At 67.3% G+C, this 230,686-nt stretch carries 200 protein-coding genes, 2 pseudogenes and 1 riboswitch; of the genes and pseudogenes, 91 read left to right on the top strand and 111 right to left on the bottom strand.

Annotated features, from left to right (window positions below; translation table 11 throughout):
• Positions 1-2,109: 2,109 nt before the first annotated feature.
• The 3 genes from NV1_RS01980 (at position 2,110) to NV1_RS01970 (ending at position 5,094) form a co-directional block, all read left to right on the top strand.
• Positions 2,110-3,111 carry a ParA family protein gene (locus tag NV1_RS01980; RefSeq protein ID WP_245713527.1) on the top strand — a complete coding sequence of 334 codons (1,002 nt, stop codon included), beginning with the start codon at positions 2,110-2,112 and terminating at the stop codon, positions 3,109-3,111.
• Positions 3,112-3,115: 4 nt separating this feature from the next.
• The gene (locus tag NV1_RS01975; RefSeq protein WP_067884777.1) at positions 3,116-4,135 is read left to right on the top strand and encodes a ParB/RepB/Spo0J family partition protein; all 1,020 of its coding nucleotides are present in this window, start codon (positions 3,116-3,118) and stop codon (positions 4,133-4,135) included.
• A 206-nt stretch (positions 4,136-4,341) separates the two neighbouring features.
• Positions 4,342-5,094, top strand: a complete 753-nt coding sequence (locus NV1_RS01970) for a GNAT family N-acetyltransferase (protein ID WP_067884775.1) — start codon at positions 4,342-4,344, stop codon at positions 5,092-5,094.
• 561 nt (positions 5,095-5,655) lie between these two features.
• Here the strand turns inward: NV1_RS01970 and NV1_RS01965 are convergent.
• The 8 genes from NV1_RS01965 to NV1_RS01930 form a co-directional block, all read right to left on the bottom strand.
• Entirely contained in the window at positions 5,656-6,855 is a 1,200-nt protein-coding gene (locus NV1_RS01965) for an N-acetylmuramoyl-L-alanine amidase (RefSeq protein ID WP_067884773.1), read from the bottom strand.
• Positions 6,856-7,155: 300 nt separating this feature from the next.
• Complete coding sequence (trxA, locus tag NV1_RS01960) at positions 7,156-7,482, bottom strand: thioredoxin (protein WP_067884770.1); 327 nt, start codon at positions 7,480-7,482, stop codon at positions 7,156-7,158.
• Positions 7,483-7,507: 25 nt separating this feature from the next.
• Positions 7,508-8,494 carry a thioredoxin-disulfide reductase gene (trxB, locus tag NV1_RS01955; RefSeq protein WP_067884768.1) on the bottom strand — a complete coding sequence of 329 codons (987 nt, stop codon included), beginning with the start codon at positions 8,492-8,494 and terminating at the stop codon, positions 7,508-7,510.
• A 134-nt stretch (positions 8,495-8,628) separates the two neighbouring features.
• Positions 8,629-9,564, bottom strand: coding sequence for an RsmA family anti-sigma factor (locus NV1_RS01950; protein ID WP_067884766.1), 936 nt, complete (start codon positions 9,562-9,564; stop codon positions 8,629-8,631).
• A 109-nt stretch (positions 9,565-9,673) separates the two neighbouring features.
• Positions 9,674-10,237: an RNA polymerase sigma factor SigM gene (sigM, locus tag NV1_RS01945; protein ID WP_067885089.1), complete on the bottom strand. Its 564-nt coding sequence runs from the start codon at positions 10,235-10,237 to the stop codon at positions 9,674-9,676.
• A gap of 233 nt (positions 10,238-10,470) precedes the next feature.
• On the bottom strand, positions 10,471-14,967 hold the full coding sequence (locus tag NV1_RS01940; protein ID WP_245713526.1) for a murein biosynthesis integral membrane protein MurJ: 4,497 nt from the start codon (positions 14,965-14,967) through the stop codon (positions 10,471-10,473).
• A 760-nt stretch (positions 14,968-15,727) separates the two neighbouring features.
• Positions 15,728-18,289: a DUF6049 family protein gene (locus NV1_RS01935; protein WP_245713509.1), complete on the bottom strand. Its 2,562-nt coding sequence runs from the start codon at positions 18,287-18,289 to the stop codon at positions 15,728-15,730.
• Positions 18,290-18,311: 22 nt separating this feature from the next.
• Positions 18,312-18,848, bottom strand: coding sequence for an NUDIX hydrolase (locus NV1_RS01930; RefSeq protein WP_067884765.1), 537 nt, complete (start codon positions 18,846-18,848; stop codon positions 18,312-18,314).
• A 156-nt stretch (positions 18,849-19,004) separates the two neighbouring features.
• Here NV1_RS01930 and NV1_RS01925 point away from each other — a divergent pair, with 156 nt between their 5' ends.
• From NV1_RS01925 to NV1_RS01915, 3 genes are all read left to right on the top strand, one after another.
• Complete coding sequence (locus tag NV1_RS01925; protein WP_067885083.1) at positions 19,005-19,766, top strand: SDR family NAD(P)-dependent oxidoreductase; 762 nt, start codon at positions 19,005-19,007, stop codon at positions 19,764-19,766.
• A 10-nt stretch (positions 19,767-19,776) separates the two neighbouring features.
• Positions 19,777-20,478 carry a glutamine amidotransferase gene (locus tag NV1_RS01920; RefSeq protein ID WP_067884763.1) on the top strand — a complete coding sequence of 234 codons (702 nt, stop codon included), beginning with the start codon at positions 19,777-19,779 and terminating at the stop codon, positions 20,476-20,478.
• A 162-nt stretch (positions 20,479-20,640) separates the two neighbouring features.
• Positions 20,641-22,095 carry a CCA tRNA nucleotidyltransferase gene (locus NV1_RS01915; protein ID WP_067884761.1) on the top strand — a complete coding sequence of 485 codons (1,455 nt, stop codon included), beginning with the start codon at positions 20,641-20,643 and terminating at the stop codon, positions 22,093-22,095.
• A 32-nt stretch (positions 22,096-22,127) separates the two neighbouring features.
• On the opposite strand, the gene NV1_RS01910 is transcribed toward NV1_RS01915, so the two are convergent.
• Complete coding sequence (locus NV1_RS01910) at positions 22,128-22,943, bottom strand: hypothetical protein (protein ID WP_067885081.1); 816 nt, start codon at positions 22,941-22,943, stop codon at positions 22,128-22,130.
• Between the two features lie 138 nt (positions 22,944-23,081).
• Between NV1_RS01910 and NV1_RS01905 the strand changes: the two genes are divergently transcribed.
• The 4 genes from NV1_RS01905 to NV1_RS01890 all read left to right on the top strand — a co-directional run bounded on the left by NV1_RS01905 (position 23,082) and on the right by NV1_RS01890 (position 26,595).
• Positions 23,082-23,474 (top strand): TOBE domain-containing protein, encoded by a 393-nt coding sequence (locus NV1_RS01905; protein WP_067885079.1) that lies wholly within the window; start codon positions 23,082-23,084, stop codon positions 23,472-23,474.
• The gene (gene modA / locus NV1_RS01900; RefSeq protein ID WP_067884759.1) at positions 23,471-24,238 is read left to right on the top strand and encodes a molybdate ABC transporter substrate-binding protein; all 768 of its coding nucleotides are present in this window, start codon (positions 23,471-23,473) and stop codon (positions 24,236-24,238) included. Before NV1_RS01905 ends, modA begins: the two co-directional genes overlap by 4 nt.
• Positions 24,239-24,592: 354 nt before the next feature.
• Positions 24,593-25,453: an ABC transporter permease gene (locus NV1_RS01895; RefSeq protein WP_067885077.1), complete on the top strand. Its 861-nt coding sequence runs from the start codon at positions 24,593-24,595 to the stop codon at positions 25,451-25,453.
• Complete coding sequence (locus NV1_RS01890) at positions 25,450-26,595, top strand: sulfate/molybdate ABC transporter ATP-binding protein (protein WP_245713508.1); 1,146 nt, start codon at positions 25,450-25,452, stop codon at positions 26,593-26,595. Before NV1_RS01895 ends, NV1_RS01890 begins: the two co-directional genes overlap by 4 nt.
• On the opposite strand, the gene NV1_RS01885 is transcribed toward NV1_RS01890, so the two are convergent.
• Both NV1_RS01885 and NV1_RS01880 read right to left on the bottom strand, forming a co-directional pair.
• Entirely contained in the window at positions 26,583-28,217 is a 1,635-nt protein-coding gene (locus tag NV1_RS01885) for a glycoside hydrolase family 183 protein (RefSeq protein WP_084524974.1), read from the bottom strand. The two genes, NV1_RS01890 and NV1_RS01885, sit on opposite strands and share 13 nt — an antisense overlap.
• 145 nt (positions 28,218-28,362) lie before the next feature.
• Entirely contained in the window at positions 28,363-29,757 is a 1,395-nt protein-coding gene (locus NV1_RS01880; RefSeq protein ID WP_067884757.1) for an MFS transporter, read from the bottom strand.
• A gap of 189 nt (positions 29,758-29,946) precedes the next feature.
• Here NV1_RS01880 and NV1_RS01875 point away from each other — a divergent pair, with 189 nt between their 5' ends.
• From NV1_RS01875 to NV1_RS01860, 4 genes are all read left to right on the top strand, one after another.
• Entirely contained in the window at positions 29,947-30,738 is a 792-nt protein-coding gene (locus NV1_RS01875) for a pirin family protein (RefSeq protein WP_157116411.1), read from the top strand.
• Between the two features lie 13 nt (positions 30,739-30,751).
• Positions 30,752-31,231 (top strand): DUF4190 domain-containing protein, encoded by a 480-nt coding sequence (locus NV1_RS01870; protein ID WP_067884755.1) that lies wholly within the window; start codon positions 30,752-30,754, stop codon positions 31,229-31,231.
• Positions 31,232-31,421: 190 nt separating this feature from the next.
• Complete coding sequence (locus tag NV1_RS01865; protein WP_281181771.1) at positions 31,422-33,404, top strand: M13 family metallopeptidase; 1,983 nt, start codon at positions 31,422-31,424, stop codon at positions 33,402-33,404.
• A gap of 83 nt (positions 33,405-33,487) precedes the next feature.
• Positions 33,488-35,506: a M13 family metallopeptidase gene (locus tag NV1_RS01860; protein WP_067884754.1), complete on the top strand. Its 2,019-nt coding sequence runs from the start codon at positions 33,488-33,490 to the stop codon at positions 35,504-35,506.
• Positions 35,507-35,519: 13 nt separating this feature from the next.
• Here NV1_RS01860 and NV1_RS01855 read toward each other — a convergent pair whose 3' ends face one another.
• The 6 genes from NV1_RS01855 to NV1_RS01830 form a co-directional block, all read right to left on the bottom strand.
• A complete protein-coding gene (locus NV1_RS01855; protein ID WP_245713507.1) occupies positions 35,520-36,866 on the bottom strand; it encodes an ABC transporter substrate-binding protein in 1,347 nt (448 codons plus the stop codon).
• A 34-nt stretch (positions 36,867-36,900) separates the two neighbouring features.
• A complete protein-coding gene (locus tag NV1_RS01850; RefSeq protein WP_084524996.1) occupies positions 36,901-37,692 on the bottom strand; it encodes a carbohydrate ABC transporter permease in 792 nt (263 codons plus the stop codon).
• 53 nt (positions 37,693-37,745) lie between these two features.
• On the bottom strand, positions 37,746-38,783 hold the full coding sequence (locus NV1_RS01845; protein WP_084524971.1) for a carbohydrate ABC transporter permease: 1,038 nt from the start codon (positions 38,781-38,783) through the stop codon (positions 37,746-37,748).
• A gap of 134 nt (positions 38,784-38,917) precedes the next feature.
• Positions 38,918-39,847 (bottom strand): L,D-transpeptidase, encoded by a 930-nt coding sequence (locus NV1_RS01840; protein ID WP_067884748.1) that lies wholly within the window; start codon positions 39,845-39,847, stop codon positions 38,918-38,920.
• A 279-nt stretch (positions 39,848-40,126) separates the two neighbouring features.
• Complete coding sequence (locus tag NV1_RS01835) at positions 40,127-41,524, bottom strand: cytochrome P450 (protein ID WP_245713506.1); 1,398 nt, start codon at positions 41,522-41,524, stop codon at positions 40,127-40,129.
• A 73-nt stretch (positions 41,525-41,597) separates the two neighbouring features.
• Positions 41,598-42,110, bottom strand: coding sequence for a DUF6764 family protein (locus tag NV1_RS01830; protein WP_067884744.1), 513 nt, complete (start codon positions 42,108-42,110; stop codon positions 41,598-41,600).
• A 604-nt stretch (positions 42,111-42,714) separates the two neighbouring features.
• On the opposite strand from NV1_RS01830, the gene NV1_RS01825 reads away from it, so the two are divergent.
• Complete coding sequence (locus NV1_RS01825; protein WP_067884743.1) at positions 42,715-44,208, top strand: MFS transporter; 1,494 nt, start codon at positions 42,715-42,717, stop codon at positions 44,206-44,208.
• Between the two features lie 46 nt (positions 44,209-44,254).
• Here the strand turns inward: NV1_RS01825 and NV1_RS01820 are convergent, their stop codons facing one another.
• Positions 44,255-44,926, bottom strand: coding sequence for a S1 family peptidase (locus NV1_RS01820; RefSeq protein ID WP_067884740.1), 672 nt, complete (start codon positions 44,924-44,926; stop codon positions 44,255-44,257).
• Positions 44,927-45,510: 584 nt separating this feature from the next.
• Between NV1_RS01820 and NV1_RS01815 the strand changes: the two genes are divergently transcribed.
• The 9 genes from NV1_RS01815 (at position 45,511) to NV1_RS01775 (ending at position 55,327) form a co-directional block, all read left to right on the top strand.
• Complete coding sequence (locus NV1_RS01815; RefSeq protein ID WP_040829399.1) at positions 45,511-46,329, top strand: MlaE family ABC transporter permease; 819 nt, start codon at positions 45,511-45,513, stop codon at positions 46,327-46,329.
• A gap of 4 nt (positions 46,330-46,333) precedes the next feature.
• The gene (locus NV1_RS01810) at positions 46,334-47,197 is read left to right on the top strand and encodes an ABC transporter permease (RefSeq protein ID WP_067677569.1); all 864 of its coding nucleotides are present in this window, start codon (positions 46,334-46,336) and stop codon (positions 47,195-47,197) included.
• A gap of 85 nt (positions 47,198-47,282) precedes the next feature.
• A complete protein-coding gene (locus NV1_RS01805; protein WP_067884738.1) occupies positions 47,283-48,782 on the top strand; it encodes an MlaD family protein in 1,500 nt (499 codons plus the stop codon).
• On the top strand, positions 48,779-49,807 hold the full coding sequence (locus NV1_RS01800; protein WP_067884737.1) for an MCE family protein: 1,029 nt from the start codon (positions 48,779-48,781) through the stop codon (positions 49,805-49,807). Before NV1_RS01805 ends, NV1_RS01800 begins: the two co-directional genes overlap by 4 nt.
• Complete coding sequence (locus tag NV1_RS01795) at positions 49,804-50,799, top strand: MCE family protein (protein ID WP_067885065.1); 996 nt, start codon at positions 49,804-49,806, stop codon at positions 50,797-50,799. The genes NV1_RS01800 and NV1_RS01795 overlap by 4 nt, the downstream gene beginning before the upstream one ends.
• The gene (locus tag NV1_RS01790; protein WP_067884735.1) at positions 50,796-51,905 is read left to right on the top strand and encodes an MCE family protein; all 1,110 of its coding nucleotides are present in this window, start codon (positions 50,796-50,798) and stop codon (positions 51,903-51,905) included. The genes NV1_RS01795 and NV1_RS01790 overlap by 4 nt, the downstream gene beginning before the upstream one ends.
• A 131-nt stretch (positions 51,906-52,036) precedes the next feature.
• The gene (locus NV1_RS01785) at positions 52,037-53,080 is read left to right on the top strand and encodes an MCE family protein (RefSeq protein WP_245713504.1); all 1,044 of its coding nucleotides are present in this window, start codon (positions 52,037-52,039) and stop codon (positions 53,078-53,080) included.
• Positions 53,077-54,246, top strand: a complete 1,170-nt coding sequence (locus NV1_RS01780) for an MlaD family protein (protein WP_067884733.1) — start codon at positions 53,077-53,079, stop codon at positions 54,244-54,246. The genes NV1_RS01785 and NV1_RS01780 overlap by 4 nt, the downstream gene beginning before the upstream one ends.
• A 139-nt stretch (positions 54,247-54,385) precedes the next feature.
• Positions 54,386-55,327, top strand: a complete 942-nt coding sequence (locus NV1_RS01775; protein WP_157116408.1) for a prolipoprotein diacylglyceryl transferase — start codon at positions 54,386-54,388, stop codon at positions 55,325-55,327.
• Positions 55,328-55,417: 90 nt separating this feature from the next.
• On the opposite strand, the gene NV1_RS01770 is transcribed toward NV1_RS01775, so the two are convergent.
• From NV1_RS01770 to NV1_RS01725, 10 genes are all read right to left on the bottom strand, one after another.
• Positions 55,418-56,083 carry a ribonuclease H family protein gene (locus NV1_RS01770; RefSeq protein WP_084524968.1) on the bottom strand — a complete coding sequence of 222 codons (666 nt, stop codon included), beginning with the start codon at positions 56,081-56,083 and terminating at the stop codon, positions 55,418-55,420.
• A gap of 9 nt (positions 56,084-56,092) precedes the next feature.
• Positions 56,093-56,614: an SRPBCC family protein gene (locus NV1_RS01765; RefSeq protein ID WP_067884730.1), complete on the bottom strand. Its 522-nt coding sequence runs from the start codon at positions 56,612-56,614 to the stop codon at positions 56,093-56,095.
• A 541-nt stretch (positions 56,615-57,155) separates the two neighbouring features.
• Positions 57,156-57,833 carry a hypothetical protein gene (locus tag NV1_RS01760; protein ID WP_067884728.1) on the bottom strand — a complete coding sequence of 226 codons (678 nt, stop codon included), beginning with the start codon at positions 57,831-57,833 and terminating at the stop codon, positions 57,156-57,158.
• A 320-nt stretch (positions 57,834-58,153) separates the two neighbouring features.
• A complete protein-coding gene (locus NV1_RS01755; protein ID WP_067885061.1) occupies positions 58,154-58,945 on the bottom strand; it encodes a TIGR03084 family metal-binding protein in 792 nt (263 codons plus the stop codon).
• A 91-nt stretch (positions 58,946-59,036) separates the two neighbouring features.
• Positions 59,037-60,392, bottom strand: a complete 1,356-nt coding sequence (locus NV1_RS01750; protein WP_067884727.1) for a DUF445 domain-containing protein — start codon at positions 60,390-60,392, stop codon at positions 59,037-59,039.
• 60 nt (positions 60,393-60,452) lie between these two features.
• Positions 60,453-61,457, bottom strand: a complete 1,005-nt coding sequence (locus NV1_RS01745; RefSeq protein WP_067884725.1) for a zinc-binding dehydrogenase — start codon at positions 61,455-61,457, stop codon at positions 60,453-60,455.
• Between the two features lie 10 nt (positions 61,458-61,467).
• Positions 61,468-62,580, bottom strand: a complete 1,113-nt coding sequence (locus tag NV1_RS41725) for a PrsW family intramembrane metalloprotease (protein ID WP_067884723.1) — start codon at positions 62,578-62,580, stop codon at positions 61,468-61,470.
• Complete coding sequence (locus tag NV1_RS44405; protein ID WP_169813270.1) at positions 62,577-63,152, bottom strand: hypothetical protein; 576 nt, start codon at positions 63,150-63,152, stop codon at positions 62,577-62,579. Before NV1_RS44405 ends, NV1_RS41725 begins: the two co-directional genes overlap by 4 nt.
• A 211-nt stretch (positions 63,153-63,363) precedes the next feature.
• Complete coding sequence (locus tag NV1_RS01730) at positions 63,364-63,819, bottom strand: PaaI family thioesterase (protein WP_067884719.1); 456 nt, start codon at positions 63,817-63,819, stop codon at positions 63,364-63,366.
• 79 nt (positions 63,820-63,898) lie between these two features.
• Entirely contained in the window at positions 63,899-64,474 is a 576-nt protein-coding gene (locus NV1_RS01725) for a TetR/AcrR family transcriptional regulator (protein ID WP_067884718.1), read from the bottom strand.
• A 346-nt stretch (positions 64,475-64,820) separates the two neighbouring features.
• On the opposite strand from NV1_RS01725, the gene lon reads away from it, so the two are divergent.
• A complete protein-coding gene (gene lon / locus NV1_RS01720; RefSeq protein ID WP_067885059.1) occupies positions 64,821-67,283 on the top strand; it encodes an endopeptidase La in 2,463 nt (820 codons plus the stop codon).
• Positions 67,284-67,502: 219 nt separating this feature from the next.
• Positions 67,503-69,125: an FAD-dependent monooxygenase gene (locus tag NV1_RS01715; protein ID WP_067884716.1), complete on the top strand. Its 1,623-nt coding sequence runs from the start codon at positions 67,503-67,505 to the stop codon at positions 69,123-69,125.
• A 172-nt stretch (positions 69,126-69,297) separates the two neighbouring features.
• On the opposite strand, the gene NV1_RS01710 is transcribed toward NV1_RS01715, so the two are convergent.
• A complete protein-coding gene (locus tag NV1_RS01710; RefSeq protein WP_067884714.1) occupies positions 69,298-69,747 on the bottom strand; it encodes a PaaI family thioesterase in 450 nt (149 codons plus the stop codon).
• Positions 69,748-69,893: 146 nt separating this feature from the next.
• Between NV1_RS01710 and NV1_RS01705 the strand changes: the two genes are divergently transcribed.
• The 4 genes from NV1_RS01705 (at position 69,894) to NV1_RS01690 (ending at position 75,418) form a co-directional block, all read left to right on the top strand.
• On the top strand, positions 69,894-70,964 hold the full coding sequence (locus tag NV1_RS01705) for a DNA polymerase IV (RefSeq protein ID WP_067884712.1): 1,071 nt from the start codon (positions 69,894-69,896) through the stop codon (positions 70,962-70,964).
• Positions 70,965-71,035: 71 nt separating this feature from the next.
• Positions 71,036-71,821 carry an enoyl-CoA hydratase/isomerase family protein gene (locus NV1_RS01700; protein ID WP_067884711.1) on the top strand — a complete coding sequence of 262 codons (786 nt, stop codon included), beginning with the start codon at positions 71,036-71,038 and terminating at the stop codon, positions 71,819-71,821.
• Between the two features lie 438 nt (positions 71,822-72,259).
• Complete coding sequence (locus NV1_RS01695) at positions 72,260-74,149, top strand: hypothetical protein (RefSeq protein WP_245713503.1); 1,890 nt, start codon at positions 72,260-72,262, stop codon at positions 74,147-74,149.
• 273 nt (positions 74,150-74,422) lie between these two features.
• Entirely contained in the window at positions 74,423-75,418 is a 996-nt protein-coding gene (locus NV1_RS01690; RefSeq protein ID WP_067885055.1) for an acrylyl-CoA reductase family protein, read from the top strand.
• Positions 75,419-75,530: 112 nt separating this feature from the next.
• Here the strand turns inward: NV1_RS01690 and NV1_RS01685 are convergent, their stop codons facing one another.
• Positions 75,531-76,565, bottom strand: a complete 1,035-nt coding sequence (locus NV1_RS01685) for a tellurite resistance/C4-dicarboxylate transporter family protein (protein WP_067884709.1) — start codon at positions 76,563-76,565, stop codon at positions 75,531-75,533.
• Positions 76,566-76,707: 142 nt separating this feature from the next.
• On the opposite strand from NV1_RS01685, the gene NV1_RS01680 reads away from it, so the two are divergent.
• The 7 genes from NV1_RS01680 to NV1_RS01655 all read left to right on the top strand — a co-directional run bounded on the left by NV1_RS01680 (position 76,708) and on the right by NV1_RS01655 (position 86,502).
• Positions 76,708-80,373 (top strand): nitrate reductase subunit alpha, encoded by a 3,666-nt coding sequence (locus tag NV1_RS01680; protein WP_067884707.1) that lies wholly within the window; start codon positions 76,708-76,710, stop codon positions 80,371-80,373.
• On the top strand, positions 80,370-81,962 hold the full coding sequence (gene narH / locus NV1_RS01675; RefSeq protein WP_067884705.1) for a nitrate reductase subunit beta: 1,593 nt from the start codon (positions 80,370-80,372) through the stop codon (positions 81,960-81,962). Before NV1_RS01680 ends, narH begins: the two co-directional genes overlap by 4 nt.
• Positions 81,959-82,561, top strand: coding sequence for a nitrate reductase molybdenum cofactor assembly chaperone (gene narJ / locus NV1_RS01670; protein WP_157116403.1), 603 nt, complete (start codon positions 81,959-81,961; stop codon positions 82,559-82,561). The genes narH and narJ overlap by 4 nt, the downstream gene beginning before the upstream one ends.
• A complete protein-coding gene (gene narI / locus NV1_RS01665) occupies positions 82,561-83,289 on the top strand; it encodes a respiratory nitrate reductase subunit gamma (protein WP_067884704.1) in 729 nt (242 codons plus the stop codon). Before narJ ends, narI begins: the two co-directional genes overlap by 1 nt.
• Positions 83,264-83,401 carry an EthD domain-containing protein gene (locus NV1_RS43120; protein ID WP_157116400.1) on the top strand — a complete coding sequence of 46 codons (138 nt, stop codon included), beginning with the start codon at positions 83,264-83,266 and terminating at the stop codon, positions 83,399-83,401. Before narI ends, NV1_RS43120 begins: the two co-directional genes overlap by 26 nt.
• Before the next feature lie 149 nt (positions 83,402-83,550).
• Positions 83,551-85,431, top strand: coding sequence for an ABC transporter ATP-binding protein (locus NV1_RS01660; RefSeq protein ID WP_067884702.1), 1,881 nt, complete (start codon positions 83,551-83,553; stop codon positions 85,429-85,431).
• A 171-nt stretch (positions 85,432-85,602) separates the two neighbouring features.
• Positions 85,603-86,502, top strand: a complete 900-nt coding sequence (locus tag NV1_RS01655; protein ID WP_067884700.1) for an NADP-dependent oxidoreductase — start codon at positions 85,603-85,605, stop codon at positions 86,500-86,502.
• 426 nt (positions 86,503-86,928) lie between these two features.
• Here NV1_RS01655 and NV1_RS01650 read toward each other — a convergent pair whose 3' ends face one another.
• A complete protein-coding gene (locus NV1_RS01650) occupies positions 86,929-87,315 on the bottom strand; it encodes a hypothetical protein (RefSeq protein ID WP_218026898.1) in 387 nt (128 codons plus the stop codon).
• Positions 87,316-87,411: 96 nt separating this feature from the next.
• On the opposite strand from NV1_RS01650, the gene NV1_RS01645 reads away from it, so the two are divergent.
• Both NV1_RS01645 and NV1_RS01640 read left to right on the top strand, forming a co-directional pair.
• On the top strand, positions 87,412-90,195 hold the full coding sequence (locus tag NV1_RS01645) for an FAD-binding and (Fe-S)-binding domain-containing protein (protein ID WP_067884698.1): 2,784 nt from the start codon (positions 87,412-87,414) through the stop codon (positions 90,193-90,195).
• Positions 90,196-90,549: 354 nt separating this feature from the next.
• Entirely contained in the window at positions 90,550-91,491 is a 942-nt protein-coding gene (locus tag NV1_RS01640; protein ID WP_067885048.1) for a DNA-3-methyladenine glycosylase family protein, read from the top strand.
• Between the two features lie 52 nt (positions 91,492-91,543).
• Here the strand turns inward: NV1_RS01640 and NV1_RS01635 are convergent, their stop codons facing one another.
• From NV1_RS01635 to NV1_RS01600, 8 genes are all read right to left on the bottom strand, one after another.
• Positions 91,544-92,839, bottom strand: coding sequence for an ABC transporter substrate-binding protein (locus NV1_RS01635; RefSeq protein ID WP_067884697.1), 1,296 nt, complete (start codon positions 92,837-92,839; stop codon positions 91,544-91,546).
• A complete protein-coding gene (locus tag NV1_RS01630; protein ID WP_084524964.1) occupies positions 92,836-93,714 on the bottom strand; it encodes a carbohydrate ABC transporter permease in 879 nt (292 codons plus the stop codon). Before NV1_RS01630 ends, NV1_RS01635 begins: the two co-directional genes overlap by 4 nt.
• A complete protein-coding gene (locus NV1_RS01625; protein ID WP_067884695.1) occupies positions 93,704-94,570 on the bottom strand; it encodes a carbohydrate ABC transporter permease in 867 nt (288 codons plus the stop codon). Before NV1_RS01625 ends, NV1_RS01630 begins: the two co-directional genes overlap by 11 nt.
• Before the next feature lie 642 nt (positions 94,571-95,212).
• On the bottom strand, positions 95,213-95,965 hold the full coding sequence (locus NV1_RS01620) for an SDR family oxidoreductase (RefSeq protein WP_067884693.1): 753 nt from the start codon (positions 95,963-95,965) through the stop codon (positions 95,213-95,215).
• A gap of 87 nt (positions 95,966-96,052) precedes the next feature.
• Positions 96,053-97,036, bottom strand: a complete 984-nt coding sequence (locus tag NV1_RS01615; protein WP_067884691.1) for a hypothetical protein — start codon at positions 97,034-97,036, stop codon at positions 96,053-96,055.
• Between the two features lie 556 nt (positions 97,037-97,592).
• On the bottom strand, positions 97,593-97,913 hold the full coding sequence (locus tag NV1_RS01610) for a hypothetical protein (RefSeq protein WP_067884689.1): 321 nt from the start codon (positions 97,911-97,913) through the stop codon (positions 97,593-97,595).
• A complete protein-coding gene (locus NV1_RS01605; RefSeq protein ID WP_067884687.1) occupies positions 97,910-98,113 on the bottom strand; it encodes a hypothetical protein in 204 nt (67 codons plus the stop codon). The genes NV1_RS01610 and NV1_RS01605 overlap by 4 nt, the downstream gene beginning before the upstream one ends.
• On the bottom strand, positions 98,104-98,418 hold the full coding sequence (locus NV1_RS01600; RefSeq protein ID WP_067884685.1) for a hypothetical protein: 315 nt from the start codon (positions 98,416-98,418) through the stop codon (positions 98,104-98,106). Before NV1_RS01600 ends, NV1_RS01605 begins: the two co-directional genes overlap by 10 nt.
• 322 nt (positions 98,419-98,740) lie before the next feature.
• Between NV1_RS01600 and NV1_RS01595 the strand changes: the two genes are divergently transcribed.
• Both NV1_RS01595 and NV1_RS01590 read left to right on the top strand, forming a co-directional pair.
• Positions 98,741-99,652, top strand: coding sequence for a helix-turn-helix domain-containing protein (locus tag NV1_RS01595; protein WP_067884682.1), 912 nt, complete (start codon positions 98,741-98,743; stop codon positions 99,650-99,652).
• 57 nt (positions 99,653-99,709) lie between these two features.
• Positions 99,710-99,916, top strand: coding sequence for a DUF397 domain-containing protein (locus NV1_RS01590; RefSeq protein ID WP_067884680.1), 207 nt, complete (start codon positions 99,710-99,712; stop codon positions 99,914-99,916).
• A gap of 471 nt (positions 99,917-100,387) precedes the next feature.
• Here NV1_RS01590 and NV1_RS01580 read toward each other — a convergent pair whose 3' ends face one another.
• The 6 genes from NV1_RS01580 to NV1_RS01550 all read right to left on the bottom strand — a co-directional run bounded on the left by NV1_RS01580 (position 100,388) and on the right by NV1_RS01550 (position 107,982).
• On the bottom strand, positions 100,388-101,134 hold the full coding sequence (locus NV1_RS01580; RefSeq protein ID WP_067884676.1) for a succinate dehydrogenase/fumarate reductase iron-sulfur subunit: 747 nt from the start codon (positions 101,132-101,134) through the stop codon (positions 100,388-100,390).
• 2 nt (positions 101,135-101,136) lie between these two features.
• Entirely contained in the window at positions 101,137-103,155 is a 2,019-nt protein-coding gene (locus NV1_RS01575) for a fumarate reductase/succinate dehydrogenase flavoprotein subunit (protein WP_084524963.1), read from the bottom strand.
• A 55-nt stretch (positions 103,156-103,210) separates the two neighbouring features.
• Positions 103,211-104,038 carry a succinate dehydrogenase subunit SdhC gene (sdhC, locus tag NV1_RS01570; RefSeq protein WP_067884674.1) on the bottom strand — a complete coding sequence of 276 codons (828 nt, stop codon included), beginning with the start codon at positions 104,036-104,038 and terminating at the stop codon, positions 103,211-103,213.
• A gap of 841 nt (positions 104,039-104,879) precedes the next feature.
• Positions 104,880-105,170: an Rv0250c family protein gene (locus NV1_RS01560; RefSeq protein WP_067885044.1), complete on the bottom strand. Its 291-nt coding sequence runs from the start codon at positions 105,168-105,170 to the stop codon at positions 104,880-104,882.
• A gap of 173 nt (positions 105,171-105,343) precedes the next feature.
• On the bottom strand, positions 105,344-106,306 hold the full coding sequence (locus NV1_RS01555; protein ID WP_067884670.1) for an alpha/beta fold hydrolase: 963 nt from the start codon (positions 106,304-106,306) through the stop codon (positions 105,344-105,346).
• A gap of 491 nt (positions 106,307-106,797) precedes the next feature.
• Positions 106,798-107,982, bottom strand: coding sequence for an ATP-binding protein (locus NV1_RS01550; RefSeq protein WP_067884668.1), 1,185 nt, complete (start codon positions 107,980-107,982; stop codon positions 106,798-106,800).
• A 166-nt stretch (positions 107,983-108,148) separates the two neighbouring features.
• Here NV1_RS01550 and NV1_RS01545 point away from each other — a divergent pair, with 166 nt between their 5' ends.
• The 3 genes from NV1_RS01545 to NV1_RS01535 all read left to right on the top strand — a co-directional run bounded on the left by NV1_RS01545 (position 108,149) and on the right by NV1_RS01535 (position 110,054).
• Positions 108,149-108,442: a hypothetical protein gene (locus NV1_RS01545; RefSeq protein ID WP_067884666.1), complete on the top strand. Its 294-nt coding sequence runs from the start codon at positions 108,149-108,151 to the stop codon at positions 108,440-108,442.
• 312 nt (positions 108,443-108,754) lie between these two features.
• Positions 108,755-108,921, top strand: a riboswitch (cyclic di-AMP (ydaO/yuaA leader).
• Between the two features lie 18 nt (positions 108,922-108,939).
• On the top strand, positions 108,940-109,626 hold the full coding sequence (locus NV1_RS01540) for a C40 family peptidase (protein WP_307627758.1): 687 nt from the start codon (positions 108,940-108,942) through the stop codon (positions 109,624-109,626).
• 32 nt (positions 109,627-109,658) lie between these two features.
• Positions 109,659-110,054, top strand: a complete 396-nt coding sequence (locus tag NV1_RS01535; RefSeq protein ID WP_067884664.1) for an RNA-binding S4 domain-containing protein — start codon at positions 109,659-109,661, stop codon at positions 110,052-110,054.
• Positions 110,055-110,434: 380 nt separating this feature from the next.
• Here the strand turns inward: NV1_RS01535 and NV1_RS01530 are convergent, their stop codons facing one another.
• From NV1_RS01530 to NV1_RS01510, 5 genes are read right to left on the bottom strand one after another with little or no spacing between them, the layout of a single operon-like run.
• Entirely contained in the window at positions 110,435-111,571 is a 1,137-nt protein-coding gene (locus NV1_RS01530) for a cation:proton antiporter (protein ID WP_067884661.1), read from the bottom strand.
• 4 nt (positions 111,572-111,575) lie between these two features.
• A complete protein-coding gene (locus NV1_RS01525) occupies positions 111,576-111,929 on the bottom strand; it encodes a hypothetical protein (RefSeq protein WP_067884659.1) in 354 nt (117 codons plus the stop codon).
• 43 nt (positions 111,930-111,972) lie between these two features.
• A complete protein-coding gene (locus tag NV1_RS01520) occupies positions 111,973-113,658 on the bottom strand; it encodes a fatty acyl-AMP ligase (RefSeq protein WP_067884657.1) in 1,686 nt (561 codons plus the stop codon).
• Positions 113,655-119,651 (bottom strand): type I polyketide synthase, encoded by a 5,997-nt coding sequence (locus NV1_RS01515; RefSeq protein WP_067884656.1) that lies wholly within the window; start codon positions 119,649-119,651, stop codon positions 113,655-113,657. Before NV1_RS01515 ends, NV1_RS01520 begins: the two co-directional genes overlap by 4 nt.
• Entirely contained in the window at positions 119,648-119,917 is a 270-nt protein-coding gene (locus tag NV1_RS01510) for an acyl carrier protein (protein ID WP_067884654.1), read from the bottom strand. Before NV1_RS01510 ends, NV1_RS01515 begins: the two co-directional genes overlap by 4 nt.
• A 122-nt stretch (positions 119,918-120,039) precedes the next feature.
• Between NV1_RS01510 and NV1_RS01505 the strand changes: the two genes are divergently transcribed.
• Positions 120,040-121,053: an MBL fold metallo-hydrolase gene (locus tag NV1_RS01505; RefSeq protein ID WP_245713501.1), complete on the top strand. Its 1,014-nt coding sequence runs from the start codon at positions 120,040-120,042 to the stop codon at positions 121,051-121,053.
• A gap of 78 nt (positions 121,054-121,131) precedes the next feature.
• Here NV1_RS01505 and NV1_RS01500 read toward each other — a convergent pair whose 3' ends face one another.
• Positions 121,132-122,103 carry an NAD(P)H-dependent flavin oxidoreductase gene (locus tag NV1_RS01500; protein WP_174557394.1) on the bottom strand — a complete coding sequence of 324 codons (972 nt, stop codon included), beginning with the start codon at positions 122,101-122,103 and terminating at the stop codon, positions 121,132-121,134.
• Between the two features lie 402 nt (positions 122,104-122,505).
• Between NV1_RS01500 and fadD5 the strand changes: the two genes are divergently transcribed.
• Positions 122,506-124,077: a fatty-acid--CoA ligase FadD5 gene (fadD5, locus tag NV1_RS01495; protein ID WP_067884652.1), complete on the top strand. Its 1,572-nt coding sequence runs from the start codon at positions 122,506-122,508 to the stop codon at positions 124,075-124,077.
• Positions 124,078-124,195: 118 nt separating this feature from the next.
• On the opposite strand, the gene NV1_RS01490 is transcribed toward fadD5, so the two are convergent.
• The 3 genes from NV1_RS01490 to NV1_RS01480 all read right to left on the bottom strand — a co-directional run bounded on the left by NV1_RS01490 (position 124,196) and on the right by NV1_RS01480 (position 128,272).
• On the bottom strand, positions 124,196-126,568 hold the full coding sequence (locus NV1_RS01490; protein ID WP_067884650.1) for a lysylphosphatidylglycerol synthase transmembrane domain-containing protein: 2,373 nt from the start codon (positions 126,566-126,568) through the stop codon (positions 124,196-124,198).
• 104 nt (positions 126,569-126,672) lie between these two features.
• Entirely contained in the window at positions 126,673-127,509 is an 837-nt protein-coding gene (locus NV1_RS01485; RefSeq protein ID WP_067884648.1) for an SDR family NAD(P)-dependent oxidoreductase, read from the bottom strand.
• Entirely contained in the window at positions 127,496-128,272 is a 777-nt protein-coding gene (locus NV1_RS01480) for a 2OG-Fe(II) oxygenase (protein WP_067884646.1), read from the bottom strand. Before NV1_RS01480 ends, NV1_RS01485 begins: the two co-directional genes overlap by 14 nt.
• A 122-nt stretch (positions 128,273-128,394) precedes the next feature.
• Here NV1_RS01480 and NV1_RS01475 point away from each other — a divergent pair, with 122 nt between their 5' ends.
• From NV1_RS01475 to NV1_RS01465, 3 genes are all read left to right on the top strand, one after another.
• Positions 128,395-129,021 (top strand): GDSL-type esterase/lipase family protein, encoded by a 627-nt coding sequence (locus tag NV1_RS01475; protein WP_067884644.1) that lies wholly within the window; start codon positions 128,395-128,397, stop codon positions 129,019-129,021.
• 176 nt (positions 129,022-129,197) lie between these two features.
• Positions 129,198-129,722 (top strand): hypothetical protein, encoded by a 525-nt coding sequence (locus NV1_RS01470; protein WP_067884642.1) that lies wholly within the window; start codon positions 129,198-129,200, stop codon positions 129,720-129,722.
• A gap of 48 nt (positions 129,723-129,770) precedes the next feature.
• On the top strand, positions 129,771-130,547 hold the full coding sequence (locus NV1_RS01465) for a class I SAM-dependent methyltransferase (protein WP_245713500.1): 777 nt from the start codon (positions 129,771-129,773) through the stop codon (positions 130,545-130,547).
• 3 nt (positions 130,548-130,550) lie between these two features.
• Here the strand turns inward: NV1_RS01465 and NV1_RS01460 are convergent, their stop codons facing one another.
• Entirely contained in the window at positions 130,551-132,086 is a 1,536-nt protein-coding gene (locus tag NV1_RS01460; RefSeq protein ID WP_067884640.1) for a phytoene desaturase family protein, read from the bottom strand.
• A 30-nt stretch (positions 132,087-132,116) separates the two neighbouring features.
• Positions 132,117-132,800: a class I SAM-dependent methyltransferase gene (locus NV1_RS01455; RefSeq protein WP_067884638.1), complete on the bottom strand. Its 684-nt coding sequence runs from the start codon at positions 132,798-132,800 to the stop codon at positions 132,117-132,119.
• A 639-nt stretch (positions 132,801-133,439) separates the two neighbouring features.
• Here NV1_RS01455 and NV1_RS01450 point away from each other — a divergent pair.
• From NV1_RS01450 to NV1_RS01440, 3 genes are all read left to right on the top strand, one after another.
• Positions 133,440-133,730, top strand: coding sequence for an ANTAR domain-containing protein (locus NV1_RS01450; protein ID WP_067884636.1), 291 nt, complete (start codon positions 133,440-133,442; stop codon positions 133,728-133,730).
• A 136-nt stretch (positions 133,731-133,866) separates the two neighbouring features.
• The gene (locus tag NV1_RS01445) at positions 133,867-134,412 is read left to right on the top strand and encodes an NUDIX domain-containing protein (RefSeq protein WP_067885035.1); all 546 of its coding nucleotides are present in this window, start codon (positions 133,867-133,869) and stop codon (positions 134,410-134,412) included.
• 94 nt (positions 134,413-134,506) lie between these two features.
• Positions 134,507-134,809 (top strand): DUF1330 domain-containing protein, encoded by a 303-nt coding sequence (locus NV1_RS01440; RefSeq protein WP_067884635.1) that lies wholly within the window; start codon positions 134,507-134,509, stop codon positions 134,807-134,809.
• Here the strand turns inward: NV1_RS01440 and NV1_RS01435 are convergent.
• On the bottom strand, positions 134,755-135,927 hold the full coding sequence (locus NV1_RS01435; RefSeq protein WP_067884633.1) for a DUF2332 domain-containing protein: 1,173 nt from the start codon (positions 135,925-135,927) through the stop codon (positions 134,755-134,757). The two genes, NV1_RS01440 and NV1_RS01435, sit on opposite strands and share 55 nt — an antisense overlap.
• A gap of 54 nt (positions 135,928-135,981) precedes the next feature.
• Here NV1_RS01435 and NV1_RS01430 point away from each other — a divergent pair, with 54 nt between their 5' ends.
• A complete protein-coding gene (locus NV1_RS01430; RefSeq protein WP_067884632.1) occupies positions 135,982-137,169 on the top strand; it encodes a citrate synthase in 1,188 nt (395 codons plus the stop codon).
• 139 nt (positions 137,170-137,308) lie between these two features.
• Here the strand turns inward: NV1_RS01430 and NV1_RS01425 are convergent, their stop codons facing one another.
• The gene (locus NV1_RS01425; protein WP_067884630.1) at positions 137,309-137,929 is read right to left on the bottom strand and encodes a class I SAM-dependent methyltransferase; all 621 of its coding nucleotides are present in this window, start codon (positions 137,927-137,929) and stop codon (positions 137,309-137,311) included.
• Positions 137,930-138,032: 103 nt separating this feature from the next.
• Between NV1_RS01425 and NV1_RS01420 the strand changes: the two genes are divergently transcribed.
• A complete protein-coding gene (locus NV1_RS01420) occupies positions 138,033-138,617 on the top strand; it encodes a helix-turn-helix domain-containing protein (RefSeq protein WP_067884628.1) in 585 nt (194 codons plus the stop codon).
• A 113-nt stretch (positions 138,618-138,730) separates the two neighbouring features.
• On the opposite strand, the gene NV1_RS01415 is transcribed toward NV1_RS01420, so the two are convergent.
• Entirely contained in the window at positions 138,731-139,420 is a 690-nt protein-coding gene (locus NV1_RS01415; RefSeq protein ID WP_067884626.1) for a TetR/AcrR family transcriptional regulator, read from the bottom strand.
• 132 nt (positions 139,421-139,552) lie between these two features.
• On the opposite strand from NV1_RS01415, the gene NV1_RS01410 reads away from it, so the two are divergent.
• Complete coding sequence (locus NV1_RS01410) at positions 139,553-139,999, top strand: nitroreductase/quinone reductase family protein (RefSeq protein ID WP_067884625.1); 447 nt, start codon at positions 139,553-139,555, stop codon at positions 139,997-139,999.
• Positions 140,000-140,076: 77 nt separating this feature from the next.
• Here NV1_RS01410 and dnaB read toward each other — a convergent pair whose 3' ends face one another.
• From dnaB to rpsF, 5 genes are all read right to left on the bottom strand, one after another.
• Positions 140,077-141,894, bottom strand: a complete 1,818-nt coding sequence (gene dnaB / locus NV1_RS01405; protein ID WP_067884623.1) for a replicative DNA helicase — start codon at positions 141,892-141,894, stop codon at positions 140,077-140,079.
• A 703-nt stretch (positions 141,895-142,597) separates the two neighbouring features.
• Complete coding sequence (gene rplI, locus NV1_RS01395) at positions 142,598-143,053, bottom strand: 50S ribosomal protein L9 (protein WP_067884620.1); 456 nt, start codon at positions 143,051-143,053, stop codon at positions 142,598-142,600.
• Between the two features lie 16 nt (positions 143,054-143,069).
• Positions 143,070-143,339 (bottom strand): 30S ribosomal protein S18, encoded by a 270-nt coding sequence (gene rpsR, locus NV1_RS01390; RefSeq protein ID WP_040829176.1) that lies wholly within the window; start codon positions 143,337-143,339, stop codon positions 143,070-143,072.
• A 57-nt stretch (positions 143,340-143,396) separates the two neighbouring features.
• Positions 143,397-143,945 carry a single-stranded DNA-binding protein gene (locus NV1_RS01385; RefSeq protein WP_067884618.1) on the bottom strand — a complete coding sequence of 183 codons (549 nt, stop codon included), beginning with the start codon at positions 143,943-143,945 and terminating at the stop codon, positions 143,397-143,399.
• A 101-nt stretch (positions 143,946-144,046) separates the two neighbouring features.
• The gene (gene rpsF / locus NV1_RS01380) at positions 144,047-144,337 is read right to left on the bottom strand and encodes a 30S ribosomal protein S6 (RefSeq protein ID WP_067884616.1); all 291 of its coding nucleotides are present in this window, start codon (positions 144,335-144,337) and stop codon (positions 144,047-144,049) included.
• Between the two features lie 234 nt (positions 144,338-144,571).
• On the opposite strand from rpsF, the gene NV1_RS01375 reads away from it, so the two are divergent.
• Positions 144,572-145,957, top strand: coding sequence for a glycosyltransferase family 87 protein (locus NV1_RS01375; protein WP_373864574.1), 1,386 nt, complete (start codon positions 144,572-144,574; stop codon positions 145,955-145,957).
• Between the two features lie 34 nt (positions 145,958-145,991).
• Here NV1_RS01375 and NV1_RS01370 read toward each other — a convergent pair whose 3' ends face one another.
• The 3 genes from NV1_RS01370 to NV1_RS01360 form a co-directional block, all read right to left on the bottom strand.
• Positions 145,992-147,653 (bottom strand): glycosyltransferase family 87 protein, encoded by a 1,662-nt coding sequence (locus tag NV1_RS01370; RefSeq protein ID WP_067885033.1) that lies wholly within the window; start codon positions 147,651-147,653, stop codon positions 145,992-145,994.
• A 59-nt stretch (positions 147,654-147,712) separates the two neighbouring features.
• A complete protein-coding gene (locus tag NV1_RS01365) occupies positions 147,713-150,094 on the bottom strand; it encodes a transglycosylase domain-containing protein (protein ID WP_067885031.1) in 2,382 nt (793 codons plus the stop codon).
• Between the two features lie 475 nt (positions 150,095-150,569).
• The gene (locus tag NV1_RS01360) at positions 150,570-150,980 is read right to left on the bottom strand and encodes a DUF5318 domain-containing protein (protein ID WP_040829364.1); all 411 of its coding nucleotides are present in this window, start codon (positions 150,978-150,980) and stop codon (positions 150,570-150,572) included.
• A gap of 215 nt (positions 150,981-151,195) precedes the next feature.
• On the opposite strand from NV1_RS01360, the gene NV1_RS01355 reads away from it, so the two are divergent.
• From NV1_RS01355 to NV1_RS01335, 5 genes are all read left to right on the top strand, one after another.
• Positions 151,196-151,765 carry a PadR family transcriptional regulator gene (locus tag NV1_RS01355; RefSeq protein ID WP_067884610.1) on the top strand — a complete coding sequence of 190 codons (570 nt, stop codon included), beginning with the start codon at positions 151,196-151,198 and terminating at the stop codon, positions 151,763-151,765.
• A complete protein-coding gene (locus tag NV1_RS01350) occupies positions 151,762-152,877 on the top strand; it encodes an inositol-3-phosphate synthase (protein WP_067884609.1) in 1,116 nt (371 codons plus the stop codon). Before NV1_RS01355 ends, NV1_RS01350 begins: the two co-directional genes overlap by 4 nt.
• Positions 152,878-153,064: 187 nt before the next feature.
• Positions 153,065-153,337 (top strand): hypothetical protein, encoded by a 273-nt coding sequence (locus NV1_RS01345; protein WP_067884607.1) that lies wholly within the window; start codon positions 153,065-153,067, stop codon positions 153,335-153,337.
• Positions 153,338-153,445: 108 nt separating this feature from the next.
• On the top strand, positions 153,446-155,080 hold the full coding sequence (locus tag NV1_RS01340; protein ID WP_067884606.1) for an adenylate/guanylate cyclase domain-containing protein: 1,635 nt from the start codon (positions 153,446-153,448) through the stop codon (positions 155,078-155,080).
• On the top strand, positions 155,077-155,742 hold the full coding sequence (locus tag NV1_RS01335) for a Crp/Fnr family transcriptional regulator (protein WP_067884604.1): 666 nt from the start codon (positions 155,077-155,079) through the stop codon (positions 155,740-155,742). The genes NV1_RS01340 and NV1_RS01335 overlap by 4 nt, the downstream gene beginning before the upstream one ends.
• A 357-nt stretch (positions 155,743-156,099) precedes the next feature.
• Here the strand turns inward: NV1_RS01335 and NV1_RS01330 are convergent, their stop codons facing one another.
• From NV1_RS01330 to NV1_RS01315, 4 genes are all read right to left on the bottom strand, one after another.
• Complete coding sequence (locus NV1_RS01330) at positions 156,100-156,525, bottom strand: GyrI-like domain-containing protein (RefSeq protein ID WP_067884602.1); 426 nt, start codon at positions 156,523-156,525, stop codon at positions 156,100-156,102.
• A gap of 9 nt (positions 156,526-156,534) precedes the next feature.
• Positions 156,535-156,996: a GyrI-like domain-containing protein gene (locus tag NV1_RS01325; protein ID WP_067884600.1), complete on the bottom strand. Its 462-nt coding sequence runs from the start codon at positions 156,994-156,996 to the stop codon at positions 156,535-156,537.
• Positions 156,997-157,426: 430 nt separating this feature from the next.
• On the bottom strand, positions 157,427-159,676 hold the full coding sequence (locus tag NV1_RS01320; protein WP_084524993.1) for a transglycosylase domain-containing protein: 2,250 nt from the start codon (positions 159,674-159,676) through the stop codon (positions 157,427-157,429).
• Positions 159,677-159,905: 229 nt separating this feature from the next.
• Entirely contained in the window at positions 159,906-160,334 is a 429-nt protein-coding gene (locus tag NV1_RS01315) for a MarR family winged helix-turn-helix transcriptional regulator (protein WP_067884596.1), read from the bottom strand.
• Positions 160,335-160,393: 59 nt separating this feature from the next.
• Between NV1_RS01315 and NV1_RS01310 the strand changes: the two genes are divergently transcribed.
• Positions 160,394-160,726: an antibiotic biosynthesis monooxygenase family protein gene (locus NV1_RS01310; RefSeq protein WP_067884594.1), complete on the top strand. Its 333-nt coding sequence runs from the start codon at positions 160,394-160,396 to the stop codon at positions 160,724-160,726.
• Positions 160,727-160,869: 143 nt separating this feature from the next.
• Here the strand turns inward: NV1_RS01310 and NV1_RS01305 are convergent, their stop codons facing one another.
• The 4 genes from NV1_RS01305 to NV1_RS01290 form a co-directional block, all read right to left on the bottom strand.
• A complete protein-coding gene (locus NV1_RS01305) occupies positions 160,870-161,823 on the bottom strand; it encodes a YdcF family protein (protein ID WP_067884593.1) in 954 nt (317 codons plus the stop codon).
• A 27-nt stretch (positions 161,824-161,850) separates the two neighbouring features.
• Positions 161,851-162,756 carry a carbohydrate ABC transporter permease gene (locus tag NV1_RS01300; RefSeq protein WP_169813269.1) on the bottom strand — a complete coding sequence of 302 codons (906 nt, stop codon included), beginning with the start codon at positions 162,754-162,756 and terminating at the stop codon, positions 161,851-161,853.
• Positions 162,756-163,733 carry a carbohydrate ABC transporter permease gene (locus tag NV1_RS01295; RefSeq protein WP_373864573.1) on the bottom strand — a complete coding sequence of 326 codons (978 nt, stop codon included), beginning with the start codon at positions 163,731-163,733 and terminating at the stop codon, positions 162,756-162,758. The genes NV1_RS01300 and NV1_RS01295 overlap by 1 nt, the downstream gene beginning before the upstream one ends.
• Positions 163,734-163,861: 128 nt before the next feature.
• Positions 163,862-165,163, bottom strand: coding sequence for an ABC transporter substrate-binding protein (locus tag NV1_RS01290; protein WP_067884591.1), 1,302 nt, complete (start codon positions 165,161-165,163; stop codon positions 163,862-163,864).
• A gap of 166 nt (positions 165,164-165,329) precedes the next feature.
• On the opposite strand from NV1_RS01290, the gene NV1_RS01285 reads away from it, so the two are divergent.
• The 3 genes from NV1_RS01285 (at position 165,330) to NV1_RS01275 (ending at position 167,955) form a co-directional block, all read left to right on the top strand.
• On the top strand, positions 165,330-166,160 hold the full coding sequence (locus NV1_RS01285) for a DUF2786 domain-containing protein (RefSeq protein WP_067884589.1): 831 nt from the start codon (positions 165,330-165,332) through the stop codon (positions 166,158-166,160).
• Positions 166,161-166,284: 124 nt separating this feature from the next.
• Positions 166,285-166,797 carry a TIGR04338 family metallohydrolase gene (locus tag NV1_RS01280; RefSeq protein ID WP_067884587.1) on the top strand — a complete coding sequence of 171 codons (513 nt, stop codon included), beginning with the start codon at positions 166,285-166,287 and terminating at the stop codon, positions 166,795-166,797.
• Positions 166,798-166,971: 174 nt separating this feature from the next.
• Positions 166,972-167,955, top strand: coding sequence for a class I SAM-dependent methyltransferase (locus NV1_RS01275; RefSeq protein ID WP_067884585.1), 984 nt, complete (start codon positions 166,972-166,974; stop codon positions 167,953-167,955).
• A gap of 22 nt (positions 167,956-167,977) precedes the next feature.
• Here the strand turns inward: NV1_RS01275 and NV1_RS01270 are convergent, their stop codons facing one another.
• The gene (locus tag NV1_RS01270) at positions 167,978-168,958 is read right to left on the bottom strand and encodes an o-succinylbenzoate synthase (protein WP_067884583.1); all 981 of its coding nucleotides are present in this window, start codon (positions 168,956-168,958) and stop codon (positions 167,978-167,980) included.
• A gap of 228 nt (positions 168,959-169,186) precedes the next feature.
• Here NV1_RS01270 and NV1_RS46285 point away from each other — a divergent pair, with 228 nt between their 5' ends.
• Complete coding sequence (locus NV1_RS46285) at positions 169,187-169,315, top strand: PIN domain-containing protein (RefSeq protein ID WP_281181768.1); 129 nt, start codon at positions 169,187-169,189, stop codon at positions 169,313-169,315.
• A 25-nt stretch (positions 169,316-169,340) separates the two neighbouring features.
• Here NV1_RS46285 and NV1_RS01265 read toward each other — a convergent pair whose 3' ends face one another.
• Positions 169,341-170,510, bottom strand: coding sequence for a thiolase family protein (locus NV1_RS01265; RefSeq protein WP_067884581.1), 1,170 nt, complete (start codon positions 170,508-170,510; stop codon positions 169,341-169,343).
• A gap of 109 nt (positions 170,511-170,619) precedes the next feature.
• Here NV1_RS01265 and NV1_RS01260 point away from each other — a divergent pair, with 109 nt between their 5' ends.
• Positions 170,620-171,147 (top strand): winged helix-turn-helix transcriptional regulator, encoded by a 528-nt coding sequence (locus NV1_RS01260; RefSeq protein ID WP_067884579.1) that lies wholly within the window; start codon positions 170,620-170,622, stop codon positions 171,145-171,147.
• Here the strand turns inward: NV1_RS01260 and NV1_RS01255 are convergent.
• Complete coding sequence (locus tag NV1_RS01255; protein ID WP_067884577.1) at positions 171,140-172,225, bottom strand: ABC transporter ATP-binding protein; 1,086 nt, start codon at positions 172,223-172,225, stop codon at positions 171,140-171,142. The two genes, NV1_RS01260 and NV1_RS01255, sit on opposite strands and share 8 nt — an antisense overlap.
• Positions 172,226-172,546: 321 nt before the next feature.
• On the opposite strand from NV1_RS01255, the gene NV1_RS01250 reads away from it, so the two are divergent.
• Positions 172,547-173,341, top strand: coding sequence for an LLM class F420-dependent oxidoreductase (locus NV1_RS01250; RefSeq protein ID WP_067884575.1), 795 nt, complete (start codon positions 172,547-172,549; stop codon positions 173,339-173,341).
• A 179-nt stretch (positions 173,342-173,520) separates the two neighbouring features.
• On the opposite strand, the pseudogene NV1_RS01245 reads toward NV1_RS01250, so the two are convergent.
• Positions 173,521-174,408, bottom strand: a pseudogene (locus tag NV1_RS01245) (LysR family transcriptional regulator); the annotation flags it as partial.
• A gap of 167 nt (positions 174,409-174,575) precedes the next feature.
• On the opposite strand from NV1_RS01245, the gene NV1_RS01240 reads away from it, so the two are divergent.
• Entirely contained in the window at positions 174,576-175,493 is a 918-nt protein-coding gene (locus NV1_RS01240) for a TIGR03620 family F420-dependent LLM class oxidoreductase (protein WP_067884571.1), read from the top strand.
• 96 nt (positions 175,494-175,589) lie between these two features.
• Here NV1_RS01240 and NV1_RS01235 read toward each other — a convergent pair whose 3' ends face one another.
• The 5 genes from NV1_RS01235 to NV1_RS01215 all read right to left on the bottom strand — a co-directional run bounded on the left by NV1_RS01235 (position 175,590) and on the right by NV1_RS01215 (position 178,970).
• Positions 175,590-175,901: a cupin gene (locus NV1_RS01235; RefSeq protein ID WP_067885024.1), complete on the bottom strand. Its 312-nt coding sequence runs from the start codon at positions 175,899-175,901 to the stop codon at positions 175,590-175,592.
• A gap of 363 nt (positions 175,902-176,264) precedes the next feature.
• Positions 176,265-177,203, bottom strand: coding sequence for a class I SAM-dependent methyltransferase (locus tag NV1_RS01230; RefSeq protein ID WP_218026897.1), 939 nt, complete (start codon positions 177,201-177,203; stop codon positions 176,265-176,267).
• Positions 177,204-177,269: 66 nt separating this feature from the next.
• Entirely contained in the window at positions 177,270-177,767 is a 498-nt protein-coding gene (locus NV1_RS01225; protein WP_067884568.1) for a VOC family protein, read from the bottom strand.
• A gap of 112 nt (positions 177,768-177,879) precedes the next feature.
• Entirely contained in the window at positions 177,880-178,080 is a 201-nt protein-coding gene (locus tag NV1_RS01220) for a DUF397 domain-containing protein (protein ID WP_067884567.1), read from the bottom strand.
• Entirely contained in the window at positions 178,077-178,970 is an 894-nt protein-coding gene (locus NV1_RS01215; RefSeq protein ID WP_067884565.1) for a helix-turn-helix domain-containing protein, read from the bottom strand. The genes NV1_RS01220 and NV1_RS01215 overlap by 4 nt, the downstream gene beginning before the upstream one ends.
• 175 nt (positions 178,971-179,145) lie before the next feature.
• Here NV1_RS01215 and NV1_RS01210 point away from each other — a divergent pair, with 175 nt between their 5' ends.
• From NV1_RS01210 to NV1_RS01200, 3 genes are all read left to right on the top strand, one after another.
• Positions 179,146-179,403: a hypothetical protein gene (locus NV1_RS01210; protein WP_157116395.1), complete on the top strand. Its 258-nt coding sequence runs from the start codon at positions 179,146-179,148 to the stop codon at positions 179,401-179,403.
• A gap of 187 nt (positions 179,404-179,590) precedes the next feature.
• On the top strand, positions 179,591-179,914 hold the full coding sequence (locus NV1_RS01205) for a hypothetical protein (protein WP_157116393.1): 324 nt from the start codon (positions 179,591-179,593) through the stop codon (positions 179,912-179,914).
• A 2-nt stretch (positions 179,915-179,916) separates the two neighbouring features.
• On the top strand, positions 179,917-180,108 hold the full coding sequence (locus NV1_RS01200) for a hypothetical protein (protein WP_157116391.1): 192 nt from the start codon (positions 179,917-179,919) through the stop codon (positions 180,106-180,108).
• 116 nt (positions 180,109-180,224) lie between these two features.
• Here the strand turns inward: NV1_RS01200 and NV1_RS01195 are convergent, their stop codons facing one another.
• A complete protein-coding gene (locus tag NV1_RS01195; RefSeq protein WP_067885021.1) occupies positions 180,225-181,160 on the bottom strand; it encodes an AraC family transcriptional regulator in 936 nt (311 codons plus the stop codon).
• Positions 181,161-181,262: 102 nt separating this feature from the next.
• On the opposite strand from NV1_RS01195, the gene NV1_RS01190 reads away from it, so the two are divergent.
• Positions 181,263-181,685 (top strand): nitroreductase family deazaflavin-dependent oxidoreductase, encoded by a 423-nt coding sequence (locus NV1_RS01190; RefSeq protein ID WP_067884558.1) that lies wholly within the window; start codon positions 181,263-181,265, stop codon positions 181,683-181,685.
• 52 nt (positions 181,686-181,737) lie between these two features.
• On the opposite strand, the gene NV1_RS01185 is transcribed toward NV1_RS01190, so the two are convergent.
• The 4 genes from NV1_RS01185 to ggh form a co-directional block, all read right to left on the bottom strand.
• Complete coding sequence (locus NV1_RS01185; protein ID WP_067884556.1) at positions 181,738-182,307, bottom strand: TetR/AcrR family transcriptional regulator; 570 nt, start codon at positions 182,305-182,307, stop codon at positions 181,738-181,740.
• Entirely contained in the window at positions 182,300-183,151 is an 852-nt protein-coding gene (locus NV1_RS01180; RefSeq protein WP_067884554.1) for an alpha/beta fold hydrolase, read from the bottom strand. Before NV1_RS01180 ends, NV1_RS01185 begins: the two co-directional genes overlap by 8 nt.
• A 213-nt stretch (positions 183,152-183,364) precedes the next feature.
• Positions 183,365-184,123 (bottom strand): glycoside hydrolase family 25 protein, encoded by a 759-nt coding sequence (locus tag NV1_RS01175; protein ID WP_067884552.1) that lies wholly within the window; start codon positions 184,121-184,123, stop codon positions 183,365-183,367.
• A 112-nt stretch (positions 184,124-184,235) separates the two neighbouring features.
• A complete protein-coding gene (gene ggh, locus NV1_RS01170; protein ID WP_067885019.1) occupies positions 184,236-185,570 on the bottom strand; it encodes a glucosylglycerate hydrolase in 1,335 nt (444 codons plus the stop codon).
• 146 nt (positions 185,571-185,716) lie between these two features.
• Between ggh and NV1_RS01165 the strand changes: the two genes are divergently transcribed.
• Together NV1_RS01165 and NV1_RS01160 are read left to right on the top strand one after the other, a co-directional pair.
• The gene (locus NV1_RS01165; protein ID WP_067884550.1) at positions 185,717-186,421 is read left to right on the top strand and encodes an SDR family oxidoreductase; all 705 of its coding nucleotides are present in this window, start codon (positions 185,717-185,719) and stop codon (positions 186,419-186,421) included.
• A 238-nt stretch (positions 186,422-186,659) separates the two neighbouring features.
• The gene (locus NV1_RS01160) at positions 186,660-187,493 is read left to right on the top strand and encodes a polysaccharide deacetylase family protein (RefSeq protein WP_084524957.1); all 834 of its coding nucleotides are present in this window, start codon (positions 186,660-186,662) and stop codon (positions 187,491-187,493) included.
• A gap of 506 nt (positions 187,494-187,999) precedes the next feature.
• Here NV1_RS01160 and leuS read toward each other — a convergent pair.
• Positions 188,000-190,900 carry a leucine--tRNA ligase gene (gene leuS / locus NV1_RS01155; protein WP_067884547.1) on the bottom strand — a complete coding sequence of 967 codons (2,901 nt, stop codon included), beginning with the start codon at positions 190,898-190,900 and terminating at the stop codon, positions 188,000-188,002.
• Between the two features lie 178 nt (positions 190,901-191,078).
• Between leuS and NV1_RS01150 the strand changes: the two genes are divergently transcribed.
• Positions 191,079-191,495 (top strand): SdpI family protein, encoded by a 417-nt coding sequence (locus tag NV1_RS01150; RefSeq protein ID WP_307627718.1) that lies wholly within the window; start codon positions 191,079-191,081, stop codon positions 191,493-191,495.
• A gap of 10 nt (positions 191,496-191,505) precedes the next feature.
• Positions 191,506-192,126, top strand: a complete 621-nt coding sequence (locus tag NV1_RS01145; RefSeq protein WP_067884545.1) for an HAD family hydrolase — start codon at positions 191,506-191,508, stop codon at positions 192,124-192,126.
• Positions 192,127-192,172: 46 nt separating this feature from the next.
• Here NV1_RS01145 and NV1_RS01140 read toward each other — a convergent pair whose 3' ends face one another.
• The 3 genes from NV1_RS01140 to NV1_RS01130 form a co-directional block, all read right to left on the bottom strand.
• Positions 192,173-192,946, bottom strand: a complete 774-nt coding sequence (locus NV1_RS01140; protein ID WP_067884544.1) for an ABC transporter permease — start codon at positions 192,944-192,946, stop codon at positions 192,173-192,175.
• Positions 192,943-193,893, bottom strand: a complete 951-nt coding sequence (locus NV1_RS01135; RefSeq protein WP_067884543.1) for an ATP-binding cassette domain-containing protein — start codon at positions 193,891-193,893, stop codon at positions 192,943-192,945. The genes NV1_RS01140 and NV1_RS01135 overlap by 4 nt, the downstream gene beginning before the upstream one ends.
• 124 nt (positions 193,894-194,017) lie before the next feature.
• Positions 194,018-194,533, bottom strand: a complete 516-nt coding sequence (locus NV1_RS01130; protein ID WP_067884541.1) for an EXLDI protein — start codon at positions 194,531-194,533, stop codon at positions 194,018-194,020.
• Positions 194,534-194,682: 149 nt separating this feature from the next.
• Here NV1_RS01130 and NV1_RS01125 point away from each other — a divergent pair, with 149 nt between their 5' ends.
• Genes NV1_RS01125 through NV1_RS01110 form a run of 4 tightly spaced genes read left to right on the top strand, consistent with a single transcriptional unit; the run spans position 194,683 to position 199,272 of the window.
• Entirely contained in the window at positions 194,683-196,353 is a 1,671-nt protein-coding gene (locus tag NV1_RS01125; RefSeq protein ID WP_067884539.1) for a thiamine pyrophosphate-binding protein, read from the top strand.
• Positions 196,350-197,009, top strand: coding sequence for a DUF8713 domain-containing protein (locus tag NV1_RS01120; RefSeq protein ID WP_067884537.1), 660 nt, complete (start codon positions 196,350-196,352; stop codon positions 197,007-197,009). Before NV1_RS01125 ends, NV1_RS01120 begins: the two co-directional genes overlap by 4 nt.
• An 8-nt stretch (positions 197,010-197,017) precedes the next feature.
• A complete protein-coding gene (locus NV1_RS01115; protein WP_067884535.1) occupies positions 197,018-198,052 on the top strand; it encodes a 3-oxoacyl-ACP synthase III family protein in 1,035 nt (344 codons plus the stop codon).
• Positions 198,049-199,272 carry an aminotransferase class I/II-fold pyridoxal phosphate-dependent enzyme gene (locus NV1_RS01110; protein ID WP_084524956.1) on the top strand — a complete coding sequence of 408 codons (1,224 nt, stop codon included), beginning with the start codon at positions 198,049-198,051 and terminating at the stop codon, positions 199,270-199,272. Before NV1_RS01115 ends, NV1_RS01110 begins: the two co-directional genes overlap by 4 nt.
• On the opposite strand, the gene NV1_RS01105 is transcribed toward NV1_RS01110, so the two are convergent.
• From NV1_RS01105 to NV1_RS01095, 3 genes are all read right to left on the bottom strand, one after another.
• Positions 199,256-200,002, bottom strand: a complete 747-nt coding sequence (locus NV1_RS01105) for an anti-sigma factor family protein (protein ID WP_245713499.1) — start codon at positions 200,000-200,002, stop codon at positions 199,256-199,258. The genes NV1_RS01110 and NV1_RS01105 overlap by 17 nt on opposite strands.
• Positions 199,999-200,526 (bottom strand): sigma-70 family RNA polymerase sigma factor, encoded by a 528-nt coding sequence (locus NV1_RS01100; protein WP_281181767.1) that lies wholly within the window; start codon positions 200,524-200,526, stop codon positions 199,999-200,001. Before NV1_RS01100 ends, NV1_RS01105 begins: the two co-directional genes overlap by 4 nt.
• Before the next feature lie 126 nt (positions 200,527-200,652).
• Complete coding sequence (locus NV1_RS01095) at positions 200,653-201,267, bottom strand: YqgE/AlgH family protein (RefSeq protein ID WP_067885009.1); 615 nt, start codon at positions 201,265-201,267, stop codon at positions 200,653-200,655.
• Between the two features lie 380 nt (positions 201,268-201,647).
• Between NV1_RS01095 and NV1_RS01090 the strand changes: the two genes are divergently transcribed.
• Positions 201,648-202,409, top strand: coding sequence for a lysophospholipid acyltransferase family protein (locus NV1_RS01090; protein WP_067884533.1), 762 nt, complete (start codon positions 201,648-201,650; stop codon positions 202,407-202,409).
• A 7-nt stretch (positions 202,410-202,416) separates the two neighbouring features.
• Here NV1_RS01090 and NV1_RS01085 read toward each other — a convergent pair whose 3' ends face one another.
• The 3 genes from NV1_RS01085 to abmR all read right to left on the bottom strand — a co-directional run bounded on the left by NV1_RS01085 (position 202,417) and on the right by abmR (position 204,166).
• On the bottom strand, positions 202,417-202,734 hold the full coding sequence (locus NV1_RS01085) for a GNAT family N-acetyltransferase (protein WP_067884531.1): 318 nt from the start codon (positions 202,732-202,734) through the stop codon (positions 202,417-202,419).
• 247 nt (positions 202,735-202,981) lie between these two features.
• Positions 202,982-203,413, bottom strand: a complete 432-nt coding sequence (gene aroQ, locus NV1_RS01080; RefSeq protein ID WP_067884529.1) for a type II 3-dehydroquinate dehydratase — start codon at positions 203,411-203,413, stop codon at positions 202,982-202,984.
• 147 nt (positions 203,414-203,560) lie between these two features.
• Entirely contained in the window at positions 203,561-204,166 is a 606-nt protein-coding gene (abmR, locus tag NV1_RS01075) for an ATP-binding transcription factor AbmR (protein ID WP_067884528.1), read from the bottom strand.
• Between the two features lie 282 nt (positions 204,167-204,448).
• Between abmR and NV1_RS01070 the strand changes: the two genes are divergently transcribed.
• Positions 204,449-206,128 carry an NTF2-like N-terminal transpeptidase domain-containing protein gene (locus NV1_RS01070; protein ID WP_067885007.1) on the top strand — a complete coding sequence of 560 codons (1,680 nt, stop codon included), beginning with the start codon at positions 204,449-204,451 and terminating at the stop codon, positions 206,126-206,128.
• Positions 206,129-206,131: 3 nt separating this feature from the next.
• Here the strand turns inward: NV1_RS01070 and NV1_RS01065 are convergent, their stop codons facing one another.
• The 6 genes from NV1_RS01065 to NV1_RS01040 all read right to left on the bottom strand — a co-directional run bounded on the left by NV1_RS01065 (position 206,132) and on the right by NV1_RS01040 (position 212,445).
• Positions 206,132-206,512 carry a DUF3054 domain-containing protein gene (locus NV1_RS01065; RefSeq protein ID WP_067884526.1) on the bottom strand — a complete coding sequence of 127 codons (381 nt, stop codon included), beginning with the start codon at positions 206,510-206,512 and terminating at the stop codon, positions 206,132-206,134.
• 27 nt (positions 206,513-206,539) lie between these two features.
• Positions 206,540-207,700 (bottom strand): lysylphosphatidylglycerol synthase transmembrane domain-containing protein, encoded by a 1,161-nt coding sequence (locus NV1_RS01060; RefSeq protein ID WP_067884524.1) that lies wholly within the window; start codon positions 207,698-207,700, stop codon positions 206,540-206,542.
• 5 nt (positions 207,701-207,705) lie between these two features.
• Positions 207,706-209,256, bottom strand: coding sequence for an adenylate/guanylate cyclase domain-containing protein (locus NV1_RS01055; protein ID WP_174557392.1), 1,551 nt, complete (start codon positions 209,254-209,256; stop codon positions 207,706-207,708).
• 137 nt (positions 209,257-209,393) lie between these two features.
• Positions 209,394-210,056 carry a response regulator gene (locus NV1_RS01050; RefSeq protein ID WP_067884522.1) on the bottom strand — a complete coding sequence of 221 codons (663 nt, stop codon included), beginning with the start codon at positions 210,054-210,056 and terminating at the stop codon, positions 209,394-209,396.
• A gap of 1 nt (position 210,057) precedes the next feature.
• Positions 210,058-211,260: a MacS family sensor histidine kinase gene (macS, locus tag NV1_RS01045; RefSeq protein WP_067884520.1), complete on the bottom strand. Its 1,203-nt coding sequence runs from the start codon at positions 211,258-211,260 to the stop codon at positions 210,058-210,060.
• Between the two features lie 12 nt (positions 211,261-211,272).
• The gene (locus tag NV1_RS01040; protein WP_084524991.1) at positions 211,273-212,445 is read right to left on the bottom strand and encodes an AI-2E family transporter; all 1,173 of its coding nucleotides are present in this window, start codon (positions 212,443-212,445) and stop codon (positions 211,273-211,275) included.
• A gap of 300 nt (positions 212,446-212,745) precedes the next feature.
• On the opposite strand from NV1_RS01040, the gene NV1_RS01035 reads away from it, so the two are divergent.
• Complete coding sequence (locus NV1_RS01035; protein ID WP_067884519.1) at positions 212,746-213,420, top strand: DUF1707 SHOCT-like domain-containing protein; 675 nt, start codon at positions 212,746-212,748, stop codon at positions 213,418-213,420.
• 105 nt (positions 213,421-213,525) lie between these two features.
• Here NV1_RS01035 and NV1_RS01030 read toward each other — a convergent pair whose 3' ends face one another.
• The 4 genes from NV1_RS01030 to NV1_RS01015 form a co-directional block, all read right to left on the bottom strand.
• On the bottom strand, positions 213,526-216,618 hold the full coding sequence (locus tag NV1_RS01030; protein ID WP_067884517.1) for an MMPL family transporter: 3,093 nt from the start codon (positions 216,616-216,618) through the stop codon (positions 213,526-213,528).
• A gap of 1 nt (position 216,619) precedes the next feature.
• Entirely contained in the window at positions 216,620-217,360 is a 741-nt protein-coding gene (locus tag NV1_RS01025) for an NYN domain-containing protein (protein WP_067885002.1), read from the bottom strand.
• A gap of 88 nt (positions 217,361-217,448) precedes the next feature.
• Entirely contained in the window at positions 217,449-218,300 is an 852-nt protein-coding gene (trmB, locus tag NV1_RS01020) for a tRNA (guanosine(46)-N7)-methyltransferase TrmB (protein WP_067885000.1), read from the bottom strand.
• A gap of 59 nt (positions 218,301-218,359) precedes the next feature.
• Positions 218,360-219,721, bottom strand: coding sequence for a lipase family protein (locus tag NV1_RS01015; protein ID WP_067884998.1), 1,362 nt, complete (start codon positions 219,719-219,721; stop codon positions 218,360-218,362).
• A gap of 461 nt (positions 219,722-220,182) precedes the next feature.
• Here NV1_RS01015 and NV1_RS01010 point away from each other — a divergent pair, with 461 nt between their 5' ends.
• The 5 genes from NV1_RS01010 (at position 220,183) to NV1_RS00990 (ending at position 225,966) form a co-directional block, all read left to right on the top strand.
• On the top strand, positions 220,183-221,313 hold the full coding sequence (locus tag NV1_RS01010) for a GTPase family protein (protein WP_067884996.1): 1,131 nt from the start codon (positions 220,183-220,185) through the stop codon (positions 221,311-221,313).
• Positions 221,300-222,820 carry a hypothetical protein gene (locus NV1_RS01005; RefSeq protein WP_067884515.1) on the top strand — a complete coding sequence of 507 codons (1,521 nt, stop codon included), beginning with the start codon at positions 221,300-221,302 and terminating at the stop codon, positions 222,818-222,820. The genes NV1_RS01010 and NV1_RS01005 overlap by 14 nt, the downstream gene beginning before the upstream one ends.
• 352 nt (positions 222,821-223,172) lie before the next feature.
• Positions 223,173-225,005 (top strand): phosphoenolpyruvate carboxykinase (GTP), encoded by a 1,833-nt coding sequence (locus tag NV1_RS01000; protein WP_067884513.1) that lies wholly within the window; start codon positions 223,173-223,175, stop codon positions 225,003-225,005.
• Positions 225,006-225,301: 296 nt separating this feature from the next.
• Entirely contained in the window at positions 225,302-225,502 is a 201-nt protein-coding gene (locus NV1_RS00995; RefSeq protein WP_067884512.1) for a hypothetical protein, read from the top strand.
• Between the two features lie 176 nt (positions 225,503-225,678).
• Positions 225,679-225,966, top strand: a complete 288-nt coding sequence (locus tag NV1_RS00990) for a hypothetical protein (RefSeq protein WP_067884510.1) — start codon at positions 225,679-225,681, stop codon at positions 225,964-225,966.
• A gap of 8 nt (positions 225,967-225,974) precedes the next feature.
• On the opposite strand, the gene NV1_RS00985 is transcribed toward NV1_RS00990, so the two are convergent.
• Entirely contained in the window at positions 225,975-226,850 is an 876-nt protein-coding gene (locus NV1_RS00985) for a class I SAM-dependent methyltransferase (protein ID WP_084524953.1), read from the bottom strand.
• 204 nt (positions 226,851-227,054) lie between these two features.
• Here NV1_RS00985 and NV1_RS00980 point away from each other — a divergent pair, with 204 nt between their 5' ends.
• Complete coding sequence (locus NV1_RS00980) at positions 227,055-228,233, top strand: glycosyltransferase family 4 protein (protein ID WP_067884992.1); 1,179 nt, start codon at positions 227,055-227,057, stop codon at positions 228,231-228,233.
• Here NV1_RS00980 and NV1_RS45415 read toward each other — a convergent pair.
• Entirely contained in the window at positions 228,193-230,214 is a 2,022-nt protein-coding gene (locus NV1_RS45415; protein ID WP_245713498.1) for an MmpA family trehalose lipid delivery protein, read from the bottom strand. The two genes, NV1_RS00980 and NV1_RS45415, sit on opposite strands and share 41 nt — an antisense overlap.
• A gap of 185 nt (positions 230,215-230,399) precedes the next feature.
• Here NV1_RS45415 and NV1_RS45015 point away from each other — a divergent pair.
• Positions 230,400-230,686 (top strand): annotated as a pseudogene (locus NV1_RS45015) (hypothetical protein); the annotation flags it as partial.

The raw sequence follows: 230,686 nt of genomic DNA, 5'->3' as shown, positions 1-230,686 counted from the left end.
GCCAGTCCGGAACCGCGGCGGGCACGGGCCGTCGCGACAGCGCCTCGCGCCTCGCGCTTCGATGTTTGGACTACGGCCTTTCGCTGTACCTGGCACTCCCGTCACCGTGACGAAGGTCGACCAGGGGGTAGGCATCGTGGCCGTTTTTCGGGTTCGGAAGCGATTTCCTAAGGTGACCTCTCCCCTGCCAAACGCGGATGAGTCCCCCTCGCGCGATCACGACAGCGGACCGGTTGACTGAGAATCGCCGACGAACCAAGTCGGAGTGTCCGCCGATCACCTCAACACCGGCTGCGTCCAACCAAATGCCGTACTGGCTGAGGAGGCTGCCGTATTTGGCGCCGCGCCGATCAGCGGCGTGGGGCATGCCGACCTGAGCGGCGTTGGGCTCGGGGATCATTCGGCCGCGGGGTTCTTTTGGAGGCGCGAGGGGTAGGTCGAAGGATCCGGGCGATTGGGGCCGATGCTGCGGGATCGGGCGTCTATTGGGCAGCGGGAGCGTTTCGGCACGAAGAAGGGTCTGGGCCGAGTGGTGTGGTGGACACCGAAAGTCTGTGAGACCGGGAGATGGGGCCGGTCGGGCTGGAGGGCTTGCTCGGTCGGGCCGTGTGTGGGTCGTACCGCCGTGCTCGAGCTGAGGGCCGAGGATGTGCCGCATGGAAATCGTGCCGAGCGGAGCGGTTGTGCGGGAGCTGCGACCTCACCTCTTGTTGAGTAAGGCCGCCAACCGCACCGGAACATTGGCTACGAGCTCCGGGGGCAGAACGCTGGCTCAGGAGAGCACTACATCGGTAGAGCGCTGGGCCACCAGAGCCAGTGCACCGGCAGACCGCCAGAGCCGCTGGACCGGCAAATCCGGCGGATCGGCGGTCCGGCAGAGCGCCAGGCCCCGATAGCCCCGGACCGGATAGAGCGTTCGAGTGAAAGGAATGCTTGTCCGAGGAGATGCGCCACCTAAGGACATGGCCCCCGATGGAAGGGCCGGATCCGGGAGAGGCCTGCCCCAAGGAGAAGTAGGAGAAGTCCGCCCCCAGCGGCTGCCCCCACGGGGAGGCCGGGCCCACGGGGAGATCGGGCCCACCGGGAGGCCGGGCCCACCGGGAGGCCGGGCCCACCGGGAGGCCGGGCCCACAGCGAGGCCGGGCCCACAGCGAGGCCGGGCCCACAGCGAGATCGGGCCCACCGGGAGGCCGGGCCCACGGGCAGGCCGGGCCCACAGCGAGGCCGGGCCCACAGCGAGATCGGGCCCACGGGGAGGCTGGCCCTGTGGGGAGATCGGGCCTGTGGGGAGGCCGGGCGTATGGGGAGGCCGGGCGTATAGGGAGGCCGGGCGTATAGGGAGGCCGGGCCCACAGCGGGACCGGGTCTACAGCGAGACCGGGCCCACGAGAAGACCCGGCCCACAACAAGACCCGGCCAGTAGGTCGCTGTCCCTCGAGAAGGCCGGACAGCCATAACGGTGGCACGGGTGGCGCGCGGACTGACTGCGGTTGGCGGACAGGTGATTCGAGTGATCGGGGGACAGTCCGGGGGCGGACAGGTCCGGGTGGACAGTTGGCCGGGACAGTTTTTCGGCCCGCTAGGTGAGCGGACAGGGGTGGCCAGCGCTTGGCCGTCTGATGCGCGGACAGAGCATGAGTCCGTCGGTCGGTGGTGGATGAGCGTTGTTGGCTGGAGGTGGAACCACTGCCCTCGCCTGCGGAGCTGGAGGCGCGCGTAGGTCTGGCAGAGGGGCGCGGGTGAACGTCGAAAATCTGGCGACCGGGGGCCGCTGGTTTCATGTGAAACATCGCGAAAGGTGTGCGCGTGGTCGTGGTGCGCAGATGAATTGTCCGATTCTCGGCGTGTTGGAGAAGGATTGCCGCGGTTCAACTTCCGTATTGCCTCCGGTACTGGCAAGCTAAGTGGCGTTGAGTGTGAGCGCATTCTCTCGGTGCCCGGCAGCTCGCCGGATGGCTATCGGTCTCGCAACAAGGCGGCGCTCCGCCTACTCGAGCCGCGTGGCGCCGAAGCCACGCCGGCACGTGTCTGAAGTTCTCGGGGTTAGGAGCCTGTATGTCGAACGGTCCGGCAAAAGTTTCACGGGAAACAACCTCGCGTGTCCCCGGAATGCTGGAAGGCAATGCCTTCGACACGGAGGACTTCAGCCGCACGCCCTTCGGAAGTATCTCCACCGCGGACACGCCGATCGCGGCGGAGGCACAACGCGCGAGTCAGGTCCTGCACCCTGGTTCGATGAACATTCCGAAGCCGCGCGAACAACGCATCATCACCATCGCCAATCAGAAGGGCGGCGTCGGTAAAACCACCACGGCGGTCAATTTCGCCGCCGCTCTCGCATTGCAGGGAATGACCGTCCTCGTCATTGATCTTGATCCGCAGGGCAATGCCAGTACCGCCCTCGGTGTCGATCATCATTCCGGCATTCCGTCCAGCTACGAACTTCTCATCGGGGAGATCCCTGTCCAGGATGCGATCCAGCAGAGTCCGCACAACGAGCGCCTGCTGTGCATTCCGGCCACAATCGACCTGGCGGGCGCCGAGATCGAACTGGTTTCCATGGTCGCTCGGGAGGGTCGCCTCAAGACGGCGATTCAGGAGGCGAATCTGGCCGGTTACGAGATCGACTACGTGATGATCGACTGCCCGCCTTCGCTCGGCCTGCTGACGGTCAACGCCATGGTTGCCGCGAAAGAGGTCCTTATCCCGATCCAGTGTGAGTACTACGCACTGGAAGGTGTGGGACAGCTGCTGCGCAATATCGGCCTGGTCCAGTCACACCTCAATCCCGAACTGCACGTCTCGACCGTGGTCCTCACGATGTATGACGGCCGCACCAAACTGGCCGATCAAGTCGCCGAGGAAGTTCGCGGGCACTTCGGTGATGTGGTGCTGCGATCGGTCATTCCACGCAGTGTGAAGGTCTCCGAGGCGCCGGGCTACGGTATGACGGTTCTCGATTACGACCCCGGTTCTCGTGGTGCCATGAGCTATCTGGATGCCGGTCGGGAAATGGCGGCTCGCGCCGTCGGTGCGACCTATGCGCCAGGTCTGGTGGCGGCCACGCCGGTCGCCGAGGATGGCGATGTGAATGAGGAAAGGGGCCGATAAGCCGATGAGTCAGGCGAAGAAGGGTGGACTAGGGCGCGGGCTGGCCGCGCTCATCCCGACCGGTCCCGCCGAGGTGCAGGGACTCGGGAGTGCCGCGGCGAACGCCGTCATCGGCCTTGATCCGATCGGACCACATCCTGCGGAGGCATATCTGCACCGGGTCCCCGATCCGGCTGCCGACTCCGATGCCGGGGCCGTCTACCGCGAGATCCCGGCTGAGGAGATTCAGCCCAATCCGAAGCAGCCGCGTCAGGTCTTCGAACAGGATGCGCTCGACGAGCTGATCCACTCGATCCGCGAATTCGGCTTGATGCAGCCGATCGTGGTGCGCGCACTCAGTCAGCCCGCCAAGACCGAGTCCGGCTCCCCCGCTCGCTATCAGATCGTCATGGGTGAGCGTCGCTGGCGGGCCTGCCAGGACGCCGGGCTGGCAACGATTCCGGCGATCGTCCGGGAAACCACCGACGATGCCATGCTGCGCGACGCGTTGTTGGAGAACATCCACCGCGTACAGCTCAATCCTCTGGAAGAGGCGGCCGCCTATCAGCAGCTGCTCGAGGAATTCGACGTCACCCACGAGGAGCTGGCGAATCGGATCGGCCGATCCCGACCGGTCGTCACCAATATGATCCGTCTGCTCAAGCTGCCGATCCCGGTGCAGCGGCGAGTTGCGGCCGGAGTCCTGTCGGCAGGGCACGCCCGTGCCTTGCTGGGGCTGGATGCCGGTGCCGAGGCGCAGGAGAAGCTGGCGGAGCGGATCGTCGCGGAAGGGCTTTCGGTCCGTGCGACCGAAGAGGCGGTGACGCTGGCGAACCGGTATCCGGAGCAGGAGCGCAAGCCCGCCCCCGAGCGCAAACCCGTCTATGCCCCTGGCTTGGATCGTCTGGCCGAGCGCTTGGCCGATTCGTTCGATACCCGCGTCACCGTGAGCATGGGTAAGAAGAAGGGCAAGATCACCGTCGAGTTCGGTGACCTCGCCGATCTCGAACGCATCGTGACATTGATGGAAAAGCAACAGCAGTAGCCCTGACACCGTAAAAATGCGGGCGAAAATCCATGAGCACCCGATGACTATTGCCCTTGCGCCGAAACGTCACTGTGACGGCGTATGTCATCGAGCGCAGTGACGGAAATGAGGCGGTTCGTGTTGATCGCTTATTCTTGCTGGCGAGTAGATATTGATGCCACGTGAGTGTGGATGAATCCGATAGCTGGAGGCTGAGCAGAGCGGTGTCGACCAGCGTGACCGCACTGACCCTCGGCGGACTCGACAAACTCCCGGCACACGCGCGCCGATGCGTGTTCTGGGAGATCGACCCCGCCGTGGCGGAAGACTCGCGCGAATTCAGCGATCCGGTCTTCGAGAAGGAGGCATGGCTGTCCACGGTCATGCTCGAATGGGGTTCGTGCGGCCAGGTCGCGCTCGTCGACGGCCAGCCGGCCGGATGTGCGCTGTACTCACCGCCGAGTGTGGTGCCGCGGGCGGGCCTGTTCCCCACCTCACCGGTGAGCCCGGACGCGGTCCTGCTGACCACGCTGCGCGCCGAATTCCCTTACCAGGACACCGGAGTCGCCCACCGGCTCATGCAGGCCGTGGTGGCCGATCTGATGCGTCGAGGCGTGCGCGCGATCGAGGCTTTCGGTATTCGCAAGGATCCGGCCGCCACGGTGCTGCCCACCCGCTCGATCAGCTCGATGCTGCTGATGGAGCGGATCGACACCCCCGCCACCGGAATCCCTTCGGCCGGAACACCCTCGGCCTCCCGGGCCAACGGCGCCTGCTCCCCCGAGGGCTGCATGATCGATGCCGAATTCCTCGAGGATGTCGGATTCTCGGTCGTCGCTCCCCACCAGCGCTTTCCTCGCCTGCGCCTCGAACTCGACAGCGACCACCTCTGGAAAGAGGACGTCGAGCGTGCCCTCGACCAACTCCTGGCCGCCGCGGCAGCGACCCCGACTCCGACCCGAGTCGGCTGCCGATAGCAGATCCCCGGACACGTACGGCCGCAAGACCGTACCTGTCCGGAGTTGACTCGTAAGCCCGCCCAACTCGATAGCACGCTGGCTGCCTATTGCTCACTGAACTCGCGCCGTAGGTCGCGCACGTCCTCGTCGCCACACCGTCGACAATGGAACTTTCGAGGTAAGCCGTGAAGCTCAGGCCCGGCCTTGTATCCGCCGGCCGCCGCGGTAGCGCATCTACCAGAGGGATACCTCGCTACTCACGGCAGGTCCGAAGTATCAGGCCCTCCCAGGGGCCTTCTCACCCTGCCCCGAGGCACCGCCGATCACCAAGCACCTGGGCAGCTAATGGGGGTGGATCGGCGAGCCTCGGACGGCGGGTGGACGTGCCCAACCGCAGCCCGGCAATGCAACTTTGGTGGCACCTACTGAACCGCGGTCCACGCAACGCCTGATTTCGTGAGGACATGGGTAATTCAATGAACACGCCCAGAAAGTCACCCGGCTACCGAACCGTCGGCCCCATACAAGAGTCTCCCCGCACTTGACGACACGCTGAAGTCCCGGGGAGGCGGATCAGCTCTACGTGGAATCCGCCGCGGCCAGCTCTTCGGCGAGGAGTTCGGCGAAAGTGTAGGTGCCGGTGGGCTGGTCGTCCTGGCCGAGCAGGTACAGGCGTTTCACGGAGATGAGGATGGCCTCGGCGATCACATCGCGCATCCGGGGGTTGGTCAGGACCGCCGCGTCGTAATCGTTGGTGAGGTAGCCGATGTCGACCTGAACGGTCGGCATCTTGGTGAGGCGCAGCAGGTCCCAGGTGCGTGAATGGGTGCGGCAGTCCTGCAGCGATGTCCGGGCAACGATTTCGCGCTGGATGAATCCGGCCAGCACCTGGCCGATCATCGACACCGAACCGTGCGAATTGCCGAAATGGAAGCTGGCCACACCGCTGGCGAGGGAGCTGGGATTCGTCGCGCAACGCAGCGAGATCATCAGATCCGCATCGAAGGTGTTGGAGATCTCGGCACGTTCGGCGTCGGTCGGATTGGCGCCCCACGGCCTGGACAGGAACGTCTCCATACCGGTCGCGGCCATCCGGCCCTCGAGTCGACTTGCCAAGTCCCAGAGGATCTCCGACTCGTAGACGTCACCGAATTCGGTGGGCACGGTGACACCCTTGTCGGGACCGCCCATCCCCGGATCGATGACGATCCGCTTACCGGTCAACTGCGGGCCGGCTCGGTGCACGACCTCTTCCTCCGCGATTCGGTGCGGATTGCCGCCGGTGACGCGGGCGCCCAGCAGATCCAGCGAACGCAGCGTGTCCGGACCGCAGATGCCGTCCGCCGAAAGGCCGATCTCGCGCTGGAACGCGGTCAGCGCGTCATGTGTCTGCGGACCGAAATAGCCGTCGACGCGATGCACGTAGAAGCCCAGATCCTGCAAACGACGCTGGAGTGTGGCCACATCGTCGCCGTACAGCGGGGCGGAGAGTTGGTAGATCAGGGTGCGTGCGCCGAGGCGGTAGGACGCCTCCTTGAGCGCGCGATAGGTGGCCGGGCCTACGACCCCGTCGACGAGCAGACCGCGATGCTGCTGAAAGGCACGCACAGCGGAATCGAGATCGTGGTCGAAGACGCCGTCCGTCTCTTTCCAGAATTCACCGTGGCCGTCGGAACGGTCCGCTCCGTGCGGATGCATATGGAGGAAACCGAGACTTGCGAGGGTGCTCCGAACCTCTGTTACGGCTGGACCGGTATCGCCGTGACGAAGTCGGTGCATGCGTGAGAGCCCTTTCCTTCCGCCAACCCGGGTACCCATTTCTGGGACCGTCCACTCCCGAAGCTCTTTCGAGGGTGTGCCAGGGCGCGATCCCCTTGGGGCACACGTCCGGAACGTCGGTCGATTGTCTCAGACCCGGACCGAATTTCTGCAATTCTGGCGAGTGCAGAGATCCTACCCCGGAGGTGGCGCGTCTTTGCGTAACCACGGAGTCTCGCTGACCGTGCGAACAGTACACACCACCAGCGGACGGCGACGAAATCCTAACCCGCGCCGCCGCCGCTGTGAGGCGAATGATTGTCAGATGACGCCGTCGAGCTCTCGCAACAGCGCGGCCTTGCCCTTGGCGCCGACGATCCGCTTGATCTCCTTACCCTCGGAGAACAGGATCATCGTGGGCAGCGACATGATTCCGTAGTCCCGCGAAGTGGTCGGGTTGGCGTCGGCGTCCACCTTGGCGATGGTCAGCTTGTCGCTGTGCGTTGCCGCGATCTCCTCCAGCACCGGGGCGACCATCTTGCACGGGCCGCACCAGTCCGCCCAGAAATCGACCAGAACGGGCTTGGTGCTGCCGAGCACATCCTGGGCGAAAGTGGCGTCGACGACTGTCTTCGTGGCATCGGACATCGTGATGAACTCCTCGAGCGGTGAATCAGTTGGCGGAGACTTCGACCGGCTTGTCGGCGTTGTCGAGCGTGTTGCTGGTGATATCGCCCTGTTCGGCGAGCCAGCGCTCGGCGTCGATCGCCGCGCGGCAGCCGGTGCCGGCCGCGGTGATGGCCTGCCGGTAGGTGTGGTCGACCAGATCGCCCGCGGCGAATACACCGGGCAGCGAGGTGTAGGTGTTCGGGTCGTTGACCAGCACATAGCCTTCGGGGTCGAGATCGACCTGGTCGCGGACCAATTCGCTGCGCGGGTCGTGGCCGATCGCGACGAACAGACCGGTCGCGGCCAGTTCGGAGGTCTCGCCGGTGCGCGTGTCGCGCAGGGTCAGGCCGGTGACGCTGTTCTCGCCGTGCACCTGCGTGACCTCGGAGTTGAGTACGAAGCGGATCTTCTCGTTCGCACGGGCACGTTCGAGCATGATGCGCGAGGCTCGAAACTCCTCGCGGCGGTGCACGATCGTGACGCTGGAGGCGAATTTCGTGAGGAAGGTCGCCTCCTCCATGGCCGAGTCGCCGCCGCCGACCACGACGATGTCCTGACCCTTGAAGAAGAATCCGTCACAGGTGGCACAGGCGCTCACGCCACGGCCCAGCAGTTGCTGCTCGCCCGGAACGTCGAGGTAGCGCGCCGCCGAGCCCATGGCCAGGATGACCGCGTAGGCCTCGTAGGTCTCACCGCCGACGGTGACCTTCTTGATCGGCCCGGACAGGTCCAGCGCCTCGACGTCCTCGGTGCGGATGTCCGCGCCGAAACGCTTGGCCTGCTCACGCATCTCGTCCATGAGGTCGGGGCCCATGATGCCTTCGCGGAAGCCCGGGAAGTTCTCCACCTCGGTCGTCGTCATCAGCGCGCCGCCGAACTGGGTGCCCTCGAACAGCAACGGCTCGAGTTCGGCGCGCGCGGCGTAGACCGCGGCGGTATAGCCGGCGGGGCCGGAACCGACGATGATCAGGTCGCGTACTTGCGTGCTCATGAGGCCCTTCCGAAGAAAAAGTTTCAACAGGCGTGTGGGTCAACAACAGGGTAAACGCTGTTGTTCCCACTCCCGAACGGCCAGCGCACGGGGTGTGAGCCGGACCGCACCGCGCGGTGTTCGGCGGATATCGCTCAGCCGATGTCCTGAGTCACCAGTACGTGCGGGTTGCCCGGGCCGCAGTCCCTGCCGACGATGAGGGCGGTGATCTTCGGCGAATTCGGACCGGTGAGCAGTATCAGCACCGCAGGCTGGCCGCGGTACGTGGCATTCATCGCGCCGAGTATCGACCTGTCCAGACCGGCCGCGCTGACGCAGCCGACCAGCGCGGCGTGATCAGCGAGCGGGCCGCTCAGATCCCGGCGGCCCATCGCGCCGAGCAGTTGGGAGACCGGGAGATCGTCGGAAATCTCGACATTATCGCTGGAATGCTGGGTGGGTAGTGCGGACGGCGGGCTCTGCTGACTGCGCAGGGAATCCACCGTGATCAGGGATCCGGCCACGATGACGATGGCAGCGGCCGCCGCGGCGAGCCAGCGCCAGCGTGGCCGGTCGGCCCGCAAGGGAATCGGATCGCCGGAGGGTGCGGTGTCGTCGGCCGCGGGGTGCTCGGCGTCCAGAAGGGGCAGGGGATGCGTTCTCGGCGGTTCCTGGGCCGGGCGGGCCACAGGCAGGCGGTGCACGGTGGCGACGTGCTCGGTCGGGCCGGGATCCGGTGCGGGTGACTCGGCGGAACCGCAGGAGAGCTGATCGAGCAGTGCGTCCAAGCGCGCGGTGACCTGGGTGGGCATCGGATGCAGAATCGCGGGCTCCTGGCCCAGATTCCGCAATTCGGTGGTGACATCGTCGAGCGAGCGCAGGAATCGCAAGGCTTCCGGGTCGCGCCGGACCTGCGGCCAGAGCTGATCGGACAGATCGGGGGCGACATTGTCGGCGTGCAAATCGGCCAGCAAATCCGTGGAGAAGGGAGGTCGCGGAGCTGAGCGGGCCGCCATCGAACCTCCTGGATCGTCCGAACCGCTCACCCCGGCTCGGCGCCGATGCTCGGCGGCTTCGCCCTTGTCATCCATCGCCTCTCCGGGGTGGGCCGTGTGAAAAATGTGGTACTCGCCGCGCCGTCACCGACGGAGCCTGCCAGTTGACGGGATTTTGCCCGTCACTAGTAATGACGCATCTCGACTACATCCGGTTCCCAGGATTCCGCAGGAATTCCAACTCCTGTTGGAGTCGCTTGCGGCCGCGGGCGCACCGGCTCTTGATCGTCCCCTCGGCGACGCCCAGCAACTGCGCCGCTTCCGCCACGCTATACCCTTCCATATCGATCGCGACCAGTGCCGCCCGCTGATCGTCGGGCAGCCGCATCAGTGCGCTGTCGACCAGCATCGATACCTCGAGCCGGGCGATGTCGTCGCGTTCCACGACGGGTTCGGCGACGCTCTCGTCCGACAGTGACACGCTGTACCGGGACTTGTTGCGCCGCATACGATCCAGGCAGGCGTTGACCACGATCCGATGCAGCCAACTGCGTACTTCCGCATCACCGCGGAACCGCGCGGCATTGCGATGTGCGGACCACAGGGCATCCTGCAGCGAATCAGCCGCATCTTCCTGGATCCGGCAGGTGCGCACGGCCAATTGCCACAGGTGGTTGTAGTGGCGGCGAAAAAGTACGCCGAAAGCATCACGATCGCCCGCGACATGGGCGTCCAGGAGTTCGACATCGGTGGCCGCGTCCGGATCGATCGGGCGCCTACCTACAGCGGACGCCTCCGACGTCCCCCCGCTGGATCGCTCGATCGCTTCAAACGGCAACACATACCCCTCGGTACAGCGCTCTCGACGGCACGATGCCCTGTCTCGGACATCTGCCCATACCGCTCGTCCAGGACCGCGACGTCAGATCCCGGGAAGCTCCCCTGCTGAGAGCGCGCTGAGAATCATATCGGCAGGTTCGAAGGGCAGGCAACCAGAGCGGATCAGCGCGCGGCTTCGTAGCGGATATCGGCGATCTGCGACTGGTACTGGTTGCCGGAATGGGCCAGCGAGGTGATCCAGATGAGGACGTAGCTGATCGGCTGATCGCTGTGCACGGGGATATTGGTCACGCCGTTGCCGAGCGTGACCTGGCCGATCAGCTGGGTCTGATCGAGCGTGGGCGAGGCGGTCGGCGAGGTGCGGATCTCGACGACCGTGCCCGCGCTCGGCGAATTGATGTTCACCTTGGTCAGCTTGCTCGGGCTGCCCAGGGTGGTCAGGATGCCCACACCCTTCTTCAGGGACGGGAACTGCTGGAAGTACTGGTCGGTGCGCCACATCGTGGTCGGATTGCCGTCCAGTACCGCTGAGACGTGGCTCGGATCGTCGGGGGTGCCCTCGGGAGAGAACACCGTGGCCGCGGTGAGCGGTACCGGCACCCCGGCACCGGCCGGAGCGCTGCTCGCCGGCGCCGAGGTGGCCGCGTTGGCGGGGGCCGGGGCCACCGCGGCCGTGGTCAGACCGAGTTTGCGCTGGTCGTCCAGGGGTGCATTGGAGGTGGGCGGCGCGAAGACGCTCAGCAACCACCAGATGATCACCCCGACCACCAGTGCCGCGAGCACACCCAACCCGACCAGGATCCACATCATCCGCTGCGAGCGTTCCTTCTCCGCGGCAAGCAGTTCCGGATCGGCCAGCGATTCGTCGGGCAGTGCCTGTGCACGCTGACCCAGCCGCAGCACCGGGATGAAATCGGTCTTCTGATCCACCACCGAGGCCTGCTCGAGCACGTGCTGAACCGTCGCGGCGGTACGCACACCCTTGTTCGACTCCAGTGAGCGCACCGCCACCGCGGAGATCTCGAACGGGGTCTCCGGGCGGATCTGCCGCGGCTCGACAGGCGAGCCGTCGGGACCGGAATCGGCCGGCCTCAGCCCGCCCACGGTGGCGGCCGTACCGGTCACCCCACCGGCGCGGATCGGCCAGCGCGCGGTGATCAGCGCGTACAGCATCGCGCCCAGACCGCGGACGTCGGACTGCGCGTCCGAATCGCCGAGCGTGCCGGGGAAGGCCAGTACCGCATCGCCGGACGCGCTGATCCGCACCCGATCCGGATGGTCGATCGACAGCGAACCACCGCCGCGGTGGGCCAGTTCCGCCGCCGCTGCCAGGGCGCGGACCGCACGCGCCGCGCCGATCGGCGAGGGCCTGGTCTCGGCCATTTCGCGCAGCGACCGTCCGGGAGTCCACTCGGCCACCACGATGCCGCCGGAGCTACCGCGCACCACGTCCAGGACGCGGGCCAGGCCCGGGGAGTTGATCCGGCCGAGTCGCAAGGTGCGGGACAGGATGGCCTGCGGGCCGTCGTGCCCGGAGTTGTCGGCGGCCTTCTGATCGGCGTCCACGAAGGTCAACGCGACCTCGCGGTCCAGCTTCACATCCAACGCCTGCCAGAACCGCAGACCGCGGGCGCCGCCGCAGTCGGCCAGCAGCCGGTAGCGGCCACCGGCCACCGAGGCGCCCGGGATCAGCTTCGGACCGCGCTGCGACCGTTTGGTCGGCGATTCGATGCGCATCGGCGGCATCTCGGGGGAACCCACTGGCAGCATGCCGGTGTCGTAGGTCGGATCGTGTGGCGGTTCGTCCCGCGCATGCCCGTCGTCTGCGGAATCGGCAGCAGTCTCGCTGAAGTTCTGCGCCTCGGCCGATTCCGTCCGCTCACCCGGAACATCCGGGGGAACCTCACCGGGCACGACGTCCTCGGTGCGCACCGCGCTCACTGCGGTGGCATCGGCTTGCGCGGCAGGGACGCCGCCCGCCGCATCGTCGCTCACCCTCGTTCCTCCTTCGCCCTGGTGTGTCGAAGTCCCATATGCCAACGACGCACCCGGCCCATCGTCGACCCGGCCGAGCCCGGAGGGCGCGAGAGATGCGGCATTCGCATCTCCGCGATCGCCGGGACCGGCATTTGCGTTTCTCTGCCGAACAGGGTACGGGAACTCACCCCCGCCGGTACGGTCAACCGCTTCTGGTCGGATGACCGGTAGGACCATGGTCTGCGCATCGGTATAGGGGTCGTACCGGTAGTAGTACGGCTGCGCGAGTTCGGGCCTGGGCAGCAGGGTGGTCTCGTGTTCGTCGCCCGCGGGGCTCTCGAAACCGAGGTCGGGCGCGGGCGGAGTGAAGCCGAGCTTGCGGGAGATCGCAACCGTGATGGCGACGATTTCCGGAATGCCGACCAGACGCATCAACCCGAAGGCGACGCCGAACATAACGATTCCATCGATCCCGACCCGGATCAGTGCGCCGATCCCGTGATGCAGCCGCGGCAGCCCCAGGAGTTGATCGATGATCAGGGTGACGGCGGCCCCGGCGACCGAGGCGAGGACCACGCGGGTCACCGTTCGCCCGACGTTCGACATCCGTAGATCGCCCAGGCTCTGATGCAGCAGCCAGCCGCCGATGACCGCGCCCGCGAGGAAGCCGAGTCCGGTGGCCATGCTCAGCGCCATCACGACGTGCTCCGGGGATACGACGAACGGCGCGATCACGCACACCAGGATCTTCACCGCGGTGATGCCCAGGATGATCCACGTCGGGGTCCACGCCTGCTCGCGGGCGTAGAAGACGCGCAGGTGGATCAGCACCAGCGCGTACGGGATCAGGGTGAACGCGGACCAGCTGACCGCCTCGCCGAGCCGATGCGCGTTGTCGTGACCGAAATGGCCGTATCCGTACAGCACTTCGCCGACCTGCGGACCGGCCACGGTCAGGAACAGCACCACCGGGACCAGGGCGATCATGGTCAAACGGGTCGCGGCGCCGAGATCATCGACCACGGCGGGGGTGTCGTCGTCGGCGGCGTTGCGACTCAGCCGAGGCATGATCGCGGTGAGCACGGTGACGCCCAGTACGCCGTAGGGCAGCTGCAACAGCAGCCACGCCTGGTTGACGATGGCCGGGCCGGCCACATCCCAGTGCGAGGAGACGCGGGTGGCGAAGACGAATCCGGCCTGGCTGATCAACACGTACAGAACGACGGCGGCGGCCATGCCGCCGAACTGCTTGAGCCGGGCGTCCATGCCCCACAGCGGCCGCAGATCGATACCGGTTCGGCGGATCGCCGGAACCATGCTCGCGACCTGCACGAAGACGCCGAAGGTTATACCGCAGCCGAGCAACAGCAGTTTCGGCTGGCCCATCCGGACCGGGTCCAGGGAGATCTCGCCGGGCAGCAGCACGTACAGACCCAGGACGAGCAGGGTGGTGATGTTGTTCAGCACCGGCGCCCAGGCGCCCGGTTTGAAGATCTCGTGGGTGTTGAGCACCGCCATCAACAGCGAGGACATGCCGTAGAACAGCACGGCCGGGATCAGCAGATAGGCCAGTGCGGTGGTCAGTCCGGTACTGACCTTGCCGTCGTGGGTGAGGAACAGATATCTGGTCAGGACCGGGGCCAGCGCGGTACACACCAGCGCCGCACTCCCCAGCAGCACCGCGGCCGTGGTGAACAGCCGTCGGATGAACGCCGCGCCCTGATCGGGATCCTCTTTCTGCGCGCGCACGAGGGTCGGGACCACGAAGGCGGTCAGCACCGCGCCGAGGACCAGCTGCTCGATCATCGTCGGGATCTGGCTGGAAACGGTGTACGCACTGGCGACCGCCGGACCGAGGGCCATGAGCACCATCGCCTGCTTGCCGAAGCCGGTGATGCGGCTCATCAGCGTGGCGATCGCGATCGAACCGCTGGCACTGAGCAGCCGCGAATTCGCGCTCGCGGGTTTGACCTCGGTCTGCTGTGCGGTCGCGGCCGGCCCGGACCGCTCGTCGCGGGCGGGCACGCGTTGCGGTCCCGGCCGCGAGTCCACCGCCGCGCGGCGCCTGGGCTGTTGTCCGGGCGCGGACTGCGGTCCGGCGGCGGTCCGGCGGCCCCGCGTTCCGGGTTGCGTACCCGGTCCGGGGCGTGGTCCGTTGCCCTCGGGCTCGCCGGCTGGAGTCTGCCGGATCGGTCCGCTCGCCGGTCCGGGCGGCCTGCCCTGTGGCGGGACACGACGGCGGGCGCCGGTGGGCGGTTGCTGGTCGGGCCGGGCTGGGTCCTGTGCTGTCCGGCGGATCGGTCCGCCCCGTGCCCGGCGGCCGGCTCCGCTCGGCGGTCCGGGATCGCCGGTCCGGCGGTCCGGGGGCACCTGTCTGGCGGCCCCGGTGGCCGGACGCTGATCCGGTCCGGTCTTGCGAGTCCGGCGGGGCGCCTCGTCCTCTGGCAGCCGGCCGTCGCCGCCCGGGGGCACGCGGCGCATGGTTCCGCTGGGTGGGCGTTGGTCCGGTCCGCCGCGGCGGGCTCGCCGGGCGGTCTCCTCGGGAGGATTCCGGTCGGACGCGGCGGGAGGTACCCGCCGCATGGTTCCGCTCGGCGGCCGTTGATCGGGCGTCCCCGGGCGTGGCCGCACCGGCTCGTCCGAGGGCAGCTGATCGGGTTCGCCCAGGGGCGCACGGCGCATGGTTCCGGTGGGTGGGCGTTGGTCCGGTCCGCCGCGGCGGGGTCGTCGAGCGGTCTCGTCCGGGGGCACCTGGCCCGGACCGGCCGGAGGCATTCGCCGGGTGGTTCCGCTGGGCGGCATCCGATCGGGCTCACCCGGAGGCACCCGGCGCAATGTCCCGCTGGGCGGGCGCTGGTCGGGAGTGCCGGGTGGCACCCGGCGCGGTGCTCCGTTGGAGGGCATCCGATCCGGATCGCGCGGGGGGACCCGGCGCATGGTTCCGCTGGGGGGACGCTGATCCGGACCGGGCGGCATGCCGTCCGGCGAGTCGCGGCGGTCCGCACCGTTCGGCGGGGTCCGGCGCATGGCTCCGCTCGGCGGCATCTGGTCCGGGGGCCGACGGTCCGGCGGGACGCGGCGCACGGTTCCGGCGGGCGGCAACTGCTCCGGTCCGCGCGGGTCGGCCTGCGAAACCTGGGGAATGGGTCCGGTCAGCGGTACCCGCAGCGGCGGGGTCTGCGGCTGCGGTGGGGTCGGCGCCTCCGGCTCGCCGAACTGGTCCGGTGCGGCGGTCCCCCGCTCCCACGGCGCGGCAGGCGGTCGCCGCCGGAGCGAATTGTCTCCGGCCGGATCCATGCGGCGAGGGTCGTCATATTCACTCATCGGACCCCCGGCGCCGGGCGGACGGGCCCGGACGCGTCGGCGAACTGGCTCGGGCACGACGGGACACCCCGAGCGGGCGCGCCGTATCCGGCCCCGTCCGCTCGATCACTGAACTGGATCATGGTGTCTCCTGTCGCTGCAGGACCCGCGTCCGCGCACGCAGGTACCTGTTCAGCCTGCGTCGTTTCCCCGGGTCCAACCCCTCGTCGGCCGGATCGGGCTGTCCCCGGAAGCGGCGCCACAAACGACGACCGGCCAACAGGAACAGCAGTGCACCGGCACATGCGGTAATTATCGCCAACGCTGAACCGTATGCGTTGGACCGTACCTTGACCGAGGTGGCGTTGCCGAGCGCGATCCCGTCGGGTGTGGTAATGGAGATCGGAATCGTCAAGCTTCGGCTGTCACTGACCTTCGTCGGAATCTGGAACGATCGCGTGCCCTCCGCGGGCAAGGTCTGCTCGCCGATATCGGTGATATCGGTGCCCGACGGGACCCCGATCTTGAACCGGATCCGGGCCGCGACGGGCAGTTCGTTGCGAGCGACGAGCAGTAGCGGACTCTGCTCCGAGGCCAGCGTGTACACCCCGCCGGGTGGCAGCACACTGACCGACCGGAACAGCCCGTTCAACGCGGTGGTGGTCTGATCGAGACGGCGTTGCGCGGCGGTGTCGGCCTGCGAACCGGTGCTGGTCCGATCGGACAGCGACAACGAACGCACGAGATCATCTCGCAGCGGGGTCAGGAAGTTGGTCGGCGTCGGTTCCTGCTGCGGCACCTCGACCAGGGTGTTCATCAGATCGGTGATCCGGCCGGCCTGCTGCTGGACCGGTGCGACGAACGCACCGGGCACCCCGTCGGCGGGCGCGCCGGCGGAACGACTCACCTCGTACGGATGCGAATCCGCTTGTACCGCAAGCAGATCCTGGAACGACCGCGCCGTCGCCAGGCCGCTGTGGATCAGTGTCCGCAACTGGGTGAGCAGTGTGGAGGCCTCGTCGCGGTTGGCGCCCCACTGCTGCGGCGGCACGAGCAGTTGTGAGCGCGGCCGATTCGGCTGCGGATTGAGCGCGGTCCAGGTCATCGCTCCGAGCGCGTCCTGTAGACGTGCGGTCCGGGAATCCTTGGCCACGTCGTAACGCACGTTCTCGGGTGTGAACGCGGGCGTCGGCGGATTCGATCCGACCGCGGCCAGTGCGGTGGCGGGCCAGATGTCGAAGGTGGACACCTTGATTCCCGGATCGGGCGTGCTGGCGGAGGTTCCGTTCGACGGCGCGGCGGGGGGCGTCGGGCCCGGCAGACGCACCGTCGACGGAGCGGTGATGCTCGAGCTCGCCGATACCGTCGTCGCGTTGTGCGTCGAGGAGGCGGAACTGCCGGATGTCCCGGCGGGGGCGACGGCGTTGTCGGCCAGGACCGCGGAGGTGAAACCGTGCTGGCCGAGCATCGTCGCGGCGTCCGAGTCGATGCTGCCGGATTCGGGCAGGCTCACCCCGTGCACCGACTTGATCGACAGGATCTGGTCGACCAGCTCGTCGGGAGCGGAGATCGCGCGGGAGGTGACTGCCGAATCGTGCACGGCGGCCAGGGCGGACAGGTCGACCTGGGCGAACGGCAGGCTGACGGTGCACATCGCCGGAGCCAGCGCGCGCAACCGGTTCAGCCACGCCTTGGCGGCCTCGGTGCCGGTGCCGTCGCGGGTCGGGCCGTCGGGGTCGGACGGACTGGCCAGCACCCGGTATCCGGTCGTCATATCCGAGACGGTGAGCAGCAGGTCGGGATCGACGGCCAGGCACAGGGCATTCGCGATATCGGTCCCGGTACCGGCCGAATCGGGGTGGACCGCCGATTCCAGCGCGCCGAGCAGTTGGTCGAGGCGTCCGCCGGTGGCCAGCTCGCCGGCCAGTTCGTCATCGGTGAGCAGAGCCTTGCCGTTGACCGAGCCGGGGATTCCGGCGACCAGTCGCGGCCGGTCGGCCAGCGGCCACAGCATGGTGGTCGCGACGGGTGCATCGGCCGGGGCCGGAACGGTTTGGCCGGACTTGGCATCCGAATCACCCGTCGGTGCGGGCAGACCCAGCACTGGGAGCAGGAAACGCGCGTCGTCCAGACGGGCCTGACCGCCGTAGGCAGGCATCCCGTTGACGTTCAGCAGCAGCGGGTACACCCCGGGCGAGGTGATGTCCAGCGATGCGGTGACCGGCGCACTTCCCGGCGTGCCCTTACTGCCCGCGCGCACGCCCACCCGCAGGGTGAACTGCTTGCGCTGTCCGGGACTCAGTCTCTTCGCGACGTCCACGAACGGCGTGTCGATCGGATAGCTGGACTGATCCAGCCGCAGCGCCGAACGCAGCCCGCGCGGATCGGTGATCGCACCGGCGCGCTGGGTCCGCAGCTCGATGTCGTCCACCACTCGATCGCCGATATTGGTGACCGTCCCGGTGATGGCGACCACGGAATCACTGCTGGTGGTGACCGTGTTCGGGGATACCGAGTCGAGGGTCAGCTTGAGGAATTTCGGCGTCGAGGAGGAATCGCCGACGCCCGACGGTTCCGCGGCGGCCGGGCCGGTCAGCGCGATGTTCAGCACGGCGAGGGCCAGGACGGCGATACTCGCCGCCCAGCGGTGTCGCGACAGTGTCCGCGCCCGCGCCTGCGGGGCGTCGATGAGCTGGCTCATTGACGCCTCCGACCCGCATGCGTCATTGTTTGCCGTTCTCCATCCGGTCGATCAGGCGGTTCGCGACCTCCGCCAGCCGGCGCTCATCGGCGTACGCCAGCCGGGAATCAAGGTCGGTGAGCGGAACCCAGGCAACCTGGGTGACTTCTATATCGGCGTCGGACAACTCGCCGCCGACCGAGCGCATCAGATAGTGGTGCACCGTCTTGTGTACCCGGCGGCCCTCGGTGACGAACCAGTAATCGATGCTGCCGAGTTCGGCGACGACCAGGCCGCTTATCCCGGTTTCCTCGGCCACCTCACGCACCGCGGTCTGCTCGGCGGTCTCGCCCTGTTCGATATGTCCCTTCGGCAGCGACCACAGCAGCCGCCCGCGCCGGTCGGTGCGGCCGATCAGAGCGGCGAAACGTTGGTCGTGAGGGCCGTCCAACCCGTCCACGACCAACCCGCCCGCGGAGGTTTCGCGCACAGTGCGCATCCTCGGGTTGGCCGCATTACCGGCCGAACCGCGGCGCCGGGGTTGGCGGCGTCGACTGTTCGCGCGATCGGCCGGAGACACCCGGTCAGTCTAGCTGTGCGGGATTGTCCGTTACCGCATCGCTCCGGCGCGGTCGCGGCCCGTGCGGCTCGCCGTCGAAGGGCCGCGAACCCCGCTGTGGTTGTGTTGGCGGATGGATTCCGAGGTGTTCCGCGACGAGTGGACGGCGCTCGCACGATGAGGGGGGTACTGGTCACGGGTGCGTCCCGAGGCATCGGCCGGGCCATCGCCACGACGTTCGCCGAGGGCGGCGATCGGGTGGCGGTGCAGTACGCCGTCCGGCGCGCGGACGCCGAGGAGACGTTGCGGCAACTGCCCGGCAGTGGGCACACGCTGATCGAGGGTGATCTCGGCGAACCCGGCACCGGCGAACGGATCGTGGCCGAGGCCGTGGCGGCGCTCGGCGGCATCGACGTCCTGATCAACAATGCCGCCGTCGCACCGGCGGACAGCACCCGTCATCCGGTCGCCGATGTCCCGCTGCACACCTGGCAGCAGATCTGGCGACGCATGCTGGACGTCAACGTGCTGGGCTCGGCCGAGGTGACCTGGGCGGTGGCCCGGCACCTGATCGGCCGCGGCGTCGGCGGGAGCATCGTGAACATCGGATCGCGCGGCGCGTTCTGCGGTGAACCCGAATTTCCCGCCTATGGAGCGAGCAAGGCCGCCCTGCACGCGTTCGGACAGTCGATGGCCCTCGCGCTGGCGCCGCACGACATCGTCGTGACATCGGTGGCCCCGGGCTTCGTCGCCACCGAACGCCAGACCGCCAAACTCGCCGGCCCCGACGGCGATCGGATCCGCGGCCAGAGCCCGTTCGGCCGGGTCGGCACTCCGGAGGAGATCGCCGCGGCCGTCCGCTTTCTCGCGTCGCCGGCCGCGGCCTGGGCCTCGGGCACCATCGTCGACCTCAACGGCGCATCGTATCTACGCAGCTGAAAGGCCACCCATGTCTCCCGTCGCCCTGGCCGTGCGCCATCTCGCTTTCGAGGATCTCGGGCTGCTCGATCCCCTGCTGCGCGATCGGGGCTACGCCGTGCGCTATCTGGATGTCGCGACCGAAGGCATCGACGCCGAGGCGGTGATCGACGCCGATCTGCTGGTCGTGCTCGGCGGCCCGGTCGGCGTCAATGACATCGATCGCTATCCGGTCCTGAACGACGAACTCACCGCACTGCGGGCCCGGCTGAGTACGCGCGGACCCACGATCGGGATCTGTCTGGGCGCACAACTGCTCGCCCGCGTGCTCGGGGCCGCGGTCGTCCCGGGGGCGACCACGGAGATCGGCTACGCCCCGCTCGACCTCAGCCCCGACGGGCTGAACTCGCCCCTGCGCCACCTCGCCGGAATTCCCGTCCTGCACTGGCACAACGACTGTCTGGAACTGCCCGACGGCGCCCGTAACCTCGCGGCCACCGCGCAGTGCCCGAATCAGGCGTTCGTCGTCGAGAATCACGTCCTCGGACTCCAATTCCACCTGGAGACCGATCACCGCGACATCGAACACTGGCTCTGGGGCCACGCCGGGGCGCTCGCCGCCGCGGATATCGATCCGCGCATTCTGCGGCGTGATGCGGCGGCGATCGGCCCGGAGCTGGGCCGGCGCGCCGACGACGTGGTCACGCAGTGGCTGGACGAGGCCGGATGCTGATGCGGCACGGTTGTTCCCACTGAGATCCGGGACCGATCGCCGGGTCGGGGTGTGGCGCGGCGCGGCGCGCCTCGGGTGTTCTCGACGCCGCCGATGGGGTCGCGGGTTCTCCGGTCAGTAAGCTGCGTGGCTGTGGTTTCGCCGAAGTCCGAGGATGTAGCAGTGCCGGTCCCGTTATCGCCAGGGGATCGGCGCACGAGACTGCTTGCATCGGCGGCAATCACGCTGGGGCGGGTGTCGGATGTGCTGACCCCGCTCGGTGAGATGTTCGCCGCGCACGGACATCAGCTGTACCTGGTTGGCGGCAGTGTGCGCGATGCGGTGCTCGGGCGGCTGGGCACCGATCTGGACTTCACCACCGACGCACGGCCGGAGACCGTGCAGCAGATCGTGCGCGGGTGGGTCGACAACCTCTGGGACACGGGCGGTTTGGCGTTCGGCACGGTCAGCGCGGCCAAATCGGGATGGCAGCTGGAAATCACCACGTTCCGCAGCGACAGCTACGACCGGATCTCGCGCAATCCCGAGGTGACCTTCGGCGACACTCTCGAAGGCGATCTCGTCCGCCGCGATTTCACCGTGAACGCGATGGCCGTGCGGGTCGGCGCGGACGGTGGACTCGAATTCGTAGACCCGCTCGACGGTATGTCCGCGCTGCTGGCCGGTGTGCTCGATACCCCTGCCGCACCGGAGGATTCGTTCAACGACGATCCGCTGCGGATGTTGCGCGGCGCGCGTTTCGTCTCCCAGCTGGGCTTCGAACTCGCGCCGCGGGTGCGCATCGCGACCGCGATGATGGCCGACGAGATCGGCCGGATCACCGCGGAGCGGGTGCGCGCCGAACTGGACAAGCTGATCGCCGGGGAACATCCGACCGAGGGCATCGACATCATGTGCGAGACCGGGCTGGCCGAGCGGGTCCTGCCCGAGGTGCCCGCGATGAAACTCGAGATCGACGAGCACCACCAGCACAAGGACGTCTACCAGCATTCGCTGACGGTGCTGCGCCAGGCGATCGATCAGGAGCAGGGTGATCCGGACCTGGTGCTGCGCTGGGCGGCGCTGCTGCACGACGTCGGCAAACCGCCCACCAAGCGTAATGAGGCGGGCGGCGGGGTGAGCTTCCACCATCATGAGGTGGTCGGCGCGAAAATGGTGCGAAAGCGTATGCGCGCCTTGAAATATCCGAAGCAGTTCACCGAGGACGTGGCCCGTCTGGTCTATCTGCACCTGCGTTTCCACGGCTACGGCAAGGGGCAGTGGACCGATTCGGCGGTGCGCCGCTACGTCACCGACGGCGGCGACCTGCTGCCCCGCCTGCACAAACTGGTCCGCGCGGACTGCACCACCCGCAATAAGCGCCGCGCCGCCGCACTGCGCGCCACCTACGACGATCTCGAGGCGCGCATCGAACGGCTGCAGCAGCAGGAGGATCTGGCGCGGGTGCGCCCCGACCTGGACGGCAACGCCATCATGGAGTTGCTCGGTCTCGAACCGGGACCGCAGGTCGGCCGGGCGTGGCGGTATCTGAAGGAACTGCGCCTGGACCGCGGCCCGATGACGCGCGAGGAGGCCGAGACCGCGCTGCGGGAGTGGTGGAACGCGGGCGGACAGTAGGGCCCTGGAAGACGCCGCCTGGAAGACGCCGCCTAGAAGATGATCAGCGTCGTCCCCGCGACGATGGCCGAACGCATCTGCGCCAGATCGAACGATCCGGTGATCTCGGGCACGTCCACGTGGAATCGCACCAGCTCACCATCGCGTTCGGCACTGCGCACCGCGAGCTGCTTCGGCAGGTCGGTCAGCGGGATCGGGGTCACCGTGAACGCTCGCCGCGGAAACCGCACACCCATCCAACTGGCCCGCCGCACCCGCACGGTGAGCAGGTCGTTCGTCACCGACGCGTCCACCAGCGCCTGAATCCGCAGCCGCCGGTGCCGGGCGGTGATCAGTCCATCGGCGGCCACACCCAGCTTCCAGTCGAGTTGCCAGGTGTTCAGCCAGCCGATCAGCGCGGTGGTGGTGATGGTGCCGGTGATGTCTAGTTGGGTGCTGCGCACCTTCGTCGGCACGCCCGGAATCAGCCGCACACCGTGCGCGACGACGGTCATCCGCTCGATCGGATGACCGTTCCAGCGCAGGTCGCTGAGCGCGGCCCGGGTCTCGAAGTGCGCGCCGCGGCGGCGGGCCTCGAGGGTTTCCAGGGTGGCGGTCATATCGCTGCCGAGCAAAGCCGCGCTGATCACCTGACCGCCGAACCGGCTCAGGATTCCCTCACTGAGCAGCGTCATCAGCACATCGGGCAATAGCGCGGTGACCGCGCCGGAGCCCAGATCCGCGACCGGGTCGAGCCAGGCGGTGGTGAAGAAACTCCACTGATCCAACCAGCCCGGGTCCAGCAGGCGCCTGCCGAGGCCGACGGCACGCAACGGCGACCAGGATCTCGGATCGAAATAGGTGGCCATGATTGCTATGAGCGTACTGGCCGCCGGTGACATCCGGTGCTCCCAGTTGTTCACACCGACCGAGTTCGGCGCGAATGAATCCGTAGATTCGGATGATCGGCCTTGTTTTCACCGAATCTGCGGAACTATTCTTCAATGATGCCCGATCTGCGGATTCGTGACGCCGCCGAACTGCTCGGTGTCAGCGACGACACCGTGCGCCGGTGGATCGATACCGGTGCACTCGACGCGCACAAGGACGTGTCCGGACGCCTGGTGATCGACGGCGGGGATCTCGCGGCATGGGCGGTCGCCCAGGCGCGGCCGCCGCAGGTGACGCTGGGCGGGGCCAGCTCGGCTCGCAACCGGTTTCCCGGATTGGTCACCGCTGTGGTGGCCGACGGGGTGATGGCACAGGTGGAAATGCAATGTGGGCCGTTCACGGTGGTATCCCTGATGAGCAGCGAGTCGGTGCGAAGGTTGGGGCTGGAACCCGGCAGCATCGCGGTGGCCAGCGTGAAGGCGACCACAGTGGTGGTCGAAACGCCATGAGCCGTGCGCGTCGTGCGGGGGCGGTGATCACGGCCGCGGCATTGGGTGCGGCGCTGGCGGCCTGTGGTTCGAGCGATTCGGGCGGTTCGACGACCACGCTGACCGTGTTCGCCGCGGCCTCGCTCAATCGGGTGTTCGCCGAGCTGGGCGAGAAGTTCGAGTCCGAACACCCGAATACCAAGGTCAGCTTCTCCTTCGCCGGTTCCTCGGATCTGGCCGCGCAGCTGAACCAGGGCGCACCCGCGGACGTATTCGCTGCCGCGGATACCGCGAACATGCGGAAGGTGCTCGAGACCAAGCGGATCACCGCGACGCCGCGGAATTTCGCGACCAATGTGCTGACCATCGTCACTCCGCCCGGCAATCCGAAACATGTTGCCAGGCTGGCGGATCTGGCCGCACCCGATATGAAGGTCGTGGTCTGCGCGCCGCAGGTGCCGTGCGGTTCGGCGGCCGAGAAGGTCGAGGCGGCCTCGCACGTCACGCTGTCCCCGGTCAGCGAGGAATCCGACGTCACCGACGTGCTGTCCAAGGTCACCTCGGGTGATGCCGACGCCGGACTGGTCTACGTGACCGACGCGGCCGGCGCGGGAAACAAGGTCACCACCGTCTCCTTCCCGGAATCATCGGGCGCGGTCAACACCTATCCCATTGCCGCGGTTGCCGATTCGAAGCACGCCGATCTGGCCGAACAGTTCGACGAGCTGGTGACCGGTCCCGATGGGCGCGCTGCCCTGGCGAAGGCCGGATTCGGCGCGCCGTGACCGCAGGCGGGCCGCGTGATTCGACGGTGGGCAAGAGCTCGGCCTCCTGCTTGCGAGACAGATTGCGCGAGCCGGGAACCACGCGGGTGGTAGTGCCGTGAACGGGAAAGATTCGGTGGACATTGCCGAACCTGTTCGCGCCTACCTCGGCGGTACCGGTGCACGACGGGGCTGCCGCGTGAGCGTGGGGCCGGACGCGTGCGGGCGGTGTATCCGGTCGTGCTGTTCCGGATCTGTGCGAATGGTGTCGACGCGACCGGGGGTGATGTGGTGAACGCGGGCGAGCCGGTGTCGTCGAGTGGCGGTTCGGAAAATCGAGCTGTCGCCGGCGCGACCAGGCGCGGTCTGCGGGCGCTGCTGCGAGGGCCGGGGCCCGGGGTGCCGCGGTGGCTGTTGCTTCCGGCGCTGGTGGGGTTCGCGTTCGTCATCGGGCCCTTGCTGGCGTTGACGAAGGCGGTGGAATGGTCGCATTTCGGGGAGTTGGTGACCTCGGCGGCGTCACGGGACGCGTTGTGGCTGAGTCTGAGGACGGCGTTGGCCAGTACCGTGGTGTGCGTGGTGCTGGGGGTGCCGATGGCGGTGCTGCTGGCCCGGGTGCGGTGGCGGATTCTGCCGGTGTTGCGGGCGATGGTGTTGTTGCCCTTGGTGTTACCGCCGGTCGTGGGCGGTCTGTCGCTGCTGTATCTGTTCGGGCGGTACGGACTGCTGGGCAAGCGGCTCGAGGCCATGGGCATCGAGATCGCCTTCAGCACAACGGCTGTGGTGCTCGCACAGTCCTTCGTGGCGCTGCCGTTCCTGGTGATCACGCTCGAGGGAGCGATGCGCACGTCCGGTGAGCGCTATGAGCGGATCGCGGCCACCCTCGGCGCCGCGCCGACGACCGTGTGGCGGCGAATCACGGTGCCGCTGTTGCGGCCCGCCCTGATCTCCGGTTCGGTCCTGGCCTTCGCCCGCGCGCTGGGCGAATTCGGCGCGACCCTCACCTTCGCGGGCAGCCTGCAGGGCCGCACCCGCACCCTCCCCCTGGAGATCTACCTCCAGCGCGAGAACGATCCCGGCGCCGCGGTGGCACTGTCGCTGCTCCTGGTGGTGATGGCCGTGCTCATCGTGCTGGTCGCCTACCGCCGCGTCGGCATCCCGGAAGGCCGCGAATGGGCAGCGGGCCTGTGGCGTTGGGGCGGGCGAGCCGCGGTCGCGCGAGGTGGTGTGCGGTGAACGCCTCTGTGGTGAGCGACACGGCCGGGCTGGAGGTCTCTGTGCGGCTGGCGCAGCGGGGGGTTGATGTGGAGCTGGCAGTGGCGCCGGGTGAGGTGCTGGCCGTGCTGGGGCCCAACGGAGCCGGGAAGTCGACGTTGCTGGAAATCGTTGCGGGGCTGGTGCGGCCCGATGCGGGACATGTTCGGCTGGGTGGGCGGACGCTGACCGATATCGTTGCGGGCGTGGCGGTTCCGGCGCATCGGCGGCAGGTGTCGTTGCTGGCCCAGGATGCGCTGTTGTTCCCGCATCTGACGGCAGCGGCGAACGTCGCGTTCGGGCCGCGCAGCCGGGGAATGCGTTCGCGGGCCGCGGCGGCCGTGGCGCGGGAGTGGTTGCGGGCGGTCGATGCGATCGAATTCGCCGGGCGGCGGCCCGGGCAATTGTCCGGCGGGCAGGCGCAGCGGGTGGCGCTGGCGCGGGCACTGGCCGTGGAACCGCGGGTGGTGTTGCTGGACGAGCCGATGGCCGCACTCGACGTGTCCGCCGCACCCGCGATGCGCACCCTGTTGCGACGTGTACTGCGCGATGCCGAAATATCCTCCCGGCGTGCCGGTCCCGCGCCCAGCGCACTACTGGTCACCCACGATATCGTCGACGCGCTGACGCTCGCCGACCGCGTCGCGGTCGTCGAATCGGGGCATATCGTCGAACAGGGTCCGGCCGCCGAGGTGCTCTCCAGGCCGCGCAGCGCCTTCGCCGCACGGATCGCGGGCGTGAACCTGATGATCGGTACCGCGGAAGCGCGTGCATCCGAACGGGATTCGGGAACCGGGAGGGTGCGCTGCGCTGCGGACGCGATCCAGGGACGCGCCGAATCACCGTGGACGCCGGGCGGTCGGGCCGCGGCCGTATTCTCCCCCGCCGCGGTCGCGGTCTACCGGGGACGCCCGGAAGGCAGCCCGCGCAACGTTTTCCGCGTCCGCGTCGCCGAACTCACCGACCGCGGCGGCGTCGTCCGGGTACACGCCGCGGATCGCGCCGACGGCCCCGGAATGATCGCGGACCTGACGCCCGCCGCGGTCGCCGAACTCGCCCTGGTTCCCGGTGAAGAGGTGTACTTCACCGTGAAAGCCGGTGAGGTGCAGGTCTATTCATGCTGATCCGGCTGATTCAGCGTCGCGTGCATGAGGTACACGTTGTAGCTGTTCCAGGCCGATATCGTGAAGTACAGATCCTTCCCCGTCGACCACGGGTGGATGAAACCGCCGTAGGCCGTGGGGTAGTCGTTGGTGTCCACCAGCGGCACGTCATCGGTCCAGGTCCCCTGTGGCTCCCGCGCGGTGCGCAGCACGATGGCGCGCCGCAGCGAATCGAGGTACACCATCTGCCACTGACCACTGGAATCGTCGTAGCGCACGGACAATTCGCCCGCGATGCCCGGCACCAGCGGTGTGGCGAGATTTTCCTGCGACGGGGCCCAGGTCCCGTTCACCCAGTACTGATACGCGGATTTGTTGAGCACCTCGGATTTCGGCACGCGCGCCAGTCCGATGACGCCGATGCGCCCGTTGGGCGTACCGAACATGTAGACGTAGTCACCGTGCGGCACCATCGTCGCGACCTGGAACCGGCCCATGCCGAACACGTTGTTCCACTTGGCGTACTGATCCTTCACCCAGGTCTTGCCATCGTCGTCGGAGTAGGCCAGCCCGCCGTCGTTGGTCCACCACATGCCGGGGATCTTGCTCCAGTGGTTCACCGACATGTAGCTCATGTACTGCCGGTTGCCCAGGGCGAAGCCGGAGGTCGGGATGACGGTGGTCTCGAAGTTGACGATCTTGCGGCTGTCCAGCAGTTCCGCGGCGTGGCAGCGGCTGTCCTGGATCATGGTGTCGATCTTCAGCCCCTGGGACAGATCGTGATTACTGCTGTAGCCCAGCACATTACTGCGCCAGTCCTGATCGTCCCCGCCGGCTCCGCCGCCGGTCCAGCCCTTGCCGAAGCTGTCGCCGAAGACGACCGCGATCTGTCCGGGCTTGTCCTCCCACATGATGCCCAGATCGGTGCCGTCGACCTGCCAGCGCATATCGGTGCGGTTGGCCGAGCCGTGACCGGTCACCTGATCGACCAGATCCACCGAGCGCACCGTGCGCGGTGCGGGCGGTGCGGCGACCGGGCCGGGCTGGGCCGGATGCACCACCGTCGGCGGCGGCTTCTCCGGAGACGGTGTGGGGCCGCCCGGCACCGGAATCGGAATCGGCTCGATATCCGGCTTGATCCGGATATTCGGCAGGTTGAACTGGCCCGATCCGGTTCCGGACCCGGTGCCCGATCCCGTGGCCGACCCGGAATTGGCCGGCGGCGCGGGTTCTTCGGGCTTGGTGGTCATGGGCAGTACCGGCTTCGGCGGCGGTGTATCGCGAACGTCCGGACACGGATTGCGGCACGGATCGATCGGCAGCGGCGCGGGAGTGATCCGGGTGTTGTTCGGCGGCGGGCCGGGCACCGGCACCGGCGTGATCTTCGGTACCGGTACCGGAATATCGATGGTGGGCGGCAGCAGCGGTCTGGGTTCGGCATGCGGATCGGGCTCGCGCGCTCGCGGATCGTAACCGGTTTCCCCACAGGTGTTCTGGGGCGGCGGCTGCCAGGGCAGAGGTGCGGACCAGGCCGGGGCGGGTACTACCAGCGAACCGGTCAGCAGCACGCCGAACAGCGCGGATTTCGCCAGCAAGCCCACGGCCTCTCTCGGTTCTGTTCCGGGCACGGGCCGTGCCGCCATGACATCGCACGGCGAAATACTCGCCGAGTGGAGCCGGGCACAGCGCGTTAAATTTAGCGGACCGGATCAGCCCGGCGCGGATCGAATCGCCCGACGTCGGGAAATCGGGTCCGATTCGCCGGGAATCCACCGGGCAGCCCCGCTGCTACCGCGATCCGAAGGGATCGGCGCGACCGCGACGAGCGGGTCCGGCCATGATCGCCGCGACCGCGACGATTCCCACCGCGTAGCAGGCGGACCCGGCCAGCACCACACCGATCGAACGCCCGTCGGCCGGGACGACCAGCGCCGCCGCGGCGAGCGCCAGCACGAAGCTGATGTTGAATACCGTGTCCTGCAGGGCGAACACCTGGCCGCGCCAGGAGTCATCGATATCGATCTGCATGGTGGCGTCGCCGGTCAGCTTGACCGTCTGGCCGGCCAGGCCGAGCAGGAACGCACCGGCCAGCAGCAGCCGGTGTGCGGCGTCGGTATTCGCGCCGTGTGTCACGGTGATCGGTGTGACCAGGGCTGTTTGCACGACCAGTGCGGTGAGCAGACCGACGAGGACGGTCCGCGGCCGCCCGAGCCGGGGAATCACCAACGGCGCGAGGACCGCGGCGAGCAGCATTCCGGCGGCGGTGGCCGCGATCGCCACGCCGAATCCGACCAGGCCGCCGCTGAGCGAACTGCTCTCGTTCGCCGAGCGCCGCAGGACCAGGACCATGAGCAGGGTGTCCGCGCCGAACACGATCCGGTGCACGCCGATGCCGATCATCGCGATGGTGCAGTGCGCGGATTCCCACACCGCTCGCGCACCCGTTCGCAGTCCGGTCAGGATGGCCCGCACCGAACTTTCCGGCCGATCCGCGTCCTGCTCGTCGTCACCGGGGCCCAGCACATGCGGTGCGAAGCCGGCGGCACACACCGCGCCGATCACCGATCCGGAGGCACTGGCCGCCACCGCGACCGCCCCGGCCAGGTTGCCCGCACCGATCGCCCCGATGATCGCCACCGCCGCCGCGGCGCCGGCCGCCGCGCATCCGGAGGCCACCGTGGCCAGCACCGAATTCGTCGGCACCAGCCAGCGCGGTTCGAGCACCCGCGGCAGCGCCGCCGAGACGCCCGCCAGTACGAATCGGCTCACGCCCACCACCGCCAGCGCGAGCAGCAGCAGCGGCGTCTCGGCGATACCCGTCGCCAGGCCCACGCTCGCCACACCGATCAGCAAGGCGCGCAACACATTGGCCGCGAGCAGCACCACCCGCCGGTCCCAGCGGTCCAGCAGTGCGCCGGCGTACGGTCCGATCACCGAATACGGCAGCAGCAGCACCGCGAATCCGGCCGCGATGGCCGGTGGATCGGTCTGCCGTTCCGGATTGAACAGGATCGCGCCCGATAGCGCGGCCTGGAACATGCCGTCCCCGAACTGCCCGGCGAAACGCACCGCCGACAATCGCCGCACCCCCGCGCCCGACCGCCAGAGCAGTCGCAACAGATCCCGCCGCGTCGCCGGTCGACCCGGTGCGGCCGGAACGTCATCGGGGCAAGGGTCGGCCACCTCGTGAGGTTAGCCGATCGCGACACCGCGGCAGATATTCCGGGTGGACGATGCGAGAGCAGGTATTTGCCACATGGTAGCTGATACAGTGCGTGCCGGTGTGATCGCCGCATCCACCGGGCGGATGCGGGCAATGTTGTGGCACGCTGGAACTGTCTTTTCGATGCCCGGCCCGAGAGGAGGACCACGGTGTCCACACTCACGACCCCCCACATCGATGTCCACCGCGGCGGCGACCGCATGAAAACCCGTGTGGCATGGCTGGATTCGAAGCATTCGTTCTCCTTCGGCGAGCATTACGATCCGGAGAACACCCACCACGGCCTGCTGTTGGTCAACAACGAGGACGTGGTGCGTCCCGGGGAGGGTTTCGACACCCATCCGCATCGGGATATGGAGATCGTGACGTGGGTGCTGCGCGGCTCACTGGTCCACCAGGATTCGCTCGGCCACAGCGGCATCATCTATCCCGGCCTGGCCCAGCGGATGAGCGCGGGCACCGGGATCCTGCACTCGGAGAAGAACGATTCCTGGCATCTGCCCCCCGAGCAGGGCGGGACGGCCGAGCACACCGAACCGGTGCATTTCGTGCAGATGTGGGTGGTACCCGACGAGCCGAATCTCGACCCGGGCTACCAGCAGCTCGAGATCGATACCGAGTTGGCCGCCGGCGGCCTGGTGACGGTCGCCTCGGGACTGCCGCGTTATCGCGATCGCACCGCCATCAAGATCAACAGCAGTCATTCGGCCCTGCATGTCGCGCGGCTCGGGCTGCCCGGTCAGCCGAGCACGGTGGAGCTGCCCGAGGCGCCCTATCTGCATCTGTTCATCGCCCAGGGCGAGGTCGATATGGCCGGTATCGGCACCCTGTACGCGGGCGATGCCGTCCGTCTGACCCGCAGCGGCGGCCAGCGCATCACCGCGAATCGGCCCGCCGAGATCCTGGTCTGGGAAATGCACGCACGCCTGGGCGGACAGTAACGAGAGGACAGTCATGACGGAGTACCCCCCGCCAGGTCGATATCCGTCGTCGAGCCAGGGCGGTTATCCCCCGCCACCGCCGAGCGACTATCCGGCTCCGCCCGGTGAACCGTACCGGCCGCAGCGACAGGGCCGCGGTCTGGCGATCACCGCACTGGTCCTGGGCATTCTGGCGATTCTGAGTTGCCCGACGGTACTGGGCGGCGTGCTGTTCGGATTGCTGGGCCTGACCTTCGGCATCATCGCGGTGGTCAAGGCTCGCCGGGGCACCGCGGCGGGCGGCGTCCTCGCGTGGTTCGGCCTGGCCCTGGCCGCCCTGGGGCTGATCGCCGGAATCGTGATCGGCGTGGTGGCGGGTAACTGGGTCGCGGATCACGGTGGCCGCAGCTATATGGAATGCACGAAGCAGGCCAATGGCGACAAGGCAAAGATCCAGCAGTGCGCCGACCAATTCCGCTCCAGCCTCGAGAACACCCCCACCCCCGCTCGCTGAGCCGGGACATCCGGCGGCAGCGGCGATTCCGCCACGGGCGGTCCGCCGGATGATCCGGAGCACAGCTCCGGCGTTCGACCAGGCCCGGGGTGTTCGGCCGCACCGGCTACGCGGCCTCGACGCGCGATGTCAGCGCGGCGGGCAGCGGCGTTCGCGGCGACGCCCGGCGCGCGTCGGCATACTGGACAGCGTGACTGCTGATCTGACGAGTACCTCCGGCCTGGATCTGACCTATCGCGACGCCGCCGTGCGGGTGCAGGACGACCTGTTCTCGCACGTCAACGGGCAATGGCTGGACACGTACGAGATTCCGGCGGACCGCGCGGTCGACGGCGCCTTCCGCACGCTCTACGACCAGGCCGAGCGGGATGTGCGCGAGATCATCCAGACCGCGGCGGCCTCGGATGCCGCGGCCGGGAGCGATGAGCGCAAGATCGGTGACCTCTACACCAGCTTCCTGGACGAGGCCGCGGTAGAGGCCGCCGGACTGACCCCGATCGCCGAGGAATTGGCGGCGGTGGCCGCCGTCACCGACCGCGCCGAATTCGCCGCGCTGCTGGGCCGGTTGCAGCGGGTCGGCATCGGCGGGGCGCTCGTGTTCTACGTCGACACCGACGACAAGAACTCCCAGCGCTATCTGGTGCACACCAGCCAGGCCGGGATCGGCCTGCCCGACGAGTCGTACTACCGCGGCGACGAGTACGCGGAGATCCGCGCGAAGTACGTCGAGCACATCGGCCGGATGTTCGCCCTGGCCGGGCTGGACTTCGATGCGCAACGGGTGTTCGATCTGGAAACCAAGCTGGCCGCGGGGCATTGGGATGTGGTGCGTCGTCGCGATGCCGAATTGAGTTACAACCTCACCACTTTCGCGGATCTGACCGCGCGGCATCCGGAATTCGACTGGGTGGCATGGACGTCCGGCCTGGCCGAGGGCGTTTCCGCCTCGGGTCCGGAGCTGTTCGCCGAGGTCGTGGTGCGGCAGCCGGATTACGTGCGCACCTTCGCCGACCTGTGGGCATCGGAATCGCTGGCCGACTGGCAGGCGTGGGCGAGCTGGCGGGTATTGCGCGGGCGCGCACCGTATCTGACCGCCGCGATCGTCGAGGAGTCGTTCGACTTCAACGGTCGCACCCTCACCGGCACCCAGGAGAATCGTGAGCGCTGGAAGCGCGGCGTTTCGCTGGTCGAGGATCTGCTCGGCGAGGTGGTCGGCAAACTGTATGTGGCCCAGCACTTCCCGCCCGAGGCCAAGGCGCGCATGCAGGTCCTGGTGGCGAATCTGCAGGAGGCGTACCGCCGCAATATCGCCGAGTTGGAGTGGATGGGTCCCGACACTCGCAAAGCCGCGCTGGCCAAGCTGGACAAATTCACCCCGAAGATCGGCTATCCGGACCGCTGGCGTGACTACTCCGCCGTCGTCGTCGACCCGGCCGATCTGGTCGGCAACTACCGTCGCGGTTACGCCGCCGAACACGACCGCGACCTGAACAAACTCGGCGGCCCGGTCGATCGCGACGAGTGGTTCATGACCCCGCAGACGGTCAACGCCTACTACAACCCGGGCATGAACGAGATCGTCTTCCCCGCGGCGATCCTGCAGCCGCCGTTCTTCGATATGAACGCCGACGACGCGGCCAACTACGGCGGTATCGGCGCGGTGATCGGTCACGAGATCGGCCACGGATTCGACGATCAGGGCAGCAAATTCGACGGCGACGGCAATATGGTCGACTGGTGGACCGATGCGGACCGCGCCGAATTCGGGAAGCGCACCCGTGCGCTGATCGATCAGTACAACGAATTCACGCCCAAGGGCCTGGCGGAGAACCACAAGGTCAACGGCGAATTCACGATCGGCGAGAATATCGGCGACCTCGGCGGGCTCTCGATCGCGCTGGAGGCATACCGCATCGCACTGGGTGATGCGCAGGCTCCCGTCATCGATGGGCTCACCGGTCTGCAGCGGGTGTTCTTCGGGTGGGCGCAGGTCTGGCGCACCAAGGCGCGCGAGGAGGAGGCCATCCGCCGCCTGGCCGTCGATCCGCACTCACCGGCGGAGTTCCGCTGCAACGGTGTGGTCCGCAATCTCGACACCTTCCACGAGGCGTTCGACCTGGTGTCGGGTGATGCCCTGTATCTGGAACCCGCTGAGCGCGTTCGGATCTGGTAGTTCCCGCGCCGCCCTCCGGTTCCCGGAGGGCGGGCGGTCCGATTCACCTGAATCGGTGGAGGTGTCACGGCATACTGATAGAGGTGACTGCCGTGCCGAATCGTGTATCAGGTATCGATTTCTCCCATATCGACAGATCCGTGCGGCCGCAGGACGATCTGTACGGCTTCGTGAACGGCGCCTGGCTGCGCACCTGTGAGATCCCGGCGGACCGTGTACATTCCGGCTCGGTCTCCGACCTGCGCGATCGGGCCGAACTGGATGTGCAGGCGATCATCATGGCCGCGGTCACCGCGCCCGCGTCGGCGGGTGAGGAGATACGCCGCATCGCCGAGCTGTACGCGAGTTTCATGGATCTGGACGCGGTGGCCGATGCGGGTCTGCGGCCGATCGCCGGGGAATTGGCCGACATCGCGGCGGTCACCGATCGGACCGAATTCGCGGCGCTGCTGGGCCGGTTACAGCGGACCGGCGTGGGTGGGGCGGTCGAGATCTTCGTGAGCGGCGACAGTCACAACGCGCGCCGGAACCTGGTCCACCTGACTCAGTCGGGCTTGGGCCTGCCCGATGAATCCTATTACCGCACCGAGCGATTCGCCGAGATCCGCGCGGCCTACAGCGACCATATCGACGCGATGTTCGCCCTGTTCGCCGCCGATCCGGCACTGCGGGAGTCGTTGCCGGGGGACCTGGACGGGATCGGTCGGCGCATATTCGAGCTGGAACGCGCCCTGGCCGCGGCGCATTGGGATGTGGTGCGTCGCCGCGATGTCGAATCCTCCTACAACCTGCGCACATTCGACGAGCTCAGCACCGAGGCCCCGGAATTCGACTGGTTGAGCTGGACTTCCGGCCTCACCGAGGGGATCGACCGGACCGGCCCCGAGGTGCACGCCGAGGTCGTGGTGCGGCAGCCGGACTATCTGGCCGGCTTCGCCCGGCTGTGGGCCGAGGTCTCGCTCGCGGACTGGCAGGCGTGGGCGGCGTGGCAGGTGATCCGCAGGCGCGCACCGTATCTCACCGATGGGGTGGCCCACGAGAATTTCGAGTTCTACGGCCGCACGCTGACCGGAGCCCGGCGGATCCGGGACCGCTGGAAGCGCGGCGTGGCGCTGGTACAGGAATTACTCGGGGACGCGGTCGGGAAGATCTTCATCGCCGAACACTTCCCGCCCGAGGCTCGGGCGAAGATGTCCGAGATGGTGACCCACCTGCGCGAGGCTTACCGTCGCAGCATCGCCGAGCTGCCGTGGATGGGGCCCGACACCAAGATCGCGGCCACGGCGAAGCTGGAGAAGATCGTCGCCAAGATCGGCTATCCGGACCAGTGGCGCGACTACTCCGATATCCACATCGATCCGAACGATCTGGTCGGCAACTATCGGCGCGGATACGCTGCCGCGCACGACTATCAGCTGCGCCGCCTCGAGCGTCCGGTCGATCGCGGCGAATGGCTGACCAGTCCGCAGACGGTCAACGCGTTCTACCACCGCGGCATGAACGCAATCACCTTCCCGGCCGGCTATCTTCGCCCGCCGTATTTCGATCCGGCCGCCGACGACGCGGTGAACTACGGCGCGATCGGCGCGGTGATCGGTCACGAGATCGGGCACGCCTTCGACGATCAGGGCAGCACCCACGACGGCGAGGGCACCATGGTCGACTGGTGGACCGCCGCCGATCACGACGAATTCCACCGGCGGACAAAGGCTCTGATCGATCAGTACGCGGTGCTCTCCCCTCGCGATCTGCCCGCGGAGTACACCGTCAACGGCGAGTTCACGATCGGTGAGAACATCGGCGATCTGGGCGGTCTGTCGATCGCGCTGAAGGCTTACCGGATCTCGCTGGCGGACGCCGAATCCCCCACCATCGACGGATTCACCGGTGCGCAGCGGTTCTTCATGGGCTGGGCCCGGATGCGTTGTGCGAAGGTGCGTCCCGAGGAGGCCATTCGGCGCCTGGCCGCGGACCCGCACGCACCCAACGAATTCCGCTGCAATGCCGTGGTCCGCAATATCGATGACTTCTACACCGCGTTCGATGTGCGTCCGGGCGATGCGCTGTATCTGGAACCGGCGGAGCGCGTGCGCATCTGGTGATCGCCGATTCGGCTCACTCGGACAGTTTGGGCGCGATCTGCCGGGTATAGATGCCGTGCAGCTGATTCTGTACGCCCGACATGACCGAATGCACATCCTGATTGCGCAACCCGATCTGCTCGAGTCCGGTGCCGATGATCTGGTCCGCGCCGGGCAGGAAAACCCGGGCGTAATCCTGGGATTTGGTCAGCGGAAGCTGATTCATCGCGGTCTGGAAATTGGGGTTTTTCGCCAGGAAGGCCACCTCGGACGGATCCTGTTGCGCGGACTTGCGCACCGGAATATATCCGGTGGCCTGCCCGAACGACGTCGTGTTGGCGGTATCGGTGATGAACTCGATGAACTTGAGCGCGTTCACCTTTCGCTCATCGGAGATGCGTTCCGGAATGGCCAGCCCGGCCCCGCCGGTAGTGCAGCCGGGGCCGTTCGGATGTGGCAGGAAATCCGTCGCGAAGGACAGTTTTCCCTTGGCGTTGGCGTTGATACCCGCCAGGTCGCCGGTTGAGGTGATCGCCGACGCGATGACGCCGGTGCCGAAATCGGTTGCCGCCTGCGGGCGAATGCTGGCGTACTGCTTGACATTGATCATCTCGCGCAACGCGTTTCCCGCGGCGACCGTGGCCGGGTCGGTGAATTTCAGCGTCCAGCCGTCGGAGTAGGCGCCGCCGAATGTCCACATCGGGCCCTCGAACGTCCACGCCAGGTTGTTGGTCGCGTTGTACCACCCGTGCGCCCATCGGTTCGGGCCCATCAGGCTCTGGATCTTCGGACCCCACTCGTCGAATTCCGCCCAGGACTGCGGACCTCGTTGCGGCAGACCGGCTCCGGCCCAGACGTCCTGGTTGTAACAGAAGATCTGCGTCGAGCGGCAGTACGGAAGCGCATAGTGTTTGCCCTGGAACTGATAGTCGTTGACGAAGGTGTCCACGTAATCGTCGAGTCGCACACCGGCATCGCCGAAATACTGATCCAGCGGGGTGATGGCCTTGTTGATCGCGAAGTTGAACCACCACACATCCGAGAGCACGACGATATCGGGCAGCTGCCCGCCGATCAGCGACGCGTTGAACTTCTGCGACACCTCCCCGTAGTCCTTACCCGCATCGACCAGGGTGACGCGCAGCCCCGGATGCGCCGCCTCGAAGGCGGCGATCATCGCCAGTTCCCGGCTCTTGGACGTGCCCGGATGGTTCGACCAGAACGTGATGTTGTTCGGGTCGCCGCCCTGCACCCCGCCGCCGCCCATTCCGGCGCAGGCCGCGGCGCCGGCCCCGGCCGCTGCGACGGACAAACCCAGGAATCCCCGCCGGGACAACGCTTTCCGGGGTCCGGCGACGCCAGGGGTAACAGCATCGGACACGGCAGTCTCCTTCTCGCCGAATACGCTGTGGGGCTCAGCCTTTGATGGCACCGGAGGTCAGGCCCTTGATCATGTGCCGCTGCAGGACGAGGAACACCAGCAGGATCGGCACCATGGTGAGCAGGGTTCCGGCCATCACCGGGCCCCAGTTGGTGACGCTGGGATTCTCGGTGTTCTGCAGCAGCGTCAGTCCGACCGGCAGGGTGGCCACCCGGGAATCGTCGGCCATCAGGAACGGCCACAGATATTCGTTCCACTCGTTGACCAGCGTGACGACCGCGAAGGCGACCATCGTCGGCCCCGACATCGGCAGCACCACCCGGGTCAGCAGCGACCACCAGCCGGCGCCGTCCATCCGCGCGGCCTCGATCACCTCGACGGGCAGGGACAGGAAGTGATTGCGCATCAGGAAGGTGCCGAACGCCACGCCGCAGAGCGGAACGATGATGCCCTGGAGGGTATTTCGCCAGCCGATCTCGGCGATGATGGCGTAGTTGGAGATGACCGTGATCTGATTCGGCACCATCAGCGCGGCGATGACCACCAGGAAGACCAGGTTCTTGCCCGGGAATCGCAGGAATACCAGCCCATACGCGCTGATGATGCCCAGGACGAATTTCACCGTCGCGATGATCGCGGTGATGATCAGCGAATTGCGCAGGAACTGCCAGAACGGCAGCGTGGTCGTCGCCTCGCGATAGTTCTCCGGATGCCAGCTGTGCGGCCAGTACACCGCGGGTGCGGTGTAGATGTCCGGGCGCGCCTTGAACGAGGTGATCACGATCCAGAAAAGTGGTACGCCGACGATGATCAGCACACACACCATCGCGGCGTAACCCAGCAGCGTGGCGGCCAGCTTGCGGCGCTGGTACGTGGCGTTCACGCCTCATCTCCCCGATCCATGACGCGGACCTGCACCAGCGTGATGATCAGCAGCACCACGAACATGATGGTGGCGACCGTCGCGCCGTACCCGGCCCGGAAGTTGCGGAAGGATTCCAGGTAGACCTGGTAGACCATGGTCGTGGTGCCGGTGCCCAGCGGCCCGCCGCGGGTCATCACGTTGATGATGTCGAATACCTGCAGTGAGTTGAGCATTACCGTGATCGACAGGAAGAACGTCGTCGGACGCAACTGCGGCAACAGGATTCGGCTGAACCGGGTCCACGGGCCCGCGCCATCGATCCGGGCGGCCTCCATCAGATCCGGCCGGGTTCCCTGCAACGCGGCCAGATAGATGACGAAGCTGTAGCCGAGGTTCTTCCAGATGTAGGTCACCGTCACCATGAACAGCGCCCAGTGCGAATTCTGGTAGAAGTCCGGCACATTCGTGACGCCGAGCCGGTGCAGCACATCCTGGATCAGGCCGAAGCTGGGATCGAAGATGAACTGGAACGCGACCCCGATGGCCGCACCGGAGATCACGAACGGCGCGAAGATCACCGAGCGAACCACGTTGCGCCCGAACAGCTTCCGATCCAGCAGCAAGGCCAGCGCGAGCCCGAGCAGCATACTTCCGCCCACCGCGGCGAGGGTGAAGATCACCGTGTTGCCGACGATCTGCCAGGAATCGCTGCGCCCCCACCACTCTCGGTAGTTCTCCAAGCCGATGTAGTGCGCCAGCGGATCGGCCAGATTCCAGTCGGTGAACGACAACCGGATGTCATCGATCAGCGGCCGGTAGACGAACACACCCAACAGCGCGAGATTCGGCACCACCAGAACCAGGAACAACCCGTAGTCGCTCCACGGCCGCCCCCGCAATCCGCGCCCCCGGGCCTGCGGCAGAACACGTTCCGGACTTCCGCGCCGCACCGAACGCCCGCGCACAGCCGGCAGCCGCGAGATCTGCGTTGCGGTTCGGCGGTCTGCGGGCTCAGCGGCGGCAGCAGCCTCCCCTGGCGGCGAAACGGACATGCGCCGAATCGTAAGCGCGCACGCGCCGCCCCAACACCAAATCGCCGATGAACATCAGAAACAGCGCTTCGGAACGGAGTGTGGCCCCGGGCTGATGCCCGGGGCCACACTCCGTTGCGAGTACTGCTACCGCATCAGTTCCAGTCGCCCATGCCGTCGCTGCGGCTGGCGGCGCCGGTGGAGTTCTTCACGACGACCGGGTCGCCCTTCTGGGCGTTGTCGAAGAACCACTTGGCGTCGGCGGTGCTGACGTTGAGGCAGCCGTGGCTGGCGTCGGAGTTGCCTTGCTGCGCCACCGACCAGGGCGCCGCGTGCAGGAAGATGCCGTTGCTGGCCAGGCGAGTGGCGTACTCGACCGGGACCTTGTAGCCCTCGGGCGAGGTGTCCGGCACACCGAAGGTGGCCGAATCCATGATCATCTTGCGATTCTTCTCGCCCACGTAGTAGATGCCGTTGGGCGTCTCGTGGCCCTTCTTGCCCATCGAGGTCGGCATGGTCTTGATGACCTGCCCGTTCTTGGTGATGGTGATCTGGTGCGTGGCATCGTCGGCGGTGGTGATCACCTCGTCGCCGGTCTTGTACTCGACGCGGGTGCCACCGGCCTGGACGGTGATGGTGTCGTGGGCGGGCCAGTAGTTCTCCGGCCGCCAGCGCACCTGCTTGTCGCCGTACCAGTAGAAGTGGCCCTTCACCGGCGTCGAGGAGGTGATCCGGATGGCCTTCTCCGCGGCGGCGTGATCGGTGACCGGCGCCTTGAAGTTGACGAAGATCGGCTCGGCCACGCCGACGACATCGCCGTCACCGGGGCTCAGGCCGGGATTGGCGAAGTTGGCCTGCGGCAGCGGCGGCGGGGTCTTCAGCGGCGCCGCGCCCGGTTCGGGCTGCGGGCTCTGCACCAGGGCGGGCGCGCCCGGCACATCGGGTCCGCCGGGCCACAGCGGCGCCGCGGCCGCGGGCGCTGCGGCGAGCGCTCCCGCGGCGCTGATCGCCAGGGCTAGGACGCCGATCCGCGTGCCCCGTGTTGCCTTGTCCCGTGCGGGTTTCCGACAGGTGGTGGTGCGCAAAGCCGTACGTCCTCTCAATCCTCTACTCACACGCGAAGATGCGCGGAAGATCTCGCTCACGATGCACAACGAGATATGTCGTCCCCGGCCCGGCATCCATTACTACATTTCCGAATGGCTTCGGCCAATCGTTGATCCGTGGTTATGGACCCGTTCCAACCGAAGTGTGATGTGTCACCGGTACCGGGCGAGAACCGAGTTTCGGGGCGTATGCGCCGTTCGCGGGGGGCGCGGGACCGGCATACAGCAGTACCCAGCAACAAGCGAAACGATGTCACGTCAAATAGTATTGTGATGCGAATCACCGGCATGTCCCTGGTGAGACACCACATCGAAGGTAATTCCGGCACGCGGTCCCGTGGCGATGTTGTGCGGCACGGACATCGGTATCCGGCCTCGCGAATAGCGGTGCGTAAGTGCCAGTTCGGTCCGCATGAGCACGGTCGCCAGCACGATGCGCAATTCGTAGTCGGCCAGGGTGGAGCCCAGGCAACGACGGTGCCCGCCGCCGTACGGGGCGAATTCGGCGGGGCCGTAGCGTCGCTGGAGAAAACGTTCCGGACGGAAGCGCTCGGCGTCCGGCCACACCCCCGGATCCGAATGCAGCAGCGGTACGGCGATGCCCATGGTGTCCCCCGTGTCCATCGCGACGCCGCGCAGCGTGAACGGCTCGGTCAACCGGCGCAGCACGATCGGTACGGGCGGATGCAGCCGCAATGTCTCCTGGCAGACCGCGTCCAGGTAGGGCAGCCGGGCCAGTTCGGCGGGATCGCCGTCCCGGTCGAGTCCGGCCAGTTCCGTGCGCAGCCGGGCGAGCGTCTCGGGATGCCGATGCAGCCGGTACAGCGCCCAGACCAGGCTGGTCGCGGTCGTCTCGTGACCGGCGACCAGCAGGGTGCGCAGCTGATCGCGCAGGTCGGCCTCCTCGATCGGGGAGCCGTCGTCGTGGCGGGCGGCGAGCAGCATGGACAGGATGTCGTTGCCGGCGGGATCCGCGCCCGCCGTGCGCCGCGCGGCGACCTCGGCGCTGATCAGTGCGTCCAGGTGATCGCGCGCGGTCAGGAACCGATCCCAGGGGGCGTGCCCGAAGACGCTGTGCCGCAAGGCTGGAAGTAACATCAGCGGCCCGCTGAACGCATTCAGGAACCGCACGACCGCGGCAGTGTATTCGGAACGGCGGGAACGACTTCCGTCGCCGAAGAGTACGTCCAGAATCACGCGCAGCGTGATCGCCCGCGCCGCCACCCGCGCGTCCACCCGGACACCGGTCCGCCACGCCGGGCCCGCCCCGAAGCCGTCCAGTTCGTCCTGGGTGGAATCGTGAATAACCTTGGCGTAGTGCGCGATACGCGAGCGATGAAAGGCGGGCGTCAGCAGCGCGCGTTCCCGGCGGTGCCGTTGATCACGAGCCAGGATCAACGAGGCCGACCCGACCAGCGGCTCGATCGGATTCGGCAGCGGCGGGGTCAGCGACTCCACCGGCGCGCGGAAGAACTCCCCGGCTCCCGCGGGCGTCCCGGTGAACACCGCGTCCCCGAACCCGGGGAACCCCACCGCGAACGGATCGCCGTCCCGTTCCCGGCGCCACCGGAAATACCGCTCGAAATCGACACCCGCCGCCAGCGCGTGCAATACCGCCGGGCGCGGTGCCCGCAGCCCACCTTCGGCAGAAGTCACGACCCTCATATCGGGGATACGACGCCGGGCCCGATCCGGTTCACGGCCGACCTCGCCGTGCTCGCAGATGCGGTCAGTGCGGCGTGGCGGCGGTGCGCCACACGCCGAGGGGCGTGGCCAGACAGCTCGTGCCGGAGCGGGAATCCCAGGCGAGGGCGGCCGAGCCGAGGCAGGTGACGGAGTCGTTGTCCGAAACTACTTGTGCCAGTGAGCCGTTCATCGCGAAGCTCACGCCGGGGCCGGTCACGTCGCGCAGTGAGGTGAACGCGTAGGACTGCGGTCCCACACCGATCGCGATCGGCATCCCCCGCGATCCCTCGCTCGCGCCGATCCCCCCGGACACCCCCAATCCCAGCGCGATCGCCCCGGCGTCGGCCCGTGCGAAGCCGATGCCGTCGTATCCGGCGGCGCGAGCATGCCCGGCATCGCCGACCGTAGCCCGGCACGCTGTACTGCCGGCGATCACCGTAATGTCCCGCCCGCCGTCGGAGTTACAGTTCACCTCGGTTGCCGATGCATTGCCAGTGAAGCAGAGGTAGGCACCGAACGCGACGGCAGAAACTCCAACTGCGCTGATCAACTTCACCGTTCGCTCCCTCCTGGCCTACTCTCCCACGATACGCAGAATATTTGCTACGGACAGAAATCGGGCAAATGAACATTTCCCGCGTGCGCCCTTCGCCGTACGCTCTCCGTGCTCGACGGGACCGGATCCGCGGTAGCGCCCACTCGCGGCACGAATCGATCCCGAGCCGGTGACCTGCCCGAAAAAGGGACCTGTCCGTCCCTCCTGCGTCGCTGACCACCGGATGCCCTGCCGCACGGCGGATCACATCTTGCACGAATGCGCGCACCTGCCGCGGTGTAGTGCCGAGGTGGTACCGGTCGTCGTGCCGGGCGGCCCACGCCGCCCAGCGCGTACTCGTTGATCGGGTGGTCATGTGGGTTGTGCCGATGCGTTCGGGCCTCGAGCGTGTGGGTCCGGCAGGACGGGCCGCGTTGCTCGCGGTTCGAGATGAGCCGATCGTCCGGGGGCGCGGTCCGTCCGCATCCAGGGCAAGCCGTAACTGTCCGCGCATGGCGAACTGCCCCGGGTAGGTGGGTGGCCGGTCGTAGCCTGTGGGAGTGAACGTGCATGGGCGGTCGTCGGTGGGTGGGGTGGGGCGCATCGGCGGGGACGGGGGCCGGGCGTGAGTGAGGGTGAGCTGCCGCGGCTGAGGTCGCGGACCGGACGGTGGATAGTGGTGGCCACCGTGCTGGGGTCGGCGGTGGCCGCGCTGGATGCGACGGTGGTCAATATCGCGCTGCCCCGGATCGGGCATGCGCTGCATACCGGAGTGGCGGGCCTGCAGTGGACGTTGAGCGGGTACACGCTGACTCTCGCCTCGTTCATCCTGCTCGGCGGGTCACTGGGGGATCGGCTCGGGCGGCGCAAGGTATTCATTTGGGGCACAATCGGTTTCGCGGCCGCATCGGTGTTGTGTGGTGCGGCGGTGAATATCGAGATGCTGGTGGCCGCGCGGATCGTGCAGGGCGTGGCGGGCGCGCTGCTGACGCCGGGCAGTCTGGCGCTGATCTCCTCTTCCATCGATGAACGGGACCAGGGATCGGCGATCGGGCTGTGGTCCGGGTTCGGGGGTATCGCGGGCGCGGTCGGGCCGTTCCTGGGTGGCTGGTTGATCGAGGTGGCCTCCTGGCGGTCGATATTCCTGATCAACGTGCCGCTTGCCGCGGTGGTGGTCGCGGTGACGCTGCGGCATGTGCCCGAGAGCCGGGATCCGGCCGCCTCGCGCCGATCGGATGTGCCGGGTGCGCTGGTGATTGCTCTGGCATTGGGCGCGTTGACCTTCGGATTGATCGAGAAGATGCCGCTGCCGGCCGTCGCCGGGGCAGTGCTGCTGGCGGTGTTCGTCGCGATCGAGCTGCGCAGCGATCATCCGCTGGTCCCGCCGATGTTGTTCCGCTCCCGGGTGTTCACCGTCGCCAACCTCGTGACATCGGCCGTCTACGCGGCGCTGGGCGGCGTGTTCTTCCTGCTGGTGCTGCAACTGCAGCAGGTGGCGCACTTCTCGCCGCTGGCCGCGGGCATCGCGACGCTGCCGATCACGCTGCTCATGCTCGTGCTGTCCGCGCCCGCCGGTCGGTGGGCCCAGCGGCACGGTCCGCACCTGCCGATGACGATCGGGCCGCTGCTGAGCGCGGCCGGACTGGTCCTGTTGCTACGCATCGGCCCCGGCTCCGGACATGTGGCGGGCTATCTGCGTGATGTGCTGCCGGGCGTGACCGTGTTCGGCTTGGGGTTGTGCGCGCTGGTGGCCCCGTTGACCGGGGCCGTGCTGGGCGCGGTCCCCTCGGCCGAGGCCGGAATCGCCTCGGGGGTGAACAACGCCGTCGCCCGGACCGCGCAACTGCTCGCGGTGGCCGCACTGCCCGGACTGGCCGGTATCTCCGGATCGGTCACCGACGCGGTCGCCATCGATCACGGCTTCGGGGTGGCCATGTGGATCTGCGTGGGCCTGCTGCTGACCGGGGCGGTGATCGCCGCGGCGCTGCTGGGCGGACCGCGGGTGCGCCGGGTGCCCGGTGAGGTCGACACACTGCCGCAGTGCAATATGAGCGGCCCTGCCGTACAACCGAATCCACCGGTACAACCGAATTCACCCGGACACGCCACGGGGCGGTGACCCGGAGTGGATCACCGCCCCGCGAGGGAAGGTTCGGTCGGAAGGATCAGATCGGGGCGTATCCCGAGCCGGCGCCGCCGCGGCGGTTGAGATCGTTCAGGATGGCGTCCATATTCGTGCCGACCTCCGGGCCGAAGCAGGCCACGGCCAGATAGGCGTTGACCATGCCCACCAGTCTGGTGCCGATGACGACCGGCGCGCCTGAATCGCCCTCCACGACACACATCTGGCTCCAGGTCTCATTGGTCTGGAAGATGTCGCCCCAGGCGAGGCCGCAGGTGTTGCCGGTGGTCCGGCCCTCCTTGCAGACGATGTTGGGGAACATGGCCGGTGCGCCGATCCCGGTGATCGTCACGTTGCCGACGTGGTTGGTCGGAGTGACCTTGTTCGGATCGAACTGGATGACGGCGTAGTCCAGATCGTGGTTGGAGTAGACGAAGTGACCGACCACTCCGGCACCGCGAGCCTGTTCGGCCCACACCTGCGCGCCCGCCTCGCCGCAGTGCCCGGCGGTCAGCCCGACCAGCCGCCCGGCTCGGTCGTGACCGATGGTCGTGACGGTGCATTCGAACTGGTTGTCAATGATGATTCCGGAACCGCCGCCGATTACCGGCGCACCGCCGGCGGCTTGCGCGACCCCCGCGCCCGTACCGAGCAGCGCCGCGCCGATGGCTACGGCGAAGGCGGTCCGCGCCGCCTTGGCGAGTGTGTTGAACATGTCCCTCCAGAGACGTCGGAAGCCCGCACGATATCAACCCATGTCGTACTACATCCTGTCAGCATCGGCGCGCCGATGCGCGCGGTGTGACGGGCGAGTTAGCCGGTCGGCTGCCGGTGACCCGAGCGTGACGGCGTGGTTGCCATTACCACGGTGACCAGTGGTGACCGGCGCGTCGCCCGATGCGACACGAGTGTGATAGCCCCGGGATCGGCCGAGCTCGGAGTTAGGCTCGTCTCGCATCGGAAAACACAGATTGGTTTTGAATAAACGCAATCCGGGGTATTCAGTCGAGCTGCGGACCAGAGTTGGACGGCCGTTCAAGAACGCAGAACGGGTTCTGGAATGCAATCGGGTTTTTTGTGGTATTTACCAACTCGTTGTCTCCGCTCACAGTCATTTACTGGCTGTGATCTGGGTCAATGAAGGCAGTCACAGATGGTGGTGTGTTTTTCCTAACTCCGTAGTAAGGTGCCTCAAGCAAACAGTCGTCGGGGCGGGTAACCGACGTCGAGAGGGGTTAGCCAGTGCAGTTCACCACCGACCGTCCGGGCGGGTCGGAGGCCATACGCCCAGTGTCACGAATGAGTGGTGCGCTCGACTGGGGCAGAGGCTATTGGCAGGATCATCCGAAACGGTCGATCGAGACCTTCGGCCGCCAGATCACGATGGGTATCGAAGCCGTAGGTGAGCTGTTCGTCAGCATCTTCCGCGGACGCTTCCCATTTGCGGAATTCGTCCGGCAATGCGCGTTCATGGCCAGCGTCGCCGCCGCGCCCACACTGCTGGTCGCCATCCCGATCGGTGTCATCGTCTCGATTCAGGTCGGTTCGGTCGCCCAGCAGGTCGGCGCGACCTCGTTCATCGGCGCGGCGAACGGCCTGGGCATCATCCAGCAGGGCGCGCCGCTGGTCACCTCGCTGATGATCGCCGGTGCGGTCGGTTCGGCGGTCTGCGCCGATCTCGGCTCGCGCACCATCCGCGAGGAGATCGACGCGATGAAGGTGATGGGCGTCGACCCGTTGCGGCGCTTGGTCGCCCCCCGGCTCGGCGCCGCTATGTTAGTGTCCGTTCTGCTGTGTGGCTTTGTGGTTTTCGTCGGTTTCCTGACCGGCTACGTGTTCAACATCTTCGCGCAGAGCGGTACGCCGGGTTCGTACATCGGCACGTTCGCGTCCTTCGCGGTGACCACGGACCTGCTCGTCGCGCTGGTGAAGTCGCTGATCTTCGGACTGCTCGCGGCGATCATCGCCTGCGACGCGGGACTGACCACGCGCGGCGGCCCGGGCGGCGTCGCGAACTCGGTCAACACGGCAGTGGTGCTCTCGGCGGTGATGCTGTTCGGCGTCAACCTGATCATCACGCAGATTTACAACACCCTGTTCCCCGCACAGATGGTCTGAGCCGGTGTCGTCAACTTATGTACCGCCGCTACTGCGGCCACTCGAGCGAATCAAGGCATCGGCGGGCGCACCCCGCGACTGGCTGGCCCGGATCGGCCACCAGGTGTTCTTCTTCCTGCGGTCGATCGGTTCCTTCCCGCTGGCGTTCAAGCACTATCCGAAGGAAATCTGGCGGCTGCTCTCGGACGTCACCTGGGGTAACGGCAGCCTGATCGTCGGTGGCGGAACCATCGGCGTGGTGCTCATCCTGAGCGCGTTCGGCGGTATGACCGTCGGCATCCAGGGATACACCTCGCTGAATCTGCTGGGTCTGAGCCCGATCACCGGTGCGATCTCGGCCTTCGCCACCACCCGCGAGCTGGGCCCGATGCTGGCCACGGTCGCCTTCGCCGCACAGGCCGGTTGCCGATTCACCGCGCAGCTCGGCTCGATGCGCATCGCCGAGGAGATCGACGCGCTCGAATCCCAGGCCATCCGGCCGCTGCCGTACCTGGTCAGCACCCGGATGATCGCGGCGATGATCGCGATCGTCCCGCTGTACTGCCTGGCGCTGCCGTTCGCCTACCTGACCTGCGCGTGGACCGTCGGCCTGTACGGCGGCACCGCGAGCGGCACGTTCCAGCACTACTTCTACCAATTCCTGGTCCCGCACGACGTGCTGTGGTCGCTGCTGAAGGCGATCGTCTTCGTCGCGATCACCACCTTCATCCAGTGCTACTACGGGTTCTTCGCCTCCGGCGGTCCCGAGGGCGTCGGCGTCGCGGCCGGCCGGGCGATCAAGTACTGCATCATCGCGGTCGTCTTCGCCGACCTGTTCATCACGCTCGCGGTCTGGGGCGTCAACCCCGGCATCAGGATTTCCGGATGAGCGGGTCAGGGCCGGAGGCGGCAGCGGAGCATTACCACGTAGGCCCCCCGTTCATCCGTATCAGACACAGAATAGGGGTCTGTTCGTGATCATCGATCCGAGTGGGCGCGGACCGACCATGCGGCAACTGCTTGTCGCGGGTGTGTCGGGACTTGTCGTCTTCGCGCTGATATTGGGCTTTCTCATGGCCCGGTACAAGGGATACATCCTGCATCCCAAGGTGGACGTCACCGCCGACCTGAGCACCACCGGCGACGGCCTGCCCGATAACGCCGACGTGAAGTTCCGCGGCATTCTGGTGGGCTCGGTCAAGAACGTCGGGGTGGCGCAGAAGGGTGCGCAGCAACAGGTGCACATCGAGATGAAGCCGGACTTCGTCGGCAACATCCCGTCCACTGTCACCGCGCGCGTGGTCCCGAGCAACCTGTTCGCCGTCACCTCGGTCGAACTGGTCTACAACGGTCCGGCCAAGAGTCATCTGCGCGCGGGTTCGACCATCGCCGAGGACCACAGCGAGGGCACCATCGCCCTGCAGGACACCCTGACCACCGTGCGCACCATCCTCGACAAGATCGACCCGGTGCAGCTGGGCCGGGTGCTCGGCACCCTGTCCTACGCACTCGAAAGTGGCAGCCGGGTACCGGGTTCCACGGTTGAGCGGCTGGACAACGTGCTGACCCAACTGCGTAAGGCCGTGCCGGACGTCGGGCAGACGCTGGACAACTTCTCCGCCTCGATGCACGCGCTGAACCAGTCCGCGCCCGAACTGATGGGCTCGCTGGCCGAGTCGGTGAAGACCGCGAAGACCATCTCCGACAAGCGTTCCGCGGTCGCCGGTCTGATCACCGGAACCGAGAGCACCGTGGACAAGGTCAACGCGCTGTTCGCCGCCAACGGCGATGCCGGTAAGCGGCTCACGGTCGGAACCGGTGACCTGTTCGGGGCGCTGACCAGTCAGCCGGACGCGCTGCCGGCCGCCATCGCGAACCTGAACGCCTCGATTCGCCAGCTGGGCACCACATTCCACTGGGGTCCGCAGAAGCAGATGGTCTGGAACATGGGCCTGACCTTCACCCCGTACAAGCCGTACGACCGCGGCGACTGCCCGCGGTACGGCACCATGGCCGGACCGAGTTGCGGTACGGCGCCGGCGGTTTCGGATCCGGGCACGCTGCCGACCGCGCTGCGGCCGCGGGCGCTGGATTCGGCGAAGGGGCTGCCCAAGCTGCCCGCGATTCCGGGCCTGCCCGCGATCCCGGGATACACCACACAGACCGCACAGCCGCAGAACAAGCCGAACCCGGGCGACCCGTTCGCCGGAACTCCGCTGCAGAACCTGTTCCCGCACGGCATTCCGGGACTTTCGGCCCCGGCTCCGGCCGCGGCCGCGCCGAACAAACCCGCCTCGGCTCAGTTGCCGACCGCACCCGCCGCGGCTCCCATCGCCGGGACGGTCGACTACACCGGTGATGCCGCCATCACCGCACTGCTGGGCCACCGCCCGACCGTCGCCGAATACGTGCTGCTGAGCTCGATCCTGAGGGGTGGAACCTTGCAAGTGACCGAAAACGGTGCAGGCCGATGAGTATTCGTAAACCCCTGATCGGCTTCGGCGTCTTCGCGATCGTCTCGATCCTGGTGACGGTGCTCATCTGGAATACGCTGGCGCGCAGCGTGAGTGGGTCCACCACGAGTTACTCGGCCACCTTCAGCGACGTGCTGGGCCTGCGTCCCGGCGACGATGTGCGGATGGCCGGTGTGCGTGTGGGCAAGGTCGAGAAGATCGATCTGGACAAGCAGCATCACGCCGTCGTCACGTTCATCGTGCAGAACGACCAGACGCTGTACGGCACCACCAAGGCCCTGGTCCGGTATCAGAACCTGATCGGTCAGCGCTACGTCGCGCTCGCACCCGGAACCAAGGGCGTCGCGACGCCGCTGCACAGCGGCGGCTCGATCCCGCTGGCCCAGACCGAGCCGTCCTTCGACATCTCCGGACTGCTCAACGGTTTCGAACCGCTGTTCCAGACGTTGCAGCCCGCACAGGTGAACCAGCTGTCCAACACCTTCATCCAGGCATTGCAGGGTGACGGAGTCTCGTTGAGCGCGTTCATCACTCAGGCCGCGGCACTCGCGGGCGATTTCCAGCGTCGGGACGCGATCCTGTCCGACGTGATCACCAACCTCTCCGGCGTCATGGCGGGGTTGGCGAAACGAGGTGACGAATTGGAGACGCTGGTGACCCAGACCCGCGCGCTGATCGGCGGGCTGTACCAGCAGGGCCAGTCCCTGCAGAACTCGACGGTCAAGATCGCCGACGCCACCTCGGCGATGGTGAGCATGATCAGCGGTGTGCAGCCCAAGATCGCGGCCGCGCAGAACGCCAGCACCAGTGCGCTGACCATGCTGATCGCCAACGGCGCCAAACTCGACCAGGCGGCGATCGACCTGCCGGACGTGATGGGCCGCCTGGGTAACTTCACCCAGGACGGCGCCTATGCCAGCGCCTATGTGTGCAGCCTGGACATCTCGCTCTACGGTGTGCTGCTGCCGCGCGGCCTGCTCACCCAGATCGGCGGGAACTCTCACTCGGCGGTGTGCCGGCCATGACGAAGATCAGGGAACGTTTCAACGCGAACCGCTACTTCTGGCTGGGCGTCATCGGCGCCGCGCTGGTGGTGCTGCTGCTGGTGGTCTCCTCCAGCTTCGGCAAACTCGGCGTCGGCAAGCAGGAGGTCGAGGCCGAATTCGCGCAGACCGCCGGGTTGAAGACCGGTGACAAGGTCGACGTGGCCGGTGTTCCGGTCGGCACGGTGTCGTCCGAGAAGCTCGAGGGCGACCACGTGCTGATCACGTTGCAGGTCAACGGCGATCTGAAATTGGGCGCGGACGCCAGGGCCTCGATCAAGATGGCGACCCTGCTGGGCGCGCGGTACGTCAGCCTGGATCCGGGCGACGGCTCGGGCCTGAAGGACGGCCGGATCCACAAGAACAACACCACGGTCCCGTACGACCTGTCCGATGTGATCCAGATCGGCACACCGAAGTTCGAGGCCCTGGACACCCAGAAGCTGGTGCAGACCTTCAAGGTCCTGGGTGATCAGATGGACGGTTCCCCGCAGCTGACCGCGGAGGCGCTGAACAGCGTCGGTGCGCTGGCCAAGACCATCAACGACCGCAAGGACCAGGTCGACGGCCTGCTGAAGAATCTGGACCGGGTCACCCAGATCCTCGGTGACAACCGCAACAGCGTGCTGCTGGTGATCACCCAGGGTGAGGCGATCGCCAACCGGGTGATGGAGCGTCAGCAACTGCTGCGCCAGCTGCTGAACAACGTCGCCTCGCTGACCAAACAGCTGCAGCAGATCGGCGCGGAGAACAACAACCAGATCGGCCCGACCATCGATCAGCTCAACACGATGGCCGCGGGTCTGCAGAAGAACAAGGACAACCTCGATCGGCTGCTGTCGATCATGCCGCCCGCGTTGCGGCAGTTGAACAATGCGTTCGGCAACGGCCCGTACGGCGAGGTCGGCCTGCCGTGGCTGTTCCCGGACAACTGGTTGTGCTTCGCCCGAGTGATCGAGGGGTGCCAGGGATGAGACCGACCGCACGGGCGATCGCGCGGATCGTGAAGGGCCTCGGCATCGGCGCCGTGGCCGTCGCGGTGGGCAGCTGTTCGGCTATGCCGCTCTCGGTGCAGGACACGGTCGGTGCGAGCACGCACATCACCGCCGACTTCCGCAATATCGCGGGCATGTTCGTGGGCAATCCGATCACCGTGCTCGGCCTCGAGGTCGGCAAGGTGGACAAGATCGTCCCGCACAGCCAGTACGCCGAGGTCCACATGACCATCGACGGCGATGTGAAGATCCCGAAGAATGTGACCGCCGCGCTGATCTCGCCGTCCATCGTGACCGATCGGCACATCGAGCTGACCCCGGTGTACACCGGCGGCGCGACCCTGCCGGACGATTCGCATCTGACCATCGAGTCCACCCGCACGCCGGTCGAACTGGACACGTTGATCAAGACCATCGACCAGTTCACCGCCTCGCTGAAACCCGCGCCGGGTACCGACGGCAAATCGGGTCCGCTGGACGGCACGCTGCTCTACGACATGGTCAACGGTCAGGGCGAGAAAATCCGCGACACCCTCAACGCCCTGTCCGGTGCGTTGAAGGTCGGCGTCGACAACAAGGACGCGATCTCGGAGATCATCATCAAGCTCAACGAGCTGACCACGATGCTGGCCGACAACGACAAGTCGGTGCGGGACTTCAGCAACAAGGTGACTCAGATGTCCTCGCTGCTGGCGCAGCAGGCCCCGGGTCTGCAGGCGACGTTGGATCAGCTCAACGGGTTCCTGTCCAACACCAGCGGCACCTTCGGCAAGTATCAGAATCAGCTGGCCTCCAGCCTCACCGGGCTGACCAACGTGACCAATCAGCTGCGCACCAACGCCGCCGGGCTCACCGAGGTCGTGGATATCGCGCCGATGCTGTTGCAGAGCCTGGACAACTCGATGGACCGCGGCCGCCACTTCGTGCGGCTGCACGCCTTGATCGGCACCACGCTCGACGGCGAGGTCGTCAGCGCGTTCTGCGAGAAGATCCAGATGCGCGCGGACGGCTGCCGGACCGGCAAGGTGCAGGATCTCGGTCCCGACTTCGGATTGACCGCGGCAATGTTGGGATTGACGAAATGATCCGACTTATGCGAAAACGGCTCGGCACTCCCGTCAGGCCCGAAGGCGGCAGCTTGCGTAACCACGTAGGGCCCGGGAGTGCTGCCAGACGACACAGCCGCAGTCTGATTGCCGCTACCGCGGCGTCATCGGTGCTGGTTCTGGCGTCGGGTTGCGGGTTGACGGTGGAGTCGCTGCCGCTGCCCAAACCCGGTACCCAGGGCGAGACCTACACCGTGCACGCGGTCTTCGCCAACGCCCTGAACCTGCCCGATCAGGCGAAGGTGAAGATCGGTGGTTCGGATATCGGCACGGTTTCGCACATCACCACCAAGAATTTCCAGGCCGTGGTCGATCTGACCATCCGCAAGGACATCGACCTGCCCAAGAACACCACCGCCGAACTGCGCCAGGCCACTCCGCTCGGTGACGTGTTCGTCGCGGTGAGCAGGCCGAAGGATGCGGCGACTCAGCCGCCGCTGCACAGTGGCGACACCATCGGGATCGATCACACCTCGGCCGGTGCGACCGTCGAGGAACTGCTCTTGTCGGTGTCGATGCTGTTCAACGGCGGCGGTATCGCGGCGCTGACGAAACTGACCGGCGAGCTGGATTCGGTGGTGGGCGGGCGACCGCAGCAGCTGGCCGATCTGCTGAAGCAGATGACCAGCGTGACCACGACGCTGCACGCCGACAGCGCGCGAATCGACGGTGTGCTGAAGGGATTCGACACACTGGCCAATACGCTCCAGGCCCATCACGATCAGCTCGGCCAGGTCGCGGACACGCTGCCCTCGATGATCGGCACCATCGCCGAGAACAACAAGGCGCTCGGTGATCTGCTGTCCAAGATCTCCACCACCAGCTCGGCCCTCGGGGACTACGCCAACACCACCTCGGATCAGTTGGCCAACCTGTTGGACAGTCTGCGCAAACTGATGACGGCACTGTCCCAGTCGCAGAAGTCCTTCGGCCCCATGCTCGACGCGCTGCATCAGGTGCGGCCCGGGGTGGACGCTTCGTTCAAGGGCAACAGCCTCGCCGTCGCGGCGACGCTGACCAACCTCGACGTCGGCCTGATCACCGATCCGGCACACAGCAAACTCTGGGACCTGCGCGACGCGCAGGACTTCACCGGCAGCCTGATCCAGGTGCTGCAGGTCGTGCAGGGCCGGTTGCAAGGGGGTCACCGATGAACTGGGTGCGACAGCACAAGATGCTGGTGTCGAACGTCGCGCTGGTGATCGCCTTGCTGATCGGCGCGTCGTATCTGCTGGTGAGTGTGATGCGGGTCAATCCGCTGCAGAGCACGTACGCGGTCACCGTGGATCTGGACCAGTCCGGCGGGCTGCAGCCCGGTAACGACGTGACCCTGCGTGGCTACCGGATCGGCAAGGTGCAGGACATCACCCTGACCGATGCCGGCGACGCGATCCGGGCCGATGTCTCGATCGACTCCCGGTACAAGATCCCCAGCGATACCGAGGTCGCGGTGCAGGCGCTGTCCGGCGCGGGTGAGCAGTACATCGACTTCCGCCCGAAGACCGACCAGGCCCCGTACCTGTCGAACGGTTCGGTGATCAAATACGACGCGAACCGGATTCACACCCCGACGCCGGTGTGGGCGGTGCTGGACGACTCCAGCACCTTCTTCACCCAGATCGATCCGGCGCGTCTGAGCACCATCCTGAAGGAGATGGACACCGCGTTGAGCGGCGGTCCCGATCAGCTGCGCAGCATGATCGACGCGCTGAGCCTGATCACCGCGGGTCTGGACAGTCTGCTGCCGCAGACCACCAACCTGCTGGCGAATCTGCGCACGATCGCGGCGACCACCTCGCAGGCCCAACCGGATCTGAGCACGCTGACCGATAATTCGTCCACGCTGTTCAAGCAGTTCAACAAGGCCAACGACGAGTTGACCAAGATCTTGGACAAGGCGCCGGGCCAGATGCAGGAGCTCGGTGCGGTGCTGGACAAGACCGCCGATCCGATCACCAAGCTGGCGACCAATTTCGCGGCCATCACCAAGGCCGCCGAGCTGCGCCTGCCGGCGTTGCGGGCGCTGTTCCCCGCTCTGGTCAACGGCAGCTCCGCGATCGGCGTCGCGGCCCACGACGGCGAGTTCTACACCATCGTGGACATCTGGCCGCGGCCGTACTGCGCGTACCCTCATCCGTTGAGCGCCCCGTGGCGAGTGGGCGACGGTACGCTCAACAAGTACAACTACTGCACCAACCCTCCGCCGGATCAGCAGATTCGTGGTTCGGCGAATGCTCCTCGGCCCGCCATCCCGAACAACGGCGCGCAGATGCCCGCGGGAGTAGATCCGAATGCCCGGACCCTGCCCCCGGTGCGGTGAGTGGTGACGCCGCACGGCGGCGATCCCGTCGGCGAGTGCCTACACTCGGCGGGTGTTCCGCGTGGTCCGGGCCTTGTAGCCTGGTCCGATCCGGCAATACGGTGCGTACCCGCGTACCGGGAAAGTGACAGATTCATTCATGTCCGATGACGACGCCGCCACCGAGAAGACGAACGGAAAGGCGGAGGAGACGGCCGCGACGGACAAGACCGTCGAGCGGGACACGCCCGAGAAGGACACCCCAGCGAAAGATTCCGGCAGCGAAAAATCCGCGACGAAGGAATCCGCTTCGGTGGCCGACGGTGGGAAGCCGACCGGCGACACCGATGAGACGGTGAAGCTGTCGACGGCGTCCGCGCAGGATGCCACCGAGGACGCGACGGTCAAGCAGTCAGCGTCCGGTTCGGATGACGATGCGACCGTGAAATCCGCGGCCGAGAAGAAGACTCCGGAGGTTTCGGCGACTCCCCCGGCACAGCCGTCGGGCACCGAGAACCGGGGTAAGAGCTGGGTGCCGATGGCGGCCGCGTTCGCCGCGGGCGTCGTGGTGGTCGCCGCAGTCGCGACGGCGGTCGGGTTCTGGATGCAGTCGAGCGATCGCGGTGACAAGCTGGACGCACGCGACTCCGCCGTGGCCGCGGCCTGCGACTTCGGTCATCAGGTCGGCACCTACGACTCGAAGAGCTTCGACGACTACATCAAGCGGGTCAAGGATCGTTCCACCGGCGAATGGCTGACCCAGTTCGACGGCGCCTCGTCCGCGCTCAAGCAGATCACCCAGCAGGCGCAGGCCCGCTCGACCGTCGGTGAGATCCACTGCGCCTACGAGTCCGGCGATGCGAACAAGGCGTCGGTGGTCATGCTGATCACGCAGAACCAGTCCAAGGCCGCGACCCCGACCCCGCAGCCGCTGACCATCGGCGTGGTCGCCTCGCTGGAGAAGCAGAACGGCAAGTGGCTGGTCGACAACTTCCAGTCGCCGATGACCAACGATCTGCAGGCCGGTACGGCGGCGGCGCCGGCCCCGGGCGCCGAAACGCAGCAGCAGGCGCCGAGCAGCGGTACCCAGCCGGGCAACTGAGTTCAGCGAACCGCGCCTGACGGCAGTGGGTTCGTTCCGCCACTGCCGTCAGGCTTGCGGGCCGCCGCGGGCACAGAACGGCGGCCGTGCTCAGAACAGCGTCAGCGCGTCGGCCCTACGGGGCTGCGCATCGGCCTTACGGGTCTGGGCGTGAGCTGATTGCGATTGTGCGGCAACCTTTTTCGTACGCGGAGGCACCACGGGAATGGGTTCGGTCGGATCGACCGGCTCGATGACCGGGATCGGTTCGGTCGGATCGGTGGTGGTCGGATCGGGCACCGCCAGGGCGGGCAGATCGCAGCTCCCGGTCGCGGCGGCGTCGGGGGCCGCCGCGGCCTGGCGGGCCGCGGTACCGGCGAGCTGATCGGCCTGTTCGTTGAAGTAGTTGCCGACGTGTCCGCGCACCCAGCGGAAGCGCACGGGGCCGGGCCGGCTGGCGATGGCCTGGTCGATGTGGCGGACGAGTTCGACGTTCTTGACCGGGCCGCCGGTGGAGGTGCGCCAGCCGTTCATCCGCCATCCCGAGATCCACTCCGAGGCGCATTTGATCGCGTACAGCGAATCGCTCTCGATGAACAGCGGCTCCGCACCCGGATGCGAGACGATCGCCTCGAGCACCGCGCGTAGCTCGGCTACCTGGTTGGTGCCCGATGCGGCGCCTCCACTACCGGAGGTGCCCTGGTGGTTGACCCAGGCCCAGCCGATTGCGCCACCCGGATTGCGGAGGCAGGATCCGTCGGTGCTCACGATGATCATGCAGGTACCCTACGCAATCCGACCGACAAGGTCTGTACCGTGGAATTCCTCTATAGCTCTTCGTAATTGAGATTTGGTGCGGCGCAGCATCCAGTGCAGGGTGGCCCGGACCAGTGCGGCGCATATGCGGCCGGGCAGCCGATCCGCCTCGGGGTACTCGATTTCCGAGGTCAGCACGGTGCGGCCGTAGCCGAGCGGATCGAAATGCAGGGTTATCGTGCCCCATCCGGCGGCCGGTTCGGTGGGGTCGGAGTCCGCAGGCGCCGCCTTCCCCGAGCGGCGCCTGCGCAATGTGTATCCGATGACCGCGTTCGGGCGGTACTGCGTGATCTCACACTCGACCGTGGGGTGCCACACACCCAGACGCAGTGTCGCGGTGTAGACGGCTCCTGCCTCGTAACCGGCGTCCTCGGCCGGTTCGAAAGTTGCGATGCCGACCATCCACTCCGGCACGAACATCGGCGTGTCGGTATAGGTGAACGCAACCTCCACCGGTGCGCCGACGTCGCTCGCGTACTTGATGTGGCCCATAGGCGTACTCCCTGTTCCACGGCTGCCGATAAAAGTACTACATGAGTCCTCTTTATTTCACCTCAATCGGCAGATAGCACGAAAGTCGTAGCCCCACTGCGCTCTTCGAGGGCCGTGCCCCGAGACACGCCGTATCGGTGGCACTCACGTGGCAGACCGTGGTATCCGTCGCTCCGGCTTCGCCCGACCCCCTGCCGATCGGCGTCGCGCCTGCCCGGCCGCCTGTCACTCGCACGCGAATCGGTATGCGGCCCATGTCATTGTTCATCGTGAAACTCATTGTTCATCGTGAAACATTGCCCCGGCCTTGTGCCGCAGGCTGATTCGCCCAGGTCATCCGGGCGGGTGGCCGAAATAGCGCCCCGCCGAGTCGATCACGGCATCCGGAGCGCTGATGTCGATCGGTGATCCATGCGATGACCCGCCCGGGGAACCGTCGCGCCTCGCGTTCCGACTCGGCTTCGAAATCGAACCGGCAGTGCGGGTTTCGCAAACCGAGCAGGTTTCGCGAGCCGATCGGTCCCTCCGGACGGTCGGGAGTTCAGGCAGTGGCGAGTTCGTCGGTCGAAGTTGCGGGTTGCGTTTCGGTCGGGCCGGTGGTGTGCGGGTTCGGGTTGGCCGGGTCGTCCTGAGGCGGCGTCATGGGGACCGACCTGGTGCTCAGGAGCGGGTTGGTGAGGGCCAGGGTGATTCGGCCGTTGCGTACGTCCAGGTCGGTGCGCAGGCGGGTACCGCCGGCCGCGGCGGTGTCGGCCGGCGCGTCGAAAAGGTTCGTGTCGAGGGTTATCGATAGCGAATCCGGTTCGGGCCGAGTCAGATTCGCGCCGATGTAGGCGTCGCCGGGAAGCGGCAGGCGACCGCTCGGATCGCTGCGCGCCTGGACGGCGGCGGTGGTAGGAATGCGCGGACGCGCGGGCGCGGGGGCGGGCACGACAGGCGCCCGGCGATCCCGGGTGACCGGCAGCTCGCGCGTCTCCGCGACGAATCGGACTGCGGCGGTGGACGGTTGCGGAACCTCCGGTCCGGCGGCCTGTGGCGGCGGTGGCGCAATCGGTTCGGCCACACCGTCTTCCGGGCGCGGGGTTCCCGCGGCCTCGTGCTGATCGGCGGCCATCTGATTGACGACGTATGTTCCGGCCGCAACGGTGAATCCGATTCTTGCCATACCGGCGAGCACCACGGCGGTGTGCCGGAAGATCTGCGATGTCACGGTGCGCACGGTGTCTCTCCCTCTCCCCTGGTCCTCCCTGTCGCACGACCCGCACCGTTGAAAGTCGTACGCTTGACCAGGTTACTGCGCCGGGGGTTACCCGCCGGCGACGTGAACGTAAAGATCAGGTCGCGCGGACCGAGAAAAATTCCCGCCCCGATGTTTCCGGATGTGATCAACCGGGTAATTACGCGACTAGCTGGCGAGCGTCCGCTTCGACTGCCAACACAGAGACCTCCGGCCAACGACGTCCGGTCGGGCATCAGCCACGGCGAACCCTGAGTTGGCGCTCGCCCGCTCCACTCGCCGCACCTGGGGCTATCGCCGGTTCAGGCGAACTGCCCCGCTTCACGTCCCGCTCCCGCGGGCCCCGCGAACGCCTGGGCGATGCTCAGCCACTCCCGCGCATCCGCACCGGTCGCCTCGAGCGCGAGATCATCGAGATGCCGCCGCTGCGTCACCCGCAGACAGAAGTCCACCGCCGGCCCCGTGATGCGCTGGTTCGCCGATTCCGGCCCCCAATTCCACACCGTGCCGTCCGGCGCGGTCAGCTCGACGCGGAACTCCTCGGCGGGAACGGGCCGATCCTGCACCGCGTACGCGAAATTCCGCGTGCGCACGCCGATATGGGCGATGGTGCGCAAGCGCGCGGTCGGCGTGCGGGTCATGCCGAGCGCGTCGGCGACATCCTGCCCGTGCGCCCAGGTCTCCATCAGCCGCGCGCTGACCATCGACGCCGGGCTCATCGGCGGCCCGAACCAGCTCAGCTTCGCCCCCGCCGGTACGGCGAGCAGGGCCTCGGCGAGCGCGGCGCGGCCGTGCCGCCACCGCTCGAGCAGTTCCGCGGGGGCGGCCGAGGCGGCCCGGACCGCGGCTTCGTCGACGAAGGTGGCCGCACGCGGCAGGGCCGCACGTACCAGTTCATCGAATGCCCCGGCGTCGGTCGCGGACAGTGTGGCGACCTCATCGGTCCAGGTCAGATGGCTGATCTGATGAGCGATGGTCCAACCGGGCGCGGGTGTGGCGCGCGCCCACTCCGCCGCGGGCAGCGCGGCGACCATCCGGTCCAGATCGGCACATTCCGCCGCGTAATCCTCGAGCAGTGCCGCCACGTCCACCATGCGGATCAGCATGGCAAACAAGGCCGGAAAAATGCAAGCATGCGTGCTTGTTCTCGGTCGCGATCGGACAGCCGGAAACCGACGACTCGGGCTACCAGCCGAACAGCACCATATGCACCGCGCCGACGACCAGCCCCAGCACCGCACCGTGCAGATACAGTAGCCAGGCATCCTGCTCGACCGAGGCGTAGAACATCTCCATGAACTCCCCCGGCGTGAGCTGCTGCAATTTGCGCGCGGCGAACTCGTCGATCTTCTTCGCCTGCTCCAGCGCGAACTCCTCGTCCGCGACCAGCGTCGGCGCCAGGCCGACCGCGGCGCCGGCCGCGCCCACCTTCAAATTGTCGAATTGCCTGCGGCCGAACGCGACTCGCACCATTCCGGTGGTCGGGCCGAGCTGCCGGTGGATCTCCTCGGAGATCAGCGCCTGGACGATCTGATACGTCTTGTCGCCGTTGGGCCCGGTGAGCAGCTCATTGGCCAGATTCGGCAGGGTGAGCACCTGGTAGGCCAGGATGTGCGCCAGATCGCCCGCGGCCTGGGGCTGCCGTTTGGCCAGCAGCGCCTGCTTCCACAGGTATTTGTAGCGGGGCTGCGGATCGCCGGGCTCGAACACCATCTTGATCGCGATGACGTTCACCAGCACGCCGATCGTCGCCGTCACGGTCAGGATGATCAACCAGCCCGGGATCAGGTCGAGGACCGGAACGGTGTCGTGCACATACATGCCCAGCGCCAGCAGAAGTCCGAACGGAGCGCCCAGCAGGCCGATGCGCACCATGAACTTCAGCTCCGGCGCGGCGATCGTGGTGGTCAGATCCTTCAGAATGTGCGGATTCTCGCGCAGATAGCGAATGACGAAGATCTTGATGTCGATCAGCTGATCGACGTTGTCGCCGAGCTGTTCGAACGCGCGGCGGCACATCGTGGGCAGTTCCCGGGCCACCCGCTGATACAGCAGCTGGCGCGCCGCTCGCGGCACCGCGCGCCACAGCTCCGGATTCTCCCGCTGCATCACTCCATCCACGAGTTCGGGCAGCTGGGGGCGGGCGACCTCGGCGATATAGTCGGCGATGCCCTGCAGATCCAGTTCGTGGATGAAGTCCCGGGGACTGCCGATCCGCATGATAGCCATATCCACGCAGATACTGGCCATCTTCTCCGCGCGGGCGGGGATGAATCCCTGGAAACCGATCCGGCTGCCGTCGCCGGAGAACGTCGGCAGCACCTGGACCCGGCGGGGGAAGTACGGGTACAGCACCTTCAGGCCCGGCACGCGAATTCCGCGGAATTGCAGCGGCCAGAACAGCATCAACACGCCGGTCCAGTTGGTGAGCCAGCCCGCGATCCCGCTGAAAACCGCGAAACTGACCACATCGACGACCAGTTTGGATTGGTGGGTCAGGTTCTCCCAGTCGACGAACACACCGCCGCCCAGTGAGGTCATCGTCTGGGGCCCCCTTGTACGGTACCGGTGCTGATATCTCGAGGCACCAACCCTCTCATACTAGGGTCGCAGCACTAACCGGATGGGGTTGCCCTGTTTGGACTCCAGTGCGGCGACCGCCTTCGCGGCGTCGGCCAGCGGTAGCACGGCGCTGACCGACCGGGCGAAGTCCACCCGACGCAGGCGTTGGAGTTTGACCAGTTCGGTGACGTGTTCGGGGGTCGAGCCGTAGTGCCCGCGCAACTGCTGCCCGAAGTAGCTGAACGCGGTGCCGCCGGTGATGGTGATCGGCTTGTCGGTCAGCCCCACCAGCACCAGCCGCCCACCCGGTCCGAGACAGATGATCGCCTGCTCGCGCACGGCGGCGACCCCGGCGAAGTCGAAGGCCGCAGCCAATCCGGTACCGCCCGTCGCGGCGAAAACCTGACTGCGCAGCTCGGGATCGGCCGCGTCCAGGGCCAGATCCGCGCCGAATTCGAGGGCGCGTTCGCGTGCGGCGGGCAGCGGGTCCACCGCGATGATCGGGGCCGCGCCCAGCAACCGCAGCAGTTGCACACCGTGCGCGCCGAGTCCGCCCACGCCCCAGACGCCGACCGGTTCGGCCGCGCGCACCTGTGCGGTCGCGGTGATCGCCGCCCACGGCGTCGAGACCGCGTCCGGGATGAAGCAGGCCTGTTCGAAGGGCAGAGCATCGGGGATCGGGACCAGTGTGTCGACGCGTGCGAGGGCGTATTCGGCCCAGCCTCCGTCGTAGTCGACGCCGCGGGTGAACACCGCGCCGTTGCGCTGCTCACCGGCCTGCAGCAGCACCCGGTCGCCCACCTTCGCCGCGGACACCCCCGGGCCCAGCGTGTGCACCGTCCCGGCGACCTCGTGCCCGAGAGTGACCACGTCGCCGTCCAGGAACAGCGGGGTCAGGGTGCCGTCGATGAGATGCACGTCGGACAGGCACACACCCGCCGCCGCCACTTCGATCAGCACCTGATCCGGGCCGGGTTCGGGGACGGGAACGTTGTCCAGTGACAGATGACGTTCGGGTTTCAGATGCAGTCGCGCTGCCAGCATCGTGCACTCCTCACAAGTCGGTTGTCGGGTGGTGCGCTCGGCCTCGGCCGGTTCCGTGCTCGGTGGCGGACCCCGCCGGCCCTCCGAGTATCGCACCGTCGGTACCGGGGATTCGGGCATCCACGGCTTGGACCCAGTCCAGTAGTTCGCGTCGGCGCAGGACCGCGATCCGGTGCGGCACACGCAGTGCGCGCCGCGCTCGCCGCCGGGTGCGGCGGGAGATCAGGCTGTTCAACTCGTCGGGCGGGGCGAGGCGCCGGTCGACCGCCCAGTCGACAACCGATCGGTACCAGCGTGTTTCGAGGCGGGCGACCCAGAGGTAGACCACGATGAATACGACGACGTGCACGACGGTCCGGCGCACGACGCTGCCGAATCCGGTCGTGCCGGACATAGGCGCGTCCCAGCCGAAATGCATTGCGGCGCCGAGCAGATAGAACGCCACCAGCGCCGCCGCCCGCCGCGTGCGCGACCAACTCGACGCGCCGACCGCGACGACGATGCCGATTCCGGCGATTCCGGTGAGCATCCAGTGCGAGGTGACGGCGGTGAGCAGCCGCAGAATTCCCACCAGCACCGCGGTGCCGATATCGCCCTGTGCGGACTGCAATACGGCATTGGCCTGGTAGGTGGCGTCCTCGCTGATCTGGAATCCGAGTCCGGTGAAACCGCCGAGCAGCAGCCCGTGCATGGGCCTGCTCAGCTGTGGCCGGAACATCCAGGCGACCGCGAGAACCCCCGCGCCCTTGATGCCCTCCTCGATGATCGATGCCGAGATCGGGGCCTGCCAGTCCACCGCGAAGGCGTCCCCGGCGAGGTTCCCGATGGCGTGAATCAGGTTGTCGTTTCCGAAGATCGCGATCCCCGGCCCGGCCGCGGCGCCCCAGACGAACCCCATCGCGAGCACGACCCGAATCCGCACATGGTCGCGGTACAGATCCAGCCAGAACAGGAACGCGGCGACCACCAGCAGCGTCACCACCATGAACGGCAGTCCGACCAGGATTGCCGACCAGGTGAGCAAGGCGGCCGGAAGCAACTGCAGCACCAACGCGACCGATCCGGCCAGGCAGATCAGGCAGTACGTCCACCACAGCGCCGAACGCGGCCGGAACCAGGTCATGACGCGACCCGTAGCGAGTACATGATCGGTTGCAGATCCGCACCGGTGTCGGTCCCGCTGATCAGCAGCGATACCGCGAGATTGCGATTGCCGAGAATCGCGCACACCCCCGGGCGCGTACTGCCCCGGCAGGTCGGCCCGGCGAACCCGTACGGGTTGGCGACCTCGCCGCCGTCCTCCCGCACGGGAAAGGCCTGCGCCCCCAGTACTTCTCGCCGCCATCGAGCCGCCGAGCCGAAATCGGCGACCCCGTTGACGACGGTCACCAGCAGGACCCGCCCGTTCGGACCGTCCAGGACCGCGGTTGTCCGATCGCCGGTCGGCCGCCGATTCCAGCCGTCCACGCCGGAGAATTCGATCGCGTCGGGCGCTTGTCCCGGTGCGGTGAGCCGGATCGTCGCCCCATGGTTCACCGGCGTCTCCCGCGTCGGCACCAGCGCCGCCAATGCCGCGGGCACCGCGATCAGCACCGCCACGATGACCCAGATCACCCCGGCTTGTCGCCAACCCCGTCCTGTGCCCAACGCCTGCTCCTCTCGGCGCACCCCACCGCTGTCCGGGCGAACCGGCATCGTCCTCGAGAATAGAAGCCGTACCGCCGCGGTTCCGAGACGATCGCGGCGACAAGAGCGATCGACCCTGCTCCATTGCGAGCCGGGCCGCCGCATCGGAATGTATCAGTCCACCGCGAATGCCCACGCCCGATGCCACGGGTTGCGGTGACCGGCGGGGATCAACCCGACGCCGGTGGTCGCCGGCGGTCCGTACCGGTCCCGGCCGGTCTCAACGATCCGGCTTGCCGGTCAGACAGATCAATGTCTGCTGGCCGGTCGCGATGAGCGTTCGACGATCGGCCGCCACGCCGAATACCTCCAACCGGCACACGGTCAGCGTTCGCCCCGGTTTGAGGACCACCCCCACGGCCTCCAAGTGATCGCCCTCCGCCGGCGCGAGCAGATTGATCTTGTACTCCACGGTCAGTACCGACGAATCATCGGGGAAGAGGGTGTACGCCGCATACCCGCCGGCGCTGTCCGCGATGGCGCTGGTGGCGCCGGCGTGCACATAACCGTGCTGCTGTGTGACCTCGGGCCGGTTCGGCAATTCGATGTGCACGCGGCCAGGGCCGATATGGGTCAGCCGCGCGCCCAGATGGCGCATCAGCCCCTGCCGTTCGAAACTGTCCCGGATGCGCGCCTGCACTTCAAGACTCGCTTGCTCTGGTGCTGTCTCGTCCATCGATCTCCTTGTGACCACATTCGCGGCGGGAATCGAATCCCGCCGGGGATGCCGGACAGCTTTCACGATCGACCGGCGATCAGTCCGATGACGGCCAGTTCGACAGCGTGTGATGCAGAGCGGCGACGATGTGCGGCCAGGAGTCGGCGGCGGGGCGGGAGTGGGCGAATCCGCCCGACGCCTCGAGGGTGGCGAATCCGTGAAAGGTGCTGCGCAGCAGTCGCGCCGCGTCCAGGCCCGCGGTGTCGTCGAGGTGGTAGCCGCGCAGGACCGCCGTGGTGAGTTCGATACTGCGCAGCAGCGCGGGGTCGTCACCCACCTCGGCCGGATCCATCCGAATCTGGGTCGCCGCATAGCGTTCCGGATGGTCCAGCACATAGGAGCGGTAGGCGTCCGCGAAGGCGGTCAGCGCGTCGCGGCCGGAGCGTCCCGCCACGGCGGCCCCGATCCGCTCGTTCAACTCCGCGCTGGCCAGCAGCGCCACCCGGACCCGCAGATCGTGCAGATTGCGGACATGCACGTACAGACTCGGATCCTTCACCCCGAATTTTCGCGCGACCGCCGACAGGGTGAGTTTGTCGAAGCCGATCTCGTCGGCGAGTTCGGCCGCGCCGCGAACCACACGCTCGGTCGTGAGGCCTGATCGGGGTGACATCCCTCCAACCTAATATCCCTAGGCGCGACTCGGGCATTTCGCGCGACACCGAGTTCGATCACCCTGCGGACGTGGTCGTCTTCGGGCGCCCTGTTCCGGGACGTCGGCGATGCTGGTGTGCATGGCTCGGTTGTTCGGATCGGAACAATCCTCCGGCGATGATTGTTGAGTGCAATAGGCTCAACTTGGGGTTGCGTACGTGTTCGCGTGCAGTGAACGCTCTGGCGGAACAGAACCGGAATGCTCGGGGTTGAGTAGGTATCGCTCAACTTTGGAAAGGTCGAATGTGACTACACCACAGAATTTGCCGGTGCTGTTCCTCACCGATCCGATCGTGCTGCCGGGCATGGTGGTGCCCATCGAGCTCGACGAGTCGGCGCAGGCCGCCATCGATGCCGCCCGGGCAGCGGGCCTGGACGCCGTGCTGCTCGCCCCCCGGTTGGCCGAGGGCTATGCGTCCTTCGGCGTCGTGGCGACGATCGAGCAGGTCGGACGGATGCGCGGCGGCGCACCCGCGGCGGTCCTGAAGGCCGAGCGGCGCGCGAAGATCGGCCACGGGGTGACCGGGCCGGGTGCGGCGCTGTGGGTCGAGGCCGAACCGGTCGAGATCCCCGAGGCCGACGGCCGCACGAAGGAACTCGCCGCCGAGTACCGCAAGCTCGTCGTCTCGGTGCTGCAGCGTCGCGAGGCATGGCAGGTGATCGACGCGGTCAATCGGCTGACCGATCCCTCCGCGCTGGCCGACACCGCCGGCTACGCGCCGTACCTGACCGATGAGCAGAAGCGCGAAATACTCGAAACCCCGGACGTGGCAACACGTCTCACCACGCTTATCGGCTGGACCAAGGACCATATCGCCGAGGCCGAGGTCGCCGAGAAGATCAGCGAGGACGTGCGCGAGGGCATGGAGAAGTCCCAGCGCGAATTCCTGCTTCGCCAGCAGCTCAACGCGATTCGCAAGGAGCTGGGTGAGGGCGAGCCCGACGGCGCGGACGACTACCGCACCAGGGTGGATCAGGCCGATTTGCCGGAGACGGTCCGCACCGCCGCCCTGCGCGAGGTCGACCGGCTCGAGCGCGGCAGCGATCAGAGCCCGGAGTCGGGCTGGATCCGCACCTGGCTCGACACCGTCCTGGAATTGCCGTGGACGGTGAAAACCACCGATGCGACCGATGTTTCGGCCGCCCGCGAGGTCCTGGACGCCGATCACCACGGCCTGGACGAGGTGAAGGACCGCATGGTCGAGTACCTGGCGGTGCGGGCGCGGCGAGCCGCGCGCGGACTGGAGGTCGTCGGCGGCCGCGGTTCCGGTGCGGTGCTGGTGCTGGTCGGTCCGCCCGGAGTCGGCAAGACCTCGCTCGGTGAGAGCGTGGCACGGGCGTTGGGCCGCAAGTTCGTTCGCGTGGCCCTGGGCGGCGTGCGCGACGAGGCGGAGATCCGCGGTCACCGGCGCACCTACGTCGGCGCACTGCCCGGCCGGATCGTCCGCGCGATCAAGGAGGCGGGATCGATGAATCCCGTTGTGCTGCTGGACGAGATCGACAAGGTCGGCTCCGACTTCCGGGGCGATCCCGCCGCCGCGCTGCTCGAGGTGCTGGACCCGGCGCAGAACCACACGTTCCGCGATCACTACCTGGATCTGGACCTGGACCTGTCCGACGTGCTGTTCATCGCGACCGCGAACGTCATGGACACGATCCCGGGCCCGCTGCTGGACCGCATGGAGCTGATCACGGTCGACGGCTACACCGAGGACGACAAGGTGGCCATCGCCCGCGACTTCCTGATCCCGCGTCAGCTCGAGCGCAATGCGCTGACCGCGCAAGAGGTTTCGATCACCGACGAGGCGTTGCGCGAGATCGCCGCGAACTACACCCGGGAGGCCGGGGTGCGGCAGATGGAGCGTCTGATCGCCAAGGCGCTACGTAAGGCCGCGACCGGGTTGTCGGAGTCGGCGGATGTCTCGGGCGTCGAAAGTCCCTTCGGCAAGGGCGAATTCGTACCGGAGAGTCTGGGTTACGACAAGGATCTGGGATACGACGCCGAATCCGTCACGGCCGCTGCCAGTTCCGGCACGCTGGTGATCGGGCTGGGTGATCTGAAGGACTACCTGGGCCGTCCGCGCTTCACCCCCGACGGGGCGGAGCGGACCGCGGTCCCCGGTGTCGCGACGGGTCTGGCGGTAACCGGCGCGGGCGGCGACGTCCTCTACATCGAGGCCAATGCCGCCGAGGGTGAGCGTTCGCTGACCCTGACCGGTCAGCTGGGCGATGTGATGAAGGAATCCGCGCAGATCGCGCTGACCTACGTCCGCTCGCATCTCACGGAGATCGGTATCGAAGCTCCAACCGATGCCGCAGCTTCCGAGGACCTACGTGGTTACGCTCCGCTGCCGCCTACGGCCCGCCGGAGCGCTGCGGGGGTGCTGGATCGCAACATCCACATCCACTTCCCGGCCGGTGCGGTGCCCAAGGACGGGCCGTCCGCGGGCGTGACCATGGTGACCGCCCTGGTGTCGCTGGCACTGGGCCGGCAGGTCCGCTCGGATGTCGGCATGACCGGTGAGGTCACGTTGAACGGCCGGGTGCTGCCGATCGGCGGGGTGAAGCAGAAGCTGCTCGCCGCCCAGCGCGCGGGACTGAAGACGGTGTTCATCCCGGCCCGCAACGAGCCGGATCTGGACGACGTCCCCGCCGAGGTGCTGGCCGCACTGGATGTGCGTCCCGTCGCCGACGTGGCCGAGATCCTGGCCTACGCCATCGAGCCGGTCGCCGAACCGGCCTACCAGGCGCTGGCCGCCTCGGCCTGATCGGCCTCGAGGGGGCCGTGCACTTCTCGGGGTGCACGGCCCTCTGGTATGTCCGGCCGGCGCATCCGGCGATGGGCGGCGCTGTGGCGTGCGGTGCGCGGCGGAATCGGCTCCGGCCGCCGACCGGTCGCACGGCGGGAGCGTGGTGGGCCATCAGGCCGCATGCGCACGTGATCGCGGCGCAAGACCCGTGCAAGCGGGCGCGCACACGATGACCGCATGAGTACTGCACAGCACGTTCCGGTTCTGATCGCCGGGGGCGGCATGGTCGGCCTGTCGGCGGCGTTGCTCCTGGAATATCACGGTGTCCCTTATGTTCTCGTCGAACGGCGTTCGGCGATGTCGGTGCTGCCCCGTTCGCGCGGTGTGCACACCCGGTCCGCGGAGATCTTCCGGCAGATCGGCGCGGGATCGCGGCTCGAGCAGGTCGCCGCGACCGCATTGGCCGACGGCCGGTTCGGTGGCGCGTGGCAGGGGTCGGCGCTGACCGATGCGCAGCCGATGGATATCTCGCGGGTCGCGGCGGCGATGGCCGCGGGCGAGCCGAGCCCCTCGCGGTTCCTGTTCCTGCCGCAGGTGCTGTTGGAACCGGTACTGGCCGATCTGGCCCGCCATCGCGGTGGTGATCTGCGGTTCGGTGTCGAGCTCACCGAATTCCACGATGACGGGGACGGTGTTCGGGCCAGGCTGCGGGACAGTGCCGGCGCGGTCACCATGCTGCGGGCGGACTATCTCATCGCCGCGGACGGTGCGGGCAGTTCCGTGCGTCGTGCGCTCGGCATCGGCGGCTGGGAACTGCCGCCGACGCATCATCTGATCAACGTATTCGCCCGCACCGATCTGACCGGCGTCCTGCACGGCCGGACCTTCAGTCAATGTGAGATCACCGGTGCCGGGGTGCGCGGACTGGTGTTGTCGAAGAACAACACCGACGAGTGGTCGTTCCACATCGAATTCGATCCCGCCGCCGAGACACTCGCGAACTATCCCGCGCGGCGTTGTGTCGAGCTGATCCGCGAAATGGCCGGCGTGCCCGAGCTCGAGGTCGAGGTGCTTGCCCGGAGCGCTTGGGACACTGGTGTTTTCGTGGCGGACGAGTATCGGCGCGGCCGGGTGTTCCTGGCCGGTGACGCGGCGCATCGCCACGCGCCCTGGGGCGGTTTCAACGGCAATACCGGAATCGCCGACGTGCACAATCTGGCCTGGAAGCTGGCGGCCGTGCTGTCCGGCTCGGCAGGTCCAGCGCTACTGGATTCCTATGCGGCGGAACGTCGTCCGCGAGCGTTGGTCGCGGCCGAGCAGGCCCGCCTCGGCACCGATTTCCGCACCCGCTACGGCATCCAAACCCCGGACAACGCCGAGGATCTGGCCAAACGCCTCGACAACGGCGATGTGATGGTGCGTTTCCGCTACTCCTCGACGGCCGTCGCGGCCGAATCCACCGCGCCCCTGCACGTCGAGAGATTGAGCGGCCAGAACGGAACTCGCGTCCCGCACCTGTGGATCGATGCCGCCGAAACCGTCTCGACCCTGGACCTGTGCGGCCCCGGCTTCGCCCTACTCGTCGCGGGAACCTCCGCCGCCTGGCGCGACGCGGCCGCCCAGGCCCAGCGCGAGACCGGGATCGATCTCGCCGTGCACGCCCTGCCGCAGAACGAATGGCGCACCCGCGCCGAACTACCCACGGGCGGTGCACTACTCGTCCGTCCCGATATGCACGTGGCCGCTCGCTCCGACACCGGCCTGACCCCGGCGACCCTCACCGGGACACTTCGCGCCATCACCGGACTCCCCGCGAAAGACGAGGTGGCAGTGGATGCTTCGGTACCGTCCGGCGTCTGACCGCAGGTGCCGCGAAAGAGGAATCGACCGGAGCGGATTCGGTGCCCGGACCCGCGGCCGGGGTCACTACGAAACATCGTGCGGCACAGGCATCTCGGTGGCCGCCTTCCGGTCCCGGGCGGCGCTGTCCCCGGTCTACCGCGTCCAGCGGTTCGGTGACCTCGGGCCGGTCTCAGCTCTCGGACCCGGACAGTTCCCGGTCGACGGACCGCGCGGACCCCTGAGCGACGGCGCAGAGCACGAGGTCACCGTCTTCCTGCACGGCGTGGATCTCGCAGCCGCATACGGCCTGGCGTCGGGTGGATCCGGTGACCCGGGCCTGTGCGCGCAGCCGCGAACCTGTGGCGGGGCGCAGGTAGGTGATGCTGAAACCGCCGGTCAGGACGTTCGCGCCGAGGACCGTCGCGGCGGCGTAGGTGATGGCGTTGTCGGCGGCGTAGGCCAGGACTCCGCCGTGCACGAAACCGAACTGCTGGGCCAGATCGGGGCGGATCGGGATCTCGAGCGTGGCCCCGTCGTCGCCGAACGCGGTGATCTCGGTGCCGATCAGCGCACTGAACGGCTGAGCGGCCAGCACCGCGCGGGCGGCATCGATATCGATTGCGGTACCGGTACCTGTCATCGGACCTTCCTCCTGGTCGGTGGGCGCAAGCGCCGCACGGTGTGGATCGGGTGCGGAACACCTCGTTACCGTGTCTACTCCGATCGGTGATCACCGCGAATCGAGTATTCCCGGAACCTGTCACCGGTGTGCGGTATGACTGACCCATGCCCAGGTGGCTGTTGCATGTGGATCTCGACCAGTTCCAGGCGGCGGTGGAGTTCCGCCGTCACCCGGAGCTGCGGGGGCAACCGGTGATCGTGGGCGGTAACGGCGATCCACGCGAGCCGCGCAAGGTGGTGACCTGCGCGTCCTACCCGGCGCGCGGGTACGGGGTGCATGCGGGCATGCCGTTGCGTACCGCTGCGCGCAAATGTGTGGACGCGATATTCCTCCCGCTGGATATGGCCGCCTATTCCGAGGCATCCGACGAGGTCATGGATCTGCTGCGCGCCTTCCCGGTCCGGGTGGAGGTGCTCGGCTGGGACGAGGCGTTCCTGGCCGCGGACACCGATGATCCCGAACAGCTGGCCCGCGAGATCCGCGGCGCCATCGAGGAATTGGATCTGACCTGCGCAATCGGTATCGGAGACAACAAACTTCGAGCGAAACTCGCCACCGGATTCGCGAAATCGGTCGGCAAGACGGGCGATTCGCAGCAGGAGATCTCCGATGCGCGAACCGGCATCTTCCGGCTCACTGCCGAGAACTGGTCCGAGCTGATGGCGCAGCGCCCGACCAATGCCCTGTGGGGTATCGGCTCCCGCATCGCCAAACGCCTCGCCGACCTGGGGATAACCACCGTCGCCGAACTCGCCGCGGCGGACCGGCAGGTCCTGGCCGCCGAATTCGGTCCCAGCACGGGACCGTATCTGTGGTTGCTGGGCCGCGGTGCGGGCGATACCGAAGTGGTCACCGAACCACGAGTTCCGGTGGGCCACAGCAAATCCGAGACGTTCCCGCACGACCTCACCGAACGCGCCGAGATGGACTCCGAAGTGCTGCGACTGGCGACCGCGGTGGCCGAGGAGGTTGCCGAGACCGGGCGCATCACCGTGCGGGTGGGCGTCACGGTACGCACCAATACCTTCTACACCCGCACCAAACAGCGCAAACTCCCCGAGCCGACGACCGACGTCGCCCAGATCGCACAGGCCGCGCTGGAGATCCTGGGTCGTTTCGAGCTGGACCGGCCGGTGCGCCTGCTCGGCGTCCGCCTGGAACTGCTGCCCGAATAGACCTCCCGGCTATCCGCGTGCTCTGCGCCGTATGTCACATTGGATGCGGACGCGATGGAGAGGGAGTCCTGATGAGCCAGTACCAGACGATCGAGTTCGAGCGCGCCGGGAATATCGCTCGGATCACCCTGAATCGGCCCACGGCGGCCAACGGCATCGATCACGTTCTCGGCCGCGAACTGGCGGAGGTGGCATCCCTGGTCGCCGATGATCCCGCGCTCAAGGTCGTCACGCTGACCGGTGCGGGCCGGTTCTTCTGCGCCGGTGGCGATCTGAAGGCGATGGCGGTGCAGGAGGGCGGTGCGGGGCCCTACGTCAAACATCTGGCGGACAACCTGCACGCGGCGATCTCGTCGTTCGCGCGGATGGAGGCGTTGCTGATCGTCGCGGTGAACGGTACCGCCGCGGGGGCGGGTTTCAGCCTCGCGGTGACCGGTGACGTCGTGGTCGCCGCCGAATCGGCCTCGTTCACCATGGCCTACACCCGCGCGGGCCTGAGCCCCGACGGCGGCGCTTCCTATTACCTGCCGCGCCTGATCGGCCTGCGCCGCACCCAGGAACTGATGTACTTCAACCGCACCCTGTCCGCCGCCGAGGCCCTGGACTGGAATCTGCTGCACCGCGTCGTCCCCGACGCCGACCTCACCGCCACCGTCGAGGAGCTGGCCGCCCAGTTCGCCGCCGGCCCCCGCCACGGCAACGCCAACGTCAAGCACCTCCTCCTGGTCAGTCCCGACCACACCCTCGAGGAACAACTCGCCCGCGAAGCCTCCTTCATCTCCGCCGCCGCCGAGGACTCCGACGGCGTCGAGGGAATTACCGCATTCCTGGAAAAGCGCGCGCCGAAGTTCGGCTGACCCGCGCGCCGTCCGCGGCCCGCACACCGGGGCGTCGTCGATTTCGGCGGCGCCACCTGCGACTTCACCCGCGCCCCGGCAGCGGCTGCGCACCGCTCGCCGTCGCCGGAATGATCTGTGCCGGTACGCCCGGCCCGCCCGGGTCCCGGACTCGGCGGGCCGCGCCGCCGCCGACCTCCGGCCCTGCGTGTGACTCACCCGAGACCGAGCGAACATGTCCCTGGACTGGTGGCCTCACCCCGTGACCCCGTCGGGCCTACCGCTCGGGCGTGTGACGTGGTCGTGCACGTGCGGCGGTCGTGCCGGCAGCGGATCGCGCCGCGGTCGCGTGCGGATCTTGTTCCCGGAGAGTGTTTTTCGTGCACGCGCAGCGTCGATTCGGGTCGGTGTGCGGATCACCTCCGACGGAATCGGGATTCGCCACTATGGTGGGGTGCCATGGATATCGCGTCGGCCGGATCGTCGGAGGCGGTATCCACGCCGCGAGTGGCGGATGGCCTGCGCCGGGGGTGGGTGAACGGGCCGCCGGCTGTGGCGATCGGGCTCGTCGTGGTGCAACTGATGGTTCGGGGGTGGTTGGCCGGTCGGGGCTATTTCTACTGGGACGATCTGATCCTCGCGGGGCGGTCGGGGCGATTGCCGCTGTTCTCGGCGAATCTGCTGCTGTACGACCACGACGGGCATTTCATGCCCGCGGCATTCGCCGTCGCCTGGGTGATCACGCGGCTGGGTCCGTACCTGTGGGCCGGTCCGGTGCTCTCGATGCTGGTGTTGCAGTTGCTCGCCTCGGCGGCGGTGCTGCGCATGTTGCTCGCGCTGACCTCGCCGGAGTACGGGTCGGGCCGAGATGCCGGGCGGGGGCTGCGGGAGCGCGCTGCTGCCATGGCTCGCAGCACCCGGTGGACGCTGCTGATTCCGCTGGCCTTCTACCTGTTCTGCCCGCTGACGTTGCCCGCGTTCGCCTGGTGGTCCGCCGCGCTGAACGCCTTGCCGCTGCAGATCGCGCTGGCCTGGGTCGTGGGCGATGCGGTGTTGCTGATCCGGACCGGCCGGGGGCGGTACGCGCTGTCCGGCTGTGTGGTGCTGGCGGCGGCGCTGCTGTTCTTCGAGAAGTCGGTGATCGTGCCGTTCGTGGCTTTCGTCGCGGCCGGGCTGATCCGGTACGTCGACGGGGGTGAGCACGCGATCCGCACCGTGGCGCGGCGCGGCGCGCGATTGTGGGTCGGCGCGGCGGCGGTGCTGATCTGCTGGGGCGCGATCTATCTCACGGTGGTGCACGTCTCGGCGGTACGCAGCACCCCGGCCGGGGTGCGGGCGCTGCTGGATCACGCGATATCGCGTGGCATCGTGCCCGCACTGGTGGGCGGGCCGTGGCGCTGGGAACGGTGGGTGCCCTCGACGCCGTGGGCGGCGGCGCCGGTCTGGGCGGTGGTGCTTGCCTGGCTGATCATCGGCGCGCTCGTGGTGTATTCGATCCGGACCAGGCGCCGGGTGTGGCCGGTCTGGGTGGCCGTGGTGGTCTACGTGCTGGCCGCGCAACTGCCGGTGGCGCTGATCCGGGGCGGACCGTACACCACCGACGAGCTGACCCAATCGCTGCGCTACCTCGCGGATCTGGCCGTTCCGCTGACCGTCGCTGGTGCGCTGCTGTTGCGGGCCGGGCCGCGCCGAGTGGTTCGGCGCGGAGTGCGGCCACCGATCGCGGTCGCGCTGGTCGCGGCGTTCGTGGCGAGCAGTCTGTGGTCGACGATCACGTTCAGCCGATCCTGGTCCGTCAGTCCGACCCGGGTCTACCTCACCACCGTGAAATCCGAGCTGGCCGCGGGCGGCCCACCCCTGCTCGAACAGGAGGTGCCGTGGAAAGTGCTGAACCCCTTGGCCTATCCGCTGAACCGGATCAGTGTGGTGCTCTCCCCCCTCGCGCCCCCGAACATGTTCGCCCATGCCACGCCCCGTCTGCGCATGATCACCGACGAGGGCCGGATCGTCGACGCCGCGGTCTGGTGGAACCGGGGGATCCGCCGCGGCCCCGTCCGCGGGTGCGGCTACGCGATATCCGGCACGCAGCCGGTCCCCGTCCCGCTCGACGGCCCCATGATCGATAACGCCTGGACCGCCCAGCTCAACTATCTGGCCGGCCGCGACGGCCGGATCACCGTCGCCCTCGAACACGGCGAAACCGTCGTCGCCCCGGTCCGCGAGGGCCTGAACACGGTCTACGTCCGCGTCATCGGCGGCGGCACGCTGCTGCGAATCGGCGTTGCCACACCGGGTTTGCACGTCTGTCTGGGCGCGGGTCCGGTCGGCGTGGCCTCGTATTCACATTGACCGGCGCGCGGATTCGCCGGCCGAGGCTCCCGGCCGAATGATCCCTGCCACCAGCCGCGAAGGATCTGCCACGGAGGTGTGGATCCGGGAATGGTTCGATGGCCCTGGTATGTCTTCATGGTGGCATGCTGTCGGCGCCGCACATCGAACGCGGTGAATATTCGGTGCGAAGGGTGCGCCCTCCGGCCGCCCTGTAGCCGGCCCCATAGCACAAGGGGTGCGGCTGTCATTCGATGCTCGCTGGGCAGGCGCGGTCGCCCTATGCTCGGACCCATGATGTTCTTGGCGATGGTGGCACACGAGACGGACGACGGGGTCGTGTTGACGCGTGAGGAGGTCGGCGACGACTTCCTCGGGCCGGGCACGGTCACGATCAAGGTGCTCTATTCGAGTGCGAACTTCAAGGACGGGCTGGCGATCACGCGGGGCGGCGGGGTGGTGCGCAAGTATCCGATCGTTCCGGGCATCGACATCATCGGTGAGGTGTCCGCATCGGAGGACCCGTCCTTCGTACCCGGCGATCCGGTGATCGCGCACGGCTACGACATCGGCGTCGCGCACAACGGCGGATTCGCCGAATACGCCCGGGTCCCGGCGGAATGGGTGGTCAGGCTCGAGAGTCTCACCCCGCGCGAGGCCGCCGCCCTGGGCACGGCCGGATTCACCGCGGCGCTGAGTGTGCAGGCCCTGCTGGATCGCGGCCTGACCCCGGATGCCGGTCCGGTCCTGGTCACCGGCGCGACCGGCGGCGTCGGCAGCGTAGCGGTGGACATTCTGGCCGGTCTCGGCTTCGAGGTGGTCGCCTCCACAGGTAAATCCGATGCGGGCGAGCGTCTTTCGGCATTGGGTGCGAAATCGGTGATCGGCCGCCTGCCCGAGGACCCGGAGGCGAAGATCCGTCCGCTCGGTAAGGCGCAGTGGGCCGCCGCGGTGGACAGCGTCGGCGGCAAATCCCTCGCCTACGTCCTCAGCACGATTGATTACGGCGGTGCGGCCGCGGTCAGCGGACTCACCGGCGGTACCGGGCTGCCCACCACGGTTATGCCCTTCATCCTGCGTGGTGTCGCCCTGCTCGGCATCGATTCGGTGCAATTCCCGATCGAGCAGCGTCGTGCCCTGTGGACCCGCCTGGGCAAGGATCTCAAACCGCGGCATCTGTCGGAGCTGGAGAACTACGCCCCGATCACCGAGGCCGAATCGGTGCTGCGCGAGATTCGCGAGGGGCGGCACTCGGGTCGCACGGTACTCGGCGTCGCCGGAGAGTTCTGACAGCGGTACCGCACCCAGCCGACGCCTGACCCGCGCTCGGCGTTGTTCCACAGATAGCCCGGCCCCAGGTGTTCTCGGCGAGTTCGGTCGAGATCACCTGGGGTGTCGGCACTTACGGCACCGCCCGCCGGAAAAACGGCACGTACTGCGCGACCGTGGCACCCGCGACCACGATCCACGCCGCCAACGCCACCCACGCCTCGGCCCGCCCGAACGTCACCATCCACGATTCACCTACGGCCAGACCGAATTCGCGAGTGCCGACGCCGTACATGCCGATCGGGAAGACGATGCTCCACAGCGACGGATCGAAGCTCCGGCGGAAATGTTCGATCAGATATCGCCAGACGCCGCCGATCAGCAGCGCGGGAATCAGCCAGGTGCCGAACGCCCACAACACCACCGTCGCGCCGATCAGCACCGGCTGGGTCAGCGCGACGAGGTGATCGGAGGTGCGGTCGATCAGTTTGGCGGCGGCCAGCACGCTGATCGCGGTGGCGCCCATGAAGATCCAGTACGGCGGCACCAGGGTCGCGGGCGTGAGTTCCTTCGCGAACAGCGCACCGAGTACCAGTGCGGCCACGATGCCGTAGAGCATGCTGCCGATCGACCAGACCAGCAGTGCGGGAGTGGCGAACCGGTGTGCCCACGGCGCGGGCAGTGCGCTGGCGGCCACGGCCAGCGATTGGGTGCCGACCACCCACAGCAGCCAGGTGCCGTCCGCGCCGGTCATTCCCGGAGCCGTGTTGTGGTGCACCATGAATCCGGCCGGAATCAGGTAGCAGAGAATAAGCCAGGCAATCGCGGCGATGGCGAGCAGAGCCAGCGCCGCGGCGGCGAGACCATGGGCACTCAGTCCGGTCGAGAGCACTCCGGCCCCGGCGACGAAGGTCAGATAAGTGAATCCGACCGCCGGATTCCCGGCGTCGGCGGCCATCTCGCGCGGATGGCGAAACGCCCGAGCCACCATGGCGATCGTCAGCCCGGCGAAGGTCAGCAGTCCGATGATCAGCAGTGCGTCACCGCCCCACTGCCAGCCCGCGCCCGAGACGGCGCGCGCGACGATGCCGGTGGCCATCACCGAGGCGAACCAGGCGGGCTTCAGATTTCGCAGGGATGCGGCACGGCGGTTGTCCGACTCACCCACGCGCCACAGTCTGACATGTGGCGAAGCGGCATCCGCACCCCGCCGCGCAGAACGCCGCCGGGAAGTCGGCCGAACTTCGCCGTGCGAACGATACAGTCGTCGAGGTGGTGCCCGTCCCGAGGGTCGAAAGGATCGCACAGCCATGGCGGAACCGGACGCACTGATTCTCGAAACGGGCAAGTACTTTCATCGGGGCGCTACCGCACCCGATCTGCACAGCGTCGTCTATCGCGGCGGCACCGAAGGTGACGTCTTCTACCGTGACCGCTGGAGCCACGACAAGATCGTCTACTCCACGCACGGCGTGAACTGCACCGGATCATGCCGGTGGAAGGTGTACGTCAAGGACGGCATCATCACCTGGGAGACGCAGGCGACCGATTATCCGTCGGTGGGCCCGGACCGCCCGGAGTACGAGCCGCGCGGCTGTCCACGGGGTGCGTCCTTCTCCTGGTACACCTACTCCCCGACGCGCGTGCGCTATCCCTACATTCGCGGCGTCCTGCTGGACATGTATCGCAAGGCGAAGAAGCGCACCGGCGATCCGGTGCGGGCATGGGCCCAGATCCAGTCCGATGCCGCCCGGCGACTCGAATATCAGCAGGCCCGCGGCAAGGGCGGGCTCGTGCGCGCGCAATGGGACGAGACGCTCGAGATCATCGCCGCGGCACATGTGCACACGATCGCGACGTACGGTCCGGACCGGATCGCCGGATTCTCCCCGATCCCGGCGATGTCGATGGTCTCGCATGCGGCGGGTGCGCGGTTCATGGCGTTGATCGGCGCGCCGATGATCTCCTTCTACGACTGGTACGCCGATCTGCCGGTGGCCTCACCGCAGGTGTTCGGCGATCAGACCGACGTCCCCGAATCGGGCGACTGGTGGGATGCGGCCTACCTGATCATGTGGGGTTCGAACGTCCCGGTCACCCGCACCCCGGACGCGCACTGGATGGCCGAGGCCCGCTATCGCGGTCAGAAGGTCGTCGTGGTCGCACCGGATTACGCCGACAACGCGAAATTCGCCGACCAGTGGTTGCATCCGCATCCGGGCACCGACGCCGCACTGGCGATGGCGATGGGACATGTGATCCTGCGGGAATGCTTCGTGGAACGCCAGGTCCCGTTCTTCACCGATTACGTGCGCCGGTTCACCGATCTGCCCTTTCTGGTCACCCTCGTCGAACACGAAGACGCCTGGGTACCGGGCAAATTCGTACGCGCGGCCGACCTCGGCGATAGCAGCGAGGAAGCGGAGTGGAAAACCGTTGTGCTGGACGAGAATACCGGCGAGCTCGCCGTCCCACCCGGATCGATCGGCTTCCGCTGGTCCGAATCCGGTGCGGGACACTGGAATCTGAATCTGGGCTCGATCGTCCCGGTACTGACCCTGTACGGCCGCGGCGACGGTGTGCCGGTGTTGTTGCCGCGCTTCGACACCGACGGCGGCGCGGACGCCCAGAGCCACGGCGAGGTGCTGCGCCGCGGCGTGCCCGCGCGACGCCTGGGCCCGGACGGTCCGCTGGTGACGACCGTCTTCGACCTGCTGCTGGCCGGGTACGGGGTGCGCCGGGGCGAACTGCCCGGCGACTGGCCCGAGTCCTACGAAGATCCCGCCGGCCCCGGCACTCCCGCCTGGCAGGAGGAACACACCTCGGTTCCGGCCGCGGCGTGTATCCGGATCGCCCGGGAATTCGCGGCCACCGCGGAGAAATCGCGCGGCCGGTGCATGATCCTGATGGGCGCGGGCACCAATCACTGGTTCCACTCCGAGACGATCTATCGAACATTTCTGGCGTTGTTGCAGCTCACCGGATGTCAGGGCCGCAACGGCGGCGGGTGGGCGCATTACGTCGGCCAGGAGAAGGTGCGGCCGTTCACCGGCTGGTCCACCCTCGCCGGTGCGATCGACTGGGCGCGCCCGGCCCGGCAGGCCATCGGCACCGGCCATTGGTTCGTGCACACCGATCAGTGGCGGTACGACCGGTTCACCGCCGACACCCTCGCCTCACCGCTGGGTGCGGGACGTTTCGCCGGGATGACCGCGATCGACTGCCTGGCGCAGGCCACCCGGCTGGGCTGGATGCCGTCCTATCCGACCTTCGACCGCAATCCGCTCGAACTGGGCGAGGGCGAACATGCGGTCGGCCGGGCGGTCAACGAAATACTTTCCGGCACATTGAAATTCGCCATCGAAGATCCCGACGACCCGCGCAACTGGCCGCGCGTGCTGATGCTGTGGCGGTCCAATCTGCTCGGCTCCTCGGCCAAGGGCGCGGAATACTTCACCAAACATCTGCTGGGCACGCAGTCCTCGCTGTCCGCGCAGGAGGCGCCGCGCCGATCGCGCCCGCGAGATGTGCGGTGGCACAACGAGCCTGTCGAGGGCAAGCTGGATCTGCTGGTCTCCCTGGACTTCCGGATGACCTCCTCGACGCTGCTGTCGGATATCACGCTGCCTGCGGCGACCTGGTACGAGAAGCACGATCTGTCTTCCACCGATATGCATCCCTTCGTGCACGCCTTCTCCCCCGCGGTCGATCCGCCCTGGCAGGCGCGCACCGATTTCGAGATCTTCCGAGCCCTGGCCGATCGGCTCAGCGAACTGGCGCGCGAACATCTCGGCGTCCGGCATGACCTGGTGGCCACTGCCTTACAGCACGACACCCCGGGCGAGATGGCGCAGCCGGGCGGGGTGGTGCGGGATTGGCGGCGCGAGGAATGCGCACCGGTGCCCGGCCGCACATTTCCGGCATTGACCGTCGTCGAACGCGACTACACCGCGATCGGAGCCAAATTCGCGGCGCTCGGACCGCTGGTGGAGGAGCTGGGCCTGCCGGTGAAGGGTATCGCCCTGCGACCCGACGCGGAGGTCTCGTATCTGGGTTCGCTCAACGGCGTGGTCGAATCGGGTCCGGCGGCGGGACGTCCGCGCCTCGAGACCGCGGTGCACGTGGCCGACACCATCCTGGCGCTGTCCGGAACCACCAACGGCCACTTGGCAACTCAGGGTTTCCGCACCCTGGAACGCCGCACCGGGCAGGCGATGGCCGAGCTCGCGGCCGAGCATGAGGGCAAGCGCGTCACCTATGCCGACACCCAGGCCGCGCCCGTTCCGGTGATCACCTCGCCGGAGTGGTCGGGCAGTGAGAGCGGCGGTCGCCGGTACACCGCCTTCACCCAGAACATCGAACAGTTCCGGCCGTGGCACACGCTGACCGGACGGCAGCACTTCTTCCTGGACCACGACTGGATGGCCGAGGTCGGCGAATGTCTGCCGGTCTACCGTCCGCCGCTGGATATGAGCCGCTTGTTCGGCGAACCCGAACTCGGGCCAGACGGCTCGCGCCAGGTCACCGTGCGGTACCTCACCCCGCACAACAAGTGGTCGATCCACTCCGAGTACCAGGACAACCTGTTCATGCTCTCGCTCTCGCGCGGCGGACAGGTGATCTGGATGGCGCCGTCGGATGCCGAGTCGATCGGGGTGGCGGACAACGACTGGATCGAGGCGGTGAACCGCAATGGTGTGGTGGTGGCCCGCGCGATCGTCTCGCACCGGATGCCCGCGGGCACCGTCTACATGCATCACGCGCAGGAGCGCACGGTGAACGTCCCGCGCACCGAGCACACCGGACGCCGCGGCGGGACACACAACTCGCTGACCCGGCTGCTGCTCAAACCGAGTCACCTCATCGGCGGCTACGCCCAATTGTGCTGGGGTTTCAATTATTTCGGGCCGACCGGAAATCAACGTGACGAAGTGACCGTGATCCGCCGCCGATCCCAGGAGGTGCAGTACCGATGAGGCCGATGGCGCAGCTGGCAATGGTGATGAATCTGGACAAGTGCATCGGGTGTCACACCTGCTCGGTCACTTGCAAGCAGACCTGGACCAATCGCGGCGGTATGGAGTACGCCTGGTTCAACAATGTGGAAACCCGTCCGGGACAAGGGTATCCGCGCCGCTACGAGGATCAGGAACGTTGGCGGGGCGGCTGGACGCTGGACCGCCGGGGCCGGTTGAAGTTGAAGGCGGGCGGCCGGCTGCGAAAGCTGTTGTCCATCTTCGGAAATCCGGTGCTGCCGTTGATCCGGGACTACTACGAGCCGTGGACCTACGACTATCGCGCGCTGACCCAGGCCCCGCTCGGCGACGACTACCCCGTCGCGACGCCGCGCTCGCTGCTGTCGGGTAAGCCGATGCGGATCGAGTGGAGCTCCAACTGGGACGACAACCTCGGTGGCGCCACCGAATTCGGTGATCAGGATCCGATCGTCCGGAAGGTTCGCGAAACCGCCTCGGAGAAGGTCAGATTCGAATTCGAGCAGACGTTCATGTTCTATCTGCCGCGGATCTGTGAACACTGCCTGAATCCGGCGTGCGTGGCCTCCTGCCCGTCGGGCGCGCTGTACAAGCGCGGTGAGGACGGCATCGTGCTGGTCGATCAGGACCGGTGCCGCGGCTGGCGGATGTGCGTGACGGGTTGTCCGTACAAGAAGATCTACTTCAACCACAAGACCGGCAAGGCCGAGAAGTGCACGCTGTGTTATCCGCGGATGGAGGTCGGGCTGCCGACGGTGTGCTCGGAGACCTGCGTCGGGCGGCTGCGATATCTGGGCGTGGTGCTCTACGACGCGGACCGCGTCACCGAGGCGGCCTCCACGCCGTCCGATACCGACCTCTACGAGGCGCAACTGGGCGTCTTCCTGGATCCGGAGGATCCGCGGGTGCGGCATGAGGCCGAGCGGGCCGGGATTCCGGCGGATTGGATCGACGCCGCTCGTCGCTCTCCGGTTCACGCGCTGATCAGCAAATATCGTGTCGCACTCCCGCTGCATCCGGAATACCGCACCCTGCCGATGGTCTGGTACATCCCGCCGCTGTCGCCGGTGGTGGATTCGCTGGCCGAGACCGGATTCGACGGCGAGGACGCCGGGCATCTGTTCGGCGCGATCGATACCCTGCGGATTCCGGTGGAATATCTGGCCGAGCTGTTCACCGCGGGTGATGTGATTCCGGTCAAAGATGCGCTGGCCCGGCTCGCGGCCATGCGTTCCTATCACCGCGACATCAATCTCGGTGACCCGCCCGACGAATCGATTCCCGAGGCGGTCGGCATGACCGGCGCTGAACTGCGGGCGATGTTCCGGCTGCTGGCGATCGCGAAATACGATGAGCGCTACGTGATTCCGACCGCGGCCGTGGGCGACGCCCAGCGGCTCGAGGAAACCGCGCTGCCCGATGAGTGCAGTCTGGACTACGACGGCGGCCCCGGTATGGGCGAGACGGGCCCGGTCGGCGCGGATTCCGGCCGGAAGTTGTTGCCGCTCATGACGGTCGAGAATTTCCACCTGCTGCGCAGGAAGCAGACGGCCGACGAGGACTACCTGTGACCGGCGATTCGGTTCCGGCGCTGTACCAGGCCGCCGCGCACTGCCTGGACTACCCCGACGAGCGGTTCTTCGACCGGTTGCCGCTGTTCGACGCGGGTGCGCCCGCGCTGCGGCCGTTCCTGAAACACGCCGCGGCGGTGGGCCGGGCGGCGCTGTGCGAGCAGTACGTGCAGGTCTTCGATTTCCATAATCGGCACTGCCTGCATCTGACGTGGTGGCAGGACGGTGATACGCGCCGACGCGGCAGTTCGCTTGCCCGGCTCAAGCATATCTATCGCGAGCACGGGATGGAGTTGCGCGAGACCGAACTGCCCGACCACTTGCCGGTAGTACTCGAATTCTGTGCTGCCACGGGATCTTCCGAACTGCTGCTCGAACATCGTCCGGGCCTGGAACTGTTGCGTCTGGCGTTGGACGAGGCCGAGACGCCGTATGTCCACGTCCTGAACGCGCTCAGCGCCACCCTGCCCGGCCCGACCCCGCGCGATCGCGCCGCCGCGCGTGCGCTGGCGAGATCGGGCCCGGCCACCGAGACCGTCGGACTGTCCCCCTACGGCCACCTCGACCTACTACCCGTGCTCGGCAACGGAGGTCACTGATGCAGGTATTCCTGTGGGGCGCACTGCCCTATATCGCCCTGGTATCGCTGATCGGCGGATTGTTCTGGCGGCACCGCTACGACAAATTCGGCTGGACCACCCGGTCCTCCGAACCGTACGAATCGCGACTGCTCAACATCGCCTCGCCGATGTTCCACTACGGCATCCTGTTCGTCCTGGTCGGACATCTCATGGGCCTGTTCATCCCGGAAAGCTGGACCAGCGCACTGGGATTGGGCGAACACCTATACCACCTGCTGTCCCTGATCGCCGGCACGATCGCGGGCGTGCTGGCCATCGTCGGCGTGGTACTGCTGGTTCTGCGTCGCCGCACCAACGCACCGGTGTTCCGGGCGACGACCCGCAACGACAAGACGATGTACGTGTTCCTGCTCTCGGCGATCTTCCTGGGCCTGTTCGCCAAACTCACCCATTCCACCCTCGATCACGGCTACGACTACCGCACCACCATCGCCCCCTGGGCCCGCCGCATCTTCATCCTCGACCCCGGCCCCGCCCTGATGAGTTCGGTCCCGGTCGCCTATCAGGTCCACGCCGTGATCGGCATGCTGCTGATCGCACTGGTCCCCTTCACCCGCCTGGTCCACATGTTCAGCGCGCCCGTCCAATACCTGTTCCGCCCCTACATCGTCTATCGCTACCGCGACCCGAAGCAGGCCGCTGGGGGACGTGCGGCGCGGCGTGGCTGGGAACCGATCGACAGCTGAAGTCCACCCGCCGGACCCGCAGCAGTTCGACGAGTACTACCAGAACGTGCATCTGCCGATCGCCGAGCGGATGCAGGGCGCGACCTTGGGCTACAGCCTCGAACAGAACTGATTCGACCGACAGCTGAGGCCGGAGTTCACCGGCGACCTTTCCGCTGTGCGCGAACGCGTTCCTCGCCCGGAACACTTGAGCTGAAGCTTTGTTGAGGTTCTAGTGTCGGTGGGTCGGTGTTGAATGGCCGGCGGAAGGGAGTTGGGCGGATGACGATCGAATCGGTGGCGTGGAGTCAGTTGTATCGGCAGGCCGGCGCGCCGGCCGAGCGGCGTGGGTTCAGCGGGGCGACGGCTCGCCGGATGCTGCGCTTCGCTCGGCCGCATCGGCGGTTGTTGATCGGCTTCCTGCTGTTCAGCGTGGTGTCGGCGGTGCTGGAGGTGGCCAATCCGCTGCTGGCCGGACGGGTGGTCGATCACATCGTCGGACATTCCGCGGCGCGAGTCGTGGTGCTGCTCGCGGTGGCGATCGGTGCGCTGGCCGTCGTCGACGCGGCGCTGGGCATCGTGATCCGGTGGCTGTCTTCGCGGATCGGCGAGGGATTGATCCTGGATCTGCGCACCGCGGTATTCGACCACGTGCAGAAGATGCCGATCGCCTTCTTCACCCGCACCCGTACCGGTGCGCTGGTGAGCCGGCTCAACAGCGATGTGATCGGTGCGCAGCGGGCGTTCAGCACGACACTCTCGGGTGTGGTCACCAATATCGTCACGCTGCTGCTGACCCTCGTGGTGATGGTGCGGCTGTCCTGGCAGATCACGGTGCTGGCGCTGATCATGTTGCCGCTGTTCATGATTCCGGCGCGGCGGATGGGTACCCGGGTGGCGGCGATCCAGCGCGAGGGCGCGCAACTCAATGCGGCGATGAGTACGCAGATGACCGAACGTTTCTCCGCGCCCGGCGCGACCCTGGTGAAACTGTTCGGGCGGCCGCGGCACGAGTCGGCCGAATTCGCCCTGCGCGCCGGGCGCGTGCGCGATATCGGCGTGCGGACCGCGATGCTGCAGACCACCTTCGTGACCGCGCTGACGCTGGTATCGGCGCTCGCGGTGGCGCTGGTCTACGGACTGGGCGGCTGGTTCGCGCTGCGCGGTCAGCTGAATGCCGGTGCGGTGGTATCGCTTTCGCTGCTGCTGACCAGGCTCTACACCCCGCTGACCGCATTGGCCAGCGCCCGGGTGGACATCATGTCCGCGCTGGTCAGCTTCGAGCGCGTCTTCGAGATACTCGATCTGGAACCACTCATCCAGGACGCGCCCGATGCGCGTGCGGTGCCGCCCGGCCCGGTCACGGTGGAGTTCGACGATGTGCGCTTCGGCTATCCGGCGGCGGACAAGGTGTCGCTGGCCTCGCTCGAGGATGTCGCCACTCTCGACACTCGCGGCGGAGACGAAGTGCTGCACGGGATTTCGCTTCGCGCCGAACCCGGCCAGATGATCGCGCTCGTCGGCTCCTCGGGTGCGGGCAAATCGACCATCGCACAACTGGTTTCGCGACTCTACGATGTGGATTCCGGTGCGGTTCGGTTGAACGGCGCCGACGTTCGCGAGCTGACCGGGCGATCCATCCAGGCCACCGTGGGCCTGGTCACCCAGGACGGGCACCTGTTCCATGACACCATCGGCGCCAACCTGCGTTTGGCTCGTCCCACCGCGACCGATGCGGAGATCTGGGATGCGTTGCGACGGGCCAGATTGGGCGATCTGATCGACTCGCTGCCCGACGGTCTGGACACCGTCGTCGGCGAGCGTGGATATCGCCTCTCCGGTGGCGAACGTCAACGTCTCACCATCGCCCGCCTCCTGCTCGAGCAACCGCGCGTGGTTGTCCTGGACGAGGCCACCGCATCCCTGGACTCGACCTCCGAGGCTGCCGTGCAGGAAGCCGTGGCCGAGGTGCTGACCGGCCGCACCGCCCTGGTCATCGCGCATCGGCTGTCCACGATCCGCAATGCCGACCAGATTCTGGTCGTGGAATCCGGACGGATCGTCGAACGCGGCACCCACGCCGACCTGCTCGCCCGGGACGGCCGGTACGCCGAGCTGTACCACACGCAATTCGCCGACGAGGGCGACTCGGTGGCCGCATGACTCCCGGTATTCGTCTCACCCGAGTCCATCGCCGGCCCGGGCGAGTCGAGCGCCGCACCGTAATGGGTGCGACCTGCGATCTTCGGCCAGTCCGGCGCCGCCGGGGCCGTGGGACCGGGGGCGGGGTCGGGGATCCGGAAACTGTCGGACTCGGCGCATAGGCTCGGTGTCATGCAGGCGATCCAGTACGACGAAATCGGTGGACCTGAGGTGTTGCGACTGGTCGAGGTGCCCGTGCCCGAACCGGACGGCGCCCGGGTGCGGGTGGCGGTTCGTGCGGCGGGGGTGAATCCGGCGGATTGGAAGATGCGGCGGGGGATGATGCCCGGTCCGGAATTCCCGCGCCGAGCGGGAATCGAGATCGCCGGAGTTGTGGACGCGGCCGGTCCCGAGGCCGCCTGGCAGGTGGGCGATGAGGTCATCGGCTGGGCGGAGGGCGGCGGGTACGCGGAATTCGCGCTTGCCGAACGTCTGGTCGCCAAACCCGCCGAACTCTCCTTCACCGATGCCGTCGCGATCCCGGTCGCGGCCAACACCGCAGGTGGCGGCCTCGAACAGCTGGATCTCGCGCCGGATGAGACGCTGCTGGTGCACGGCGCGTCGGGTGCGGTCGGTTCGATGGCCGCGCAGCTGGCTCGTGCGGCGGGCGTCCGGGTGATCGGTACGGCCTCGGCGGCCAATCAGGAGCTCATCCGCTCCTTCGGCGCGACGCCCACCACCTACGGCGAGGGCGTCGCCGATCGCGTCCGGGCCCTCGCCCCGAATGGCATCGATGCCGTATTCGACTGTGCCGGACACGGATTCCTCGATGCCGCCATCGAACTGCGCGGCGGCACCGACCGCATCATCACCATCGCCGACGCCTCGGCCGCCGAGAAGGGCATCCCCTTCTTCTCCCGTCCCAGCGGCCCGCTGGACAATGTGGTCGAGGCCGCCCGCCTGCTCGCCGCCGAGGCCATTATCCTGCCCGCCCGCGCCCGCATCTTTCCGCTCGTCGAAGCCGCAGCGGCCCAACAGGAAAGCGAATCCGGCCACGGCCTCGGCAAGATCGTCCTGGTCATCCCCGGCTGAGCATGCCGGCGAATGCTGTCATAACTGAACGGGTTTGCGTTGGGCGTAGCGGTTTTGTGCGCCGGGGAAGTCTGGGCGTGCGGCCCCCCAACCGCGGAAAGCGAGTCCGAACTCGGCCTCGGCAAGATTGTCGTGATCATCGCGGGCTGACCGCGTGCAAGCAGATGCTGTGACAGCTGAACGAATCGACGTTGGGCGGTGGGGTTTTTCTCGCGACGCCGCGCTGTTTTTCGGATCTATCTGCCCGGCAATGCCACGGCGGCCGCCCGAGGGCAAAGCGAATCCGGCACGGCGTCCGGTCGCGGTGGGTCGGGGCGATGTGGTTATCGAGCGGATTTGCGTTGGGGAGCGGCGGTTTCGTTCTCGCCGGTGCCGCAAGGTATCCCGGCCGATCTCGCTGAGTTACTGGTCCGCTGAGCGCGGCTGCTACGGCGTTACCCAGCGGCTGAGGGTGTCGCCGGTGTTCTCCGGTGCGGTGTTGAAGCAGAAACGGATGCCGGGGGCCGCCTCGGCGACCACGTTGATTATGCGTTCGAAGAGCAGGGTGTAGGTGATGTCGACGCGGACGCCCGCACCGATCATGACCAGGTCGAACGGGCCGTCGGCGAGGTGTTCGCGGATCTGGGTCTCGGCCTGGGCCGGGTCGGCGGGAATCTGGCACGACACGGCGCCGAATCCGGCGGCGCGCAGGGCCGCGTTACCGGCTTCGATGCGTGCGGTCAGGGTCGCCTCGTCCAGGCCGGGGTGTTTGCTGTAGTCGAGCGCGTTGGGTTGAAGGCCGATCATCAGGATGCGCGCGGTGGACATCTGCACCCGTTCGACGGTACGCCGGACGCCGAGGTGCGACCAGCGGTGGAAAGTGCGTGCCGCCGGCCGGGTCAGTGGCCCGACCGCGCATAGGCTGGCCATATGACCGATTCGTGGCTGCGGGCGCTGGAGAGCAGGATCGAGGGCGAGATCGACGCCGGTGAGCGGCGGCGCGCGGAATACGCCTCGGATGCCTCGAACTACCGGGTGCGGCCCGCGGCGGTGGTCTTTCCGCGCGGGGATACGGATGTGGCGGCGGTGCTGGCCGCGGCCCGGGACGAAGGGGTGCCGGTGACCGCGCGGGGTGCGGGAACGTCGGTGGCGGGCAATGCGATCGGTTCCGGCCTGGTGCTCGACTTCAGTAGGCATATGTCCGCGATCCTCGGAATTGATGTCGAAAATCGTTGTGCGCGAGTGCAACCCGGTGTCGTACTCGGGACGTTGCAGCAACGGGCGCGGGAATCCGGATTGCGCTTCGGACCGGACCCGTCCACGCAGAATCGCTGCACCCTGGGCGGGATGATCGGGAACAACGCGTGCGGGCCGCATGCCATGGCCTGGGGCCGGACCTCGGATTCGGTGCGCAATCTGCGGATACTCGACGGCACCGGAACCGAGCGAACCCTCGGCGCGGGATTGTCGGCGATACCCGGGCTGGCCGAATTCGCCCGATCCGAACTGGCGGTGATCCGCACCGAACTGGGCCGCTTCGAGCGCCAGGCCTCGGGGTACGGCCTGGAACATCTGCTGCCCGAACGCGATCCCTCGGCGGCGCGCGCCTTCGTGGGTACCGAGGGCACCTGCGGGCTGCTGCTGGAGGCATCGGTGACGCTCGTCCCGGTGCCTCGGGCGACCGTCCTGGTGGTGCTCGGGTACCCCGATATGCCCACGGCGGCAGAGGATGTCGCGGCGATCACCGCGGTCGGCCCGATCGCGGTGGAGGGTATCGATGCCCGGCTCGTGGACGTCGTACGCGCCCATCGCGGCACGGTCCCCGGACTTCCCGAGGGCCGCGGCTGGCTGTTCGTCGAATGCGCGGGCGACACCGCCGACGAGGCGCACGACCGCGCGGCCGCGCTCTGCCGGACGGCGCACGCGATCGACAGCCGCATCGTCACCGATTCCGCTGTGGCAGCGCGACTGTGGCGGATTCGTGCCGACGGTGCTGGGCTGGCCGGGCGCACCCCCGACGGCCGCCCGGCCTGGCCCGGCTGGGAGGACGCCGCGGTGCCGCCCGCGAACCTCGGCGCCTATCTGCGCGATTTCGAGGACTTGATGGGTACGCACGGTGTGGACGGCCTGCTGTACGGACATCTGGGTGACGGCTGCATCCACGTCCGGCTGGATCTGCCGATAGCCGATGCCCCCCAGCGGTTCCGCGACTTCCTCGCCGACGCCGCCGATCAGGTCGTCCGCCACGGTGGCTCGCTGTCCGGCGAACACGGTGACGGCCGCGCGCGCTCGGAGTTGTTGTCGCGCATGTACTCTCCGGCCGCACTCGACGCATTCGCCGGATTCAAGGCGCTGTTCGATCCCGACGGCCTGCTCAATCCGGGAGTTCTGGTGCGCCCCGCCCCGATCGACGCGGATCTACGCCTTGCGGGCCTGCGGCGCACCCCGCCCGCCGGCGGATTCGCCTTCCCCGCCGACGGCGATATCGGCACGGCGGTGCACCGCTGCGTCGGAATCGGCAAGTGCCGAGCGGACACTCGCGCCACGGGTGGTTTCATGTGCCCGTCGTATCTGGCGACCGCCGATGAGAAGGACAGCACCCGCGGACGAGCCCGCGTCCTGCAGGAGGTCGTGCGGGGAGCATTGGACTGGCGTTCGGACGCGGTCGCCGAATCGCTCGATCTGTGCCTGTCCTGCAAGGCATGTGACGCGGACTGTCCGGCCGGGGTCGATATGGCCACCTACAAGTCCGAGACCCTGTACCGCCGGTATCGGCGCAGACTCCGGCCGATGGATCACTACGCTCTGGGCTGGTTGCCGCGTTGGCTCGCCCTGGGTGTGCGGATGCCGCGGGCGTTCAATGCCGTCGCCGGATTCGCTCCGCTGCGCCGGAGCGGTTTCCGCGCGGCCGGTATGGATCCCCGACGTGCGGTTCCAGCCCTGGCGGACACGAGTTTCCGCCGGATGTGGACCGAGCGGCGTGGCAAGCAGTCACCCGGCGGCGAACCGGGTGTACTGCTGTGGATCGACAGCTTCACCGATGCTTTCGACCCCGGGATAGCCTGGGCAGCAGTCGAACTCATCGAATCTCTGGGTCACCGGGTGCGCATTCCGGCACGCCGGGTGTGCTGCGGGCTCACCTGGATCAGCACCGGACAGCTCGACGGCGCCCGTTCGCGGCTGCGCGCCACACTGGACGCACTGGACGCTCACGTGCGTGCCGGTGGCGTGGTGGTCGGGCTCGAGCCCTCGTGCACCGCCGCCCTGCGTTCGGATCTGCCCGCCCTACTACCCGAGGACACGCGGGCCGAGCGAACCGCGCGAGCGGTACGAACCCTGGCGGAATTCCTCACCGCGGATCCCGCGTGGCGTCCACCGGATCGCAGCGGCCACACCGTTGTGGTGCAGCCGCATTGTCATCATCATGCGCTCACGGGATACGACGCGGATCGCGAAATTCTCCGGAGAACTGGTGCGACAGTGATCGAAGTCGCCGGATGCTGTGGACTAGCTGGGAATTTCGGCATGCAGTATGGGCATTACGACATTTCGGTCGCGGTGGCCGAGAATGGATTGCTGCCCGCGCTGCGGAAGGACGCCGACGCGGAGTTTCTCGCGGACGGGTTCTCCTGCCGCACCCAGGCGGCTCAGTTGGCCGACAGGTCCGCGAGCCACCTCGCGCAATTCCTGCTCGACCGGGAAGGTTCGCGGTAGTGCGCACTCGGCCTCGGTCACGGGTGCGCACGGCGACGGATCAGCTGCCGAACGGCAGCGCACCCGGGGCGATCTGGTAGCCGGAGCTGCCGGCGAAGATTCCACCCCAGATGTTCAGCAGCTGATTCAGAATGGTGGTGAGCATTAGAGCCTCCCTAGCGATATATGCCAACCGATTGCCGGGTTATGAATCGGTGGCTGGATGAATCCGATCGGAAATCGCACTCTATGACAGACCCGTTACAGTGTGCCGCCACGGGTGGCATGCGCGCCGCGGGCGAAATCGGCTTTCATGGATATCCGGTGACGCATGTCACTGGAATCCGGCGGGGTGTGTGCGATTCATTCGGCGGCATGGCGCACAATGTTCCGGTGGAATCGAGGGTCGACGCGCAGCGCACGGTGAGCGCCGAGCTGCCGATCGATCTCGCCGGCACCCTCGCGCCGCTGCGTCGTGGCGGCAGTGATCCATGCCATACGACCACCCGGGACGGTGCGCACTGGCACGTCTCGCGCATGCCCACCGGCCCGGTCACCTACCGGCTCACCCAGGCGGGACCGCGGGCCGTGGCGGCGCGGGCCTGGGGTCCCGGCGCGGCGGAGTTCGTCGAGCGGCTGCCCCGCATGCTGTGCCTCGACGAGGACATCGCCGACTTCGTCCCGACCCACCCCAAGATCGCCGAGGCGCATCGCCGGTTCCCCGGCCTGCGCATGCTGCGCACCGGGCTGATCTTCGAATCGCTCGTCCCGGCGGTACTCGAACAACGCGTGCACACCGTCTCCGCCCGCGCCTCGTGGCGGAGGCTGGTGTGGAAGTTCGGTGATCCGGCGCCTGGCCCGACGCCGATACCGATGCGCGTCCCGCCAGACGCGCACACCTGGAGGCACATCCCGTCCTGGGAGTACCACCGCGCGAACGTCGATCCGCAGCGTTCGAAGACGATCGTGCTGGCCGCGCGGGTCGCCGACGGGCTCGAACAGGCCGCGGACCTCGATCCCGCGGCCGCCGCCGAACGTCTGCGGACGGTCCCCGGCATCGGCGTGTGGACCGCCGCGGAGATCGCCCAGCGCGCTATGGGTGATCCGGATGCCCTCTCGGTCGGCGATTTTCACCTCGCCGCGATCGTCGGCTGGACCCTGCTCGGCCGTCCCATCGACGACGAGACCATGGTCGAGTACCTCGAACCTCTTCGCCCGCACCGCTATCGGGCCGTCCGGCTGCTGGAGATCTCCGGCCAGGCCCGCAAGCCGAAATTCGGCCCCCGCACTCCGTTGGTCGACATCAGCCGAATCTGAGCGGGCCCGGAGCCATTCGCTCCATGATCACGAAAACTGTTCTGCCGCAGATTTATTGATCACCCATGGCGGCATTTCCCGCTGCCACCGCACGACTCAGGGCCTCGGGGACCGGCGTGCGGCCGAGATACATCTCCGACAGAATCGGCGTGATGATGTCGTTGGCCGCCGCGAATCCGGGCCCGCTCCCCGCGGAGATCCGGGGCCCGTCGAGCACATCGAAGAACGGCGAGACATCGATTCCCTTGTGCGCCCAGTAATCCCGGTAGATCTGCTGATCGGCGACCACCGCGGGAATGGTCGCGCCCGAGTCGGCCAGGTAGCGATTGCCGTCGGCGCTGCCCAGCCAGGCCAGCAGGCGGCGCACGGCCGACGGATGGCGGGTCGCCGCATTGCCCGCGAGGCCGATCGCATTGTCGGTGCTGACCCGTCCGGCCGGCCCGGCCGGGATCATCGCGATTCCCCAGGGGAATTTCGCCTGCTGAACGACCGTGGCGAGGTTGTAGGTGCCGGATTGGAAGAGCGCCAATTTCCCTTGCAGGAAGGCGTTTCGGGTGAAATCGGTGTTGCTGTCGGTATCGGCGGCCGAGGGAGCGAGCTTTTCGGCGATCAGCCGGACCAGGTAACCGAACGCCTGATTGCCATGCGGGCTGTCGAAGACGAACCGATCGTCCGGGCCTTGCAGACGTCCACCTGCCGAACCCAGGAACGGCAGTTCGATGGATTGCAGGTCGTTGGCGGCGTTGAATGCCCACGGCGCCACCGGCGCGAGCCGGTGCAGCATCGGCGCGAACGTGTCCGCATCGCCTCCCCAGCGCAATCCGGACAGCGCGGTGGGATCGACGTGCGCGGCATCGAGCAGTGCCCGGTTGTAGTACACCGCCGTACCACCGTCCACGAATTGTGGGACCGCCCAGAGCTTTCCGCCGCGGCTGTACTGTGTGACCGCGGACGGGTCCCACGCCCGCTCGGCATCGGGACCCAGCAGCGCGCCGATATCCAGCAGTCGGCCCGAATCCGAATAATCGGCGAAAGTGTTGGTCCAAAACACGTCGTCCGCCGTGCCCCCGGCCACGTCCAGACGTAATTTCTGCTGATAGGAAGACCATGGCACGACCGTGATCCGCACCTCGACACCCGGATTCGCGCGCTGGAACGCATCGAGCGAGGCACGGTAGGCGGGGACGAAACTCGCGTCCCAGATCCGCATTCGCAGAACCGTGCGTCCCGCGCCGTCACCGCCGCGTCCGAGCCACAGCGCCGCTGCGATCAGCAATATCGCGCTCAGTGCGACGGCCAGCACCATCCGAGTCGAGGATTTCGGGGACCTGCTCGTCGCGGAACTCATTTGAGCCCCGTCGAGGTGATCGATCGCAGCACCTGACGCTGGAACACCACGAAAAGCAGGACAAGCGGCACGATCGCCAACGTCGTCGCGGCCATCACGAGCGTCCACTGCGCGTTGTACCGGGTCTGCAGCGTCGCGGTCGAAACCGTCAGCACCTGCCAGGTGTCACCGCTGCTGGCCACCAGCGGCCACATGAAGCTGTTCCATTGCGTGACAACGGTGATCAGTGCCAGCGTGGCCAGAATGGGCCGGCTCATCGGCACCATCACGTGAACCAGGATGTCCAGGGTGTTCGCGCCGTCCAGCCGCGCCGCGCCGAGCAGTTCGCCCGGGATGGACCGGAAGTACTGGCGCAGTAGGAATATCGCGTACGGCGAGGCGAATGCGAACGGAAGTATCAACGCCCAGAACGTATCGAGCCAGCCGAGTTTCGCGAACATCAGATACAGCGGAATCAGGGTGACCACCGGGGGCACCATCATGGTGGCGAGGTAGATCCAGAACAGGATGTCGCGTCCGGGAAATTCGGTGCGTGCGAACGCGTATGCCGCCAGGATCGCGGTGATCAGCTGTCCGCCGGTGATGAACGCCGTCATCAGCCCGGTCACCAGTACCGCGCGGCCCAGTCCCCCGCTCAGTACGGTCGAGAAATTCGCTCCGGTCACCGGATTCGGCAGTGCCAGTGGTGAACCGGTGGCGAACTGCTCCGGAGTCTTCACCGCGGTCATAGCGCTGAGCACCAGCGGTGCCACGGTCGCCAGGGCTCCGGCGAACAGCAGCAGATAGACCGCGAGGCCCCGCAGCCGGGCCCGGGTTTTCGGTCGCCTTGCGAAAGACGCTGTGCTGGAGAGTCTTCCGATCGATTCAGTACTCATGGACCGTCCGGCCCCGGAAGTAACGATGCTGGAGAAGGGTGATCACGAACATCACCGCGAACACCACCAGCGCCATCACCGCGGCACGTCCGGGTCGCGCGGCAACGAACGCCTCGTCGAAGATCCGCATGGCGACCACATCCGTACGATTCCCCGGTCCGCCCCGGGTCAGCGCGTACACCGTGTCGAAGGTCTGGAATGCGGTCAGCATGCCGGTGACCAGCACGAAGAACATGGTGGGACGCAACAGCGGCAGTACCAGCCAGCGTGTGCGCCGCCAGCCGATCGCCCCGTCCAGCGCGCCCGCGTCCAGGATCTCCGGCGGGATCGCCCGGATACCGGCGACGAAGAACAGTGCCACATAACCGAAATTCGACCAGATCCCCACCACCGCAACCGATGGCAGTGCCAACGCCGGATCGGACAGCCATTCGATCCGGCTGCCCAGCAGAGCGTCGATCGCACCGCCGGTCGGCGCGAACATCCACTGCCACACCACGCCGACCGCGACCGGCGCACACATCCACGGCAGCGCGAACATCACCCGCAACGCCGTCCCGCCGCGCCGGCGCGCCAACGGCAGCGCGACGGCCAATCCCAAGACGGTCTGCACCGGCACCACGATCGCCGCCAGCCCCACCGTCACCAGCAGCGAATGCCCGAACGCCGGATCACCCAGCACCGCACGCCAATTCCGCAGCCCCACAAACCGCATGGGCCCCAACAGGTTCCAACTGTGCACACTGAGCCAACCCACCACCACGATCGACAACACCAGAAAACACCCGACCCCCACCGCGCTGGGCAACAACAGCCCATAACTGGTCAGTCCCCGCCGAACCGCCCGCCGCCTCATACCGCGAACCTACCTCGGCCCACCAACCTCGGCGAACCCGCCGGATGCCGCTTCCGTCCGCGTGCGAACTTCCCGCGCCGTGCTGCGGCGACGGTGTTGGGGACCCTCCCCTACTTCGGTGCGTCCGCCCGGTGCCGCTTCCATCCGCGTGTGCGAACTTCACGCGGCGCGCTGCGCCGGTGGTGATGGTGTTGGGGCCCTTCGTCTGTCTCGGTGCGTCCGCCGGATGTCGCTTCGATCCGTGGCCGAATTCCACGCGGCGTGCTGCCCCGACAGTGCTGCGGATTTTCGCGCGGTCCTGCCGTAGCCCGATGCGAGTTGCCCACGTGCCCGTCCCGGCTCTCTCCTGGGCGGCGTGGTCGTTCGCACCTGCGCGCCCGGTCAGGCCCTCTACCCCGGGGTGCCTCCGGCCCGGGCGTGCCCACCCGGGTGTGTGACGCGCCTGAGTGATCAGAACCTATCTGCCCGAATAGAACTCGGCTCATCAGAGGTTCGAGTCCGCCCCGTCGCTCAGCGTGCCGACGACGCGTGTAACCGTCGCGGGTGCGCGGGATGGTGTGCCGTACCGTCCCGCATACCCGCCGACCGATGCGAAATCCGTTCGAGTACGGGCGATTCGATATCGCAGGCGACCCGCGAAGGTCAGTTGGTGGGGCCGCCCGCGACATAGATGACCTGGCCCGAGACGAAGCCCGCGCCCTCGCTGACCAGGAACGAGGCGGTGTGTGCGATATCCTCGGGGCGCCCGACGCGCTGCACCGGGATCTGGGCGGCCGTGGCCTTCTGGAAGTCCTCGAAGTCCACGCCGACGCGGGCAGCGGTGGCGGCGGTCATGTCGGTGACGATGAATCCCGGCGCGATGGCGTTCGCCGTGACGCCGAATTTGCCCAGCTCGATGGCAACGGTCTTGGTGAAGCCCTGCATACCGGCCTTGGCCGCGGAATAGTTCGCCTGGCCGCGGTTACCCAGCGCCGAGGTGCTCGACAGGTTCACCACCCGGCCCCACTTGGCCTCGACCATGTACTTCTGCACCGCGCGGGTCATCAGGAACGCACCCCGCAGATGTACGCCCATGACCGCGTCCCAGTCGTCCACGGACATCTTGAACAGGAGATTGTCCCGCAGAATACCGGCGTTGTTCACCACGACGGTCGGTGCGCCGAGCGATCCGGCCAGCTCCCCGACGGCCGCGGCCACCGAGTCCTCGTTCGATACGTCCGCGCCCAGGGCCACCGCCTTACCACCGGCCTCGGTGATCGCCTGGACGGTGTCGGCGCAGTGCGCGGCATCCAGATCCAGCACGCCGACGGCCAGTCCGTCCGCGGCCAGCCGCTTGGCGACCGCCGCCCCGATCCCCCGGGCGGCTCCGGAAACTACGGCAACTCGTTCGGCCATGACATATCCTCCGTCTGCATCGTTCGGCGTCGAACACAGGTGTAACTGCACCCTGCAGCATACGAAGCGGTTTGTCCGTCCTCGGACCTACTCCACCCAGAGCGTCCAGGCGGCGCTGCGGCCCTGGCCCTCGCAGACCAGGGCGTGGCCGTCGGCGGTCCGCGCGGACTTGTCGCCGGCCGCATTGCACTTCGAGCCGTTGTCGTAGACGGCGGTGGAGACGGTGTACGGCCCGGTCCACCGATATCCGCTGCTGCCCTTCAGACACAGCAGGGTGGTGCCGTCGGAGGTGGCGCCGATGAGCGCGGCCTGCGCCTGGGTGCACACCTGGCCCTGTGCGACCGCGGTCCGGTCGGCGGAGGTGGTCGGCGCGGCGGTGCTGACGGTGACTTGCAGGGGTGGGACGTCGCCGGCGGTCGCCGGTGTGGTCGCGGTCTGGGTGACCGGCGTCGAATCGGCCTGGAAGCGGAACGGACTGTGCGGCAGCGTAACTCCGGACAAGGCGAGCAGACCGACCAGCGCCGTCGCCTCCGCGGCCCCGAGCAGCAGCGCGAACAGCGCCATCATCCGGCCGCGCGGGTGGGTGAAGGAGATGAGCCCGAACACGATCGCCACCGGGAACAGCACCAACAGCGCGGCCACCAGTGCCACGATCGAATACGGGTTGACGATCGGGGGCACCTCGACCCGTAATCGACCGGACCGTCGCCTGCTCGGCGCGGACTCGTGGTAGTCGTCATCGAGATCGGTCGCCGGGGCCCGGCGCCGAGTCTGCCCGGTTTCGTAACCGTCGTCCGCCGCGGCCTGACGGCGAGTCTGCGCCGCCTCCCAGCGCTCACCCTCCGGTGACGGGGCAAGCCGCCGGTTCTCGCCGGTGTCGGTGCGTCCGGGCGCCTGCACCGGATGGCGTCCGGTCGTCCCGTTGTCCCACCGCTGCCCGTTCGGCTCGGGCGGCAACCGCCGGTTCTGCGCCGTACCCCACCGGTCCTCTTCCGGTTCGGCCACCGGCCAGGGCCCCGAGGCATGCGCCGTGGACCCCTGCGCGTCGGCGGACTGCTTGCGTCGGGCCATACGGTTCCTCTCACACATGAGCAGGAACCTCGAACAACGGACCCGCCCCGATAACGAAGAGGATAAGGGCCCTGGCCGCACCCGCAACCCCGGTCAGTGATATCCGCCCACGTTCGCGCCCGCACGCACCCCCTCTCCGCCGGATGTCATCCCCGAGCACCCGCCGTCTCGTCCCCGGCAACTTCTCCGCCGTCGCTGTGCGACCCACATACCCGCAGGTAGTCGGCAAACCGGCCGTTCCCGCCGAGCGAATTCCGACCCGGTCCCGAAATGTCCTGTGACGCAATACGGCACAGTTGCGCCACCGGGCCGCGCCGGTCACCGCATGGCCGAACCACCGTTGCGCACGGACTCGGACACCACGCCATCGCTGGCCGGTATCGCCCGACCTGACCGTCGACCGACCCACGCCATCGGCGCCGGACACCGATGGTATCGGCGAAATGCCGCCACGCCGGTGCGACCCAGTTGCGCCAGGAATTCCGGCTGCCCTGCCGTGCCGTCGTATGGCGCAGTTGCGCCAGTCGCTCGGCCCGGAGTCTCCCGCGACGCGAGGTCAGTACTCGTCGATGGGGTTTTCGCCGACGAATGCTATGCGCAGGCTCAGCAGGGCTCCGGCGAACCAGAACAGCATGCGGTCGTAGTGATTGAGGCCGTGTGCCGGGCGGGCGCCGAATGTCGCGCGCCGCAGGGCGGCGCGGTGCCGTCCCAGCTCACGGCGATGTTCGGGCTTCGAGGCCAGGTACGCCGCGGCGGCTCGGCGGCCGGGAGCCAGGGCGTGGCGCGCGGTGGCGGCGGCGTGGCGTGGGGTGGTGCGGCTGGGAGGAGGGAGCAGCCGCACCACCTTCCGGCTGCCCGCCGGTTCCAGCGCGGTCACGGCAGTGCCCGCTGGTCCAGCACGCAGCGGCCCTCTTCGACCAGGACGGCGCGGGCGCGGCGGCGCACCCGGCACAGGTCGACCGAGCATTCCAGGTGCAGTTGCATTGCGGCATGGGCCTGTTCGACGGTCATCACGCCAGGATCGTTGGCGCACCGCAGCAAACCGGCGACCGGCATATTGTGGTTGGTCAGTTGCATGCCGCCACCTCCCCGTATCGGCGAACCCCTCGTCGGGGTGCGGGATGGTCCTCCCAGGGCTGCTGATTGATGGCCATACCCAGTGCTTCCAACAGGGTGAGGCCCACCTTGGTCGCCAACCCTGCGACCGAATCCAGCAGTGGCGGCACCGCTTCGGCAACCTGCAGCGCAGCTACCGCCTGCGCACAGGTCAGGGTGCGGCCGGGCAGATAGGACACGACCCAGCCTTCCTGTCCCACACTGCGGGCTCGGTGGGGCGTGCAATCGCTGGTCATCAACGACGACCCGATGACGTGTACGGCCATGACTCCTCGTTCCTGCGTGCGAATCCTGATGGTGCCCGGAGGTTTTTCAGACCTGTTCCGGACTAGATGCTATCCCCGAGCACACTTTCAGCATCCTCCAACAGGCGGCCCAACTGCCCCGGTTTGGATATCCAGAACGAATTCAGGCGAATGTCCAGCAGCGAATCCACTTGGGGGAGGAAGATTCTCCATAGTGGATGAGATCCCCCCTCGCCGATGTGTGACGTCCGGGTCGGGGTGGTGGTAGTTCGGCGGGGGCCCCACGGTACTTCCGACCCGCACTCGATGCCGGGCGGCATCCGATCAGAACGGAGTGTGTGCTGTGTCCGTGAGTTCCGAAAACCAGAGTGCCGAGTCCGCCTCCTCGTCGACTCTGCCCCGGCGTCAGCTCGGAAGATACCTGCGTGACTGGCGAACTCAGGGCGGCCTCACCATCGCGGAGGCCGCGCGGCTGATGGAGTGGGGCGCCAGCACGTTGCAGCGATTGGAGAAAGGGCAGGCAGATCGCATACGCACCATAGACATTCAGGAACTTTGCCGGATCTACGGCATTCCGGACGAGATCGCCGACGGCCTCAAGGGGCTGGCCCAGCAGGCCGCGGTGAAGAGCTGGTGGCACGCCTACGGTGATCTGATTCCCGAGAACTTCGATGTCTATGTGGGTTTGGAGGCATCGGCACTGCGATTGGTGTCCTATCAGTCCGAGTTGGTGCCCGGTTTACTACAGACCGCCGAGTACGCCCGCGCGCTGAACCGGCTCGGCTATCCCGAGGACACCGAGGCCGAACTGGAACGGCGCGTCCAGCTGCGACTTCAGCGGCAGGCCTTGATAACTCGCAAAGCGCATCCCGCGACGGTGGACGTCGTGCTGGACGAGTCGGTCTTGCGCCGCGTCGTCGGAAGTGCAAGGGTGATGGCGGCGCAGCTGCGGCACTTGGCCGATCTCAGTACTCGGGACAATGTCACGCTGCGCATCCTGCCCTTCGCAGCCGGTGTCCCCCTGGGCCTTTCGACCGGCCCGTTCGTGATCCTCGAGTTCGGAACCGACAGCAAGGGGCAACCGGTCGAACCTCCCGTGGTGTACGTGGAGGGGTTCACCGGAGATCTGTATCTCGAGAGGAAAGCCGACGTGCGGCGCTATCGGCATGCCCACGAGGTTCTGTTGCGCTGCGCGTTGGATGTTCACACCAGTAGAAACCTGCTGCGGCAGGTTGCGAAGGAGTACGCCGTGTGAGCGCCCCGCACTTCCGCGGGCTCGCTCGTACCGGAAAGGAACCTTGAGGAGATGAGGATGAGCAGCGAGCCGACGGGCGCTCGATGGTTCAAGAGCAGTCGCAGCGGTGCGGGCAAGGAGTGTGTGGAGGTGGCATTCCTGTTCGGCGAGCGGGTGGGCGTACGTGACAGCAAGAACCCGGGCGGCCCGGCGCTGGTCTTCGCCGCAGCCGACTGGACGGCGTTCACCACGGCGGTTCGGCTCGGACTATTCGACGCGAACTGATCCGAGCGCGCGCCGGACGGGCCGGGACGTTTCGGCCCGTCCGTTCCGCGTCTGCCGGGAATTCGCTGCAGGTCACGGCGGGAAAGATCACGAATCGGTGGCCGTTGTACAACGAAAGCATGTTTGCTCATGCTGGTTATGGGTAACGCTAATATGTGGACCGAGGACTGAAAAACACTCCCCGGTACCGCAGACTATTCCCGGGCGATTGGGTTGAGCGTCTGATCGTAGGAATGCTGTTCGCGGTATCGGCGGGAGGTGTGTACGTACTGAATGGAGCGGTGTTCTCCGCGCTGTTGTTCGGTCTGCTCGTCGCACTCGTCGCCGTCGGTGTGCTAACCCAGTTGTAGCTGGTGCGCACGGCGCGACCCAGACGATTCCCGTTGTCCCCCAGGCTGTTTCATCTCGCCCGCAGCATTTCTCGCACATCCGGGCCACGGTCGTGATCCGGGCCCGGACGTACGTCGTCGGCTACCGCCGGAAGAGCTTGTTTCCGAGCCAGACGATCGGATCGTATTTCCGGTCGGCGACCCGTTCCTTCATCGGAATGAGAGCATTGTCGGTGATCTTGATATGTTCCGGGCACACCTCGGTACAGCATTTGGTGATATTGCAGAGGCCGAGGCCGAATTCGTCTTGAGCCATATCACGGCGGTCGGCCACATCCAGCGGATGCATTTCCAGTTCGGCGACCCGCATCAGGTAACGCGGACCGGAGTACGCGTTCTTGTTGTCGTCATGATCGCGCACCACATGGCAGACGTTCTGACAGAGGAAGCATTCGATGCACTTGCGGAACTCCTGGGAGCGCTCCACGTCCACCTGCTGCATCCGGTAGTCACCGGGCTTCAGATCGGCGGGCGGCGTGAACGACGGGATCTCCCGGGCCTTCTCGTAGTTGAACGATACGTCCGTGACGAGATCGCGGATGACCGGGAAGGTGCGCATCGGCGTCACCGTGACGACCTCGTCCTGGGCGAAGGTGGACATCCGCGTCATGCACATCAGCCGGGGGCGGCCGTTGACCTCGGCCGAACAGGAACCGCACTTACCGGCCTTGCAGTTCCAGCGCACCGCGAGATCCGGGGCCTGAGTGGCCTGTAGCCGGTGGATGATGTCGAGTACGACCTCGCCCTCGTTCACCTCGACCGTGAAGTCCTGTAGGCCACCACCGTCGGTGTCGCCGCGCCATACTCGGAACTGCGCGTCGTAACCCATTGCTACTCATCCCCTTTCGGTGTCGGATCTGACCCGATCGGGGGGCCTCCGTGGTCACGCTCGCTGCCGCCTCCGGCCTCTGACCGATCAGGCCGTGAAGTCTCTCCTGCTGCCGCCGGATGATTGGCGAGTTCCGCAGGGGTGTAATACTTCTCGAGTTCACTCAGTTCGAACAGGGCGAGCAATTCGTCCCGCATGGGTTTCTGATCGGCCGGTGTCACGGTGACGCCCGGCACGGTCTGCGCGTCGTCCTCGGGATCGACCCGGCAGACCAGCAGCTTGTTGCGCCAGTCCGCCTCCATCTTCGGGTGGTCGTCGCGGGTGTGCCCGCCGCGGCTCTCGGTGCGGATCAGCGCCGCCTGCGCCACACATTCGCTGACCAGCAGCATGTTCCGCAGATCCAGCGCCAGATGCCAGCCCGGATTGAACTGCCGGTGCCCCTCCACGGTGACGTGGTCGTAGCGTTCGCGCAGTACGCCGAGCTTCCCGATGGCATCTTCCAGCTCGTGCTGTTTGCGGATGATGCCGACCAGGTCGTTCATCGTCTGCTGCATGTCGCTGTGCAGGGTGTACGGATTCTCCGCGGTGCCCTCGGCGGGCGAATCGAACGGAGCCAGAGCGGTTTTCGCGGCCGCGGCGATATCGTCCTCGGCGATCTTCGGGCGGTCGGGGAGCTGTTCCACATAGGAGGCCGCGCCGAGTCCGGCGCGCCGGCCGAAGACCAGCAGATCGGACAGCGAGTTGCCGCCGAGCCGGTTGGATCCGTGCATACCGCCGGAACATTCACCCGCCGCGAACAGGCCCGGCACCACCGCCGCACCGGTATCCGGGTCGACCTCGATACCGCCCATCACGTAGTGACAGGTCGGCCCGACCTCCATCGGCTCGGCGGTGATGTCCACATCGGCGAGCTCCTTGAACTGATGATGCATCGAGGGCAGCCGCTTGAGGATCTCCTCACGCGGCAGCCGGGAGGCGATGTCCAGGTAGACCCCGCCGTGCGGCGTACCGCGACCGGCCTTGACCTCCTCGTTGATCGCTCGCGCCACCTCGTCGCGCGGGAGCAGGTCCGGGGTGCGGCGCGCGGAATCGTTGTCGCGCAACCACTGGTCGGCCTCATCCTCGGTCTCGGCGTACTGTCCCTTGAAGACCGGGGGGATGTAGTCGAACATGAACCGCTTGCCCTCGGAGTTCTTGAGTACCCCGCCGTCACCGCGCACACCCTCGGTGACCAGGATGCCCTTCACACTCGGCGGCCAGACCATGCCGGTCGGATGGAACTGCAGGAATTCCATGTTGATCAGCGTCGCCCCGGCGCGCAGCGCGAGCGCGTGCCCGTCGCCGGTGTACTCCCAGGAATTCGAGGTCACCTTGTAGGACTTGCCGATTCCGCCGGTCGCCAGCACCACCGCGGGGGTCTCGAACAGGATGAACCGGCCCGATTCGCGCCAGTATCCGAACGCGCCGGCGATGCGGTCGCCGTCCTTGAGCAGATCGGAGATGGTGCATTCGGCGAAAACCTTGATCCGCGCCTCGTAGTCGCCGGTCTTCGCGAAATCCTCCTGCTGCAGCGAGACGATCTTCTGCTGCATGGTGCGGATGAGTTCGAGGCCGGTGCGGTCGCCGACGTGCGCCAGGCGAGGGTAGGTGTGACCGCCGAAGTTGCGCTGGCTGATTCGTCCGTCCGGGGTCCGATCGAACAGCGCCCCATAGGTTTCCAGCTCCCACACCCGATCGGGGGCCTCCTGCGCGTGCAGTTCGGCCATCCGCCAGTTGTTGAGGAATTTGCCGCCGCGCATGGTGTCGCGGAAATGGGTCTGCCAGTTGTCCTTCTCGTTGGCGTTGCCCATCGATGCCGCGCAGCCGCCCTCGGCCATCACGGTGTGCGCCTTACCGAACAGTGATTTGCACACCACCGCCACCGACAGGCCCTGTTCGCGCGCCTCGATCACCGCGCGCAAACCGGCGCCACCCGCGCCGATCACCACGACGTCGTACTTGTGCCGTTCGACTTCAGGCATGGACCGAATACTCCTGAGAGGCAGAGGGGTTGGAGCGAAATGGAATCGGATGAGATCAGTGCACGAACCGCAGGTCCGTGAGAGTGCCGCTGGCGACCAACATCACGTAGAAGTCGGTGATCGCCAGAGTGGCGAGCGTGGTCCAGGCCAGCTGCATGTGGCGGGTGTTCAGCTTGGACACCTGGGTCCAGAACCAGTACCGCACCGGGTGGGCCGAGAAGTGCTTGAGCCGACCGCCCGCGATGTGGCGGCAGGAGTGGCACGACACGGTGTACGCCCACAGCAGGATCACGTTGACGACCAGGATGATGTTGCCCAGTCCGAATCCGAATCCGCCGTTCTTGCCGTGGAAGGCCATGATCGCGTCGTAGGTGTTGATGAGCGAGACGATCACCGCGATGAAGAAGAAGTAGCGGTGCGCGTTCTGGATGATCAGCGGAAGCCGGGTCTCGCCGGTGTATTTCGCATGCGGTTCGGCCACCGCACAGGCGGGCGGGGAGAACCAGACCGCCCGGTAGTAGGCCTTGCGGTAGTAGTAGCAGGTCAACCGGAACAGCAGCAGGAACGGCAGGGCCAGGAACCCCAGCGGGATCCAGCTCGGCAGTGCGCCGAACCAGTGCCCGAAGTGGCTCGAACCCTCGGCGCACGAGGTACTCACGCAGGGTGAGTAGAACGGCGTCAGGTAGTGGTAGTCCGGCACCCAGTAGGCGGTGCGGACGAAGGCCCGGATCGTCGCGTAGATGACGAACGCGGCCAGGCCGATCACCGTCATCGTCGGTGGGACCCACCATTTGTCGGTGCGCAGGGTCCGGTCCGGGATGCTCGCGCGGCCCCGGCCGAAGACTCCCGTACCCGATTCGGAAACTGTGCGCTGTGTGGTCACTGGTTCGCTCGCAAGCTCGCTCACGGCAGGATGCCTCGCCTATCTGCCCCGCGGAACATCATCGTTACCTCCGGCATCGAATGTGATGCTGAGCACCATACGGCACCTGAGCTATGAGCTGTCACGCGCTTCGGCAATATCGCACCGCTTGCATTCATATGATTTGCGCCACATTTTCTGATCTTCGTCCGGTGGGGAGGGTTCGGGCGAATCTCGGGCAACAATCACGAACTGCATTGAGCAACAAGACAATTCGACAAGCGACGACAATTCGCACTTTTCGCTACCGGAACCGCGCCCGCGACGCCGCCACGTACCAGCAACAATCGTGCGTTCCATGATCGGCAAGGGTTCGTGCGGCGGGTGATATCAAGATCGAATTACCGAAACGGGTGCGGGCACGTACCGCGCGGACCTTCGGCGGGTGCCGTGAGCCGGGCAACGACCCGGCCGCACCGCCGTGCTCGACGCGCTCGCCCCCGTCGGTTCGGAGGCGAGCCGGGAAGTCGCCGAAGTTATTCGTCGGCATCACCGCACGACGGAAGCCGAGCCCCTTCGCAACCGGAAATCGGCAGCCGAGCCCAACGCGTGGTCCGCCGCGCGGGTATGTGCGGAACTCTGCCTGGCACTCGCCGAGCGACACGGCACTGCCGCTGGCCCGCGCGCACGCCATCGACGGCAGCCGATCCCGCGATAGCGGGAAATGGACAACTCATCTCGCGGGCACATGGGTAACTCCCCGGGTACGCCCGAAAAGTAACCGAAAGCTCGACCGCCGGCCCGAAGCCCAAGTCTCCCCGCACTCAACGACACGCTGAAGGTGCGGGGAGGCGGGCAAGCGCTATGTGGTGCGGGGGCGGGAGTGGAAGCCGAGACCCTCGTCCTGGGCGCCCATCCACGCGGCCTCGTCGGACTTGCTGTCCGGGACGTAGATGATGTCCTGTTCGCGGCGGCTGCTCACCTCCGGCGGCGGGGCCTGCTCGAAATCCTCGGTGTCGAGCAGGAGCCGTTCGAGGTCGTTCTCCAGGCGGCGGACCGAACGGGCGTCGCCGTAGTGGCCGCGCAGTGCGCCGATGCACTGCTGGAGCTGCCCGACCGCGAAGTGGAGCTCCGCAATATCGCTGCGTGTCATCGAAACCTCCTCGAGCGGGGTGAGGGCGACTCGGCGCTGTGCCGCCCCGTATGCGATCGAAGATGATCTTACTGTGATCGACCGCACATCGTGATCTACAACACAGTACGCGAACTTTCCGATTCTGGCTCGAACACAGCCTGGGCCAGGTATTTCGCCCGGTCGCGGGATGATCATCCGGCGATTGCGCAGATCGGGCTCGGTGCTGTGCTCGTGGCGCGGGCCCGGTCGACCAGCGCCAGGACGGCGATCGCGACCTCCTCGGCGCGTTCGAGGATGACGCTGTGCCCGGCTCCGTCCAGGCGCACCAGTTCGGCGGCGGAGAGCTGGGAGGCCAGTACCACCGAATGCGCGAACGGGATCATGATGTCCGCCGAACCGGCCAGGACCAGTGCGGGCAGATCGGCCAGCAGCGCCAGGGTCGCGGTCTCGTCGAAGCGGATCAGCGAATCCAGGAAACTGGCCATGGTCAGCAGCGGTGTGTCGTTGAGCATCGCGGTGGCGACCGCGACCATGCGCGGGCTCACCGCCCGGGTGCCGAAACTGGCCTCGCGGATGATCGGTTCGAGGACCCGGCGGCCGAACTGCTTGGACGCCTGCATGATTCGCGGCGCGCGCCGAACCGCGACCTGGAACGAGGTCACCGCGTGCCGGTGCAGTACGCGAGCCAGTCCGACGCTGGTGATGCCGCCGGCCGCGGAGGCAAGCAGCGCGATACCCGCCACCCGGGTTCCGATTGCCGCGGGATGGAGCCGGGCGTATGCGAGCGCGACCATCGCGCCCATCGAATGTCCCACCAGCACAACGGGACCCGTCGGCGCGACCGCGCGCAGCACCGCGTCCAGGTCGTGGCCGAGCTGGTCGATGGTGTACGTGGACGGATCGGCCGCCCCCGAATCACCGTGCCCGCGATGGTCGTAGAACACCATGCGAGTGCTCGAGTCCCAGCGCGGCAGCAGGTGCTCGCGCAGGAAGGACCAGGAGTCCGCCCGCAGGCAGTGCCCGTGGACGAATACGACGGTGAGTGTCGCGTCGTCCGCGCCGAAGACGCGCACGGCGAGCGGGGTGCCGTCGTCGGCGCTGACGGTGGCGTACCGGCCCTCGCCGGCTGCGGCGGGGAGTGCGATCGTGGACATGACGTCCTCCTGGTGCGAGTCCGTTCTTGCCCGGTTGTCGGATTGAATTTCCACCGCGTTAACCGGCCCAACCAGGCGTTATCCACACGTTGTGGAATTGCGGCCGGTCGTCGACCGCGCCCGGGGCGCGGCGATCCGGAAAGGAGCGGTCCTCGCGCGTGACGCCTGCGGCCGGACGCGGTGCGACCCGAACTGTCGACCTTTCTAGCTTTATCTAGTGCTCTCGGTAGATTCTCGTAGAGAAAGGTATGAGCGGTATGTGGATCGCACGGGCTGGAACGCCCAGCGGGTGCGGCACGGCCGCGTGACACCAGGAATAGCACCATCCAGCCCTCGTCCCGGAGAGCGATGGATTGCGATACGGGGCGGAATTCGGGAGGAATCTACCGGTATCTAGAAATTCGGCTAGTCATGGATAGACTTCCGAATCGTCCAGCGTTGACCGCAGCCGTCACCCTCGGCGATCCGTGTGGCCCCTGGACGTCCGAACCTCAGGCGACGCTACGCAGGTACCGGCCGAAGTGCGGCACCGTGAAACCGATGGTTCCCCGCTCGGCCGAGTAGATCAGCCCCTTCTTGATCAAACCGTCTCGAGCCGGTGACAGCGAAGCCGGTCGGCGGCCCAGTTCCTTGGCGATGGCGGCGGTCGCCACCGGGCCGTCGTCACCGGACAGTTCGGCCATGGCGCGCATGTACTCCCGCTCGGCCGGGGTCGCCCGCTCGTATCGGGATCCGAAGAAACCGACCGCCAACTCCTCCTCGGCCGCGGGGGCGGCGAGCTCCACATCCTCGGCGGTGATCGGACTCTGCGCGGCCAGATCCCAGGTCGCCTTGCCGTAGGCCTGCACGAAGTACGGATATCCGTCGGCCTTGAGATACAGCGAATCCAGCGCCTCGGCAGTGAATTTCACCTCCTCGCGCTCGGCCGGGGCGATCAGCGCCAGATCGGCCGACTCCCGATCGAGCCGGTCGATGCGGTGATAACTGAACAGCCGCTCGGAATAGCTCTTGGAGGCCGACAACACCGCCGGCAGGTGCGGCAGGCCCGCGCCGACCACGATCAAAGGCGCTGCCTCCTGGCTCAATTCGTGACACGCGCCGCAGATCGCGGAAATATCGGCGGAGCCGAGATCCTGCATCTCATCGATGAATATCGCGATGCCGACACCGATATCACGGGCAACCTGAGCGGCCTCCATCAGCAGTTCGACCAGGTCGATCTCGATATCGCCGGAGTCGGCGCGGCCGGTCACCGCCGGGACGTCGATCCCCGGCTGCCAACGCTCGCGCATCCCCTTGTCGACGGTGGCGCGCAGCGCGAAAGCCTTGAGTATGCCGAGGAAGTCGTCGACCATCTCCAGATTGCGGTGGGCCACGGCGATCTGCCGCACCGCCATGTGCAGGGCCGAGGCCAGTGGCCGCCGCAGTTCCTGATCCGGCCTGGCCTCCAATTTGCCGGTGCCCCAATCACGTGTGCGCGCGGCCGATCGAAGCTGGTTGAGCAGCACCGTCTTTCCGACGCCGCGCAGCCCCGTGAGCATGACGCTGCGCTCGGGCCGCCTGCGCGAAATGCGTTCGAGCACCACGTCGAAGGCGTCGAGCTGCTTTGCCCGCCCGGCGAGTTCGGGCGGGCGCTGTCCGGCGCCGGGAGCATACGGATTGCGCACGGGGTCCATGCCGTTCCACCGTAGTGTGTCGCACGGAGAATCTTCGGACATCTACCGCGTTCCCTAGATGTGACTAGCGAGGGATGTGCGGCCCGGGAATACGGTCTCTAGGCTTGTGGTTGTCGACAGATATGTGACCCGTCGCGATGCCGGGTGGCCGAGGCGCAGGAGAGTCATGAGCGAGGAGCCCGATGCCGGTGTACCGGATGTCGAGGTACCCGAGGGCGGCACCGCCGAAGTCGTCGGATCGTGGAACATACCGCGGGAAGCCGTTCTCGCGGCGCGTATTCGCCGGAACATCCTCCAGGCCATCGGCAAGGGTTTCGACGATCCGCAACTGGTGGCCGATCTCGCGGTCGGCCCGCTTGTGATGGCGCTCGGTCAGCTCGAGACCGGACTGGCCGACGCGCGGCGGCGCATCGAGGAACTCGAACGCGCGCTCGCGGAGCGTGAAGGCGGCCGGGGCTGACCCCGCCGGCGGTTCGTTCGATGGGGTCCGATCGATGGGTGGCGCGGATCGATCGGCTCGGTCGAGGCTCCGGATTAGCCCGGCGATAACGGGAAGAATCGAGTTCATAACGTTCTCAGCCCGTCGATAACAGTTGTGGCCGAGCCGATATCGGCCCGTTACCCGACTTGCGACACGCCGAATCGCGGCCCTGTCCTGGGGCTTTGTCGAGGTCGGTGAAACACGCCGTGCTGTGGGGTGGACAACATCACGCGCTGGCCGTAATCTTCTCGTGACTTGACGGCGTGGGCCGCTTCGTAGGGGAAACGGCCAGTCGAGTCACCGCTAAATCGGCGTTCGGGCGCAAGCTCGTTCGCTGAACCGAGGACCCAGATGTAGTGGGGTGAATCCTCGCCCGGCTATACAAGGTCGGTCGAGGTAGGACCGATCTTCCCGGCCCGAACCCGTCAGCTAACTCGGTCGGCGGGTGGAGTGGAAGAAACAGGAGACTCAGCTCGGTGGGTAAACACAGTTTGCAACGGGAATCTCGGCTCCCGAATTCCGTGAAGGGCGCGCTCGTCATGGGTGCGGTCGCCTCGGCAACCGGAGCCATGCCGGCGGTTTCGGCGATGGCGCAGACCATCAACGTGCCCGGTGTCGGTGATTTCGATGTGCCGGTCGATTCCTCGTTCACACAGCAGGTCAAGGCCGTGAATCAGGCGCTCGCCGATCACGCCGACCTGATCAAGGACCACGCGGATCAGATCAAGGCCGCGCAGAAGGCGCTCGCGCCGCAGAGCCTGCAGCAGCCCAACATTCCCGGTCTGACCGCGGCCCTGCCCGGCGTGAACGACCATCAGGGTCCGCAGAACATCGCGCTGACCGCGGCCAAGAGCAAGATCGGCTCGGACTACGTGTGGGGCGCCTCGGGCCCGCAGAGCTTCGACTGCTCCGGCCTCGTGCAGTGGGCCTACAAGCAGGCCGGAGTCAACCTGCCGCGCACCAGCTTCGAGCAGTCGCACGTCGGCAAGCCGGTCGCCTACCAGGACCTGCAGCCCGGCGACCTGGTCATCCAGGAGGGCGGCGGCCACGTGGCCATGTACGCCGGCGACGGCAAGATCCTGCAGGCGCCGCAGTCGGGTGAGACCGTCAGCTACGCGCACCTCGATCCGCACTCGATCGTCACCGCGCGTCGCGTCGCCTGATACTCGCGACCAGCACCGCTCTGGAAGCAAAACTGCCCTCGGCGCAACCGAGTACAGCCCGGGTCGACTCCTGGACCTGGGCTGTACGGCTGTTCAAAACCAGGTCGGCCGCCGCGGCCGCATGTCGCGGTGGACACGTCAAGGTGAATGGTGTCGCGGTCAAGCCTGCTCATCAGGTCAAACCCGGCGATGAGGTGCGTGCCCGGATCAACGGGCTCGATCGCGTCGTCATCGTCGAGAAGGTCATCACCAAACGTGTGGGCGCGGCGATCGCCGCGCAGTGCCTGATCGATAAGAGTCCGCCGCCACCGGCTCCCGAGATCGCGGCGACGATGCCCCGTCGTGATCGTGGTGCCGGACGTCCGACCAAACGCGAACGACGCGAGACGGATCGATTGCTCGGCCGAGGACCCACCGCCTCGTCCTGAGCTCGTTCGCGCTTTTCGACGTCCCATGGAGCCCCTGATCTTCATGAGCGTTGCCCTCTTCCGGCAGATCATGTCGGCGCTCGGTGTACCCGCCGGAGTGGCAGTGCGCTGCACTGGTCGACGTCTTGTTCCCGATATTCCCTTGCGGTGCAGTCGGTCACGGTTGACCGCGAAATTCATTGAGTGATCTTCGTCACATAACTGCAGCGGATTCGGTGTCGCTGCCCCGAATTCGATTCGGACATGCTGGGAGCGGCGACCGCCGAGTGTCGGCCCTGCGGCTGTTCGGCGGGTCTCGACAGCGCAAATCTCGCATTGCCCGAGGTTTGCCTGCCGGGCAGGAGCGTCGTGTATCTCCGGCGAACCCGACCGGGGTGAATTCAGCTGCCGCTGTGGACGGACCGCGCCGCCGAGGCCGCGGCGACCGCGGCGACGGCGATGGTGACGAGCGCACCCAGCATCAGCGCCGCTGCCTCACCGTGCTCGAGCACGTGCAACTGGGTGCCGACCGTGACCGCCGCGACCGGCACGCCGATCTGCGCGGCCGCCAACGCGCCGAATCGGATCGGCTGACCCAACAGCCGCATCAGCACATGGGCGAGTACCGCCGCCGCGCCGAGTGCGAGTCCGAGCAGGATCAACCGCGGCCGATCGGCGAATTCACGCAGGTTCAGCCGGGCGCCGAGCCAGACGAAGAACAACGGACCGAGAAATCCCTCGGTGATCGCGAACAGCTGCCGCGCGACTCGCCGAGGTTCCCCGACCCCGGCAACCGCGAGTCCGCCCGCGAAGCCCGCCAACATGATCGAGACCTGCGTCCGCGTGGCCAGCGCGGCCAGGGCGAACAGGAGGGTCAGACTGACCCGTAATTCCAGTGCGAACTTCCGCTGTTCGGAAATCTTGTGGGCGCGACGGCGCAGTCCGGACTGTTCCAGATTGCGAAGGACGAAGAACAGCACGACCGCGCCCGCCGCGACGGCCAGTGCGCCGAGTGCCGCGCGACCGGCCTGGGAGATATCGATGACCAAGGGCAAGGCCACGATGCAGGCGGTATCGGCGATCGCCACCTGCGCGGTCAGCTCCAATACGGATTTTCCCTGCAGCCCTTGGGAATTGATGATCGGCAGCGTCAATGCCGCCGACGAGGAGGCGATCAACACCGCGTAGGCCGCGCCGTGCCCGGTGCCGAACCAACTCGCGAGGGCGAATCCGGCCGCCGCGGCGAACAATCCGACCAGTACCGCACGCAACGCCCCGACCCTCAGCGCCGAGCGGACCGCCGGATCGCGGACCGGGACATGCGTGCCCGCCACGAACATGACCAGTGCGAAGCCCATATCGGCCAGGAAGGAGAAGATCGGATCGCCGGGATGCAGCACACCGAAACCGGTCCCGCCGAGAACGACCCCGGCGAGCAACTCACCGACGATCACCGGGATCTGCCAGCTCGCGCGCCAGGACAGCAGCGGCCCGGCCAAGCCGAGCGCCAGAACCAGGGCGAGCGTGGAGAAGGTCACCGCACTACTTCTTCCGCTTCCGCTGTTTTCCCGAGTCCCGCGCACCCCGTCCGTCGTCGCCGCGCAGCGCTGTGAGCCCGGTGCGGATCGGGATGTTCTCGTCGGCGTGAGAGCAGGTGCGGTCGTAGCCGTTGCCGATCCGGGCGCGAGTTCCGGCGGTCGGATCGCCCTGGACCAGCGGAATCGGAGACAGTGCATTACCTGCTGAGATCTTGCCCGGGTCGGCGCGGGCATGCGGATCGTCCGGCGGCAGTAGGGTCGGCCGCGGGTCGGCGAGTAGTTCGAGGGAGCCTGCCGCCGCCGGATAGTCGTGCTTTTCGGGTTCGTCCAGCCCGCGCACGGGATTGGCAGCAGCCATCGTTGCTCCTCCGCCACGATCTGTGGATGGGTGTGGATCAGGTTTACACCCTCGGTGAGGCTCCGACGCGGACCAACTCGTTCCGGCGGTAACGGATTCGGCATTCGCCGCGGCGCAATTTGCCGCTGGAGGTCTTCGGGATCTGTCCGCGCTCGACCAGCACCACCTCGGCGGGTGCGATGTCGTGCGCGGACGCGACGGCGGCGCGGATCCGGCGGGCCACCTCGGCGGCATCGGCGGGAGGCTCGTTCAGCTCGGCGACCAGGATCAGGGCCTCGTGGGTACCGTCGTCCACACCGAATGCGGTGATGTGGCCGGTGCGCACCTCCGGCGCGGAATCGGCCGCGGTGGTTTCGATATCGGCCGGATAGTGGTTGCGGCCCGCGAGCACGATCATATCCTTCAGCCGCCCCGCGATATAGAGCTGTCCGTCGTGGTGGAAGCCGAGATCGCCTGTGCGGAGCCAGTTCTCCGATTCCCCGGGGGCTCGCGCGCCGAAAGTTTCGGCCGTCTCGTGTGGTTTGCCGAAATATCCGGCGCAGACATTCGGGCCGCGGACCCAGATCTCCCCGACCGCACCCGCGGCCACCCGCGTTCCGGACCGATCGACCAAGCGGATGTGCTGGCCGGCAGGTGTGCCGCAGCCGACCAGCCGGATTCCCGCGCCGGGCTCGGCGAGGACTGCGTGCCCGTCGGCCAGGGCGGCGCGGTCGAATTCGGCCGTCGCGGGAGGTTCGCCGGGTGCGCCGAAGGCGACCGGTAGGGTCGCTTCGGCCAGGCCGTATCCGGCGGTGTGGGCGCTGTGCCGGAAACCTTGGGGCGCGAAAGTTTTCGTGAATGTCGTCAGCACATCGGCCCGGATCGGCTCCGCGCCGTTGAGTACGAGTTCCAGCTCGGACAGGTCCAGCTCGGCCCGCTCCTGCCGTGTGGTAGCCGAAACCGCTTGAGCCAAACCGAAATTCGGGCTTGCGGTCGCTCCGGCCCGGTAGTCGCCGCACGCCCGCAGCCAGCGGATCGGGCGTTTGGCGAATTCGGCCGGGGGCAGGGTAACCGCGTGCACACCGGTGTACAGCGGCAGCGACATGGCGAAGACCAGTCCCATATCGTGGAAGAAGGGCAGCCAGGTGACGATGGGCTTGTCATTCACCACGGGCATTCCGCTGCGCAGCTGGTCGAGTGCCGCGACGAGATTGGCGTGCGAGACCTGTACCCCGGCAGGATTTCTCGTGGAGCCCGAGGTGTATTGCAGATAGGCCGGGTGGGCGGTGGCCGGTTCTGGCGAAACCGCGACGTTCGCGCGCTCGATGGCAACGGGCATGACGCTGCCTACCGCGAAGCCGCTGTCCGCGGTGCGTATTTCACTCCCCGGCTCGACCAGGCTCAGCCTCGGTCGCGCATCGTCCAGGACCGCCGCCAGACGATCGGCGTTGCGATGGCCCTGCACCGGATACAACGGTACGGCCACTCGGGAACCGTACAGGCAGGCGAGAAACGCCACCACATAGTTCAGGCTGTGATCGCACAGTATGGCGACCCGATCCCCCGGAGCTGTCACCGCGCCGATCCTCGCACCGAGAAGACCTGCCGCATTGTGCAACCCGCGGAAAGTCAGGGTGTCCGAGCGGCATTCCCGACCGGAATACGACAGCGCCGTGAACGCGGGCGCATCCGGACGTTCGGCGGCCCATCGCGCGACCGCCGCAGCGAGTGCGTCGAGCGATCCGTTCATCCGGTCTCGCCACCGGCGTGGGACAGTCGCGTGGCCAGTGCCGTCCCCAGCATCGCCACCGTGGGGTGCTCGAAGAGTTCGGCGGTCGCGATGCGAACCCCGAGCCGTGCCTCGAGCGTCCGGCGCAATTCGATCGCCAGCAGGGAGGACAGTCCCAGCCCGGTGAATTCCACTTCCGGGCCGATACTTTCCGCGGTGATACCCAGCGTCGCGGCGAGCGCAGCTCGAATCACCTGTGCTACCGGCACATTCGCAGCGGACCCGTCCTGCGCGGGCGGTACCGAGGGCTGATCCGCTGCCGACCCGATCGAGCCTTCCTCGGTAACGTCCTCGCCCGCTGGACTTGTCGGCCCGTAGGCATATTCGTAATCGCTTCCGGGCGCGCCGGTGTTCCCCGGTATCCGAGCTGCGGGTGCGCCGAAGTAGGCCGGTTCGCCGGAGTTGTCGTCCGGGTCCGTTCGGTCGTACGGCGCATGGCTCGGATCGAACCGGCTCGCGGGACCGGGAAGCCCTGGCCCCGAGCGGTATCGGGTTGGCTGGGAAGCCGTCGGCAGGGCGGTGCGCAGGCGGCGGGCTATGGGGGAATCGTCCGTGGTCGGTGTGTAGTCCATGGCCAGGACATGCGGGCCGGGGTAGCCGCGGAGGGCGTCCAGGACCGCGGTGCCCCGTGCGGTGGTGAAGGGGGTGATGCCCGCGCGGCGGAGATGTTCGGCACCGCCGGCGACGGCGGCGAGACCCGATTCCCAGCTGCCCCAGCCGATGCTGAGCACCCTGCGGTTCGCCCGCGATTCCGCGAGGGCGTCCAGGGCGGCGTTCGCCGCGGCGTAGGCGGCCTGGCCGGGTGCGCCCAGAGCGCCTGTCGCGGAGGAGAACAGCAGGGCGAAATCGATCGGGTCGGCGGCGGTCAGGTCGAGCAGATCTGCGGTAGCGGCCAGTTTGGGTTCGAACATCGAGGCGAGTAGATCTGTTGTGACAGACCCGAATTCGGCGTCGTGCAAGGAGCCCGCGGAATGCACCAGGCCGCGGATGGGTGCGCCGCACTCGCGGATGTCGTGCAGGGCGTTGGCCAGATCGCGCGGATCGGTGACATCGCAGCGCAGCACCACGATCCGGTCCTCGAGGCCCTCGAGCAGCGGCGGGAGCGGACGTGGATGGCGAGTCAGCACAACCACGTCCCCGGCGCCGCGGTCCAGCAGCCATCGCGCGGCCACCGCGCCGAGGGCGCCGAGACCACCGGTCACGACATACGCTCCCACAAGCTGGATTTCGACCGGCCGCGCGAGGACGGAGACCGGCTCGAAGCGCCTGGCCTGCACGCCGCCGGGCCCGATCCGCACCTCGTCCGGACCCTCGGCCGACAATGTCAGGCCCGTCAGCGGGCCCGGCTCGACCCGCTCGGTCCCGGCCCACACGAGCCGTACCGGCCGTCCCGATTCCAGCTGCAACGACCGCACCAATCCGGCGATACCCTGCTGGGTCACGCTCCGGCGATCGCGCAGCACCACGGTCAGTGACGCCATGGCGTCACACTCCTGAATTCGTTGCAGCAGTTCGAGAGCCCGACCGATCTCCCCCACCGCCGATCCGGGGGCGGATACCGCCGGCCACACCACGACCACCGCGGTGGGTTGCTCGCGCCCGGTGAGCGTCGCGGATACGACCGGGATCGCCTCGATCGGATCGCGGGCAACCCGCTCGGCGGGCACCCACCGATCCATCGTCCGGGTCAGGCCCACCGCCAGCCGGGACTCGCCGATCACCAAGGCCCGCCGAATCCGCGAATCCCCGCTCGCCTCGGGCTTATCCGGCACCCCGACCCGAACCCACGTCTCCCGCCGCAACACCGGCCCGAGTCCGTGCGCCACGAGCACCTCGCGCTCCCCGTCGGACGGGCCCCGCGCAAGATCATGGGCACCGCCGCCCCGCCCCGATCGCACCCCGACAGTATCCGCGTATTCGCCGAAGTACCGCCCGGTACCGGCCGCCATCGCACCGCCGACACCGTGCCGGCCGACGAGAGCGCTGTCACCGGAAAACCAGCTCTGCGATGTATCCGGTTGTGCCGCAGGGCCTTGGAAGGCCGTGCCGGTGGGCCGTCGATAATCCTGTTGCCAGGGCATATCGGTTCGCGCCCGGCCGGACGCGCCGGTGGGGTCATCCGAATTCGCCTCGTCGGCTGCCACTTCGGATTCGCCGGGAGAAGTTGGGCCGGCGTGCGGCAATTCGTAAGCGGTTGTGGCCGGGTGGGAATGAGCGACCGTTCCTGCGACGGGATCGCTGATGACGGAGTACGGGGATACGGCGGGTGGCGCCGGCCGGCCGGGGAGGCGAGCGTAGTGGATGTGGACGCCCAGGAGGGCGGCCGCCGGGGCGCCGTGCTGGTCGGTGGCCAGGACGTCGCAGTGCAGGCCGTCGGCGTCGGCATTGCGCAGGAAGGCGTGCGCCTGGGCGAGCAGGACATCGGGCGATGTGGTGAGCCAGGCGGAATCGATGCGGGCGGGCAGGGGCAGCACGTGGGCGGGCAGGTGCGGGCCCGCGGCGGCGGCGATGAGTTGCAGGCAGCCGTCGAGGGCCGCGGTGTCCAACGGTATGTGACCGAGAAGTCCGATGGCACTGCCGGATTCGGCGACGATACCGCGAAGGGGCCGGAAGCGGGGCCCGTAGTCGAGTCCGCGGGCGCGCAGCACGGCGTAGAACTCGCGAATGTCGATGGGGCGCATACCGGGTTGGGCCATGCGGTGTGCATCGATCGCGCGCATCCAGCCGACGATCTCCCCGGGCGTCGGCTCGGCGGTGATTCGGGCCGTGGCCAGTGTGACCGCGTCGGTCACCTCGAGCAGTTCGGCTCCGGCGTGGACGGTGACACCGGGCAGGGCGGCCGGATCGGTGGGTTCGTGGACGGTGAAGTCCGCCAGCCGCGTAGTGCGTTGTCCCGCGATCCGCAGCAGCCGGCGCACCCAGTACATCGCCGGGACGATCGGCGCCCCCCGCACGACGTGGTCACCCAGCTCCTCGGCGATGGGCTCGGGTTCGGCGTCGGTCACCAGCGGAAAGGCGCCGTGCCGCCAACGCCTTCGGAGGGCCGGGCCGGTGAACGCGCCCTGCGCGGACCGGTCCGGCGTTCGGCCCTCGACGTACAGCCGCGCCATGCCGTCGAGAAATGCGGCGGCTTCGTCCTCCCGGTCGGCCACCGGGTGGGTGGCCTCGCGGAAGTCCGGAAACTCCCGGATCGCCGGGGCGAGAATCGGATGCGGCGAGATCTCGATCGCCGTGGTGCAGCCGTCGGCCGCGGCGGATTCCAGGGCGGCCCCGAATTCGACTGTGCGCTCGGCATTCTCGGCCCAGTACCTCGCGTCCAGGGCGGCGGAGGTGATCACCGCGCCGGGCCGGGCAGTGGAGTACAACCGAATTCGCGGTGTGCACGGACGGATTCCGTCGAGGCGCGCGAGCAGTTCGGCCGCGGGCTCGTGGACCTGCGGACTGTGCGCGGCGAAGTCCACCGCGATTCGTCGCGCGTAGACGCTGCGCCGGGTAGCTCGCCGGATCAGTGTCTCCACATAACGCGGCGTCCCGGACACCACCACCGACCGGGGCCCGTTGACCGCGGCCACCGCGACGTGGGCGCGGACCGGTTCCACCAGCCGCCCGACCTCCTCGGGTGTGGCCTCGAGCATCGCCATCGCGCCGCGCCCGTCCAGATGCGCCAGAATCGCACTGCGCGCCACCGCGATCCGCGCGCCGTCACCGAGCGACAGCGCGCCGCTGACCACCGCCGCCCCGATCTCGCCCAGGCTGTGCCCGACCACCGCATCGGGCCGAATACCCCAGTGCGCCAGCAGTTCCGCCAGAGCGATCTGGAAGACGAACAGCGCGGGCTGCACCGTATCGGTGGACTCGAGGCTGTGCGCGAAACCGTGCCGCGGCGTCCACACCCGAGGCCCACCGGCGGCGGTCACCGCCTCGGTGGCCTCGGCGAGTGCCCGCGCGAACACCGGATACCGCGCCGCCAGCCCCCGCCCCATCCGCTGATGCTGTCCACCCTGCCCCGAGAACACCAGCAGAATCCGCCCGCGCCGCAGCCCGGACGGCCCGTGCAACGCTCCCGTGAGCGCTACGTCGCCGCCGGACGTTGTGTGCGCCACAGCATCCCGGACCAGAGCATCCCGGACCAGAGCAGCGACAGCCGCCGGAACCTCCTGGGCGCCTCGGGCGACCGCCCCGGACGACAGTTCCGCGTCTGCCGTGCGTGTCGCGGTAGTGACTCGTGCGGACGCGGTTTCGGAGTCCGTCCCGGACGTGTTTCCAACGGCTGCCGCGGGTCTCGTCCCGCTGGGTGTCATCCATTGCCACGTGGCCGACGTGTCATCGGTCGCCGTCGCGCGTGCGGCGGTGGGTGTGGTTTCGGTCGCCGCCATGTGGGCGCGGGCGAAGTCGGCGGCCTCGGCCAGTTCCAGTAACCGAGCGACCGCCTCGGCGCGGTCGCGGGCGACGACTGCCGCGCACAGCCGCTCGGGTATCGATCGTGCTGCGGCAGCGGCGAATTCGCCGAGCGAGCTGGTACCCCGGCTGATCGCCTCGGCCGACCGTGCGGCCTGCTCCCGGAGATCGTCCGCATCCCGCCCGGTCACCGTCAGCAGTACCGGCGGATCGGTTATCCGCTGTGACGCGACGGTATCCACACCACGCAACACCACATGCGCGTTCGTCCCGCCGAATCCGAACGAGCTGACACCGGCATAGCGGCCCATGGCCGATTCCGCCGCCCAGCCGACCGGCTCGGTCGGCACCGCCAGTCCGCGAGCGGCCAGGTTCAGCAGCGGATTCTCGGTGTGGAAGTGCACATTCGGGACGATCGTGGCGTGCGCGATACTCAACGCCGCCTTGGCAACTCCGGTGACCCCGGCGGCGGCCTCGAGATGACCCAGGTTCGATTTCACCGACCCGATCCAGACCCGACGGGTCCGTTCGCTCTCGGCTAGCACCGCGGCCAGTGCGCCGACCTCGACCGCATCTCCCAGGGGCGTCCCGGTGCCGTGACATTCGACGTATCCGGCCGCGGCGGGATCGGCGCCGGCGCGTGCCCACGCCCGGCGGATCACCTGCTGCTGAGCGAGTCCGTTCGGCGCGTACAGGCCGTTCGACCGGCCATCGGAACCGATTGCGGCGCCGATGATCTCGGCATATACGCGATTGCCCTCGCGCCGGGCGTCGGCCGTGCGCTGCAGGATCAGCACCGTGCACCCGTCGCCGCGGGCGTAGCCGTTCGCGGCGGCGTCGAAGGGTTTGCACCGCCCGTCCGGCGCGAGGAAGCCGGCTTGGTCCAGGTAGTCCGAGGTGTGTTGCAGCAGTGGAAGATTCACCCCGCCGACGATCGCCAGTTCGACGGTGTGGTCGGCGAGCAGCCGCATCGCCATGTCAACAGCGGCCAGTGAGGACGAACAGGCGCTGTCCAGCACCAGACTCGGTCCGCGCAGATCCAGCGCGTAGGACAGCCGGTTCGCGATGATGCTCAACGCGGATCCGGTGACCGCGTACGGCGCATCGTGGCCGCCGCCGCCGAGCACCACCGTGCCGTGGTCGTACCCGCACGCGCCGAACAGCACCGCGGTGTGCGACCCACGCACCCGGTACCCGACCCCGGCGTCGTCCAGGGCCTCGACCGCGACCTCCAGACCGAGCCGCTGTTGCGGATCCATCAGGGCCGCTTCACGTTCCGAGATCGAGAACCAGTCGTTGTCGAACGCGTCGAGTCCGGTCAGATAGCCGCCGCGCCGGGCCCCGGCACGATCGCGCGGCGGCGCTCCGGTCGCGTCCCGGCCCTCGCGCAGCAGCCGCCAGAGTTCGCCGACGCCGCGCGCGCCGGGCACGCGGCAGCCGATGCCGATGATCGCGACCGGGGGGACGGGGGCGGCGTCGGATTCCGTCATGGTCGTCGAATCCCGCTGCCCCGGATCGGGTGCGGGCGGTGAGGTGCCGCCGGAGCCGGCTGTCATCGGGTCGCTAGATGTTCGACGAGCCGGTCGATGTCGGGATGATCGAATAGGTCGGTGAGCGAGATCTCGACGCCCAGTGCATCTTCCAGCACGGCGGTGAGCCTGGCCAGCTGCACCGACGACAGGCCCAGATCGTTGAACGGGGTGCTGACCGATACGGCCTGAGCGGGGATAGCGAGCAGCTCCGCGATGGCCGTCACCGCCGCGGAGGTAAAGTCCGACCGGCGTCCGGTGGACCGGCCTTCGACCGAAGAACGCTGCCTCACGGCTACTCCTCCCCGCATTCGGCGGTGGCCGCCGGCCGTCAGGTACCTCGGTCGATTATGCCGAGAACTCGGCGCGCGGAGAAGGGCTTTGCAGTGCGCATCCGGATCGCTACGGTGTCGCTGTGAATCAGCACACGAGCTCCGGGCCGGTTTTCACCGGATGGGGCACGTTCGGCAAAGGTGGTGATGTGACCGATTTCTCCGACGGCAGAGCCGGTGCGTTGGGCACCCTCGCGCACTGCTGCGCTGCCCTCGTCGCGACCCCGCGGCGTCTGCTGCGTCCCCGGCGTCCCGATCCGGACTTCCTGGCCGGACTGGAATGCGCCCGAGTCCCCCACCCTCGCAACCTGGTTCGCTTCACCGCGCTGTTGCAGGCACGCATGTCGGCGCCGACCGCCCTGGTCGCCGAGGGCGTGCGCAGCCTCGGGACGTTGCCGATGGGTATGGGCGCGTTCCTGATCGAACATCCCCGCGCCCGCTTCGTGATCGATCCGGCGATGTGCGCGGGCGTGCACAAGCGAGTAGTGCCCGGATTGCCCTTTCCGATGGGCATGTTCTTCGCCCCGGGCAAGCCGGTGCTCGGTCTCGAGGATGCGCTGGCGGGGCAGAACCTGTCCGGTTCGGACATCGACTTCACCATTGCCACACATCTGCACTGGGATCATGTGTCCGGTTTGCTGGAACTTCCCGAAACGGTCGAATTGCGCGTTCCCGCAGTGGAATACGAGTGGGCGATGACGGGTGAGACCGCACCGTACGGTGTGGTGCGGGGGCCGCTGCGCGATCGCGCGGTGCGGCCGCTGCATCTCGAGGGGCCGCCGGTGTTGACCTTCCCGGCGAGTCACGATCTGTTCGGCGATGGTTCGGTGGTGCTACTGGATCTCGCTGGTCATACGCCCGGAAGCATCGGTGTCCTGCTGGCCGTGAACGATGGCACGCATGTTCTGCTGGCCGGTGACGCGGTGTGGAATACCTTGCAGATCAATCTGATCCGGGAGAAAGCGCCGATGCCCGGACAGCTCGTCGACGCCGACCGAGATCGCGCGTTCGAAACCGTGCAACGCCTGCACGCCCTGCCCCGGGGGATCGAGATCATCGCGAGCCACGATTTCAACGCGGTCGCCGAACGTGCTTGAGAGAAGGGCACATTCGCACCGCAGGTGAGTGCGGCCGGCCGGGGACCTACCCCTCGGCCGGTCGCACCACGGACGGGCTCAGCGCACGAACGACGCCAACCGATCGTTGATCAGGCCCTCCGCCTCGGTCACCATGCGGGAGATGAGCTCGTCGCAGGTGGGGATGTCGTCGATGAGGCCCTGGACCTGTCCTGCCGACCAGATGCCCGCATCGAGATCGCCGTCCTCGAAGACGCGTCGTCCGCGCGCGCCGGCGACCAGATCGCGCACGTCCTCGAAGACGCCGCCCGCCTTCTCGATCTCCACGACCTTGCGGCTGATCTCGTTGTCCGCGACGCGGGCGGTGTTGTTCATGGTGCGGAAGATGAGCTGGGTGTTGCGCTCGGTGTGCGCGACGATCTGCTCCTTGACCGTGTTGTGCACCGGCGACTCCTGGGTGCACATGAAGCGGGTGCCCATGTTGACCCCGTCCGCGCCCAGCGCCAGCGCCGCGACCAGACCGCGAGCGTCGGCGATACCGCCGGAGGCGATGATCGGGATCGACAGGGCCTTGGCGGCGGCCGGAATCAGGACCAGGCCGGGCACATCGTCCTCACCCGGGTGTCCGGCGCATTCGAAACCGTCGATGGACACGCCGTCGACGCCGATCCGCTCGGCCTTGAGCGCGTGCCGCACGCTGGTGCACTTGTGCAGCACCTTGATACCGGCGTCCTTGTAGTAGGGCAGGAACGGTTCGGGGTTACTGCCCGCGGTCTCCACGATCTTCACGCCGGATTCGATGATCGCCCGGACGTACTCCTCGTACGGCGGCGGGTTGATCGAGGGCAGGATCGTGACGTTCACGCCGAACGGCTTGTCGGTCAGCTCGCGGGTGCGCGCGATCTCGCGACGCAGGTCGTCGGGGGTGGGCTGGGTGAGTGCGGTGATGAAGCCGAGGCCACCGGCGTTCGCCACCGCCGCGACGAGTTCGGCCCTGCCGACCCACATCATCCCGCCCTGCACGATCGGATGTTCCACCCCGAATCGCTCGGTGAACCTGGTGTGCAACATCGGTGTCCTCCTGCTCGAGTGTGACCGGCGGCGGTCCCGGAGATGCCGCGGGAACTATGGGCGTCGCCGCCGTCGGATCTGGTGCTCGCGCCGTATGCGGCTCCCGGCCCGAATGTCGTCGATAGTGGCATGGCCGGACCGCCGGGGACAACCCTGATGTAAGTCCGTGTTTGCGTGGTTAACTGAGACACTCAGTATCGTCACGATGTTCAGACATTTTGTGACCGACGTAAATTAATGATCTGAGCAGGTATCTTATCTGGTTACCAGAGGTATTTAGACTACTCTTTGTAATCCTTGTCACGGCAAAAAGTTAGCTGGTATTCTCACTCTTGTTCAGCCGTGGACGCCATCGGGGCAGCCGGTGCGCGAGCGTGCGGCGGTTCCGAAGGGAGTTCGTGCATGACCACCGGTGCCCAGTCGCTCGCCGAGCCGATCCGATCGCGCCGCAACCACTGGAACAATCAGGTCGCCACTCATGCGGTGATGCGTCCCGATCAGGTCGCGTTCCGGTTCTCCGGGCACGACACCACGTGGAAGCAGTTCCACGAGCGGTCGTTGCGATTCGCCGACGCGCTGTCCCGCCGCGGGGTCGGCTTCGGCGATCGGGTGCTGCTGCTCGCGCTGAACTACACCGAATACATCGAGGCCGTATTCGGTATCAACGCGCTCGGCGCGATCGCGGTGCCGGTGAACTTCCGGCTGACCCCGCCGGAGGTCGCCTACATCGTGGCCGATTCGGGCGCCAAGGCCATCGTCACCGACACGATGCTGGCCCCGCTGGCGACCGGCGTGATGGGGCAGGCTCCCGCGCTGCAGACCTGCGTGGTCATCGGCGGGCAGAGTGACGAGGGTGTGCTCGGTTACGAGGAGTTGCTCGCCGAGCAGGGGGAACCTCATGCGCCGCTGGATATCCCGGAGGACACCCCGGCGCTGATCATGTACACCTCGGGCACCACCGGCAGCCCCAAGGGTGCGGTGCTGTCCTACGAGAATATGAACGCTCAGGCCCTGACCTGTATCCGCGCAATGGAATTGGACGCAGGTTCGATCGGCTTCTGTACCTCCCCGCTGTTCCACATCGCCGGACTCGGCAGTCTCACACCGTATTTCATGCTGGGCGGCACTACCGTGCTGCATCCCCTCGGCGCGTTCAACGCCACCGAATGGCTGGACGCGGTCGAGCGGGAGCAGGCCACCGCGGCGTTCTGCGTTCCCGTGCAGTGGCAGATGATCTGCGAGGAGCCGACGGTCAAGACCCGCAAGCTGGCGCTGCGGATGCTGTGCTGGGGCGCCGCGCCCGCCTCGGACACCGTGCTGCGCGCGATGGACGACTGCTTCCCGAACGCGCGCAACGTCGCGGTATTCGGCCAGACCGAGATGTCGCCGATCACCTGCGTACTCGAGGGTGACGACGCGATCCGCAAACTGGGTTCGGTCGGCAAGCCCATCCCCACCATCCAGGCCCGCGTCGTCGACGACGAGATGAACGATGTCGCACCGGGCGAGATCGGCGAGATCGTCTATCGCGGACCGACTCTCATGCAGGGCTACTGGAACAAGCCCGAGGCCACCGCGGAGGCGTTCGCGGGCGGTTGGTTCCACTCGGGGGATCTGGTTCGCCAGGACGAAGAGGGCTTCGTCTACGTGGTGGACCGCAAGAAGGACATGATCATCTCCGGCGGCGAGAACATCTACTGCGCCGAGGTGGAGAACGTCCTGTTCGCGCATCCGAAGATTCACGAGGCCGCCGTCGTCGGCCGCCCGCACGAGAAGTGGGGCGAGGTCCCGGTAGCCGTTGTCGCCCTGCTGAATCCGGACGACACTCTCACGCTCGAGGAACTCACCCCGTTCCTCAACGAGAATCTGGCCCGCTACAAGCACCCCAAGGATCTGGTGATCGTCCCGGAGCTGCCCCGCAACGCCAGCGGCAAGGTCGTGAAAGTCGAACTGCGCAAGGATTATTCGGCCTAGTGCAGGCCGCTGTGCGCCGGCCGCGGTGAGGCGCCGACGAGAAGGACTCGCTGTCGTGCCGGGCGCAGATCGCGATCACGGCAGGGTGAGTCCGACCGCCCCGGCCCGGCAGGCGGCGTCAGATCATTTCCCTGTCGGTGAGCCAGCGCATGATCGGCCAGCCGCAGAACACCGGCAACCAGCAGGTCAGCACGCGGTACAGCAGAACCGCCGGCACCCCGATCCCGGCGGATACGCCGAACGCGGCCAGGCCACCGATCAGCGCGGCCTCCACCGCGCCCACACCGCCCGGCGTAGGCGCGGCCGAGGCCAGCGTGCCACCGATCATGGTCACCACCGTGACGGTCACGAACGTGGTGTGCCCGCCGAAGGCCTCGATCGCGGTCCACAGCGCGGCCGCCGCACCGAGGGTGGTCGACGCGCAGCCCAGCACGATCATCGCCAGACGCTTGGGTTCGTGTGCGAGCGTACGTAATTCGCTGACCACCTCGGCCAGCTGCGGACGCACCTCGGTGCGCAGCCAGCGCCGCACCTTGGGCACGAAGGTGGTCACACCGAGCGCGCCGAGCAGCGCACCGGCGGCGAAGTACAGCACCGTCGCACTCGGCACGAAATGCGACAGATTCGCCGAAACCCCCGCCGCCACACTGAAAACGATCAGCAGCACCACGTGCGTGATCACCTGTACCGCCTGCTGCAACGCCACCGCGGCGGTCGCCCTCACCGCGCCCAACCCGCCGCGCTGCAGGAATCGCACGCTCAGCGCCAGACCACCCACGCCCGCCGGGGTCGTCGTGGCGGCGAACGTGTTCGCGACCTGCATGAGCAGCAGGTTGCGCGGATTCACCGATCCGCCCGCACACCCCCACAGCGCCATCGCCGCGCCCGCGTACGTCATCGCCGAGACGGTCAGGCCCAGCAGCGCCCACCACCAGTTGGCCGTGCGCAGTTCGGTGAAGAACGTCGGCACCTGGCTGATGTACGGATAGGCCACGTACACCAGGCCGATCAGCAGGACCAGCTGGATGAACTGGTTGCGGGAGAACCGGGTGATGTGCGCGGCCTCGATCCGGTCCTCGTCGGTCTGATGCAGGACCTGTTCGCGCACCTCCTTCATCACCCCGCCCGCATCGTGTACCGAGGCCCGCACCAGCCGGGGCATCGCCGCCTTGGTCAGCCGCCGCGAGGCATCGATCACCGCCTGCTTACCCATCACCTCGATCGCGGTGTGCACCGCCGATTCCGCGCCGAACAGCGATCCGGTGGTCAGCAGCAGCTGGGCCACGTCGGCCTGGAAGCGGGTGTCGTAGGCGCCGAATTCCGCGGCCGAGAACCCGCCGAACAACACCCGCCCGTCGGCGATGCGGATCTCCTCGGCCCGAAGATCACCGTGCGAGATCTGGGCGCGATGCATGTTCTGCAGCGCCTGCCACACCTGACTGTGCACCTCCTCGCCCGCGGAGATGGACAGGATCTCCCCGCGCGGGATGGTGTGCGCGTACAGCGTCCAGCCGCGTTCGAGGGCCGCGACGGTGAGCGGTTTGTTGTTGGCCAGCCCCAGATCCCCGATCGCGATGCCCAGCAGTGCGCGATGTTCCACACTGCGGCGCATGGATGCGAAGACGGGTGTGCGCTCACTGCTGCGGAAGGCCACGAAACGCCGCAACTGCTGCAACATGCCGCGGCTGCGCTGATTCTGGCCGTACATCTCGATGGTGAGCCGGTGATTCGGTCCGGTATCGGCGGACAGCAGCAGCGGACCCGGCCCGGCCGGGCGCACCACCCGGATCGCGGTGACGGTGTATCCGCGCCGGGCGAGCACCCGCACCGCGCCGTCCAACGGCACCTCCAGCGCGGGCGTGCCCACCACGAGCGTGATCACCGCGCCGACGAACCAGCCCACGGCCAGGCCGAACATCGCCCGCGAGGGCACCGTCAGGCTGACGAACAGATGCAGCGGTACGAAGGCCAGCAGCGCCGCCCACCACGACCGTCGCCAGGACGCGGGCAGCCACGGACTGGCCACCGTGAGCACCGCGGCCAGCATCGCGATCCAGCGCGGATCGTCCAGGAATTGAGACAGGAACGTATTGAGCTGCTGGGGTTCGGCCAGATGCCAGCGCGGTGCGGAGATTCCGGTGTCGGTGATCGACAGCGCGAGCACCGCGATCAGTCCGGCGGTCAGATATCCGCCGAGCAGTTTCCACTGCCAGCGGAACAGCAGTCGCACCAGGATCGCGAACGGCAGGGCGAAGATGGCGATGCCGTACAGCAGGTAGACCAGATTGGACTGTTCCGGGGTCAGGACGCCCAGGATGTCCGAGATCGAGCGTTCCAGGGCTTCCCAGCGCGGCCGGGTGATCAGCGATCCGGCGATGACCAGCGCCACCAGCGCAGCGGATGCGATCACCCGGAGGATGTCGCTGGTGCGCCGGTTGTGTGGTTGCAGGAGGCTGCCGGAGACCGGTATCTCCCGCCCGTCGACTCGCATGTCGTTTCGGCACTTTCGGATCGGGGGAGAGCTGCGTCGGTCCTCTCGGTCGACTAGCTGTGAGTATGCAGGACGCCTCGTGACGCGTCAGAGGCAACACGCCGTCACTCCGGCGGCGCCGACCGGCTTTCGGGCAGTTCTGCCGCGGTTTCCTGCTCGGCGGATTCGGGTCGGCCGGGCTCGGGTGGGCTGGTTCCGGGACTCGGCGGTTCCGGCGGCGCGAGCACACCGAAGACCAGGCCGGTCATCGAGCCCGCGTCCAGTTCGTTGATGGCGGCGGCGACTTTCCGGGTCGGCACTCGGTGCGGGAAGGAATCGGGGGCGATGCCGTTCACCCGCACACCGAATTCGGCGAACTCGTTGGCCTGGTGCCGGGTCAGGTGATCGAGCGCGGCCTTGGTCGCGGAGTAGATGGCCTGCCCGCCGGGATACACCTCCGATCCGGACAAGCTCGACACGTTGACGATATTGCGGTTGCGTTCCCGGTTCTCCCGATCCGCGCCGAGCCAGCAGCGTTGCGCCAGGCGCGTCGAAAGCCGCAGCGGTACACCGACGTTCATCGCGAACTGCGGTTCGAACTCGTTCAGGGCGGTATCCCCGTCGACCATGCCGTTGGGCTGCAGTTCGATGCGCGCGGCATTGTTCACCAGCAGATCCACCCCGCCGAATTTGGCCAGTGCCAGATCCACCACCCGCTCCACCTCACCCTCGCGGGCCAGGTCGGCGCGGATCACGAATACCCGGGAGGCGTTCTCGGGCAACTCTTCTCGGGGCGCGAGCGGATCGATGAACCACTCCTCCTGTGAGGGCACCGCGGGCACCCGGTCGCGGCAGACCGCGACGATGTCGTAGCTCTGGTAGTACGCGCCGCAGAACACGCTGCCCAGCAGACCGCCCGCCCCGGTCACCAGGGCGACCCGGCGCTGATCACCATTCGGCAATTCCGAAACCTCCCCAGCGGCGCACCGCCTGTTCGCGTGGCTGGTGCAGCCACATCACCACACTGTTGCGGGCGGCGGTGTTGCCGCCGGCGAAGGCATGCCACGACCGCGGCGTGCATTCGAAGACGATCATCGAATTGTTCAGCGGCGGAACGTAAACCGCCGGTTGCGGATTGGCCGAGCCGATCGCGGAGTACAGCCCGGTCTCCCCGCCGTGGCCCGACCGCCAGTCGCGATTGCCGAGGTAGAAAAGCACCGCGACCGCGCGGACCAATTCACGCGCCTCGACCCCGGGTGTGCGCGCGCCGGTCTTGAGATCGATGCCCAGGTCCGGCAGGCCCACGCCGTGTTCACCGGGTGGTTGGCCCCGGAACCAGGCGGGGGCCAGATCGCTGTGCGGCCAGCCGCGCGGACTGCCCGGAGGGTGGTGGTGGACCGAACCCTCGACATCGCCCGTGACATCGGACACACCGGCCACTCCGGCGATCAGATCGTGCCAGGCGCGCGAGAGGAAGATCTCCAACGGCCCGTCGCGCAGTTCGGCCAGGCTCACCCCCGACGCCCCGTAATTCTGTGCCACCGTCGCGAACAGTTCGGGCTGGTCGGTGCGTATCCGTTCGTACTCGGCGGCCAGGCGGGCGTAGAACGCGGAGGTGAACACCTCACGCACGTAGACGTGCGAGAAGGGACGGGTACGGCGAACCCAGCGGCGATGCGCCAGCAGGCCGGTGAACCATCCCGGCAGCGGCGTTTCGGTTTCCATTCGTGCTCCCTCCCGGACCGACGAGCCGATCTTATGGGGTACCGGCTCTCGACACCGGGCGGCCCTCGCCGATTCCGGCTTTTCGCCGCAAGTCGTGCGCCCGGGCGTGCAACGATCACTCGGTGATCCGAGATGTCCGTATCTGTTTCGTCGGCGATTCACTGGTGGCTGGTATGGGGGACGGGAGGTGCCTGGGCTGGGCGGGTCGCCTCGCGATGCGCGCAGCGGGCGCCGGGCAGCCGCTCACCTATTACAACCTCGGGGTGCGCGGGCAGACGTCGGCGGATATCGCAGCCCGCTGGGAGGCCGAGTGCGAACAGCGCCTGACCGCGGAAACCGATGCGCGCGTGGTGTTCTCCTTCGGCGTGAACGATACGGTGCTGGAGAACGGCCGAGTGCGGGTGTCCGCGTCGGACTCGGCGGCGAACCTGACGGCGATCCTGCGCCGCGCGGCCGAACGCGGGTGGACCACGCTCGTGGTCGCCCCGCCGCCCAATGCCGATGACGAACACAACAGGCGGATCGGCGAATTGGATTCGCGCTATTCCGAAATCTGTGCCGCGCAGGATGTTCCGTACGTCCGGGTGCATCAGCCGCTCCTGCACAACCACACCTGGATGCGCGCGATCCACGACGCCGACGGCTACCACCCCGGCGCGGAGGGCTACGAGGAGTTCGCCGCCCTGATGGTCCCGTACTGGCTGCTGTGGTTGGCCGAGCCCGGCTCGGCCCTGCCCGTCGTGCGCTGAGTAATCGGCGCCGTCCATTCGACGCTCGGCGGGTGGGCGAGCGATTCGGCGCGCTGCTCCGGATGCGACACGGCGAGCCCGATCGGGATTATTCCGGCTGGTACCAGGGTTTGTCTTGATGATCGGATCGCGATCCGATCGGCAGCAGGATCCGCTCATCCAGCCGGAGGTAGATCATGTCGCTCACATTGACTCCGAACCACGCCGCGGCGGTCCATCTGCGGCGGCTGTTCCTGGCGATGATCACCGGAAGTTTCGTATTCCTGCTGGCGTGGATCGTCTATCTGGCCAGCAGTCTGCCCGAACATCGCGAGGTCGCGCACTGGGATATCGCATGGGTCGGATTCGATTGCTTCCTGGTCGCCGCCATCGGGATGACCGCGCTGTGGGCCTGGCTGCGGCGGCCCATCCTGATTCCGTGGGCGATCATCACCGCGACCCTGCTGTGCTGCGACGCCTGGTTCGACATCGTCCTGGACTGGAACACCCCCGATTTGCCGATATCCCTGGTGACCGCCGGAGTGGGCGAACTACCGCTGGCCGCGCTGCTGTTCTACGCCGCCGGGCGGCTGATCCGGCTGTCCATGGCGGCCGCCTGGGCGCGCAGCGGCCAGGGTGAGCCGCCGCGGATGTGGCGGGTGCGCATGTCCGCCCTCGGGCGTCCGGCCGGGGCGCACGATGAGCACCTCGCCGAGCATTAGCATGGCGAGCCGGGGAATCGGCGGGGCGAGCGAGGTGGAGGGATCGGCGTGACCAGTGCGAGCGAATGGGAAGTGGACGACACCGAACTGCGGGCGCGACGGGCGAAATCCTTCGGCCCCGAGGCCGCCGCTTACGAGGAGCACCGGCCGGACTATCCGCTCGCGGGCATCCGGTGGGCATTGGAACCGCTCGACATGCCCAGGCCCGAAGTGCTCGACCTGGCCGCCGGAACCGGCAAACTCACCGGGGGCCTGCTCGCGGTCGGCGCGCGGGTCACCGCGGTGGAACCGGATGAGGCGATGCGCGCGGAATTCCGGCGCCGCCACGAGTACGTGACGGTACTGGACGGGACCGCGGAAGCCATTCCGCTGCAGGATGATTCGGTGGACGCCGTACTCGTGGGACAGGCTCTGCACTGGTTCGATCAGGAACGCGCGTTCCCCGAGATCGCCCGCGTGCTGCGTCCCGGCGGGGTGCTCGCCGCGTTCTGGAATATGCACGATGTCGAGGTGGGCTGGGTGGCCGAACTGGACCGGCTCTCGCGATCGCAGGTCTCCTTCCGGACCCGAACCTCCGAAGGCGCGGTGGCCGGTCCGCTGTTCGAGGAGTTCGTGCAGGCCGAGTTCCCGCACGTGCAGCGCCGCACCGCCGAAAGTCTCACCGCGACGATCGGCACCCATTCGCACACGCTGGTGATCTCGCCGGCCGAGCGGGCCGCACTGCTCGATCGGATCACCACCTACCTGCGCGGCGTTCCGGAGATCGGTGCCGGCGAATTCGACCTTCCCATCAGGACTCTGGTGATTCGTTCCGTCGTGCGGTGAGGCTCAGCGGCTTTCGAGGACGGCCATGGCGGCGTTGTGGCCGCCGATACCGCTCACCCCGCCGCCGCGGACCGTGCCCGCGCCACACCGGAATACATTGCGATGCTCGGTGCGCACGCCCCAGCGCGCGGCCGGTTCCGGATCGTCGTCGGTGCGATACGGGAAACTCAGGTCGCCGTGGAAGATATGCCCGCCCGGCAAGCCGATCTCGCGTTCGAGGTCCACCGGGCTCCGGGCCTCCAGACAGATCCGGCCCGCGGCGTCGGTGGCGAGAGCGTCCCGAATCGGTTCGGCCAGAACCGAATCCAGTTGGGCGAGAGTCGCGTCGAGGACTTCCCGGGTGACGCGGTCGTGATCGTGCTCGAAAAGCCGTGCCGGAGTGTGCAATCCGAACAACGTCAAGGTGTGCATCCCGCGCGCGGACAGTTCGGGACCCAGGATCGACGGGTCGGTGAGGGTGTGACAGTAGATCTCCGACGGCGGGCGAGGCGGTGGCGTCCCGGCTTCGGCGGCGCGGTAGGCGCTCTCCAGTTCCGAATACGCCTCGGCGATATGGAATGTCCCGGCGAACGCCTCGCGCGGATCGACGTCTCCGCGCAGCCGGGGCAGGCGGTTCAGCAGCATATTCACCTTGAGCTGCGCGCCCTCCGGTTTCGGCGGCGCGGAATCGCCCAGCAGCCGGGCCGATTCGTGTGGCGCGGCGTTCACGAGCACGTAACGCGCTCCGACCGCGCCACCCGCATAACGGATTTCGGCTGTGCGGCCGTCGGTTTCGATGGCGTGCACCGCGCTGTCCACCATGATCTGTGCGCCCGCGGCCCGTGCGGCCGCGGCGAGCGCGTCGGTCAACGCCCCCATGCCGCCGATCGGGACGTCCCAGTCCCCGGTTCCGCCCCCGATCACGTGATAGAGGAAGCAGCGATTCTGGCGCAGCGACGGATCGTGGGCGTGGGTGAAGGTGCCGATCAGCGCGTCGGTCAGGACGACCCCGCGCACCGTGTCATCGGTGAAGGTGGCTTCGATCGTCTCGCCGAGCGGCCGTTCGAAGATCGCCTCCCAGGTCGCGGAGTCGTCGACGGCGCGCTGTAACTCGCTCCGGGTCGGCAGGGGTTCGGTGAGTGTGGGGAACACTCGCCGTGCCAATCGGCCGGTCGTCTCGTAGAACCGCTGCCACGCCCGGAAATCGGCGTCCGAACCGGTGAGCCGGGCGAAACTCTCGCGCGTGCGGGACGAATCCCCCGTATCCACGAGCAGACCGGCCTCCCCGACCGGCGTGTAGGAGGAGATCCGCCGCCGCCGGGTGGCGAACCGCAGACCCAGATCCTCGACGATCCGCCGGGGCAGCAGGCTCACCAGATACGAATAGCGGGACAGTCGTGCATCGAACTCCGGGAAGACCCGTTCGGATACGGCCGCGCCGCCGGTGTGCGGCCCGCGCTCGAGCAGCAGCACCGAACGCCCGGCCCGCGCCAGATACGCCGCGGCCACCAGCCCGTTGTGGCCACCGCCGACGATCACCACGTCGTACGAGGTTCGCATCTGACCTGATTATCACGAATCCGGCCGCGATCACCCCTGCTCGGGCGAGTCGGCGTCGGGCGACCGGGTCGCGAGCAGGTACCAGTGCCGGGTGCGTTCGTCCGGATCGGGTTCGCGCTGCATCCGGGCGAGGACCGTGAAGCCACGCGGACGCAGCAGTTCCGCCATCCCGTGCAGGGACCAGCGGTAGGAGGTGGTCACCCGGTGATCGTGCGGCTGGACGGCGACCGACTCGTCGGCCGCGGCCTGGAACGCCATCAGCAAGTGCCCGCCCGGCCGCAGTACCCGCGCGAATTCGGCCAGGACGCCGGGTACCCGTTCCGGCGGCAGGTGAATGATGCTGTACCAGCTCACCACGCCGCTCGCCGCGGCATCGCCGAGCGGCAGCCGCTCCATCGTGCCGATCCGGTAGCGCAGATCCGGACGATCGGCTCGGGCCAGCCGGATCATTTCCGGGGACAGGTCGATACCGGACACGTCCAATCCGAGCGCGTCCAGATGCGTGGTGATCCGTCCGGGACCGCAGCCGACATCGATCACCGGTCCGGGTCCGGCGGCCCGTACCAGATCCGCAAAGGCGCCCAGCATCGCGCGATCGAACGGCTGCGCGGCGAGCGCATCGGCGAACAGGTCGGCGTACAGCTGCGCCACCTCGTCGTAGGCGCTCCTGGTGGTGGGGATATCGGGATGTTCGATGAGATTCGGCTCGCTCACATGCGCAGCCTAATGATCGGCACCGACAGGCTCGCCGGTTCGATGATCATCGATCGGGAACGAAACCGGCTGATCCACAACGAGTCCCGAGTCCTCGAATACGGGAAATGATCTTGCTTGACTTCCGGCGCGGGCGGCCTCAATATGGCAAGGTCAGCACCTCGTAGGTGAGGCACCTGCATGAATACAGGCTACTGATCCCGGCCGTCGCCGTACTCGCCGAGATCGACCGGGTCACCCGCGGCACGTGTGGGCCCCGGGGTCGCCGTCCATACCCGGAACATCTCGTGCACTGCCGAAACCCTGTCGAGCCGGTGGCCCCTTCGTTTTTCGCGGTGGTACACCTCTGTGCTCACACGACCGGCGACGACCTGCGTCCCGGTGATCGTAGTTCGGCAGTGAGGAGGTGAGGGACGAAATATGACATCAGTCGACAGTCCGTATCCGCATCAGTGTCCGGCTCGACAATGTAGGTTCCCTCGACCTGCCGCGGCCCGCATCCGTTGCGGCGGCCGACCCTCCGTGTAGCGGTCCGCCATGACCCCGCACCCGGCTCACCGACGCCCGCGCGCACCGGGTGAGTCCTCCTCGCACACCACATCATCGACCGGCGACCACGCCGCAGGAGACCTGAGCATCATGACGCAGCCCGTTATCGAAACCTTCCACCGCAACGACGCTCGAATGCTCGACACCGCCGAGGGCGTGCTGGTGGCATTGCGCCGCTACAGCCCCGCCGAGGCGTTCGCCGAAATCCTCGACACCGCCCGCCGGCACCGCGTTCCCGCGCTGGGTCTGGCCCGCGCCCTGGTCGAACTAGCCGGGGCGGAACCGCCGGTCGACACCGCCGACGTTTCCGCCGCCGTGGCGCGCACCGCCTGGGGGCACCTGCTCGCTCGCCCGACCGCCGACCTGCCCGCCCCCGCCTGACGAGGTTCCGACGCGGTTCGTCTCGACGCGGAACCGATTGTCCGGGTTCGCGATTCGATAGCTCCGGGTGCGGCCCGAGGGTCCGCCCCGGCCCGACCGCGCGGCGGCGAATGCGATCCTCGGGCAGAATTTCGGCATGGAGACGCTCGGATCCCGCACCGTGTACACCAACCCGTGGCTCGAGGTCCGGGAGGACGACATCCGTCGCTCCGACGGATCCACCGGTATCTACGGCGTGGTCACCCGGCCCGATTTCGCCATGATCCTGCCCTGTGAACAGGACAGCCTGCTACTGGTCGAACAGTTCAGATATCCGCTCGGACAACGTTGCTGGGAATTCCCGGCAGGCACCCTCCCCGGCCGCGCACCGGCCGATCCGGTCGAACTGGCCCACCGCGAACTCCGCGAGGAAACCGGCCTGCGCGCCGCACGGATGACCTACCTCGGCCTCCTCGACACCGCCCCCGGCACCCTGAGCCAACGCGGCCGCATCTACCTCGCCACCGACCTCACCCGGGGCGAGCCCGAGCGCGAACCCGAGGAACAGGACATGCGAATGTCCTGGTTCAGCCGCGAAACCATCGAGCAGATGATCCGCGACGGCGAGATCACCGACGCCCAAACCCTCGCCGCATACGCGTTTCTGCTCCTGCACGAGCGAACCGGGCAGAGCGTGCGGTGAGCTCTCGCCCGACGTCGTCGGTCGATCGCGCATCTTCGGCCCGCCGGTTGATGTGTCGCAGGCAGTTTCAGCATTCGGCCGGCCAGGAGTATGCATGCCCGCCTATGTGATTTCCGAGGTCGAGGTGCTGGACGAGGAGGTTGCCGCACGCTACCGGGAGATCGCCGCCGAGTCGATCGCCGTGTACGGCGGCAGGTACCTGGCCAGGGGAGCCGAACCCGATGTGCCCGAGGGGGATCGGCCAACGGCGATGCGAGTCGTGATCGTGGAATTCCCGTCGATGCGGCAGTTGACGCAATGGTACGACTCGGCCGAGTACGCGCCGGGGCGGGCTCTGGCCGGTCAGGCGCTGCGCCGTCGGCTGCTTTTCGTGCCCGGCGTCTCGGCGTCGCAATAGGACTGTGGCGCAGGGGAGTCGGCGGGACGGGGCAGTCGGAAATCGGCCGGATGCAAGTAGGCCGGTACGCCGTGGGGTTTCGCTCGGGCGAGGATGATTTCGGGACCGTTGCCGATGCGGGCGGTGAGACGAAAGCCGTGGCGGTCGTCGGAGTTGTTCTGCCCCTCGAACGCGATATACGCGAATCCCGCCTCCGGGGTGCTTGCCGCGGCGAGGCGGTCCAGCTCGGCGGTGACCGCTCGCCATTCGGCCGGATCGACGTACTGGCGCATCACCGAATGCCACACCACGGTCAGTGTGCCGGGGACCAGGTGCGCCTCGGCGAGGAAATCCCTTGCGCTCGAGGTGATCACGTCGGCCGGGACCTGTTCGGCGATCCGCAGCGCGCCCGCGAGACGTTCCGCTCGCCCGGATCGGTCCGGCCAGACATAGGACCGCAGCGTCACGGCGCCACGCTGGGTGAGCGGGTCGAGCGGGGCGGGGTCGCAGCCGCGCCGTTCGATGACGTCCAGTGTCGGATGACGCCGCACCGCCGCGGTCAGCCATTCGGGAACCGGTCCCTGCCAGGCGTTGCCCAGGTCGACCGGGGAGTCCGCCGGACCCCATTCGAGATCACCGGCCCGCCAACGGAAATGGTCGGCGCGCAGATTGAGTCCGGCACTGCTGCCCAACTCGAGCAGCCGCACCGGGAGCGGTATCGCATCCACCGCTGCCAGCAGTCCGGACATCAGCGGCACCGCCCGGCCCACCTCATTGGTCTGCGGTGCGCGCGGCGGGGTGTCCAACCAGGTTGCGATCCAAGGGATCTGCTCGGCGACGACGGCGCGGAACGCGGGCCAGGTCTCGGCGTCCGGCGGCGCCGCCTGCGGTGTGGCGCTCGGATAATACCGGGCCAGACCGGGCGCTGCCCCGGACAACACCAGCGCGTGCACTGCCGCCAGAAAACGCAGCGGCACAACGGAATCGCGCGTCGCGTCCGCGAATCCGGCCAGAGCCTTCGCGCACGGGCCGCCCTCGCCGATGTCCTGTGCGATGCCGGTCGCGAGCACGGCGTACAGCGGCGAATCGAGTTTCACGAAGACCTTCGTCTGGAACTCGAACTGGGAGATGAGCGTCACGGGTCCACTGTGAACCACTGGTCGAGATGAATCAATATTGATTATCGTCAACGCATGGAGTGGATCGATGCCCGATCAGCGGCGGATCGGCTCGGCGTGAAGCCCGCGACGCTGTACGCCTACGTCAGCCGGGGCGTGCTGCATCGGCGCTACGATCCGGGCCGTCGGCGCAGCATGTTCGACCCGGCCGAGGTGGAGGAACTGGCCCGGCGCGGCCGACCCCGCCGCAAACCCGCACCGACCGAGATCGCCATCGAATCGCGGATTACCACGCTCGGCCGGGACCGGCCGTACTATCGCGGCCGCGACGCGCTCGAGTTGGCCGCCGGACACCGCTTCGAGGAGGTCGCCGAATGGCTGTGGCGCGGCGAACTCGCCTCGACCGGGCCGTGGCACTGCCCGCCGGACGCGGTCGCGGCCGCCCGCGCGGTACAGGCCGGACTGCCCGCCGGACTGCTCCCGCTGGACCGCTTGCAGGTGGCGGTCACCGCGCTCGCGATCAGCGATCCGAGGCGTTTCCAGCGTGATCCGGCCGCCGTCGCCGCCATCGGCCGCACCCTGATCGCGGGTATGGTCGAGGCCCTGCCCGCATTGAGCGAGCCGATCGAGGAGTCGATCTCGGCGTTGCTCTGGTCGCGGCTGACTCCGCGCCCACCCTCCGGCGCGGCGGAGTTGCGGCTCCTCGATACCGCGCTGATCCTGCTCGCCGATCACGAACTGGCCGCCTCGACCTTCGCTGCCCGTGTGGCCGCCTCGGTACGCGCAGATCCCTACGCCGTGGTGGGCTGCGGTCTGGGCGTACTCGGCGGTCCGATGCACGGTGGCAGCTCGCCGGCGGTGGAACGCATGCTCGCCGAGATCATCGAACCGGCCCGGGCCCCGCGCGTCATCGGTGACCGCCTGCGCGGCGGCGAACGCATCCCCGGTTTCGGCCACACCGTCTACAAGAACGGCGATGCCCGCGGCACTCATCTGTGGAATCTGTTGTGCCCCATGGCTTCCGGTCATCCGGTCATCGCGACCGCCGAGGCTGTCCGCACCGAACTACGCGCCCGCCGACTCCCCGAATTCAACTGCGATTTCCCCCTCGCGGTCCTCGGCATCGTCTTCGAAATGATCCCCGGCGCCGGCGAAACCGTTTTCGCGGTCGCCCGCACCGCCGGCTGGCTGGCCCATGCTCTGGAGGAATACGCCTCGGGCGTCCTCATCCGGCCTCGGGCCATCACCCCGCCGATCGATTGAATCGGCTGTCGTGCGCCATGTTCAGCCCGTGGGCCGGTGAGGTCCCCGGCGCGACCACCGAGAGCGGATGATGCGTCTACGTGGTGGCACGCGTCGCAGCTCGGCCGGCGTACGCCTGTCGGCGTCAGCGCGATTGAACTCACTGGGGCACAGCGGAATTCGGCTTTCGCTCAGCACGCAGGACGGTGTCGCTCAGGTGCTGGGTGCCAGCGGGGGCGGGGGCCGTGCGCGGGCGGGTTTCGTCGATCAGGATGATCCAGTCGTCACCGAGGAGGGTTGCCACCTCGGCGGGTTGGTAGAAGTCTGCCGGGTTCATATCGCCGTCGGAGATCGGGGGCAGATCGGCGAGGTCGTGGCCGACGTAAAGCAGCGTCCCGCCGGGGGAAACGGCGGTGAGCAGGCCGCGCAGCGCGGTGTGGTCGCGTTCGCGGGGCAGGGGAAAATACTGCACGTTGACCAGGTCGAATGCGTGGGGCGGGGGCGGGGTGCGGGTCAGGTCGGCCGCCGACCACGAGATACGTTCGGCGACATCGGCGCCCGATGCGGCGGCGCGCCGCAGGGCGACGCGCGAGATGTCGACGGCGGTGACCTGCCAGCCGCGCCGGGCCAGCCAGAGCGCGTCACCGCCCTCACCGCATCCGACGTCGAGCGCCTGACCGGGCGGCAGCTCCGCGACCTCGGTGACCAGCACCCCGTTGGGGTTACCGCTGAAGAGCCGCTCGCGACTGCCGTACCTGGCATCCCAGAAGTCTGCGTCCATCGTCCCTGCCTCGCTGATCGGATCGGTATCACCAACCTGCCGTGCGGATGAGGATTCGACAAACCTCTTTGCGGAATCCGCAAATTATCGGCACCATCGGTCCATGACCGAGGAGTTCGACACCGTCCTGGCCGCAGTCGGTCCACGCCTTCGTGAACTGCGCCGCCGCAGCGGATTCACGCTGACGACAGTGGCCGAACGCACCGGGATTCCGATCAGCACCCTGTCCCGGCTCGAATCCGGCCAGCGCAAACCGGGTCTGGAACTGCTGCTGCCGCTGGCCCGCGCCTACCGGGTCCCACTCGACGAGCTCGTCGGCGCACCCGCCAGCGGCGATCCGCGAGTATTTCCGCGCCCGTTCACGCGCGACGGCATGACCGTCATCCCCCTCACGCGCAAACCCGGTGGGCTGCAAGCCTTCAAACAGGTCCTGCCCGCCGAACGCTGCGACCGGGAACCCGAACCGCGCTCGCACGAGGGGTACCACTGGCTGTACGTCCTCAACGGCCGCCTTCGCGTCATCCTCGGCGAGCAGGATCTGATCCTGTCCACCGGCGAAGTCGCCGAATTCGACACGCATCTGCCGCACTGGTTCGGCAACGCCGAGCACCGCCCGGTCGAATTCCTGAGCATCCTCGGCCCGCAAGGCGAGCGCTTCCACATCCGGGCGCGTTATCGCCCGAGCTGACCGAGATCGGCCGAAGAGGTCCGCCGGTCGATCGACCGGCCACCAGGGCGGCTGCTGCGCTCCGCCCGCGATACAAATGCGAGAGGTGCCGCGCGGCAACGAATTCCGGAAGATCAGTGGCGCAGGCCGATCAGGTCTGCCATGGTCTCGACCGAATAGTCGAAGAACGCTTCCGCGGGATCGACGCTGCCGACGTATTGGCCGGTCAGCTCGAAGCCGACGACTCCGAACAGCTGGGTCCAGGCGATGACCGCCCGCGCCAGGATGGCCTCCGGCACGCCGGGAGCGAGCTGCTCGGCGATCACCGCGAGCTGTGCACTCAGCGCCGGGGCAAGTTCGTCGCCGGGGGTCGCGAGAGTGCGGCTTCCCCAGGCTCTTCCGACAATACCGAGCACTGCGACGGGAATTCGCGAACCGGGGGCGATGGTGGCCTGCGGGGCCTTGTAGCCGGGCACCGGTGAGCCGTAGAGCAGCGCGTACTCGTGCGGATGTGCAATGGCCCAGCGCCGCACCGCCGTTGCCGCGGCGCGCCACTGCGCACGCGGGGCCGTGACTGTATCGATGGCCTCGTCGACTTCGTTGCCCAGGGCGGTGTACGCCTCGACGATCAGCGTGGTGAGCAGGTCGTCGCGGCTCGGGAAGTAGCGGTAGAGCGCCGAGGAAGCCATGCCGAGTTCTCGGGCGATGGCCCGCAGGGACAGGGCGGCGGCCCCGGATTCGGCGAGTTGGCGGCGCGCGGCATCCGCGATCTCACGGGTGATCTCGGCTCGGGCGCGGGCTCGGGCGGTCCTGGGCACGCTCATTCAGGCAGTATGCCACGTTTCGGATCGCCGGAATGTTTCGAGAGCGGTGCTCTTGACTCGCCGAGGTGAAACGCGCACACTGTTCTCGTAAGGAGAGCACCGCTCTCGATTTGAACTCCCGAAGGAACCCCCATGGACGCCACCACCCGCTATATCGGCCCGTCCGGTCTCGACCCGATCATGAATCGCTTCTTCAACCTGCTGCCCAAGCTGGGCATCAGCCTCGCCGGTTCCCGCCTGCTGGCCGTGCGCGGGCGCAAGAGCGGCCAATGGCGCACCACCCTGGTCAATGTCCTCACCACCGCCGATGGCAGCCGCTACCTGGTGGCTCCGCGCGGCCACACACAGTGGGTCCGCAACCTGCGCGTCTCCGGCGCCGGCGAACTCCGTCTGGGCCGCAAGTCCGAAACCTTCACCGCCACCGAGGTCCCCGACGCCGACAAGATCCCGGTGCTGCGCGAATACCTCGATCGCTGGGGCTGGGAGGTCGGCCGCTTCTTCGAGGGCGTCACCAAGCACGCCACCGACGCCGAATTGGCCGAGATCGCACCGGGTTTCCCCGTCTTCGCGCTTTCCTGAGTCCCGCCCGCCGCGGGCGTCCGGCTGAGTCGGTGGTGTCCACGTGGCTCGCGAGGACAGCGAACCTACAGAACGGCCTACCCGCGAGCCATATCCACGAACCGGCTCAAATGCAGCTGGTGCGCAACGGTAATCGTGGCCGTCGGGCCATTACGATGTTTGCCGAGAATGAGATCCGCTTCGCCGCCGCGAGGATCGTCCCGCTCGAACGCATCGGGCCGGTGCAAAAGGATGACCATATCCGCATCTTGTTCCAAAGATCCGGATTCGCGCAGGTCAGAGACCATCGGACGCTTATCTGTTCGTTGTTCTGGGCCGCGGTTCAGCTGGCTGATGGCGACGACCGGGACTTCCAGTTCCTTGGCGAGAAGTTTGAGGCTCCGGGAGAATTCGGAGACTTCCTGCTGGCGGGATTCGACCTTTTTACCCGAGGTCATCAGCTGGAGGTAGTCCACGACTACCAGGCGCAGATCATGACGTTGCTTGAGCCGCCGGGCCTTTGCGCGGATCTCCATCATCGTCAGGTTCGGCGAATCGTCCACGAACAGCGGCGCCTCGCTGATCTCACTCATCCGCCGCGCCAGCTTCGTCCAGTCGTCGTCGCTCATCCGGCCCGAACGCATATCCCCGAGTTTGATCTTCGCCTCCGCCGACAACAGACGCATGACGATCTCGGTCTTGCTCATCTCCAGCGAGAAGATGACGCTCGCCAGCCCGTGCTTCACCGAAGCGCTCCGCATGAAATCCAGTCCGAGAGTGGAGTTGTGCGTCGGAATCATCGACCGGCCCGCGAGATATAGATGATCCGCGTTGTCGACCTCCACGCATCGAACCGGGACCGGGTCGATCTTCCGGAGATCGACGATCCGCCTGGCCGCATGTCGTGCCGTTGCGGGAACCCAGTGAACAAGGCGATCGGTCTCGTCTCGGAGGGTGTGCGCGATCATGCCCGTGGTGAGAACTCGAACGCGCGGTTCACCGGGCGCGGCGCAGATCGGCCACTGGTGTTCCGCATCGGCGACGATGACTGTGCCGTCGGAGAATTCGACTTCGTAGCAGGGGCGGTCGGTGAGGATTTCGGTGGCGGCGGTGACCCGGGTGGGACGGCCTCGGGTGTCGAGGAGCCGGTCGCCTACCGCTACCTCGCCCATCGTTGTCCAGCCGGACGGGGTGGGCAGGGGGGTGTCCAGGGCGAGGGCCTTCCCGACACCGGGTCGAGCCGCGACGATGATCATCTGGCCGGGGTGCAGGCCGTTGGTCACCTCGTCGAGTTCGGTGAAGCCGGTGGGGACGCCCAGGGAGATGCCGCCGCGGCTGGCGATGGAGTCGATTTCGTCCATCGTGGGTTGCAGGAGTTCTTCCAGGGGAAGGAAGTCCTCGCTGGAGCGGCGTTCGGTGACCTCGTAGATCTCGGCCTGGGCGCGGTCGACGACCTCGGCGACGTCCTGGCCGTCGGCGCCGGCGTAACCGAATTGGACGATGCGGGTGCCCGCCTCCACCAGACGGCGCAGAATCGCCTTCTCCGCAACGATTTCCGCGTAGTAGGACGCGTTGGCCGCGGTGGGGACGGTTTGGGTCAGGGTGACCAGATACGGGGGGCCGCCGATGCGTTTGAGTTCACCGCGCCGGTCCAGGGCGGCCGCGACGGTCACCGGATCGGCCGGTTCGCCGCGGCCGTACAGATCCAGGATGGCGTCGTAGACGGCCTGATGGGCGGGACGGTAGAAATCGCCGGGACGGATGACCTCCACGACATCGGCGATGGCGTCCTTGCTCAGCATCATGCCGCCGAGGACGGACTGCTCGGCCGCCATGTCGTTCGGTGGCTGCCGGCCGAAATCCTCCCCCGGCGTCTCCGAGTACTCCGGGGTGCCGCGATCGTCGACGACTGCCACGAGACTCGACCGTCCTCTCTCATCACGCCCGGCGGTAACGCTATCGATGACCTGTTCTACCCCTGGGCACCGACACTTTCGCGTCCCCCACAGCGGGCCGGGCCGTCCTGTGCAGCACCGTCGCGACGAGGCGCGGATGCTGCGGGGCGGCACGGAGCAAACCGATGGTGCACGCTGCGAGGCCGAGGAGATCGTGCGGGTCCGGGTACCGGATCACGACATCGGATCGAACCTATGGGACCGGGCTGGGGACTACCAAACCATGCTGTGCATGCAGTTGTGGATAAACTGGGGATAGTTCACCTGCTGTTGTGCACCCCATGTGGAATATCTGGGGAAAACCGGCTCGCGCTCAACACAACAGCAAGGTCAAATAGCATTTTCGCAGTTACGCACATGTGGATTAACAAAGCGGCGGCGTGTCGTTCGAGATGAACAGCCGGGCGTGTCAGGTTAACAGCGCGCTCGTCGGATATGACGAGGGTCACAATACGATCGGTCGGTTCGATCGGTTATCCCCATCTTGTCCCGAATACGTCGAGGTCGGGCCGAAGATCGATCCAGAAAGAGAGTCATTACCGCGGAGAAAATCCGGCTAACTTCCGGTTAATGAAGGTCCGGGCGCGCCGGAACACGATCGAAGACCGCCCTCGTACACCTGGCACGAAGGCGGCCTCCGAACGTCATGCGCTCGTGCGCGAGATCACTCCGCGGGGTCGACCTGCAGGGTGAACTTGGCGGCCACATCCGGGTGCAGATGCACCACGACACCGTGCTTACCGGTGCTCTTGATGTGCGCCTTGGGCAGTTCGATGCTGCGCTTGTCCAGCACCGGGCCACCGGCAGCCTTGATGGCGCCCGCGACGTCGGCGGTGGTGACCGAGCCGAACAGCTTGCCGGTACCCGCGGTCTTCACCGACAGCGAGACCGACTCCAGGCCCTCGATGGCCTGCTTGAGCTCGTTGGCGTGGTCCAGGTCGCGCACCTTGCGCGCGTCCTGCGCGCGACGGATGCCCGCGACCTGCTTCTCCGCGCCGCGGGTGGCGACGATCGCCAGCCCACGCGGAAGCAGGAAGTTGCGGCCGTAACCGTCCTTGACCTCGACGGTGTCGCCGGGTGCGCCGAGGTTGTCCACATCAGCGGTCAGAATCAGCTTCATTGTGTTCCTCCCGTTCTCAGCGAGCCGTGGACACGTACGGCAGCAGCGCCACTTCGCGCGAGTTCTTCACCGCAATGGCGATATCGCGCTGGTGCTGCACGCAGTTGCCGGTGACGCGGCGCGCGCGGATCTTGCCGCGGTCGCTCACGTACTTGCGCAGCAGCGTCGTGTCCTTGTAGTCGATGGCCGCGAACTTCTTGCCGTCCTTGGCAGCAGCCTTGCTTTCCTTGCAGAAGGCGCAGGCCTTCTTCTTCAGCACCTTTTCGCGTGCCGGTGCTTTGGCCATGGTCTCGTTCTCCGTATTGCCTGGGAGTCACATTCGTGACCCCGTATGAAAGCCGTTCTAGAACGGCGGTTCGTCGTCCATTGCGCCGCCCCCGAAGGAGCCGGCTGCGGGGGCGCTGCCCCACGGGTCGTCGCCGCCGGCGTTCTGTCCGCCGCGACCGCCGCCACCGTTGGAGCCGCCGAAGCCCCCACCACCACCGGAATTGGTATTGGAGTAGCCACCGCCGCCACCGCCACCGCCGCGCGTGGTCCGGTTGACCTTGGCGGTGGCGTAGCGCAGCGAGGGGCCGATCTCGTCGACCTCGAGTTCCACGACAGTGCGCTTCTCACCCTCGCGGGTCTCGTAGGAGCGCTGCTTGAGGCGACCGCTCACGATCACGCGCGAACCCCTGGTCAGCGACTCGGCCACATTCTCGGCCGCTTCACGCCAGATGTTGCAGCGCAGGAACAGAGCCTCGCCGTCTTTCCATTCGTTCGCGTTTCGGTCGAACACGCGGGGGGTGGATGCGACGGTGAAATTCGCCACCGCGGCGCCCGCGGGCGTGAATCGAAGCTCCGGGTCCGCCGTCAAATTTCCGATGACGGTGATGACCGTGTCGCCTGCCATGGGTTCCTCCTGCTCTCCGGTGCGGTCCGCGTAATCGCGTTGTTGCGCTAGAGCCTAGAGACAGGCACCGACGCAAACGAGTACGCGGGGGACAGGGGCCTCTACTTCTTGTCGGCGCGCAGCACCTTGGTGCGCAGGACCGACTCGTTGAGTCCCAGCTGGCGGTCGAGCTCGCTCACGGTGGCAGGCTCGGCGGTCAGATCGACGACCGCGTAGATGCCTTCACTCTGCTTGGAGATTTCGTAGGCCAGCCGACGGCGGCCCCAGATGTCGACCTTGTCGACCTTGCCGCCGTCGGTCTTCACGACGTTCAGCATAGTGTCCAGATTCGGACCGACGGTACGCTCATCCAGGCTCGGATCGAGGATGACCATCACTTCGTAATGACGCATGGGAACCCATCACCTCCTGTGGTCTTGGTGCGGCCACGGACGTTCCGTGGCAGGAGGGTCGTTGCGTCAGCAACCCGCCAAGGCTACATGAGCAGGTATTCGGTCGCGAAATCGATCTTCACGCAGAGCTGCCCGCGCGGAATTTGGGTACAGACACCTATCGTGGGTGTCATGTCGAATCGTCCGGGAACACGGGCGAACCTCCCGCGGCCGGGCCGGGTCGCCGCGGTGACGATGCTGTTGCTGTGCGGTGTGACGCTGCTGTTCGCATATCTGAACAAGGCGCGATGCGCGGGGGCGCCCTTCGAATCGAACGGCCGCAGCTCGGCATTCGATCACATCAAGGATGCGCACGTCTGCTATTCCGATATCCAGTTCCTGTGGCTGGGCCGCGATATCAACGAGCATGTATTTCCGTATCTCACCGGCGGGATCACCGCACACGGCGCGCTGACCGGCGGCGCGGTGGAATATCCGGTGCTGAGCGGACTGCTGATGTGGCTCGGTGCGGTGGGCGCGCACACCGACGCGGCCTTCCTGCTGCATTCGGCGCTGCTGCTGGCCCCCTTCGCGCTGGCGACGGCGTGGATGCTGGGGCGGATGTCCGGAATGGCGGCGCTGCTGTGGGCGGCCGGGCCGCCGCTGGTGCTGTACGCGTTCCACAACTGGGAGCTGCCGGTGGTGTGCACGGCGGTCGGCGCGGTGTACGTGGTCACCGCGTTGACCAGATTTTCGGTGCGCACCCGCGGTGTGATCGCGGCGATACTGTTGGGCATCGGCTTCTGCCTGAAGTTGTATCCCGGAATCTTCGTGCTGCCCTTGATGCTTCACGTCCTGGTCGGCGGTAGCGACGGTCTGGACGCGCTGCGTCATCGCAGCGCGCGACGGGTCGATTCCGAGCCGGACCAGGACGAGGGCGCGCTGGCCCGGCTGACGCGGCGGTATGACATACGCGGCGCGTGCGCGGTTGCCGGGGCGGCGATCGGGACGGCGGTACTGATCAATCTGCCGTTCGCCCTGGCCGGATATCAGGGCTGGCGGGCGTCGTTCACGTTCCAGGAGTTGCGGCAGGCCGACATCACCACCAATTCGATCTGGTTCTGGGGACTGCGGCCGCTGTTCGGCGATACGCCCGGCGCCGAACGGTCCTTCCAGGACGTCGTGTCCGCGGCCTCGCCGATGCTGGTGGTCTGTTCGTTCGCGCTGGCGCTGTGGTTGGGCTGGCGGCGTTATCAGGCCAGTGGGTTGTTTCCGTGGGTGGGCGTGAGCGCCGCGATGCTGTGTGGATTCCTGTTGTTCCACAAGGTGCATTCGCCGCAGTACACGCTGTGGCTGATCCCGTTCCTGGTGCTGCTGGAAATTCCGTGGTCGGTGGTGGTGGCATATCTGCTGGCCGACGCGTCGCTCGGCATCGGGATCTTCCGCTACTTCTACGTGCTGAGCACGGGTTCCACGGCAGAGGTGGAGAAGCATTTCGTGCTGTTCGGCGTGTGGGGCCGGGCGATGCTGCTGGTGTATCTGCTCTTCGCCTTCGGCTACGCACCGGCGCGCGGGCGTCGTGCGTCCGGCCCGGCCGAGCCACGGCGTCCCAGCGACGAGCTGGTTCCGGTGTCCTCCTGAAAAGTCCCGGTGCGCAACGGTTCCGGCGGCGGCGTCAGCGCACCGATGGTGCGGCGATATGCGAAACGTGCGGCCGCAGGAAGGTGGGCAACCACGGAAGCAGCGGATCCGGTGCGCGGTCCAGGATTCCGCCGATCGGGTCGTCGACCCCCTCCAGCCGCACCAGATCCTCGGCCGGACGGTAGATCTGCCGAACGATCAAGGCGCACAACGCGATCACGGCGAGATCGCGCAGGAAGACCGTCCCGGTGAACCACTGCTCGGGTACGCCCTTGCGATCCGTGCCCAGGTAGTAGTACATGCGCGGGAACCACACCAGTGCGTCGATCGTCATCCAGGTCAACAGGATTCGGCGATTCGGCAGGGCCAACACGGCGAGCGGGACGAGCCACAGCGAATACTGCGGACTCCACACCTTGTTGGTCAGCAGGAATGCCGCGACCACCAGGAAGGCCAGCTGCGCCAGCCGCGGCCGCCGCGACGCGGTGAGAGCGATGTAAGCGATTGCGGCACAGGCCAGCACGAACAGCAGCAGGGAGACCGTGTTCAGCACCGAGGGCGTCTGCTCCGGGGTGAGCGTGCCGTCGAAGCCGGTCCAGCCGGTGAACGAGGTGATCACGTTGTAGATCGAATCCGGGTCGGCCTGCCGCTGGGTGTTGAGCCGGAAGAACTCCCACCATCCGTTCGTGAACGGCACGGCGATCGGCAGATTCACCACGATCCAGCTGCCCGCCGCGGCGGCGACGGTTACCCCCGCGGCGCGCAGTGGGCTGATCCTGGCCCCCGCGAGGTACTCGGTCAACGCATCGCGGAGGCCGGAACCCCTGCGGCGCAGCAACTCTCGTATCCCGGGCATGCGCTGCCGATCGGCGCTGCGCAGGCACAGCACAACGATCGGACCGAGCAGCAGCAGCGGATACAGTTTCGCCGCACCGCCCAGTCCGAGCAGCACACCCGCGAGGACCGGGCGGCGACGCGCCCAGGCGAGCATCCCGGTGGCGGCGAATGCCGTTGCCAGCGCGTCGAAATTGGTGAACGCGTGCACCAGCACCAGCGGCGAGAGCGCCACCAGCGCGGCATCCCACACCCGCCGCCCGGCCAGTTGCGTGGAGGCCCAGACCGTCACCAGCCAGGCCATCGCAAGACCGATCACAGCGACGTTGAAATACACCACCACCGGCAGCGCACCGGGCAGCGGTAGCGAATCCCACACATTGGCCAGCTCCATCGAAACGTACTGGTAGAGACCGGAAAGCACGGGATATTCCATGTACCGGGTGTGTGCTTTGCCGTCCGAGCCGAATTCGGTCCAGCTCTTCTTGTACGGGAACGCGCCTTCGTCCAGGCGTTCCGCACCGTACAGCGGCACGGTGTCGGAGTAGCACATCGCCACGTATTGGCGGCCGTTGTTCCAGTCCAGGGTCGCGCGGCCGTCGCCGGTGGTGGTCTGCTGGATGCACGCGGCCTTGCCGCCCCAGCTCAGGGCCAGCATGACCACCGCGAAGGCCAGCATGACCCGCAGTGGAGTCCAGAATCGCGACCGGCCGATGAGGGCGTGGTCGCCGACCGGTCCGCCGATCGCGGTGGACAGTTGCGAGGTCAGCGGATCGGTACGGCTCGGACGATCACGCCAGGTCGCCGAGCGGGGCTCGGCGTCCGGGACCGGGGACGGGTATCGGTCTGGTGATTCCCGCATTTCCCCCCGGGGTCCTGGATGCGCCTTCGCCAATTGCTCCTCGAACACGCCAACCGACGCTACCGGTTGCCCGGTGAGCTGTTCGAGTCGCTATTGCTGTTGTTGCTCTCGCCGGGCACCGCGGTGCTCGGCCAGGTCCCGTCGGGTGCGACGGGCTGACCGGACATCGGCCCCGAGTCGCTCGGCTGCTGCTGTTGTTGCTGTTGTTGCGGCTGACTCTGATTCTGGTGGATTCCCGGGATCGGGATGGTGACGCCCGGGAAGATCTCCACCTGCGACGGCGTGATCTCCACCGGCGGCGTGAACTGCTGGGTGGTCGACGGCGGTGTGTACGGCGCGGAGTAGGACGGAACACCGGCCTGGCCGCCGACCGGATCCGGCTTCGGGAAGGTCTCCTTCGGCGTGCCCTCGAGCGCGCCGTCCATGGTGTCCTTCCAGATGTCCGAGGGCAGGGTGGAGCCGTACATGATTCCGCCGTTGGCCTTCTTCAGTGCCACGCCCTTTTCGGTACCGACCCACACGGCGGTCGAGAGCGAGGGGGTCAGGCCGATCATCCAGGCGTCGCGGTTCTGGCCGGTGTCGCCGAGCTGGGTGGTACCGGTCTTGGACGCCGAGACGCGCCCGCCCGCCAGGTCGTGCTTGAACGAGGAGTGGGCGATGGGCTCCATCGCCGCGATCACGTTGTCGGCCACGGCCTTCGACACTCGCCGGTCGCCGGCGACCTGACCGCGATCCAGCAGGACCTGACCGTCGGCGGTGACGACCTTCTGCACGAAATGCGGCTTGTGGTAGACGCCCTCGGCGCCGAGCGTGGCGTACGCCGAGGCCATGTCGAGTGCGCGAACCTGGTACTGGCCCAGGATGATGCCGTCGTTGGGGCCGGAACCGTCCGGCTCGGTGAGGGTCTTGCCCACGCCCGGGATGGTGTCCGGGATACCGAGCTTGTGCGCCATGGCGGCGATCTTCGCCGGGCCGTCGCCGCCCATGTCCAGTTCCATGCGGTAGAAGCTGGTGTTCAGCGATCGCTTGAGCGCCTCGGCGATGGTGCAGACGCCACAGGTCTCACCCTCGGCGTTGGTGATCTTGATGCCGTGCACGTCCAGATCGGCACTGGAGTACATGGTCGAGAGCGGTTTACCCAGCTCGAGGTTCTCCGCCAGGCCGAACACCTTGAACGTCGAACCGGTCATCAGACCCGCGTTGGCGAAATCGAAGCCCTGGCCGTTGTCGCCGCCGTAGTAGGCCTTGACGCCGCCGTCCTTCGGATTGACCGACACCACGGCCGTGCGGTCCTCGGGACGCTCGCCCTTCAGGTTCTTGGTCACCGAATCGACCGCTGCCTGTTGGGCTTTGGCATCGATCGTGGTGGTGATCTGCAGGCCCTCGGTGTTGATCTGGGTGTCGCTGATCCCGGCCTCGGCCAGTTCGCTCATCACCTGACGCTTGATCAGGCCGTTGGGGCCCGAATCGGGATCGTTCTTGTTGGTCGAATTGCCCGAGCTCGAGGACAGCACGTTCGGGTACTTCATCGTCACGCGCTGCGCCTGGGGCAGATTGCCCATCGAGACCATGCCGTCCAGGACGTAGTTCCAACGCTGCACCGCGCCCGCTTTGTTGTTCTCCGGGTCCAGGCCGTAGGGCTGGTTGATCGTCGCGGCCAGCATCGCGCCCTCTTCGACCGTCAGATTCTGCACCTTCTTGCCGAAGTAGGCCTGCGCGGCGGCGTTGATGCCGAAGGTGCCGCGGCCGAACGGAATGGTGTTCAGGTACGCGGTGAGGATGTCGTCCTTACTCCACTGCCGCGCCATCTTGGCCGAGATGACCAGCTCGTGCATCTTGCGGGTCAGCGAGTGCTGATTGCCGACCATTGCGTTCTTGACGTACTGCTGGGTGATCGTCGAACCACCGCCGGCGGTGGACTTTCCCATCAGGTTGTCGCGCACGGCGCGGGCGAAACCAGAGATGGAGAAGCCCGGGTTGGTGTAGAAGGACCGGTCCTCCGCGGCGATCACCGCGTTGCGCACGTGCGGCGGGATCTGATCGATCGTGACGTCGGTGCGGTTACCTTGCGGCGGAACGATTTTGCCGATCGTCGTGGTGCCGTCGTCGGCCAGCATCGTGGCGACCTGATTGGTTTTGAGGTCGCCGGGCTGGGGTATGGAAACCGTCGAATAGGCGATCAGGAAGACCGCGCTCGGCACGACGATGCCCAGTGCCAGCAGTACGTACAGCACGCGGCGGACGATCCGCCACGGTGATTTCTGCTTGCGGCCCTTGGGGCCGCGCCCGCCGGGGCCACCGGAACCCGAGCCGTTGCGGCGCGGCGGCGGGCCCGGCGGCGGTGTGCCGCCGACGGTCCGGTTGGCGCCGGTGCGTGGCCGGGTGTTCTCGCCGGGGCGGGGACGAGTCGCGGTGCCGCCGCGTTGATTCCGGTTCGCCATGGCCTCGCCGAGGCTGCCGGACGGGATCTTCTTGGTGGCGCCGGAAGAAGGATTGGCGATCTTCTGTGTCGCGCCGCTGGCCGGGCCGGGCCGGTCGCCCGGTGCGGGTCGGCGTGGCGGCTGTCCGCTGGGACCGCGCGGGACCTGTCCGCCCGGACCGCGGGGCGGCTCATTGCCGGAACCCTGCGGTGCGCGCGCATCGCCGGAAGGCGGTCCGTTGCGTCGCGGGCCGGGACCGGGCGCCTGCCCGCCGGGACGTACCGGCGGCAGTGGCCGTCCGCCCTGCGGCGGGCCCCCCGGGCGCGGCGGGGGATATCCGCCGGGGCCGGATTGCGGTCCGCGGGCGCGGCCGCCGGACGGTCCATCGTCGTAGGGCGAAGTCACAGCTCGGATCTCCATAACTCGAAACGGTCCGGGTGGCGGCCGATCACAACCGCCGCTGGCCCGCCGAAGCGGGCCGCAGGCGCGATACACATCACTCGGCGGCGGTCCGACGGGTGCCGGTGCGCCGACGCGTAGGCGCCGGTGCGTGCCCGAGCACATAGGACTGCACCAAATGGTTCCAGCTGCAACTGCGGCACACCTCGACCACGTGCACCGAGAACTCCTCGCGAGTCTCCGCCAGCCGGATCAGTTCCTCGGGCGTGCGGGCCGAGCCTGCGACCGGCCCGAGTCCGTCGCCGTAGACCCACGATACGAGAGTCAGCTGCTCTTTCCGGCAGATGGGGCAGGTGACCTCACTGCCTCGTCCGTGGAACTTCGCCGCGCGCAGCAGATATGGATTCGCATCGCAGACCTCGCTGACAGCCACGCGGCCCGCATAGACATCGGCCAGCAGCGACCGGCGCCGAAGCGCATAGTCCACTACCTGCCGCTGAATTCGCACGGCCTCCAGAGTAGCGGTGCGCACCGACGCACGCTTCAGAGTCATCGGCCTTCGCTTCGCTCCGGCGGGATTCGGGGCCCCCGAATCCCGCCCGTGGAACGCTCCGTCGCGATTCGATGTGTCGCACCGACGTGTCGGCTACTATATCGGCGCGATATAGTTGGTCATCGCATCCACAGGTGCGGTCCGCATACGACATCAGGAGGTGAGGCCCGGTGCTCGAACTCGCGATTCTCGGGCTGCTCCTGGAAGCGCCCATGCACGGCTACGAGCTGCGCAAACGACTCACCGGGTTGCTGGGGCCGTTCCGGGCGTTCTCCTACGGGTCGCTCTACCCGACGCTGCGCCGTATGCAGACCGACGGGTTGATCGCCGAGGAGTCTCCGGCCGGTGCGGTGACCAGGCGGGCGCGGCGGGTCTACCAGCTGACCGAGCCCGGCCGAGAGCGGTTCAGCGAGCTGCTCGCCGATACCGGTCCGCAGAACTACACCGATGACGGGTTCGGCGTTCACCTGGCCTTCTTCGGCCGCACTCCCGCCGAGGCGCGGATGCGGATCCTGGAGGGCCGGCGCCGGCAGGTCGAGGAACGCCGGGAGGGGCTGCGGGAGGCGATCAAACGGGCCAGCGGGACCCTGGATCGCTACACCCGCCAGCTGCACCAGCTCGGCCTCGAATCAAGCGAGCGCGAAGTGCGCTGGCTCAACGAATTGATCGCCGCAGAGCAATCGATGGAAGGCGCAATCGATGAAGGCGGCACCACAGAAAGAGGGAAATACCGGCCATGAGTGATGTCAACACGGCTGCACAGGCGACCGGTGCGAGCGCCGGGTCCGAGATTCGCGTGGCCATCGTGGGCGTGGGCAACTGCGCCTCTTCGCTGGTCCAGGGCGTGCAGTACTACCAGGACGCGGACGAGACCGTTACCGTGCCCGGTCTGATGCACGTCAAGTTCGGCCCTTACCACGTCCGCGATGTGAAGTTCGTCGCCGCGTTCGATGTGGACGCCAAGAAGGTCGGCTTCGACCTGTCCGACGCGATTTTCGCCAGCGAGAACAACACCATCAAGATCTCCGACGTGCCGCCGACCGGGATCACGGTGCAGCGCGGCCCGACGCTGGACGGCATCGGCAAGTACTACGCCGAGACCATCGAACTGTCCGAGACCGAGCCGGTGAACGTGGTGCAGGCGCTGAAGGACGCGCGGGTCGACGTCCTTGTTTCCTACCTGCCGGTCGGTTCGGAAGAGGCCGACAAGTTCTATGCGCAATGTGCCATCGACGCCAATGTCGCATTCGTGAACGCGCTGCCGGTCTTCATCGCCTCGGACCCGGAGTGGGCGAAGAAGTTCGTCGACGCCGGCGTCCCGATCGTCGGTGACGACATCAAGTCTCAGGTCGGCGCGACCATCACCCACCGCGTGATGGCCAAGCTGTTCGAGGACCGTGGCGTGCAGCTGGACCGCACCATGCAGCTGAACGTCGGCGGCAACATGGACTTCAAGAACATGCTCGAGCGCGAGCGCCTGGAGTCCAAGAAGATTTCCAAGACCCAGGCCGTCACCAGCAACCTGAAGAAGGAACTGGGCGCCAACGAGGTGCACATCGGCCCGTCGGACCACGTCGGTTGGCTGGACGACCGCAAGTGGGCGTACGTGCGCCTCGAGGGCCGCGCCTTCGGTGACGTTCCGCTGAACCTGGAGTACAAGCTCGAGGTGTGGGATTCGCCGAACTCGGCGGGCATCATCATCGACGCCGTGCGCGCGGCGAAGATCGCCAAGGACCGCGGCATCGGCGGACCGGTCATCCCGGCCTCGGCCTACCTGATGAAGTCCCCGCCGAAGCAGCTGGCCGACGATGTGGCCCGCGCTGAGCTCGAGGCCTTCATCATCAACGCCTGATCCGGCTTCGGACGCGCTGCGCCCCCGGGGATTTCCGGGGGCGCATCGCTATTTCCGGGTCGTGCGTTTCAACGTTGTGTAGCGACGCTTACACAGTGAGCGTCGCCGTGCTGGCAGTGCTTCCGCTCGCCGGTCGGCAGGATGGGTATCACCTTGCCAACCAGAGCGAAACAACTTGGAGCACAACATGATCAGCAAGATCCGCCGGATCGCCACCATCGCCGCGACCACCGCCGTCCTCGCCGGCGCCGGAGCCGGAATCGCTTCTGCCACACCCACTGTCGCCGAACCGGCGCACACCTGGTGGGGTGATTCCTACTGCGCGTGGAACGGCCAGTTCAACTGGCACTACTACAACTTCTGCGATCGCTACGTCTGGCACGGCAGCCACGACCGCGACTGGCGGAACTTTCGTGACCACAACCACGGTTACGACTTCGACTGGTTCCGCGGCCGCTGAGCGGCGAGATCGCTCGGAGGTGGAGTGCCCCGGCAGCAGTGCTGCCGGGGCACTGTGCCGTATCCACGGCGGGATGCCGTGGGTGCGATCGGTGGGTAGGTTCGACGAGTGTTCGAAGTGAGAGCCCTCACCTGGGTGACGGCGGTGTCGCTGCCCGCGCTGGGGCTGTGGCTGCTCGTCGCCGATCCGATGCTCGACGCCCACTACGAACACCATGTGCAGCATTTCTGGCTGGTGCTGGCCGCGGCGGTGCTCGCAACGGGGTTGGGCACCATCCTGTTTCGCGCCGCCCGCGCGCGTCGTGACGTCCGGTTGATCCTGGTCTCGCTGACGTTCCAGTTCTCCGCCGGATTCCTCGCGCTGCACGCGATCGCCACGCCCGGGGTCATCCTGAACTCGCCCAATGCCGGTTTCGTGTACGCGGTGCCGATCGGGCTGACCCTCGGCGGGATCGCCGCACTGGCCTCGGCGGTCGAATACGGGCCGGAGGCGGTCGCGCGGCTGAATCGACTGTCCTGGTTGCTGTCCGCGCTTCCGGCGCTGAGTTTCGTTGTCTGGTCCGCGATCTCGCTGACCCGCCTGCCGCCCTTGAACGGAACGCCCAGTCCCACCGAATCTTCCGGCCCGCTGGTGGGCATCGCGGCGGTGGGCGCGCTGTGCTACCTGGGCGCGGCGATCGCGTACGCGTGGCGGTTCGTCCGGCGGCGCGCGTTGCTGCTGCTGACCATCTGCACCACCTTCGTACTGCTGATCGAGGCGCTGCTCGCGGTCGGGTTCGGGCGCAGCTGGCGGACCTCGTGGTGGGAATGGCATGTGCTGATGGTGGTGGCGTTCGCGCTGATCGCGGTCAGCACTCATCTGCAGTTCCGCCGGGAGGGTTCGGCGCTGGGCCTGTTCGACAGCGTGACGTTGCGGCAGACCATGGCCTCGCTCGAACGCGACTACGCTCGGGCGCTCACCGAGATGGTCGGCATTCTGCGCGAGCGGGCCGCGAGCGGAGTGCCCGCGCAGGCGCCGCTGGGACCGGTCGGGGTGCAGCTCTCGCGCCGATTCGGGCTCACCGAACGGCAATTCGCCGTATTGGCGCAGAACGCGCGACTGTACGGGCAGCTCGACGAGCTGTTCCGGTCCTACATGTCCCCGGCGGTGGCGACCGAACTGCTGGCCGATCCCGCGCAGGCCGATCTCGGCGGCCGGATCGCGGAGGTCAGTGTGCTCATGGCGGACCTGTCCGGATTCACGCCGTTCGCTGAGAACACCGATCCGGCGGCGGTGGTGCAGATGCTGAACACCTATTACGGTGCGATCGTGCCGGTCATCCTGGGCGAGGGCGGGACGGTGGTGCAGTTCGTCGGCGATGCGGTGATGGCGGTGTTCAACGCGCCCGCCCCGCAGCCCGATCACGCGTTGCGTGCGGCGCGCGCCGGGCTGGGGTTGCAGTACGTCGTCGGGCGGATCGCCGCGGGACGCCCGGACTGGCCGCGGTTCCGGGTCGGGGTCAACTCCGGGCCCGCACTCGTGGGCAATGTCGGTGCGGAGCAGATGCGCAACTACACCGCGATCGGTGACACCACCAATCTCGCGGCGCGGCTGGAGGGGGTGGCCGAACCCGGCACGGTGGTGATCGGCTCCACGACATATGCGCAGCTCGGTTCGCGGGCCGTGGTGCGGACGCTGGGCGGAATCACCGTCAAGGGCCGGCGCGAGCCGGTCACCTGCTACGTCCTGGAGGGCCTGCGATGACCGAATTCGCGCTGTTGCGCGGTCTGGCGGAGGGCGAACGACGTCAGCTGCTCGCCTCGTGCACGCCCCGGCGGTTCAAACGCCGCGAAATCCTGTGTCACGAAGGCGATCCCGGCGACACATTGCATCTGGTCAAGAGCGGGCTGCTGCTGATCCGCGTGGCCACCCCGCTGGGCTACACCGCCACGCTGTCCGTCATCGGCCCCGGCGACGCCTTCGGCGAACTGGCCCTGCTGAGCCCCGAGGCCAGACGGACCGCCACCGTGGAGGCCGCCGAGATCGCCGAAACCCTCAGCCTCAGCCGCGCCCAGCTGACCGCATTGCGCGCGACGTATCCGGGAGTCGAGCGCATGCTCACCGACACTCTCGTCGAGCAGGTCCGCCGCCTCTCCGGAATGGTGCTCGAGGCGCTGTACCTGCCGGTCGAGGCCCGCGTGGTCCGCCGTCTGGTCAACCTCGCCCGCATCTACGGCGGCCCCGCCCCGATCGCCGAAATCCGTCTCACCCAGGATGATCTGGCTTCCATGGCCGGCACCACCCGCGTCACCGCCAACAAGATCCTGCGCGAACTCGAGGATCGCGGCGTCGTCGAACTACGCCGCGGCCGGATCGTCGTCACCGACCGTGCCGCTCTCGTCGCCGCCGCGAACACATATCACTGAGGCTGCCGACCCCGGAGGCACCGGGCGCCCCTGAACCGCCTGTGTGCCGCCCACCTCAGCGGCAGGACCCGAACAACCCATGTTCCACGAACTACGCCGTGGCCGGATCGTCGTCGCCGACCGTGCCGCCCTCGTCGCCGCCGCGAACACATATCACCGAGGCTGCCGACTCTGGGGGCAGGACCCCTGAATCACATGCGTTGCGCCGACCCCGCATAACGCCCACTCCGAGGCCGGGGCCCGCCCCGGTCCTGGATTGACCGGAGCGGAGGAGGGAAGCGGGGGAGCGGAGGGAGGGAAGGGCAGGGGTTGACAGGGCCCTGCCCCGCCGCAGCGAACGGGGGCCGGAAATCCAGCTCAGTCCAGGGAGACGAAGACCTCCACCGAGGCCGGACCCGTGTAGCGCTCGATCTCCGCGCTGTGCGAGCGGGTGATGGTGCCCGCGGCCTCGGCCTTGGCAACCTTCGCCCAGGCGGTGCGCAGGAGATCGTACGGTTTGTCGGACACTACGAACTTGGCGTAGCGACCGGCCGGGATGCGGGTGAGGACATCGCCGGTGTCGAGCTGATCCAGAGCGGCGAGTTCGTAGCCGAGGACCGCGACCGCGTGGTCGTTCTGGCCGACGTAGGCCGCTACGCGCTGGGCGTTCTTCTCCCGCGACAGGTATCTGTCCCAGGTGAAGTTGACCAGGTCCAGGTCGCGGGCGGCCACCTCGCGACCGGCCAGCGGAACGGTGAGCCCGCCGACGAGGCTCTCACCGAGGGTGACTATCTCGAAATCCATATTCGCGCCCTACTTCTCGCCAGTGACGTCGTCGGCCAGCGCAACGAACACCTCGACCGTGCGCCGATCCGGATAGTGCTCGAAATCGCCGGTATAGGCGCGTACCAGCGCGCCCGCGGTCTCGAGATCCCAGACCGCCCGCCACACCGACACGATGGTGTCGCCCAGATCATCCCCACTGCGGACGAATCGCGCGAACCGGCCGCCCGGCACGCGCGCCAGCACATCACCGGGTAACAGATCGTCGAGGCTCTGGCAGCGATAACCGACGATATGCGTCAGATATGAGCCGATCTCCGGTGCGTGATCGATGTACGCGCTTGCCGGAGGGCCCGGCAGATCGCGTTTGAGGTTGTGCCGCCAGGCCTCCTCGACCTTCAGTCGGCGCGGGCCTTCGACCGCCAGCGCCGGGCTGCGCAGGACCGTGCCCGCCACCAGCGTCTCGTGGCGCTCGACGATTTTGAAATCCACCGGTGTCGCCCCTATGTCTAGTGCTGTATTTCGGCCTCCGCTCCGCTGCGGCGGGGCTGGCCCTATTGACCCCGGTCCTTCCCGCTCTCCGCTCTCCCGCGTCGCTCCTGGCGCTCCGGTCGGTCCAGGACCGGGGCGGGCCCCAGCCGGGGTGGTGTATCTCGGGGTAGACGGAAAACGGGTGACCTGGGGGTGTTCTGTCCCTGCTCTAGGTGATCCTATGCGTGTTGCACGACTGGCCCGCAATGGGCCGGTCCACGGCAGTGTTGCCGATGCTTGCTCCGTTCCCCGAGCTTAGCCGGGGACACCGACATGGCGGCCGGAGATGGTCTCGACCCGGTAGCGATCCGTGAGACCAAAGGCCGTTGTGGCGCCTCGGGACGGTTCGTGCAAACCGGGCAGTCTCGACGGAGTGGGGCGATGTCCGCGATCAGCCCGGGACCGGGACGTGCAGTCCGGGGAAGATCTCGACCTGGCGAGGCGGGGGCGGCGGAGGGGGTGCGGGAACCGGGACCGGAGCGGGTGCGGGGACCGGCGTGTGGCGGCGGGGTGTGGTGGTGGCCGGCGGGGCGAGGATGTCGAACGGCCCGCGGGACTGCTCGGTGGACGGAGGCGTGGCGATGAACGGGCCCTGGATTTCGGTGTGGGCGGCGGGGAAGCGTTCGGCCGGTGTGCCGCCGAGGGCGCCGTCCATGGTTCTCTTCCAGATATCCGAGGGCAGGCCCGCGCCGTAGATCGGTGCGCCGCCGGAGGTTCGGATGGCCTCGGATCCGGCCGTGCCGACCCATACCGCCGTCGACAGCGACGGGGTGAAGCCGACCATCCAGGCGTCCTTGTTGGCTCCCGTGTCGCCGAGCTGAGTGGTGCCGGTCTTGGCGGCCGCGGGGCGACCCGCGAGGGCGTGGCCGTTGGAGTACGCCGCGATCGGCAGCATCGCCGAGATCGTCGTATCGGCGATCTGCGGCGAAATCCGTTGCTGTGCCGGAAGTTGATCCTTGCCGGGAACGCCGCGATCCAACAGCACCCGGCCGTCCCCCGCGACGACGCGCTGCACGATGAACGGCGTGTGGTACATCCCGGAATCCGCGACGGTCGCGTACGCCACGGCCATATCCAGCGGACGCACCGAATACACGCCGAGCACGATCGCCGGGGCGGGCGGCCCGCCGTTCTCGCTGAGTGTGCGGCCCGCGACCCCCGGAATCTGCTCCGGAATTCCGGCCTGATGCGCCGCGTCGGCGATCGCCTGCGGACCGACCGTCTCGGCGAGCCGGTAGAAGCTGGTGTTCAGCGACCGCTTGAACGCCTCGGCCAGCGAACAGGTCCCGCAGGATTCGCCCTCCACATTCGTGACCGGAACGCCGTTCACCGTCACCGGTGCGCTGTCGAGCCGGTACGACAGCGGAATCCCCTGTTGCAGTGCGGCCAGCACCGCGAAGGTCTTGAACGACGACCCGGTCTGCAGCGGCGCCTGCGCGAAATCGAAGCCGACCCCGTCGTCCCCGCCGTAGTAGGCGCGCAACGCGCCCGAACGCGGGTCGACCGACACCACCGCGCTGCGCAGTTGCCCGGGCTGCGAGCTCAACGTGTTGTGCACTGCGTCGAGGGCGGCTTGCTGGGCGCGCGGGTCGATGGTGGTGGTGATGTGCAATGCGCCGGTGTCGATTTCCTGCTGACTGATTCCGGCATTGCGTAATTCGGTCAGGACCTGGGTGCGGATGAGCCCGTTCGCATTGTGCGCGGCCTCGTCGGTGAAGGCGCTGACCGGCGCGATCTGCGGAAACTGGATCGCCGCACGGTCTTTCGCGCGCAACTTGCCCATACTCACCATGCCGTCGAGCACATAGTTCCAGCGGGCCCGCAGCTGCGGCAGATGCGTTTCCGGGTCCAGCAGCGACGGCGTGCGGATCACCGAAGCCAGCACGGCCCCTTCCGCCGGGGTCAGCTCCGGCACCGGTTTGGCGAAGTACGCGCGCGCCGCGGCCGCGATCCCGTACGCGCCGCGTCCGTAGTAGATGGTGTTCAGATAGGCGGCGAGGATGTCGTCCTTACTCCACTGCCGTGCCATCTTGGCCGAGATGATCAGCTCGCGGACCTTGCGGGACATGGTGCGCTCGGAGCTCAGGAAGGCGTTCTTGACGTACTGCTGGGTGATCGTGGACCCACCGCCGGCGTCATCGTGCCCGAGCAGGTTGTCCCGCGCCGCGCGTAGGAACGCCGAGGTCGAATATCCGGGATTGGTGTAGAAGTTCCGATCTTCCGCCGACAGCACCGCATCGCGCACCGGAACCGGCACCTGCGTCAGCGGCACCGGCGTCCGGTTGCCTTCCGGCGGAACGATTCTCGCCAGTACGGTCGTGTCGTCGTCGGCGGTGATGGTGGCGATCTGATTGGACTGCACCGCATCCGGCGCGGGCACCTCCGCACTCCAATAAGCCAACACCAGCAACAACGCCGGAATCACGAAGAAGATCAGGAACAACGCCAGCACCAGCCGCCGAATCCGCTGCCCCCGAGTCCGCCGGGGTCGCTCGTGCCCCGGTTCGCTCTCCTCCGGCCTGCTCCGCCGCTGCGGCCGCAGCCCCGGAGCCGCACGCTGCCGCCGAACCCGTCCCGGAAGCTCATTCCACCCCGCGAGCGAGGGATAAGGCGCGGTCTCGCGCCGGCCTCGCCACCGCATACGGATCGAGCTCACGATCAACTCCTCGGACTACAAGAACAAGGTGATCGAACAACCGCACGAAACCACTCGCATACCAGACTAAGAGCCGGTCCGGGATTCAGGCGGCACGGGGGCGGCGCCGGCAGGTCTCCACGGGCGGACTGCGAACCGGTGCGCGGGCCGTGACCCGCCTGGCGCGCAGCCGCGGCGGACCAGGTCGCGTGACGCGACCGCGCGGTTCGGTTCGTCAGGCGAGATTTTCGATACAGGTCGTCAGGAGCGCGGCCAGCCGGCGGAGATCCGCGGGGGGCAGGTCGCCGGTCATGCGGCCGTCGATATCCATCACGATGGCGTCGGCTCGATCCAGTTGGGAGCGGCCGAGTTCGGTGAGCGTGACGGGGCGGGAGCGGCCGGTGGCGGGCTGCTCCGCGACGGTGACCAGGCCCGCCTTCCGGAGTCCGCTGAGGACGTCGCGCAGTGATTGGCGGGTCACGAAGGTGCGGCGGGCGAGTTCGGCGGCCGGAGCGCCGGGGACGTCGGCCAGCGCGCGCAGAACCGCGTACTGGGACATGGTCAGACCCAGCGGCCGCAGGCGTTCCTCACATGCGCGGTGGAACGTCTGCTGCGCCTGTTTGATCAGATACCCGATCCGCTGGTCCACACCCTCTTGACTCATGACAGGAACCTTACACATAATGGCTTGTGTAAGGATCCTGACATCAAGGAGATATCGTCATGCCCGACACCACCACCATCGCGACCGACGCCCAGCTCACCACCTTGATCAACGTCTTCACCGTCCGGCCCGACCGGCAGCGCACCCTGGTCGATCTGTTGACCCGCGCCACCGACGAGGTGATGCAGCACATCCCGGGTTTCGTATCCGCCAACATCCATGCGAGCGACGACGGCACCCGAGTGGTCAACTACGCCCAGTGGCAATCCGCCGACGCCTACCGCGGAATGTTCTCCGACCCCCCGGCCCAGGCCCACATGAAGGAAGCCGCAGCCGTAGCCGACCACTTCGACCCACACCTGTTCACCGTGGAATCCATCCACCACCGCTGAAATCGTCCGGGCGAGTTCGATGGTGAGGAGCCCGATCGCCTTCCGCGGAAGGACAATCGCCGAATCCACCGCTCCGAGGCCGGCCGGGCGGACCGGCTCGCGGAGTCAGCGGAATTGCCGAGAGCGCGCGGGGTGTGTGCCGGTCAGGACCGCCGCTCGGTCGGGCGAAACGTCTCGCCGAGCCTGTCGTACGCTCCGCGCACACTGTCCGGGATGTCTTCGCGGATGATGTGTCCTTCGGCGGGGTACTCGTCGAGACGTTTGATCTCGCCCATGGTGACCGCGACGATCGACTTCGGGTGCGGGGCCGTCGTGGCATCGGGGCGGTTCCCGTACTTCATGTAGTTCTCCAGCGAGATGTCGGCAGACGGTATGGCGACGTGCTCGACCTGGGGACACTGTTTCATCAAGGTGCCCCACACCCGGCGGGAGTGGAACGGCGTGCAGACCCCGATCACCGACCTGACGTCGCGTCCTTTCTGTTCGAGCATGCGGACCGAGTACCGGGCATTCTGACCGGTGTTCTCGGCCAAGGGCTCCTCGATGATCCGGTGCGGACCCAGGTTGACCTTCCGCGCGGCCAGCCGGAACTTGGCCGCCTCGCCCCGGTATCCGGAGAATACGACCGGTACGTCGCCGAGGTTGTGGTCGCGGAACAGGTTCGCGATCACCGTCGACCCGCCGATGTCACGGCTGCCGAAGAAGATGATGCCGCCATAGTCTCGTTCGGGGTCCAACGCCCATTTGGGATCGTGACGCAGATAGTCCCAGAGCATCCCCAGATCCGTCATCGCCCGGTCGGTATCCGCGCCTCGGTCCTGTAGTTCCTGCAGCCAGGACGTGTAGGCGGCGTCCGTGCGCGCCCCGACCACCTGATCATCGCGAATCAGCGCGCGGCCGCCCGAATCGACAGGTATCACGCCCGGATGATCGCCGCGGACCAGACTTCCGGCGGACTCTCGGCTCCGGCTCGCCAGATCGTGCCACCGCTCACCGGTCTCGGACGTACCGCGAGTCAGCTCTCGGGTGAGCTGCTCGGTGATCTTTCGCGCGACGGCGGCTGCCTCCGCACCGGCTCCCGGCTCGACCGGGCCCACTATCGCTTGCTGCTCAACAGGTTTCGCTCAGCTCTTCACGCCGCCCGCGGTGAGGCCGGAGATGATGCGGCGCTGGAAGAGCAGGACCATGATGACCAGGGGGACCGTGACGATGACGCCCGCGGCCATGATCGCCGTGTACGGCTGGACCAGGGGGTCGTTGCCGGAGAAGCGGGCGATCGCGACGGTGACCGGTTCGGTCGCGTCGGAGGACAGCAGGCTGGACAGCAAGTATTCGTTCACCGCGGCGATGAAGGCCAGGATCGCGGTGGTGAATACCGCGGGTGCGGCCAGGGGCAGCATCACCAGGCGGAACGCCTGGAGACGCGATGCGCCGTCGATCCGCGCGGCCTCCTCGAGTTCCCATGGTAGTTCGGCGAAGAACGAGGCAAGCACGTACACGGTCATCGGCAGGACGAAGGAGATGTTCGGGATGATCATCGCCTGGTAGTGCCCGAGCCAGCCGATATCGGTGAACAGCTGGAAGAGCGGCGTCACCAGGACGACCACCGGGAACATCGATGCGCTCAGCACCAGCCCGGCGACCAGCGTCTTACCGCGGAAGGTGATGCGGGCCAGCGCATATGCGGCCATCATGCCGATCAGCAGGGCGATCACCGTGGTGGCCGCGCCGATGACGACGCTGTTGGTCAGCGCCCGGCCGAAGTTGTTGCCGCGATCGGTGTCGAACGCGTTCTCGAAGTTCGTCGTCGTCAGATGCGTCGGCCACGGAGTGTTGTCGAACGTGTAGCTCGGGTCGCGGAAGGCGGTGACGGCCATCCAGTAGAACGGTCCCAGACCCCACACCAGGATGATCAGTGCGCCGACATACGTACTTGCGGAACGCAATCGCCTGCTCAACGGCGTTCGCGCCGTAACCGCCCCGGTGGTTTCCGGCGCGGTGACGGCATCGGCGAATCCGGTGTCGCTCATCAGTGCGCCCTCCGCTGTTCTTCCTGTGTCGCAACCGCATTCGCGCCCAGCACCTTCACCAGCACGAATGCGACCGCGAAGATCAGCAGGAAGGTGATCACCGACAGCGCCGATGCGCTGTTGGCCCCCTGGCGCACCTGGTCGACGACCAGGATCGAGATGGTCCGGGTGTTGGCGTTGCCCTGTGTCATGATCGCCGGCAGGTCGTAGAGTCGCAGCGCGTCCATCGTGCGGAACAGAACCGCCACCAGCAGTGCGGGTTTGAGCAGCGGCAGGGTGATGTGGGTGAACCGCTGCCACGCCGACGCGCCGTCCACTCGCGCGGCCTCGTACACGTCGGCCGGAATCACCTGCAGCCCGGCCAGAATCAGCAACGCCATGAACGGCGTCGTCTTCCACACGTCGGCGATGATCACCGCCAGGCGCGACCACCAGGGATCGGTCTGCCACAGAATGTGCGTTCCGAGAACGCGATTCACCACGCCGTCGTACTGGAACATGAATTCCCACAGCCGTGCGGTGACCGCGGTCGGGATCGCCCACGGGATGAGCACCGCCGCACGCAGCAGCGCCCGCCCCTTGAACGTCTTGCCCATCACCGTCGCCATACCCAGCCCGATGACCGCCTCGAGCGTCACCGTGATGATGGTGAACAGCACGGTCACCAGGATCGCGGCCCAGAACTGCGAGCCGAGATTGCCGGTCGGGCAGGCCTCGGTGCCACCGGCGGGCAGGGTGCACTGCTGCAGCAGCCAGTGCGTGTAATTGCTGAATCCGGCGCTGCCGCCGTTGACGAACATGCCCGTCGCCGGATCGAGCCCGGAGTCCTTCTGGAAGGACATGATCACCGCGCGTACCACCGGATACCCGATGACCACGGCCAAGGCCAGCAGCACCGGAGCCACGAACAACCAGGCGCGCCCCGATCCGGGCAGCGTGTTCAATCCGCGAGCGACCAGCGACTTCCGGTTACCGATCGGTGTGTCGGGCTGGGGCGACGGTTCGCTCGCGGACTCGTCCACACGCGTGTACTCCGGCGTTCCCGAAGGATCTGACACCGTTCTTCTCTCCTACGGGACTCGGCTCGGCACAGGCGCTCTCGCGGTCAGGAACCGGCGGCCTGGATCCCCTTCTGCATACCGGTGATCGCGGCGTCGACCGTTTTCCGTCCGGTGATCGCAGCATAGGCGTTGTCCTGGATGGCCTTGGACACCGCCGGATAGAACGGGGTGACCGGCCGCGGCACGGCGCTGGCGATCGAATCCTTCAGCGTGGGCAGGTACGGGAACTTCGCGATCAGCGCCGGGTCGTCGTACAGCGAGGACCGCACCGGCGGGTACGCGCCCTCGGCCACGATGTGCTGGGCGTCCTCGCTGATCAGGAAGCGGAGGAAGTCCAGGGCGGTGGCCTTGTGCTTGGAGTACGCGCTGATGGCGGCGTTGTAACCACCGAGCGTGGAGGCGCCGATCCCGTCCTTGCCGGGCAGTGCGGCGACGCCGACCTCACCCTTGACCACGGACGAATCGGCCTGTGCCACACCGTAGAAGTTCGGCCAGGTGCGCAGGAACAGCAATTTGCCCTGGGCGAAGGCGTTCTGGCTCTCGGGCTCCTCGAAGGAGATGGCCTCCTTGGGGATATCGCCCTTCTGGTACGCGTCGGTCAGCACCTGCAGACCCGCGCGGGCCTGCGGGCTGTCGATGGTGGGGGTCTTGCCGTCCGGCCCGACGAAGGTGCCGCCGTAGGCGTTGATCACCTCGGCGGTGTTCACCGTCAGCCCCTCGTAGGGCGCGAACTGCCCTGCGTAGCAACCGACGTTGTGCTCCTTGGCAACGTTGCAGTCACCGAGCATCTCGGTCCACGTCTTCGGCGGGTTGGGTACCAGATCCTTGCGGTAGTACAGCAGGCCGCCGTTGGTGTTCAGCGGCGCGGCGTACAGGTTGCCCTTGTAGGTGGCGCTGGCGACCGTCGGCGAGAGCAGGGTGGAGGTGTCCAGCGCGAAGGAGTCCTTCAGCGGCTGGATCCAGCCCTTGGCCGCGAATTCCGCGGTCCAGGTGACGTCGAGGGCCATCACGTCGTAATCCGACTGCTTGGCCTGCAGGTGCTGGGCCATGTCGTCGTGCTGCTGGGAGGCGTCGTTGGACTGTTCCTTGAAGGTGACCTTCTCGGTCGGGTGCGCGGCGTTCCAGCGATCGATGAGCTGTTTGACCGCACCGGTTTCCGAGGTGTCCTTACCCTCGACATAGGTGATCGGGCCGCGCCCGCCGAGGTCTTGTGTGGTCGGGTTGGTGCCGCTGTTGCTCGAACACCCACTCGCGAGAGTCGCGGTGAGCAGTGCCGCCGAGGCGGCGGCCAGAGCGGCGCGGGAGGTCCGGGACGAGCGTCGTGACCTCACCTTGTTCAATGCCATCGATACTCCAGGGTCGAGACGAGCCGCAGCTGCCTTGGCGCGCACGGTGGAGCCGAGCGGCGGCGACGCGGAGCCGTGAGCGCCGGCACACTCAGCCGGTTGCACAAGGCAAGATACATTGTCTGCGGCCTGTCGTGTCGGTCGGTTCTCTATATTCTGGGTCGCGATGTCGACTCAGCCAACTCAGGACAAGTTGCTCACGCGTATCGGCGGACTGCTGCGTCAAGCGGAGTCGACCGATAACGAGCACGAGGCCGAAGCGTTCCTCGCCGCGGCGCAGCGCCTGGCGACCCGCTCGTCCATCGATCTAACGGTGGCGCGTGCGCATGTGACGGGCCGCGAGCGGCGGGCGACGCCGGTGCAGCGGATCATCGCGATCGGTGAGCCGGGTAAGCGCGGGCTGCGCACCTATGTGCAGCTGTTCGTCGCGATCGCCGCCGCCAATGATGTGCGCTGCGATGTGACCCGTACTTCGACGCAGGTTTACGCGTACGGATTCGATTCCGATATCGCCTCGTGCGAGGCGCTGTACGCGAGCCTGCTGGTGCAGATGGTGCGTGCGTCGGATCTGTACATCAAGTCCGGGCAGTACCGGTCCGCGACGGTGGAGAAGGTCGTCGTCGAGAAGCGCTACGGCCGCAAGGTGCAGCGCCAAGTGCGGGCCCCCGTCGCGGCCGTGACGGCCCGGCTGAATTTCCAGATGGCCTTCGCCGCGCGTGTCGGCCGCCGCCTGGCCGCGGTGAAGGCCGACGTGGAGGCCCAGGTGCGGGCCGAGCCCACCGCGGCTCCGGGCACCGCGATCGCCCTGCGCGACAAGGAACTCGAACTGGCCGGCTTCTACACCCGCACCTCCGAGGCGCGCGGCACCTGGCGCGGCCCGCAGGAGTCCGCCGGGTACTCCCCCGGGGCCCGGCGTGCCGGTGACCGTGCGGGCCGGGCCGCCCGGTTGGGTTCGTCGCCCGAACTCGGTGCGGCGCGTGGACAACTCGATGCGTAGCTACGGCCTGTTCCGTAACCGTGACGGGGCGCGGCACAACTGTGTCGATGTCGTGCAGGTGTCGTAGGTCGGTGAGAACGGCGGGAGGTCCGGTGTCCGAGGTGAGTCGCGCCGGAGTCGGGGCATGAGTACCCGGGACAGCCAGCGGGCGCGGGTGTACGACGCCGAGGGGCTGGTGCGGCGGATGTTCGATCGAGCCGACGAGGGTGGCGGGCGGACCGTGGAATTGTACGGGTCGCAGATCACGTTGCCGGTGGAGCGACGGTTCGCGTCGGTGGAATCGGTGCAGAGTTACGTGGACCGGGTGCTGGCGTTGAATTGGGTTCGCGCGGGCTGGGGTCGTGCGGGCGCGGCGGTGACGGTCCGGGCGCGGGCGGGTGCGGGGGCCGCGCATTACGAGGTCGAGACGGCGGTGCTCGCGGTTCCGCTGCACGCGAGTGGAAGTGCCTGGGCACTGCGGGAATTGGTGATTCTGCACGAGATCGCGCACCATCTCGGCGAACCGGGGGAGGACCGGGCTGCGCACGGGCCCGAATTCTGTACCCGATACATCGAACTGGTCGATGGTGTGATCGGGCCGGAGGCGGCTCTCGTGTTGCGCACCTCGCTACTCGGGTGTGGCGTGCGGATCGGCTGATCGGCCGCCGGCATACCGCTGGAAATCCGGATGGCGCTGATTATCGGCCTGCCGCGCGCAATTCGACTACTCGCGCGCCTGATGACCTCGCCGCGGATGTCCCAGCCTCGGTGCATGTCCCGCACCGGGCCGTCGGTTGTAGTCTCGGCGTCGACGATGAATCGAGGGAGGCGTATGCGCAAGCTCGTGTCACGTGTGGCTTTCTACGTTCTGTGCACGGTGATGTCTCCGCTGGTCCTGATCGGCTACATCGTGTGGATCAGCGGGACGCTCACCTCGGGCCGGTCCGGGGTATCGGGGACCGCACAGGGGCCGCTGAGCGCCCGGTACTCCGAGCACAACTTCGGGACCAGGCCGGACGAGGCGGCCGACCGGCTGCTGCGGGCACTGCCCGGCGTTCCGGGCCCGGCGCTGTTCCTGACAACCGCTCCGGTATTCCTGGCGCATCGGCTGACCGGGTACGTGCCGCGGGCGTTCCGCTACCCCTACGAGGGCAAGGTTTCCCCGCAGTACGAGGCGTCGGCGCGGATCGGGTTCTTCGACGCGGCCCTGGACCGATATCTGCCCGATGTCACGCAGTTCGTCATTCTCGGCGCGGGTTTCGACACCCGCGCCTACGGACTTGCGGACGATTCTCGGGTCCGTGTCTTCGAGGTCGATACCCTGCCGACCCAGACCGTCAAGCGCAAGGCACTGGAGAAGGCCGGAATAGATTCCAGCAGAGTGACTTTCGTGCCCGCCGACTTCGAGCAGGAGGACTGGCTCGACTGCCTGACCGCCGCGGGATTCGATCCGGGCGAGCGGACGCTGTTCCTCTGGGAGGGCGTGATCATGTACCTCGACCGGGCCGCCGTCGAGGACACCCTGCGCAAGATCGCTTCGACGGCCGCCGGAAGCGTCGTCGCATTCGACTATTTCACCAGCGAACCGTTCGAATCCTCCTCGCTGTACTGGCGTTACGGCCGAGCCGCCACCAGCGCCGCGGGCGAGGAGTTGAAATTCGGCGTCGACAGCACGCCGCCCTCCCGCGACCGCCTCGCCGAACTGCTCCGATCCTGCGGCCTTTCACTCACCGATCAGCAGACCCTCGGCGAAGACACCCGAAGTCGCCGGGCCTGGGGTGGATTCGCGGTCGCGTCGGTGGGCGAGGCGCCGTAATCGCACTGTGCAGCAGCGGTGCTCAGGTGATGGGCAGGAGGCGCTGCACTCGGTCCAGGCGGTCTCGCCACCAACGGGTGCGTTCCGGATCGGGATGCCGGAAACGTCGCAGGAGTTCGGGGTCCGGAGTCGGTGCGGTGCGCGGTACGGGTAGGTATCCGTCGACCGGGCGTAGGGAATCGACGACCGTATCGCCCTCGAAGAGGTTCACCGTGCCGAGTCCGCAGGCGAATTCGAGGCTCGGCAGGGCTCCGGCCAGTGCGAGTTGAGCCGACAGCCCGACGCTGGTCTCCAGCGCCGAGGAGACCACACACGGCAACCCGGCCGCCTCGGCCACCTGCAACGCCCGCCGAACCCCGCCCAGCGGCGTGCATTTCAGGACGGCGATATCCGCGGCCCCGGCCACCGCGACCCGCAGCGGATCCTCGGCCCGGCGAATGGATTCGTCCGCGGCGATCCGGATATCCACCTGCCGCCGCACCTCCGCCAACTCCTCGATGGTCCGGCACGGCTGCTCGGCATACTCCAAACCGCCTGCGGCCCTGCCGATCTGCGTGAGATTCTCGACAGCGGTATCGACATCCCACAGCGCGTTCGCATCCACCCGGATCGCCCCCTCGGGCCCGAGAGCCGAACGCACGGCCGCCACCCGCTCCAGATCCTCCGCCAGTGAATCGGGATGATCGGCCACCTTCACCTTCGCCGTCCGGCACCCCGACCCGGCGACCAACGCATACGCCCGCTCCGGAACAACAGCAGGCACAGTGCAATTCACCGCGATCCGGTCCCGCACCGCCTCCGGCCACCCCACGGTGACCTGCTCGACAGCGGTAGCCAGCCACCCCGCCGCCTCCCGATCCCCGTACTCCGGAAACGCGCAGAACTCCCCCCACCCCAGCGGCCCCTCGAACACCATCCCCTCTCGCACCGTGATCCCCCGGAACCGATTCCGCATCGGAATCGCGTACACGTGCGCGGATTCAGGATCGATCAGCTCATCCATGCGCCACCGACCCCAGGTCGCCGGTTGTCCGTCCGCTGCTCTGGCCCACCGGCCCAGCCTAATCCCGCAGGGTGGTGGACCATGCCTGCGGGGGAGGCCCGAACGGCCTGGTCGGATGAATTACCGGGGTGATCGCGATGCGTCCGGTGGTGAACTCGAGTTCCGGTACTCGGCGCCGTCCACGGCTGACAGGATCGGGAAAAAGCAACTGCTGCAATCTCTCTTCAGGTGGGTTCCCTTGCCGCGCCGACAGAGCGGGATGGCTTGGTAGTCCTCGCCGACGACAAGGACTACCGCACCGTCGCGCAGACGACCGGGCAGCCGATTCGCATGGTGATGGATCTGCCGCGGTCATGAATTGCCGGCCCTCTGCCGGGGACGCTCAGAGGCGTTCCAAAATCATGGCATTGGCCAAACCGCCTGCTTCGCACATGGTCTGCAGGCCGTAGCGGGCGCCGCGTTCGCGCATGGCGTGTACGAGGGTGGTGGCCAGGCGTGCTCCCGATGCGCCGAGGGGGTGCCCCAGGGCGATCGCGCCGCCGTGGACGTTGACTCGGCTCAGGTCGGCGCCGGTGTCGGCGGCCCAGGCCAGGACTACCGCGGCGAACGCCTCGTTGACTTCGAACAGGTCGATGTCGGAGAGTTGCAAACCACTGCGCTCCAATACCTTTCGCGTCGCCGGGATGACCGCGGTGAGCATCAGCAGCGGATCGTCGCCCGCGACGGCGAAGCTGTGCAGCCGGGCCAGCGGGGTCAGACCCAGTTGAGCGGCCTTTTCGCTGGTCATGATGAGGACCGCGGCGCTGCCGTCGTTGATCTGACTGGCGTTGGCGGCGGTGATGTTCCAGCCGATCTCCGGGAAGCGGGCGGCGTAGTCGGGACTGTGGAAAGCCGGACGCAACGCGCCCAGCGTCTCGAGCGTGCTGCCGACCCGAATTCCCTCATCGGTCGACAGACCCTCCAGCGGAACCAGTTCCGCCTCGAAGGCTCCGCTCTTCGTCGCCGCGGCGGCCTTCTCGTGACTCGCGAGCGAGAACTCGTCCAGCGCGGTGCGCCCGATCTTCCACCGCGACGCGATCAACTCCGCGCTGATACCCTGCGGCACAAGCCCTTCCGGATAGCGCTCGGCGAAGGCGACCCCGCCGATATCGGTGCCTGCGACCACGCTCGACCCCATCGGAACCCGGCTCATCGATTCCAGACCGGCCGCCACCACGACGTCGTACGCACCGGAGATCACCCCTTGTGCGGCGAAGTGGATGGCCTGCTGACTGCTTCCGCACTGCCGGTCCACGGTCGTCGCGGGCACCGATTCGGGATATCCCGCGGCCAGCGCGGCGCGCCGGCTGATGTTGACGGACTGTTCGCCGACCTGGGTGACCACGCCGCCGATGACGTCGTCGATCAGCGCCGGATCGATGCCGCTTCGCCGCACCACCTCCCGCAGGCTGTGGGCGAGCAGGTCCACCGGATGCACCCCGTGCAGCGCGCCGGTCGGCTTGCCCTTGCCGATCGGGGTCCGCACGGCCTCGACGATCACTGCGTCTCTCATGGCGATTCCTTCCGACCGACCGCGACGATGCGGTCTCACTAAGTCGTTCTATAGCCAGAGTAGGAGGCTGACAATACCCACCACAAGTCAGAGTCGTATGATGTGTGTCATGTCTGCTGTACTGGAAGGCCCGTTACGTGATCTGCGTTCGTGGAAGCCGGAGGGATGTTCCGTCGTCAAGGCGCTGGACGTCATCGGCACCCGTTCCGCGATCCTGATCCTGCGCGAGGCCCTCTACGGCACCACGCGATTCGACGGATTCGCCGAACGCGTCGGGATCACCGACGCGGCCGCGGCCGCGGCCCTGCGCAAGCTCACCACCGCGGGCCTGCTGCGCAAACAGCCCTACCGTGAAGAGGGCAAACGCACCCGCAACGAATATGTGCTCACCGAGATGGGCCGTGATGCGATCCCGGTCGTGCTGGCCCTGTGGCAGTGGGGCGATCAATATCTGCAGGGCGGGACCCCGCCGCTCGAGCGGTTGGAGAACGATACGAGCGAGCCGGTCCGGGTGGAGATCCGCAGCGCGGCCGGAAACGAGGTTCCCATGGACAATCTGCGGATTCGCCTGAATCGGGAGTGGTGGCGCGGCCGGGCCCGCGACGAGCGGCGAGCCCGGCCGGACGAAATCAGTTGAGCCGCTTACCCGCTTCGGGCGCGAAGAAGTAGACGTTCTCCGGATCCGCTGTGAGAGAAAGCTTGTCGCCCTTGGTCGGCGGGTTGCGCCAGTCGACTCGCGCGACGATGGATTCCTCCGCGCCCGAACTGTTCTCGTTCAGCGCCCGCCCGTACACATAGGCGTCCGAGCCGAGCTCCTCGACCACGTCCACCTCCATCGCGATGCCCTTGCCCGATTCGGTGAACTCGAAGTGCTCGGGCCGGATACCGACCACGACATCTCCGTTCACGGCATCGGCCACCGTGCGCGGCACCTGCAGCGCGTGACCGCCCAGCTGCGCGGCCCCGTCCGTGAGCGGGAGGGTGAACAGATTCATCGCGGGCGAGCCCATGAATCCCGCGACGAACAGATTCGCCGGATTGCGGTACAGATCGCGCGGGGTCGCGCACTGCTGCAACAGACCGTCCTTGAGCACCGCGACCCGGTCGCCCATGGTCATCGCCTCGACCTGGTCATGCGTCACGTACACGGTGGTCGTGCCCAGTCGGCGCTGCAACTGCGCGATCTGGGTGCGGGTCTGCACGCGCAGTTTGGCGTCCAGGTTCGACAGCGGCTCGTCCATCAGGAACACCTGCGGCTGCCGCACGATCGCGCGTCCCATCGCGACGCGCTGGCGCTGACCACCGGACAGCGCTTTCGGTTTGCGATCCAGGAACTGTTCCAGGTCCAGGAGTTTCGCCGCCTCGCGGACCCGCTGCTCCTTCTCCGCCTTGGCGACCTTGGCCATCTTCAGCGCGAAGCCCATGTTCTCCGCGACGGTCATATGCGGGTAGAGCGCGTAGTTCTGGAACACCATCGCGATATCGCGCTGCTTGGGTTCGGCATTGGTGACGTCGTTGTCGCCGATCAGGATTCGGCCGCCGTCGACGTCCTCGAGTCCGGCGAGCATGCGCAGCGAGGTCGATTTACCGCAGCCGGACGGGCCGACGAGAACCAGGAATTCCCCGTCGGCGATCTCCAGGTCCAGTGCGTCGACGGCGGGTTTGGCGGCGCCCGGATATACCCGGGTCGCGTGGTCGAAGGTGACCGTGGCCATCAGAAAACATCCCTTCACCGGCAGGAACGTGCCGGACGATCCGAGTAGAGGGTGGGCGCGGCGAGCCGCAGAACGAAATCCTACTGTGTTTGTTTTGCGCTGGCTCCGCTTCGCTCCGCCGCCGCGGTTCGCGGCCCTCGAAGGCTCACTTCCGGGCCCCGTGCGCGAGACGGGCCGCGAACATCGAAGCGGGTGTTCCTGGTCGATACCGTGCGTCGGTTCGCTGTGGGCGTACGTGCTCGACGGACATCTCGGACATCCCGGCGGTAGCCTCTGAGGAGTCATTCCCAGTGCTGAACGCTCATACCGAGGAGAGCATTCATGACCCGACCGGTTCGCATCGGAGTCCAACTACAGCCGCAGCACGCGCCCGAGTACAACCTCATCCGCGATGCCGTGCGCCGCGCCGAGGACGCCGGGGTGGACGTCGTGTTCAACTGGGATCACTTCTACCCGCTCTACGGCGACCCCGACGGCGCCCATTTCGAATGCTGGACCATGCTCGGCGCGATCGCCGAGCAGACCGAGCGCGTCCAGCTCGGCGCGCTGGTCACCGGCGGCGGTTACCGCAACCCCGACCTGCTCGCGGATATGGCCCGCACCGTCGACCACATCTCCGGCGGACGCCTCATCCTGGGCATCGGCGCGGGCTGGTTCGAGAAGGACTACGACGAGTACGGCTACGAATTCGGTACCGCCGGAACACGTTTGGCGTTGCTCGCGGAGTACATGGAACGCCTGACCGCGCGCCTGGGCAAACTCAACCCGCAGCCGGTCCGCGATATCCCGATCCTGATCGGCGGCGGCGGCGAGCGAAAGACCCTGCGCCTGGTGGCCGAATACGCCGACATCTGGCACACCTTCGCCGAAGTCGATGTCCTGGAACGCAAGTCGAAGATCCTCGCCGACCACTGCGCCGACGTGGGCACCGACCCCGGCACCATCGAACGCTCGGTGAACTGGCCCGGCGCCGAAGCCGCCCCCAGCCTGGTCGCCGCCGGAGCAACCCTGTTCACCGTCGGCGCCGGCGGCCCCGACTACGACCTGAGCACCCTGGAGGAAGCCATTCGCTGGCGCGACGAATTCAACCCGGAGTCAGTGTCCGGAATCGCCTAGGGCCGCATAGGTATTCGTGCTTCTCGGTGGCCGGAGGCGGCCCCGGATTCGGGCCCGGATCGATCGCCGGCGAGCCAGTGCGCTCAGATCGGTGGCGGCACGGAATCGAACGTCGGTTCCCGGTCTGGGGTAACCGCGACAGGATCGGATTCCGTGCCTTCGCGGATGTTTGCAGTCGAGCCCGTGAGCTGCTCCTGTGCGTATTTGGCGAAAGCGGTGACCAGGCGGTTTCGGGTGTTGCGGCGGGTGGCCAGGACGACGTGGGCGGGGTCCACGCCGTGCAGGGGGATCGCGATGACGTCGGGGCGGAGGGTGGTGAATTGGCCGCCCGCGGTGATGGCTATGGCTTCTCCGGCGGCGATCACCTCGAGTTTGTCCTCGAGGGCTTCGATGATCGGGCCGTCGGGGGCGGGGCGCCCGTCGGGGCGGGGGTCGATATTCCAGTAGGCGCTCCAGGCGGGGTCGGATCGGCGCAGGCGCGGGACGGGTTCGTCGGCTATGTCGTCGAGGGTGAGAAAGTCCTTGTGCGCCAAGCGATGATCGATCGGCATGAGGACGACGCGTGGTTCGTCGTAGAGGATGGTGACCTGTAGACCCTCCACAGGGAAGGGGAGCCGGGTCACGAGTGCGTCGACCCGGTGATCGAGCAGTGCGGCCGGGACGTCGGTGATCTGCACATGCTGTGCGCGCACCTGGGCGTCGGGATGGCGGCGGCGCATCTCGCGCACCACCGGGGTGATGATCAGGTCCCCGGTGTAGCCGATCGTGACGTGGCCGGGACTGGCGGCGGCGCGGGTCTGCGCGACGACCCGGCCCGCGGTGCGCAGCAACGCTCTGGCCTGCGGCAGGAACACCTCACCCGCTTCGGTGAGCCGGGTACCCTGCGGTCCGCGATCCAGCAGCCGCGCACCGAGCTGCTTTTCGAGCCGGTTGATCTGGCGGCTCAGCGATGGCTGCGTGACGTGCAGCGCCTCGGCGGCGCGACCGAAATGCCCGTGCGCGGCGACGAGAGTGAAGCAGTGCACCAGCCGCAGGTCGAGATCCACCGTGGGCGGGACGTCGGTCATCACCCCACAGTATCCCCGCGTGTGCGAGCCGCTGGCTCATCAACGCTCACCAACTGCGGTGATGCACGAATCGCAATGCCTGATACGAAAGATTCATTGGATTGCGCCCCTCGCCTCGCAGCACAGTGAACACATCCGCCGTCGCGAATTCATCTGGAGGAACGCCCATGACACTCCCCCCTGCCGTGGATACGGCCCGGCGCGCGCTGGGACCGGTGGGCCTATGCCTGCCGGTCTCCTTCACCAGCACCCCGGCCGCCGCCGCGCAGCGCGAGGCGGGCCGTCGCCTCGAGCAGGCCGGTTACCGCGCTGTCTGGACCAATGAGGTCATCGGCAAGGACGCCTTCACGCACCTGTCCGTGCTGCTTGCCGCAACCGAACGCCTGACGGTGGGCACCTGCGTGGCCAATATCTGGGCCCGCTCACCGCAAACCGCACACGGTGCGGCGGCCTACCTCGCCCAGGCGTATCCGGACCGTTTCGTACTCGGCCTCGGCGTCGGCTATCCCGAGCAGGCCGAGAGCGTCGGCCGTCCGTTCGGCAGCCCACTGGCCACGATGCGCGATTACGTCACCGGCATGAACGCCGAAACCTGGCCTCCCGCACCGGATTCCACATATCCACGCATCCTCGCGGCGAACGGCCCGAAAATGCTCGCCCTGGCCGCAGAGATCGCCGACGGCGCACTACCCGCCGCACTTCCTCCCGAGCACACCGCTGCGGCCAGACGGACACTCGGCCCGGACAAACTGCTCGTAGTGGGCCTGTCCGTGGTGATCGCCGATGATCTCGCCCGATCCCGCGACGCCGCCCGCCGGGTCGTCTCCACCTGGTCCGCCCGCCCGTCCTTCCGGAACACCATAGCCGAATACGGTTATCGCACAGCGGAAAACACCGTCGCCGACGATCGCGTGGTCGACGCCCTCGTCGCCCACGGCACACCGGATTCGATCGCGGAGAAGGTCCGGGAGCACCTCGCCGCCGGAGCCGACCACGTCACCCTCCTGCAACCGATCGGCACCGAATTCGCCTCCGGCATAGATGGTTACGTCAAAATCGCCCCGGCCTTGACCGGCCTCGCCTGACAACCCGCCGCGCCTGCCGCCTTGTACTGCGCGGTGCCCGGGTTCGGTCCGCCCGCTCGCCGCGAACGGCCCGAGGCACAGCGACCGGTTACCCGATCAGACGCTCCCCCTACGTTCGACGACGAGAATCCGGGCTTCCGGCACCGGATGCGCGACGTGTTCGTCACCGACTTCGGCGTAACAGATCCGGCCGGGCGTCAAGCGCTCGACTCGTTCATCGCCGTTCTCGCGGTAGTACATGTCGACCGCGCCGTCCAGTACGACGAAGACCTCCGGACCGTCGTTGACGTGCCATTCGTATGGTTGATCGGTCCAGTGCAGCCGGACCGTCGCGGTGTCGATCTCGGTGATATCGATGGCTCCCCACGGGCGGTCCGCGGTGAAGTCGCCGGCCTCGAAGAAACGCATGCGTCGATCATCGCATCGCATCGGGGAGCGGACCGGCGGCACGGACGCTACCTGCGGTAACGGTACTCCCAGCGGAGGGACGAGGGTGACCACCGGTCCGGTGATCGCGGCGCGGTGATCGGTCATGGCCAGCGGGGCCGACCGCCGGCATGGATATCTGCCGGCAGCCGTTATGAAAGCGGCCCGAACTTATTCGATGATTGCGCCCCGGTACAGATTGCAGATCCGATCCTTGCTGCCCGGTCGCGACGACCGTGACCGGCTGTGAAGTGTGATGAGGGCTGGATATCGGCTCGGTGCAGCATCGGGTATCGATCGAGGTGGATTCGCGGTCGATGCCGGCGGATGCTGAACGAGTTCGCGTCAGGGTTTGGTTGCCCGGATCGAGAAGGTCAGCGGCAGCGGGTTTCCCGGTAGCCGCCAGCGGCCGTCGGGGCCTTGTCGCATCTGGGGTAGCCGTTGGTATGTGGCCCAGTCGAACTCGTGCACGAAATCGATGCGCAGCCCGGCGGTGACGATCGCGGTGATGATGTCGCCGAGGGAGTGCTGCCATTCATAGCAGACGGGATGGTTCAGGGTGTCGGTATCTCCGGTGTAGGAGCCGTGCTGTTCGGACCGTAACGGTTCCCGACGGTGGAAGTAGCTGATTGCAGTGTCGATTTCGGGTCGGTCGTCGTGGAGAATGCCGACGAGCGGGTGTCCGTCGGCGAGGTAGAACACGCCGCCGGAGTCGAGGTATCGTGCTGCGACCCGGGCCCATTGCGTGATGTCGGGGATCCAGCACAGCACTCCGTAGGTCGCGTAGACGATGTCGAAGGAATCGTCGAGCATCCCGGGCAGGTCGTAGATGTCGGTTCGCAGGAACCGGGCCGGTAGATCCAGTTGGCGGGCAAGCGATTGCGCGAGGGCGATGGCTTCGTCGGCGATATCGACACCGGTCACTGTTGCGCCCAGTCGCGCCCAGCTGAGGGTGTCCATGCCGAAATGGCATTGCATGTGTAACAGCCGCTTTCGGTCCACCGGCCCGACTTCGGATTGTTCGTGGACTCCGATGCTGTCAGCGCCCGCGAGGAAGCCATCGAGATCGTAGAACGCCGACTGTGCGTGCAGCCGGGTTCGATCGTTCCAGTTCTGCCGATTCGCCTCGATGAACGTCTCGATGCCGGTGCCGGGTGGTGGCGTCATGTAGCCATCGTGGCTGCGGGTCTGGATGGCTGCCACCGAATTTGCCGAGTCAGGGCTCGAATCTGCCGAACCATGGGAGATATCGAGCAGGAAGCTGCCCAGGTCGTGATCGGCCACGCTCGCCAACTCGAAACCCTCTGTTGTCGCCTGACAGCTGCTCTTGCGACGTCCACGCACCTACGCTCAGCGGGCCGAACGCATGTACTCGTCGATGGTGCGGAAGATGGTGTCCGGGCCACCGTCCCACACGGGCCTCGGGTCCGGTTGCCCTGGAACGGGCTGGTACACCCACCAGAGATTGCCCCATGGGTCCTCGATACGAGCGAGCGTCGATGATCCGTAGAACGGAGTCGGAGGGGTCACGACCACAGCTCCTCGATCCACGGCGCGCCGCAGCACCGTCTCGACATCGGAGGTCCAGACCTGGAACATGCCGGAATGCGTACGCCAACCTTCCTGCGCGTCGGCAAGCAGCACAAGGGAATCACCGACACGCAGCTCGGCGTGAATCAGCCTGCCCGTGGGCGTCGGTGTGCGCACCTCCACCACTTCACGGGCGTCGAAGACCTCCTCGGCGAACGCTATGAAAGCGGCCGCACCCTCCAACACGATGAACGGATTGAGCGTATGACCGCGCCCCGTGATGGTGGCGGCGTCGAGCATGATCTGATCCTTGGCCATGCACACCTGCCTACCAGGCAGCACCGACACATCGGCACCGACCGATCGCCGACCTCTGTAAGGGGCCCGGCGCCACGAGCCATGGCGATGGCGATGTGGGGTCGCTTGGGCCTCAGCCGAATTCGTCGTGCTGGATTACCGATGTGAAGGCGGTCCACTCGTCGGGGGAGAAGATGAGTGCTGGGCCTTCGGGGTTCTTGGAATCGCGGACGCCGACGCGTCCGGCGGGTAACCAGGTGACTTCAACGCACGCCTCTTTCGCAGTGCTCATGCTGGATTTGAACCACTGTGCATCGGTCAGATCGATCGTCACGGTTGGTGTCTCCTCGCTACCTGCCTGAGCAGATCTCTCGATGGTTCTTCCTCCAATGAGGCGCTCTTGATGGCCTCATGGATCTCTCGATAGCGCTTCACGTCGTTGCTGTCCTCGAAAAACATTGTGCCGATAGCGCCTTCCGTATAGACGACCGGCGGCTCCGCCTTGAACCCACGGATGTCGGCCGGGAATTCGAGCATGATGTACGGCGGTATACCTACGCCTTCAGCGGGTAGGCTGGCCGATAAAGGCAGGATGCGCACACTGACATTGGGGCGGGTGCCGATATCTGCGACATGTCGCGCCTGTGCGGCCATAACTGCGGGTGATCCGACCACAGTATGGAAGACAGATTCATGGATGACGAACTCTGCTGCGACCGGACTGCGGTGCCGAGTGAGAATCGCAGCCCTGCGGATTCTGAGATCGACACGCCGCTGGACGTCATCGGGTGTTTCATTCGGAAGATAGTTCCGCTCGATTGATTTCGCGTAACCCAAAGTCTGCACCAGACCTGGGACGATAAGCGGTTGGTAGAACGACAGCCGTGACGCCCCGGCTTCCAAGCCCAGGTACGTGTTGTACCCCGGGAACAACAAGTGTCGAGACGCCTGCCACCAGGACCTCGTAGCCATCTGTTGCGCAAGGGCTTTCAGCTCCTCCACACGTTCGGTGGCCAGACCGTACAGCTCACCGAGTGCCTCGATATCTCTCAATCGGACCTTGTCGTTCTGACCCTTTTCCATTCGGCCGAGTGAGGTTTTGCCCATCTCCATAAGTTGGGCGGTACGTTCCAAAGTGAACCCGGCCCCTTCGCGAGCGTCCCGAAGTGCGCGGCCGAGTTGGCGCCGCGGGAGTGTCGAACCGGGCTGATCTTCTTTCGTCATGAGTTCCCCCTCCCCTGCTCGGTCCGAAATGCTCGGTCCGTATCGGACCAGAACCCGGTCCGATTCGGACCTTATTCTACGGGAAATCGGACCGGATTCTGGTCCGATGGACGAATTGTCCCGGATCTGTGTTCGTAACTGTCGCAGCGTTGTTCGGTGAAGCACGATGGTCCGCATGGTTCGACAGCGCGGATATCTCTCGATCGCACAGGCCCGGGTGCTGCGGGTGCTGAGTTGCGGCGGGATGCTCACCGAGCGTCAGATCGCGGCGTCGGCGGGTCTCGGCGCGTGGCGAGTTCGCCAAGCGGTGTCGAGCCTGTTCGAGCGCGATTTTATCGTCACCGGGGCGCGCAGGGGGCGTTATGAGATCACCCGGCTGGGACGAGACGCGTTGGCGGCCGGCGGGTCCGGCCACGGCCGACTGGACGCCTGAGTCACTTCGACGAATCCGGTACTGCACGAGGAGTGCGAAAAATGGTGAATTACACAGGAAATGGGGATGATCCAATGCTGGCATCGGGGGTTTGCGACCATTCCGAACTGGAATTGGCGCATAGGCTGATGCAACAACAACGCATGCGCCGAATGGATTGGCGCGCCGGTGGCCGGGGGTGACCGCCGTGACCGCATGGGACGCGATATCGAGTGTGGCCACGGTGATCGCGGCCAGCGTGGCGGCACTGCTCGCGGTTGCGTGCGCATGGCCGGACTCCGAACGCCGCCGCGAACCCCGCCGCGACCACACCCGCCGCACACAGATACCGTGGCCCGAGCACTGGAGCTGCGAGCTTCCGGGCCGCCCGCTCACGCTCGCCGAAGCTCACCGCGCGGTGCAGATTCATCGCGAACATGATTGCGCCAGAAAGCATGTGGCCCTGGCGATGCTGGTAGCGCAGGGGCGGATAACTCCCGACTCCTCCCGGCGCTATCGACAGTGGGCCTGACCGTGGACCAAGGTCCGGCCGAGCAGTCATCAGCACAACTCCGCGAGCTCAGCGCCCGCGCCGAGCGAGCAGGCTATCTGCTCGACTGCGACCGATGGTCATCCGCCGAATGGCGATTGTGCGATGTCGCCGATGGCGAATTGCTTTACGAGGCAGCAAGTCTCGATGACATCGCCCGCTGGCTCGGGACCTGACTCCAGCCGCGACCGCGGATGGTCCGGGCCGAGTTCACGCGCTCGAGGGATTCCCGCGTCTCGTCCTCGCCGATGGCGCAGTCGGGGTCGGAGGAGAGTCGGGGGCGGAGGCGAACTCAGCGGGTGGTGCTCGCCGCACGCACCGCGTGGCGGTAGGTCCCGGGCGCTTGGCCCCGATCCCGCCGGAATGCTCGACTGAAGGCGGGCATCGAGGTGTAACCGACTGCGTGCGCGATGGTTTCGAGGGTGTCGTCGGTATCTCGCAGGCGGATTGCGGCGAGGTTCATTCGCCAGCGGGTCAGGTAGCTGCCGGGGGTTTCGCCCGCGACGGTGCGGAATCGGCGGGCGAGGGTGGTGCGGGACACCGAGAGTTCGGCGGCCAGGAGTTCGGTGGTCCAGGGTCTGGATGGGTCCTGGTGGAGTTTGGTCACCGCTGGACTCACCAGCGGGTCGCTCAGCACGCCCAGCCAGGAACCCTTCTCCTGCACCGGGTTTCGGCACATCCAGACGCGGATGAGTTGGATGAGCAGGATATCGACCAACCGGTTGAGCACGACCGCGCCGGCGATCTGTGGAACCGCCAACTCGCGGGCCAGCAGGCGCACGGTGTCGTCCAGGCAGCTGCCGCCGCTGTCCGCGCGGATGTGGACCATCTCGGGGAGCGAGATCAGGACCTGGGTGGATACCACCGGGTCGTATTCGTAGGAGGCGCCCAGGATGTGAGTACGGATCTCGCCCTCGCCGATGCGCAGCACACTCGCCTGGGCACGGGCCTGCTCGGTCGTCGCGCAATCGCAGGAATACGCGACGGGGTCGACATCGCTTCCCAAAGTGTGCTCGGACCCGGTCGGCAGCAGAACGACGTCACCCGGCAGCAACTGCTCGGCCTCGAGCCCGGGGACGCGCAGCCACGCCATGCCCGAGGTGACGGCGTAGAACACGGGACGACCGATGTGCTGCCAGGAGGTCTTCCAGATCTCGCCTGCCTCGATACGCGCGCCGAGGGCGCCGCGGACTCCGGCGACGGTGAGCACATCGGCCAGTAGATCCACATATCCGATAGTACCGGTGATCTGATGCTGATGAAACAAATGGATAACTTATCGACCATTTCAGGCATTGTCCGTAGCGCCACCGGCCCATATGGTGGTGCCATGACAGAAGTTATCGACTTCGACGAGATGAACCGCAAGGTCATCGATGAGTTCCGCAGTACCGGCGGCAAGGGCTCCGGCATATTCGCGGACGTGCCGCTGATCCTGGTGCATCACGCCGGCGCGAAGTCCGGCATCGAGCGGATCGCGCCGCTGGTCTACTTCGGCGAGGGTGAGCGGCTGTTCATCTTCGCCAGCAAAGGCGGCTCCGACGAGAATCCGGCCTGGTACCACAATCTCGTGGCCAATCCGGAGACCACGGTGGAGGTCGGCACGCAAACCTTCCCGGTGGTCGCGAAGGTGCTCAGCGGCGCCGAGCGTGACGAGATCTACGCCAAACAGTCCGCCGTGCAGCCGCAGTTCGCCGAGTATCAGAGCAAGACCACCCGAGTCATCCCGGTCATCGAACTGGTGCGGGCCTGACGGGGTATACCGCTTGTCTTCTTCCGTGCGGTTCGCGGCCGCTGGAGCTGCGTCATCCGGCTGTGCTGCGGAGCCCGCGATCGATGAAGCTGATCATCCACTCGTAGCTGTCCCGCGGGTCGCCGGACCAGTGGAACCCGCCGGAGGCTTGCAGGCCGGCGAATCCGTGGAAGGCGCAGCGGAGGGTACGGACCGCGTGATCCATGTCCTGATCGGGAATTCCGTAGCCGCGCAGCACCGCCGCGATCGAACCGATAACGCGCCCACTGGATTCCAGTAACGGATCGTCCGGGCCGGTGAATTCGGCGGCGTTGATCGCGTTGTAGCGGCCCGGGTGGGCGGCCACGAAATCGCCGAAGGCGTGGGCGAATGCGTGCAACGCCTCGGTGCCCGACCGGCCGTGCATCGCGTCGCGGATCAGGCCGTCGGCCTCGGCCATGGCCAAGGCCGCGATATCGTGCTGTAGTTCCGCCAGGTTCGCCACGTGCTTGTAGAGCGAAGGTGTTCGCACACTGAGCTTTTCGGCGAGCGAGCCCATACTGAGGTTGGCGAATCCGATCTCGTCGGCCAGTTCCGCACCGGCGCGCACGACCTCGGCCCTGCTCAATCCTGCCCTAGGCATGCTGTTGTCCGGCAAGGAATTTCAGGGCAAGCTCGGCGACCCGCTCGGCGGCATCGGCGTGCGGGTAGTGCCCGGAGCCCTCGAGCATGGCGACCCGGCCCAGTCCGGCGGGCATCAGGGCGACGACCGCCTCTGCCTCGGCCTTCGGATCGGCCCAGTCCGGATCCTCGGTGCCCATGATGATCAGGACGGGGCAGGAGATGTTCGCCAGCTGCGCGTGTGCGTCGGCGGGGGTGGACTTGCCGGTCTTCATGAAGTCGGCGAATCGGCCGGGCTCGCGGAGTTTCGCCTCGAGTGCGGCCATGGCCTCGGCGTGGTCGGCAGGCTTGTTCGGATAGGCGACATCCAGGTAGCTCATCCAGATGCCGAGGCTCTTGAACAGCTGGGTGCCGATCAGCCGGAGCCCGCCGCGCCGGTAGCGCTCGACGGTCAGCAATGCGCCCAGCGGGAAGGTTTGCTCCTTGGTGAACGGGTCGAGTTCGACGATGGCGCTCACCAACTCGGGAGCCTTGGCCGCGGCGATGGTGGCCGCGCCGCCGGAGAGCGAATGGCCGATGATGACCGCCGGACCGCCCAGGTGCCGGATGAGTGCGAGCAGATCGCCGGCGACGTCGGTGCGGGAAATGGCCTCGCTGCCATCGTGTGAGGTCCAGTTCATGCTGGATTCGCCGTGCCCGCGCATATCGGCATTCGCGACCCGATAACCCGCGTCCACCAGTAGCGGGACCAGGTGGCGGAAGGCGTTGCGGTGATCGCCCATGCCGTGGGACAGCACGATCAGCGGGCCCTCGCCCGTCACGTCGTAGGCGATCTGTCCACCGTCGAGGGTCAGATACTCGGTCATGTCGACTCCTGTGGAGTGAGTAGATAAAGTATGTAGCCATAAAGCTAATTCAATTAGCCAAAAATGTCAACAGGTCGCTCGAATCGAGGTGATCGCGGAGGTTCCGCCCGGGCGCGCACGACCGTGGGACGGCTGCCGCGCCCGATGACCCGCTTCAGTTGCGCCCGCCCGCGTCGGGTATCGGGCAGCTGATGTTTCCGGCTGTGCTGTGATTCAGCTGCCGGCACTGCTGCCGAAGGACGGCATGTTGGCGTACTGGCCGAAATCGCCCTGGGCGCCGCTGTAGACGTCGACGTCCGTGCGGCCCGCGATACCGGGGATACTGCCGGAATCGGTTGTCTGCCAGAAGGTCCAGGTGGGCCAGCCGCCCGGGATGTCGGGCTGGGATTTCCCGCTGTAGTCGGCGATCCACAGCGGGTAGCGGGTGAATTGATCCGAATCCGCCATGGCCGTGCGCCAGAAGCGGGGATAGGTGTAGATGATCGGGAGGCGGCCGGTGAGGGCCTGCACCGTGTTGAGGTAGCGGTGCGTCCAATCGATGAGTGCGGCCGGGGGCAGCCCGCCGGAATCCTCGATATCCAGCACCGGCGGCAGATCGAGCATGCCGTTCTGCCCCAGGACCACCGTCGCGTACAGCGCGGCCTGCGGTTCGGGCGGGAGATTGGGGCGGGCGTAGTGGTATGTGCCGCGGGCCACTCCGGCCGCGCGCATCAGCAAGCTGTCGGGCACGAAGTACGGGTTGACGTAGCTCAACCCCTCGGTTGCCTTCAGCATGGCGAAGGCGTTGCCCGAGCCGCGCACGGCGAACCAATTGATCAACCGACCGTCCACGTGCTGCCACGACGAGACGTCCGGACCGGTGGGTGCGGCGATCGCCGGACCGGTTGCCGACAGTGTGCCAACTGCGGCCAATGCCGACAGTGACAGAAGTGCGCGACGAACATGGAGACGAGCCGTGATGCGTCGATACATGGTCAAAAGGGTAAGCGGATGTCGCTGTGGTGACCAGGGTTGTCACCGTGTCTTGTGGGAGAAGATTGCCTGAGATGTGCTGTTTTGGGGCAAACTCCAGAAAACCGCGGATTCAGCCGAGCCAGTCCAGCACCGAGGCGGCCGTCCAGGACTGCTGCATACTGCCCAGCGGCGCACCGCTGAACGGGTCGTAATACTCCGCGAAACTGCCGTCGGCGGCCTGTCGCAGCCCCTCCGCCCGGAGCATGAAGGCCCGCTCGGCCCAGCCCCGGCGAGCGAAGACCCAGCAGAACAGCCAGCTCATCACCGGCCAGACCGGACCGCGCCAATATTCGGTGCGGCGGAAATCCTTGGATACCGGGGAGGTGGACGGCGGCAGCGCGTAGCGCAGATCCGGATGTCCGCAAAACCGGGGCCCCTCGAACAGGCGCAGCAGGCTCCGTTCGGCCTCGCGGGGTAGCCCGCCGCACAGCAGCGGCGCGAACACGGCCAGGGTCTCGGTGTTGACCCAGGAGCCCTGCCGCAGGTCGTAGTCGCGCGCGGCGCCCGAGCGCGGATCGGTCGTCGCGATCACGCCCGCGCGGAAGTAGGCGGCCCATTCGTAGAGTTCGCGCACATCGGCGCGCGGCAGCCGGTAATCCTCACCGATCGCGGCGAGAACCTCGCAGGCCAGGGCGTAGATCGCGGTGACGAATACGTCCTCCACGGCGAAACTCAGCGACGACGCCTCTTGAAAATCGTCGTATCCACATCGGCGCATCTGCTCGACCAGCCACAGATAGCGGTCGTACTCCCGATCGGTGGGCCGCTGGGCGGGATCCACCAGCGTGTTGTCCGCGCGCTCGTAGGGCGGCAGATCGCCCGGGACGACGTTCTCGTAGGCGCGATCCCAGCGCGGCGAATTGTCCATCCCGGATTCCCAGCCGTGATAGATGGTGATGCGCCCGTTCTGCTTGGGGTCGCGCGAATGCGCCAGCCAGCGGTGCCAGCGCATCAGATCCGGCCAGCGTCGATTCAGGAATTCCTCTGCGACCGCACGGGTGCTGCGCCCGTGGCGGCGCGAATGATCGAGGATGCGCTGCACCGCGATGGCGTGTACGGGCGGCTGGGTGATACCGGAGGTGTCCGGCCCGTCGGGGGCGTTGGCGGCGAGTTTCTTGCACTCCCAGCGCGCCGGACCCGGGAAATAGCCATCCACACCGTTGGCGAACACGATGTGCGGGATCATGCCGTTCTTCCACTGCGCCGAGAGCAGGGTGTCGAGTTCGACCACGGCTCGCTCCACGCTCAGCGGGGCGAGTCCGACCGCGACGAATGCGGCGTCCCAGCTCCACATGTGTGGATACAGTCGAGGTGCGGCGCTGGTCATCGTCCCCAGATCGTTACCACGTAGCAGGTACGCGGCACGGGCTGCCAGCTGTGTGGGGGTGAAACCAGGCCCGTTCATCCCCCCATTCTGCGACGACACCTTCAGATATGCGCGTTGCGCGTCTCGGCCGGGCTGCGGCCGGTTCATCAGCGGCTCGTGGTCGGCGATGCTCACCGGAGTCCTTCGGTTCATGAGTTGCGGTGGTGAATGATTACCGTAGGCGCATGACCGCGCATGCTGCCGAGACGACCAGGCCGACCGCTCTGATCACCGGCGCGAGCCGGGGCCTGGGTGCGGCGATCGCCCGCGAACTCGCCCCCGCGCACCGCCTGCTGCTCGGCGCGCGCACGGCCGAGGCGCTCTCGGGGATCACGGCGGAACTGCCCGGTAACACCCCGTGGCCCGTCGACTTGACCGACTACGAAGCCGTCGCCGGGGCCTGCGCCCCGATCGATCGCCTCGACGTGCTGGTCCACAACGCCGGTGTGGCCGATCTCGGCACCATTGCCGAATCATCGGTCCAGCAGTGGCGAAACACCCTGGAAGCCAACCTGATCGCCGTCTCCGAGCTGACCAGGCTGCTGCTGCCCGCACTGCGCGCCGCCAGGGGCCACGTGGTCCTGATCAACTCGGGCGCGGGCCTGCGCGCCAATCCCGGCTGGGGCGTCTACGCGGCGAGCAAATTCGCCCTCCGCGCATTCGGTGACGCCCTACGTCTCGAGGAGCCCGAACTGCGCGTCACCTCCATACACCCCGGCCGCATCGACACCGATATGCAGCGCGCCATCGTCGCGGACGAGGGCCGCGACTACCGCCCCGAGGAATTCCTCACCGCCGCTACCGTCGCCCGAGCGGTACGCACCACGATCGAAACACCGCGCGACGCCCACCCCACCGAGATCGTCCTGCGCCCGATCGCCCGAACCTAGTCGCCGCTCACTCGGGCAGGCTCGAGCCCAAGCGCGGCAAATGATTTCGCGGGCACCCGGGTAACCAGCCGAATACGCGGGTATCCCGGCCGTCGGCCGGGCAGGGAAGGTGCCCGGCGCCCGGCAACCCACTGAACTCGCGGAGCGGCCCGGTCGTTTCGGGAGGAGGCGGGTGCGGGTAGATTCTCAGCGTCAGTGATCTCCGGCACGAAATGGTTCTGCGAATATGAATTCGACGATGAACCGTAGGCAGTGGTTGACGCTGCTCGCGGCTGGGACAGCCGCCGCATTGTCCGGATGCGATTCGACGCACGGTGTCGGGATTTCCGGCGCCGCGCCGAATCATCTGGCGAACGCGATCGCGTCGGCTCCGCCCTCGACGCCCGCACCGCCGCCGGCGCGGGCCGCGATTCCGCTGCTCCCGGCCCCGCCCGGTGGCCCGAAGACGCGCCTGTCGCGGCGAACCATCACCGCGCTTCCCGGCACGGGCAACAATCTCGCGCTCACCGTCGACGACGGCGCCGATGCCGATGTCGTCGGCGCGTACATCAAATTCGCCCAGGACACCGGCGCGCGCTTCACCTTCTTCGTCACCGCTTCCTACAGTTCCTGGACCGTGCACCGCGACGCGTTACGGCCGCTGGTCGAATCCGGGCAGATCCAGCTCGGCAACCACACCTGGAACCATCCGGCACTGACCAAGCTGTCCGCCGCGGGCGTCGCCGATCAGCTCGAACGCACGAAAACATTCCTGCGCAACACATTCGGCGTCGACGGCACGCCCTTCTACCGTCCGCCGTACGGCTTCCACAACGCTGCCGTGGACCGTGTCGCCGCCGAGCACGGCTACACTGTGCCCACCCTCTGGTACGGCTCGCTGAGCGATTCCTCGATCGTCACCGAGCAGTACCTGATCGAGATGGCCCACAAGTACTTCAACTCACAGGCGATAGTCATCGGCCATGCCAATCACCCTGCCGTGACGCACTGCTACAACCAGTTGGTGGACGTCATCAAACAGCGCAATCTGTCCATGGTCACCTTGAACGACGTCACGCTGCCGCCTGTCTGAGCGGTATGGGATTACCGCGCACACAACACCATTCGAAATATTGCGCTATTACGCTGCGTCGGTATCGGGACGAATATTGCTATCGTCTCGAATATTTCATTCATATGAAGTAAAGCCCAGGTAGATGGCTTATCGAATAGGATTACAGGCCATCGAGATAACTGGACGGTTGACAAACTCGCGGCCGACGAGAGATTTACCGCTACTGACCAGCGATTGGTAACAGCAGAGTTGGTAGGGCGATTAACCAGTATCGAAGGGAATCGCCAGAAGGGCGCCCCGTTATTTCGATTGGAGTCGTCGTCATGGACCTCGGCACAGCATTCAATGTGTTCCTCAGCCTCTTCGGTGTCCACCTCGGCACCGGAGGCGGCCTGAACCTCGGCACCGGATCGAGCTGAGGACCTACCGGAAACGGCGTGGGCGAGGCGGACGGCGCCTCGCCCACGGCTCACATCGTGAGCGAGGCCGGATTATCCGCAGCTCGAAGGTTCCGGAATCGGCTGTCAGGCAACGACGTTGACCAGGCGTCCCGGGACGACGATGACCTTGCGAGGCGTCTTGCCGTTCAGGAACTCCAGCAGCTTCTCATCGGCGAGCGCCACGATCTCGATCGCTTTCGCGTCGGCGTCGGCGGGGACGCTGACGCGGCTGCGGACCTTCCCGTTGACCTGGATGGGGTATTCGACCGAATCCTCCACCAGCAGTGCGGGATCGGCGAGGGGGAAGGGGCCGTGGGCCAGGGCTACGGTGTGGCCCAGGCGCTCCCAGAGTTCCTCCGCGATGTGTGGAGCCATCGGGGCCAGCATCAGGACCAGGGGTTCGACCACCGAACGCGGAGAGCCTTCGGGGTAGTTCTTGGTCAGGAAGTTGGTCAGCTCGATCAGCTTCGCGCCGGCGGTGTTGTCGCGCAGGTTGGCGTAGTCGTCGTCGGCTCCGGCAATCGTCTTGTGCAGCAAGCGAAGTGCCTCGGGTGACGGCTCGGCGTCGGTGACCCGCAGTGCGCCGGATTCCTCGTCCACCACCAGCCGCCAGACGCGCTGCAGGAAGCGGTGCGCACCGACGACGTCCTTGGTCGCCCAGGGGCGCGAGGTGTCCAGCGGGCCCATCGACATCTCATAGAACCGGAAGGTGTCCGCGCCGTACAGATCGCACATCTCGTCGGGGGAGATGGCGTTCTTCAGCGATTTGCCGATCTTGCCGTACTCCTGGAAGACCTGCTCCTCGACACCGGAGGCTGTATCCGATGAAGCCTCCTTCGTCGGCGGGGTCCAGAAGAACTTTCCGTCCCGCTCGACGATCTCCGCCGCCGGGACGTACGCCCCGCGCGCATCGGTGTAGGCGAAGGCCTGGATGTAGCCCTGGTTGAACAGGCGGCGATACGGTTCGGCGCCGGTCACATCACCCAGATCGAACAGCACCTTCTGCCAGAACCGCGCGTACAGCAGATGCAGCACCGCGTGTTCCACCCCGCCGACGTACAGGTCGACACCGCCCGGATCCTGGTCACCGTGCTCGATGGGACGCGGTCCCAGCCAGTACTTCTCGTTCTCCGGAGCGCAGAAGGTCTCGGCGTTGGTCGGGTCGGCGTAGCGCAGCTGATACCAGGAACTGCCCGCCCAGTTGGGCATGACGTTGGTGTCGCGGCGGTACTTCTTCGGGCCGTCACCCAGATCCAGTTCCACGTGCACCCAGTCGGTGGCCTTGGCCAGCGGCGGCGACGGTTCGGAATCGGCGTCGTCGGGATCGAAGGTTACCGGCGCGAAATCCTCGATCTCCGGAAGCGTCACCGGCAGCATGGATTCCGGCAGCGCGTGCGGTGCGCCGTCCTCGTCGTACACGATCGGGAACGGCTCGCCCCAGTAGCGCTGCCGGGCGAACAGCCAGTCCCGCAGCTTGTATTGAACCGTGCCGCGGCCGTGCCCGTCGGCCTCCAGCTGTTCGATGACGCGCGCCTTGGCGGCCTCGATCTCCAGTCCGTCCAGGTAGCCGGAGTTCACCAGCGTGCCCTCACCGGAGTGCACGCCCTGCGAGACATCCCCGCCCGCAACGACTTCCAGAATCGGCAGACCGAAAGCGGTGGCGAATTCCCAGTCCCGTGCGTCGTGACCGGGCACGGCCATGATCGCGCCGGTGCCGTAACCGCTGAGCACGTAGTCGGCGATGAAGATCGGCACCTGTGCGCCGTTCACCGGATTGGTGGCGTACGTGCCCAGGAAGACGCCGGTCTTGTCCTTGTTCTCCTGACGTTCCAGATCCGATTTCGCCGCGATCGACTTGCGGTATGCCGCAACGGCTTCGGCCGGATTCGCGGTCTCGCCGAACTGCCAGCGCGGATCGGTTCCGGCCGGCCAGAGGTCGGCGGTCAGCGTATCGACCAGCTCGTGTTCCGGCGCCAGCACGACATAGGTCGCACCGAACAGCGTGTCGGGCCGGGTGGTGAATACCTCGATCGTCTCCGAACCCGCGCCGAACCGCACCTGCGCCCCGCGCGAACGGCCGATCCAGTTGCGCTGCATGGCCTTGACGTTCTCGGGCCAGTCCAGGCGGTCCAGGTCGTCCACCAGACGATCGGAGTAGGCGGTGATGCGCATCATCCACTGCCACAGCCGTTTACGGAACACCGGGAAGTTGCCGCGCTCGGAACGCCCCTCCGCGGTGACCTCCTCGTTGGACAGCACGGTGCCCAGACCCGGACACCAGTTGACCATCGAATCGGACTGGTACACCAGACGATACGAATCCACCACGGCATTGCGCTCGGCCGGGGACAGTTCGGCCCACACCGTGCCGTCTCCGGGAGTTCTCGCGCCGCTGTCGAATTCGGCGATCAGCTCGTCGATCGGGCGCGCCTTGCCCAGATCCGTGTCGTACCAGGCGTTGTAGATGCGCAGGAAGATCCACTGCGTCCACTTGTAGAACTCCGGATCGGTGGTGGCGAACGAACGCCGCCGGTCGTGCCCCAGGCCCAGCCGGTCCAGCTGACGCTGCATGGTCGCGATATTCGACTCGGTGGTCACGCGAGGATGGGCGCCGGTCTGCACCGCGTACTGCTCGGCGGGCAGGCCGAACGCGTCGTAACCCAGTGCGTGCAGCACATTGCGGCCGGTCATGCGGTGATAGCGGGCGAACACGTCGGTCGCGATGTAACCGAGGGGATGTCCGACGTGCAGTCCCGCGCCGGACGGGTACGGGAACATGTCCTGGATGAACAGCTTGTCGGCGGGGATCTCGCCGCGCAGCGGGCCGACCGGATTCGGCGCGTGGAACGTCCCGCGCTCCTCCCACGCCTGCTGCCATTTGCGTTCGATACGTCCGGCGAGGTCGGCGTTGTAGCGGTGTGCGGGCACCTCGCCGCTGCCGTTCGCGGCGGCGCCGGTCGGTTCGGTTGCGCGAGTGTCCTGCACGATCCTGCCTCTACTTATCGAGCTCCCCGGAATGAACGTTGCTCATCAGGGTAGAGGGTGTGCACGTCAGCGCCCAAAAAGGCCCTCGGATCGAGCCGATGCCACGCAGTCGCCCGATGCATGGTGTGGGTCACAACCAGCGGGGTCGTGCTGGGTGGCGGGCTGGTGCGCGAGTACCGTGACCGAGGTGATCGTGGTGGCGTTGATCCTGTTCGTGCTGGCTGCGGTGGCTGTCGTCACAGGGGTGCTCGGGCTGACCGGCTCACTGCCGCCCAACCGATACTTCGGCGTGCACACCGAAGAGGCCGTGCGCAGCGAGGAGGCGTACCGGCTCGCCAACAAGGTCGCCGCGCCCACGTCGATCGGTGCGGGACTGCTGCTGATCGCGGGTGGCGTCGTCGCACTGGTGGCGGGTCCGATCGCCGGAATCATCGCCGCCGTCCTCGCCGCGGTCATCGCGCTGTTCACCCTCGGCGCCGGTGTGAACGCCGCCGGACAGGCCATCGCCCGGCTGGCCCCCGCCCCGGAGGTCGGCAGCTGCGGCAACGCCTGCGGCGCCTGCTCACTGCGCGACGCCTGCCAGCCCGCGAACTGAGCGCGGCTCGATGGCATCCCGCTCGTTGACGGTCGGCTTCGACCTGGACATGACGTTGATCGATTCCCGGCCCGGGATCGGCGCCTGCTATCGGGCGCTGTCGGAGCGCACGGGTGTGGTGATCGACTGCGATCTGGTCGTCACCCGGCTGGGGCCGCCGCTCGAGGAGGAGATCGCGAACTGGTTTCCGGCCGAGGACGTCGCGGCGGTCGCCGAACTGTACCGCTCGATGTATCCCGAACACGCCATCGCCGGGACGGTGATGATGCCGGGTGCGCGCCGGGCGGTCGAGGCCGTGCAGGCCGCGGGCGGGCGCGCGGTCGTGGTCACCGCGAAGTACGAGCCGAACGCGAAACTGCACCTGAAGCATCTGGGTATACCAGCCGACGCGGTCGTCGGGAATCTGTGGGCCGAACGCAAGGCCGAGGCGTTGCGCGAACACGGGGCCGATATCTACGTCGGCGATCACATCGGCGACGTTCGGGGCGCGCGAACCGCGGACGCGCTGTCGGTCGCGGTGGCCACCGGCCCGTGCAGCGCCGCGGAACTGTCCGAAGCCGGCGCGGATGTGGTCCTGCGCGATCTCACCGAATTCGACGGCTGGCTCACCGCACACCTGGGACGCGCCTGAACCCCCGGGCGCCGGAATCGCGCCCGGGGGTTCGCGGCGAACGGGGTCAGCTGGTCTTGCGCCGGAACAGCGACCGCGACCAGATGTAGCCGACCACGGTGAAGCCGATGCACCAGGCGAGGGCGATGATGCCGTTGTTCCCGATCGGTGTGCCCATCAGCAGGCCGCGAATGGTTTCGGTCAGCGGGGTGAAGGGCTGATACTCCGCGAACTGCCGCACTCCGGTGGGCATGGTGCCGGTCGGCACCAGACCGCTGCCCAGGAACGGCAGGAACAGGATCGGCGTCGGGGTGTTGCTCGCACTCTCCGGATTCGCCGCGGCCAGCCCGAAACCCACACCGAGCCAGGACAATCCGAAGATCGTCAGCGCGATCAGGCCGAAGGCGAGCAGCCATTCCAGCACGGTGGCGTTCGAGCGGAAGCCTATGGCCACACCCACGGCCACCATCAGCCCCACTCCCAGCAGGCCCTGGATCAGGGTGCCGACGACCTGTCCGGTCAGGATCGAGGAATGATCGATCGGCATCGTCCGGAACCGCGCGACGATGCCCTTGGTCATATCCGAGGCCACCGAAACCGCGATGCCCGCAACGAGATAGGCCGGAATCATCAGCATCATGCCCGGCACGATGTAGTCGATGTACTTCGCGCCGCCGGTGGCCTTGCCCAGCGCGCCGCCGAAGACGTAGTTGAACAGCAGCAGCAGGATCACCGGCATGAGGATCACGCCGACCGTCATGCCCGGATATCGCTTGGCGTGCACCAGGTTCCGGCGCAGCATGGTGGTCGAATCGGCCAGTGGGTAGGTCAGGGTGCTCATCGCGCGGTTTCCTTTTCGGGAGCGGGTTGTCCGGTGAGAGAGAGGAATACGTCGTCCAGGTCGGCGGTGTGCACGGCCAGGCCCTCGGGTTCGACATGGGCGTCGTCGAGCCGATCCAGCACGGAGCGAAGGGATTTCACCGATCCGTCGCTGGGCACCGCGAGGGTCAGCTCATCGGCCACGCCGCCCAGCAGTTCGGCGGCCACGCCGAGTTCGGATCGGTCGGCGAAGCTCAGCCGGATGTGCCCGCCCGGCACCAGCCGTTTGAGCTGGTCCGGGGTGCCCTCGGCGACGATGCGGCCGTGGTCCAATACCGCGATCCGATGTGCGAGATCGTCTGCCTCATCCAGATACTGGGTGGTCAGGAAGATCGTGACGCCGCCCGCGACGAGTTCGCGGATGATGTCCCACATCGCGCGGCGGCTGCGCGGATCCAGGCCGGTGGTCGGCTCGTCCAGGAAGATGATGCGCGGCTGCCCCACCAGGGTCATGGCCAGGTCCAGGCGGCGGGTCATGCCGCCGGAGTAGCCGGCCGCGGTCTTGTCGGCCGAGTCCGCCAGATCGAACCGCTCGAGCAGTCGCTGTGCGATGCGCCGGTTCTCGGTGCGCGGCAGATGGAACAGGTCGCCCATCATCAGCAGGTTCTCCCGCCCGGTGAGCAGTTCGTCCACCGCGGAGAACTGCCCGGTGACGCCGATGGTCGAGCGCACCCGGCCCGGATCGGCGGCGACGTCGTGTCCACCGACCCGCGCCTCGCCACCGTCGGCGCGGATCAGGGTGGACAGGATCTGCACGGTGGTGGTCTTGCCCGCGCCGTTGGGGCCGAGCAGGGAGAAGATCGTGCCCTGGGGGACGTTCAGGTCGATACCGTCGAGCACGATCTGCTCACCATAGGATTTCCGCAGGCCGGAGACCGAAATGGCCGGTGTGCGAGCGTTGTCGCTCATGATTTTCCTCTCATCTACTAATAGGCATGAATGCATGCGTTGACCGAGCCGTGTCCGCTGTGTTGTGCGGACAAGGGAGTTCTGGTGTGCAGTTGTGCGGGGCGGGATCAGCGCCCCGGGAGGGTCAGATGTCGAGATCCTCGATGTGCGGGCGGTCGGCGACACCGGCCACGCGGTCATAGATCGAGTCGGGGATCTTTCCCTTCAGTTCCTCGACCGAGTCGAAGATGTCCATCGCGAAATCGCCCCAGTCCGGATCGTTGACGCCGAGCATGCGCCGCCAATTCGTCAGATCCTTGATCCAGTTGGTCTCGGTGGGGTACTCCGACCACTTGGAGCTCTGGGTGTACAGGACGAATTTGCCCTTGCGGCTGCGGTAGATTCGGATGCGCTCGAAGGCGTCGTCGGTGTATTCGTGCGCCTCGGTGAGCAGTGAGCCGGAGAATCGCACCTGGCGAACGCCGTTGTGGCCGACGCGCAGCACGATTTCCTCGAAGCCCGCCTGACGCCCCTCTTCGAGTTCGATGAACCGGCGCAACGCCGTTACGATCGCGCCCGACAGATTGCCGCCGACCAGCTCTTGTGCGCGCTGGAACAGGGGAAGGTCGTCGTCGGAGACGTATACGGTCTTGTTGGGCATGACTCCACTATACGTAGACGTATACATACACACAAGCTCCTCTCCGAAACCGACTTCGAAACGCGGATGAACCACTCGCGCTTCTGTTTCGTAGTTCGGGTGAGCGCGGTCGATCCGGCCCGCTCGGCGCACGGCAGGAAGGAGCGCCGATGTCTGCGACAGCGGTGGGGTATCTGGTGCGGGCCGTCGAGGCGTTGGGCGTGCGACACATCTTCGGTGTCGACGGGGCCAATATCGAGGATCTCTACGACGCGATCTTCGAGTCCTCGGGGGAGGTCACCGGGGTGGTGGCCAAACACGAGTTCTCCGCCGCGACCATGGCCGACGGCTACGCCCGGGTCACCGCGGGGATCGGGGTCGTCGCGGCCACCTCAGGCGGCGGGGCGATGAACCTCGTTGCGGGGCTTGCGGAATCGTTCGCCTCGCGGGTTCCCGTGCTGGCGCTGGTGGGGCAGCCGCCGACCGATCAGGAAGGCGCCGGGGCATTCCAGGATTCCAGCGGGAAGGCCGGAACCATCGATGCCGCGTTGCTCTTCGATCAGGTGTCGCGGTACTGCGGCCGGGTGGAGTCGGCGCGGACGTTACCAGCGCATCTGGCTCGCGCGGTCGAGGCCGCCCGAGGCGGCGGACCTGCGGTGTTGTTGCTGCCCAAGGATGTTCAGCGCGCCTCGATGGAGGCCGTTCCGCCGTTCCGGCCGCAGCCGCGTGTGCGGGTTCGGGACGAGATCGTGCTGGAGCGGGTGCGTGCGGCGCTGCGGACCGCGCGGGATACGGGCAAGATCACCGTGATCGCGGGGGATCAGGTCGCTCGTGACGACGCGCGTGCCCAGTTGCGTCGACTGGTCGCCGCGCTGGATGCCGCCGTCGGCGTGGCGCCCGACGCCAAGGATGTGTACGCCTGGGACGAACCCGGATTCTGCGGGGTGGCCGGGACCATGGGGCATCCGGAACTGCTGGACGCGGTGCGCGGTAGTGCGCTGTGCCTGCTGGTCGGCACCCGGATGCCGGTAACCGCGCGGGCCGGGCTGGACGAGGCGTTGTCCGGGACCGTGGTGGTCGGGGTGGGCGCGCAGCGGCCGTATCTGGACGTCATCCATGCCGCCAGTACGGATCTGAGCGTCGAACTCGCCGAGTTGGCGGCGGAGTTCGAGAGTTCCGGGTCGTCGGCGGAGGTATCGCGGGCCGCTCGCCCCGAATCGTCGCTCACCGTGCTGCCGGTGCCCGAGGCAACCGGTCCCGGACTGCGTTATCGCGAGATGGTCGAAACCATCGGCGCCGTCATCGAATCCGGGACCGACGTATTCGCCGATGCCGGCAATACCGGTGCCGCGGTGGTGCATCATCTGCGAGTGCCGCGCGACGGGCGGTTCGTGGTCGCGCTGGGCATGGGCGGGATGGGGTACGCGTTCGGGGCGGCGATCGGCTGCGCCTTCGCCCGCGCCCGGCGCACGCTGGTTATCGCGGGCGACGGCGCATTCTTCATGCACGGCATGGAGGTTCACACCGCGATCCAATATCGGCTGCCGGTGACGTTCGTCGTGTTCAACAACAACGCGCACGCCATGTGCGTCACACGCGAGCAGTTGTATTACGGAGACCGCTACAGCTTCAACAGATTCCAGCCGTCCGATCCGGGCGCAGGAGTGGCGGCGATGTTCCCCGGGCTGCCCGCGTATTCGCCGCGCAGCACAGCGGAACTGGCCGATGCGCTCCGAACCTGCGTCGAAACCCCTGGGCCGTCCTTTATTTCGATCGACTGTGATCCCGACGAGATTCCCCCGTTCAGTCCGTTCCTGTCCGTACCGAGGAGGCATTCGTGACCACCAGCGCCCTGCCCGCACTCAGCGATATCCCGGATCGCGAGATCCCGGGGTTACTCCGCATCGAGAATTCCGATCGCGAGGCGACCACACCGATCATCATGGACATGCTCCGGTCGGTCTATCCGCACGACCAGATCTTCGGGCAGTTCTGCCCGGTGCAGTCCTATATCGACGCACCGCCGCGTGCGGTGTTCGAGTATCTGGCCGACACCCGCTGCCTGGAGGAATGGACCTACAGCCTGCGCGGATTCACCGAGACCGAGGAACCCGGACTGTGGCTGGCCAACGATCGGCTGGGCCCGGAGACGCAGATCTACACTCGCACCGTCGCGCAGCCCGAGGCGATGACGGTCGACTACCACTGCGCCTGGGATCAGGGCAGGCATCTGTGGATGATCTATCTGATGCGCGTGGTGGATGCGCAGGTGGTATTCGACAAGCCGGGTTCGGTCGTGCTGTGGGTGAATTGCCATCACCCGTTCTACGACGAGAATCCCTATCCCGAGGCCGCGCCGCCGAAACGTCCGGTGTGGGTGGGGGATTTCTGGGAGATGTTCTCCGCCGGACACCAGCTCGAACTCGACAATCTCAAGGCGATCTGTGAATACCGTGCCGCGCACGGCCTTCCGATCAAACCCGACTGGATGAAATGAGACCTGCGATGGAATCGACCGATCCCGGCCTCGCGCCGGTCAGCCTGATCGATGTGGCGAGTTATCTGCCAGGTGAACCGGTGGGCACCGAGTACTTCACGCCCTACATGCGTTCGGCGCGGATGGCGAAGAACGTCATGTTCCGTTCCCCGGCGACCCGGCATCACGTCGATCGCGAGGAGACCGCGATGGACATGGTCGCCAAGGCCGTCGAACCGCTCGTGGAACGTTATGGGGCGCAGGCGATCTCCGATGTGGACGTGCTGCTGACGCATACGCAGCTGCCGTACAACCCGATCGTCGGCTGCGGTCCGGAGGTCGCGCGCCGGCTCGGTATGCGGCCCTCGACGGTGCTGGACATCCAGAACAGCGGCTGCGCGGCCTTCGTGTACATGATGCAGCTGGCGCGCATGATCCTGCGCACCACCGATGCTCGTTCCGCGCTCATCGCCACCATCCAGAATTCGGCCGGGGCGGTGTTCACCCAGCCCGATATCCGAAAACTCGCCCAAGCGCCGGTGCCCGGTGACGGGTGCGGCGTCGGGTTGCTGGTCCGGAGCGACGAAGCCCCGATTCTGGACATCGAGACGCGGACGTATCCGGAATTCGCCGGGGATATGGATTTCAACACCGGCTCCGAGCGCAAATGGTGGGAGCCCGGCGAGGGCCAGCCGTGCGTCAGCTTCAGCGAATCCAAGATCACCAAGGTGTTCGCCCGTGGTAACCGCCTCGTTCCCGAGGTCGCGCTCGCGGTCTGCGACCGCATCGGCGTGAAAGGCCGCGATATCGACACCTTCGTCACCAACCAGCCCAACCGCCTGTTCCTGCGCAACTGGCACGACGCCCTCGAGCTCCCCGCCGAACGTCACCCCGACACCTTCGACCGTTGCGGAAACCTTTTCGCCGCGGGCATTCCCGTAACTCTCGATATCGAGAACCAGGCCGGGCGGCTGCGCAACGGGTCGGTCGTGCTGATGTCGGCCTTCGCGCACGCCGGTGATTTCGCCGGAGCCGCGGCGGTGCGCTGGGGAGCGGCGCGATGAGTACTCCGAACCCTGGGGATGAGACGCGACGGTTCGTGGTCCGAAGTGGCGGCGGCTCGGAGTGGTCGCTGCGCCGCAGGGCCCGGGCCGTGATCGGGCCGCACGGTGCGGGTGCGCACGGGCGGGGTACCGGTGCGGGGCGATTCGACCTGACGTTGAGCGAGAATCCTTTTCCGCCTTTGCCTTCGGTGATGGAGGCATTGAATTCCGCTGCGGCGCGGGCGAATCGGTATCCGGAGTTCCTGCCGGAGCGGTTGCCTCGGCTGATCGCGGATCGGGTGGGGATGGATGCCGACGAGGTCGTGGTCGGGGCGGGGGCTACCGGGGTGGCGTTGCAGATCATGCAGACCCTGGCCGGTCCGGGGCGGGCGATGGTGTTCGCCTCGCCGACCTTCGACGGATATCCGGTGATGGCGGCCATGGCGGAGTTGGAAACCGTTGCGGTGCCGCTGGATTCGTCGGGCCGGCAGGATCTGTGGGAGATGGCGCGGGCGATCGGTGAGGACACCGCCCTGGTGGCCGTGTGCCGTCCGCACAATCCGACCGGGACCGTGGTGCCCGCGAGTGAGCTGAAGGCATTCCTTTTCGGTGTGCCCCGGCATATTCCGGTGATCCTGGACGAGGCGTACGCGGAATTCCTGAGCGTCGAGGAGATGCTGGATCCGCGCGCGCTGATCGCGCGATACCCGAATCTGCTGATACTGCGTACGTTCTCGAAGGCATACGGTCTGGCCGGACTGCGGATCGGTTATGCGCTCGGCAATCGTGACCTGGTCCGCCGGGTGCGCCGGCTGCAGGTGCCGTTCGGGACGCCGGAGACGGCGACCGCGGCGGTGGCGGCGTCCTATGCCGCGACGACGGAGTTGAACGAGCGGGTGCTGCGCATCACCGTCCAACGCGAGATATTGCGAACATCTCTGCGGCGCAGTGGTATTCGTGTTCCGCGCAGTCGAGGTAACTTCCTTTATCTGCCCGGACCGGGAATGGTCGAGACGCTGACTCGCGCGGGGATCGCGGTCAAGGGGTACGCCGACGGCAGCGCCCGCGTCGCCGTCGGTGATCCGGCCGCGGATCGCGCGGTGGAGCGAGCCCTGTGCGGGCCGCCGCTGGTGCGGGTCGAGCGTGCGACGGCCGAGGAATCCGGCGTGTACTCGCTGACCGCTCCCGCCGACCCGGAACGGACCCGGAGCTCCGTGAGCCGGTTCAGAGCGAACTGGTGAGCATGACCTGATTGGTCCTCGCGTCGCGGATCTGCACCGAACGGATCTGATCCGGGGGCACGGCGGTGGTTCCGTCGGGGGTGAGGGTCTGGCCCGGATGAGCCGTCCACTGCGCGACCATCGCCTCGGTTCCGTCGGTGTGGATCACCCACAGCGCGCCATTCCAGCTATAATCGGTCACCGAAGGTGAATAGCTGCACGACATTTCGATCCGCGTCCCGCCGGGGACCTCGACGAGTTTGTAACTCGCGGTGATCGGCGAGGGCCGTACCGGCGCCAGTTGGCGTTCGGCGACCACCTGCTCGGTCGCCGGCGTCTGGGTGTGACGATCGAGCGCGGTGGTGATCGGGATGGTGATCGCCACCGCCGCGGCGGCCGCCGCCACGGCCGCGCCGATCGTGAGCCAGCGTTCCCGGCCGCGGCGTCGAGGTTCGAGGGGCGATTCCGCGGATCGTCGATCCGGTTGTACCACAGTGAGTTCCGGTCCGGGCGGCGTATCGATCAGGGCCAGAGCCACTTCGGGATCGACCTGGCCGAGAAGTCCCGGCAGGCCCGTCAATTCGGCCACGGCCTCGCGGCACGACGCACACTCCTCCAGATGTGCCTCGTAGCGTAGGCGTTCGGCGCGGCTGAGGGATCCCAGGACGTACGGCGCATCCCACATCACATAGTCGTCGCCCCCGTCCGGGACCACCGCTTCGCCCTCCCCGATTCGGGGGGCATCCGTCACTTCGTCACCCCCATCTCCTGTAATGCCGAACGCAACGCGCGCATCCCGTAGTGCATACGGGATTTCACGGTGCCCTCGGGAATGGACAATTCCATCGCGATCTGCTGAGTCGACAGGCCACGGTAGTACGCGCGGACGATCACCTCGCGGTGGTCCGTGCTCAACCGGGCCAGTGCGTCGGTGATCAACCAGCTGTCCAGCGCTCGGTCCGCCTGATCCGGACTGGCCTGCTCGGGCGGATTGTCCGTGCGGAACTCGTGCCGGTGCCGTGCGCTGCGGTACTCGTCCACCGCCATATTGCGGGCGACGGTGAACAACCAGGCCCGCGCCGAGGCGGTGGACTGGTCGAGCACGTTCGGGCGCTGCCAGGCCCGCAACAGTGTTTCCTGGACGATGTCCTCGGCCCGGCCGGAATCGCCGACCAGGCTGTAGGTGTACCGCCACAGGGTCTGCGCATGCTGGTCGTACAGTGCCCGCAGCAGCTTCGCCTGAGCCTCGGACGCTCCGTCCGGTATCGGCGGCACAACCCCTCGGAAGGGTTGGGTTCCTGCGCCTCCACTGGCTGCCCGCGGTGATGTCGCCATCGGCTCACCGGTTCAGGCGCCGCTGTGGGGGCGCGGATATCGTGGCCACACTAGCTATATACGCAGTCAATTGCGTTCTAGTTCGATCGGATGCGTCGCTAATAGCGATAAGGGTAGCGGCTGGCGGCGTAGCACCTGCGCCCAGAGGTCACCGGGCTGTGCGATCGGATCCGAGGGCAGCGCCGAGAGCACGATCCAATCGCCGCGCTCGAGTTCGCCCTCCAGCTGTCCGAAGGTCCACCCGGCGTATCCGGCGAAAATGCGGATGCCCTCGACCAGCGGCGCGATCATGTCCGGGTCCGAATCCAGATCCAGCAGCGCCACCCGGCCGTCCACCCGGCGCAGGCCATCGATGCGATCGATGGCGGTTCCCACCTTCACGGTGGTCAGACAGAGTGCGGCATCGCGTTTGACCGGTCCGCCGACATACAGTGTGCGCGGCGAGGCGGCCAGCTCCGCCCAGCGCGGCAGCACCTCCTGCACGGCGGTATCGCTCGGGCGATTGAGCACGACGCCGAGACTGCCAGCGTCGTTGTGCTCCACGATGTACACGACGGTCCGCCGGAACGACGGCTCGACCAGGTCGGTCGCCGAAACCAGCAGCGTCCCGGGCCGCACCGCCTGATCCTCGTGCCGGAATTCCCGTCGAGAGCGGTCGCCGTGTTCCTCTGCGCGTGCCACCCAGCCATCATCGCACCGCTTCACCCCTGGCGCTGTATTAATCGCCTCCGCTTCGCTGCGGCGGGGCAGCATCTTCGGCCTCCGCTTCGCTCCTGGCGCTCCGGCCGGTCCGGTCCGGGGGCGGGCCCCGGCCTTGGAGTTGCTCGGAGTGGGCGGAACTCGGGTGATCGGTGATGTTCATCTCTGGTCGGCGTCGTCGGAACAGGCATGGGACCCGAGCGACTCGCTTCGCCGTCGGCCGGGTTGCCGTGTCGTGGACGCTTCGGTATTTCACTCACCGGACGTGGCGGCAGGGGTAAGGCTGGTGCTGGTCGGTTCGCAGTGGAGAATCGGATCTCTCCGGGCCCGGCCCCGGTTGAGTGAAACGGAGGCGTGAAGGTATGGAACGGCCCGAGGTCGTGCTCGAGAACAGCGATGTGGTGTACGACTTCTATCGGGAGCACCAGCAGAATCGGTTGCAGGCGTGGGGGGCGTACGCGGTGCTCGCGCGGCGGTACCGGCCGCGGGTGGGGTATGCGGTAGGGGCTCGGGAAGTGTTGCGGCGGTTGATCTCCGAGCGGCGGCCGTTGTTGATCGTGATCAACCACCTGTCGCAGCAGGACCCGTACACAGTGGCCGCGGCGGCCTGGCGCAGCGGGTTGCGACCGGTGATCGGGCGGACGCGGGTGCTGGCGAAGGACGAGCTGTTCGTCGAGGAGCAGCTGCGTCGGCGGATCGACATGATGGGCGGAATTCCGGTCTTTCGCGGGCGGGACCACGGTTTGCGCGCGGTGAACGCGGCCGGGCAGCGGATGATCGACATCTGCGCCCAACGGATCGCGCGCGGTGACGGGATCGCGATATTCCCGGAGGGCACCTGCAACGACGTCGATCCCACGCAGGTGCAGGCCGTCGGCAGCGGCGTCGGGCACATCGCGTTCCGGGCGATGAAACTGGGCGCCCGCCCGGCGCTGGTCAGCCTCGGGCTCAGTTACGGCCCGCGCACCGACTCGGCGGTGGAACCGACCAAGGCCGAGGCGATTTCGGCCAGCTTCCATTTCGGCGTTCCGGTGCCGGAACTACCCGCCCGCCCGGCCGAGGTCGCGCGGCTGGTGCGCACCGAACTTCAGCAGGCCCTGGACGGTGCGGTCGCGGCCTACTGACCCGCGTTCACTGCGGCAGTTCGAAACGCTCTCGCGCCCACGCCGGGACCAGCGCCAGATAGTCCGGCTTCGTCTCCACGACGTGCCGCACCATCGGGCACAGCGGCAGCACCCCGAACCCGTCTTGTCGCGTACTGGCCAACGCGGCGTCCACGAGCGTTCGCGCGTACCCCTCCCCCGAATAGTCGGGGAAGACCTCCGTATGCACGAAGGCCCGCTCCGAGGCGGTGTCCTGATATTCCGCGATACCCGCGAGATTCCCGTCGACGAACAATTCGAACCGATCCTCGACGGAGTTGTCGCGGACTTCCGGGCCGGATGTCATCGCCCGAGCGTAGAACGTCCGGGCGGCAAGTGGCGCGATGTCCGGCCGATGTCGCCGGATCGATTCCTGTCGGCGCGCGTTATGCCCGATTCGGTGCGATCGGAGTAGCCGGAATCGCGGAACGGCGGAATGCCGGAGCCGGATCGACCTCGGCCGACCGGGCGAGCCGGGCGAGCGCCGGGAAAGTCCACTCGGCGAACAGGTCCTGCCCGGCGGCCCGGGATACGACGAAATACGCCCCCGAATATCAACGTGTGCAGAGGAATTCGATCGCCGCCGCATATCCCTGGATCCCCAGTCCGGCGATGACGGCCGCGGCGATGGGGGAGATGTAGGAATGGTGCCGGAATTCCTCGCGCGCATGCACGTTCGAGATGTGCACCTCGACGATCGGCACCTCCGGAATCACCAGCGCGTCACGCAACGCGACCGAGGTGTGCGTGAGTCCGCCCGGATTGATCACGATGGCCGATTCCACGCCGCGCGCGGCGTGAATCCGATCGATCAGCGCGCCCTCGGAATTCGATTGGAACGCGCTGATCTCACGATCGAATCGCGTCGCGGTCCGGCGGCACAGCTCGACCACGTCGTCGAGGGTGTCCGAACCGTAGATCTCGGGCTGACGAGTGCCCAGCATATTCAGATTCGGCCCGTTCAGCACGAGTATCGGAGCTGGCATGCTGCAATTTTGGCCTACGCTTCGCTCCGGCGGGGCCGCGGCCCCCCCGAGGGCCGATTCTTCCCTCCCCCGCTCCGTGAGTCCAGAATCGACCCGGGCCGCGGCCCTTGGGGTCGGCGTTGTCCGGGGTGAGTGGAACTCGGTGTCCTACAGGCCCTTGGGGCCCTCCGCGCGCAGGGTGTCCACCTTGCTCATCGCCTCGCGCAACTCGGCCAGCCATTCCTCGGCGTGCTTACCTGCCAGTTTCACCGTCCAGGCCAGCGCATCCGAACGGGAACGGGCGACACCGGCGTCGACCAGCGTGTCCAGCACCTTGCGTTCGGGCTGGCGCAGCCGCGTCATCACCGGAACGGCCTGGTGGGTGAACAGGATTCGTTCGTCGCCGAGCAGTACGCCCCAGGAGACCGTGCGGCCGAACCGGGCCTGGGCCTCCTGCGCGATCCGCATGCGGACCGGACGAGTCGACTCGCGGAAGCGGGCGACCTGGCCTTCCTGGGTCGCGCGGGGAATCTTCGCGGTGGGCTGATCGCCATCGGCCCCGGGCTCGTCGGCGGGGCCCTCGGGTGCGGTGGGCCGGAGCGTCCCGATCACGACGATCTCGTCGCGGTCGATCTCGATGATCGGCGCGCCACTGAACCATTCAGTTGGCAATCGTCCAGCGAACCAGTCCGGCGCATCGGCGGCATCGGGTAGATCGGCCTGCTGCCAGCCGCCCGGGCGGCCGAATCCTTGTCCGCGTTGTCCATGTCTCATGAGCTTCGAACCTCACTTCTACATCGCCTTCGCTGTAACAGTGATTACAAGATTACGCCGATAAATGGCCGCGGAATTCCGCTGTCGGAGAACGGCCTTTGAGCAGACCAGAGTGTGAACACGGAAGGAATCCGGAGGCGGTGCGTCGGATGTCGATGAACGGGCATTATTGTGGTCGCTGAGCATGGAGAATGCGGACGGTGTCAAGGCGGCCATCGCGAACGAATCTGTCGGGTACGGTTGTTCTCGTTGCTGGAGTGACAAGAGTGAAGAGTGGGCGATATGGATGTGTGGGGATCCCGCCGCATTCGCGTTCGGGGCGCAGCGGCACTCGCAGGGGCGGCTGTCCTGGCGATCACGATGGGGGCGTGCGGGTTCCAGAGCAACCCGACCGATCCGCAGTCCATCGTGAATCGATTCGCCAACCTGCTGGACGACAGGAACGCCGCGGACGCCGCGGACCTCACCTCGTACCCCAGCGGTGCGCAGGCAACGTTGAAGCAACTTTTCGACGGGCTCAATCCCGGCAAACCCGATTACAAGGTCGTGCAGTACATCGGGTTGGACGACACGTCGGCCATGTTCAACCTCCGGGCGGACTGGAACTTCGGGCCCGGTAAGGACTGGAATTTCGACGTGCAGGGCAGCATCCGCAAACTGGCGGTCGGCTGGCGAATCTCCTGGGATCCGACCGTGGTCATCCCCCAGTTGGACAACACCCGCACGGTCAAGCTGGTGCGCACCGACGCCATCCCCTCGCCCAAGGTGAACGACAACGTCGGCGCGCCGTTGATGTCCGAGCAGAACATCAACACCGTCAAGATCGATCCGGCCAAGACGACCGATCCGGTCGCCACCACCAACGCCCTCGCCGACGCCATCTCACCCGTCGCCCCGCTGATCACCGGTGCGGACCTGATGCAGCAGCTACAGGCCGCACAGGGTAAGCCCGTCGTCGCGGTCTCCCTGCGTGACGACGATTTCGCGATCCTGGAACCGCGGATGGCCGCGATTCCGGGCGTGGTCATGGACAAGCAGCCGAAACTCGTGGTCGCCGACCGCCGCGTCTGGTCGCCGCTGACCGATGCGTACACCAAGGTCTGGCAGGCCAACAAGGACGCGCACCGCGGTTGGGGCATCCAGCTGTTCGGGCCCGACGGGGCGAGGATCACCCAGCTCGCCGGACATCAGGGTCCGCCGGGTCCGGACATCGCCGCCACCATGGACCAGAAACTGCAGCGCGCCGCCGAGGACGCGGTGGTCAGCGTCGGCACCGCGGCCTCGATCGTGGCGATCCAGCCCTCCACCGGAGCGGTCGTCGCCGCCGCGCAGAACAACCAGGCCAGCGCCCAAGGGGCACCCGCGTTCACCAGCGCCTACCCGTCCGGCAGCAATATGGACCTGTTCAGGGCCGCCGCGGGAATCATGAAGAACAAGTCCCCGCAGGACGTTTCGGTGCAGGACGCCGCGCAGGCCGCGGCGGATCTGGGCGTCGGCATCGGGTTCAAGGTCCCGGGACTGGACGAGACCAGCGGCCGGCTGCCCATCGCCGGTCGCGGATTCGAGCAGGTCAAAGAGGGTGGTTCGGATCCCATCCTGGCCAGCACGTTCGGGATGGCGATCGCGGCTGCCAGTATCGTGCGCGGCTCGGTGGCGCCGCCGATGATCGAGATCGGCCGTCCCGCCACGACCGACGCCCAGCTGTCGCCGCTGCCCGGACCGGTACTCGACAAATTGCGTGCCATACTGCGTGATTCGGCGGCCAACGGCCCGGATCTGTCGAGCCTGCACAACTTTCAGGGCGTCAACGCGTTCGCCGCGACCGCGGGAACCAGCGGCTGGCTGATCGGCGATATGGGCGATCTGGCGTTCGCCATCCACATCGACGATATCGACAGCGGAAACGCGACCGCGCGAATGGCGGCGCTCATGTTGAAGTCGTTCGCCACGCCCGACAAGTGATGGTCAGCTCAGCGCCTTCCAGACCGCTCGCCAGCCGAGCAGGAACACAGCCAGCACCGACGCGGCCACCAGCACGAAACTGAACGCGATCCCCTGACCGCTGATCACCCGCAGCACCATGCCGATGATCAACGTCGACAGCCACACCGTCACACCCGCGGGCCACAGCACCCGGGCGCCGAATCGTGCCAGTACGTCGTCGAACCGGCCGCGCGCGCCGAGCAGCGGGGCCAGCGCCCAGCCCAGCAGCAGCCCGATCCCGAACGGCCACAGCGTGCGGAACAGTCCGGCGCTGATGATGCCCTCGTGGTGACTGCGTCGGCCGATCACGCAGAACACGATCACCAACACCACGTCCACGATGAACGGCACCAATTTCTTCACGCGGTCAGCGTAATCGCCGCATGCCGCTCACCCGGCCGGCGGTGGCTCCTCGTCGTCGGCGACCGCGGCGGCCCGGTTCTCCCCGCGCGATCGCTGATCGGCCAGCAGGGAACGTTCCTCGAATTCCTTCTCGTACTCGGCATCACCGGCTTGCCGCCCGCGGAACAGGAAGGCGAACACGATCCAGCCGATGATCGCCACCAGAATGAAGCTGACCAGCCGGTACACCCCCGCCGCCGCGACCGCTTGCGCGGTGGGCAGGCCCGCGATGGCGGTAAGCCCGTAGATCAGCATCGCGTCGACGTAGACGATCCCGCCGGGCGCGAACGGGATGCTGCCGACCGCTTTACCCATGCTGAACACGATCATCAGCGCGGCAACCCGCGGCTGCGCGCCCACCGCGTAACAGGCCGCGCCCAGACATGCCACGTCACCGAGCCGGTGCATCAGCGCCCAGACGGTGACCAGCGCACCGTCGCGTCGGCCCAGTTCGACCGATTCGAGCTGATGCAGGATCTCCTCGATCCGATCCATCCCCGCTTCCGGTGGATGATGGCGAATCCGGTTGATCAGATGCAGGATTCGGCGCAGCACCGCCCGCAGCGAGCCCGGATTTCCGGAGGCGTAATTGCCCGCGACCACGATCAGGACCAGCGCGCCGAGTGACAGCACCACCTTCCACGGCCCGACCCGGTCACCGACCAGCGCCGCACCGCCCAACCCGAGCAGCACCATGCCCGCCGCGCCGATCACACCCGAGAACACCAGCTGCCAGGAGGCCACGATCGGGCTCGCGCCCCAGCGCCGGGTCTGGCGGTAGGTGAAGGCCGTGGAGAACATCGGGCCCGCGGGCAACGTCACCGACATCGCCGTCGCGCCGTAGACCACCGACAGCGATCGGCGCTGGCTCACCTGCACTCCGCCCGCGTTCATCAGCTGTTTCTGGATGCGGGCGAATCCGCTCATCGAGATCGCCTGCATGAGTACGCAGACCGCGGCCCAGCCCCAGTGCAGTTCGGTGAGGTTCTTCCAGGATTCGTGCAGGCGCGGATAGATGTAGATGCCCTCGGTGATCAGCAGGGCCGAAACCGCGATACCGAGCAGCCATTTCACCCACCAGAATCGGCCTCGCCGGGCCCGTGCCGGGACCGGCACGGGTTCACCGGCTGATTCGCGATGGGCCGTCACAAGGGTCAGCCTAATGAGTGCGGCGGAGCGACAGTAGGGTCACCGTCCGCACCGGAGACGGGCCAGGCCAGCCGGGTCGTGCGGCGGCGGCCGCGCAACTGCACTTCTTCGCCCGATTCCCAGTGCGCCTGTTCGGAAAGATCGGCGAAATACAGTGCGCTGCCCGAGGTCAGCACGCGTTCGGGACGCTCCTTGGCGAGTTCGGTGAGCCGGGACGCCTCGTTCACCGGGTCGCCGATCACGGTGTACTCGAAGCGGTTGGCCGCGCCGATGTTCCCGGCGACGGCCAGTCCGGCCGAGACGCCGATGCCGATGTCCAGGCCGGGCACCTCGCGCAATGCCTCGCGCAGGTCGCGGGCGGCGGCCAGGGCGGCGGTGGGTGCGTCGGGCCGGTCCAGCGGCGCGCCGAAGATGGCCAGCGCGGCATCGCCGACGAACTTGTTGATCAGGCCGTTGTGCCGGTCGATGACATCCACCACGACGCGGAAGAATTCGTTGAGCAGGCTGACCACCTCGGTCGGCGGGCGTTCCGCGGCGGTCGCGGTGGAGCCGACCATATCGACGAACAGCACTGCCACGAACCGGGTCTCACCGCCGAGTTCGGTGCCGTACTCGAGCGCACGGCGGGCGACCTCCTCGCCGACGTGCTGGCCGAACAGCTCCTGTAGTTCGCGGCGCTGCGCGGCCTCCTCCATCATCCGGTTGAACCCGACCTGCAACAGGCCGATCTCGGAACCGTCGAACACCTCGACCTGCACGTCGCGCGCGCCCTCCTGCACCCGGTCGATGGCCCGCGAGAGCTGGCGCACCGGATCGGAGATGCTCGCGCCGGTCAGCATCGACAACGCCAGCGCCTGCATGATCACCACACCGCACAGCAGCAGGATCGACACCGCCAGTGACCGCGAGGAGAAGTGCACCTGCGAGGTGATCTGCGTGGTGCACAGCAGCACGATCGCTATCACCGGCGCGAATGTGCCCATCCCCCAGGTCATCGCCATCCGGGTGCCGACGCCGGGGGTCAGGGTGTGATCGAACGTGCCCGTCGACAGCGCGTGCGCGGCGACCGGACGCAGAATCCGCTCCCCCAGCATGTAGGTGAAACCGAACACGATGGTGGCGGCCATACATTCGGTGACGATGACCGCGCCCGCGAGTTGCGGCGTGTCCACGATGATCGTCGCGGCCAGCACCGCGCCGCCCACCAGCCACAGCAGCAGATGCACGATCGACTGCCGCAGCGGGGCGTGCAGGGCCGCCATCTGCTCCTGACGACTCGGCGGTCCGCCGCGCACCTGCCAGCGCATCACCGGCCGCAGCATCAGCGCCGAGGCGGTCAGACTGAGCACGCCGCCGATCACGAAGACCAGGCCCGGCACCAGCAGACCCGTGCGGCGCACGCCGGTCGGGGAGCCCTCGGGGGCGGGCAGGCCGTACTGGATGAAGGCGTAGACCAGGATCGCGCCGAAGGCGTTGGCGCCGAGCATCGAAGCCAGGTACAGCGGCCAGCGCGTGCGCATGGTCTGCTTGACCGCTTCCAGATGTGTCGAGTCCATGTCTGCTACCGAGATGTGGGCGGTGCGGCGGATACGGCTCGCGGGGACGGTGACACGGTCACCAATCTACAGCGCGTCGTAGCCGCGTTCGCGGGTCCGTGACCCTGTCCGGACCGGTGTCCCGCTGTGCCGGGACGTTATTCGAGGCCCTGTTCTATCGCGTAGCGGGTCAGTTCCACCCGGTTGGCGAGGTGGAGTTTGCGCAGCGTGGCCTGCACATGGTTCTCCACCGTGCGGTGGCTCAGGCTCAGCCGGGCGGCGATCTGTTTGGCCGACAGCCCCTTGGCGACCAATCGGAGAACCTCGGTCTCCCGGTCGGTGAGGGCGGGCCGGTGTGGCGCGTCGCGGTCGGCGGGCGCGCTGGCGATGCGGCGGTACTCGCCGAGCACCAGACCGGCCAGACCCGGAGTGAAAACCGCCTGACCTGCGGCGGTGGCGCGCACGGCAGCGATCAGCTCGGCCGCCGACGCGCTCTTGACCAGATAACCCGTGGCCCCGGCCTTGATCGCGTCCAGGACGTCGGCACGCTCGGCCGAGGCCGACAGCACCAGCACCCGGCTGTCCGGCGATACCCGCAGAATTTCGCCGGTGGCCTGTGCACCGTTCCCGTCGGGCAGTTGCATATCCATCAGCACCACGTCGGGGTGCACCGCCGCGGCGCGTCGCCCGGCCGCGGCCACCCCGTCGGCCGTGGCGCTCACCTGGAATCCGGCCTCGGTCAGATCCCGCGAAACGCCGTCCCGCCACATCGGGTGATCGTCCACAACCATCACCGAAACCTGCTGTGCCGTAGAGCTCATCTCATCCCTCTCGGGTCGGTCGGTGCCGGGGGAGACGGAATTCCCACTCTGTGCCGTCGTCGGTGCGCAGGTCGGCGGTGCCGCCGAGGGCGGTGATGCGGCCGAGGATGGATCGGGACACTCCCATTCTGCCCTGGGCGGCGGCCTCGGCGAGGCGTCCGTCCGGGATACCGGGACCGTCGTCGCGCACCGAGACGATCACCTCGTCGCCGGTATCCTCCAGCAAGACAAAGGCTTTCGCGTCCAAGCCGGCGTGCAGGGTGGTGTTGGACAAAGCGGCGGCCACCGCGGCGGCGAGTTCGCGGGCGGTCTCGCGGGCAACCCGAACCGGATCTCCCGGGGCCGAGACCGCGACCGTGGGCGAGGCGTGGGCGGTCAGCAGGGCGCGCAGATCCTGTTCGGCGTCGGCGGATTCCGGGACGTCGGGCACGGGCGTGCTCTGCTCGGACAGCAACACCCGCAGCGCCACTTCCTGTTCCGCGGCCCGCCGCGCCAATTCCGCTGTGGGACCGCCGATGTCGCTACCTCGACGTTTGATGTAGCTGAGTACCTGCAACACTCCGTCGTGCACCTCGCGGGCGAGCCGTTCGCGCTCGCGGGCGGCCGCGGTGAGCAGGGCCGCGCGCTGCAACTGGCGGTGCGCACGGCGGGCGGTGTCGGCCGCGAGGCCCAGCGCCAAGCCGACCGAGACCAGCATCGGCGCGGTCGCGTCGGACCACAGATCCAATTCCCATTGCGCGCGAACGACGATGCTCACCGCCGAGATCAGCACACCCGACAGCACTCCGCCCACCGGCCCCGACGCGATCGCCGCGGAGATCACCGCATTGGCCGCCCACAACGTCGTCGGCACGGTCTGATGCCCGTGGAACCAGGCGTAATCGGCGACCAGCCGGGTGGCGGCCATCAGCGCGATCACCACCAGGTGATCCCCGATCACCACCGTCGTGCGCACCCGCGCCGACGCGCTGATCCGCCACTGCGACAGCAAGATCGCCGACACGATCGACCACAGCACGAGCAGGCCGATCAGAATCCAGCTGAGTCCGGGATGGCGGTAGTGCGGTGCCGACGCGATCTGCTGACCGATCGCATAGAGCGCGGTGACCAGTCGAAATGCCTGCGCAGCACGCCATAGCGGCGCGGTGGCCCCGGTATCCGCGCCCGCGGGCGCCCGTGTCTCGCGGTGCGTCCAGCTGCCCATCGAACGCACCCGTCAGCGGGTGTCCTCGGTCGCCGAGGTCTCGCCGGAGTCGGACCTGCTGGACTTGGTCTCGTTCGAATCAGCCTCGCCCGCACCGGGATCGGGCAGCCGGTACCGATCCGGATCGGGTTCATCGGGTTGGGCGTGGAACATCGGCTGTCGTGGCGCACCGCTGTTGAGCTCCTGATACAGCTCCTCGGGACTGCCCGACAGCAGCGAGTGGATCGCGGTATTCATCACGGCCGCGAACGGCACCGCCAGCAGACCGCCGACCAGGCCGTACAGCACCACGCCCGTGGTGATCGCGAGTACCACCGCGAGCGGATGGATCCGCACCGCGCGCCCGAGCAGCAACGGTTGCAGCACATGGCTTTCCAACTGCATCACCGCGACCGTGATGCCCAGCACGATCAACGCCGTGACCAGGCCCTTGGTCATCAACGCCAGGAATACCGCGATGGAACCGGCCAGCAGCGAACCGATGATCGGAATGAACGCCCCGATGAACACCAGCGTGCCCAGCGGCAGCGCCAGCGGCACCCCGAGAATGGCCAGGCCGGTGCCGATGCCGATCGCGTCCACCGCGGCCACCGCGACGGTCGCGCGCACGAATCCGATCAGCGTCCCGAAACCCAGGCGCCCGGCGGTGCGCACCCGTTCGCGTTGCGGGGTCGGCACCACGCGAGTGACGAAATCCCAGATCTGATTGCCGCCGTAGAGGAAGAAGATCAGGATGAACAGCGTCAGGAAGGTGCCGGTGAGGAATTCGCCGATCGCCGCCGCGGTGGTCAGCGCGCCGTTGGTGAGCGAATCCTGATTGCGCTCCAGTGTTTTCACGATGGTGTCGCCGGCATTGCGGATCTGGTCGTTGCTCAGGTGCAGCGGGCCGTTGATCAGCCAGTCCTGTATGGATTGGACGCTGGTCTTGAATTCGTTGGCCAGCTGCGGAACACCGGTGACGAACTGTTCGATCACGAAGGTGAACACCCCGGCGATCACTCCGAGCGAGCCGACCAGCGAGACGAACACCCCGATCGAGCGGGGCACGCCCAGCCGCTGCAACAGATCCACCAATGGCACCAGCAGCGCCGCTACCAGTAGCGCGATCGCGACCGGGATGACCACGGTGGCCAGCCGCCGGGACAGATAGCCGATGACCACGACGGCGAGCACGATGACCAGCATCCGCCAGCACCATTCGGCGCTCACCCGGACGAACGGATGTACCGAGTCGGCCGCGATCCGTCGACCGTTCCCGCCCTCGCGCGCCGTCGAGTCCCGCGCATCGGCTACGTCCCGGTCCGGATCAACGTCACTCACCCGGCCGAGCCTAACCGCCGCGATCGCCGTGGGCACGTGTGCGCACCGGACGGGAATGCCGGTTTGCCGTGTCGTCGACCACACGCTGACCGGGGGTTCGTATCGGGCGGAACATCAGGGATCGCCCTGATGTGCCGAGGCCGTGACGTCGGTAGCCTTGACGTCATGGCTGGTGAAACGGTTTCCGCCGGGCCGGTTCCCGAGACCGGGGGTGCGGCGGGCGATCGGGATCTGCGGGTCTCGGACGCGGAACGCGAACATGTCGGGATGCTGCTGCAGCGGGCGGTCGGGCTGGGGATGCTCTCGCTCGGCGAGTTCACCGAACGAATGGATACCGCGCTGGCCGCCAAGACCCGCGGTGAACTCAACGCGGTGCTGATCGATCTGCCGGGGGTGCGTCTGGTGGGTCAGCCCGATCCGGCCGGTCGGGCGGCGCCTTCGTATGCGCAGCCCGGACCTCCGCCCGCCTCGTCGGCGACCATCCGCTCGCGGATCTCCTCGGTGAGCCGCAAGGGCGCGTGGCATGTGCCGCCGACGATGTACCTGAACAACTACTGCTCCAGCGTCAGCCTGGATTTCACCCAGGCGGTGATGTCCACGCAGGTGGTGGAGCTGCGCATGGACGATTTCTGCAGTTCGCTGACCTTGATCCTGCCCGGGGCGGCCACGGTCGACGTGGACGGCCTGGAGTTGATCGGGTCCAGTGTGAACAACAAGGTGCGCACCGGACCGCCGATCGGGCCGCTGCACGTGGTGGTGCACGGCCGGCTGCGGTTGGGCTCGGTCACCGCCAAACAGCCGCTCGCGGTGCAGTGGCGGCGGATGATGTCCGGATTCTGATCGGCCGACGGGCGTATCGCAACGCCGACGTATTTGCGCCGGATGGCATATATGCGACATGCGGATTCTCATCCGTGCGGCACGGTAACCGGCTGAGCGCGGTGCTCACTCGCGATTCTGACGACGCAGAAGTTCGTTCACGCTGACGGTCCGGTTACTACCGCCGCCGTGGTGCCTGCCCTCCTCGGAATCGCCGGGCTGAGTGGGGCGGTTGCGAGAGGAGCGCAGATCGGCCATCCACTGTTCGATACTGCTCCGGCTGGCCTCCTGGCGAGAGTCCGCCGGCGCGGCGTGGGTGGTCGGGGTCGGGGCGGTCTGCGCATCGGCCACCGGATCGCCCGGCGGGACCGCGGCTTCGGCCGCGGTCGGTCCGGCCTCATCGTGCGCCTGATAACGCTGGGCGCGGGCGGCCGGATGCGGCGGTACCCCGGTCTGTTCGGGGCGCGGCGGCAGAATGCGCGGGGTCGCACCGGCCGGATCGGCCGACGCGTCCGGCGTCGTACCGGATTCCGCCTGATCCGACATGCCCGAACCCGGCGGCACCGGCGGACGCGGCAGATTGCGCGGGGGTGAGATCTCGGGCGGCCGAGCCGTCGTCCTGCGGGCGGCCACCGGCGTGACGCCCGGGAGGTTCAGCGAGGACTGTGGCGGGGTCGGTTCGGCCGACGGGGGTGCCGCGCTGTCGTCGCCGGATTCCTGCGGGTCGGGCCGCTGCAGCACGCCCGGCGGCGGCAGGATCCGGGACTTGGCCCGCGACTTGCGCGTGGTCTTCGACGCCGTGGTCTTCGACGCCGTGGTCTTCGACTCCATGGTCTTCGACTCGGTGGCCGGCATCGCCTCCGTGTCCGGGGAAGCCGGAGTGTCCAGCCGCTCGGTCGGCGCCTCCGGGTCGGCATGTCGAATGAACCTGGCGCGCTTGGGTTTACGACTCGACTTGGCCGGCGTCCCGTCCGGCATCATCGGGATCTGCATGGTCACCGGATCGGTGACGGGCGTGGTCTTGACCAGGTCGACCACCTCGCCGCCGCCGGGACGCTCATCGCCCAGCATCGGCTCGCCCAAGCCGACCTTCGCCTGGATCCGCTTCATCCAGGCCGGTGCCCACCAGCAGTCGTCACCGAGCAGCTTCATCGTGGCGGGCACCAGCAGCATGCGGATCACCGTCGCGTCGATGAGCAGCGCCGCGACCATGCCGTAGGCGATGTACTGCATCATCACCAGATCGGAGAAGGCGAACGCGCCGGTGACCACCAGCAGGATCAACGCCGCGGCGGTGATGATCCGCCCGGTCTGCGCGGTGCCGGACTTGACCGCCTCGGTGGTACTCGCGCCCACCGCGCGCGCCTCGACCATGCGGGAGAGCAGGAACACCTCGTAGTCGGTGGACAGGCCGTAGATGATCGCGATGATCAGCACCAGCACCGGCGACATGATCGGTTGTGGCGTGAAATTCATCAGCCCGGCCCCATGGCCGTCGATGAATATCCAGGTCAGGATGCCCAGCGTCGAGCCGAGTCCGAGCGCACTCATCAACGCGGCCTTGATCGGCAGCACCAGCGAACCGAAGGTCAGGAACATCAGCAGCGTGGTGACGAAGACGACCAGCACCACCATCAGCGGCATCCGGTTCAGCAGCGCGTCGACGCTGTCCTTCTGCATGGCCGGAGTGCCGCCGATGTACACGTCCACGCCGTCGGGCACGCTCATCGAGCGCAGATAGTCGATGGTGGCGTTGGCGTTGTCCGAGCCGGTCAGCGTGGTGGAGGTCTTCCAGACGTCCGATCCGGTGGGCGGCTGTCCGGGAATCGCGAACTGCGAGGTCAGTCCGGGAGCCTGATCCGCCTGCTGCAGAATCGAATAGATCTTCGTGGAGTCCTGAGTGACGATCACCAGGTTGATCGGATCGGTTCGCCGGGTCGGGAACAACTCGTCGAACTGCTGCTGCGCGACGCGGGTCGGATTGTCCGGCGGCAGATAGGTTTCGCTGATCCCGCCGAATTGCAGGTTCTTCACCGGAATGATCAGCAGCAGCAGCACGATGCACAGCGGCACCGCGACCTTCAGCGGATGCTTCATCACCCACTGCGTACTGCGGCCCCAGAAGCCGTTCTCGATTTCCTCGGTGGTCTTGGTCTTGCGGAACCACTTGAGCCCCAACATGTCCACGCGCTTGCCGAGGATGCTCAGGATGGCGGGCAGGATCGTCAGCGAGGCGACCGCGGCGAGGGCGACCGTGGCGATCGTGCCGTAGGCGACGGATTTCAGGAAGCCCTGGGGAAACAGCAGCATGCTCGCGCTGGCCGCGATGATCATCGTCGCGGAGAACGCGACGGTCCGTCCGGCGGTCATGACCGAGCGCCGCACGGCGGCGCGGGTGTCGTATCCGTCGGCCAGTTCCTCGCGGAACCGGCTCACGATGAACAATCCGTAGTCGATCGCCAGGCCCAGCCCGATCATCGAGACCACCGCGCCCACGAACGAGTTCACCTCGGTGAACTTGGTGATGCCCATGACGATGCCGTTGGCGCTGATGACGGTCAGACCACCCACGATCAGCGGCAGCGCGGCCGCGACGACACCGCCGAAGATGAAGAACAGCAGGATCGCCACGCCCGGGATGGCCAGGACCTCCATCCGCCGCTGATCCGAGGCGATGGTGTCGTTCAGCGTGCCCGAAACCGGTTGCAGACCCGCGACCTGCACATTCACCCCGGGAATATCGAAGGCGCCCTTGACCTCCCGGTAGTTGTTCATCGTCGAGGTGTCGTCGTCGCCCTTCAGTTCGATCGCGGCGAAGGCGACTTTGCGGTCCTTGCTGACGGTGACCGCGGGCGAGAACTGCGCCGCGCCCGGCACGTTCCACGGCGAGATGTAGACCTTGTCGATCTCATCCGGATGCTGCTTGGGCAGATTCGTCAGATTCTCGATGATCGGCTTGCTGAACGCCGGATCGTCGACGGTCTTCCCGTCCGGCGCGGTGTACAGCACGATGACGTCACCGGTGTGGTCGCGCCCGTACGTCGAGTCCAGCAGCTCGGCGGCCTGCGTCGACTCGGAACCGGGATCGTCCCATCCGCTGGAGCTGAGATGTTTGTCCAAACCGACGCCGAACGCGCCCAGGCCGAGCAGTGCGGCCACCATCACGCCCAGTACGGCAAAACGGAATCGGTAGACCAAATCGCCCCAGCGGGTGAACACTTTAAGCGACTCCTTGCGCGGGGCGGGAGGTGAGCAGTGCGGACAGCGGCCGGAAGGGCTGCAGCCAGGCTCCCTCGTCGGGCAGCGACTCGAGGCTGACCCTCGGAAGTGGTTCGCGGAACACTCCCGGGATGTCCTCGAGGTCGATGAATTCGAGGATATCGGACGTCACGGCCCAGCTCGCGTGCTCGCGGAATCCGAGCACCTGTACCGGGACACCGTCCGCTGCGATCTCCTCGAGGGGTTCGCGGAACGCCTGACCATCGGCGGAGGCGACCATGATTCCGGCCAGTCCCGCGCCGCGGCGGCGTAATTCGATATGCGCCAACATGTCGCTGTCGACGTCGGAATCCTCGTCGATCTTGGGTTTTGCGAAGACGGCGTAACCGACGTTGCGCAACGCTTCCACCCAGGGCCGCACCACATCGGCGGTGCCGGGTGCGATATTGGTGAATACCGTGGCTTCGGCCTCCACCCGGCCTGTGCCGCCGACCGAGAGTTCGGCGGTGCGGGCGAGCAGCCAGCGGCCGAGCGCGTCGAAGCGCGGCCGGTACGCCGCGGTGGGACGCCCGCCCAGGATCGCGCCCAGGCCCATGTCGAGATTCGGCGCGTCCCAGACCAGAAGCACTCGTCGCACGTCGGTCCCGCTGCCCTGCGGAGTCGATCCGGCCCCGGAGCTCGCCGCGGACGGGGACGGCGCGCGTCCGGACGGAGCGTTGTGCACCATCTCGGAGACGTCCATCACGTCATGGTCCATCTCGCTGACCGTCATGACAGCGCACCACCGACGGCGGGAATGGCTGAGCTAACTGTTCGCTCGCTTCGCACGCTCATGAGTCGATCTTCCCCCAAATCAGCTCGGTGATGTCGCTTCCGGCCCGATGCGCCTTACTTTCGAATTTCGTCACGGGCCGGTCGAAGCCGATCGGAGCGGATTCGGCGAATCTGTCGCGATCGCCGCCGGCGGCCTCGTTGAGGCCGATGAACTGCGGTTCCGCCGCACCGACCGCGGCGATGTGCTCGGCGTAACCGGCATGGTCGGTCGCCACGTGCAGGATTCCGCCGGGGCGCAGGCGGCTGGCGATGAGCGTCATCGTGCTGGGCTGCAGCAGGCGGCGCTTGTGGTGCCGAGCCTTGGGCCACGGGTCGGGGAAGAACACCCGTACACCGGTCAGTGAATCCTTGGCAATCATATGTTCGAGAACGTCCACCGCATCGCCGCGCAACAGTCGGATGTTCTCGATGCCCTCACGTTCGATGCGTTGCACCAATTGCGCCAGGCCCGGCTTGTAGACCTCGATGCCGATCAGATCGAACTGCGGTTCGGCCTGGGCCATCGCGGCGGTCGCCGTGCCGGTCCCGCAGCCGATCTCGACGATCAGCGGGGCCTGCCGGCCGAACCAGGCCGCCGCGTCGAGCGGTTCGTCGCAGGCGTCGCGGCCGATTCGCGGCCACATCCGCGCCCAGGATTGCTGCTGCGTAGCGGTGAGTGCGCCGCGGCGGGAGCGGAAGCTGGTGACGCGGGGGTGGAGGCGCGAGCCGGTCGGGTGGCTCGGTCCGGCGGTTCCCGAGGCGGCCGGATCCGGCGCGCTGCCAGCACGGTCGACCGTCGTCGAAGCCGTGGACCGCGGCCCGGGGATCGGCTCTGCAGTGTGGTTCGCGGCGTCGTTCACGGCGTCCATTGTCCAGTATCGGATGATCAGCACAGCAAGCGACCGCGCAACCCTTCCTGGACGTCCGATCAGGCCGCCAGCGTGCGGGCCGGCCTGGATTGCGGGCCCGACTCGCCGCGCAATGGTCGTCCGAGCACGACTCGCGTTGCGGTGACGGTCATTTCGAGCAGACCTCGCCAGCTCGACGAATCGGTCACCACCGACCAGACCGTGCGGGTGCTCGGCTCGGGCAGCGGACGTCCGGCGATCCGGTCGGCGAGCCAGTCCAGGCTCAGCGGCGTGGCCAGCGGCAGCAGGGTGAGATGTTCGCTGAGCCGGTCGCGCAGATAGGTGACGTGCGCGCCGCCGCGGCGGTAGCGCGCGACTTGCTCGTCGATGGCGCGCACGCTGATGATCTGGTCGTTCACCGGCTGGATCATCAGTATCGGGCAGTTCGGGATATGGCCGCCCAGGCGCAGGTCGTCGAACATCGCGCACATGTGAGGTTCGGCCAGCACCTCGGCGAGCGGCCGGCCCAGATAGTCGCCGACATCGTGTCCGGTGAGGCGGGACAGCGCCAGAATCGGTGCGGAACGGCCGGCCAGTTCCAGCAGCAGGTGGCCCTCGGTGTTCAGTTCGGCCTCCAGGAGTTCGTCCAGCGCCGGGTAGAGGCGGCGCAGCGCGCCGATCATGATCGGCGGGAAGCCGGCGAAGCGTCCGCCGTTGAGGCCGAGGAACACGTGTCCGGGATCGCCGACCGGGGCGCCGAGCGCCGCACCGACGATATCGATTTCGGGTGCGTAGACCGGGGCCATCTCGACCAGCCAGGATCCGGCCATCCCGCCGCCGGAATAGCCCCACACCGCGACCGGGGTCCGCGCGTGCAGGCCCAGCGGGGCGAACCGCAGTGCGGCGCGAATGCCGTCCAGGGAGCGGTAGCCGGGTTCCCGCGGGGCGCCGAAATTACCGTTCGGGCCCTCGTGATCGGCGATGCTCACCGCCCAGCCGCGCTGCAGCGCGCCCGCGACGAGCACCCATTCCAGCTGGGTGATCGAGCCGGGTGCGACCGCGCCCATGCGCAAGGCATAGGACGGCGCGCACTGTTCGGCGGTCGCGTCGATCGCCGATTCGAAGGCCAGCAGCGGGCGTTCGACGTCCGGATCCGCGCCGTCGGGCAGGAGCACCGTGGTGATCGCGACCTCGGGCCCGCCGTGCATATCGGTGCTGCGATAGAGCAACTGCCAGGCCGACACGCGCTGCGGGACAAGGCCGAACAGTCCGATCCGCACCGCACGACTGCGCAGGATGGTGCCGGGGGCGTAGCGGCCGAGATCGGCCGGCGGGATCAGGAACGGGTCCCGCGACGGCAGCAACGGCCGCGTCGCGTCGATCGTGCTTCGGCCGCCGGATACCGCGTCGCCCTGTCCGATGACGTCCTCGATGACGGTCATCGCAACCTCCTCACTGAGCCTGGTGACCAGGCCGTTTCCCCGCACCCGTCCGCGCGGACCGGTGCCGGGCACAGCCCTGCCCCACATCGGCGGTGCCGCCGACGGCCTCAGAGTAGGCGACCGGGTGTTCACCCGGAAACCGCGCCACATCCGAATTGTGCTGTGTCTCAATAAGACACCCGGCATCCGAGGTCGATTCCCGATTGCGCCCTGTGATCAATGACACAACAAGTACTGATCGATCCGCCTTTTCGTGCCTCGGACGGATCGCACACCGTGCTCGGAACCGCACCCTGTCCGCGGTTCGGGAACAGGGCGTTCTCATCGTGCCGGGTGCGGCTGGAGGTGGGCGGTTGACGGGCTGGGGTTCAGGTTCGATATTCGGCGGGGTGGATACGGTGGTCCATGCCGACAATCCGGGTGAGTTCTGCGAGAATTGCCCGCCGGAAGGGGGTAGTACTGTGCCGACAGACTCCGTGGCAGCCGGGCCGGTCGCCGAACAGGGCGGATCCGCACCGGAACTCGATCAGTTGATCGCGAATCTGCGCACGGGTCCGGGCACGGATCCGCGGGTGGCCGAACAGGTGGCCGCCGCCGCGAGCACCTGGCGACGTCCGGTGCGCATCCAGGTGACGGGCCGGGCGGGCGCGGGCAAGTCCACCCTGTTGCAGGCGCTGGCGCTGATCTCGGCCGAGGAGACGACCCCGGTGGACGAGCCGGGCCGCCCTGATCCGGTGCTGGACGCGGATCTGCTGGTCTACGTGCTGTCCTCGGCGTTGCAGCCGGGGGATCGCGCGGTGCTGTCCCGGCTGCCGCGCGATCGGACCGTCGTGGTGCTGAACAAGGCCGATGCCGTCGGTTCCCGCTGGGGAGATGCGGTGGCGGCGGTGGACCAGTGCGCCTACGAGATTGGCATGGCGACCCTGCCGGTGGTGTCCGAGCTGGCGGTGCGGACCAGATCCGGCACGCCGTCGCAGGAGGACCTGACCACGCTGCGACGGCACACCACCACGACCGATCCGTCCTTCACACTGACCGCGGAACTGTTCTGCTCCGCGGATTTCGGCCCCGATACCGCCGACCGCGAAGCGGTGATCGCGCGCTGGGGTCTGTTCGGAGTGTCGACCGCGCTGGCGGCGTTACAGCGCGATCCGGACCTCGGCCCGCAGACGATCCGGCAGATACTTCACGCGGTCAGCGGTATCGACGCCGTCCACACCCTGTTGCACCGCCGCTACGAGCGGTCCGCCGAGCAGCGCGGCGGCGAATTCCTCGACGAGCTGGCCCGCCTGGCCGCCCGCGCCGGTGGTGCGGGCGCGGGCCGGGCGCGGGATCTGATCGAGGACTATCTGGCCGGAGACGAGGCCCTGTGGACCGGTCTGCGGGCCGGATTGGCCTGTCCGGAGGTCGTCCATTTGGCCGCGGGCTACCCGTCGCCGTATCCGGCCGACGCCGACGACGCGATCGCCCGCGCTCAGCGCTGGCGAGCGGTGGTGTCCAGCGATATGCCCGCCGCGGCCCGCCGTGCCGCACTGCGCGCACACAACGGATACGTCCGGTTGTTCGAGCGGATGAGCAGTGCCGGACTCTGACCCGCCCGCGAGTTCCGCCGCGGTCTCGCTCTCGCCGGAAGTGCAGGCGGTGCTCGCACGCTGGAACCCGCAGGGCGCGGCACTGCTGCGGGCCGCGAGCGGCCCCGCGGCGGACGGGGCCGCTCCCGCGCCGCCCGCCGCCGAGGCGGTCGCGCTGATCGGCCCCGCCGACGCCAGCACCCTGCTGCTGCGCACCGAACTGGCTCGTTTCGAACCGCGCATCGCCCTGACCGATCCGATGGTGGATCCGGGCGCCGCGCCCGCGGTGGCGCTGTTGCTGCTCGACGCGGGCGCCGCACTCGGTGCCAGCACCCTGAGCACGGTGTCCCGGCTGCGTTCGAACGGGACTCGGACCCTGTTCGCCATGAACAACATTCACGCCCATCCGGACTGGCGAGCGGTCCTGGACCGCAATACCGCCCTGCTGACTCCGGTGCTGGGCGGCGATCCGGCCGTCGTACCGGTCTCGGCCCGACTGTCGGTGGCCGCGCGCCAATCCGGCGACGCCGCGCTGCTGGACCGGTCCGGCCTCGGCGTGCTGCACGCCCGGCTGACCGCGGCGGCCGACGGCGGACAGGACCGCCTGGCCGCGGTCCTGAACCAGGTGCTGGCCGACACCCGGCAGCGCATCGTCGGCCAGTCCACCGAGCTGAACTCCGGCGCCGAGGTCGCCCGCCTGCGCGAGGAACGCGCGACGCTGCTGGCCGCCCGGGACGGCGGCCGGACCCAGGCGATGGCCGCGCTGCGCAACCGCATGCATCTGGCGCGGATGGATCTGCTGCACGACGTCGGCGCCCGCATCCGCGCGCTGAACGCCACCGCCAGATCGGACCTCGACCGCCTCGGCCGCCGCGGCACCAAGACCTACCCCGCCGAGCTGCAGCAGTCGGTGAATCAACTGACCGGTGAACTCGATGCCGTTCTCGCGCACCGCCTCGACGAGCTGTCGCGGCAGCTCGAGGCGGCGACGGGGCCCACACCCGACGCGCCCGCCCGGCCGCCGGTGCCCCGCACCGACCCGCCGCCGAGGCTGGGCCCCGATCCCGAACCCCGGCACCGGGGCGTGGAAGACCACCTGATGATCGCGTTGGGCGCGTCCGGCGGATTCGGTCTGGGTCGTCTGGCGGTCGCGCCGTTGACGCTGGTCCCGGCGTTGAACTATGCGACCATCCCGGTCACCCTGCTACTCGGCGCGGCCGTGGCCTACTGGGTGGTGCGCGCCCGCGGCCATATCGCCGATCGAGCGCATATGCGTCAATGGGTCTCCGACGCTCTGGTGAACGTCAAGGCCCAACTCGAACAGCGGATGTCGACCGCACTGGTGGAGGCAGAATCACAACTCACCGATCAGGCGGTCCGCGCGACGACCGCGCGCGTGGTCGAAACCGATCGCCGCATCGCGGAATTGGAGTCGCGAGTGCGAGAGCTGAATTCTCGCCAGCCCGCACAACTGGCCGCCTGCCGACGCGATCTCCAGATCCTCGATTCCGCTCGTACGCAGCGATGACGAACTCGGTGAACGCAGTTGCTCTTCGTGTCGCGGCGAGTTCGCTGTCATCATCGCCATAACTCCTGGGCCTGCGTATTTCTCGGAAACAGACTTTTCGTGATATTCCTCGCGGCCGTGGTTGATGACCATGTTGCCGGGGTACCGAGTGAGCAACCCCATTCCGTACTCACCGTCACATCGCGTTAACCTCTTTATCTAAGGAACAACGGCATCCGCTCCTACTCTTATGCCGCCCTGAAGTCGGCGAGACGGAACGGGTGCCTACCGCCAATGGTGGCTGTTCCGGTGTCGTGAGCTGTTCCGGCTGCTCGCTCACAGCACCCCGGCCGCCCATCTCAGGAGAGTTTTCATGACCTCAGTGACCATTCCTGGTCTTCACGGATCCGATGGCACCGCACCTACCGAGCACGCGGGGTTGCTCGCCTGGGTGCGGGAGGTCGCAGAACTCACCGAGCCCGAACGGGTCGTGTGGGCGGACGGCTCCGAGGAGGAGTGGGACAAGCTGACCACGCAGCTGGTCGAGGCCGGCACGTTCCAGCGGCTCAACCAGGCGAAGAAGCCCAACTCCTTCCTGGCGCTGTCGGACCCCTCCGACGTCGCGCGGGTGGAGTCGCGCACCTTCATCTGCTCGCGCACCGAGGCCGAGGCGGGACCGACCAACAACTGGGTCGATCCGACCGAGATGCGCAAGACCATGACCGAGCTGTACCGCGGTTCGATGAAGGGCCGCACCATGTACGTGGTGCCGTTCTGCATGGGCCCGCTGGGCGCCGAGGACCCGAAACTGGGTGTGGAGCTCACCGATTCGGAGTACGTCGTGGTCTCGATGCGGGTGATGACCCGCATGGGCAAGGCCGCGCTGGAGAAGCTGGGTACGGACAAGCCGTTCGTCAAGGCCCTGCACTCGGTCGGTGCGCCATTGACGGGCGACGTGGCAGATGTTCCATGGCCGTGCAACGACACCAAGTACATCACCCACTTCCCCGAGGATCGCGAGATCTGGAGCTACGGTTCGGGTTACGGCGGTAACGCCCTGCTGGGCAAGAAGTGTTATTCGCTGCGTATCGCCTCGGCGATGGCCCACGACGAGGGCTGGCTGGCCGAGCACATGCTGATCCTCAAGCTGATCTCGCCGGAGAACAAGAACTACTACATCGCGGCCGCGTTCCCCAGCGCATGCGGTAAGACGAACCTCGCGATGCTGCAGCCGACCGTTCCGGGCTGGCGCGCGGAGACCCTCGGCGACGATATCGCCTGGATGCGTTTCGGCGAGGACGGCCGCTTGTACGCGGTCAACCCGGAGTTCGGTTTCTTCGGTGTCGCTCCCGGCACCAACCACAACTCCAACCCGAACGCGATGGCCACTCTGGAGGCCGGAAATACCGTCTACACGAACGTCGCGCTGACCGACGACCACGACGTCTGGTGGGAGGGCCTCGAGGGCGAGCCCGATCACCTGATCGACTGGAAGGGTAACGACTGGTTCCTGCGCGAGACCGAAACCCTTGCCGCGCACCCGAATTCGCGTTACTGCACGCCGATGTCGCAGTGCCCGACGCTGGCTCCGGAATGGGACGATCCGCAGGGCGTGCCGATTTCGGCGATCCTGTTCGGCGGCCGGCGCAAGACCACCATCCCGCTGGTGACCGAGTCCTTCGACTGGCAGCACGGTGTGTTCATGGGCGCGACCATGTCCTCGGAGCAGACCGCCGCCGCGGAGGGCAAGGTCGGCAACGTGCGTCGCGATCCGATGGCGATGCTGCCGTTCATGGGCTACCACGTCGGCGATTACATGAACCACTGGATCAACCTGGGCAAGAACGCCGACGCCGGCAAGCTGCCGAAGATCTTCTACGTCAACTGGTTCCGCCGCGGCGAGGACGGCCGCTTCCTGTGGCCCGGTTTCGGCGAGAACTCGCGCGTGCTGGAGTGGATCGTCAACCGCATCGAAGGCAAGGCCGAGGCCGAGTCGACCGCGGTCGGCAATGTGCCCACCGCCGCGCACCTCGATCTGGACGGCCTGAAGGTGGATCCGGCCGATGTCGATGCCTCGCTGAAGGTCGATCTGGACGAATGGCGCCGGGAGATTCCGCTCATCGAGGAGTGGTTCGAGTTCGTCGGCGATAAGTTGCCGTCCGGTGTGCGTGACGAATTCGAGGCGCTCAAAGAGCGTCTGGGCTGAGTCGCCGCGAAATACTCACCGCCCGTACCGTCTTGCCGACGGTACGGGCGGTTTTGCTTGTACCGGTAGGCCTCTCGCGCGCCGTAGTCGAGCGGTGTGAGTTTTTCCATCGATTCGTCCGGCCCGGATGGGTATGAATCGGGCTTCTGTGCTTTATTCTCGAATGTGTTCTACATCTCATGTCCGACCGGTTCGATTGCGGAATATTAACTAATCGGCTGAACTGAATGCCTCGCCGTCTCGGTGGATCATTTCCGTCCCACGTCGGCGCGGTCCGACCATGGAGGTGCGTGGGCATGACCGAGCTGGAGTTCGATTCGCCCGTCGTTCCGCAGGCAGCCGAATTCGAGCTGTCCCCTGCGAGTACGCCGATGCGCCGGGCCGCGCGGCAATTGCAGGCGGCGCTGCCGGACGGGTGGGAGGTCGAGGTCGTCGATGCTCCGCGCCGACCGGGGCAGGTTCCCGCGGCGATGTTACGAGTGCAGATGCCGAAGTGAGCTCCGCTCGCCACAGCGATCACGCTGGTTATCTCCAGGCATCCCGAGTCTCGAAACCCTACCTGCCGGTTCGCTTTTCGTAGAACGCACTATTGCGTTTCGCCACGCGACGGAGCATGCTGATGGCTAGCTGCTTTGGCTGATTTTTCAGATGCAATTGCAGGGGAGTCCGAGTCGTGGCGGTGCAAGTAGTCGGTAGATCGTTGATGACCAGTGATCAGACGCCGCACCAGGCAAGATCCGTCGGTACCGGCGGGTGGGTCGTATCCTTCCTGCCCGGACGGACACTGACGCTGGAGCAGGCGACGGCCGCGTTACAGGCCGCGGAGGCGGTTGCCGCGGTGCGCGAGTTGTCCGGTTCGGTGGGCCTGACACCGCTCGAGACGGTGGGGTTGGCCATGCAGGAACCGCCGTGGGACGAATCCACGCGGGTTGCCGGACGCAGGTTCTGGCATCGCGGGTGAATGTGGGGTCACCGCTTGACGACGACCAACACCAGGTTGCTGACCAGTAGTTCCCGGATGACCGGTATGCGCACCAGCCACCAGGCCCAGCGCGGGTGGTAGCGCGGAAACGCGGCCAGCACGTCGGCGCGGTCGCTCGCCTGCGCCGCCCAGCGCAGCCCGTCGGCGGTGCGCACCGCGAACAGGGAGGTGCCGAAGCGGTTCTTCGGTTCGTGGCCGGTGCGACGTCGATAGCGCCGGGCCGCGTACTCCCCGCCCAGATAGTGCCAGGGCCCGGTCTCGTGGCCTCCGAACGGACCCGCCCACACGGTGTAGGACAGCATCATCAGACCGCCCGGTCTGGTCACTCGCAGCATCTCCTCGGCCATCCGCCACGGGTGCGGAACATGTTCGGCCACATTGGAGGACAGACAGATGTCCACCGCGTCGTCGCGAAACGGCAGCGCCATTCCCGAACCCCGGACCGCGCCGCGCACGCTCAGGCCCGCGGCGTGCATCTCGGTCGGGTCCGGCTCGACCGGCAGGTAGCGCGCGCCCGCCGCGGTGAACTCGTCGGTGAAATAGCCTGGCCCGCCGCCCACGTCGAGCACCGTCGCGCCGGTCAGCGAGCAGCCGGTGAGATCGCGATAGAAGTCGGCGATCAGTTCGGCGGTGTCGGCGGCGATTCCGCCGTAGAACAGCGCCGGATCGGTCTGCTCGAAGCGGAAACTGCTCAGCAGACGCAGCGATCGGCGCAATGTTGCGCGCCGGGTGAAGCTCGGGGAGGCGCGCCGGCCGAATGTGGCGGCCCGGCGGGTGAGACACGCCGGGACGCGGCGGGCGAGTGCGGTGGTGGTGCGGCGTTCAGGGATGGGACGCAGCCCGGTGCGGTCGGCTCGAAGCATGGTGTCTCGAGCTTTCCATAGAGATCCCACATCTTCGAGAGCGGATCCTGCCGCTAGGGTGGAGCGGATTGTCACCTCATCCGTTCCGAGAACCATCTGGAGTGCGCAGTGCTCGACCCCGGACCTCGCGGGCCGTCCGCAGTGACTCGAGTTGCCGATCCCGGAGGCGCGAATTTCGTGCCTGCGGTGCGGGCGAGTGCCGGTGTGCGGGAGGTGTTGCTGCTGTGCTGGCGCGATACCGGGCATCCGCAGGGGGGCGGTAGTGAGCGGTATCTGGAGCAGGTGGGGGCACATCTGGCCGCCCGCGGGGTGAAGGTGACCTTGCGTACCGCGCGATATCCGGGCGCGGCGCGGCGGGAGCGGGTCGACGGGATCGAGATCAGCCGGGCCGGTGGTCGTTACACGGTGTATCCGCGAGCCTTGGCGGCAATGCTGCTCGGGCGATTCGGCCTCGGGCCGTTGCGCGATGTGCGGCCCGACGCGGTGATCGACACGCAGAACGGCATCCCCTTCTTCGCGCGTGCGGTGACGCGTGCGCCCGCGGTGGTGCTGGTGCATCACGGTCATCGTGAGCAGTGGCCGGTCGCCGGGCACTGGGTGGGCCGGATCGGCTGGTGGATCGAATCGCGGCTGTCGCCGTGGGCGCATCGGCGCAATCAGTATCTGACGGTCTCGCTGCCCTCGGCCGAGGAATTGGCCTCGCTCGGGGTGAACAGATCGCGAATCGCCGTGGTGCGCAACGGCGCCGAACCCGTTCCGGCACAGGTGCCGACCGGTGCGGCGCAGACCCGGACGTCGTATCCGAGCATCGTGGTGCTCTCGCGGCTGGTGCCGCACAAGCAGATCGAGGATGCGCTCGCCGTCGTGGCCGCGCTGCGGGCCCGGCACCCCGGACTGCACCTGGACGTCATCGGCGGCGGCTGGTGGGCGGAGAATCTGAAAAGCCGTGCACACGAACTGGATATCGCCGGATCGGTGACCTTCCACGGTCACGTCGACGAGGCCCGCAAACACGAATTGCTCTCGCGCGCATGGGTGCACGTGCTGCCCTCGCGCAAGGAAGGCTGGGGGCTGGCGGTGATCGAGGCCGCGCAGCACGGGGTGGCCACGGTCGGATATCGCAGTTCGCGCGGGCTCACCGATTCGGTCGTGGACGGGGTGACCGGGCTGCTGGTGGACGATCCGGAGCAGCTGAGCGAGGCCGTCGGTGAACTGCTCGCCACCGCCGAGACCCGAACGGTCATGGGGGAGAAGGCTCGTGCTCGTGCGCGGGAATTCTCTTGGGAGTTGACCGCGAACGGCGTGCACGAGGTGTTGTCTGCCGCCGCGCGGGGTCGGTACGTCAGCGGTCTGGTCGCTCCGCGCGTCCGGGAAGCCGAATAGGCCATCGGTCGCAGGCCGCGGCCAGCGCACCCGCCAGGAGCAGCAACGCCCAGGCCAGGTGCGCGGCGATCGCGATGAACCGGTGTGCGCCCGGGGATTTCGCTGCCATGTCGTGCGGATGCGGTACCTGATACAGGCTCAGCTCGTGGTCGGCGTACCCGGCGGTCAAGCGGTCCAGAGTCGCTCTCGAACGGCCGAGCGGTCCGGGTGAGGTGTGCTCCACCAGAACCCAGCCGACCCCGTGCGCCGCGAGTTCGGCCGGTGACGCGCCGTCCAGCAGCAACCGTTCCACCACTCGCGCCCGCATGCCTTCCCCCGCGACGCTGCCGCCCCGCACCGGCAGCTCTCCGGTCTGCAGCACGTCCCGGGGCAGCATCCGCGGCGCCGGATCGAGCACGGGAACCCTGCCGCTATAGGGAAATTCGCGAAACATCCCACCCGGCAGCACCGCGACGTCCCCCGGTCCGTCCATCCGCTCCGCAACCGCCTGCCACCCAGCCGGATACCGCACGGCGCGCATCGCCCCACCCACTCCCCACGCCAGATCCGGCAGCACCGCGATCAACAGAGCGATGCACACCGCCGCCACCCAACCCGTTCCGCCGCCACCCCCGCCCGTGGGTTCGGCCGTTTCGGTCCGTCGTGCGACGTCGTCCGCGGCCTGCTCCGCGGGTGCCGATCGGAATCCGGCGGCGATTTCGCGGCAACTCGCGGCGGCGCACAGGGCGAAGGCGGGCATGGCGAGGGCGACGTATTTCTGTGTGTCGCGGAGCAATCCGGCGCCCGGGATGCGGGTGACGAGGAATTGGCCCAGCTGCAATCCCCAGCCGGTCGCGCCGAGTGCGGGGAACAGGATGGCCGCGCCCGCGAGGATCAGCAGGGCGCGACGGACATATCGGGTGGCGGCATCACCGGGCGCGGCCACGCGGCGGACTCCGGCGGCCACGATGAGCAGCAGAACCACCGTCCCCACCAGCGCGAACAACGTCGTACGCGAACCGGGTACGGCTTGGGCGTTCCAGATTCCGCCGAGTCCGGCCAGACTGCCGATCGTGCCGAGTCCGGGTTCGGCGCGCGCGGCGAACGCCGTGATCCCCGCCGGATCCGACGGTTCGGCCCCCGTCCCTGACAGTGCGGCCGCCACCAGCCACGGCGCCGAGGCGACACACCACAACGCCAGCGTCCCAACGAGTTTTCGCCGCCCGACCACCACCAAGGCCGCGCACCCCGCCAACAGCGCCCCGGTCGGCGTCAACCCCGCCGCCGCCAGACAACCCCCCAGCCCCAACCACATCCGAATCGCCGGGCCACGCCTGTTCGCGCCGGCCCGGATAGGCTCGCTCATCTCCGGACGTGTGCCCGCCCGGTTCGGTGTGACCGCCCTTGGATGTGCGCTGGTCTCGCCGGGTTCGGTCGCCCGGCCGTGCTTGCTCGCATCCTCGGGCGCGCTCTCGCGGCCGCTGCGGGGATTCGGACCCGAATACCTTGTGCTAGTGGCTCTTTCGTCTGTGCCGCGGCGGATTCGATAGGCCGCCAGTACGGTCCACGGCAAGGCGGCGTATCCGGCCAGCAGGCTCCAATGTCCCTGAAGCAGGCGCTCGGCCACATAGGGGTTCCATACGGCGACGGTGGCGGCCAGCAGTTGGGGTCCGAGTGAGACGTCGAGCAGTCGGCGGGACAACGCGGCCGCGCCCCATCCGGCGGCCCACAGCGCACCGACCAGGATGGCCTTCACCACGATCCCGCCGTCCACGACCGACGACACCGTCGCGAGCAACCAGTCCTGCGGCACGGCCCGCGGCGCGGCATCACCCAACCCGAGGGCCGAATCGGTCGGATAGGACCGCGGCGTACTCACCCCGTCCCGCAACAGCAGATACCCCGGCCCGAGCAGTGGCCCCGCCACGATCAACGCCAACACCAGGCTGTACGCGGCAGGCCGAATCCGGCCCCACAGCGTCTCGTGCCCGCGCCCAGTCACGCTGAGCCACCCTACGTCGCCGGCTCCCCTCCGCCGCCCGCACCCACACTTGTCCGCCCAATCCGCTTGTGCTCGTTTCAGGTGTCCGTTCGTTTCACGTGTCCGCCCGACCCGCCTTGCCCGCCCTGCCCCACGTCGTCCGACCCGTGTCGTTCGGGTCGGCGGTCGTCCGGTCCGCACCTGACGTGTCTGTTGTCCGGCGCGCCTGTCGTGTCCGCATCGCCCGTGGAACGGTCGTCATTCGGCTGCGTCGCGCGGGGACGGTGGTCTCGGCCGGACCGAACCGTTCGAATTCGTATCCGACGGCGGGCCGGGTCGGCATCCCCATCGCGGCCGGGTTGGGATTCGCCGCTCAGGCCGGCTGCCGGATGACCGCCGAGATCCCGGTCGGCGTCCGGGTTCGTCGCCGATCAACGCCGGATTCCGGTCGGCGTCCCGATGGGCGCATCGGTCAGGTGCACCTTCGCGGAGG

This window comes from Nocardia vaccinii NBRC 15922 (assembly GCF_001613305.1).
Lineage (GTDB): Bacteria > Actinomycetota > Actinomycetes > Mycobacteriales > Mycobacteriaceae > Nocardia > Nocardia vaccinii.
The sequence above is the reverse complement of the archived record's forward strand: the minus strand, read 5'-3'. Positions and strand labels throughout refer to the sequence as shown.

Coding starts and splice junctions, on each gene's coding strand:
- NV1_RS01545 (WP_067884666.1), top strand. CDS start 108,149: ATGAGCGAGGAGCCCGATGCCGGTGTACCGGATGTCGAGGTACCCGAG.
- NV1_RS01070 (WP_067885007.1), top strand. CDS start 204,449: ATGGATGTGTGGGGATCCCGCCGCATTCGCGTTCGGGGCGCAGCGGCA.
- NV1_RS01755 (WP_067885061.1), bottom strand. CDS start 58,945: ATGGTGGACGTGGCGGCACTGCTCGAGGATTACGCGGCGGAATGTGCC.
- NV1_RS01190 (WP_067884558.1), top strand. CDS start 181,263: ATGACAGAAGTTATCGACTTCGACGAGATGAACCGCAAGGTCATCGAT.
- NV1_RS01625 (WP_067884695.1), bottom strand. CDS start 94,570: ATGAGGCGGCGGGCGGTTCGGCGGGGACTGACCAGTTATGGGCTGTTG.
- NV1_RS01210 (WP_157116395.1), top strand. CDS start 179,146: ATGGTTCGACAGCGCGGATATCTCTCGATCGCACAGGCCCGGGTGCTG.
- NV1_RS41725 (WP_067884723.1), bottom strand. CDS start 62,580: ATGACCTGGTTCCGGCCGCGTTCGGCGCTGTGGTGGACGTACTGCCTG.
- NV1_RS01965 (WP_067884773.1), bottom strand. CDS start 6,855: ATGCACCGACTTCGTCACGGCGATACCGGTCCAGCCGTAACAGAGGTT.
- NV1_RS01290 (WP_067884591.1), bottom strand. CDS start 165,163: ATGGCATTGAACAAGGTGAGGTCACGACGCTCGTCCCGGACCTCCCGC.
- NV1_RS01090 (WP_067884533.1), top strand. CDS start 201,648: ATGGAACGGCCCGAGGTCGTGCTCGAGAACAGCGATGTGGTGTACGAC.
- NV1_RS01765 (WP_067884730.1), bottom strand. CDS start 56,614: ATGGGCCACATCAAGTACGCGAGCGACGTCGGCGCACCGGTGGAGGTT.
- NV1_RS01680 (WP_067884707.1), top strand. CDS start 76,708: ATGGCGGAACCGGACGCACTGATTCTCGAAACGGGCAAGTACTTTCAT.
- NV1_RS01950 (WP_067884766.1), bottom strand. CDS start 9,564: ATGGATGACAAGGGCGAAGCCGCCGAGCATCGGCGCCGAGCCGGGGTG.
- NV1_RS01715 (WP_067884716.1), top strand. CDS start 67,503: ATGAGTACTGCACAGCACGTTCCGGTTCTGATCGCCGGGGGCGGCATG.
- NV1_RS01275 (WP_067884585.1), top strand. CDS start 166,972: ATGCGCAAGCTCGTGTCACGTGTGGCTTTCTACGTTCTGTGCACGGTG.
- NV1_RS01250 (WP_067884575.1), top strand. CDS start 172,547: ATGACCCGACCGGTTCGCATCGGAGTCCAACTACAGCCGCAGCACGCG.
- NV1_RS01385 (WP_067884618.1), bottom strand. CDS start 143,945: ATGGCAGGCGACACGGTCATCACCGTCATCGGAAATTTGACGGCGGAC.
- NV1_RS01135 (WP_067884543.1), bottom strand. CDS start 193,893: ATGAGCGACAACGCTCGCACACCGGCCATTTCGGTCTCCGGCCTGCGG.
- NV1_RS01330 (WP_067884602.1), bottom strand. CDS start 156,525: ATGGATTTCGAGATAGTCACCCTCGGTGAGAGCCTCGTCGGCGGGCTC.
- NV1_RS01910 (WP_067885081.1), bottom strand. CDS start 22,943: ATGGCCACCTATTTCGATCCGAGATCCTGGTCGCCGTTGCGTGCCGTC.
- NV1_RS01700 (WP_067884711.1), top strand. CDS start 71,036: ATGAGCCAGTACCAGACGATCGAGTTCGAGCGCGCCGGGAATATCGCT.
- NV1_RS01885 (WP_084524974.1), bottom strand. CDS start 28,217: ATGGCGGCACGGCCCGTGCCCGGAACAGAACCGAGAGAGGCCGTGGGC.
- NV1_RS01640 (WP_067885048.1), top strand. CDS start 90,550: ATGGCGCACAATGTTCCGGTGGAATCGAGGGTCGACGCGCAGCGCACG.
- NV1_RS01365 (WP_067885031.1), bottom strand. CDS start 150,094: ATGGCGAACCGGAATCAACGCGGCGGCACCGCGACTCGTCCCCGCCCC.
- NV1_RS01260 (WP_067884579.1), top strand. CDS start 170,620: ATGTCTGCTGTACTGGAAGGCCCGTTACGTGATCTGCGTTCGTGGAAG.
- NV1_RS01460 (WP_067884640.1), bottom strand. CDS start 132,086: ATGCGAACCTCGTACGACGTGGTGATCGTCGGCGGTGGCCACAACGGG.
- NV1_RS01125 (WP_067884539.1), top strand. CDS start 194,683: ATGTCTGCGACAGCGGTGGGGTATCTGGTGCGGGCCGTCGAGGCGTTG.
- NV1_RS01165 (WP_067884550.1), top strand. CDS start 185,717: ATGACCGCGCATGCTGCCGAGACGACCAGGCCGACCGCTCTGATCACC.
- NV1_RS01550 (WP_067884668.1), bottom strand. CDS start 107,982: ATGGACCCCGTGCGCAATCCGTATGCTCCCGGCGCCGGACAGCGCCCG.
- ggh (WP_067885019.1), bottom strand. CDS start 185,570: ATGAACGGGCCTGGTTTCACCCCCACACAGCTGGCAGCCCGTGCCGCG.
- NV1_RS01690 (WP_067885055.1), top strand. CDS start 74,423: ATGATGTTCTTGGCGATGGTGGCACACGAGACGGACGACGGGGTCGTG.
- narH (WP_067884705.1), top strand. CDS start 80,370: ATGAGGCCGATGGCGCAGCTGGCAATGGTGATGAATCTGGACAAGTGC.
- NV1_RS01055 (WP_174557392.1), bottom strand. CDS start 209,256: ATGGACTCGACACATCTGGAAGCGGTCAAGCAGACCATGCGCACGCGC.
- rplI (WP_067884620.1), bottom strand. CDS start 143,053: ATGAAGCTGATTCTGACCGCTGATGTGGACAACCTCGGCGCACCCGGC.
- NV1_RS01445 (WP_067885035.1), top strand. CDS start 133,867: ATGGAGACGCTCGGATCCCGCACCGTGTACACCAACCCGTGGCTCGAG.
- NV1_RS01140 (WP_067884544.1), bottom strand. CDS start 192,946: ATGAGCACCCTGACCTACCCACTGGCCGATTCGACCACCATGCTGCGC.
- NV1_RS01270 (WP_067884583.1), bottom strand. CDS start 168,958: ATGGATGAGCTGATCGATCCTGAATCCGCGCACGTGTACGCGATTCCG.
- NV1_RS01225 (WP_067884568.1), bottom strand. CDS start 177,767: ATGGCCAAGGATCAGATCATGCTCGACGCCGCCACCATCACGGGGCGC.
- NV1_RS01800 (WP_067884737.1), top strand. CDS start 48,779: ATGAGTATTCGTAAACCCCTGATCGGCTTCGGCGTCTTCGCGATCGTC.
- NV1_RS01750 (WP_067884727.1), bottom strand. CDS start 60,392: ATGACCTCACTGGGCGGCGGTGTGTTCGTCGACTGGGAGAACCTGACC.
- NV1_RS01905 (WP_067885079.1), top strand. CDS start 23,082: ATGCCCGATCTGCGGATTCGTGACGCCGCCGAACTGCTCGGTGTCAGC.
- NV1_RS01705 (WP_067884712.1), top strand. CDS start 69,894: ATGCCCAGGTGGCTGTTGCATGTGGATCTCGACCAGTTCCAGGCGGCG.
- NV1_RS01085 (WP_067884531.1), bottom strand. CDS start 202,734: ATGACATCCGGCCCGGAAGTCCGCGACAACTCCGTCGAGGATCGGTTC.
- NV1_RS01255 (WP_067884577.1), bottom strand. CDS start 172,225: ATGGCCACGGTCACCTTCGACCACGCGACCCGGGTATATCCGGGCGCC.
- NV1_RS01345 (WP_067884607.1), top strand. CDS start 153,065: ATGATCAGCAAGATCCGCCGGATCGCCACCATCGCCGCGACCACCGCC.
- NV1_RS01790 (WP_067884735.1), top strand. CDS start 50,796: ATGAGACCGACCGCACGGGCGATCGCGCGGATCGTGAAGGGCCTCGGC.
- NV1_RS01575 (WP_084524963.1), bottom strand. CDS start 103,155: ATGCCTGAAGTCGAACGGCACAAGTACGACGTCGTGGTGATCGGCGCG.
- NV1_RS01180 (WP_067884554.1), bottom strand. CDS start 183,151: ATGACCGAGTATCTGACCCTCGACGGTGGACAGATCGCCTACGACGTG.
- NV1_RS01235 (WP_067885024.1), bottom strand. CDS start 175,901: ATGCGTTTCTTCGAGGCCGGCGACTTCACCGCGGACCGCCCGTGGGGA.
- abmR (WP_067884528.1), bottom strand. CDS start 204,166: ATGAGACATGGACAACGCGGACAAGGATTCGGCCGCCCGGGCGGCTGG.
- NV1_RS01525 (WP_067884659.1), bottom strand. CDS start 111,929: ATGGCTGCTGCCAATCCCGTGCGCGGGCTGGACGAACCCGAAAAGCAC.
- NV1_RS01590 (WP_067884680.1), top strand. CDS start 99,710: ATGAGCAGCGAGCCGACGGGCGCTCGATGGTTCAAGAGCAGTCGCAGC.
- NV1_RS01560 (WP_067885044.1), bottom strand. CDS start 105,170: ATGACACGCAGCGATATTGCGGAGCTCCACTTCGCGGTCGGGCAGCTC.
- NV1_RS01770 (WP_084524968.1), bottom strand. CDS start 56,083: ATGATCATCGTGAGCACCGACGGATCCTGCCTCCGCAATCCGGGTGGC.
- NV1_RS01630 (WP_084524964.1), bottom strand. CDS start 93,714: ATGAGTACTGAATCGATCGGAAGACTCTCCAGCACAGCGTCTTTCGCA.
- NV1_RS01820 (WP_067884740.1), bottom strand. CDS start 44,926: ATGTTCAACACACTCGCCAAGGCGGCGCGGACCGCCTTCGCCGTAGCC.
- NV1_RS01940 (WP_245713526.1), bottom strand. CDS start 14,967: ATGCGCCGTGCGCCCCTGGGCGAACCCGATCAGCTGCCCTCGGACGAG.
- NV1_RS01440 (WP_067884635.1), top strand. CDS start 134,507: ATGCCCGCCTATGTGATTTCCGAGGTCGAGGTGCTGGACGAGGAGGTT.
- NV1_RS00985 (WP_084524953.1), bottom strand. CDS start 226,850: ATGCTTCGAGCCGACCGCACCGGGCTGCGTCCCATCCCTGAACGCCGC.
- NV1_RS44405 (WP_169813270.1), bottom strand. CDS start 63,152: ATGCCGGTTCGCCCGGACAGCGGTGGGGTGCGCCGAGAGGAGCAGGCG.
- NV1_RS01620 (WP_067884693.1), bottom strand. CDS start 95,965: ATGGCCGAACGAGTTGCCGTAGTTTCCGGAGCCGCCCGGGGGATCGGG.
- NV1_RS01375 (WP_373864574.1), top strand. CDS start 144,572: ATGCTGTTGCTGTGCGGTGTGACGCTGCTGTTCGCATATCTGAACAAG.
- NV1_RS01725 (WP_067884718.1), bottom strand. CDS start 64,474: ATGTCACCCCGATCAGGCCTCACGACCGAGCGTGTGGTTCGCGGCGCG.
- NV1_RS01580 (WP_067884676.1), bottom strand. CDS start 101,134: ATGGGTTACGACGCGCAGTTCCGAGTATGGCGCGGCGACACCGACGGT.
- NV1_RS01635 (WP_067884697.1), bottom strand. CDS start 92,839: ATGAGTTCCGCGACGAGCAGGTCCCCGAAATCCTCGACTCGGATGGTG.
- NV1_RS01645 (WP_067884698.1), top strand. CDS start 87,412: ATGACCGATTCGTGGCTGCGGGCGCTGGAGAGCAGGATCGAGGGCGAG.
- NV1_RS01980 (WP_245713527.1), top strand. CDS start 2,110: ATGCTGGAAGGCAATGCCTTCGACACGGAGGACTTCAGCCGCACGCCC.
- NV1_RS01215 (WP_067884565.1), bottom strand. CDS start 178,970: ATGACGAAAGAAGATCAGCCCGGTTCGACACTCCCGCGGCGCCAACTC.
- NV1_RS01745 (WP_067884725.1), bottom strand. CDS start 61,457: ATGCTGGCAGCGCGACTGCATCTGAAACCCGAACGTCATCTGTCACTG.
- NV1_RS01300 (WP_169813269.1), bottom strand. CDS start 162,756: ATGAGCGACACCGGATTCGCCGATGCCGTCACCGCGCCGGAAACCACC.
- NV1_RS01350 (WP_067884609.1), top strand. CDS start 151,762: ATGAGTGATGTCAACACGGCTGCACAGGCGACCGGTGCGAGCGCCGGG.
- NV1_RS01320 (WP_084524993.1), bottom strand. CDS start 159,676: ATGCGGTGGCGAGGCCGGCGCGAGACCGCGCCTTATCCCTCGCTCGCG.
- rpsR (WP_040829176.1), bottom strand. CDS start 143,339: ATGGCCAAAGCACCGGCACGCGAAAAGGTGCTGAAGAAGAAGGCCTGC.
- NV1_RS01605 (WP_067884687.1), bottom strand. CDS start 98,113: ATGCAACTGACCAACCACAATATGCCGGTCGCCGGTTTGCTGCGGTGC.
- NV1_RS01185 (WP_067884556.1), bottom strand. CDS start 182,307: ATGCCTAGGGCAGGATTGAGCAGGGCCGAGGTCGTGCGCGCCGGTGCG.
- NV1_RS01775 (WP_157116408.1), top strand. CDS start 54,386: ATGTCCGATGACGACGCCGCCACCGAGAAGACGAACGGAAAGGCGGAG.
- NV1_RS01285 (WP_067884589.1), top strand. CDS start 165,330: ATGTCGACTCAGCCAACTCAGGACAAGTTGCTCACGCGTATCGGCGGA.
- NV1_RS01370 (WP_067885033.1), bottom strand. CDS start 147,653: ATGCGGGAATCACCAGACCGATACCCGTCCCCGGTCCCGGACGCCGAG.
- rpsF (WP_067884616.1), bottom strand. CDS start 144,337: ATGCGTCATTACGAAGTGATGGTCATCCTCGATCCGAGCCTGGATGAG.
- NV1_RS01870 (WP_067884755.1), top strand. CDS start 30,752: ATGACGGAGTACCCCCCGCCAGGTCGATATCCGTCGTCGAGCCAGGGC.
- NV1_RS01520 (WP_067884657.1), bottom strand. CDS start 113,658: ATGAACGGATCGCTCGACGCACTCGCTGCGGCGGTCGCGCGATGGGCC.
- NV1_RS01655 (WP_067884700.1), top strand. CDS start 85,603: ATGCAGGCGATCCAGTACGACGAAATCGGTGGACCTGAGGTGTTGCGA.
- NV1_RS01555 (WP_067884670.1), bottom strand. CDS start 106,306: ATGTCCACGATCGCACTCCCCGCCGCAGCCGGCGAGGGCCGGTACGCC.
- NV1_RS01500 (WP_174557394.1), bottom strand. CDS start 122,103: ATGTTGCACACCAGGTTCACCGAGCGATTCGGGGTGGAACATCCGATC.
- NV1_RS01050 (WP_067884522.1), bottom strand. CDS start 210,056: ATGAGCTCTACGGCACAGCAGGTTTCGGTGATGGTTGTGGACGATCAC.
- NV1_RS01780 (WP_067884733.1), top strand. CDS start 53,077: ATGAACTGGGTGCGACAGCACAAGATGCTGGTGTCGAACGTCGCGCTG.
- NV1_RS01975 (WP_067884777.1), top strand. CDS start 3,116: ATGAGTCAGGCGAAGAAGGGTGGACTAGGGCGCGGGCTGGCCGCGCTC.
- NV1_RS01935 (WP_245713509.1), bottom strand. CDS start 18,289: ATGAGCCAGCTCATCGACGCCCCGCAGGCGCGGGCGCGGACACTGTCG.
- NV1_RS01240 (WP_067884571.1), top strand. CDS start 174,576: ATGACACTCCCCCCTGCCGTGGATACGGCCCGGCGCGCGCTGGGACCG.
- NV1_RS01420 (WP_067884628.1), top strand. CDS start 138,033: ATGACCGAGGAGTTCGACACCGTCCTGGCCGCAGTCGGTCCACGCCTT.
- NV1_RS01615 (WP_067884691.1), bottom strand. CDS start 97,036: ATGGCCCGACGCAAGCAGTCCGCCGACGCGCAGGGGTCCACGGCGCAT.
- NV1_RS01660 (WP_067884702.1), top strand. CDS start 83,551: ATGACGATCGAATCGGTGGCGTGGAGTCAGTTGTATCGGCAGGCCGGC.
- NV1_RS01710 (WP_067884714.1), bottom strand. CDS start 69,747: ATGACAGGTACCGGTACCGCAATCGATATCGATGCCGCCCGCGCGGTG.
- modA (WP_067884759.1), top strand. CDS start 23,471: ATGAGCCGTGCGCGTCGTGCGGGGGCGGTGATCACGGCCGCGGCATTG.
- NV1_RS01115 (WP_067884535.1), top strand. CDS start 197,018: ATGGAATCGACCGATCCCGGCCTCGCGCCGGTCAGCCTGATCGATGTG.
- NV1_RS01265 (WP_067884581.1), bottom strand. CDS start 170,510: ATGAGAGACGCAGTGATCGTCGAGGCCGTGCGGACCCCGATCGGCAAG.
- NV1_RS01160 (WP_084524957.1), top strand. CDS start 186,660: ATGAACCGTAGGCAGTGGTTGACGCTGCTCGCGGCTGGGACAGCCGCC.
- NV1_RS01695 (WP_245713503.1), top strand. CDS start 72,260: ATGGATATCGCGTCGGCCGGATCGTCGGAGGCGGTATCCACGCCGCGA.
- NV1_RS01000 (WP_067884513.1), top strand. CDS start 223,173: ATGACCTCAGTGACCATTCCTGGTCTTCACGGATCCGATGGCACCGCA.
- NV1_RS01480 (WP_067884646.1), bottom strand. CDS start 128,272: ATGGAAACCGAAACGCCGCTGCCGGGATGGTTCACCGGCCTGCTGGCG.
- NV1_RS01145 (WP_067884545.1), top strand. CDS start 191,506: ATGGCATCCCGCTCGTTGACGGTCGGCTTCGACCTGGACATGACGTTG.
- NV1_RS01415 (WP_067884626.1), bottom strand. CDS start 139,420: ATGAGCGTGCCCAGGACCGCCCGAGCCCGCGCCCGAGCCGAGATCACC.
- NV1_RS00995 (WP_067884512.1), top strand. CDS start 225,302: ATGACCGAGCTGGAGTTCGATTCGCCCGTCGTTCCGCAGGCAGCCGAA.
- NV1_RS01040 (WP_084524991.1), bottom strand. CDS start 212,445: ATGCTGGTCATCGTGCTCGCCGTCGTGGTCATCGGCTATCTGTCCCGG.
- NV1_RS01920 (WP_067884763.1), top strand. CDS start 19,777: ATGTCTCCCGTCGCCCTGGCCGTGCGCCATCTCGCTTTCGAGGATCTC.
- NV1_RS01515 (WP_067884656.1), bottom strand. CDS start 119,651: ATGACAGCCGGCTCCGGCGGCACCTCACCGCCCGCACCCGATCCGGGG.
- NV1_RS01450 (WP_067884636.1), top strand. CDS start 133,440: ATGACGCAGCCCGTTATCGAAACCTTCCACCGCAACGACGCTCGAATG.
- NV1_RS01600 (WP_067884685.1), bottom strand. CDS start 98,418: ATGGCCGTACACGTCATCGGGTCGTCGTTGATGACCAGCGATTGCACG.
- NV1_RS01425 (WP_067884630.1), bottom strand. CDS start 137,929: ATGGACGCAGACTTCTGGGATGCCAGGTACGGCAGTCGCGAGCGGCTC.
- trxA (WP_067884770.1), bottom strand. CDS start 7,482: ATGTCCGATGCCACGAAGACAGTCGTCGACGCCACTTTCGCCCAGGAT.
- NV1_RS01310 (WP_067884594.1), top strand. CDS start 160,394: ATGCCCGACACCACCACCATCGCGACCGACGCCCAGCTCACCACCTTG.
- NV1_RS01815 (WP_040829399.1), top strand. CDS start 45,511: ATGAGTGGTGCGCTCGACTGGGGCAGAGGCTATTGGCAGGATCATCCG.
- NV1_RS01730 (WP_067884719.1), bottom strand. CDS start 63,819: ATGGACGAGACAGCACCAGAGCAAGCGAGTCTTGAAGTGCAGGCGCGC.
- trmB (WP_067885000.1), bottom strand. CDS start 218,300: ATGGACGCCGTGAACGACGCCGCGAACCACACTGCAGAGCCGATCCCC.
- NV1_RS01175 (WP_067884552.1), bottom strand. CDS start 184,123: ATGTATCGACGCATCACGGCTCGTCTCCATGTTCGTCGCGCACTTCTG.
- NV1_RS01025 (WP_067885002.1), bottom strand. CDS start 217,360: ATGGACGTCTCCGAGATGGTGCACAACGCTCCGTCCGGACGCGCGCCG.
- trxB (WP_067884768.1), bottom strand. CDS start 8,494: ATGAGCACGCAAGTACGCGACCTGATCATCGTCGGTTCCGGCCCCGCC.
- fadD5 (WP_067884652.1), top strand. CDS start 122,506: ATGACCACCGGTGCCCAGTCGCTCGCCGAGCCGATCCGATCGCGCCGC.
- NV1_RS01335 (WP_067884604.1), top strand. CDS start 155,077: ATGACCGAATTCGCGCTGTTGCGCGGTCTGGCGGAGGGCGAACGACGT.
- NV1_RS01410 (WP_067884625.1), top strand. CDS start 139,553: ATGGACGCCACCACCCGCTATATCGGCCCGTCCGGTCTCGACCCGATC.
- narI (WP_067884704.1), top strand. CDS start 82,561: ATGCAGGTATTCCTGTGGGGCGCACTGCCCTATATCGCCCTGGTATCG.
- NV1_RS01795 (WP_067885065.1), top strand. CDS start 49,804: ATGACGAAGATCAGGGAACGTTTCAACGCGAACCGCTACTTCTGGCTG.
- NV1_RS01035 (WP_067884519.1), top strand. CDS start 212,746: ATGGCTGGTGAAACGGTTTCCGCCGGGCCGGTTCCCGAGACCGGGGGT.
- NV1_RS01430 (WP_067884632.1), top strand. CDS start 135,982: ATGGAGTGGATCGATGCCCGATCAGCGGCGGATCGGCTCGGCGTGAAG.
- NV1_RS01925 (WP_067885083.1), top strand. CDS start 19,005: ATGAGGGGGGTACTGGTCACGGGTGCGTCCCGAGGCATCGGCCGGGCC.
- NV1_RS01130 (WP_067884541.1), bottom strand. CDS start 194,533: ATGCCCAACAAGACCGTATACGTCTCCGACGACGACCTTCCCCTGTTC.
- NV1_RS01850 (WP_084524996.1), bottom strand. CDS start 37,692: ATGGTGTGTGTGCTGATCATCGTCGGCGTACCACTTTTCTGGATCGTG.
- NV1_RS01490 (WP_067884650.1), bottom strand. CDS start 126,568: ATGCGAGTCGACGGGCGGGAGATACCGGTCTCCGGCAGCCTCCTGCAA.
- NV1_RS01315 (WP_067884596.1), bottom strand. CDS start 160,334: ATGAGTCAAGAGGGTGTGGACCAGCGGATCGGGTATCTGATCAAACAG.
- NV1_RS01110 (WP_084524956.1), top strand. CDS start 198,049: ATGAGTACTCCGAACCCTGGGGATGAGACGCGACGGTTCGTGGTCCGA.
- NV1_RS01280 (WP_067884587.1), top strand. CDS start 166,285: ATGAGTACCCGGGACAGCCAGCGGGCGCGGGTGTACGACGCCGAGGGG.
- aroQ (WP_067884529.1), bottom strand. CDS start 203,413: ATGCCAGCTCCGATACTCGTGCTGAACGGGCCGAATCTGAATATGCTG.
- NV1_RS01470 (WP_067884642.1), top strand. CDS start 129,198: ATGTCGCTCACATTGACTCCGAACCACGCCGCGGCGGTCCATCTGCGG.
- NV1_RS01015 (WP_067884998.1), bottom strand. CDS start 219,721: ATGACCGTCATCGAGGACGTCATCGGACAGGGCGACGCGGTATCCGGC.
- macS (WP_067884520.1), bottom strand. CDS start 211,260: ATGGGCAGCTGGACGCACCGCGAGACACGGGCGCCCGCGGGCGCGGAT.
- NV1_RS01845 (WP_084524971.1), bottom strand. CDS start 38,783: ATGTCCGTTTCGCCGCCAGGGGAGGCTGCTGCCGCCGCTGAGCCCGCA.
- lon (WP_067885059.1), top strand. CDS start 64,821: ATGGTGGTGCCCATCGAGCTCGACGAGTCGGCGCAGGCCGCCATCGAT.